Source organism: Streptomyces sp. NPDC033178 (assembly GCF_055577685.1).
In genome coordinates this window covers 148528-378561 of record NZ_JBVIPT010000009.1, presented here as the reverse complement: position 1 = coordinate 378561, position 230034 = coordinate 148528, and the positions used below count along the sequence as shown (strand labels likewise).

The 230034-nt window shown below is 70.8% G+C and carries 189 protein-coding genes, 1 tRNA gene and 4 pseudogenes (1 of these 194 only partly in view); 113 read left to right on the top strand and 81 right to left on the bottom strand.

The window, feature by feature from the left end; translation table 11 throughout:
* Positions 1 to 1352, bottom strand: partial view of an FAD-binding oxidoreductase gene (locus ACZ5VQ_RS24195; RefSeq protein ID WP_362080621.1) — the 5' portion only. The gene continues 31 nt to the left of window position 1, outside the view; only the first 1352 of its 1383 coding nucleotides appear in the window; its start codon is at positions 1350 to 1352; the stop codon falls past the left edge of the window.
* Positions 1353 to 1493: 141 nt separating this feature from the next.
* Positions 1494 to 3296, bottom strand: a complete 1803-nt coding sequence (locus tag ACZ5VQ_RS24190) for a glycoside hydrolase family 15 protein (RefSeq protein WP_362080663.1) — start codon at positions 3294 to 3296, stop codon at positions 1494 to 1496.
* Between the two features lie 475 nt (positions 3297 to 3771).
* Between ACZ5VQ_RS24190 and ACZ5VQ_RS24185 the strand changes: the two genes are divergently transcribed.
* The 11 genes from ACZ5VQ_RS24185 (at position 3772) to ACZ5VQ_RS24135 (ending at position 16950) form a co-directional block, all read left to right on the top strand.
* Positions 3772 to 5439 (top strand): CTP synthase, encoded by a 1668-nt coding sequence (locus ACZ5VQ_RS24185; protein WP_469106687.1) that lies wholly within the window; start codon positions 3772 to 3774, stop codon positions 5437 to 5439.
* A gap of 123 nt (positions 5440 to 5562) precedes the next feature.
* Positions 5563 to 6189 carry an NUDIX domain-containing protein gene (locus ACZ5VQ_RS24180; RefSeq protein WP_469106665.1) on the top strand — a complete coding sequence of 209 codons (627 nt, stop codon included), beginning with the start codon at positions 5563 to 5565 and terminating at the stop codon, positions 6187 to 6189.
* 231 nt (positions 6190 to 6420) lie between these two features.
* Positions 6421 to 8511 (top strand): tetratricopeptide repeat protein, encoded by a 2091-nt coding sequence (locus ACZ5VQ_RS24175; RefSeq protein ID WP_469106664.1) that lies wholly within the window; start codon positions 6421 to 6423, stop codon positions 8509 to 8511.
* Positions 8512 to 8675: 164 nt separating this feature from the next.
* A complete protein-coding gene (gene ald, locus ACZ5VQ_RS24170) occupies positions 8676 to 9791 on the top strand; it encodes an alanine dehydrogenase (protein WP_362080660.1) in 1116 nt (371 codons plus the stop codon).
* A 422-nt stretch (positions 9792 to 10213) separates the two neighbouring features.
* Positions 10214 to 11350, top strand: a complete 1137-nt coding sequence (locus tag ACZ5VQ_RS24165; RefSeq protein WP_143635976.1) for a ParA family protein — start codon at positions 10214 to 10216, stop codon at positions 11348 to 11350.
* On the top strand, positions 11335 to 11910 hold the full coding sequence (locus ACZ5VQ_RS24160) for a hypothetical protein (protein ID WP_362080612.1): 576 nt from the start codon (positions 11335 to 11337) through the stop codon (positions 11908 to 11910). Before ACZ5VQ_RS24165 ends, ACZ5VQ_RS24160 begins: the two co-directional genes overlap by 16 nt.
* Positions 11911 to 11928: 18 nt before the next feature.
* Entirely contained in the window at positions 11929 to 13005 is a 1077-nt protein-coding gene (locus ACZ5VQ_RS24155; protein WP_469106663.1) for a segregation and condensation protein A, read from the top strand.
* Entirely contained in the window at positions 13002 to 13658 is a 657-nt protein-coding gene (gene scpB / locus ACZ5VQ_RS24150) for an SMC-Scp complex subunit ScpB (protein ID WP_469106662.1), read from the top strand. The genes ACZ5VQ_RS24155 and scpB overlap by 4 nt, the downstream gene beginning before the upstream one ends.
* The gene (locus tag ACZ5VQ_RS24145) at positions 13658 to 14857 is read left to right on the top strand and encodes a pseudouridine synthase (RefSeq protein WP_362080605.1); all 1200 of its coding nucleotides are present in this window, start codon (positions 13658 to 13660) and stop codon (positions 14855 to 14857) included. The genes scpB and ACZ5VQ_RS24145 overlap by 1 nt, the downstream gene beginning before the upstream one ends.
* A gap of 273 nt (positions 14858 to 15130) precedes the next feature.
* The gene (locus ACZ5VQ_RS24140) at positions 15131 to 15934 is read left to right on the top strand and encodes an NUDIX hydrolase (RefSeq protein WP_469106661.1); all 804 of its coding nucleotides are present in this window, start codon (positions 15131 to 15133) and stop codon (positions 15932 to 15934) included.
* Positions 15931 to 16950: an ADP-ribosylglycohydrolase family protein gene (locus tag ACZ5VQ_RS24135; RefSeq protein ID WP_469106660.1), complete on the top strand. Its 1020-nt coding sequence runs from the start codon at positions 15931 to 15933 to the stop codon at positions 16948 to 16950. The genes ACZ5VQ_RS24140 and ACZ5VQ_RS24135 overlap by 4 nt, the downstream gene beginning before the upstream one ends.
* Positions 16951 to 17021: 71 nt before the next feature.
* Here ACZ5VQ_RS24135 and ACZ5VQ_RS24130 read toward each other — a convergent pair whose 3' ends face one another.
* The 3 genes from ACZ5VQ_RS24130 to ACZ5VQ_RS24120 form a co-directional block, all read right to left on the bottom strand.
* Entirely contained in the window at positions 17022 to 17468 is a 447-nt protein-coding gene (locus ACZ5VQ_RS24130; RefSeq protein WP_469106659.1) for a Rieske (2Fe-2S) protein, read from the bottom strand.
* Positions 17465 to 18049 (bottom strand): DUF6529 family protein, encoded by a 585-nt coding sequence (locus tag ACZ5VQ_RS24125; protein ID WP_469106658.1) that lies wholly within the window; start codon positions 18047 to 18049, stop codon positions 17465 to 17467. Before ACZ5VQ_RS24125 ends, ACZ5VQ_RS24130 begins: the two co-directional genes overlap by 4 nt.
* 88 nt (positions 18050 to 18137) lie before the next feature.
* Positions 18138 to 18806: a hypothetical protein gene (locus ACZ5VQ_RS24120; protein ID WP_469106657.1), complete on the bottom strand. Its 669-nt coding sequence runs from the start codon at positions 18804 to 18806 to the stop codon at positions 18138 to 18140.
* Between the two features lie 135 nt (positions 18807 to 18941).
* Here ACZ5VQ_RS24120 and ACZ5VQ_RS24115 point away from each other — a divergent pair, with 135 nt between their 5' ends.
* From ACZ5VQ_RS24115 to der, 6 genes are all read left to right on the top strand, one after another.
* On the top strand, positions 18942 to 19499 hold the full coding sequence (locus ACZ5VQ_RS24115; protein ID WP_469106656.1) for a YidB family protein: 558 nt from the start codon (positions 18942 to 18944) through the stop codon (positions 19497 to 19499).
* Positions 19500 to 19679: 180 nt separating this feature from the next.
* Positions 19680 to 20042 carry a chorismate mutase gene (gene aroH / locus ACZ5VQ_RS24110; protein ID WP_469106655.1) on the top strand — a complete coding sequence of 121 codons (363 nt, stop codon included), beginning with the start codon at positions 19680 to 19682 and terminating at the stop codon, positions 20040 to 20042.
* Complete coding sequence (locus ACZ5VQ_RS24105) at positions 20039 to 21124, top strand: prephenate dehydrogenase (protein ID WP_362080584.1); 1086 nt, start codon at positions 20039 to 20041, stop codon at positions 21122 to 21124. The genes aroH and ACZ5VQ_RS24105 overlap by 4 nt, the downstream gene beginning before the upstream one ends.
* A 210-nt stretch (positions 21125 to 21334) precedes the next feature.
* Positions 21335 to 22030, top strand: coding sequence for a (d)CMP kinase (gene cmk, locus ACZ5VQ_RS24100; protein WP_469106654.1), 696 nt, complete (start codon positions 21335 to 21337; stop codon positions 22028 to 22030).
* Positions 22031 to 22092: 62 nt separating this feature from the next.
* On the top strand, positions 22093 to 22680 hold the full coding sequence (locus ACZ5VQ_RS24095) for a lysophospholipid acyltransferase family protein (RefSeq protein ID WP_469106686.1): 588 nt from the start codon (positions 22093 to 22095) through the stop codon (positions 22678 to 22680).
* 75 nt (positions 22681 to 22755) lie between these two features.
* A complete protein-coding gene (der, locus tag ACZ5VQ_RS24090; RefSeq protein WP_469106653.1) occupies positions 22756 to 24228 on the top strand; it encodes a ribosome biogenesis GTPase Der in 1473 nt (490 codons plus the stop codon).
* An 83-nt stretch (positions 24229 to 24311) separates the two neighbouring features.
* Here der and ACZ5VQ_RS24085 read toward each other — a convergent pair whose 3' ends face one another.
* Positions 24312 to 24734 carry a hypothetical protein gene (locus ACZ5VQ_RS24085; RefSeq protein WP_469106652.1) on the bottom strand — a complete coding sequence of 141 codons (423 nt, stop codon included), beginning with the start codon at positions 24732 to 24734 and terminating at the stop codon, positions 24312 to 24314.
* Between the two features lie 155 nt (positions 24735 to 24889).
* Positions 24890 to 25681, bottom strand: a complete 792-nt coding sequence (locus tag ACZ5VQ_RS24080; protein ID WP_055613800.1) for a hypothetical protein — start codon at positions 25679 to 25681, stop codon at positions 24890 to 24892.
* 587 nt (positions 25682 to 26268) lie between these two features.
* Between ACZ5VQ_RS24080 and ACZ5VQ_RS24075 the strand changes: the two genes are divergently transcribed.
* Positions 26269 to 26889 (top strand): LysM peptidoglycan-binding domain-containing protein, encoded by a 621-nt coding sequence (locus ACZ5VQ_RS24075; RefSeq protein WP_362080569.1) that lies wholly within the window; start codon positions 26269 to 26271, stop codon positions 26887 to 26889.
* Positions 26890 to 27061: 172 nt separating this feature from the next.
* Here ACZ5VQ_RS24075 and ACZ5VQ_RS24070 read toward each other — a convergent pair whose 3' ends face one another.
* On the bottom strand, positions 27062 to 27292 hold the full coding sequence (locus tag ACZ5VQ_RS24070) for a hypothetical protein (RefSeq protein WP_469106691.1): 231 nt from the start codon (positions 27290 to 27292) through the stop codon (positions 27062 to 27064).
* Here ACZ5VQ_RS24070 and ACZ5VQ_RS24065 point away from each other — a divergent pair.
* Entirely contained in the window at positions 27198 to 27863 is a 666-nt protein-coding gene (locus ACZ5VQ_RS24065) for a transglycosylase family protein (protein WP_469106685.1), read from the top strand. The genes ACZ5VQ_RS24070 and ACZ5VQ_RS24065 overlap by 95 nt on opposite strands.
* On the opposite strand, the pseudogene ACZ5VQ_RS24060 reads toward ACZ5VQ_RS24065, so the two are convergent.
* From ACZ5VQ_RS24060 to ACZ5VQ_RS24050, 3 genes and pseudogenes are all read right to left on the bottom strand, one after another.
* Positions 27844 to 28485 (bottom strand): annotated as a pseudogene (locus ACZ5VQ_RS24060) (ATP-binding cassette domain-containing protein); the annotation flags it as partial. The gene ACZ5VQ_RS24065 and the pseudogene ACZ5VQ_RS24060 overlap by 20 nt on opposite strands.
* Positions 28482 to 31763 carry a branched-chain amino acid ABC transporter permease/ATP-binding protein gene (locus ACZ5VQ_RS24055; protein ID WP_469106651.1) on the bottom strand — a complete coding sequence of 1094 codons (3282 nt, stop codon included), beginning with the start codon at positions 31761 to 31763 and terminating at the stop codon, positions 28482 to 28484. The gene ACZ5VQ_RS24055 and the pseudogene ACZ5VQ_RS24060, both read right to left, overlap by 4 nt.
* Before the next feature lie 46 nt (positions 31764 to 31809).
* Entirely contained in the window at positions 31810 to 32307 is a 498-nt protein-coding gene (locus ACZ5VQ_RS24050; RefSeq protein WP_469106650.1) for a hypothetical protein, read from the bottom strand.
* Positions 32308 to 32427: 120 nt separating this feature from the next.
* Here ACZ5VQ_RS24050 and ACZ5VQ_RS24045 point away from each other — a divergent pair, with 120 nt between their 5' ends.
* From ACZ5VQ_RS24045 to ACZ5VQ_RS24030, 4 genes are all read left to right on the top strand, one after another.
* Positions 32428 to 32967, top strand: a complete 540-nt coding sequence (locus tag ACZ5VQ_RS24045) for an MTB12 C-terminal domain-containing protein (RefSeq protein ID WP_362080560.1) — start codon at positions 32428 to 32430, stop codon at positions 32965 to 32967.
* On the top strand, positions 32942 to 34246 hold the full coding sequence (locus ACZ5VQ_RS24040) for an ABC transporter substrate-binding protein (protein ID WP_469106649.1): 1305 nt from the start codon (positions 32942 to 32944) through the stop codon (positions 34244 to 34246). Before ACZ5VQ_RS24045 ends, ACZ5VQ_RS24040 begins: the two co-directional genes overlap by 26 nt.
* A gap of 143 nt (positions 34247 to 34389) precedes the next feature.
* On the top strand, positions 34390 to 35658 hold the full coding sequence (locus ACZ5VQ_RS24035; RefSeq protein WP_469106648.1) for a glycosyltransferase family 4 protein: 1269 nt from the start codon (positions 34390 to 34392) through the stop codon (positions 35656 to 35658).
* The gene (locus ACZ5VQ_RS24030; RefSeq protein WP_469106647.1) at positions 35655 to 36503 is read left to right on the top strand and encodes a hypothetical protein; all 849 of its coding nucleotides are present in this window, start codon (positions 35655 to 35657) and stop codon (positions 36501 to 36503) included. The genes ACZ5VQ_RS24035 and ACZ5VQ_RS24030 overlap by 4 nt, the downstream gene beginning before the upstream one ends.
* Here the strand turns inward: ACZ5VQ_RS24030 and ACZ5VQ_RS24025 are convergent.
* Positions 36492 to 37703 carry an epoxide hydrolase family protein gene (locus ACZ5VQ_RS24025; protein ID WP_469106646.1) on the bottom strand — a complete coding sequence of 404 codons (1212 nt, stop codon included), beginning with the start codon at positions 37701 to 37703 and terminating at the stop codon, positions 36492 to 36494. The genes ACZ5VQ_RS24030 and ACZ5VQ_RS24025 overlap by 12 nt on opposite strands.
* Positions 37704 to 37766: 63 nt before the next feature.
* Here ACZ5VQ_RS24025 and ACZ5VQ_RS24020 point away from each other — a divergent pair, with 63 nt between their 5' ends.
* Positions 37767 to 38759, top strand: coding sequence for a helix-turn-helix transcriptional regulator (locus ACZ5VQ_RS24020; protein WP_469106645.1), 993 nt, complete (start codon positions 37767 to 37769; stop codon positions 38757 to 38759).
* Between the two features lie 351 nt (positions 38760 to 39110).
* Positions 39111 to 39326, top strand: coding sequence for an I78 family peptidase inhibitor (locus ACZ5VQ_RS24015; protein ID WP_269652154.1), 216 nt, complete (start codon positions 39111 to 39113; stop codon positions 39324 to 39326).
* A gap of 152 nt (positions 39327 to 39478) precedes the next feature.
* Here the strand turns inward: ACZ5VQ_RS24015 and ACZ5VQ_RS24010 are convergent, their stop codons facing one another.
* Both ACZ5VQ_RS24010 and ACZ5VQ_RS24005 read right to left on the bottom strand, forming a co-directional pair.
* Positions 39479 to 40504, bottom strand: coding sequence for a phosphatase PAP2 family protein (locus ACZ5VQ_RS24010; protein WP_469106644.1), 1026 nt, complete (start codon positions 40502 to 40504; stop codon positions 39479 to 39481).
* 237 nt (positions 40505 to 40741) lie between these two features.
* Positions 40742 to 41911 carry a glycosyltransferase family 39 protein gene (locus ACZ5VQ_RS24005; protein ID WP_469106643.1) on the bottom strand — a complete coding sequence of 390 codons (1170 nt, stop codon included), beginning with the start codon at positions 41909 to 41911 and terminating at the stop codon, positions 40742 to 40744.
* Positions 41912 to 42171: 260 nt separating this feature from the next.
* Between ACZ5VQ_RS24005 and ACZ5VQ_RS24000 the strand changes: the two genes are divergently transcribed.
* Both ACZ5VQ_RS24000 and ACZ5VQ_RS23995 read left to right on the top strand, forming a co-directional pair.
* Positions 42172 to 43791 (top strand): MFS transporter, encoded by a 1620-nt coding sequence (locus ACZ5VQ_RS24000; RefSeq protein ID WP_469106642.1) that lies wholly within the window; start codon positions 42172 to 42174, stop codon positions 43789 to 43791.
* 293 nt (positions 43792 to 44084) lie between these two features.
* A complete protein-coding gene (locus tag ACZ5VQ_RS23995) occupies positions 44085 to 45257 on the top strand; it encodes an acyl-CoA dehydrogenase family protein (protein WP_469106684.1) in 1173 nt (390 codons plus the stop codon).
* 49 nt (positions 45258 to 45306) lie between these two features.
* Here the strand turns inward: ACZ5VQ_RS23995 and ACZ5VQ_RS23990 are convergent, their stop codons facing one another.
* Positions 45307 to 45750, bottom strand: coding sequence for a cell division protein SepF (locus tag ACZ5VQ_RS23990; RefSeq protein ID WP_143635919.1), 444 nt, complete (start codon positions 45748 to 45750; stop codon positions 45307 to 45309).
* Positions 45751 to 46038: 288 nt separating this feature from the next.
* Between ACZ5VQ_RS23990 and ACZ5VQ_RS23985 the strand changes: the two genes are divergently transcribed.
* Positions 46039 to 47211 (top strand): DUF5685 family protein, encoded by a 1173-nt coding sequence (locus ACZ5VQ_RS23985; RefSeq protein WP_469106641.1) that lies wholly within the window; start codon positions 46039 to 46041, stop codon positions 47209 to 47211.
* 93 nt (positions 47212 to 47304) lie between these two features.
* Here ACZ5VQ_RS23985 and ACZ5VQ_RS23980 read toward each other — a convergent pair.
* Positions 47305 to 47565, bottom strand: a pseudogene (locus ACZ5VQ_RS23980) (ABC transporter substrate-binding protein); the annotation flags it as partial.
* A 487-nt stretch (positions 47566 to 48052) separates the two neighbouring features.
* Between ACZ5VQ_RS23980 and ACZ5VQ_RS23975 the strand changes: the two are divergent.
* From ACZ5VQ_RS23975 to ACZ5VQ_RS23940, 8 genes and pseudogenes are all read left to right on the top strand, one after another.
* Positions 48053 to 48250 (top strand): annotated as a pseudogene (locus tag ACZ5VQ_RS23975) (amino acid ABC transporter permease); the annotation flags it as partial.
* A gap of 17 nt (positions 48251 to 48267) precedes the next feature.
* A complete protein-coding gene (locus ACZ5VQ_RS23970; RefSeq protein ID WP_469106640.1) occupies positions 48268 to 50094 on the top strand; it encodes an FAD/NAD(P)-binding protein in 1827 nt (608 codons plus the stop codon).
* Between the two features lie 55 nt (positions 50095 to 50149).
* Positions 50150 to 51031 carry an amino acid ABC transporter permease gene (locus tag ACZ5VQ_RS23965; RefSeq protein ID WP_469106639.1) on the top strand — a complete coding sequence of 294 codons (882 nt, stop codon included), beginning with the start codon at positions 50150 to 50152 and terminating at the stop codon, positions 51029 to 51031.
* Positions 51028 to 51822, top strand: coding sequence for an amino acid ABC transporter ATP-binding protein (locus ACZ5VQ_RS23960; RefSeq protein ID WP_325176303.1), 795 nt, complete (start codon positions 51028 to 51030; stop codon positions 51820 to 51822). The genes ACZ5VQ_RS23965 and ACZ5VQ_RS23960 overlap by 4 nt, the downstream gene beginning before the upstream one ends.
* Before the next feature lie 53 nt (positions 51823 to 51875).
* Complete coding sequence (locus tag ACZ5VQ_RS23955) at positions 51876 to 52847, top strand: ABC transporter substrate-binding protein (RefSeq protein WP_469106638.1); 972 nt, start codon at positions 51876 to 51878, stop codon at positions 52845 to 52847.
* A gap of 150 nt (positions 52848 to 52997) precedes the next feature.
* On the top strand, positions 52998 to 53798 hold the full coding sequence (locus tag ACZ5VQ_RS23950; RefSeq protein ID WP_469106637.1) for a DUF1684 domain-containing protein: 801 nt from the start codon (positions 52998 to 53000) through the stop codon (positions 53796 to 53798).
* A gap of 237 nt (positions 53799 to 54035) precedes the next feature.
* A complete protein-coding gene (locus tag ACZ5VQ_RS23945) occupies positions 54036 to 54941 on the top strand; it encodes a S1 family peptidase (RefSeq protein WP_469106636.1) in 906 nt (301 codons plus the stop codon).
* Between the two features lie 143 nt (positions 54942 to 55084).
* The gene (locus tag ACZ5VQ_RS23940) at positions 55085 to 55783 is read left to right on the top strand and encodes a hypothetical protein (RefSeq protein ID WP_469106635.1); all 699 of its coding nucleotides are present in this window, start codon (positions 55085 to 55087) and stop codon (positions 55781 to 55783) included.
* 81 nt (positions 55784 to 55864) lie between these two features.
* On the opposite strand, the gene ACZ5VQ_RS23935 is transcribed toward ACZ5VQ_RS23940, so the two are convergent.
* A complete protein-coding gene (locus tag ACZ5VQ_RS23935) occupies positions 55865 to 56746 on the bottom strand; it encodes an alpha/beta fold hydrolase (RefSeq protein WP_469106634.1) in 882 nt (293 codons plus the stop codon).
* An 89-nt stretch (positions 56747 to 56835) separates the two neighbouring features.
* Here ACZ5VQ_RS23935 and ACZ5VQ_RS23930 point away from each other — a divergent pair, with 89 nt between their 5' ends.
* A complete protein-coding gene (locus ACZ5VQ_RS23930) occupies positions 56836 to 57828 on the top strand; it encodes a slipin family protein (protein ID WP_469106633.1) in 993 nt (330 codons plus the stop codon).
* Positions 57829 to 58114: 286 nt separating this feature from the next.
* Positions 58115 to 59197: a S1 family peptidase gene (locus ACZ5VQ_RS23925; protein ID WP_469106632.1), complete on the top strand. Its 1083-nt coding sequence runs from the start codon at positions 58115 to 58117 to the stop codon at positions 59195 to 59197.
* A 114-nt stretch (positions 59198 to 59311) separates the two neighbouring features.
* Here the strand turns inward: ACZ5VQ_RS23925 and ACZ5VQ_RS23920 are convergent, their stop codons facing one another.
* A complete protein-coding gene (locus ACZ5VQ_RS23920) occupies positions 59312 to 60349 on the bottom strand; it encodes an ABC transporter permease (RefSeq protein WP_469106631.1) in 1038 nt (345 codons plus the stop codon).
* Between the two features lie 158 nt (positions 60350 to 60507).
* Between ACZ5VQ_RS23920 and ACZ5VQ_RS23915 the strand changes: the two genes are divergently transcribed.
* Positions 60508 to 64101 carry a DNA polymerase III subunit alpha gene (locus ACZ5VQ_RS23915; RefSeq protein WP_469106630.1) on the top strand — a complete coding sequence of 1198 codons (3594 nt, stop codon included), beginning with the start codon at positions 60508 to 60510 and terminating at the stop codon, positions 64099 to 64101.
* A complete protein-coding gene (locus tag ACZ5VQ_RS23910; RefSeq protein ID WP_469106629.1) occupies positions 64098 to 65144 on the top strand; it encodes a DNA polymerase Y family protein in 1047 nt (348 codons plus the stop codon). Before ACZ5VQ_RS23915 ends, ACZ5VQ_RS23910 begins: the two co-directional genes overlap by 4 nt.
* 116 nt (positions 65145 to 65260) lie before the next feature.
* Here the strand turns inward: ACZ5VQ_RS23910 and ACZ5VQ_RS23905 are convergent, their stop codons facing one another.
* A complete protein-coding gene (locus tag ACZ5VQ_RS23905) occupies positions 65261 to 65635 on the bottom strand; it encodes a cupin domain-containing protein (protein WP_362080493.1) in 375 nt (124 codons plus the stop codon).
* Between the two features lie 134 nt (positions 65636 to 65769).
* On the opposite strand from ACZ5VQ_RS23905, the gene ACZ5VQ_RS23900 reads away from it, so the two are divergent.
* Together ACZ5VQ_RS23900 and ACZ5VQ_RS23895 are read left to right on the top strand one after the other, a co-directional pair.
* Positions 65770 to 66216 carry a MarR family winged helix-turn-helix transcriptional regulator gene (locus ACZ5VQ_RS23900; RefSeq protein ID WP_469106628.1) on the top strand — a complete coding sequence of 149 codons (447 nt, stop codon included), beginning with the start codon at positions 65770 to 65772 and terminating at the stop codon, positions 66214 to 66216.
* 171 nt (positions 66217 to 66387) lie between these two features.
* Positions 66388 to 67266, top strand: coding sequence for an esterase/lipase family protein (locus tag ACZ5VQ_RS23895; protein WP_469106627.1), 879 nt, complete (start codon positions 66388 to 66390; stop codon positions 67264 to 67266).
* 126 nt (positions 67267 to 67392) lie between these two features.
* On the opposite strand, the gene ACZ5VQ_RS23890 is transcribed toward ACZ5VQ_RS23895, so the two are convergent.
* Positions 67393 to 68445, bottom strand: a complete 1053-nt coding sequence (locus ACZ5VQ_RS23890; RefSeq protein WP_469106626.1) for a lytic polysaccharide monooxygenase auxiliary activity family 9 protein — start codon at positions 68443 to 68445, stop codon at positions 67393 to 67395.
* 165 nt (positions 68446 to 68610) lie between these two features.
* On the opposite strand from ACZ5VQ_RS23890, the gene ACZ5VQ_RS23885 reads away from it, so the two are divergent.
* On the top strand, positions 68611 to 69099 hold the full coding sequence (locus ACZ5VQ_RS23885) for a GNAT family N-acetyltransferase (RefSeq protein ID WP_469106625.1): 489 nt from the start codon (positions 68611 to 68613) through the stop codon (positions 69097 to 69099).
* Positions 69100 to 69140: 41 nt separating this feature from the next.
* Here the strand turns inward: ACZ5VQ_RS23885 and ACZ5VQ_RS23880 are convergent, their stop codons facing one another.
* Positions 69141 to 69275 carry a hypothetical protein gene (locus ACZ5VQ_RS23880; RefSeq protein ID WP_469106624.1) on the bottom strand — a complete coding sequence of 45 codons (135 nt, stop codon included), beginning with the start codon at positions 69273 to 69275 and terminating at the stop codon, positions 69141 to 69143.
* Between the two features lie 214 nt (positions 69276 to 69489).
* On the opposite strand from ACZ5VQ_RS23880, the gene ACZ5VQ_RS23875 reads away from it, so the two are divergent.
* The gene (locus ACZ5VQ_RS23875; protein WP_469106623.1) at positions 69490 to 70152 is read left to right on the top strand and encodes a class I SAM-dependent methyltransferase; all 663 of its coding nucleotides are present in this window, start codon (positions 69490 to 69492) and stop codon (positions 70150 to 70152) included.
* Positions 70153 to 70261: 109 nt separating this feature from the next.
* On the opposite strand, the gene ACZ5VQ_RS23870 is transcribed toward ACZ5VQ_RS23875, so the two are convergent.
* The gene (locus ACZ5VQ_RS23870; RefSeq protein WP_469106622.1) at positions 70262 to 70762 is read right to left on the bottom strand and encodes a ribonuclease FAU-1 family protein; all 501 of its coding nucleotides are present in this window, start codon (positions 70760 to 70762) and stop codon (positions 70262 to 70264) included.
* On the bottom strand, positions 70743 to 71663 hold the full coding sequence (locus ACZ5VQ_RS23865) for a GNAT family N-acetyltransferase (protein ID WP_469106621.1): 921 nt from the start codon (positions 71661 to 71663) through the stop codon (positions 70743 to 70745). Before ACZ5VQ_RS23865 ends, ACZ5VQ_RS23870 begins: the two co-directional genes overlap by 20 nt.
* A 71-nt stretch (positions 71664 to 71734) precedes the next feature.
* On the opposite strand from ACZ5VQ_RS23865, the gene ACZ5VQ_RS23860 reads away from it, so the two are divergent.
* A complete protein-coding gene (locus ACZ5VQ_RS23860; RefSeq protein WP_469106620.1) occupies positions 71735 to 72115 on the top strand; it encodes a GntR family transcriptional regulator in 381 nt (126 codons plus the stop codon).
* 258 nt (positions 72116 to 72373) lie between these two features.
* Here ACZ5VQ_RS23860 and ACZ5VQ_RS23855 read toward each other — a convergent pair whose 3' ends face one another.
* Positions 72374 to 73468: a DUF5925 domain-containing protein gene (locus tag ACZ5VQ_RS23855; protein WP_469106619.1), complete on the bottom strand. Its 1095-nt coding sequence runs from the start codon at positions 73466 to 73468 to the stop codon at positions 72374 to 72376.
* Positions 73469 to 73679: 211 nt separating this feature from the next.
* Here ACZ5VQ_RS23855 and ACZ5VQ_RS23850 point away from each other — a divergent pair, with 211 nt between their 5' ends.
* Positions 73680 to 75101 (top strand): GH39 family glycosyl hydrolase, encoded by a 1422-nt coding sequence (locus tag ACZ5VQ_RS23850; RefSeq protein WP_469106618.1) that lies wholly within the window; start codon positions 73680 to 73682, stop codon positions 75099 to 75101.
* 164 nt (positions 75102 to 75265) lie between these two features.
* Here the strand turns inward: ACZ5VQ_RS23850 and ACZ5VQ_RS23845 are convergent, their stop codons facing one another.
* The 7 genes from ACZ5VQ_RS23845 to ACZ5VQ_RS23815 form a co-directional block, all read right to left on the bottom strand.
* The gene (locus tag ACZ5VQ_RS23845) at positions 75266 to 79210 is read right to left on the bottom strand and encodes a lipopolysaccharide biosynthesis protein (RefSeq protein WP_469106617.1); all 3945 of its coding nucleotides are present in this window, start codon (positions 79208 to 79210) and stop codon (positions 75266 to 75268) included.
* A complete protein-coding gene (locus tag ACZ5VQ_RS23840) occupies positions 79203 to 80021 on the bottom strand; it encodes a polysaccharide deacetylase family protein (RefSeq protein WP_469106616.1) in 819 nt (272 codons plus the stop codon). The genes ACZ5VQ_RS23845 and ACZ5VQ_RS23840 overlap by 8 nt, the downstream gene beginning before the upstream one ends.
* The gene (locus tag ACZ5VQ_RS23835) at positions 80018 to 81004 is read right to left on the bottom strand and encodes a glycosyltransferase family 2 protein (protein WP_469106615.1); all 987 of its coding nucleotides are present in this window, start codon (positions 81002 to 81004) and stop codon (positions 80018 to 80020) included. The genes ACZ5VQ_RS23840 and ACZ5VQ_RS23835 overlap by 4 nt, the downstream gene beginning before the upstream one ends.
* Positions 81001 to 81819 carry a glycosyltransferase family 2 protein gene (locus ACZ5VQ_RS23830; RefSeq protein WP_359726239.1) on the bottom strand — a complete coding sequence of 273 codons (819 nt, stop codon included), beginning with the start codon at positions 81817 to 81819 and terminating at the stop codon, positions 81001 to 81003. The genes ACZ5VQ_RS23835 and ACZ5VQ_RS23830 overlap by 4 nt, the downstream gene beginning before the upstream one ends.
* 365 nt (positions 81820 to 82184) lie before the next feature.
* Positions 82185 to 83279: a GNAT family N-acetyltransferase gene (locus ACZ5VQ_RS23825; RefSeq protein ID WP_469106614.1), complete on the bottom strand. Its 1095-nt coding sequence runs from the start codon at positions 83277 to 83279 to the stop codon at positions 82185 to 82187.
* A gap of 1 nt (position 83280) precedes the next feature.
* Positions 83281 to 83658 carry a hypothetical protein gene (locus ACZ5VQ_RS23820; protein ID WP_269653640.1) on the bottom strand — a complete coding sequence of 126 codons (378 nt, stop codon included), beginning with the start codon at positions 83656 to 83658 and terminating at the stop codon, positions 83281 to 83283.
* A 270-nt stretch (positions 83659 to 83928) separates the two neighbouring features.
* Positions 83929 to 85137: a S8 family peptidase gene (locus ACZ5VQ_RS23815; protein WP_362080447.1), complete on the bottom strand. Its 1209-nt coding sequence runs from the start codon at positions 85135 to 85137 to the stop codon at positions 83929 to 83931.
* Between the two features lie 315 nt (positions 85138 to 85452).
* On the opposite strand from ACZ5VQ_RS23815, the gene ACZ5VQ_RS23810 reads away from it, so the two are divergent.
* On the top strand, positions 85453 to 86262 hold the full coding sequence (locus ACZ5VQ_RS23810) for an SGNH/GDSL hydrolase family protein (RefSeq protein ID WP_200399242.1): 810 nt from the start codon (positions 85453 to 85455) through the stop codon (positions 86260 to 86262).
* Positions 86263 to 86293: 31 nt separating this feature from the next.
* On the opposite strand, the gene ACZ5VQ_RS23805 is transcribed toward ACZ5VQ_RS23810, so the two are convergent.
* The 4 genes from ACZ5VQ_RS23805 to ACZ5VQ_RS23790 all read right to left on the bottom strand — a co-directional run bounded on the left by ACZ5VQ_RS23805 (position 86294) and on the right by ACZ5VQ_RS23790 (position 92865).
* Complete coding sequence (locus ACZ5VQ_RS23805) at positions 86294 to 87979, bottom strand: serine/threonine-protein kinase (RefSeq protein WP_469106613.1); 1686 nt, start codon at positions 87977 to 87979, stop codon at positions 86294 to 86296.
* A gap of 44 nt (positions 87980 to 88023) precedes the next feature.
* Positions 88024 to 89757 carry a HoxN/HupN/NixA family nickel/cobalt transporter gene (locus tag ACZ5VQ_RS23800; protein ID WP_469106612.1) on the bottom strand — a complete coding sequence of 578 codons (1734 nt, stop codon included), beginning with the start codon at positions 89755 to 89757 and terminating at the stop codon, positions 88024 to 88026.
* On the bottom strand, positions 89754 to 91202 hold the full coding sequence (locus ACZ5VQ_RS23795; RefSeq protein WP_469106611.1) for a tetratricopeptide repeat protein: 1449 nt from the start codon (positions 91200 to 91202) through the stop codon (positions 89754 to 89756). The genes ACZ5VQ_RS23800 and ACZ5VQ_RS23795 overlap by 4 nt, the downstream gene beginning before the upstream one ends.
* A gap of 121 nt (positions 91203 to 91323) precedes the next feature.
* Entirely contained in the window at positions 91324 to 92865 is a 1542-nt protein-coding gene (locus ACZ5VQ_RS23790) for a DUF4331 domain-containing protein (protein ID WP_469106610.1), read from the bottom strand.
* Positions 92866 to 93125: 260 nt separating this feature from the next.
* Between ACZ5VQ_RS23790 and ACZ5VQ_RS23785 the strand changes: the two genes are divergently transcribed.
* From ACZ5VQ_RS23785 to ACZ5VQ_RS23775, 3 genes are all read left to right on the top strand, one after another.
* Entirely contained in the window at positions 93126 to 93668 is a 543-nt protein-coding gene (locus tag ACZ5VQ_RS23785; protein ID WP_055616860.1) for a sigma-70 family RNA polymerase sigma factor, read from the top strand.
* On the top strand, positions 93665 to 94465 hold the full coding sequence (locus ACZ5VQ_RS23780; protein WP_469106609.1) for an anti-sigma factor: 801 nt from the start codon (positions 93665 to 93667) through the stop codon (positions 94463 to 94465). Before ACZ5VQ_RS23785 ends, ACZ5VQ_RS23780 begins: the two co-directional genes overlap by 4 nt.
* A 115-nt stretch (positions 94466 to 94580) precedes the next feature.
* On the top strand, positions 94581 to 94850 hold the full coding sequence (locus ACZ5VQ_RS23775) for a hypothetical protein (RefSeq protein WP_200399247.1): 270 nt from the start codon (positions 94581 to 94583) through the stop codon (positions 94848 to 94850).
* A gap of 56 nt (positions 94851 to 94906) precedes the next feature.
* Here the strand turns inward: ACZ5VQ_RS23775 and ACZ5VQ_RS23770 are convergent, their stop codons facing one another.
* The 3 genes from ACZ5VQ_RS23770 to ACZ5VQ_RS23760 all read right to left on the bottom strand — a co-directional run bounded on the left by ACZ5VQ_RS23770 (position 94907) and on the right by ACZ5VQ_RS23760 (position 97984).
* Positions 94907 to 96115, bottom strand: a complete 1209-nt coding sequence (locus tag ACZ5VQ_RS23770; protein WP_469106608.1) for a CaiB/BaiF CoA transferase family protein — start codon at positions 96113 to 96115, stop codon at positions 94907 to 94909.
* Between the two features lie 85 nt (positions 96116 to 96200).
* Positions 96201 to 96983, bottom strand: coding sequence for an ABC transporter permease (locus ACZ5VQ_RS23765; protein ID WP_469106607.1), 783 nt, complete (start codon positions 96981 to 96983; stop codon positions 96201 to 96203).
* The gene (locus ACZ5VQ_RS23760; protein WP_469106606.1) at positions 96980 to 97984 is read right to left on the bottom strand and encodes an ATP-binding cassette domain-containing protein; all 1005 of its coding nucleotides are present in this window, start codon (positions 97982 to 97984) and stop codon (positions 96980 to 96982) included. Before ACZ5VQ_RS23760 ends, ACZ5VQ_RS23765 begins: the two co-directional genes overlap by 4 nt.
* A gap of 84 nt (positions 97985 to 98068) precedes the next feature.
* On the opposite strand from ACZ5VQ_RS23760, the gene ACZ5VQ_RS23755 reads away from it, so the two are divergent.
* Positions 98069 to 98782, top strand: a complete 714-nt coding sequence (locus ACZ5VQ_RS23755; RefSeq protein WP_469106683.1) for a TetR/AcrR family transcriptional regulator C-terminal domain-containing protein — start codon at positions 98069 to 98071, stop codon at positions 98780 to 98782.
* 11 nt (positions 98783 to 98793) lie between these two features.
* On the opposite strand, the gene ACZ5VQ_RS23750 is transcribed toward ACZ5VQ_RS23755, so the two are convergent.
* From ACZ5VQ_RS23750 to hmgA, 3 genes are all read right to left on the bottom strand, one after another.
* Entirely contained in the window at positions 98794 to 99993 is a 1200-nt protein-coding gene (locus tag ACZ5VQ_RS23750; RefSeq protein WP_469106682.1) for a type ISP restriction/modification enzyme, read from the bottom strand.
* Positions 99994 to 100034: 41 nt separating this feature from the next.
* Positions 100035 to 100784: a GntR family transcriptional regulator gene (locus ACZ5VQ_RS23745; protein ID WP_055615539.1), complete on the bottom strand. Its 750-nt coding sequence runs from the start codon at positions 100782 to 100784 to the stop codon at positions 100035 to 100037.
* Positions 100785 to 100847: 63 nt separating this feature from the next.
* A complete protein-coding gene (hmgA, locus tag ACZ5VQ_RS23740) occupies positions 100848 to 102218 on the bottom strand; it encodes a homogentisate 1,2-dioxygenase (protein ID WP_469106605.1) in 1371 nt (456 codons plus the stop codon).
* 179 nt (positions 102219 to 102397) lie between these two features.
* Between hmgA and ACZ5VQ_RS23735 the strand changes: the two genes are divergently transcribed.
* The 10 genes from ACZ5VQ_RS23735 to ACZ5VQ_RS23690 all read left to right on the top strand — a co-directional run bounded on the left by ACZ5VQ_RS23735 (position 102398) and on the right by ACZ5VQ_RS23690 (position 115495).
* The gene (locus tag ACZ5VQ_RS23735; protein ID WP_469106604.1) at positions 102398 to 102973 is read left to right on the top strand and encodes a hypothetical protein; all 576 of its coding nucleotides are present in this window, start codon (positions 102398 to 102400) and stop codon (positions 102971 to 102973) included.
* 64 nt (positions 102974 to 103037) lie between these two features.
* Positions 103038 to 103658: a TetR/AcrR family transcriptional regulator gene (locus ACZ5VQ_RS23730; protein WP_469106603.1), complete on the top strand. Its 621-nt coding sequence runs from the start codon at positions 103038 to 103040 to the stop codon at positions 103656 to 103658.
* Positions 103659 to 103877: 219 nt separating this feature from the next.
* Positions 103878 to 106133 carry a molybdopterin oxidoreductase family protein gene (locus ACZ5VQ_RS23725; protein WP_469106602.1) on the top strand — a complete coding sequence of 752 codons (2256 nt, stop codon included), beginning with the start codon at positions 103878 to 103880 and terminating at the stop codon, positions 106131 to 106133.
* Between the two features lie 122 nt (positions 106134 to 106255).
* Positions 106256 to 107713: a CitMHS family transporter gene (locus ACZ5VQ_RS23720; protein ID WP_469106601.1), complete on the top strand. Its 1458-nt coding sequence runs from the start codon at positions 106256 to 106258 to the stop codon at positions 107711 to 107713.
* A 99-nt stretch (positions 107714 to 107812) separates the two neighbouring features.
* Positions 107813 to 109048 (top strand): MFS transporter, encoded by a 1236-nt coding sequence (locus ACZ5VQ_RS23715; RefSeq protein ID WP_362080401.1) that lies wholly within the window; start codon positions 107813 to 107815, stop codon positions 109046 to 109048.
* A gap of 202 nt (positions 109049 to 109250) precedes the next feature.
* On the top strand, positions 109251 to 110588 hold the full coding sequence (locus ACZ5VQ_RS23710; RefSeq protein ID WP_469106600.1) for an ABC transporter ATP-binding protein: 1338 nt from the start codon (positions 109251 to 109253) through the stop codon (positions 110586 to 110588).
* Positions 110589 to 110608: 20 nt separating this feature from the next.
* Positions 110609 to 111088: a DUF3574 domain-containing protein gene (locus tag ACZ5VQ_RS23705; protein ID WP_469106599.1), complete on the top strand. Its 480-nt coding sequence runs from the start codon at positions 110609 to 110611 to the stop codon at positions 111086 to 111088.
* A 173-nt stretch (positions 111089 to 111261) separates the two neighbouring features.
* A complete protein-coding gene (locus tag ACZ5VQ_RS23700) occupies positions 111262 to 112650 on the top strand; it encodes an aldehyde dehydrogenase family protein (protein WP_469106598.1) in 1389 nt (462 codons plus the stop codon).
* Positions 112651 to 112670: 20 nt separating this feature from the next.
* On the top strand, positions 112671 to 113774 hold the full coding sequence (locus ACZ5VQ_RS23695) for a Zn-dependent alcohol dehydrogenase (protein ID WP_469106597.1): 1104 nt from the start codon (positions 112671 to 112673) through the stop codon (positions 113772 to 113774).
* Between the two features lie 317 nt (positions 113775 to 114091).
* Complete coding sequence (locus tag ACZ5VQ_RS23690) at positions 114092 to 115495, top strand: MFS transporter (RefSeq protein ID WP_469106596.1); 1404 nt, start codon at positions 114092 to 114094, stop codon at positions 115493 to 115495.
* A gap of 13 nt (positions 115496 to 115508) precedes the next feature.
* On the opposite strand, the gene ACZ5VQ_RS23685 is transcribed toward ACZ5VQ_RS23690, so the two are convergent.
* The 3 genes from ACZ5VQ_RS23685 to ACZ5VQ_RS23675 all read right to left on the bottom strand — a co-directional run bounded on the left by ACZ5VQ_RS23685 (position 115509) and on the right by ACZ5VQ_RS23675 (position 118197).
* Positions 115509 to 116495, bottom strand: a complete 987-nt coding sequence (locus tag ACZ5VQ_RS23685) for a DMT family transporter (protein WP_469106681.1) — start codon at positions 116493 to 116495, stop codon at positions 115509 to 115511.
* Positions 116496 to 116634: 139 nt separating this feature from the next.
* A complete protein-coding gene (locus ACZ5VQ_RS23680) occupies positions 116635 to 117369 on the bottom strand; it encodes an ArsR/SmtB family transcription factor (RefSeq protein WP_469106595.1) in 735 nt (244 codons plus the stop codon).
* Positions 117370 to 117558: 189 nt separating this feature from the next.
* A complete protein-coding gene (locus ACZ5VQ_RS23675) occupies positions 117559 to 118197 on the bottom strand; it encodes a TetR/AcrR family transcriptional regulator (RefSeq protein WP_469106594.1) in 639 nt (212 codons plus the stop codon).
* Positions 118198 to 118300: 103 nt separating this feature from the next.
* On the opposite strand from ACZ5VQ_RS23675, the gene ACZ5VQ_RS23670 reads away from it, so the two are divergent.
* The 3 genes from ACZ5VQ_RS23670 to ACZ5VQ_RS23660 all read left to right on the top strand — a co-directional run bounded on the left by ACZ5VQ_RS23670 (position 118301) and on the right by ACZ5VQ_RS23660 (position 120529).
* A complete protein-coding gene (locus tag ACZ5VQ_RS23670; RefSeq protein ID WP_469106593.1) occupies positions 118301 to 119452 on the top strand; it encodes an acyl-CoA dehydrogenase family protein in 1152 nt (383 codons plus the stop codon).
* Positions 119453 to 119512: 60 nt separating this feature from the next.
* Positions 119513 to 119800: a YiaA/YiaB family inner membrane protein gene (locus ACZ5VQ_RS23665; protein ID WP_055612233.1), complete on the top strand. Its 288-nt coding sequence runs from the start codon at positions 119513 to 119515 to the stop codon at positions 119798 to 119800.
* 102 nt (positions 119801 to 119902) lie between these two features.
* Positions 119903 to 120529: a TetR/AcrR family transcriptional regulator gene (locus ACZ5VQ_RS23660; protein WP_469106592.1), complete on the top strand. Its 627-nt coding sequence runs from the start codon at positions 119903 to 119905 to the stop codon at positions 120527 to 120529.
* Between the two features lie 119 nt (positions 120530 to 120648).
* Here ACZ5VQ_RS23660 and ACZ5VQ_RS23655 read toward each other — a convergent pair whose 3' ends face one another.
* Positions 120649 to 121110, bottom strand: a complete 462-nt coding sequence (locus tag ACZ5VQ_RS23655) for a MaoC family dehydratase (RefSeq protein ID WP_469106591.1) — start codon at positions 121108 to 121110, stop codon at positions 120649 to 120651.
* Positions 121111 to 121250: 140 nt separating this feature from the next.
* Between ACZ5VQ_RS23655 and soxR the strand changes: the two genes are divergently transcribed.
* Positions 121251 to 121760, top strand: a complete 510-nt coding sequence (soxR, locus tag ACZ5VQ_RS23650; protein ID WP_469106590.1) for a redox-sensitive transcriptional activator SoxR — start codon at positions 121251 to 121253, stop codon at positions 121758 to 121760.
* A 35-nt stretch (positions 121761 to 121795) separates the two neighbouring features.
* Here soxR and ACZ5VQ_RS23645 read toward each other — a convergent pair whose 3' ends face one another.
* Together ACZ5VQ_RS23645 and ACZ5VQ_RS23640 are read right to left on the bottom strand one after the other, a co-directional pair.
* Entirely contained in the window at positions 121796 to 122863 is a 1068-nt protein-coding gene (locus tag ACZ5VQ_RS23645) for an RNA ligase (ATP) (protein WP_469106589.1), read from the bottom strand.
* A 101-nt stretch (positions 122864 to 122964) separates the two neighbouring features.
* A complete protein-coding gene (locus ACZ5VQ_RS23640) occupies positions 122965 to 123879 on the bottom strand; it encodes a 3-keto-5-aminohexanoate cleavage protein (RefSeq protein WP_469106588.1) in 915 nt (304 codons plus the stop codon).
* A gap of 55 nt (positions 123880 to 123934) precedes the next feature.
* On the opposite strand from ACZ5VQ_RS23640, the gene ACZ5VQ_RS23635 reads away from it, so the two are divergent.
* Positions 123935 to 124453 carry a hypothetical protein gene (locus tag ACZ5VQ_RS23635; RefSeq protein WP_469106587.1) on the top strand — a complete coding sequence of 173 codons (519 nt, stop codon included), beginning with the start codon at positions 123935 to 123937 and terminating at the stop codon, positions 124451 to 124453.
* A 45-nt stretch (positions 124454 to 124498) separates the two neighbouring features.
* Here ACZ5VQ_RS23635 and ACZ5VQ_RS23630 read toward each other — a convergent pair whose 3' ends face one another.
* Positions 124499 to 125107: a hypothetical protein gene (locus ACZ5VQ_RS23630; RefSeq protein WP_189840104.1), complete on the bottom strand. Its 609-nt coding sequence runs from the start codon at positions 125105 to 125107 to the stop codon at positions 124499 to 124501.
* A 325-nt stretch (positions 125108 to 125432) separates the two neighbouring features.
* Between ACZ5VQ_RS23630 and ACZ5VQ_RS23625 the strand changes: the two genes are divergently transcribed.
* The gene (locus ACZ5VQ_RS23625) at positions 125433 to 128234 is read left to right on the top strand and encodes a penicillin acylase family protein (RefSeq protein WP_469106586.1); all 2802 of its coding nucleotides are present in this window, start codon (positions 125433 to 125435) and stop codon (positions 128232 to 128234) included.
* 24 nt (positions 128235 to 128258) lie between these two features.
* Here ACZ5VQ_RS23625 and ACZ5VQ_RS23620 read toward each other — a convergent pair whose 3' ends face one another.
* Both ACZ5VQ_RS23620 and ACZ5VQ_RS23615 read right to left on the bottom strand, forming a co-directional pair.
* Positions 128259 to 129626, bottom strand: coding sequence for a serine-threonine protein kinase (locus ACZ5VQ_RS23620; protein WP_469106585.1), 1368 nt, complete (start codon positions 129624 to 129626; stop codon positions 128259 to 128261).
* 107 nt (positions 129627 to 129733) lie between these two features.
* Positions 129734 to 130996 carry an exo-beta-N-acetylmuramidase NamZ family protein gene (locus ACZ5VQ_RS23615; protein WP_469106584.1) on the bottom strand — a complete coding sequence of 421 codons (1263 nt, stop codon included), beginning with the start codon at positions 130994 to 130996 and terminating at the stop codon, positions 129734 to 129736.
* A gap of 166 nt (positions 130997 to 131162) precedes the next feature.
* Here ACZ5VQ_RS23615 and ACZ5VQ_RS23610 point away from each other — a divergent pair, with 166 nt between their 5' ends.
* From ACZ5VQ_RS23610 to ACZ5VQ_RS23600, 3 genes are all read left to right on the top strand, one after another.
* Entirely contained in the window at positions 131163 to 131972 is an 810-nt protein-coding gene (locus tag ACZ5VQ_RS23610) for an SDR family oxidoreductase (protein WP_469106583.1), read from the top strand.
* Complete coding sequence (locus ACZ5VQ_RS23605) at positions 131969 to 133636, top strand: class I adenylate-forming enzyme family protein (protein ID WP_469106582.1); 1668 nt, start codon at positions 131969 to 131971, stop codon at positions 133634 to 133636. The genes ACZ5VQ_RS23610 and ACZ5VQ_RS23605 overlap by 4 nt, the downstream gene beginning before the upstream one ends.
* 82 nt (positions 133637 to 133718) lie before the next feature.
* Positions 133719 to 134312 carry a TetR/AcrR family transcriptional regulator gene (locus tag ACZ5VQ_RS23600; RefSeq protein WP_200399276.1) on the top strand — a complete coding sequence of 198 codons (594 nt, stop codon included), beginning with the start codon at positions 133719 to 133721 and terminating at the stop codon, positions 134310 to 134312.
* 243 nt (positions 134313 to 134555) lie between these two features.
* Here the strand turns inward: ACZ5VQ_RS23600 and ACZ5VQ_RS23595 are convergent, their stop codons facing one another.
* From ACZ5VQ_RS23595 to ACZ5VQ_RS23565, 7 genes are all read right to left on the bottom strand, one after another.
* Complete coding sequence (locus tag ACZ5VQ_RS23595; RefSeq protein ID WP_469106581.1) at positions 134556 to 135770, bottom strand: acyl-CoA dehydrogenase family protein; 1215 nt, start codon at positions 135768 to 135770, stop codon at positions 134556 to 134558.
* Positions 135771 to 135776: 6 nt separating this feature from the next.
* On the bottom strand, positions 135777 to 136799 hold the full coding sequence (locus tag ACZ5VQ_RS23590; RefSeq protein WP_469106580.1) for a phosphotransferase family protein: 1023 nt from the start codon (positions 136797 to 136799) through the stop codon (positions 135777 to 135779).
* 165 nt (positions 136800 to 136964) lie between these two features.
* Complete coding sequence (locus ACZ5VQ_RS23585; RefSeq protein ID WP_469106579.1) at positions 136965 to 137261, bottom strand: hypothetical protein; 297 nt, start codon at positions 137259 to 137261, stop codon at positions 136965 to 136967.
* 128 nt (positions 137262 to 137389) lie between these two features.
* Complete coding sequence (locus ACZ5VQ_RS23580; RefSeq protein ID WP_469106578.1) at positions 137390 to 137719, bottom strand: DUF202 domain-containing protein; 330 nt, start codon at positions 137717 to 137719, stop codon at positions 137390 to 137392.
* Entirely contained in the window at positions 137719 to 138111 is a 393-nt protein-coding gene (locus ACZ5VQ_RS23575; protein WP_362077570.1) for a YidH family protein, read from the bottom strand. The genes ACZ5VQ_RS23580 and ACZ5VQ_RS23575 overlap by 1 nt, the downstream gene beginning before the upstream one ends.
* 246 nt (positions 138112 to 138357) lie before the next feature.
* Positions 138358 to 138873: an NUDIX hydrolase gene (locus ACZ5VQ_RS23570; protein ID WP_469106577.1), complete on the bottom strand. Its 516-nt coding sequence runs from the start codon at positions 138871 to 138873 to the stop codon at positions 138358 to 138360.
* Positions 138870 to 139757: a DMT family transporter gene (locus ACZ5VQ_RS23565; protein ID WP_469106576.1), complete on the bottom strand. Its 888-nt coding sequence runs from the start codon at positions 139755 to 139757 to the stop codon at positions 138870 to 138872. The genes ACZ5VQ_RS23570 and ACZ5VQ_RS23565 overlap by 4 nt, the downstream gene beginning before the upstream one ends.
* Before the next feature lie 151 nt (positions 139758 to 139908).
* Between ACZ5VQ_RS23565 and ACZ5VQ_RS23560 the strand changes: the two genes are divergently transcribed.
* The 5 genes from ACZ5VQ_RS23560 to ACZ5VQ_RS23540 all read left to right on the top strand — a co-directional run bounded on the left by ACZ5VQ_RS23560 (position 139909) and on the right by ACZ5VQ_RS23540 (position 145868).
* Positions 139909 to 141564: an FAD-binding dehydrogenase gene (locus tag ACZ5VQ_RS23560; protein WP_469106575.1), complete on the top strand. Its 1656-nt coding sequence runs from the start codon at positions 139909 to 139911 to the stop codon at positions 141562 to 141564.
* Positions 141565 to 141764: 200 nt separating this feature from the next.
* A complete protein-coding gene (locus ACZ5VQ_RS23555) occupies positions 141765 to 142715 on the top strand; it encodes a tetratricopeptide repeat protein (protein ID WP_469106574.1) in 951 nt (316 codons plus the stop codon).
* Positions 142716 to 142765: 50 nt separating this feature from the next.
* Complete coding sequence (locus tag ACZ5VQ_RS23550; RefSeq protein ID WP_469106573.1) at positions 142766 to 144331, top strand: APC family permease; 1566 nt, start codon at positions 142766 to 142768, stop codon at positions 144329 to 144331.
* A 147-nt stretch (positions 144332 to 144478) separates the two neighbouring features.
* A complete protein-coding gene (locus ACZ5VQ_RS23545) occupies positions 144479 to 145216 on the top strand; it encodes a molybdopterin-dependent oxidoreductase (protein ID WP_469106572.1) in 738 nt (245 codons plus the stop codon).
* On the top strand, positions 145203 to 145868 hold the full coding sequence (locus ACZ5VQ_RS23540; protein WP_469106571.1) for a cytochrome b/b6 domain-containing protein: 666 nt from the start codon (positions 145203 to 145205) through the stop codon (positions 145866 to 145868). Before ACZ5VQ_RS23545 ends, ACZ5VQ_RS23540 begins: the two co-directional genes overlap by 14 nt.
* A 140-nt stretch (positions 145869 to 146008) precedes the next feature.
* Here ACZ5VQ_RS23540 and ACZ5VQ_RS23535 read toward each other — a convergent pair whose 3' ends face one another.
* The 4 genes from ACZ5VQ_RS23535 to ACZ5VQ_RS23520 form a co-directional block, all read right to left on the bottom strand.
* Positions 146009 to 147043 carry an L-idonate 5-dehydrogenase gene (locus tag ACZ5VQ_RS23535; protein ID WP_469106570.1) on the bottom strand — a complete coding sequence of 345 codons (1035 nt, stop codon included), beginning with the start codon at positions 147041 to 147043 and terminating at the stop codon, positions 146009 to 146011.
* Positions 147044 to 147075: 32 nt separating this feature from the next.
* Positions 147076 to 147834, bottom strand: coding sequence for an SDR family oxidoreductase (locus tag ACZ5VQ_RS23530; protein ID WP_469106569.1), 759 nt, complete (start codon positions 147832 to 147834; stop codon positions 147076 to 147078).
* Between the two features lie 25 nt (positions 147835 to 147859).
* On the bottom strand, positions 147860 to 149257 hold the full coding sequence (locus ACZ5VQ_RS23525; protein WP_362077596.1) for a GntT/GntP/DsdX family permease: 1398 nt from the start codon (positions 149255 to 149257) through the stop codon (positions 147860 to 147862).
* A 99-nt stretch (positions 149258 to 149356) separates the two neighbouring features.
* Positions 149357 to 149866 (bottom strand): gluconokinase, encoded by a 510-nt coding sequence (locus ACZ5VQ_RS23520; RefSeq protein ID WP_362077599.1) that lies wholly within the window; start codon positions 149864 to 149866, stop codon positions 149357 to 149359.
* Positions 149867 to 150050: 184 nt separating this feature from the next.
* On the opposite strand from ACZ5VQ_RS23520, the gene ACZ5VQ_RS23515 reads away from it, so the two are divergent.
* The gene (locus ACZ5VQ_RS23515; protein WP_307526257.1) at positions 150051 to 150758 is read left to right on the top strand and encodes a FadR/GntR family transcriptional regulator; all 708 of its coding nucleotides are present in this window, start codon (positions 150051 to 150053) and stop codon (positions 150756 to 150758) included.
* An 81-nt stretch (positions 150759 to 150839) separates the two neighbouring features.
* On the opposite strand, the gene ACZ5VQ_RS23510 is transcribed toward ACZ5VQ_RS23515, so the two are convergent.
* The gene (locus ACZ5VQ_RS23510) at positions 150840 to 151262 is read right to left on the bottom strand and encodes a YchJ family protein (protein ID WP_469106568.1); all 423 of its coding nucleotides are present in this window, start codon (positions 151260 to 151262) and stop codon (positions 150840 to 150842) included.
* A gap of 375 nt (positions 151263 to 151637) precedes the next feature.
* On the opposite strand from ACZ5VQ_RS23510, the gene ACZ5VQ_RS23505 reads away from it, so the two are divergent.
* The 20 genes from ACZ5VQ_RS23505 to ACZ5VQ_RS23410 all read left to right on the top strand — a co-directional run bounded on the left by ACZ5VQ_RS23505 (position 151638) and on the right by ACZ5VQ_RS23410 (position 182538).
* On the top strand, positions 151638 to 153503 hold the full coding sequence (locus ACZ5VQ_RS23505; protein ID WP_469106567.1) for a phage tail sheath family protein: 1866 nt from the start codon (positions 151638 to 151640) through the stop codon (positions 153501 to 153503).
* A gap of 56 nt (positions 153504 to 153559) precedes the next feature.
* Complete coding sequence (locus tag ACZ5VQ_RS23500) at positions 153560 to 154084, top strand: phage tail protein (protein ID WP_055614510.1); 525 nt, start codon at positions 153560 to 153562, stop codon at positions 154082 to 154084.
* A 66-nt stretch (positions 154085 to 154150) separates the two neighbouring features.
* On the top strand, positions 154151 to 154879 hold the full coding sequence (locus tag ACZ5VQ_RS23495; protein WP_469106566.1) for a T4 family baseplate hub assembly chaperone: 729 nt from the start codon (positions 154151 to 154153) through the stop codon (positions 154877 to 154879).
* The gene (locus ACZ5VQ_RS23490; RefSeq protein WP_469106565.1) at positions 154872 to 155648 is read left to right on the top strand and encodes a hypothetical protein; all 777 of its coding nucleotides are present in this window, start codon (positions 154872 to 154874) and stop codon (positions 155646 to 155648) included. The genes ACZ5VQ_RS23495 and ACZ5VQ_RS23490 overlap by 8 nt, the downstream gene beginning before the upstream one ends.
* A 76-nt stretch (positions 155649 to 155724) precedes the next feature.
* The gene (locus ACZ5VQ_RS23485) at positions 155725 to 156810 is read left to right on the top strand and encodes a Pvc16 family protein (protein WP_469106564.1); all 1086 of its coding nucleotides are present in this window, start codon (positions 155725 to 155727) and stop codon (positions 156808 to 156810) included.
* 33 nt (positions 156811 to 156843) lie between these two features.
* On the top strand, positions 156844 to 159063 hold the full coding sequence (locus ACZ5VQ_RS23480) for an ATP-binding protein (RefSeq protein WP_469106563.1): 2220 nt from the start codon (positions 156844 to 156846) through the stop codon (positions 159061 to 159063).
* Complete coding sequence (locus ACZ5VQ_RS23475) at positions 159054 to 159386, top strand: hypothetical protein (protein ID WP_469106562.1); 333 nt, start codon at positions 159054 to 159056, stop codon at positions 159384 to 159386. The genes ACZ5VQ_RS23480 and ACZ5VQ_RS23475 overlap by 10 nt, the downstream gene beginning before the upstream one ends.
* Positions 159383 to 166195: an eCIS core domain-containing protein gene (locus ACZ5VQ_RS23470; protein ID WP_469106561.1), complete on the top strand. Its 6813-nt coding sequence runs from the start codon at positions 159383 to 159385 to the stop codon at positions 166193 to 166195. The genes ACZ5VQ_RS23475 and ACZ5VQ_RS23470 overlap by 4 nt, the downstream gene beginning before the upstream one ends.
* Before the next feature lie 52 nt (positions 166196 to 166247).
* Positions 166248 to 166952 (top strand): hypothetical protein, encoded by a 705-nt coding sequence (locus tag ACZ5VQ_RS23465; RefSeq protein WP_469106560.1) that lies wholly within the window; start codon positions 166248 to 166250, stop codon positions 166950 to 166952.
* Positions 166949 to 167650, top strand: coding sequence for a hypothetical protein (locus ACZ5VQ_RS23460; RefSeq protein WP_469106559.1), 702 nt, complete (start codon positions 166949 to 166951; stop codon positions 167648 to 167650). Before ACZ5VQ_RS23465 ends, ACZ5VQ_RS23460 begins: the two co-directional genes overlap by 4 nt.
* A gap of 10 nt (positions 167651 to 167660) precedes the next feature.
* Positions 167661 to 168083 (top strand): LysM peptidoglycan-binding domain-containing protein, encoded by a 423-nt coding sequence (locus tag ACZ5VQ_RS23455; RefSeq protein WP_469106558.1) that lies wholly within the window; start codon positions 167661 to 167663, stop codon positions 168081 to 168083.
* Entirely contained in the window at positions 168076 to 169215 is a 1140-nt protein-coding gene (locus tag ACZ5VQ_RS23450; RefSeq protein WP_469106557.1) for a hypothetical protein, read from the top strand. The genes ACZ5VQ_RS23455 and ACZ5VQ_RS23450 overlap by 8 nt, the downstream gene beginning before the upstream one ends.
* A 54-nt stretch (positions 169216 to 169269) precedes the next feature.
* On the top strand, positions 169270 to 169806 hold the full coding sequence (locus ACZ5VQ_RS23445) for a phage baseplate assembly protein V (protein WP_469106556.1): 537 nt from the start codon (positions 169270 to 169272) through the stop codon (positions 169804 to 169806).
* A gap of 20 nt (positions 169807 to 169826) precedes the next feature.
* Entirely contained in the window at positions 169827 to 170180 is a 354-nt protein-coding gene (locus ACZ5VQ_RS23440) for a hypothetical protein (RefSeq protein ID WP_469106555.1), read from the top strand.
* Positions 170177 to 170563 (top strand): GPW/gp25 family protein, encoded by a 387-nt coding sequence (locus tag ACZ5VQ_RS23435; protein ID WP_469106554.1) that lies wholly within the window; start codon positions 170177 to 170179, stop codon positions 170561 to 170563. Before ACZ5VQ_RS23440 ends, ACZ5VQ_RS23435 begins: the two co-directional genes overlap by 4 nt.
* Positions 170560 to 173748 (top strand): putative baseplate assembly protein, encoded by a 3189-nt coding sequence (locus ACZ5VQ_RS23430; protein ID WP_469106553.1) that lies wholly within the window; start codon positions 170560 to 170562, stop codon positions 173746 to 173748. Before ACZ5VQ_RS23435 ends, ACZ5VQ_RS23430 begins: the two co-directional genes overlap by 4 nt.
* Positions 173745 to 177767 (top strand): putative baseplate assembly protein, encoded by a 4023-nt coding sequence (locus ACZ5VQ_RS23425; RefSeq protein WP_469106552.1) that lies wholly within the window; start codon positions 173745 to 173747, stop codon positions 177765 to 177767. The genes ACZ5VQ_RS23430 and ACZ5VQ_RS23425 overlap by 4 nt, the downstream gene beginning before the upstream one ends.
* Positions 177768 to 177831: 64 nt before the next feature.
* Positions 177832 to 179973, top strand: coding sequence for a hypothetical protein (locus ACZ5VQ_RS23420; protein ID WP_469106551.1), 2142 nt, complete (start codon positions 177832 to 177834; stop codon positions 179971 to 179973).
* Positions 179974 to 180061: 88 nt separating this feature from the next.
* Positions 180062 to 181645 carry a DUF6519 domain-containing protein gene (locus tag ACZ5VQ_RS23415; RefSeq protein ID WP_469106550.1) on the top strand — a complete coding sequence of 528 codons (1584 nt, stop codon included), beginning with the start codon at positions 180062 to 180064 and terminating at the stop codon, positions 181643 to 181645.
* Entirely contained in the window at positions 181645 to 182538 is an 894-nt protein-coding gene (locus ACZ5VQ_RS23410; RefSeq protein WP_469106549.1) for a peptidoglycan-binding protein, read from the top strand. Before ACZ5VQ_RS23415 ends, ACZ5VQ_RS23410 begins: the two co-directional genes overlap by 1 nt.
* Positions 182539 to 182629: 91 nt before the next feature.
* Here the strand turns inward: ACZ5VQ_RS23410 and ACZ5VQ_RS23405 are convergent, their stop codons facing one another.
* The 3 genes from ACZ5VQ_RS23405 to ACZ5VQ_RS23395 all read right to left on the bottom strand — a co-directional run bounded on the left by ACZ5VQ_RS23405 (position 182630) and on the right by ACZ5VQ_RS23395 (position 188339).
* On the bottom strand, positions 182630 to 184084 hold the full coding sequence (locus ACZ5VQ_RS23405; protein ID WP_469106548.1) for a M1 family metallopeptidase: 1455 nt from the start codon (positions 184082 to 184084) through the stop codon (positions 182630 to 182632).
* Positions 184072 to 187947, bottom strand: a complete 3876-nt coding sequence (locus ACZ5VQ_RS23400) for a Pls/PosA family non-ribosomal peptide synthetase (RefSeq protein WP_469106547.1) — start codon at positions 187945 to 187947, stop codon at positions 184072 to 184074. The genes ACZ5VQ_RS23405 and ACZ5VQ_RS23400 overlap by 13 nt, the downstream gene beginning before the upstream one ends.
* Before the next feature lie 307 nt (positions 187948 to 188254).
* Positions 188255 to 188339 (bottom strand) — tRNA-Leu (locus tag ACZ5VQ_RS23395).
* Between the two features lie 167 nt (positions 188340 to 188506).
* Between ACZ5VQ_RS23395 and ACZ5VQ_RS23390 the strand changes: the two genes are divergently transcribed.
* The 3 genes from ACZ5VQ_RS23390 (at position 188507) to ACZ5VQ_RS23380 (ending at position 191328) form a co-directional block, all read left to right on the top strand.
* Complete coding sequence (locus tag ACZ5VQ_RS23390) at positions 188507 to 189886, top strand: M20/M25/M40 family metallo-hydrolase (protein WP_469106546.1); 1380 nt, start codon at positions 188507 to 188509, stop codon at positions 189884 to 189886.
* A 181-nt stretch (positions 189887 to 190067) separates the two neighbouring features.
* Complete coding sequence (gene chpH / locus ACZ5VQ_RS23385) at positions 190068 to 190301, top strand: chaplin ChpH (protein ID WP_398895791.1); 234 nt, start codon at positions 190068 to 190070, stop codon at positions 190299 to 190301.
* 208 nt (positions 190302 to 190509) lie between these two features.
* Positions 190510 to 191328 (top strand): chaplin, encoded by an 819-nt coding sequence (locus ACZ5VQ_RS23380; RefSeq protein WP_469106545.1) that lies wholly within the window; start codon positions 190510 to 190512, stop codon positions 191326 to 191328.
* Positions 191329 to 191460: 132 nt separating this feature from the next.
* Here ACZ5VQ_RS23380 and ACZ5VQ_RS23375 read toward each other — a convergent pair whose 3' ends face one another.
* Complete coding sequence (locus ACZ5VQ_RS23375) at positions 191461 to 191649, bottom strand: DUF5703 family protein (protein ID WP_165340867.1); 189 nt, start codon at positions 191647 to 191649, stop codon at positions 191461 to 191463.
* A gap of 47 nt (positions 191650 to 191696) precedes the next feature.
* Between ACZ5VQ_RS23375 and ACZ5VQ_RS23370 the strand changes: the two genes are divergently transcribed.
* Entirely contained in the window at positions 191697 to 192407 is a 711-nt protein-coding gene (locus tag ACZ5VQ_RS23370) for a hypothetical protein (protein WP_469106544.1), read from the top strand.
* A 293-nt stretch (positions 192408 to 192700) separates the two neighbouring features.
* Here ACZ5VQ_RS23370 and ACZ5VQ_RS23365 read toward each other — a convergent pair whose 3' ends face one another.
* Complete coding sequence (locus tag ACZ5VQ_RS23365) at positions 192701 to 195067, bottom strand: helix-hairpin-helix domain-containing protein (protein ID WP_469106543.1); 2367 nt, start codon at positions 195065 to 195067, stop codon at positions 192701 to 192703.
* Positions 195064 to 196047: an aldo/keto reductase gene (locus tag ACZ5VQ_RS23360; RefSeq protein WP_362077680.1), complete on the bottom strand. Its 984-nt coding sequence runs from the start codon at positions 196045 to 196047 to the stop codon at positions 195064 to 195066. The genes ACZ5VQ_RS23365 and ACZ5VQ_RS23360 overlap by 4 nt, the downstream gene beginning before the upstream one ends.
* Before the next feature lie 150 nt (positions 196048 to 196197).
* On the opposite strand from ACZ5VQ_RS23360, the gene ACZ5VQ_RS23355 reads away from it, so the two are divergent.
* Positions 196198 to 197253 carry an LLM class F420-dependent oxidoreductase gene (locus ACZ5VQ_RS23355; protein ID WP_055613322.1) on the top strand — a complete coding sequence of 352 codons (1056 nt, stop codon included), beginning with the start codon at positions 196198 to 196200 and terminating at the stop codon, positions 197251 to 197253.
* Between the two features lie 245 nt (positions 197254 to 197498).
* The gene (locus ACZ5VQ_RS23350) at positions 197499 to 198287 is read left to right on the top strand and encodes a ferritin-like domain-containing protein (RefSeq protein ID WP_469106542.1); all 789 of its coding nucleotides are present in this window, start codon (positions 197499 to 197501) and stop codon (positions 198285 to 198287) included.
* Between the two features lie 63 nt (positions 198288 to 198350).
* On the opposite strand, the gene corA is transcribed toward ACZ5VQ_RS23350, so the two are convergent.
* Positions 198351 to 199349, bottom strand: coding sequence for a magnesium/cobalt transporter CorA (gene corA / locus ACZ5VQ_RS23345; protein ID WP_469106541.1), 999 nt, complete (start codon positions 199347 to 199349; stop codon positions 198351 to 198353).
* Between the two features lie 62 nt (positions 199350 to 199411).
* Here corA and ACZ5VQ_RS23340 point away from each other — a divergent pair, with 62 nt between their 5' ends.
* The 4 genes from ACZ5VQ_RS23340 (at position 199412) to mshC (ending at position 202901) form a co-directional block, all read left to right on the top strand.
* On the top strand, positions 199412 to 200098 hold the full coding sequence (locus ACZ5VQ_RS23340; protein WP_200399320.1) for a histidine phosphatase family protein: 687 nt from the start codon (positions 199412 to 199414) through the stop codon (positions 200096 to 200098).
* Positions 200099 to 200201: 103 nt separating this feature from the next.
* The gene (locus tag ACZ5VQ_RS23335) at positions 200202 to 200792 is read left to right on the top strand and encodes a DUF3090 domain-containing protein (protein ID WP_055613325.1); all 591 of its coding nucleotides are present in this window, start codon (positions 200202 to 200204) and stop codon (positions 200790 to 200792) included.
* Complete coding sequence (locus ACZ5VQ_RS23330) at positions 200756 to 201571, top strand: SCO1664 family protein (protein WP_469106540.1); 816 nt, start codon at positions 200756 to 200758, stop codon at positions 201569 to 201571. The genes ACZ5VQ_RS23335 and ACZ5VQ_RS23330 overlap by 37 nt, the downstream gene beginning before the upstream one ends.
* Before the next feature lie 100 nt (positions 201572 to 201671).
* The gene (gene mshC, locus ACZ5VQ_RS23325) at positions 201672 to 202901 is read left to right on the top strand and encodes a cysteine--1-D-myo-inosityl 2-amino-2-deoxy-alpha-D-glucopyranoside ligase (RefSeq protein ID WP_469106539.1); all 1230 of its coding nucleotides are present in this window, start codon (positions 201672 to 201674) and stop codon (positions 202899 to 202901) included.
* 97 nt (positions 202902 to 202998) lie between these two features.
* Here mshC and ACZ5VQ_RS23320 read toward each other — a convergent pair whose 3' ends face one another.
* Both ACZ5VQ_RS23320 and ACZ5VQ_RS23315 read right to left on the bottom strand, forming a co-directional pair.
* Positions 202999 to 203676: a hypothetical protein gene (locus ACZ5VQ_RS23320; protein ID WP_469106538.1), complete on the bottom strand. Its 678-nt coding sequence runs from the start codon at positions 203674 to 203676 to the stop codon at positions 202999 to 203001.
* A 100-nt stretch (positions 203677 to 203776) separates the two neighbouring features.
* Positions 203777 to 205525, bottom strand: a complete 1749-nt coding sequence (locus ACZ5VQ_RS23315; protein ID WP_469106537.1) for a S8 family peptidase — start codon at positions 205523 to 205525, stop codon at positions 203777 to 203779.
* A 316-nt stretch (positions 205526 to 205841) separates the two neighbouring features.
* Here ACZ5VQ_RS23315 and ACZ5VQ_RS23310 point away from each other — a divergent pair.
* A pseudogene (locus ACZ5VQ_RS23310) lies at positions 205842 to 206843 on the top strand (SMP-30/gluconolactonase/LRE family protein).
* A 45-nt stretch (positions 206844 to 206888) separates the two neighbouring features.
* Here the strand turns inward: ACZ5VQ_RS23310 and ACZ5VQ_RS23305 are convergent.
* From ACZ5VQ_RS23305 to ACZ5VQ_RS23270, 8 genes are all read right to left on the bottom strand, one after another.
* Positions 206889 to 208055 (bottom strand): PAC2 family protein, encoded by a 1167-nt coding sequence (locus tag ACZ5VQ_RS23305; protein WP_469106536.1) that lies wholly within the window; start codon positions 208053 to 208055, stop codon positions 206889 to 206891.
* 249 nt (positions 208056 to 208304) lie between these two features.
* A complete protein-coding gene (locus ACZ5VQ_RS23300) occupies positions 208305 to 208976 on the bottom strand; it encodes a FadR/GntR family transcriptional regulator (RefSeq protein WP_055613331.1) in 672 nt (223 codons plus the stop codon).
* Between the two features lie 97 nt (positions 208977 to 209073).
* A complete protein-coding gene (locus ACZ5VQ_RS23295; protein ID WP_469106535.1) occupies positions 209074 to 210408 on the bottom strand; it encodes an amidohydrolase in 1335 nt (444 codons plus the stop codon).
* Positions 210405 to 211157 (bottom strand): nucleoside phosphorylase, encoded by a 753-nt coding sequence (locus ACZ5VQ_RS23290; protein WP_469106534.1) that lies wholly within the window; start codon positions 211155 to 211157, stop codon positions 210405 to 210407. The genes ACZ5VQ_RS23295 and ACZ5VQ_RS23290 overlap by 4 nt, the downstream gene beginning before the upstream one ends.
* Before the next feature lie 217 nt (positions 211158 to 211374).
* Positions 211375 to 213000: a glycerol-3-phosphate dehydrogenase/oxidase gene (locus tag ACZ5VQ_RS23285; RefSeq protein ID WP_469106533.1), complete on the bottom strand. Its 1626-nt coding sequence runs from the start codon at positions 212998 to 213000 to the stop codon at positions 211375 to 211377.
* Positions 213001 to 213006: 6 nt separating this feature from the next.
* The gene (gene glpK, locus ACZ5VQ_RS23280; RefSeq protein ID WP_469106532.1) at positions 213007 to 214575 is read right to left on the bottom strand and encodes a glycerol kinase GlpK; all 1569 of its coding nucleotides are present in this window, start codon (positions 214573 to 214575) and stop codon (positions 213007 to 213009) included.
* 115 nt (positions 214576 to 214690) lie between these two features.
* Positions 214691 to 215497, bottom strand: a complete 807-nt coding sequence (locus ACZ5VQ_RS23275) for an MIP/aquaporin family protein (protein ID WP_469106531.1) — start codon at positions 215495 to 215497, stop codon at positions 214691 to 214693.
* A gap of 352 nt (positions 215498 to 215849) precedes the next feature.
* A complete protein-coding gene (locus ACZ5VQ_RS23270) occupies positions 215850 to 216614 on the bottom strand; it encodes an IclR family transcriptional regulator (protein WP_469106530.1) in 765 nt (254 codons plus the stop codon).
* Positions 216615 to 216943: 329 nt separating this feature from the next.
* On the opposite strand from ACZ5VQ_RS23270, the gene metH reads away from it, so the two are divergent.
* The 4 genes from metH to ACZ5VQ_RS23250 all read left to right on the top strand — a co-directional run bounded on the left by metH (position 216944) and on the right by ACZ5VQ_RS23250 (position 225057).
* Complete coding sequence (gene metH / locus ACZ5VQ_RS23265; RefSeq protein WP_469106529.1) at positions 216944 to 220471, top strand: methionine synthase; 3528 nt, start codon at positions 216944 to 216946, stop codon at positions 220469 to 220471.
* 168 nt (positions 220472 to 220639) lie between these two features.
* Positions 220640 to 221341, top strand: coding sequence for an HAD family hydrolase (locus tag ACZ5VQ_RS23260; RefSeq protein ID WP_362077726.1), 702 nt, complete (start codon positions 220640 to 220642; stop codon positions 221339 to 221341).
* 431 nt (positions 221342 to 221772) lie between these two features.
* Entirely contained in the window at positions 221773 to 223377 is a 1605-nt protein-coding gene (locus ACZ5VQ_RS23255) for an ABC transporter substrate-binding protein (RefSeq protein WP_469106528.1), read from the top strand.
* 96 nt (positions 223378 to 223473) lie between these two features.
* A complete protein-coding gene (locus ACZ5VQ_RS23250) occupies positions 223474 to 225057 on the top strand; it encodes an ABC transporter substrate-binding protein (protein WP_469106527.1) in 1584 nt (527 codons plus the stop codon).
* Between the two features lie 107 nt (positions 225058 to 225164).
* Here ACZ5VQ_RS23250 and ACZ5VQ_RS23245 read toward each other — a convergent pair whose 3' ends face one another.
* Entirely contained in the window at positions 225165 to 225836 is a 672-nt protein-coding gene (locus ACZ5VQ_RS23245; RefSeq protein WP_362077735.1) for a response regulator transcription factor, read from the bottom strand.
* 64 nt (positions 225837 to 225900) lie between these two features.
* Entirely contained in the window at positions 225901 to 226929 is a 1029-nt protein-coding gene (locus tag ACZ5VQ_RS23240) for a RecB family exonuclease (RefSeq protein WP_469106526.1), read from the bottom strand.
* A 145-nt stretch (positions 226930 to 227074) separates the two neighbouring features.
* Between ACZ5VQ_RS23240 and ACZ5VQ_RS23235 the strand changes: the two genes are divergently transcribed.
* Together ACZ5VQ_RS23235 and ACZ5VQ_RS23230 are read left to right on the top strand one after the other, a co-directional pair.
* On the top strand, positions 227075 to 228823 hold the full coding sequence (locus ACZ5VQ_RS23235) for a site-2 protease family protein (protein WP_469106525.1): 1749 nt from the start codon (positions 227075 to 227077) through the stop codon (positions 228821 to 228823).
* Between the two features lie 166 nt (positions 228824 to 228989).
* The gene (locus ACZ5VQ_RS23230) at positions 228990 to 229892 is read left to right on the top strand and encodes a tRNA (adenine-N1)-methyltransferase (protein ID WP_200399346.1); all 903 of its coding nucleotides are present in this window, start codon (positions 228990 to 228992) and stop codon (positions 229890 to 229892) included.
* The last annotated feature ends 142 nt before the right edge of the window (positions 229893 to 230034 follow it).

Below are 230034 nucleotides of genomic sequence, written 5' to 3'. Positions count from 1 at the left end.
AAGACGTTGTCGGGGTCGTAGCGCCGTTTCACGTCCGCGAGCCGCCCGGCGTTCTCGGTGCCGAGGCCTGCCACGATCCGATCGGTCCCCTCGTCGCCGATGAAGTTGAGATAGACGGCGCCCGTGCTCCAGGGCCGCGCGTCGGCGCGGACGTCCCGGACCCACCGAACGCACCGTTCGTCGTCCGCCGGGTCCTCCCACAGCCCGAAGGGGTGCACGCCCCACGGCGCGTCCCGGTACGGCACGGGGTACTCGTGCGGGCCGGTGCCGATCGCGCCGCCCTGCGGGAACAGCGCGTGCATGGTGCCCGTCGGAACGGGCAGGGCCTCCCCGCGGGCACAGAAGACGTCCACGAAGTCGTCGGGCGCGCCCGTCAGGTACTCCGCCGACCAGTAGTTCCGCATCCCTGGCGGATCGTCGATCATGCACTGCACGTCGGCGTACGGCATCGCCCCGACCACCTCCGCCTCGTGCGGCAGCGCCAGCAGGGGCTCGGCCAGCTTGCGCATGTCCGCCTCGGCACCGGCGTAGGTCAGCAACGCGCCGCACAGCAGGGTGCCGACCAGGTGCGGCGGGACGAACTCCTCGGGCGGGCCGGTGAGGTACAGGACGGCGCCACTCGCCTCGTTCGGGCCGGCCGTGATCAGGTCGCGGTAGGTACGCGTGACCTCGGGGCCGAACTCCGGGAGGTAGAACACCATCGCGATGGAGAACTCGGGGAGCTCGTGCAGCTTCAGCGTGATCGCGGTGGCGATGCCGAAGTTTCCGCCGCCCCCGTGCAGGGCCCAGAACAGGTCCTGGTTCTCGTCGGCGCTCGCGTGGAGCCGGGCGCCGTCGGCGGTGACCAGCTCGACGCCGAGCAGATTGTCGACGGCGAGACCGCAGCAGCGGTCCAGCCAGCCTGTGCCGCCGCCCAACACGAAGCCGCCGACCCCGGTGGTCGAGGCCCGGCCGCCGGTGGTGGCGAGGCCGTGCGGCTGGGTGGCGCGGTCCAGGTCGCTCATCGTGGCGCCGCCTGCGACCCGTACCGCCTCGGCGGCGGGATGGACGCTGACCGCGCGCATATGACGCAGGTCGACGACCAGCCCGCCGTCGTTCAGAGCCATGCCCGCCACGCTGTGTCCGCCGCCGCGTACCGCGATCGGCAGGTCCAGGTCCCGTGCGAAGCGCACGGCCCGCACGACGTCGTCCTCGTCCACGCACTGCGCGATCACGGCAGGCCGTCGGTCGATCATCGCGTTGAAGACCGTCCGGGCCTCGTCGTAGCCCGGATCGCCCGGGGCGAAGACGTCACCGACGAGATCCTCGCGCAGCGCGGCGAGTGCCGCGCCCGCCTTCGAGAGGGAAGCCATGGCCGCCCCCCTTCCAGAGGAGGGGCATACAGGTACCTCAAGCCTAGGCGGGCCGGGCCCATCAGTCGCGCCGAGCCCGCGGCGCCCCCCTGCGGCCGCCCGTGGGCAGCCGTACGGACCTCGTGACGGCCCGGCCCTCGGTCAGCCTCCGTACGCCCCGGAGGCCGTCAGCCGCAGTGCCGTGTCGATGAGCGGCACGTGGCTGAACGCCTGTGGGAAGTTGCCGACCTGGCGCTTCAGGACCGGGTCCCACTCCTCGGCGAGGAGACCGAGGTCGTTGCGCAGTGCCAGCAGCTTCTCGAAGAGCTTGCGGGCCTCGTCCACGCGGCCGATCATCGCGAGGTCGTCCGCCATCCAGAACGAGCAGGCCAGGAACGCGCCCTCGTCGCCCTCCAGGCCGTCCACGCCCGCGTCCTCACCGGAGGTCGGGTAGCGCAGGATGAAGCCGTCCGATGTGGACAGTTCGCGCTGGATGGCCTCGATCGTGCCGATCACGCGCTTGTCGTCCGGCGGCAGGAAGCCCATCTGCGGGATCAGCAGCAGCGAGGCGTCCAGCTCCTTCGAGCCGTACGACTGTGTGAAGGTGTTGCGCTCCTTGTCGTAACCCTTCTCACACACGTCCCGGTGGATGTCGTCGCGCAGTTCGCGCCACTTCTCCAGCGGGCCGTCCGCGTCGCCGGACTCGATGAGCTTGATCGTCCGGTCGACGGCGACCCAGGCCATCACCTTCGAGTGCACGAAGTGGCGGCGCGGGCCGCGCACCTCCCAGATGCCCTCGTCCGGCTCGTCCCAGTGGTCCTCCAGGTAGCGGATCAGCTTGAGCTGGAGGAGAGAGGCGTAGTCGTTGCGGGCCAGACCCGTCATGTGGGCCAGGTGCAGCGCCTCCGTCACCTCGCCGTACACATCCAGCTGGAGCTGGTGCGCGGCGCCGTTCCCGACGCGTACGGGACCGGAGTTCTCGTACCCGGGAAGCCAGTCGAGCTCCGCCTCGCCCAACTCCCGCTCGCCCGCGATGCCGTACATGATCTGCAGGTTCTCCGGGTCGCCGGCGACCGCGCGCAGCAGCCACTCGCGCCAGGCGCGAGCCTCCTCGCGGTAGCCCGTGCGCAGCAACGACGACAGGGTGATCGCCGCGTCACGTAGCCAGGTGTAGCGGTAGTCCCAGTTGCGGACACCGCCGATCTCCTCCGGCAGGGAGGTGGTCGGCGCGGCGACGATGCCGCCCGTCGGCCCGTACGTCAGTGCCTTGAGCGTGATCAGCGAGCGGACCACGGCCTCGCGGTAGGGCCCGTGGTACGTGCACTGGTCCACCCACTCGCGCCAGAACTCCTCGGTGGCCTCCAGGGAGGCCTCCGGCTCCGGCAGCGCGGGCGGCTGCTTGTGCGAGGGCTCCCAGGAGATCGTGAACGCGATCCGGTCACCCGGCGCGACCGTGAAGTCCGAGTACGTCGTCAATGCCTTGCCGTAGGTCTCGCACTCGGTGTCGAACCACACAGAGTCGGGCCCGGCGACGGCCACCGTCCGCCCCTCGTGCTTGTGCACCCAGGGCACCACACGCCCGTACGAGAAACGCATCCGCAGCGCCGAGCGCATCGGGACGCGTCCGGTGACGCCCTCGACGATCCGGATCAGCTGCGGCGCGCCGTCACGCGGAGGCATGAAATCGGTCACGCGGACCGTGCCGCGTGACGTGTCCCACTCGGATTCGAGGATCAGCGAGTCGCCGCGATAGCGACGGCGGACCGCGGTAGGCGGTTCGGCGTCGGCCGCGTGTGCCGGACCGAGCCGCCAGAATCCGTGTTCCTCCGTGCCGAGAAGTCCTGCGAAGACGGCGTGGGAGTCGAAGCGGGGGAGGCACAGCCAGTCCACCGTGCCGTCCCTGCAGACCAGCGCGGCTGTCTGCATGTCTCCGATTAGTGCGTAGTCTTCGATGCGCCCGGCCACGTGCAACTCCAGTCGAACGGCCACGTCGCCCCCCAGGGGGCGGTCGCTCTTTGCGGTCAAGGGAACGTATGTAAATCGTCGTCGCGCGACGTCAATTGTCGTGGTGATGTCGTAGCGAAACGAACTGACGAGCTCTCGAAGTTCCGGGCGACGGGCGTGGGTGGTGCCGTTTGCCGGCCTGACTCGGCAGCGATCGTCCGAGCAGGATACGACGCACGCTGATGATCCGCGCGCCGCTCCCGACAACCCGTCTGAGCCGAACGAGTGAGCACGAGTGTGGTCCGTGTCGACCCGTGTGCAGAGCGTGGCCGGAAGCAGCCTCGCCCCGTCGCTGATACCCTGGTAGCCCGTGGACCGGTGGGCGCCCCGGCAGGAAAAGGGACCCCCGAACCGCAGCGACGGCACCTCCGGAATCCTCCGGGTCGGGCAGCCGTACCGCACCAGACACCGCGACCACGGGAGCCCCCTCTTGGCCATGCCGCCCGCTGCTTTTCGAAACAGCACAGCCACGACGACCAAGCACATCTTCGTCACCGGGGGTGTCGCCTCCTCCCTCGGCAAGGGTCTGACCGCCTCCAGCCTGGGCGCGCTGCTCAAGGCGCGGGGTCTGCGGGTCACCATGCAGAAGCTCGACCCGTATCTGAACGTCGACCCGGGCACCATGAACCCGTTCCAGCACGGTGAGGTGTTCGTCACCAACGACGGCGCCGAGACCGACCTGGACATCGGCCACTACGAGCGCTTCCTCGACGTCGACCTGGACGGCTCCGCCAACGTCACCACCGGGCAGGTCTACTCGACGGTCATCGCCAAGGAGCGGCGCGGCGAGTACCTGGGCGACACCGTGCAGGTCATCCCGCACATCACCAACGAGATCAAGCACCGTATCCGGCGCATGGCCACCGACGACGTCGACGTCGTCATCACCGAGGTCGGCGGCACGGTCGGCGACATCGAGTCGCAGCCGTTCCTGGAGACCGTTCGTCAGGTCCGTCACGAGGTCGGTCGCGACAATGTGTTCGTCGTCCACATCTCGCTCCTTCCGTACATCGGCCCCTCCGGGGAGCTGAAGACGAAGCCGACCCAGCATTCGGTTGCGGCTCTGCGTAGCATCGGTATCCAGCCAGACGCGATCGTGCTGCGCGCCGACCGCGAGGTGCCCACCGCGATCAAGCGCAAGATCTCCCTGATGTGCGACGTCGACGAGGCGGCCGTGGTCGCGGCCATCGACGCCAAGTCCATCTACGACATCCCGAAGGTCCTGCACACCGAGGGCCTGGACGCCTACGTCGTGCGCAAGCTCGACCTCCCGTTCCGCGATGTGGACTGGACGACCTGGGACGACCTGCTGGACCGCGTCCACCGCCCGGTCCACGAGATCAACATGGCGCTCGTCGGCAAGTACATCGACCTGCCCGACGCCTACCTTTCGGTCACCGAGGCCCTGCGCGCGGGCGGTTTCGCCAACAAGGCCCGCGTGAAGATCAAGTGGGTCACCTCGGACGACTGCAAGACCCCGGCGGGTGCCGCGAAGCAGCTCGGTGACGTGGACGCGATCTGCATCCCCGGCGGCTTCGGCGACCGCGGTGTGTCCGGCAAGGTCGGCGCCATCCAGTACGCCCGCGAGAACAAGATCCCGCTGCTCGGTCTCTGCCTGGGCCTGCAGTGCATCGTGATCGAGGCCGCGCGCAACCTCGCCGACATCCCGGACGCCAACTCCACCGAGTTCGACTCCGCCACCGGCCACCCGGTCATCTCCACCATGGCCGAGCAGCTCGACATCGTCGCGGGCGACGGCGACATGGGCGGCACGATGCGCCTGGGCATGTACCCCGCCAAGCTCGCCGAGGGCTCGATCGTGCGCGAGGTGTACGACGGCAAGGAGTACGTCGAGGAGCGCCACCGCCACCGCTACGAGGTGAACAACTCCTACCGTGCCGAGCTGGAGAAGAAGGCCGGCCTGCAGTTCTCCGGGACGTCCCCGGACGGCAAGCTCGTGGAGTACGTGGAGTACCCGCGGGACGTCCACCCCTACCTGGTCGCGACGCAGGCGCACCCCGAGCTGCGCTCGCGTCCGACCCGGCCGCACCCGCTCTTCGCGGGCCTGGTCAAGGCCGCCGTGGAGCGCAAGACGGCCAAGTAGCACGCGGGTTGTACGGTTGCCGGGGTGCGTGTCTTTTGAGGCGCGTGCCCCGGTTTATTTATCGCTTCTGTCGGGCGTATTCACGTTGGGCGCAGATTCGTGCGTGTGGGAGGACAAGTCGACATGACCATCAAGGACACCGCCGAGGAGTGGGAGGTCAGGGCGACCGAGACCCCGTTCGTGGGCAACAAGACCTCCGCGCGCACCGACGACGTTGTCATGCCCGACGGATCGGTGGTCCGCCGCGACTATCAGGTCCACCCGGGTTCGGTGGCCGTCCTCGCCCTCGACGACCAGGGCCGCGTCCTGGTCATCCGCCAGTACCGGCACCCCGTACGCCACAAGCTCTGGGAGATCCCGGCCGGGCTGCTCGACATCCCCGGCGAGAACCCGCTGCACGCCGCCCAGCGCGAGCTCTACGAAGAGGCCCACGTCAAGGCCGAGGACTGGCGGGTGCTCACCGACGTGTTCACCACGCCCGGCGGCTGCGACGAGGCCGTGCGCATCTTCCTCGCCCGCGATCTCTCCGAGGCCGAGGGACAGCGCTTCGAGGTCGAGGACGAGGAGGCCGACATGGAGCTCTCCCGCGTCCCGGTCGACGAGCTCGTACGAGGCGTCCTCACCGGGGAGCTGCACAACAACTGCCTGGTCGTGGGCGTGCTTTCGCTGATCGCGGCGCAGCACGGCGACGGCCTGGACGCCCTGCGCCCGGCCGAGGCGCCGTGGCCCGCACGCCCCTTCGAGGCGTGATCCACTCCGGCACACGCTCCGGACGCCGCTCCTGAACCCACTGCTGGGCCCGACCCTGAATCCACTCGGGCCCACGCGTGCGACCTGCCGGTGTGACGATCGCCTGATCCGATCGGGGGACGTGCCCGCCGCGCTCCGCACAGATCGTCGCAGAGCGTGAACTAGGCTCTGGAAACGCCCCGGCCGGAGTCCCGGCGGGCTTGCGCGTGCAGTGGGACGGGAGTGTGGCCCGTGACGGATCAGGCGGTGGACGCCGGCGACACGGCGGTGTCGGAGGAAGAGCAGCGCCCGGCTGCCGAGCCTTCCCCCACGGAGAGTCAGTTCCTCGGCCGCACGCGAGAGTTGAAGGAACTGCGGGCCGACATCGAGCGGGCCGGTCTGGACACCCTCGCGGGCCGGAAGGCGCCACGCGCGCGCGTGCTGCTCATCGCGGGCAAGCCCGGATCGGGCAGGACCGCGCTCGCCGAGGAACTCGTACGGCAGGTCGCGGACAGTTATCCGGACGGCGTCCTGAGGGCCCGGCTCACCGAGCCCGACGGCACGCCCGTGGCGACCGAACGAACCGCCCGTGACCTGCTCACCGCCCTCGAACTGACCGCCCCCGCAGGGGCCGACGAGGACGAGCTCTCCGAGCGGTTGCGCGAGGGGCTCGCCACTCGCCGTGTACTGCTCCTGCTGGACGACGCGGCGGACGCCGAGCAGGTAGACGTGCTCCTCCCGGAGACTCCCGACTGTCTCGTCGTCGCCGTCTCGGGCGGACCCCTGACCGGGATCCCCGACGTCCGGCCCTGCACCCTCGGTGGCCTCGACACCAAGTCCGCCCTCGAACTTCTCGACCGGTACACCGGCTCGGTACGCATCACCGTCGACCCGTTGGCGGCCGAAGGACTCGTGCAGATCTGCGCGTCCCAGCCCGCCGCGCTCGTCCTCGCCGGCGCCTGGCTGGCCCACCGGCCCAAGGCGGCCGTGGCCGACCTGGCCAAGCAGCTGCGCACCGAGGGTGACGAAGGCCGTCTTCTCGACGTCCTCGAACGCGTCTTCCGCCTCTCGTACGCGGCCCTGCCCTCGGCCGCCGCGCGGATACTGCGACTGCTCTCGCTCGCCCCCGCGGGCCTCGTGGACCCGCACACCGCGTCCGCGCTGGCCGGCTGCTCGGTCGGCGCCGCCCGCACCACCCTGGACGACTTCACCAAACTCGGCCTCGTACGGTCCGTCGAGTCGCCCCTGCCGCAGTACGAGGTGCCCGGCTGTCTGCTGCCGCTGCTGCGCTCGCTCACCGAGACCCAGGACCGCCCGGCCGAACTCCAGCTGGCCCGCGCCCGGATGCTGGAGCGGACCGTACGGCTGCTGGTGTCCTGCCGTGCGATCACCGAGACCGACAGTTCCCCGGCCCGCGAGAAGCTCGCAGGGATGCCCCGCGCGCTGCGCTTCCCGAACCCCCGCGCGGCCGCCGACTGGCTGCGCATCCGGCAGCCCGCACTGCTCGCCGCGGCCCGGCTCGCGGTCGCCGACGGAGAGCTGGACACGCTGGCCCGCCGCCTCATGGCCGCCCTGGTCAGAGCGATGGTCGCGCACTTCGGTACGCAGGCGGCGGCGCCCGAGCTGTACGGCATCCACCGGCTCGTCCTGGACGTGGCCGAGCGCCGGGACCTGCCCCGCGAGAAGGCCGCCGCGCTGCTGAACCTCGCCGACCTGGACGCCCAGACCGGCCGTACGACCGATGCCCTGGCCCGCTACCGGGCCGCCCTGGACGCCGGACGTGAGGCGAACGACCCGTATGCGACCGGCCGCGCGATGGAATCCGTAGGCGGCGCGCACCAGGAGCTCGGGGACTACGACCGGGCCGCCGACTGGTACGGGCGCGCCCTCGCCCAGCGGCTCGCGCGCGACGAGCGCGAGGACGTGGCCCGGCTGCACGGACGCATCGCCACCGCGCACACCTACGCGGGCCGCTACGGCGAGGCGCTGCGCAACTGGCGCTCGGCGATCACCGGCTACCGCAGGAACGGCGATGTGGCCGGTCAGGCAAGGGCGTTGAGCGAGATGGGGCGGGTGCAGGAGTACGCGGGCCGGCCCGAGGAATCCCTCGCCACCTGCCTGGAGGCGGTCGAGTGGGCGCGCCGCGCCGAGGACCCCCGGCTGCAGGCCGCGCTGCACCTCCGGCTCGCCGACACGCTGGACCGGCTGGGGGACCCCGCGGCCGCCGGGCTGCACCGCGGAGCGGCCGAGCGCATGCTGGGTGACGAGCTCCCAGAGGACGCTTCAGCCAGGGAACACGACGCTAACGCCTGCGAAATCCGTAGTACATCCGAAGAAGATTGATGCATTGAAAGGCTAGACAGAGGGAATCCCTTCATTAGACTGGCTCCGCCGCGTCTTTTCGTGGTGTCTCCCGGTGTGCTCCCGTGCGTGCCGGTATGTCGGGCCATGTCCTGGCATGCGTTGCGTGACCCCAGACCCCTTCTGAGCCAAGGACCGTGATCGACGTGAAGGTCGGCATCCCCCGCGAGGTCAAGAACAACGAGTTCCGGGTGGCCATCACCCCCGCCGGCGTGCACGAGCTGGTGCGCCACGGCCACCAGGTCCTCATCGAGCAGAACGCCGGAGTCGGCTCGTCGATCCCGGACGAGGAGTACGTGGCCGCCGGTGCGCGGATCATCGCCACCGCCGACGAGGTCTGGGCCACCGCCGACCTGCTGCTCAAGGTCAAGGAGCCCATCGCCGAGGAGTACCACCGCCTCCGCAAGGACCAGACGCTCTTCACCTACCTGCACCTGGCCGCGTCCAAGGAGTGCACGGACGCGCTCGTCGAGTCCGGCACCACGGCGATCGCCTACGAGACGGTCGAGCTGCCCAGCCGCGCGCTCCCGCTCCTCGCCCCGATGTCCGAGGTCGCGGGCCGCCTCGCCCCGCAGGTCGGCGCGTACCACCTGATGCGCTCGGTCGGCGGCCGCGGCGTGCTCCCCGGTGGCGTGCCCGGCACGCAGCCCGCGCGGGCCGTCGTCATCGGCGGCGGTGTCTCCGGCTGGAACGCCACGCAGATCGCCGTCGGCATGGGATTCCACGTCACGCTGCTCGACCGCGACATCAACAAGCTCCGCGAGGCCGACAAGGTCTTCGGCACCAAGGTCCGGGCGATCATGTCCAACTCCTTCGAGCTGGAGAAGGCCGTTCTGGAGGCCGACCTCGTCATCGGCGCCGTGCTCATCCCGGGCGCCAAGGCGCCGAAACTGGTCACCAACGAGCTCGTGTCGCGAATGAAGCCCGGAAGTGTTCTTGTCGACATCGCCATCGACCAGGGCGGCTGCTTCGAGGACTCGCGTCCGACGACTCACGCGGAGCCGACCTTCCCGGTCCACGGCTCGGTCTTCTACTGCGTCGCCAACATGCCGGGCGCCGTGCCCAACACGTCGACTTATGCCCTGACGAACGCCACGCTGCCCTACATCGTGGAATTGGCGAACCGCGGCTGGGTCGAGTCGCTGCGCCGTGACCCGGCGCTCGCCAGGGGTCTCAACACGCATGACGGCAAGGTCGTTTACCGCGAGGTCGCGGAGGCGCACGGGCTGGAGCACGTCGAGCTGGAGACCCTGCTCGGCTGACGATACGACCGATCTGTCCCGACCCGACGGGCGATCTCTCCACCGATAAAAGGCGATACGTCAACACAGGTCGTCAACATGGCGCGTACGGCCGGACCTTGTCCCACAAGGTCCGGCCGGATGTGTGTCGAGTCACTTTGCGAGACTCGTTCAACTCGCCTCGAACGTAACCCTTGAACCGTTTCGCACACCCGTGAAACCTGCCGTGCGACGCCCTTACGCCCTTGACAGAGGGGTGTTCCGTTGCCGACACATCGGGCCGGGTCCGGCGGATTGTGTTGCTGCGGACCGGTGACACGCCATAGAGTCGCCAACCGTCGGCATGGTGCCACGCTGACCTATCTAGAAGTTTCCTGGTCACCAAGGAGGTAAGACGACTTGTGAATGAGTCGACATTTACTCCCGGGGGTGGTCAACCAGGAATGCCTGCGCAGGGCTCAAGGCCCACGGGGCTCGAGGCTGTCGGCTCCGTTGCTGTGCGCACCTTCGCAGCCCACCAGAGTCTCCACCCCTCGCGGACGACTCAGCCCGCACACCAGAGCATGGATGGCCATCACGTGAACGCCATGGCCGGCAACGGAAGTGGCGAGAACCGCACCCACTTCGCCGACTACGACGACCTGCCCGAGGGGCACTTCTACGACCCCGACGCCGAGTACGAGCCCGATCCGGAGTACGCGGCCACGCTCGCGCCCGACGCGGCGCGCCAGCGGCGTGAGCGCATCGGCCCGACCGGGCGCCCGCTGCCGTACTTCCCGATCCCGGGCCCGCTGACCGATCACGGCCCCGCGAAGATCATCGCGATGTGCAACCAGAAGGGCGGCGTGGGCAAGACGACGTCGACCATCAACCTGGGCGCGGCACTCGCGGAGTACGGACGCCGGGTCCTGCTCGTCGACTTCGACCCGCAGGGCGCACTGTCCGTGGGTCTCGGCGTCAACCCGATGGAGCTCGACCTCACGGTCTACAACCTGCTCATGGAGCGGGGCATGGCGGCCGACGAGGTGCTCCTGAAGACAGCGGTCCCGAACATGGACCTGCTGCCCAGCAACATCGACCTGTCGGCCGCCGAGGTCCAGTTGGTGTCCGAGGTCGCGCGCGAGTCCACACTGCAGCGGGCCCTGAAGCCGCTGATGGCCGACTACGACTACATCGTGATCGACTGTCAGCCCTCGCTCGGCCTGCTCACCGTCAACGCCCTGACGGCGGCGCACAAGGTGATCGTGCCGCTCGAGTGCGAGTTCTTCGCCCTCCGTGGTGTCGCGCTGCTCACCGAGACCATCGAGAAGGTCCAGGAGCGGCTCAACCCCGAGCTGGAGCTCGACGGCATCCTCGCCACGATGTACGACTCGCGGACCGTGCACAGCCGTGAGGTGCTCGCGCGCGTGGTCGAGGCGTTCGACGATCACGTCTACCACACGGTGATCGGCCGGACCGTCCGCTTCCCGGAGACCACGGTCGCCGGTGAGCCGATCACGACGTACGCCTCCAACTCCGTCGGTGCCGCCGCCTATCGCCAGCTCGCCAGGGAGGTGCTCGCCCGGTGTCACGCCGAGTGAGTCTGCCGGGGGCCGACGAACTGTTCCGTACGACCGGGGGAATGGCGCTGCAGGCGTCCAGCCCCAGGCGCCAGGCCAACGGCGAGGCCCGGGTTCCGGCTCCGGCGGGCGAGAGTGACGCCGCTGCCGCCGGGGAGGACGCCCCGCAGTCGGTACCCGTGCGGGGCGGCGACGGCGAGGGCGACGAACATGTCGCCGCCGACGCCGAGTCCTCCGACGGGGAGTCCCGGAGTCGGGGCGCCGCCGGGGACCGTTCCGGGCGGCGTCAGGGGGTGCAGGAAGGTTCTGCCGGGCCCTCCGCGGGCGCGCAGCCGCGCAAGCGCGGGCGGGGCTCCGGGCGGCGCCCCAGCGGGCGCGAGCGGCACGACGAGAAGATCACGGTGTACGTGTCCGCCGAGGAGCTCATGGATCTAGAGCACGCCCGGCTGGTGCTCCGTGGGGAGCACGGGCTGGCCGTCGACCGCGGGCGGATCGTGCGGGAGGCTGTCGCCGTGGTGCTCGCGGATCTCGAATCCCGTGGGGACGCGAGCATCCTCGTACGACGGTTGCGCGGGCGGTAGCGGTAGCCTGCGACGGCTATGACCTCGAACGACGTCCCTGCCACGGCCTCCGGCGGTTCCGGTGGTCGTCGGCGTGCGCTGGGTCGGGGGCCTGGGGGTGCCCCGCCTGAGCCCCCGGGCGAGGTCTTGCTGCCTGCGGCGGAGCCGGAGCCGCCTGCGGCGGAGAGCCCGTCTGGGGTTGAGGACGGTACTTCGGCTGCGGACCGTGGGGCGTTGTGCCCACCCGTTCCGCCCTGCGGAACGCCTGCCCACAACACCGACGGTGAGCCGGAACCCGTCGAACCCGACGACGGGGTCTTCAAAGTTCGGCTTGCCAACTTCGAAGGGCCGTTCGATCTGCTGCTTCAGTTGATTTCCAAGCACAAGATGGATGTCACCGAAGTGGCGCTCTCCAGGGTCACCGACGAGTTCATGGCGCACATCAGGGCGATGGGGCCGGACTGGGATCTCGACCAGACGACCGAGTTCCTGGTGGTCGCGGCGACGCTGCTCGATCTGAAGGCCGCCCGGCTGCTGCCGTCCGCCGAGGTCGAGGACGAGGCGGACCTGGCACTGCTGGAGGCCCGGGACCTGCTCTTCGCCCGGCTGCTGCAGTACCGGGCGTACAAGCAGATCGCCGAGATCTTCAACCGGCGCCTGGACGAGGAGGCGCGCCGCTACCCCCGTACCGTCGGGCTGGAGGCGCACCACGCCGAGCTGCTGCCCGAGGTCGTCATCAGCATCGGGGCGGAAGGATTCGCCAGGCTCGCCGTGAAGGCGATGCAGCCCAGGCCGAAGCCCCAGGTGTACGTCGACCACATCCACGCGCCGCTCGTGAGCGTGCAGGAGCAGGCCGCGATCGTGGTGGCCCGGCTGCGGGAGCTCGGAGAGGCCAGTTTCCGCTCGCTCGTCGAGGACACCGACGACACCCTCACCGTCGTGGCGCGTTTCCTGGCCCTTCTGGAGCTCTATCGGGAGAAGGCGGTCTCCCTGGACCAGGAGGAGGCTCTGGGGGACCTGATGGTGCGCTGGACGGGCGGGGACGGGGATGCGCAGCCGACGGTGACGGACGAGTTCGACAGGCCGCCGGAACCGGTCAAGGAGGAGAAGGCGTGAGCGAGGACACCACCGAGGCCCCGGCGGGTCCGCCCGGCGTCGCCGATCTCGACCTCAGGCCCGCCCTGGAGGCCGTTCTCATGGTCGTGGACGAGCCCGCGACCGTGGAGCACCTCTCGAAGATCCTGGAGCGGCCGAAGCGGAAGATCGCGGACGCGCTGCGGGCGCTGGCCGACGAGTACACCGTCCAGGGGCGCGGCTTCGAGCTGCGGCTCATCGCCGACGGCTGGCGTTTCTACAGCCGGCCCGAGTACGCGGCGGCCGTCGAGCGCTTCGTCCTCGACGGCCAGCAGGCCCGGCTCACCCAGGCCGCGCTGGAGACCCTCGCGGTCGTCGCGTACCGGCAGCCGGTCAGCCGCAGCAGGGTCTCGGCGGTCCGCGGAGTGAACTGCGACGGCGTGATGCGCACCCTCCTGCAGAGGGGTCTGGTCGAGGAGGCGGGCGCGGAACCCGAAACAGGTGCGATCCTGTACAGGACGACGAACTACTTCCTGGAGCGAATGGGCCTGCGCGGCCTGGACGAGCTCCCGGAGCTCGCGCCCTTCCTTCCGGAGGCGGACGCGATCGAAGCAGAGACGCTGGAAGGGGTCCCGTCGTTCGATCCGGACGCACCGGATGCAGATGCAGACGACACGACGACGACGGAACTTTGATGCGAAGCAGTGGCAGCGGCAGTGGCAGGAACAACGGGCGCGGTAACCCCCGCGGGACCGGCGGGGGCGGTAACCCTCGCGGCTCCGGTGGCGGCGGTGGCCCCCGCGGTTCCGGCGGAGGCGGCAACTCCCGGGGAACCGGCGGAGGCGGCAACTCCAGGGGAACCGGTGGGGGCGGCTCCCCGCAGAGGAGCGCGGGAGGGCGCGACGACAGGCCGAAGCGGGCAGGCAACCCCCGTCCGGAGGAGCGCCGCTACGACGTAGGCCCCGGCGCCACCCACGACGGTCCCAAGTCGGGGCGCGGCAGCTCGGCCCGCGGCGGTGCCAAGGGCGGTCCCAAGCAGGGCCAGCAGCGCGGCGGCCGTACGGAGAACGCGCGCTCCCGTGAGTACGAGACGCGTACCGAGGAGCGCAACCGCGACCGGTACGCGGGCAGGCCCGAGGTCAAGACGCCCAAGACCTTCCCGGGCGCCGAGCAGGAGGGCGAGCGCCTGCAGAAGGTGCTCGCGCGCGCGGGCTACGGTTCGCGGCGTGCCTGCGAGGAACTGGTCGAGCAGTCCCGGGTCGAGGTCAACGGCGAGATCGTCGTCGAGCAGGGCATGCGCGTCGACCCGGAGAACGACGAGATCAAGGTCGACGGGCTGACCGTCGCCACGCAGTCGTACCAGTTCTTCTCGCTGAACAAGCCCGCCGGCGTGGTGTCCACCATGGAGGACAACGAGGGCCGTCAGTGCCTCGGTGACTACGTGACGAACCGTGAGACGCGGCTCTTCCACGTCGGGCGGCTCGACACCGAGACCGAGGGCGTCATCCTGCTCACCAACCACGGCGAGCTGGCACACCGCCTCACGCACCCCAAGTACGGCGTGAAGAAGGTCTATCTCGCGCACATCGTGGGCCCCATCCCGCGCGACCTGGGCAAGCAGCTCAAGGACGGCATCCAGCTGGAGGACGGGTACGCGAAGGCGGACCACTTCAGGGTCGTCGAGCAGACCGGCAAGAACTACCTCGTAGAGGTGACCCTGCACGAGGGCCGCAAGCACATCGTGCGGCGCATGCTCGCCGAGGCCGGCTTCCCGGTCGACAAGCTCGTGCGCGTGTCCTTCGGACCGATCACCCTGGGCGACCAGAAGTCGGGCTGGCTGCGCCGGCTTTCGAACACCGAGGTCGGGATGCTGATGCAGGAGGTCGGCCTCTAGACCTCTGGACCTCTGGAGAACCTCCGGAGGAAAACGTCTCCTACGTAGAGACCTGTTTGGTACGGCATCGGCCGGTTCCGGGACTTCCCGGGGCCGGCCGATGTGCGTTCGGGGGTTGTGGCCGCCTGTCCCGCTATTTATAGTCGTACTGACCATTAAAGAACGCCCTCGCCGGGCGCGACCGATGGAGCAGGGCCCACGGGGGTGGTCCCGGTCCCCGGGGCGTCGCCCGGCGAGGAGCAGGACGGCCGCGAAGGCCACGAGGAGGGGGCAATGGAGGGCTACGACAAATACGCCTTCGAACCCTTCGCCGTCACCGTGGATCTCGCGGTGTTCACGGTCCGGGCGGGCGGGCTCCAGGTGCTGCTGATCGAGCGCGGACAGGAGCCGTACGCGGGCCGCTGGGCGCTGCCCGGAGGGTTCGTGCTGCCCGACGAGTCCGCGGGGACGGCCGCCCGGCGTGAACTCGCCGAGGAGACCGGCCTGTCGGACGTCTCGGGGCTGCATCTGGAGCAGCTGCGCACCTACAGCGAGCCGGACCGCGATCCGCGGATGCGGGTCGTCTCCGTGGCGTACACCGCGCTGCTGCCGGACCCGCCCGACCCACACGGCGGCGGGGACGCGGCCAGCGCGCGCTGGCTGGCGTACGACGGACTCGGACCGCTCGCCTTCGACCACGACCGGATCCTCGCCGACGCCCACGAGCGGATCGGCGCCAAGTTCGAATACACCTGCCTGGCCACGGCGTTCTGCCCGCCGGAGTTCACGCTCGGGGAACTCCAGCAGGTCTACGAGACCGTGTGGGGGACCGCGCTCGACCGGCCGAACTTCCGGCGCAAGGTTCTTGCCACGCCCGGGTTCGTCGAGCAGATCCCGGGGGCGGCCCGGCTGACCGGAGGCCGGGGGAAGCCGGCGGCGCTGTATCGCGCGGGCGATGCCACCGCACTGCACCCGCCATTGCTGCGACCGGCGTCGGCATCGGCACCGGCATCCGCGCGGCCCCCGGCCCCGTCCCCAACCCCGTCCCAATCTCCGTCCTCGTCTTCGAACCCGTCTCCGGAAGGACGATCCTCATGACCACGACCGTCAGGAAGCACGCCGCCACCGGGGCGTTGGTCGGGCTCGCCCTCGGGGACGCGCTCGGTTACCCGACCGAGTTCAAGGACGTGCCGTCGATTCTTGCCACGTTCGGCCCCTGGCGGGAGTTGGAACTGCCGGACCCGGCGCGCGTCACGGACGACACGCAGATGACGCTGGCGCTGGGGCGGGGGCTGCGCACGGCCATGGACCGGGGGCTGCTGGGCCCCAAGCGGCTGGAGCGGCCCGTACGTGAGGAGTTCGTGGACTGGTACCAGTCGCCGGAGAACAACCGCGCACCCGGACGTACATGCCTGGTCGCCTGCGAGAAGCTGAGGCGTGAAGGCCTGCCCTGGCAGGACGCCAGCCAGATCGACTCCAAGGGCTGCGGCGCCAACATGCGTGTCGCGCCCCTCGGTCTCATCTCAGGGCTCAGCGACGAACAGCGCGCGGGCGCCGCCCAGTTGCAGGCCGCGCTCACCCACGGGCACCCGACGGCGCTCGCCGCGTCCGACCTCACCGCGCACGCGGTGCGCCTGCTCGCGCAGGGTGCCGAGCCGACGGGGCTGGTCGGTCTGTTGCGCTCGTACGCGTACGAGAACCGCACGCGCTACAACGAGCGCTGGCTCGGCGACCTGTGGACGCGTTCCCAGGACCCGACGCCGACGCACTTCATCTCGCGCGGCTGGGACGAGTGCCTGGAGGTCCTGGAGCGGCTTCAGGGGGCCCTGCGGTCGCCGTCGCCCGAGACTGACCCCTGTCTGGCCATGGGGGCCGGGTGGATCGCGGAGGAGGCCCTCGCCACGGGCCTGCTGTGCTTCCTGCTCTTCGTGGACGAGCCGGTGACGGCCCTGCGCCGGGCCGCCTGCACCTCGGGGGACTCGGACTCGATCGCGTGCCTCGCCGGCGCCTTCGCGGGGGCGTACCTCGGTGCCGATGCATGGCCTACGGAGTGGGCCGACAGGATCGAGTACCAGGGGGACCTGATGGCGTTGGGAGCGCTCTGGGACGACTGACCGGCCCGCGGGACGACTGACCGGTTCACGGGTCCACCGGCCCACCGGTCCGGCGGGCCGCGCGTGGTGGGTCAGGTGACGCTGATCGAGTCGCCCGTGACCGTGATCTGCTTCGCGGGGAGCGGCTTCTGGGCCGGGCCCTTGGCCACCGCGCCGTCGGCGATGCGGAACTCGCTGCCGTGGCAGGCGCAGTTGATCGTGCCGTCCGAGACGGTAGCGACGATGCAGCCCTGGTGCGTGCAGACCGCCGAGAAGGCCTTGAAGCCGCCCTTCTCGGGCTGGGTGACGACGACCTTCTCGTCCTTGAAGATCTTGCCGCCGCCGACCGGGATGTCGGTGGTCTTGGTCAGTTCCTCACCGGCGGGCGCCTCGCCCCCGGTCCCGCTCTCCTCGGGGGCGACGGACGACGCCCCCTCCTCACTGCCCCCGCCGTTCTCGTCCCCGTAGTTGCTGCAGCCGGCGATCAGCGCGGCCGTGCCCGTCGCGAGAACCGCGCGCCGCGTGGAGGGGTGGGTCATGTCGTCACTCCGAACGTGCGGAAGAACCAGAGGGCGGAGGTCAGCCAGACCACCGTCAGGGCCGAGAAGACAAGTCCGCCGACGATGGGCAGTACCCAGCCGGGCAGACGCTCCGAGCGGAGCAGCAGCATCTTGGCACTGAATGCACCGAAGAAGAAGCAACCCAGGACCGAGTGCCACAAAACACGCGGTTCGTACGTCTGATAGCCCAAAGCGTACAGACAGTGCACAGCGACCGGGACGGCAACAAGGAACGCAATTCGACCCGACCAGCGGTGCAGCACACCGGACCAGCTCGGGCCCGGGATACGCCCGTACACCATGAGCGCCGACACGAGCTGCACGACCGCGAAGCCCATCGCGGCCGTGGCGAGCCACGACTTGACCGCGCTCGTGCTGCTGAAGCCCGCGAGGTTGAAGGCGGTGCCCTCCGGGTCGTGCACATTGCCGTAGACGCCGAGGCCGACCGCGACCGCGCCCGCGACCAGGGCCGGTACGAGATAGGCGGCGGCTCCCGGGCGGCGGGAGGCGGGGCCGGGCGACGGAAAGTTCTGGGTGGCGGCGTTCGGGTCCACGGTCATGGTCGGCTCCCTGCGGTCACGGGGTCATGGGGCAAGGGGCGGAGCGAAGAGCGCAGTGCGGGGTGGAGCGGAGGAACGGGCGAGGGGATCACGGGGTCACGGGCTTGGCAGTGAGCTGCTGCCCGTCGACCGTCACGATGCCGGTCTCGGGGTCGATACGTGGTGCGGGGCCCGGCTTGCCCGCGCGGTTGAGGATGCCGACCTGCCGGCCGCTCGGCAGAACGATCCAGCCGCCGTCGACCTCGGCGCCGCGCACGGTGGCGGTCGCGCGGTACAGCCCGGAGGGCTTGACGGCCTTGTCGGCCGTGAAGCCGTACTCCCGCTGCCCCATGTCGACCGTGCCGCGGATCCGCTTGCCTTTCAGCTCGCCGGTGAGGACGTTGCCGTTCCGGCCGGTGAGCCGCATGCTGCCGTCTGCCTCGACGTCGCCCTTCAGCCACGACTCCTGGTCCTTGCCGTCGCAGAAGTACGCGACCGCCTTGCCGTCGCGCAGGGTGACCGCGACCGCGGAGGAGTCGTCGTCCGTGCGGCCCGCGTAGTCGGCGTTGGGCACGGCGGTCTTCGACGGGCTGGGCGAGGGCGACGCCTTGCCCGACGGGGGTGAGGCCGTGGGTGTCGGGCTCGCCGACACGACGTCACCCGAGGACTCGCTCCCGGTCGACGTACTGCGCGTCCCCGATGTCACGTTGAGCGACAGCATGAACAGGGCGAGCAGCAGTCCCGCGAGGAGCGTGAAAAGTGGTCCGGAACGCTTCATCGAGCCTCCCCCGAGGCGTGGCGCGGACAGCCTCACCATGCAAGCGGACCCGCGGCACCTGCGTCCAGAGGCGCACAGGAGCGACTTCGCGGAAATTGAAGGACGATCACACCGTAGAGGGCGACTTCACTCCAAGTGGTGCGAAGGGGGGATTCGGGTGACATTTACACAATCCGGGTCGAGCGGTGTGCGGGACGAGCCGCACGGGACGGATCGGCCACCTCCACGAAAGGCACGACCATGGCGGGTAACGATCTGGGCAGTCTGCTCGGCAGTGTTCTCGGCGGAGGCACTCGCAGCGGCGCCACCGGAGGGACCGGTGGTGTCGGCGGGGCCGCCATTCTGGGCTCGCTGCTCCAGGCGCTCATGAACGGCCGGGGCGGGAGCGGCGGCACCGGGAGCGGTGGCAATCCGCTGGGCGGTCTGATGGACCTGCTCAACCGGTCCGGCCTCGCGGAGCAGAAGGACTCCTGGGTCGGCACCGGCCAGAACCAGTCCGTGACCGGCGCGCAGATCCAGCAGGCATTGCCCGACGAGACGCTCAAGCAGGTCGCCGACGAGGCGGGCGTCACCACGGACCAGGCAGCCACCGAGATCGCGCAGACCCTGCCGCAGGTCGTCGACAGGCTGAGCCCCGACGGACACCTGCCGGACGCCTCGCTCGAAGACCTCGTCAAACAGCAGAGGTTCTGAGTCTCACGCAGCAGCGGTACTGAGGCTCTCGACGTGCCCGCGCGCCCTTCCAGGCGTGCCCGTGCGCCCTTCCCGGGACAGCGTGCCGGGCGTCTCGGCAGGCGGGCGCCCGGTACCGGGCCACCGAGGGCTGACTAGGCTGGATGGACCAAGAGCCGTACATCAGCAAGGAGCATCACCGTGGCGGTACGAGCGGTCCGGGGCGCCGTCCAACTGGAGCGGGACGAGGCCGGCCACATGGACGAGCAGGTCAGCGAGCTGCTCACCGCCATCCTTGAGCGGAACGGGTTGACCACCGAGGACCTGATCAGCATCTGGTTCACGGCGACGCCCGACCTGCACAGTGACTTCCCGGCGGCCGCGGCACGCAAGCTCGGCATCGTCGACGTACCGCTGATCTGCGCGCAGGAGCTGGACATCGAGGGCGCGATGCCCCGGGTCGTGCGGGTTCTGGCGCACATCGAGTCCGATCTGCCGCGCTCCGGGATCGCGCACGTCTACCTGGGTGCCGCGGGCGCGCTCCGCAAGGACATCGCCCAGTGAGAACCGCACTTGTCATCGGTACCGGACTGATCGGTACGTCGGCCGCGCTGGCCCTGGCGGGTCGCGGCGTCGTCGTGCACCTCGCCGACCACGATCCGGAGCAGGCCCGTACGGCGGCCGCGCTCGGCGCCGGCACGGACGAGGAGCCCGCGGGGCCCGTCGACCTCGCGATCATCGCGGCGCCGCCCGCGCACGTGGCCGCGGCGCTTGCCGACGCGATGCGGCGCGGAGTGGCGCGCGGCTACCTCGACGTGGCCAGCGTCAAGGGCGGCCCGCGCCGCGAGCTGGAGTCGCTGGGCCTGGACCTGTCCGCGTACATCGGTACGCATCCCATGTCGGGCCGCGAGAAGTCGGGCCCGCTGGCCGCGACCGGGGACCTCTTCGAGGGGCGCCCCTGGGTGCTGACGCCGACCCGGGACACGGACACCGAGGTCCTCAACCTCGCCCTGGAGCTCGTCTCGCACTGCCGTGCCGTGCCGGTCGTCATGGACGCCGACGCCCACGACCGCGCGGTCGCCCTCGTCTCCCACATGCCCCACCTGGTGTCGAGCATGGTCGCCGCGCGGCTGGAGAACGCCGAGGAGGCGGCCGTACGCCTCTGCGGTCAGGGCATCCGTGACGTCACCCGGATCGCCGCCTCCGACCCGCGCATGTGGATCGACATCCTCTCCGCGAACCCGGGCCCGGTCGCCGACCTCCTCGCGGACGTCTCGGCGGACCTGGACGAGACCGTGCAGGCCCTGCGCGCCCTCCAGTCCTCCGACGAGGCCAAGCGCAGCGAGGGCTTCACCGGTATCGAGGACGTCCTGCGCCGGGGCAACGCCGGCCAGATCCGCGTCCCCGGCAAGCACGGCACGGCCCCGACCGTGTACGAGAGCGTCGTCGTCCTCATCGACGACCAGCCGGGCCAGCTGGCCCGTATCTTCGCCGACGCGGGCCGCGCGGGCGTCAACATCGAGGACGTCCGCATCGAGCACGCGACCGGGCAGCAGGCGGGTCTGGTCGAGCTGATGGTGAAGCCCTCGGCGGCGCCCGTGCTCACGGCGTCGCTGCGCGAGCGGGGCTGGTCGATCCGGCAGTAGGGCCGGGCGGTGTGCGACGTGACGCCGTGAACCCGGTTTCGGTGGACGTCCTCGTGATCGTCCTCGTGATCGTCGCGGCGGTGGCCCGGGGGCTGTGACAGGGGCACCGCGGGGTCCGTAAAACGGGGTCCGGGAAGCCAGTAACCTTGTTCGGGGCACGATCGCGCCCGAAACAGCCCACCACCCCGTACCAGGAAGGTGCCCGCACCCGTGGAAACCACCGCCGCCAGGACCGCTCCGGCCGTGATTGTCGCCATCGACGGTCCCTCCGGCACGGGCAAGTCGAGCACCTCCAAGGCCGTCGCCGCGAAGCTCGGCCTGAGCTACCTGGACACGGGCGCCCAGTACCGGGCGATCACCTGGTGGATGGTGACCAACGGCATCGACGTCACCGACCCCTCCTCGATCGCGGACGCGGCCGGGAAGCCAGAGATCGTGTCCGGTACGGACCCCTCGGCGCCGACGATCACGGTCGACGGCACGGATGTCGCGGGCCCGATCCGCACCCAGGAGGTCACCTCCAAGGTCAGCGCGGTCAGCGCCGTGCCCGAGGTGCGGGCCCGGATCACCGAGCTGCAGCGCTCGATCGCCTCGGCGGCCGAGAAGGGCATCGTCGTCGAGGGCCGGGACATCGGTACGACCGTGCTGCCCGACGCCGACCTGAAGATCTTCCTCACCGCTTCCCCGGAGGCCCGCGCGGCCCGCCGCAGCGGTGAGCTCAAGGGCGCCGACGTCAACGCCACCCGCGAGGCCCTGATCAAGCGGGACGCGGCCGACTCGAGCCGTAAGGCCTCGCCGCTCGCCAAGGCGGACGACGCGGTCGAGGTGGACACCTCCGACCTCACGCTCCAGCAGGTCATCGAGTGCGTCGTCACCCTCGTCGAGGAGAAGCGGGCCCCGAGGTGAGCGTCGCGTCCGTGCCCTCGGTCAAGGGCGCCGAGGTGGGGCGGCGCATCGGCGTCGGCCTGATGTACGGCCTGTGGAAGCCGCGGGTGCTGGGTGCCTGGAAGGTCCCCGCGACCGGCCCGGTCATCTTCGCGGTCAACCACTCCCACAACATCGACGGCCCGATGGTCATCGGCGTGGCGCCCCGGCCCTCGCACTTCCTGGTCAAGAAGGAAGCGTTCATCGGGCCGCTCGGCCCGTTCATGACCCGCGTCGGCCAGATCAAGGTCGACCGTGACACCACCGACCGGACGGCCATCACGCGCGCACTGGGCGTGCTGGCGAACGGCGGGGTCCTCGGGATCTTCCCGGAGGGCAGCCGCGGCGAGGGCGACTTCGCCGCACTGCGCGCCGGGCTCTCCTACTTCGCCGTCCGCAGCGGGGCCCCGATCGTCCCGGTCGCCGTGCTGGGAAGCAGGGAGAGGCGCGGACGGTTGATAAAGGCGCTGCCCCCGCTGCGCAGCCAGGTCGACGTCGTCTTCGGCGACCCCTTCGAGGCGGGCGACGGCAGCGGACTGCGTACGCGCAAGGCGCTCGACGAGGCGACCGTGCGGATCCAGAAGCAGCTCACCGCGCACCTGGAAAACGCCAGGCACCTTACGGGGCGTTAAGAGACACTCCAGTAGTGGATCGGCCGATACGGGCGGTCCACCGATCACCACGATGAACTACGAGGTACGGACTTCATGAACGACCACATCCAGCCCGACGGCTCGGCCGAGCACGAGCACGGGGCGCTTGGCGATGCCGAGTACGCGGAGTTCATGGAGCTCGCCGCGGAAGAGGGCTTCGACGTCGAGGACATCGAGGGCGCGATCGAGGCGGCCGGCCACGGCCCGCTCCCGGTCCTCGCCGTCGTCGGCCGTCCGAACGTCGGCAAGTCGACTCTGGTGAACCGGATCATCGGCCGCCGGGAGGCCGTCGTCGAGGACAAGCCGGGCGTCACCCGCGACCGCGTCACCTACGAGGCCGAGTGGGCGGGCCGCCGCTTCAAGCTCGTCGACACCGGCGGCTGGGAGCAGGACGTCCTCGGCATCGACGCGTCCGTGGCCGCGCAGGCCGAGTACGCGATCGACGCGGCCGACGCGGTCGTCTTCGTCGTCGACGCCAAGGTCGGCGCCACCGACACCGACGAGGCGGTCGTGCGCCTGCTGCGCAAGGCCGGCAAGCCCGTCGTCCTGTGCGCCAACAAGGTCGACGGCCTGAGCGGCGAGGCCGACGCCTCGTACCTGTGGGCTTTGGGTCTCGGCGAGCCGCACCCCGTCTCCGCGCTGCACGGCCGCGGCACCGGCGACATGCTGGACGCCGTCCTGGAGGCGCTGCCCGAGGCGCCGGCGCAGACCTTCGGCACTGCCGTCGGCGGCCCCCGCCGCATCGCGCTCATCGGCCGCCCGAACGTCGGCAAGTCCTCGCTGCTGAACAAGGTGGCGAACGAGGACCGCGTGGTCGTCAACGAGGTCGCGGGCACCACCCGTGACCCGGTCGACGAGCTCATCGAACTCGGCGGTGTCACCTGGAAGTTCGTCGACACGGCCGGTATCCGCAAGCGCGTCCACCTCCAGCAGGGCGCCGACTACTACGCCTCGCTGCGTACGGCCGCGGCGGTGGAGAAGGCTGAGGTCGCCGTCGTCCTGATCGACGCCTCCGAGACCATCTCTGTCCAGGACCAGCGCATCGTCACGATGGCCGTCGAGGCCGGGCGCGCGATCGTCCTCGCCTTCAACAAGTGGGACACCCTCGACGAGGAGCGTCGCTACTACCTGGAGCGCGAGATCGAGACCGAGCTCGCCCAGGTCTCCTGGGCGCCCCGGGTCAACGTCTCGGCGCGTACGGGCCGGCACATGGAGAAGCTGGTCCCGGCGATCGAGACCGCGATCGAGGGCTGGGAGTCGCGTGTTCCCACGGGCCGGCTGAACGCCTTCCTGGGTGAGCTGGTCGCCGCCCACCCGCACCCGGTCCGGGGCGGCAAGCAGCCCCGCATCCTCTTCGGCACCCAGGCGGGCACCAAGCCGCCGCGGTTCGTGCTGTTCTCCTCCGGCTTCATCGAGCACGGCTACCGCCGTTTCGTCGAGCGCCGGCTGCGCGAGGAGTTCGCCTTCGAGGGCACGCCGATCCACATCTCGGTGCGGGTGCGCGAGAAGCGCGGCAGGAAGAAGTAGCCGCACGGGACGTGTACGCACATGGGTGAGGGCCCCGCAGAACTGCGGGGCCCTCACCCATGTGCCTCAGTCTTCCCGGTGCCTCAGCGTTCCCGGCGTGGTCCGGGCGGGAGCGCCGCCGGGATCAGACCGGTGGCGTGCTGTCGCGCCACCGGCTGCCAGACGGACGTGACCGTCTGGCTCTGGTGCGTGGACACCTGCCCCGTCTGGTGCTGCCCGACGTGCCGCATGCCGTACGCGGTCGGCGTGTACGCACCCGAGTTGTACGAGCTCGTGCTGAGCTGTCCCGTCCCGTACAGGCCCGAACCCTGCGGGCCCGAGCCGTGCAGCCCCGAGCCGTAGAGGCCTCCGCCGTGCGGCCCGGTCCCGAAAGCCGTGAAGCCGAGCTCCTCCTCGCCACTGCGGTCGCCCGGCAGGGTCCGGAACGCCTTGCGGAACTCCGCGAAGAGCGCGTCGTAGATCGGCGTTGCCGAATGGATGCCCGCGGTGTCCTGTACCGGTCGCATGGCCGGGATCGGGGACGTGTACGGCAGGCGGCGGGGGGAGTCGTAGGTGTGCACGTCTGTGCCAACGACCCCGCCGCCCTTCGGATGCGGCCGACGGTCCGCATTGGCCGGTCACCGGGAGTGTTTCCGGCGCATTCGTGGACCGGGGCCCGCGCTCAGGTGCCGGCCAGCGGCATCGCGCTCGCCACCAGCTGGCCGCCCGCGGCGGCCTTGTCGAGGGCCTGGCGCAGCAGGTCCTCGCGGGGCTGGCGGCCGATCGAGCCGACCGGGGCCGCGAACAGCAGCACCTGCTGGTGCTTGTTGGCGGCCGCCCGCCAGCTGTCGGTGACCTGGAGCGGCTGGTGGGCCTGCCACCAGGCGACGGGCGAGCCGCCGCCGGTGCCGGGCTGCAGGACCGCGTGCAGCTGGCCCATGGCGAGCAGCACGGACCAACCGTGCAGTACGGGCGGCACCTCAGTGATCTGGCTCAGCGGCATGAAGCCCTGCTCGATGAGGAGCGGCAGGAAGTCGTCGCCCGCTCCTCCCGTCGTGCCCGGTCGGGCGATGCGTCCGGTCGGCTCGACGACGAGCGCGGGGTGCAGCTCGCCGCCAAGCAGGACGAGCCCGCTGGTGACTCCGAGGACGGCCTGCTCGGGCAGGGCCTCGGCGGGGCGCTCGTCCCCGGTGATGGAGTCGCCGGTGATGGAACGGACGGCGCCCTGCAGTTGCTCCTCGGTCACCTGGACGACCTGCGAGGGCAGGCAGGTGGCGTGGGCGAAGGCGAGTACGGCGGTCTCGTCGCCGATGAACAGGACGGTGCTGGTGCGCTCCTGTTCGGAGTCGCCCTGGGTGCGGCAGGACGTGCAGTCGTAACTGCCCGGGGCGTTCTCTCCGGCGAGCAGCCGGTCGGCTTCTTCGTCGCCGATCTCGGCGCGTACGTCGTCGCTGACGTCGAGCATGCGCGGCACGGGTGGCTCCTCGGGATGCGGTGCGTGGTGCGGCCGGGTGGCCCCCGGCCCATGAACCGGATGGGTTCCCGGCTCATGAAGAAGACAACGGGCGATCTGTGGCCGGAGTCACGCCCGGGAGCGAACGGAATCGAACCATCCTGCGCACAGGGTTAACCCGGCTGCGGAATCTGTTACTCCACGCCAACTTCTCGGGGTTCCAAGGAAGTTGATCCGGTGAGGTGAGTCACAGATCGTCAGGTCCGTTGGTCGACAAATCCGGAAATCAGCGAATGAAGCGGGTGTCTCAAATTCGACGATACTCCCGGTAACGGCGAACTGGCCTGGAATGACAAGGAGTTGGTTGTTACCGGGCCTCCTGGCTCTCTACATTGCTCCGCCGTGTGCAACGAGCACCGCTCGGGTACGTCCGCCGACCGCATCGCAAGCCAGTCAAATGCGCCACCAGCAACACCAGCGCCATCAGAAACACCAGCACCAGCACCAGCACCAACTCCGGCGGACGGGGTGAAACGGAAGGGCCGCGTCGACACGCGGGATCTTCCGTGCCGCCTTGGGGGAGCCCGGGTCCGTGGAGAGGGAACCACATGTCCGAATGTGCCGATACCACTCGTAAGACCCGTACCACGGCGGTCCTCGCCGGGGCGGCACTGCTCGCCCCGCTCGGACTGCTGGCCGCCACCGGCAACGCCGCGGCGGCGGACAGCGGAGTGTGGGACCGCATCGCCCAGTGCGAGAGCGGCGGCAACTGGCACATCAACACCGGGAACGGCTACTACGGAGGACTCCAGTTCTCCGCCGGCACCTGGCGCGCGTACGGCGGTTCGGCCTACGCGTCCACCGCCGACAAGGCCTCCAAGGCGCAGCAGATCGCTGTCGCCACCAAGGTGCAGCGCGGGCAGGGCTGGGGCGCCTGGCCCACCTGTTCGTCACGCGCGGGCGCGTCCGGCGGTGCGCCCGCGGCGTCCACGCCCGGCACCCCCACCACCAAGGCCGCTCCGTCGAAGCCGGCGAAGGCGCCGGACCGTTCGACGGGCCACACCGGCCGCGGCTCGTCCCGCGGCGACTACACCGTCCGCAGCGGCGACACGCTGAGCGCCATCGCGGCCCGGCACGGCACCACCTGGCAGCGGATCCACGCCGCCAACAAGGCCGCCATCGGCGGGGACCCCGACGTGATCGTCCCCGGCCAGCGTCTGGAGCTCTGAGCCCGAGGACCTGAGCCCGAGGACCTGAGTCCAAGGCCTTGAGCCCGAGGCTCTGAGCCCGGTGTTCCGATCCGGACTCTCGCCCTCGGGCCGGGGCCCCACCCGGTCCTCCGACCGGGTGGGGCCCAGTCGGACGCCTGCGCGGCTGGCCGAAGGGCCGTCACCGGCCTGCCTAGCGTGGCCCGATGTCGATCAAGCGCATGCGGTACGCGGCTGTCGTCGCCGTCGCCCTGGCCGTACTCGCCCCCGAGGTGGCGGTCGCGGCACCACCGCCCGCGGGACCACCGCCCACGGCACCCGGTCCGCCGGTGCCGGGCCGGGTGCCGTACGACTGCGCCAAGGACCAGTGGCCGTGGGGCTGTCTCGCCAAGTGCGAGAGCAGCGGCCGCTGGGACGCGAACACGGGGAACGGCTTCTACGGAGGACTGCAGTTCTGGCAGCCCACCTGGAAGGCGTTCGGCGGACTGGCCTACGCGCCGCGCGCGGATCTCGCCACGCGGGGCGAGCAGATCCGGGTCGCGGAGGAGGTGCTGCGCGTCCAGGGATGGGAGGCGTGGCCCGTCTGTGCCAAGAGGTACAAACTCAAGGGCCGGGCGCATGTGGTCAGGCCCGGCGAGTCACTCGCGTCGATCGCCCGCAGGTATCGCATCAAGGGCGGCTGGCAGGCGCTCTACAAGCTCAACCGGAAGATGGTCGGAGACCATCCGGAGCGGCTGAGTCCCGGCACCATGCTGAAGCTGCCGAAGGGGGCGGGACCGGGACGGCTGGTCACTCCGGCGCTTCCTCCGACGACTTCTCCGACGACTTCTTCAGTGGTCCCTCTGGTTCCTCCGGAGGACGCGGCCACCGGCTCCCCGAGTCTCCCGGGCGTGTCGGACCCGGAGGCTCCGCGGGGCCGCGCCGCCTCGACGCGTCCGCCGGTCCTGATGGGCCCGCCACTGCCGAGGCCGGAGCCTCCGTCGCCTCCCCGCTGAACACGACCGCACCGCGCCGGAGTTCGTACACGATCGCCGTCCTGCCGTGCAGGCCGGGCGGCAGGCGCTGTTCGGCCACGATCACGCACGCGTCGAGGCCGCTCAGCAGCTCGTAGGTGCGGGCGGCGACCGTCGGGGACATGCCCTGTGCGGGTTCGTCGACGAGAACCACGCGCGCGCGTGCCAGGAGGGCACGGGAGAGGGCGAGCATGCGCTGCTCTCCGCCGGAGAGGGTTCCCGCCTTTCTCGGGAGCAGGGAGCCCAGTTGGGGATACGCGTCCAGGGCGGGCGTGAAGTCATGGTCGGGGGCGGCGAGTCCGAGGTTCTCGCGGACGGTGAGCGAGCCGAAGACGGCCCGGCGGTCCGGGACGAGGCACAGACCGCGGCGGGCCCGTTCGTACGCGGGCATTCCCGTGACGTCGGTGCCGTCCCAGACCACGGCCCCGCGGGACAGGGGCACGGTTCCGGCGAGGGCGCGCAGCGCGGTCGTACGGCCCGAGCCGTTGCGGCCGAGCAGGACGGTGACGCCGTGGGCGGGCGCGTGGAGCGACACCCCGTGCAGCGCCTCCAGCGGGCCGTACCGCACGCGCGCGCGGCGCAGGGAGATCCCGGGCGCGCTCATCCGTCGACCGCCGTTCCGAGCCCCTGACTTCCTTGGCCCCCTTGGACTCCCTGGTGTGCTTCGAGCCGGTCGAGACCTTCGAGCACGTGGTCGGCGGGGCCGGAGGCGACGATGCGGCCCGCCGTCATGACGTGCACGGTGTCGGCCAGATCGGCCACGAGGTCCAGGTCGTGCTCGACGACGAGCAGGGCCGTACCGTCCGCGGCCAGCGCCCCCAGCACGCGGGCCAGCGCCGCCACCTCGCCCGTGTCCAGTCCCGCCGCGGGCTCGTCGAGGAGCAGGACACGAGGGCTGCCCGCCAGGGCCCGCGCGAGTTCGACACGCCGCAGGGTTCCGGTCGGCAGGCCCGCCGCCGGGAGCGCCCGTACGGCTCCGTCGAGCCCGAGCAGCCGCAGCATCCGTTCCACGGCGTCCGCGTCCACCACGTGCCCCTGCTCGGCACCCACGCGTACGTTCTCGGCCACCGTGAGGGTCGGGAAGACGGCGAGTTGCTGAAAGGTGCGGGCGATACCGAGCCGCGTCCGCGCGTGGGCGGGCAGCCGGGTGATGTCCCGCTCCCCGAGCCCGATCCGCCCGGCATCCGGCCGCACGGTCCCGGCGAGGCAGTGGAACAGGGTGCTTTTCCCCGCCCCGTTGGGCCCGACGACGGCGGTGATCCGGCCCGGGGCCAGATCGAGGTCCACACCGTCCAGAGCGGTGAACCCGTCGTAGGCGACGCGGAGGCCGCGTGCGCGGAGAAGGGGGAGGACGGGCAGGGCGGGGGAGAGCCGGGGCTGGGCCGGCCGGCGCGCCGTGGGGCCTGCGGCGCGGGGCACGGCTGTGGCGCGGGCGTCGGATTCGGGGGCACTCGAAGCGGCCGCCGTGCCCGGTTCACCGTCTTCGGAGGGCGGGACATGTGGCGAGCCGGGTGCGGGCGACGCGGGTCTGCCACCGCCTGCGGCCCGACCCGCGTCCGGGGTGGGAGTCGCGCCGAATCCCTCGGCGGGGCTCACGGCGGCCCGAGGCGTGCCAGGCGTGCTGCCACTGTCGGCAGCGCCGGGCTCCGGGGCGCCGGGCGGCGGGGCGGGACGCTCGTGGGGTTCGGCCGGTCGGATGCCCTCCGCCGGCCCGGCGCCCTCCGCATCGGGTGAGGCGGATGCTTGAACCGGGTCTTCGCCCCGGCTTTCGCCGGGCACCGGTGGCAGGTCGGAGTCCGTGGTCCCGGGCGCACTGGTACGCCCCGGTGCGTCGGACGTCGAAGGTGAGCCGGACGTCCAGGGCACCCCGGACCCACCTGCCGCGGGAGTGGACCGTCGTACCGGCCGCACCACCAGCGGGCGCCCACCGAGGACGGTCATTCCCGTGACCGTGGTGGCGGACGGTCCCGCCAGTGCCGTCGCCCCCGCCGCGGCTGCCGGCCGGGGGCGCGTGCCGGGGCCCGTGAGCGCCGCCCGGAGTCCGCGCCGCACGCTCGCGCCCAGGGGCGTGAGCGTCACCTCGCGGCGCAGCCGCAGGCGTTCGGCCGCCAGGCGCAGGGCCTCGTACGGGCCGCCGGGGAAGCGGCCCACGAGGACCGCCAGGAGGCCGATCAGGGCCGCCGCGACGCCGCCGCGCGTCCCCGCGTCCAAGCCGACCAGCAGGGCCGCCGCGAGCAGCGCGCCGAGGACGCTGTCGGCGCCGAGGACGACTACCGCGGCGAACCACAGCAGACCGCGGACCGGGTCGTACGCGGCGGGGTCGAAGGCGCGCAGGCCCATGCCGAGCATGCCGCCGCCGAGGGCCGCCAGCGCGGCGCCCGCCACGAAGGCCGTCAGTTTGAGCGTCGGCACGCGGACGCCCGCCGCCGACGCGCCCGACTCGTGGTCGCGCATCGCCGCCAGGGCCCGGCCCGTCCGGCCCCGGCGCAGTGCGTGGGCGGTCAGCAACGCGCCCGCGAGGAGGACGAGTTCGAGTACGTAGTAGGCGCGGTCCCCGTCGAAGCCCGCCGGGCGGCCCAGGGTCAGGCCCGAGGTCGCGTACGGCTGGGCGAAGACGAAGCGGCTGACGCCGACGCCCACCGCGAAGGTGGCGAGGGCGAGGGCGAGGCCGTGGCGGCCGATGGCGGGCCAGCCGGTCAGCAGGCCCAGGGGCGCCACCAAGAGGACGGCGACCGCGAGCGCGGCCAGTTCGGGGAGCTCAGGCAGGCCCGGGAAGCGGCCCGCCGCCAGCAGTGCGGTGAAGAGGGCGCCCAGACCCGCGTACGCCGCCTGGCCCAGTGAGATCTGGCCGCCGCGGCCCGTCACCACGACCAGGGACAGGAGGACGACTCCCAGGGCCGGTACCTGGACGGACGTGTGCAGGTCCGAGCCCGCGAAGCCCAGGGGGAGCAGGAACAGGACCACGGCCACGATCCAGGCGCCCGGCGGGGTCGCCACCCGGGCGCTCGCCGTGCGTGGAAGCGCGTCCCGGGTGCCGATGCCCGGCAGGACCAGCGCCGCGATCAGCAGTGCGACGACGAAGAGGTTCGCGCCCACCGCCTGGAGCAGCGGTTCCCGCCAGCCCGTCGGGTGCAGCTGGGTCAGCTGGCTCTGGGCGACCCCGATGCCGAGGGCCACGACCACGGCCACCGGCAGGCTCCGCATCCGGGCGGCCACCGCGACCGCCACCACCTCCATCACGAGCAGTGGCAAGCCGTACGGGTCCAGGCGTACGTACGGAGCCAGCAGTACGCCCGTCAGGCCCGCCGTGAACGAGCCGAAGGCCCAGCCGGCCGCGGCTACCCGGTCCGCGTCGATGCCGCCCAGGACGGCCAGCGAACGGTCGTCAACGACGGCCCGCAGCTCCCGGCCGAAGCGGGTCCAGCGGATCACCACGCCCACGCCCACGGCGAGGACCAGCGTCACCGCCAGCTGCCCCCAAGGGTCCGCCGAGACGAGCGTCGGCGCGTCGGAGCGTGCGCCGGGGCCCCAGATCAGCGCCGCGCCGCCGACGAGCAGCACGAACACGCCGATGGACGCGACGAGGGTCTGCGCCGGGTCGCTGCCGAGGACGGACAGCGGACGGAAGACGAACCGTTCCAGCGCCATGCCGATGCCCGGGGCCACCACGAGCAGCGTGAGCGCCGCGGCGAGCGGCAGCGGCCAGTTCCACTCGACCGTGAGCTGCCACAGCAGATAGGCGCACACCATGGCGATCGCGCCGTGCGCGAAGTTGAGGACGCCGGTCGCCCGGTGGGTGACGACCAGACCGATCCCGGTGAGCGCGGCCGCGCTGCCGACGGAGAGCCCGGCGAGCGTGAGGTCGTACGTCAGCGATGCCATCAGCCCTCGGTCCCCGGCCCACGGTCCTCAGCCATCAGCCCAGCCATCAGCCGTCCGCCCCGGACGACCGGGCGTCCGAGGCGGCGGGCTCGCAGATCGGGCAGGGGGCCAGTTCCCCGCGCGCCAGGACCCGCGAGTCGACCGGCAGGGCCTCAGCCTTCCCGGAGACCAGCGGGCAGTCCGCGCGGTGCCACAGCGTGCCGCCGGGCACCATCAGCAGGTCTCCGCTGACGGCCACGGGCGCGGAAGCCGCCTGGCCGGACTCGTCGGCGTCGGCGGGATCGGCGGCCACCAGGAGCCCGTACAGCTCCTCGACGCGGGCCGCCGCGAGGGCGTTCCTGCCGTGGGTGAGGAGCACCGCGCCCGCGATGATCAGCGCGGCTCCCGGCACCGTGCAGGACGCGAGGTAGGGCAGCTGGCGCTCGGCGAACCGCTCGCCGGAGATTCCGTACCAGCCGAGGACGCACAGCACCGCTCCCGCGGCGAGCGCGGCCCACCCGGTCCAGAGGACGGGGTGCACGGTCCGCAGTCGAGCTGTTCGCATGGGGGCTCCCATGTCATGTGTCTGTCCATGTCAGCCGATGGCTTGCACTATGCCCTGTGGAAGCTGACCCTGAAAGCACCGGGCGCCCATGGCCCGGACCGACACCCGGTGGTGAGCCAGATGGTTCTCGGGAGTGACCTCAGGCGGGGGACCGGCCGGGGGCTGGCGGTGGCGGTACTCGTCCTCGCCTCGGCTCTGACGGCCTGCGGCGACGACAGCGGCGGCGACGACACGACTCCGCCCTCGCCCTCCGTGAAGCTGCCCAGCGCGACCGAGCCGAGTCCGAGCGCGAGCGCTCCGGACGATCCGGCGGCGGCCGAGAAGGAGATCAAGGAGAACTGGAAGAAGTTCTTCGACCCCGACGTCCCCCTGAAGGACAAACAGGCCGTCCTGGAGAACGGCGACAACATGGCGCAGGTCCTGGAGAGCTTCAGCGGCGACGAGCGCGGCGGGCAGGTGGAGGCGACCGTCGACCGGGTCGAGTTCACCGCGCCGACCGCGGCGAACGTGACGTACACGCTCACCCTGAAGGGCGCCACGGTCATGCCGAACGCCGCGGGGACCGCCGTCGAGCAGGACGACACGTGGAAGGTGTCCGTCAAGACGCTGTGCGGTCTGGTCGGGCTGAGCGGCAATGCGTCGCCGGGTCCGGGTTGCTGAGTGCGCTGTCGCGGGTCTGCTGCTCCTGGTGGGCACGGCCTGCGGCAGCCGTCTTCCGGAGAGCGCCTTCGCCGGCCGGTCCGACCGGCCGGGCCGTACGCCCACGCAGGACACGGCGGAACCTCTGCGCGTAGGCATCATCACGAGCGCCACCAGCCCGGTCGGCGGCAACACCTTCACCGGGCCGCGCGACGGCGCGAAGGCCTACTTCGACCGGCTGAACGCGCGCGGCGGCATCGACGGCCGCCGGGTCGACGTCCGTATGTGCGACGACGGCGGCAGCGGTGTCGGCAACAACGAATGCGTGCACAGACTCGTCGACGAGGACAAGGTGGTGGCCCTCGTCGCCACCAGCGCGCTCGACTACGCGGGCGCCTCCCGGGTGTCACGCGCGCGCGTGCCCGACATCGGCGGGCAGCCCATCGGCGCGGCCTACGACACCTATCCGCATCTCTACGGGATCTACGGCAGCCTCGCCCCACGGAACGGAAGGCCCGGCTGGGACGGGAAGCTGTACGGCGGCACCGAGATCTACCGCTACTTCAAACGCGAGCAGGGCGCCCGGACGGCGGCCGTCGTCTCGTACAACCAGTCCGCGTCGGCCGCGTACGCCCGGCTCGTCACCCGGGGCCTGAAGGCCGAGGGCTACAAGGTGGTCACCGAACAGGTCGACTTCGCGCTGCCCAACTTCCGTGCCGCTGCCGCCGACCTCAAGGAACAGGGTGCCGACGTGGTCTTCGACGCCATCGACACCTACGGCAACGCGCAGCTGTGCAAGGCGATGGACGACGTCGGCGCCGACGTCCTCGCCAAGGTCACCAACGTGCAGAACTGGACGTCCGCCATCCGCGAGGACTACAAGGACGCGCCGCGCTGCCGCAACGCCCTGTGGGCGACGGGTTCGAGCCGCAACTACGACGACACGGCCACGGACCACGAGGCCGTACGGGAGTTCCGGGACGGCACGAAGAACCTGAAGAGCCACTCCCAGTGGCAGTTGGAGGGCTGGGCCGCCGCGATGTGGTTCACGGACGCGGCGCGGTCCTGCGCGCAAACGGGCGTCACGCGCGCGTGCGTCGACCGTTTCATGGACACGGGGAAGCCGTACACGGCCGACGGTCTGCTGCTGCCCGTCCGGTACGAGCGCCTGCCCGAACCCCCGGAGACCCGCAGGACCTGCCTCTCGGTGGCCCGCTGGGAGGACGCCGACGGATGGGTGAGTCAGGGCGACATGAACGACGAATGCTTCGACGTGCCGCAGCTGTCCTATGAGCCCTGATGCTTCCCGGCGCCAAAAGGTTCCTCCATCCGGTTACCGATGGCGCAACTGTTCGGGAACAGGATGGTAAGCAAGCCCAACCATCACCCCAACTCCCAGGTCTAACCCACAGGTAGCTGGATGAGCCGGAGATACGGGGACGCATGCAGATCTCTTTCCTGATACACAACGCCTACGGAATCGGTGGGACGATCCGGACGACGTACAACCTTGCGAACACCCTTGCCGAGCAGCACGACGTCGAGATCGTCTCCGTGCTGCGCCACCGCGACGAGCCGGTCTTCGCACTGGATCCACGGGTGCGCATGCGCCACCTCGTAGACATCCGCACGAACAGCCCAGGATACGAGGGCGACGACCCCGCCTACCGGACTCCGGCCCGCGTCTTCCCACGAGGGGAGGTCCGCTACGACCAGTACAGCGCTCTGACCGACCGCCGTATCGCGGACCACCTCTCGAAGGTCGACTCCGACGTGGTGATCGGCACCCGGCCGGGGCTCAACGTGCATCTGGCCCGCGAGACCAGACGCGGCCCGCTCCGTGTCGGCCAGGAACACCTCACGCTCGACACCCACTCGGAGTCCCTGCGCACGGAACTGCGCGGCGCCTACCCGCGGCTCGACGCGCTCACCACGACCACGGAGGCGGACGCGGGGGCGTACCGCAAGAAGATGCGGCTGCCCGGCGTACACATCGAGGCCGTGCCCAACCCGGTGCCCGCGCCCGGCATCGAGCCCGCGGACGGCTCCGGCAAGTGGGTCGTGGCGGCCGGCCGGCTCGCCCCGGTCAAGCGGTACGACCTGCTGATCAAGGCCTTCGACCGGGTGCGCGAGCAGCGGCCCGACTGGCGTCTGCGGATCTACGGCGGCGGCAAGCAGAAGGACAAGCTGCGCAGGCTCATCGACGAACTCGGCCTCTACAACCACGTGTTACTGATGGGCCCGGCGCATCCCATCGAGCCGGAGTGGGCCAAGGGATCCATCGCCGCCGTCACCTCCAGCCTGGAGTCCTTCGGCATGACGATCGTCGAGGCCATGCGCTGCGGCCTGCCCGTCGTCTCCACGGACTGTCCGCACGGCCCGGGGGAGATCATCGACAACGGCGTGGACGGACGCCTCGTTCCCGTCGGCAACGTCGGGGCCATCGCCGACGGACTGCTCGAACTGATCAACAACGACGAGCTGCGGCAGCAGATGGCGCACGCCGCGCTCAAGGACTCCGCGCGCTTCGACCCCGCCCGGATCGCCGAACGCTACGAGTCGATCTTCTCCGGTCTCGTCCCGCGGGGCGGCGACTCGAAGATCGGCCGGATGCGCGGCTCACTGCATCGCACTCGGGGCGCTCTTCTCGGCGGTGCGTATGCCGTTCGGGATGCCGGACGCACCGTACTCGGGAAGGACAGCTCCGCATGATGACGGTGGCTCCGCAGGCCTCGCACCGGCACTCCGACAAGGACGTGAGCATGCCTACGGGCGCCGACTGCATCGCCGACTCCGCGGGCGGGCTCACCTTCGACATCACCGACCCCGGTTCGGGCGCCGCGGCCGGCGACACGCATCTCGTGCTCCGGCACCGGGACGGCCTCCAGGAGGTCCGGCTGCCGCTCACCCCGGCCGCCGACGGCCGGCTGCGTGCCGCGCTGCCCAGCAGCGTCGAGCTGCCCGAGGGCCGCTGGGACGCCTACGCCCAGATCGCCGACGGCGAGCCGCAGCGTCTGGCGCCCGGCATCAACGACCTGCGTTCGCTCGTCGACCGGGTGCCGAGCGGCGCCCGCGGCCATGTCGCCGTCCGCATCCCGTACGGCACCAAGCACGGCAACCTCTCCATCCGCAGCTGGCTGCGCGCCCCGCACGCGGAGGCGGGCGAACTGCGCATCGGAAAGGGGGAGTTGGGTGTACGGGGTCAGGTGTACGGCGTCGAGCTGACCCCCGACGCCTACGCCGAACTGCGCGGCCGTGACGAGCCGGAGACCGTGGTGCGGGCCGAAGTCTCCCGGGACCAGGCCCGGTTCGGCCTCACAGTGGCCTACTCCGGGCTGACGGACGGCGTCTGGGATCTGTGGCTGCGACCGGCGGGGGAGACCGGGCCGAGGGTACGGATCGCCCGGCTGCTCGACGACATCGCCGACAAGAAGCCGATCTTCAGTTACCCGACGGTCACGGTGGAGACGGCATCCGGCCCGGTGGAGGCCGGGCCGTACTACACGAGCGACAACGATCTGTCGGTGACCGTCACTGCGGTGAGCTCATCGAAGTGAGCCGAAGAACTCCCTGATGTCGCCGGTCAGCAGCTCCGGTACCTCCAGGGCCGCGAAGTGCCCGCCGCGGTCGAACTCCGTCCAGCGGACAACGGTGTTGGTCTCCTCGGTCCAGCGCCGGATCGCCACGTCCTCGCCGAAGTTCGCGACGGCGGTGGGCACTTCGGAGCGCGTGACGGGGAACCAGTCACCGCTGTGGCCGTTCTCGTAGTACATCCGAGCCGCCGAACCGGCCGTCCCGGTCAGCCAGTACAGCATCACGTTGGTGAGCAGCGTGTCCCGGTCGACCGCGTCCTCCGGCAGCTCGGCCGAGGAGTGCGTCCACTCCTTGAACTTCTCCATGATCCAGGCGAGTTGGCCGACGGGGGAGTCGGTCAGGCCGTACGCGAGAGTCTGCGGGCGGGTCGACTGGAGGACGTTGTAGCCGAAGCCGTCGGTGGTGAACCGGCCGATGGCCGCGAGGCTCTGCCGCTCCCGGTCCGTCAGTTCGGCCTGGACGTCCTCGGCCACGGGACCGAGCGGGATGAAGCCGACGGACGCCGCGTTCACATGGACCCCGATCACCGACTCGGGCGCGACCCGGCCGAGCGCGGGCGAGATCAGCGCGCCCAGGTCGCCGCCCTGCGCGCCGTACCGCTCGTAGCCGAGCCGGCGCATCAGCTCGGCCCACGCCCGGGCCGTACGGCCGACGTTCCAGCCGCGGTCCTTCGTCGGCCCCGAGAAGCCGAAGCCGGGGATGGCCGGGATCACCAGGTGGAAGGCGTCGGCCGGGTCGCCGATGGGGGTCCCCCCGCTCGAGCCTGTTCGAGAGTGGGGGAGGGCGCGCGGGTCGCTCAGCGGGCCGATCAGGCCGAGGAACTCCACGATCGAGCCCGGCCAGCCGTGCGTGAGGATCAGCGGCACCGCGTCCGGCTCGGGCGAGCGGACGTGCAGGAAGTGCACCTTCGCGCCGTCGATCTCCGTCACGAACTGCGGGATCTCGTTCAGGGCCGCCTCGTGCTTGCGCCAGTCGTACGCGCCGCGCCAGTGGTCGGCCAGCTCACGGAGATACGGCAGCGAGGCTCCGTACTCCCAGCCCACGCCCGGGAGCTCGTCGGGCCAGCGGGTCAGGTCCAGGCGGGTGTGCAGGTCGTCGAGCTGCGCCTGAGGGATGTCGATCCGGAAGGGGCGGATCTCTTCGCTTGCGCTGTTGTCTGCCATGTCTCGAAAGGTACGCACCCTTGCGGACAGCTACTGTCCGCAATGCCTGGCAGACTCGGATTCATGTTGGAGACCTCGGCACGACTCCTGCGTCTGCTCTCGCTGCTGCAGGCGCACCGCGAATGGTCGGGCGCGGCCCTGGCCGACCGCCTCGGCGTCACCCCGCGCACGGTCCGCCGCGACGTGGACCGGCTGCGCGAACTCGGCTATCCGGTGAACGCCAGCCCCGGCACGGGCGGCGGCTACCAGCTCGGCGTGGGCGCCGAGCTGCCACCGCTGCTCCTCGACGACGACGAGGCGGTCGCCGTGGCCGTCGGCCTGCGCACCGCCGCCGGACAGGGCATCGAAGGCATCGGCGAGACCTCCGTGCGCGCCCTCACCAAGCTCGAACAGGTGCTGCCGCACCGGCTGCGCCGCCGGGTCGGCGCCCTCAACGCCTTCACCGTGCCGATGCTGCGCGGCCCCCAGCCCTCCGCCGTCGACCCGGCCGTCCTGACCGACCTGGCCGCCGCCTGCCGCGACTCGGAGCGGCTGCGCTTCGAGTACCGCGACCACGGCGGTTCCTCGACCCGCCGCACGGTCGAACCGCACCGACTGGTGTGCACCGAGCACCGCTGGTATCTGGTCGCCTGGGACGTCGACCGTGACGACTGGCGTACGTTCCGGGCCGACCGCGTCACGCCCAAACCGCCCCACGGACCGCGCTTCACGCCCCGGCAGCCGCCCGCCGACGACCTGGCCGCCTATGTGTCCAAGGGCGTGTCCGTCCGTGCGTACGCCACGCACGCCGTCGTCCGGCTGCTCGTGCCGAAGGAGGAGGCGGCTCAGCGGATCTCGCCCTCGGCCGGGACGCTGGAGGCGGAGAGCGACGGCAGCTGCATCCTGCGCACCGGGGCCGCGAGCCTCGACGTGATGGTGATCCACGTGATGCTGACGGGCCTCGACTTCGAGGTGCTGGAACCCGTCGAGCTCGTCGAGGCGATCAGGACGGCACGGGACCGGCTGACCCGGACGCTGGAGCGGGCTGCGTCTCAGGAGGCGCGTACGGCCTCCTGAAGCGTGGGTGCTGTGCTTGAGCCATGCATTTCCTATGGTGTGTCAGCTTCCGGAACACACCCCGGAATCGGAAAGGAAAGGCGCGGACGCGGGGTCGGCATCGCGTTTTCCGGCCGGATATTCGGGCCGCGGCCGCGGTAGTCCCGGGTACTCCCGAATTACGTTCGAAGGCGGGCGGAACATGTCCGGAACCGCTCGTAAGTGTGACGATCCGCTGCGCATCGGCTGATGTCCCCGAGGCCGAAACGGGTGTCGTTGTCCTGTGACAGAAGCGTGACCGGAGAGGGACCGGTGACTGATGGTGGCGGGTCCGGGCTTCCGCAGCCGCATTCCGCCGCCTAACGTGGCGGCATGGCACCGATTCCCACTCCTCCCGCAGAGCCCTCGGACACTCCGGACGCGTACGTCGGACTGGAGGCGAGCGGCGCAGAGCGGCTGGCCCGTGAACGTGGCTGGTCCACGGTGCGGTCGCTGCCACCGGGCGCGATCATCACGATGGAGTACCTCTCGGGGCGGCTGAACTTCGAGGTCGCCGACGGCCGGGTGACGCGCTGCTGGAAGGGCTGACCCGCCACTTGTCCGCACACCGTGAGACGTGCACGTCGTGAGAGCGCGCTTCGTGAAGCATGGCAAGTATGGCGAAGGCCCCGGCTCCTTGAGCCGGGGCCTTCGCCGTGCGCGGGGCGTGGTGTGTGCGTACCGGGCCCCGCAGTCCTTGCTCAGCCGCCTGTCAGGGGGCGGGCCGAGGTGGTGCCACGTGTCACTCGGTCCGACTGTGGAGGTCTGCGGCTTCCGATGGGCGTCACCGGGGTGCGCTCCGAGCGGGCCAGATGCGGGCCCGGCGCCAGGTAGCCCTGCGGCCGGGGCGGCCGGGAGGCGGCCACCGGCTCGCGCACCACGGGCTCCTCCTCGTCGGCCGGGCTGCCGAGCGGGGAGAGCGCCGCGGGCGCGCCCACCGGGGCGGCCGGAACCGGCGCGGTACCGCGCCGGCGGGCGCGCCAGGTGTCACGCAGGTCGAAGATGCCGGTCTCGGCGCGCGCGATCAGCGGCTCGCACCAGGGCAGCGCGAGCAGGATCAGCAGGCCCGCGGCCCAGCCGAGTACCACGTCACTCAACCAGTGCGTACCGAGGTAGACCGTGGTCAGGCCGACGCCGAGGGAGACCACGGCGGAGACGGCCGACAGCCAGCGGCGGGCCCATGGCGTCGAGGCCAGATAGGCGAGGATGCCCCAGGTCACGACGGCGTTGGCGGTGTGGCCCGAAGGAAATATGTCGCCGCCCAGCCACATCTCGTTCGAGCCGACGTTGGTCGCGTAGTGCGGACCGAGACGGCCCATGCTCAGCTTCGCGGCGCCCACCGTGATGTTCAGCAGCAGCAGCGAGGCGCCCAGGACGAGCAGCGGGCGCAGGGTGTGCTGCCGCCAGGAACGCCAGCCCAGCCAGGCCGCGATCATCACGGCGGTGGGGCCGCGCTGGCCCAGCACCACGTAGTAGTCGAGGAACGCGTGGATCTCCGGCCACTGCTGGTACGGCCGGAAGAACATGACCTGCCAGTCGAACCGGACCAGCCACGACGTGATCACGATGGCCCACACGATGGCGACGTAGAAGGCGAGCGTGGACGCGAAGAGGACCACTCGGTGCCGGCTCATCCTGGGCACGTCGATGTGGGCCGGTCGTTCCGGCTCACGGTCCAGCCGGGCGAAGACCCGGTCCAGACGAGTCAGCTTTCGTTCGGTACGCACTCAATCGACGTTACAGCGAGTGAGCTGTGTTCCAGGCCGAAGCACCCTCTTTGTGATGACGATGTGATGTGGGATTGCTCTCAGGAGGGCGTTTATTTCCTTGGATTATGGAATCCCTCGTGCGCTCTTCCTTCCATTCGATTGATCATTCCAATGTGAAGTTTTGGGACGCTTTTGAATTCGTTCACCGAATGCTCGCACGCACTTCTCCGGCTGCTCACCCGCAACCCTGGGTGATCATGGCGGGCCGGAGCCGTTCAGCCAGAAGGCGCCGTACACCGCCGAAGCCACCGCCACACCGCCCAGCACCCACGCCGACCTGGAGGTTCGCAGTCGGGCGAGGGCCAGGGCGGGAGGCAGCAGCAGGGGGAAGGCGGGCAGCAGAAGGCGTGGTTTCGAGCCGAAGTAGCTCGACGCGCACAGAGCGAGCACGGTGACGACCCCCGCGTACACCAGAAGCGGCAGCGGCTGCCGCTGCCGTACGCAGATCACGTACAGCCAGACCAGCAGGCCCACGCCGATGATCAGCGCGAGTCCGGCGAGGGCCGACGGGAACGACGTGAACTTGTCGGCGACGAAGCGGGCGAAGGCGTAGCCGCCGTCGAAGCCGTTGCGCCAGCCCGCCTGGACGTCGAGATAGCCCAGCGGACCCTTGCCCGTGTGACGGCCGACCCACAGGACGTAGCCGGCGGCACCGAGGGGCGCGAGGAGCATCGCCAGGGCGCGCTGCCATCTCCGTGCGCTGGTCGGTGCCGGAACGCTCCGCTCCCGTACGAACGAGGCAATGGCCGCCACCCAGACGGCCGCGACCACCGCCGCGCCCACCGGGCGGGTCAGGCCGGCCAGCGACGCGAGCAGGCCCGCGGTCAGCCAGCGGCCGGTCAGGACCGCGTACAGCGACCAGGCGGCGAGCGCCGTGAACAGCGACTCGCTGTACGCCATCGACTGCACGATGCCGACGGGCAGGACCGCCCACAGCAGCACCGCGCAGACCCCGGCCCGGCTCCCGTACACATGGTCCGCGACCGCGAAGATCCCCCAGGCCGCGGCGAGCGAGGCCAGCGCGCTGACCAGCAGACCCGCGTCCGCGTACGAGAGAGGAGTGACCGCCGCGAAGGCACGCTCCAGCCAGGGCAGCAGCGGGAAGAACGCCAGGTTCGAGTGCACGTCCCCGTTGGGCAGCCGCACCTCATAGCCGTAGCCGAGCTCGGCGACCCGCGTGTACCAGAGGGAGTCCCAGCGGGCGGAGAGCAGCTGGTGCGGGCTCTTGTCCCGGGCCGCGCTCCACACGGCCAGCGTCACCAGGCCCAGCGCACGCACCGCCGCGTATCCGAGGAGAGCGGGTGCGGCACGGCGCCAGGCGGGTCCCGCACGGGGCGGCGCGACGGGCGTCTCAAGATCGGTCACGGGCTCGATTATCGACGCCGCCCGGAACCGGGGACCCCGGCGGGGCGTGCTTGCCGACGGGGGAGCGTGGCGCATGCCACACGTGTCTGAAAGGAACGTGAGAGGTCCGCCACCTGTCCTCGACGGGAACTCGCGTACCCTGACCACTCACTCGCCTTTGTTGCGTGGGTCCGGGACACCGCTCCTCCTGGGCCGCAGCCGCAGGGAGTCCCCACCCAGCGGATCCGCCGAACGCGAGGGAACATCTGGGAGGTACGTACATGTCCGGGACGACCACGGCCGCTGCGCGTTGCCGTCGGGAGACCGGGGCCGGTGCAAACCGCTGGGTCGTCCTCATCGTCCTCTGCGTCAGCCTGCTGCTCGTCGCCGTCGACGCCACCGTGCTGCACGTAGCCGTGCCCGCCGTCACCGAGGACCTCACACCCGGCGCGATAGAGCTGCTCTGGATCGTCGACATCTACCCGCTCGTCTGCGCCTCGCTGCTGATTCTCTTCGGCACGCTGGGCGACCGCGTAGGCCGCAGACGCGTTCTTCTCCTCGGGTACGCGCTCTTCGGCGTCGCATCCGCCATAGCGGCCCTCGCCGACAGTGCGCAGGTGCTGATCGCGGCGCGCGCCCTGCTCGGCGTCGGCGGCGCGATGATCATGCCCGCGACGCTGTCGATTCTGCGGCAGGTCTTTCCCGACCGGCGCGAGCGGGCGCTCGCGATCGGCGTCTGGAGCGCCGTCGCCGCGGTCGGCGCGGCCGTCGGACCGCTGCTCGGCGGGTTCCTGCTCGAACACTTCTGGTGGGGCTCGGTCTTCCTCATCAACATCCCGCTGATGCTCGTCAGCCTGCCCGTCGGGCGGCTGCTGCTGCCCGAGTCGACCGGTGACGGCGACGGGCCGTGGGACGTCGTCGGCGCGCTGATGGCCGCGGCCGGGCTCTTCGGCGTCGTTCTCGGCGTGAAGCGGCTCGGCGGCGGAGAAGCCCCGCTGAGCGTCTTCACGGCGGTGCCGCTTCTCGTGGGCGCCGGTCTGCTCGTCGCCTTCGTACGGCGGCAGCGGCGACGCCGGCATCCGCTGGTCGACCTGAAGATGTTCGCCCGGCCGGCGTTCAGTACGTCCGTGGGGTGCATCGTGCTCGCGATGCTCGCGCTCGTCGGTCTTGAGCTGATCGCCGCGCAGTATCTCCAGCTCGTGCTGGAGCTCTCCCCGCTGGAGACCGGGCTGCGGCTGCTGCCGCTGACCATCGCCGCGATGGCCGCGGGGCTTGTCGGGGCGAAGCTGCTGCAGCGGTTCGGGCCGCGGACCATGGTCTGTTCCGGGTTCTGTCTCACCGCCGCGGCGGTGATCACGCTGACGGGGATGGGGAGCCACGACAACGCTCCGCTGTTGCTGACCGGGTTCGTGCTGCTCGGGTTCGGGCTTGAGGTGACACTCTTCGGGGCGTACGAGTCGATGCTGAGCGAGGCTCCGCAGGAGCAGGCCGGTGGGGCCGCGGCGATCGGGGAGACCTCGTATCAGCTCGGGGCCGGGATCGGGATCGCGCTTCTGGGGAGCGTGATGAATGCGGCGTACTCGCCCGGACTTGCGTCCGTTCCGGGGGTCTCTGCCGGGGAGTCGGCTGCGGCTCGGCATTCCCTGGGGGAGGCGTACGAGGTCGCGGGGCAGTTGGGCGGGGGGCCCGGGGAGGCGTTGCGGCATGCTGCGCGGCATGCGTTCGTGCATGGGCTGCATGTGACGTTGCTGGTGAGTGCGGGGTTGTTGTTGCTGGGGGCGGTGATGGCGCTGCGGTTGCCTCGGGGGATGGAGTGTGGGGCGGCCGGTGTGGAGGTGCCCGGTCCTCGGGAGGCGGAGGCCGGGGCGGGGGCTTCGTTGCGGGTGGAGTCTGTTGGCTGACTGTTTTTGGTGTGGTTGCGCTTTCATGCCTTTCCCGCCCGCACCGCCCGTTGAGGTCGCCAGTCCCGTGCGGGTTTTCCGCGGGACGTCTCGCCGTCGGCGGCCGCGGGTCCGTACGGGGTGAGGCCCTCCAGGCTTCCCCGCCCCGCGCCGCGTGAAGTTGCCCTGGACGTGCGCGACACTGCGTCGTAACGTCGGGCCTCGCCCGTGGTTAACAGTGCTAGTTTTTTGTGCCGGAGGCCTCTGTCGTGTCTGCTTCCTCTTCTTCTCTTTCGTCGAGCTCTTCATCGAAGCTGCCGCCGTTCGATCCCGCTGATCCGCTCGGTGTCGATGATCTGTTGAGTGCGGAGGATCTGGCGGTCCGGGGGACCGTGCGGGCCTGGGCGGCGGATCGGGTGCTGCCGTATGTGGCCGAGTGGTACGAGAAGGGTGAGTTGCCCGGGATCCGGGAGCTGGCGCGGGAGTTGGGGGAGATCGGCGCGCTGGGGATGTCGCTCGACGGGTACGGGTGTGCCGGGGCCTCCGCCGTGCAGTACGGGCTCGCCTGTCTGGAGCTGGAGGCCGCCGACTCGGGGATCCGCTCGCTCGTCTCCGTGCAGGGATCGCTCGCGATGTACGCCATCCACCGCTTCGGGAGCGAGGAGCAGAAGCAGACGTGGCTGCCGCGGATGGCCGCCGGCGAGGTCATCGGGTGCTTTGGGCTCACCGAGCCCGATCATGGATCCGATCCCGGGGGCATGCGTACCTACGCAAAGCGGGACGGCTCCGACTGGGTTCTCACCGGGCGGAAGATGTGGATCACCAACGGGTCCGTGGCGGGCGTGGCCGTGGTGTGGGCTCAGACCGATGACGGGATCCGTGGGTTCGTCGTGCCCACCGACCGTCCCGGGTTCTCCGCGCCCGAGATCAAGCACAAGTGGTCACTGCGTGCCTCGGTCACCAGCGAGTTGGTGCTCGACGAGGTGCGGCTGCCCGCAGACGCGGTTCTGCCGGAGGTCACCGGGCTCAAGGGGCCGCTCAGCTGTCTGTCGCACGCCCGGTACGGAATCGTGTGGGGCGCGATGGGCGCCGCGCGGTCCAGTTTCGAGGCGGCGGTCGAGTACGCCAAGACGCGCGAGCAGTTCGGGCGCCCCATCGGCGGATTCCAGCTCACCCAGGCCAAACTCGCCGACATGGCGGTCGAACTGCACAAGGGCATTCTGCTCGCCCACCATCTGGGGCGGCGCATGGACGCGGGACGACTGCGTCCCGAGCAGGTCAGCTTCGGCAAGCTCAACAACGTACGAGAAGCGATCGACATCTGCCGTACGGCACGGACGATTCTCGGCGCCAACGGAATCTCGCTCGAATACCCCGTGATGCGGCACGCCACGAATCTCGAGTCGGTGCTGACGTACGAAGGCACCGTCGAGATGCACCAGTTGGTACTGGGCAAGGCGCTCACCGGTCTCGACGCGTTCCGGTAGGCGAGTTCCTACCGCGGCGACGAGAGGCGGGCCCGGTGAGCGGCCCTGCTCAGCTCTGGTTGAAGAAGCCGTCCGCGCGGCGGCCGGCGGGCTCCCCGCTGACGATTTCGGTGTCGGCGGGGGTCAGCAGGAAAACCCGGTTCGACACACGCTCGATCGAGCCGCGCAGGCCGAAGATCAGGCCGGCCGCGAAGTCGACGACGCGCTTGGCGTCGGCCGCCTCCATGGCCGTGAGGTTCATGATGACGGGAACGCCGTCGCGGAAGAGCTCGCCGATGCCACGGGCGTCCCGGAAACTGTCCGGGGTGACCGTGCCGATCCGGCGGCCCTTCTCCTCGGCTGCTTCCGACGCCACCTTCACTCGCGGATCCGTGACCCAGGCATCCCTGGCTCCGGTCTCGGACCCTTCTGCGTAATCGTCGTCGTAGTAACGCTCGTCATCGTTGTCGTCGACGAGGCCAAGCCAGGCACTCGCCTTGCGCACCGATCCCATGGACGCCTCCTCTCACAGCGGTCTTTCTTTTCTCCGCATCCCCATGGTCGTGCATGATGCGGATGTCGCGCCAAGGGGATAGACGCCGCGCGGGGGTTTCGTGACGGTACTGGTGCACAGCGAATTCGTCGAGAGGCCGCGTACCCCAAGGGTCGTGCCGTACACCGCTGCTGACTGAGAGTGAAATATGATTCTTCACGGCGGACGGGTGACGGCTGGGGCGTACGGGTGAACGGGTGGTCGGTACGATGCCGCAGCTCAACGTCGTACACACCACGGGGGATCGTCGTGTTCGGAATCGTCAGGCCCTGCAGTCATCGGCTCGGGGAAAGCCTCAAAACCCAATGGATGGCGCATTTGTGCGGGCTGTGTCTCGCACTTCGCGGGGATCACGGACAGTTCGCACGGGTCGTCACGAACTACGACGGCTTGCTGATATCGGTTCTGACGGAGGCTCAGGCCGATCGCGCCACAGGATGGCGGCGCACCGCGGGGCCCTGTCCATTGCGCGGAATGCGGAGCGCTTCGGTCGCCCAGGGTGAGGGAGCCCGGCTCGCCGCCGCCGTCTCGCTGGTGCTCGCCTCCGCGAAGATGCGCGACCACATGGCCGACGGGGACGGGCTGTTGGCCCGTCGGCCCCTGGCACTCGCGGCCCGCAGGGTCGCCACGAACTGGGGGCGGGCGGGCGCTCGTACGGGTTCCGACGTCGGCTTCGACACCGCCGTGCTGGTCGACGCCGTGGACCGGCAGGTGGGTATCGAAGCGCTCGCCGGGCCCGGCACCCCGCTGCTGACCGTCACCGAGCCGACCGAGACCGCGACCGCCGCGGCCTTCGCGCACACCGCGATCCTGGCCGGACGGCCCGGCAACGCGGAGCCGCTCGCCGAGGCCGGCCGGCTCTTCGGACGGCTCGCGCACCTCCTGGACGCCGTGGAGGACAGGGAAACTGACGCCGCGTCGGGCGCCTGGAATCCGCTGACCGCCACCGGTACGCCCCTGCCGGAGGCCCGGCGGCTCGCCGACGACGCCCTGCACGGGATACGGCTCGCGCTGCGGGACGCGGAGTTCACGGACGCGAAGCTGGCGCACGTGCTGCTCGCCCACGAGCTGCGCAACTCGGTGGACCGTACCTTCGGAACCTCCTCCTGCTCGCACCGGGGGGCGGAGCTGTACGGGCCGCCGCCGGGCAATCCGTACGCCCCCTCCGGGCCCGGCGGTCCGCCGCCCCCTCCCGAGCCGCCACGCCGTGACCGGCGCGGACTCCTCGCGGGCTGCGCCGTGTGGATGGGGCTGGCCTGTACGTGCCAGATGTGCTGCTGCGAGTACGACGACCCGTGGAGCGGGGAGCGCAAGGAGGGCATCTGCCGGCGGTGCGACAACTGTGACGACTGCTGCGACGGCTGTGACTGCTGCGGGAACTGCTGTGACGGGTGCGGATGCGATTGCGGCTGCAATTGCTGACCCGCCTGTTCGTCACCGTCGGGCCCGATGGTCTCAGGCCCGACGGTCTCGCGCTGACGGTCTCGGCCTGACGGGTTCAGGTCCGACGGCCGGTCAGTCCTTGTGCTCCGGTGGTGAGATCTCCGTCTTCTCGATCGCCGAGCCGGTCGTGCCCCACTTCTTGAGGATCTGGTCGTACGTGCCGTCCGCGACGAGCCTGTTCACCGCGGCCTGGAACGCGGGGGCCAGTTTCGTGCCCTTCTTGAAAGCGAAGCCGACGTCGAGGCGGTGGAACTCGTTGAGGAACTTCAGCCCTTCCTGCTGGGCGACGGCATGGCGCAGCCCGTTGATGGTGCTCATCACGATGCCGCTGCGACAGAGGAGTGACTCTCCCGACGAGGACGGCGGACGGGAGAGGAAGCCAAAGAGGAAGAAGGCGGGAAGGGAACTGGGAAGCGCGAGGGGAGGGGTGCGCGTGTGAAGGCGTGGAGAGGGTGGAGAAAGGTGGGAAACGCAGAAGGCGCCCGCCCATGAAGGGCTCGGGCGCGCAGGGGGTCAGCTCAACAGGAAGAGGACCACACTCGACCGAAGTCGATGTGGGAGCGCTTGACCAGCCACTGCTGCGGATGCATGGGAGCAAGTGGAACAGGCATCCGGTTTGGCGTCAACTGGCGTGAGACGTACGGCTCACAGTGTGGACGGCCTTGACAGCGAGGGGAAACGCACCCGTAGTCTCGGTGGACGGCCCTGCTGAGGGGCTCGGCCGTACACGCCGTACGACGCCCTCGTGGCGTCGTGTGTTCCGCGTGACCCGTGTGAAGGCACCACCCGTGTTCGACTCGACGTTTCACGGAGCCTTCGCATGTCCTCGCACACCCTTACCAAGGTGGCCGCGCCGCAGGACGCGGTGCCCCTGCGCATCGTCCCCCGCCGCCGCCTCGGCCAGTGGACCGCCGCCGGCGTCGTCCTGATCCTGTTCGGGCTCGCCGTCAACTCCGTCGTCCGCAACGAGGCTTTCCAGTGGGACGTCGTCGGTGACCACTTCACGTCCGCCTCGGTACGTTCGGAGCGCAAGCGATGAGTCAGGTCGCTGTACGCCCCTCGCTGGTGATCGTGGGAGCCGGGCCGCGGGGGACCGGCCTCCTGGAGCGGATCGCCGCCAACGCGCCCGAGTTGTACGGGAGTTCGGGTGGTTCCGGTGATTCGGGCGGCAGCTGGGACGGTTCGGAGGGGCTCGACATCCATCTCGTCGACCCCTACCCGCCGGGCGGCGGCCGTATCTGGCGCGAGGCTCAGTCACCGCTGCTGTGGATGAACTCCGAGGCGCAGGACGTCACGATGTTCACCGACGAGACGGTCGACATGGCCGGACCGGTGCGCGAGGGCCCCACGCTGCACGAGTGGGCCGCACTCGACGGACGCGTCTTCGCGGACCGGCAACGGCAGGGCACGTACATGCGCTGGGTCTACGAGCAGACCGTCGCCGCCCTCCCGCCGGGCATCCGCGTCCACCATCACGCCCGCCGTGCCCTGCGGGTCGTCGGTCCGCGCGAGGGGCGCCAGCAGGTGTGGCTGGAGGGCCGCCCGCGCCCGCTCCTCGCCGACCTGGTCGTCCTCACGCTCGGCCACCTCGATGCGGAACTTGACGATGAACAGCGCGAGTTGGCCGCGTATGCCCGCGCCCACGATCTCGTCCACCTGCCGCCGGACTTCACCGCCGACAGCGACCTGTCCGCGCTGGCGCCGGGCGAACCGGTGCTCGTACGCGGCTTCGGGCTCGCCTTCGTCGACCTGATGGTGCTGCTCACCGAAGGGCGTGGCGGACGCTACGAGACGGGCGCGGACGGGGAGTTGACGTACCGGCCGTCCGGGCGCGAGCCCGTGCTGCACGTCGGTTCGCGGCGCGGAGTTCCGTACCACTCGAAGATCGGCTACGACTGGACCGGCGAACGGCCGCCGCTGCCCCGGTTCTTCGGGCCGGGCGAGGTGGACGCCTTGCTCGCGCGCCCCGGCGGGTTCGACTTCCGGCGGGACGTGTGGCCGCTCGTCGAGAAGGAACTGGGTTTCGCGCACTACCACCGGCTGTTCACGGCACACCCCGGGCGCACGGACATGGCCTGGACGGACTTCGAGGAGAAGTACGCGGCCGGTGACAGCGCCGAGATCCAGGCGCTGGTCGCCTCGGCCGTGCCCGACACCGCCGACCGGTTCGACCCGGCCGCGCTCGACCATCCGCTGGACGGGGTGCGCCATGCCTCGTACGACGAACTCCAGGACGGTCTGCGGGCCTACATCGAAGGGGACCTGACCCGGCGTCACGATTCCTCGCACAGCCCGGACATGGCGGTCTTCCTCGGACTCCTGTCCGTCTACGGGCAGTTGGTGCGGCTCGGTGACATCGGGTCCTGGTGGCACGGCTTCTTCAGCTATCTGGCGTCGGGGCCGCCCGGACCGCGGCTGCGGCAGATGCTCGCCCTGTCCCGGTCGGGGGTGCTCAGGTTCCTGGGTGCCGGCATGACCGTGTCGGCCGCGGACGGTGTCTTCCGGGCCGGGAGCGCCGGTGTGCCGGGGGAGTACGTCGAGGCACGGGCGCTCGTCGAGGCGCGGCTGCCGCATCCCACGGTCGAGCGCACGCGCGACTCGCTGCTGCGCGAGCTGTACGCCGAAGGGGCCGCGGGGACCCCCGAGGGGCTGCTCGCCGTGGACCCCGTCGACGGGCGCGTCCTCGACCGCTCCGGCACCCCGCATCCACGGCGATTCGCGCTCGGACCGCACACCGACGCCCGGGGCTCCGGTGCGTTCACCCGGCCGCGCACGGGAGGGCCCGCCTTCCGGCAGAACGACGCAACGGCGCGCGCCGCACTGGCATTTCTGCGCGCGCTGTCCTGTAGCGCCGCCGCGTAACCACACCCTCCGCCGCCCGGCACCCCCGCTTGTTTCCTTCGCCCAGAGGACTCCCATGTCGCTGACCAGTGATCCACCCCTTGCCAGAACATCCGCCGAGCCCGAGGACTACGGCGCGCTCAAGGTCGTGCCCGTACGCCATCCCTGGCGCTGGGTCGCGGTGATCGTGACCGCCGTGCTGCTCGCCCAGTTCGTCCACGGGCTCGCCACCAACTCCGGCTGGGAGTGGGAGGTGTTCGCCGAGTTCTTCACCGCGGAGGTGATCCTCAAGGCGGTCTGGGTGACGCTACAACTCACCTTCTACGGGACGGCGTTGGGCTTCGCGCTCGGCATCGTCCTCGCGTTCATGCGGCTGTCGGCCAGCCCGTTCCTGAAGGCCGTCTCCTTCGCGTACATCTGGGCGTTCCGGTCGATCCCGCTGATCGTGCAGCTGCTGTTCTGGTTCAACCTCGCCTACCTCTACAAGGAGTTGGAGTTCGGCATCCCCTTCGGGCCCGGCTTCTTCTCCTTCGACACGATGGGCCTGGTCGGCGCGATGAGCGCGGCCGTGCTGGGGCTGGCCCTGCACCAGGCCGCGTACGCCGCGGAGATCGTGCGCGGCGGCGTACTGTCCGTCGACAGCGGGCAGTTGGAGGCGGCCGCCGCGCTCGGCATCCCCAGGCTGCGGCAGATCCGGCGGATCGTGCTGCCGCAGGCGATGCGCTCCATCCTGCCGAACGCCGCCAACGAGGTGATCTCCCTCTTCAAGGGCACCTCGATCGTCTCCGTCATGGCGATCGGCGAGCTCTTCTACCAGGTCCAGGTCATCTACGGACGCAACGGCCGGGTCGTACCGCTGCTCATGGTCGCGACGGCCTGGTACATCCTCCTGACCACCGCGCTCTCGGTCCTCCAGCACTACGTCGAACGGCACTTCGCGAAGGGAAGCACCCGATGAGCGCGCCGCTGACCAAGGACGGGGCGGCCGCCGCCCCCATGGTCGACATCAAGTCCGTGCACAAGAGCTTCGGTTCGCTGGAAGTCCTCAAGGGCGTCGACCTGGAGGTGCGGACCGGTGAGGTCACCGTCATCCTCGGCCCGTCCGGCTCCGGCAAGTCCACGCTGCTGCGGACCATCAACCACCTGGAGAAGGTCGACCAGGGGTGGATCAGCGTGGACGGCTCGCTGGTCGGCTACCGGCGCTCCGGCGACAAGCTGTACGAACTGCGCGAGCGGGAAATCCTCAGGCAGCGCACCCGGATCGGGTTCGTCTTCCAGAACTTCAACCTCTTCCCGCATCTCACGGTGCTGGAGAACATCGTCGAGGCCCCGGTCTCCGCGCTGAAGCGGTCCCGCAAGGACGTCACCGGGACCGCGCGCGGGCTGCTCGACCGGGTCGGACTCGCCGACAAGGCCGACGCCTACCCGAAGCAGCTCTCCGGCGGACAGCAGCAGCGCGTGGCCATCGCCCGCGCGCTCGCCCTGGAGCCGAAACTGCTGCTCTTCGACGAGCCGACGTCCGCGCTCGACCCCGAGCTGGTCGGCGAAGTCCTCGACGTCATCAAGGACCTGGCCCATCAGGGCACCACGATGATCGTCGTCACGCACGAGATCGGTTTCGCCCGCGAGGTCGCCGACACCGTCGTCTTCATGGACGACGGCCGCATCGTCGAACAGGGCACCCCCGGCGACGTACTCGACCGGCCGCGGCACGAACGCACCCGTGCCTTCCTCTCCAAGGTTCTCTGAACCGGCAGCTGTCCGATCGTTCCAACCTCTCTTCCCACACCAGGAGTTCACCCGTGATATCCCGACGTACCCTCGCCGCCTCCGTCGCCGCCCTCGTCGTCGCCCCCCTGCTCAGCGCCTGCGGCGGTGACAGCGACGCGGCGACCGGGACGGGCGGCTCCGGCACCAAGAAGGTCGGCGACGTCAACATCGGCCCGGACCAGAACCGGATCCGCGGCAAGAAGGTCGACGACATCGCCGCGCTCGTCCCGGCTGCGATCCGGGGGCGCGGCACGCTGAAGCTCGGCCAGAGCGCCGACGCCTCGCCGCCACTCGGCTTCTACGCGACCGACGACAAGACCAGAATCGGTTCCGAGATCGACCTCGCGACCCTCGTCGCCGACACCCTCGGACTGAAGCTCGACAACGACGAGGTCTCCTGGGAGAACCTCTTCGTCGGTCTCGACAGCGGCAAGTTCGACGCCGTCTTCTCGAACGTCACGGTCACCGAGGAGCGCAAGGAGAAGTACGACTTCGCGACCTACCGCCTCGACAACATCTCGTTCGAGGCCAAGAAGGGCACCGACTGGAAGATCGAGGGTCCCAAGGATGTGGCGGGCAAGACCATCGCCGTCTCGTCCGGCACCAACCAGGAGAAGATCCTCGTCGACTGGAGCAAGCAGAACGAGAAGGCGGGCCGCAAGCCGGTGTCCATCAAGTACTTCCAGAAGGACACGGACTACTACCTGGCCCTCCAGTCGGGTCGTATCGACGCCTACCTGGGCCCCAGCCCGTCCGCCGCGTACCACGTGGCCTCGGCAGGGCAGTCGCAGATCATCGGCACGCTCTCCGGTGCCGGCGACGACCTCCAGGGCAAGATCGCCGCCACCACGAAGAAGGGGAGCGGGCTCGTCGACGCGTACGCGGCCGCCGTCAACCACGTGATCGAGGACGGCAGTTACGGGCGGGTGCTCAAGCGCTGGGGCCTGTCGAGCGAGGCCGTGCCGAAGTCGGAGATCAACCCGCCCGGCCTGCCGAAGATCTAGGAGATCCCGGGATCCCGGAGCCCCGACGGTCGCGACCGCCGGGGCTCCGGGGAGGTCGCGACCGCCGGCGCCGCGCCGGACGGAATACACCGGCGCGACGCCGCGCTCACACCTCGGGCCGGGCGGAGCCCGTGTGGAAGGGTTGATCACATGACGACGGAACACGGGGCGGCGGACGCGTCCGAGGACTGGAAGCACTGGCACGAGCACCGCACCGGGACGGTGTCCGCGCCCTACGGCCCGCTCGCGCTCAGCGGCACCCACTGGATCGAGGACTATCCGGAGGGGCTACTTCCGGACATGCCCGGCCGGTGGTCCGCGGACGGTGACGCGGTAGTGCTGACGGCCGACGCGGCCGACGGACTCCTCGTGGACGGGGAGCCCTTCGCCGGTGAGGTCAGGCTCGGGGCCGACCCCGGTCCGGCCGTCACGGCCCGGGTCGCGCACGGCGAGCGCCGGTTCGTCGTCCTCGTACGCGAAGGGGTGCTGGGCGTGCGCGACTTCGACCCCGCCTCCCCGGCCCGGCGGGCGTTCCGGGGCATCGAGGCCACGCCGTACGATCCACGCTGGTCGGTGCCGGGCCGTTTCACGCCGTACGGGGAGGACCGGACCGTACGTGTGGCGAACGCCGACGGACGGGAGCGCGGGCTCGGGCTCGGCGGTGAACTCGCCTTCCGGCTGGACGGGCAGGACCTGACCCTTCAGGTGACGGTTCAGGGGGACGGATCGCTGTGGGCTGTTTTCGGCGATGTGACGAGTGGGAACGGCAGTTATCGCTTCCGGTTCCTGCGCCCGGCCGCTCCTGACACCGAGGGGCGCACGACGGTGGACTTCAACCGGGCCCTGCTCCCGCCCTGCGCATTCGCAGGCCACTTCATCTGCCCATTCCCGCCGCCGGGCAATACCCTGAGCGCGGCGATTGCCGCCGGGGAACGCAATCTGCTCCGATAATCCGCACGTAATCCACACACTGCCGTCGTTGAGATCAACTCCCGTGGGACATACGTAAGTTGAACGCCGCACGGCCGAAAGGCGCCCTTGCGCCCGTCGGGTGTGCGGCCAAATACTCCCCCCAGCGCCTTGTCAGGGGCACGGCTTGTCCGGAATCCGGGCATTCTGCCTCTGGCGTGCGCCTCACGGGCCCCGACCCCACGCGGGCCCCCGACTTCCCTTTGGAGGGAACGAACAGTGAGGACCAAGCGCACCACCCCCCGCAGCGGGATAGCGAGACGGACCCGGCTGATCGCCGTCACCTCCGGACTCGTGGCCGCGGCCGCATTCACCATCCCTTCCGCGAACGCGAGCGACGCACAGACGTTCAGCGCCTCCCAGCTGAAGAGCGCCAACTCCTCGGTGCTCAAGGCCGATGTGCCGGGCACCGCCTGGGTGACCGACGCCAAGACCGGCAAGGTCGTCGTCACGGTCGACAGCACCGTCTCCAAGGCCGAGATCGCGAAGATCAAGCGGGCCGCGGGCACCAACGCCGGCGCTCTGCAGATCAAGTACACCCCGGGCAAGTTCAACAAGCTGATCAAGGGTGGCGACGCCATCTATGCGAGTAGCTGGCGCTGCTCCCTCGGCTTCAACGTCAAGAACAGCGCGGGCGCCGACTACTTCGTGACCGCCGGTCACTGCACCGACGGCGCGGGCACCTGGTACTCCAACTCCGGCCGCACCACGGTCCTCGGGCCGACCGCGGGATCCAGCTTCCCGACGAACGACTACGGTCTCGTCCGGTACAGCAACACGAGCATCGCCAAGGAAGGCACCGCGGGCAGCGTGAACATCACCAGCGCCGCCACCCCGGCCGTGGGCACGAACGTCATCCGCACCGGTTCCACCACCGGCACCCGCACCGGACGCGTCACCGCGCTGAACGCGACCGTCAACTACGGCGGCGGCGACATCGTCTACGGCATGATCCAGACCACGGTCTGCGCCGAGCCCGGCGACTCCGGCGGTCCGCTCTACGGCAGCAACGGTGTCGCCTACGGTCTGACCTCCGGCGGCAGCGGCAACTGCACCTCCGGTGGCACCACGTTCTTCCAGCCGGTCACCGAGGCACTGGGCGCCTACGGAGTCAACGTATTCTGACCGGTACGCGACACATCGACACCCGCGTGACCTGACTGCAGCCAGCAGCAGACGAGCCCCCGCCCGCCGTTCGCGGTGCGGGGGCTCGTCCTTGGCCGCGGGGGCCCGCCCGGGTGCAGTGGAAAGACCGGGGGAACAAGGAAGTGGCTTCAGACCGGCAGCGCCACGTACGCCGCAGTCCGCTGCTGTTCACGACACCGCTGGCGCTGCTCGTGGTGCTGGCGCTGGTGCTCCTGTGGGAGATCACGCGCGGCAACGTGACGGGGGAGCTGAGCCGCCAGTGGCCCTGGCGGCTGCGGCTGATGGACACGGACGCGCTGGGCAGCCTGCTGGCGGTCGCCCTCGCCGCGGTGCTCGGCCGGGCGCAGTACGCGCGTACGGTACGGCCCGCGCTGGGCTGGCGTGCGTCCTGGGTGCCCGGCACCTTCGCCCCGGACGAGCCCGCCTGGGAGGTGGGCATCCTGAACGGCGGTCCGCAGCACGCCGTGGTGGAGCGGGTGGAGTACCGACTCGTACCGCACGACGGGTCTCCCGGGGACTGGACCGACCACACGGGGCTGCTGCGGGAACTCGCCGCCATGGGGCTCGTGCACGGCAAGCACTACCGGCAGATGCTCGTCGGCGCGGGCTTCCCCCTGCCGGGCGCCACCGGGTACGAGACCGCGCCCCACGGCGCGTACACCCAGCGGTTCGTCGACGAGATCGACGAGTTGCGGCTTCGGCTGCGGGTGACGGACGCCGTGGGCGACAGCCATGAGCGGGTGATGGACCTGATGCGCGGGGCGCGGCTGGAGCGGCCGGGGGCCGCGGGGAGCGGGCTCATAGTGGGGCCCGGGGTGTGAGGCGGCCCCGGGTGTGAGGCGGCCCCGGGCGTGAGGCGGCCTCGGGTGCGAGGGGCCCCGGGCGTGAGGTGGTGGCCCGGGTCAGGCGTCGGTCCGTGGTGTCGCGCACAGCCAGTCCAGTACGTCCGGGAGGGCCTCCAGGGCTGAGAAGTGGCTGCCCTTCGGGTCCAGGACCGGGCGGGCGCGGGGGATGCGCTCGGCCAGCCACTCGAAGTGGCCCACCGGCGAGAAGGTGTCCTCGGCGCCGTGCCACAGCAGCACGGGGCGGGTGATCTGCGCAGGGTCGAAGCCCCAGTGGCTCAGCAGCGCCAGGGTGTCGTCGAGCCAGCCGTAGGCCGACTCGCGCAGCGCCTCACGGTAGTTGCGCAGCAGCATGTCGCTCACGGCCGGGGTGGCGACGATCCGGCGGTCGGCGTCGGTGAGGCCGTCCTTGACCGACGCGAGGAGCTGTGCCGGGTCCGCGCGGATCGCGGCGGCCCGGGCGGCGAGCCGGTCCGCGAACTCCAGGGGGTCGGTGAGCGCCTGCGTGAACTCCTCGACGTTGGACCTCGCCATCCCGTCGAACCAGTTCAGCCCCTCGGCGACGGGCGGCGCGAGGCTCGCCATCGCCGCCGCCCGTCGCACCCGTGAGGGCAGCAGCGCCGCGCAGGCCAGCGCGTGCGGGGCACCGCCCGAGCGGCCGAGCACCGCGAACCTCCCGAGCCCGAGCCCGTCGGCCAGCGCCGCCACGTCCCGCGCGGCCTGCGCCACCCGGCGTCCGGGACCGCGGTCCGAATCCCCGTACCCCGGCCGGTCGTACGCGATGAACCGCACCCCGGGACGCTCGGCCATCAGCTCCGCAGGCACCGCCCCGTGCCGGCAGCCCGGTGTGCCGTGCAGCAGGATCACCGGGCTGCCGTCCGGGTCCCCCCACTCCTCGAACGCCAGCAGTCGTCCGTCCCGCATCCGTATCCCGTTCGGCACCTCGGTCCTCCATCTCCCCTTCGCGTCCGCGCCGGAGTTACCGTCGAAGTACACACCTGTTGCGCCCGGTACGGACCCTGGGGGTCGTAATGATCGAGGAGCTGGTGACGGCGGGAGTGGCTCTCGCGTCCGTCGGAACGGTGTACGCGATGGCGGCGGCCCGCGTCGTCAAACAGTACGAACGGGGCGTGGTGCTCCGCCTCGGCAAACTGCGATCCGGGGTGCGTGGTCCGGGATTCACCATGATCGTGCCCTTCGTGGACCGGCTCCAGAAGGTCAACATGCAGATCGTGACGATGCCGGTACCCGCGCAGGAGGGCATCACCCGGGACAACGTCACGGTGCGGGTAGACGCCGTCGTCTACTTCAAGGTGGTGTCCGCCGCGGACGCGGTCATCCGGGTCGAGGACTACCGCTTCGCGGTCTCGCAGATGGCGCAGACGTCGCTGCGCTCGATCATCGGCAAGAGCGAGCTGGACGATCTGCTCGCCGACCGCGAGAAGCTCAACCAGGGCCTGGAGCTGATGATCGACAGCCCTGCCGTGGAGTGGGGCGTCTCGATCGACCGCGTCGAGATCAAGGACGTGTCGCTGCCGGAGACGATGAAGCGGTCGATGGCCCGGCAGGCGGAGGCCGACCGTGAGCGACGGGCCCGGGTCATCAACGCCGACGCCGAGCTCCAGGCCTCCAAGAAACTGGCGGAAGCCGCCGGAGTGATGTCCGAGCAGCCCGCCGCGCTCCAACTCCGGCTGCTGCAGACCGTGGTGGCGGTCGCGGCCGAGAAGAACTCCACGCTCGTCCTGCCCTTCCCCGTCGAGTTGCTGCGGTTCCTGGAGCGGGCGCAGCAGCCGGCGCAACAGGCGGCGCCTCCCGCGCCCCAGGTGCAGCAGCCTTCGGACCAAACGGCTCAGACACAGCCGTCGTTGCCCGAGGCGCAGCAGCGTCCGATCCAGCCGCAGGAGCTCTCGACGCAGGCGCAACAGCTGTTGGCGCAGTGGCAGCAATCGATGCAGGAGCAACTCCCGCCCGTCGAGACACCGTTGGATCCGGGCTTCGGAGGGTCGAAATCCGGACAGGACTAGACCTCACAGGCTGCCGTTAGTTACTCGCTCGTAGTGTTTGCTATGGGAATCGACGTGGTGAGACGGCTACTTGTCAACGCGCGTCAACCATGCGGGGGCGCGCGTCCGTTGTGGCACGCGCGTCCTGAAGTCGACCTTGTGTGCTCCCGTACGGCCTCGGAATAGTGGGCGGCGTCCGTTGGCATGGACGCGGCTTTTATTGTGAGTCGGGCCCATGTCCGTACACCTTTCGGTCCCGGTGGCCCCCCACGGCCGCCGTTTCCGACCCCCCACAGGAGGACACAAGTTGAAGCACCGACGCATACCCAAGCGGCGGGCGGCCGTGGCAGGTGCGGGCATCGCCGCACTGGTCGCCGCGGGAGTCACCTTGCAGAGTGCGAACGCGAGTGAGACCGCACCCGCTCCCGAGCTCAAGACCCTCTCGGTTACGGCGGCCGGAAAGCTCGCCTCGACGCTCGGCAAGGACCTCGGCACGGACGCGGCGGGAACGTATTACGACGCGAAGGCGAAGAGCCTCGTCGTCAACGTGCTCGACGAGGCCGCGGCCGAGACCGTCGAGTCGGCCGGCGCCAAGGCCAGAATCGTCGAGAACTCCCTCGCCGAACTGAAGGGCGCCCGTACGACGCTGAAGCAGGACGCGACCATCCCCGGCACCTCGTGGGCGGTCGACCCGGCGACGAACAAGGTCGTCGTCACCGCGGACCGTACGGTCAAGGGCGCGAAGCTGGCGCAGCTGACCAAGGTCGTCGACGGGCTCGGCGCCAAGGCCGAACTCAAGACCACGAAGGGGGAGTTCAAGCCCTTCATCGCCGGCGGTGACGCCATCACCGGCGGCAGCGGCCGCTGCTCGCTCGGCTTCAACGTGGTCAAGGGCGGCGAGCCGTTCTTCCTCACCGCCGGGCACTGCACCGAGGGCATCACCAACTGGTCCGACTCGTCCGGCACCGAGATCGGTGAGAACGCGGACTCCAGCTTCCCCGACAACGACTACGGCCTGGTGAAGTACACCGCGGACGTGGACCACCCGAGCGAGGTGAACCTCTACAACGGTTCCGCTCAGGAGATCACGGGTGCGGCGGAGGCGACCGTCGGGATGGAGGTCACCCGCAGCGGGTCCACCACCCAGGTGCACGACGGGTCGGTGACCGGTCTTGACGCCACCGTGAACTACGGCAACGGCGACATCGTGAACGGGCTCATCCAGACCGACGTGTGCGCGGAGCCGGGTGACAGCGGCGGGTCGCTGTTCTCGGGCAGCAGCGCGATCGGACTCACGTCTGGTGGCAGCGGGGACTGCACCTCCGGTGGGGAGACGTTCTTCCAGCCGGTCACCGAGGCGCTGTCCGCCACGGGTACCGAGATCGGCTGACGGTTCCGTCGCGGGTCTCCGAAAGCCCCGCTCCCGCTCGCGCGGGGGCGGGGCTTTTCGGGTCGGGTGCTTCGTGCGGGCCGGCCGAGGCGGGGTGCGCAGTTCCCCGCGCCCCTAAGAGCTACGGGGCTGAGCCTTGCTCCGTAGCGAGCCCGCGATGAGTGTGACCGCGCTGCCGACTGCCGCCCAGGCCGAGAGGACCAGGAGCGAGGCTGTCGTGTCGTTGCCCTTGAAGTAGGCGATCGAGCGGGCCGTCCAGGTGCCGGCGCCCGGGGGGAGGGCGGGGCCGATCGCCCTCCAGAAGGGCGGGAGCATCGGGGGCGGAAGGGCGCCGCCCGCGCTCGGGTTGCCCAGGATCACGATCAGCAGGACGGCCACTCCGATGCCGACGATCCCGAAGAGGCACTGGAACGCGAGCGTGGCCGCTCCCACCGCGAAGGTGATCAGCGCGCCGAGACCCCAGAGGGCCCAGACGCTGCCCAGCAGGGCTCCCAGGACCGGTCCGACGATGAGCGCGCCGCCGAGTCCGCCGACGATCGCGAACAGAGCCATGGCGGCGAGCCGGATCGTCGCGCGCCGGGGGTTGGCCGGCCGTGCGCCCGCGCTGATCGCCAACGCCGACGCGCACAGATAGCCGCCCACGCACCAGCCGACGACCAGGTAGAAGGTGGTGAGCCCGTTGGCGTCCTGCGTGTCGGCCGGGACCACGTCGACGGTTCTCACCGCGCGCCCCTGGTCCTTCTCCAGCCCGGTGACGAGCGCGATCAGTGCGCTGGTCAGGACCTTGCCGCCGCCGGACGCGACCAGCAGGGTGTCGGTGGTGCCCGCCGGGTCGATCACAAGGGCGCCGTCGATGTCGCGGTTCACGATCTGATCGCGTGCCGTCTCCCGGTCAGGGAGCGCGCGAGGGTCCAGGGGCTTGCCGGGGAGCTGCTTCAGACGGGTCACCGCCTGGTCCGCGGCGGCTCCCGGGGCGACCACCCCGAACGCCACGTCCTTCGGTTTCGGGTTGTGCAGCGCCCCCACATAGGAGGCGATGAAGAGCAGTTGCAGGGCGACCACACCGATGACGAGCAGCGTGGCCCGCGGAGTGACTCCGTCCTTCACCTCTTCGAGGAAGGTTCGGCGTGGGGCCCCGGCTGTCTGTGTCATGCCCCCACGGTCCGAGCCGCCCGGCGTTTGCGCAGGTGGGACGGGGCCGAACGGATGTCGCACACATGTTCGGGAATTGGTCTATGGTGGGGGTGAGGGAGTAGGGAACAAACGTTCGAGGGCTGGCGTGGGAGCCCCTGGGAGTGGTGGAGGTGCGCGTGCCGGGTTTCACGCATCTGCACACCGTTTCCGGGTTCTCCCTGCGGCACGGGGCCTCGCACCCGGAGCGCCTCGCCGAGCGCGCCTCCGAGCGGGGCATGGACGCACTCGCCCTCACCGACCGGGACACCCTCGCGGGCACGGTCCGCTTCGCCAAGGCCTGTGCCGCCCAGGGCGTGCGTCCACTGTTCGGGGTCGACCTCGCGGTCGAGGAGCCCGTGCGGGTCCGGACTCCCGTACGAGTCCGGGAGTCCGCGCGGGCCCAGGAGCCCGCGCGAGCCCGGGGGCCCGTACGGGATGGGGAGTCCGTACGGGCCGGTGGGTCCGTAAGAGGGGAGCGGCGGCGGGCTCCCGTGCGGGGTGGTGCCTTCATCGATGAGTCGGCGCCTCGGGTGACCTTCCTCGCCCGGGACGGCGCGAAGGGCTGGGCCGAGCTCTGCAGAATCGTTACTGCATCGCATGCGGGCGACACGGACGGGCCGCTGCTGCCCTGGGCGGACAACCACGCCGACGGCCTGACCGTCCTGCTCGGGCCCGCCTCCGACGTCGGCCGGGCGCTCGTCGCCGGGCGCCCCGACCGGGCCGCGAAACTGCTCGTGCCCTGGCGGGAGGTCTACGGCGACGCCCTGCGTCTCGAAGCGATCTGGCACGGGCGCGAGGGAACCGGCCCCGGCTCACTGCGGCTGGCCGCCCGTACCGTCGGCTTCGCCGCCGAGCAGCAGGTGCGGCCGGTGCTCAGCAACGCCGTCCGGTACGCCGACCCGGGCATGGGCCCGGTCGCCGACGTCCTGGACGCCGCCCGCCGGCTCGTGCCGGTCGACCCCCGCAAGGAGCTGGACAGCGGAGAGGCCTGGCTCAAGGACGCGGGCGCCATGCTCGGCGCCGCCGAACGGATCGTCGAGGCCGCGGGCTATCGCCGCGACACCGCGTACCGGCTGCTCGAACAGACGCGGGCCACCGCCGCCGAGTGCCTCGTCGACCCGGAGGACGACCTCGGCCTCGGTGCCGTGCACTTCCCCGAGCCGCATCTCGTCGGCGCCGGACGCCGTACCGCGCAGCGTGTGCTGGCCTCGCGGGCGGCGGCGGGGATGGTGCGGCGCGGCTACGATCGTTCTTCCGAAGCACGTGGTTACTGGGAGCGGATGCACCGAGAGCTGGACATCATCGCCCACCACAACTTCGCCTCCTACTTCCTGACGGTCGCTCAGGTCGTGGACGACGTGCGGGAGATGGGCATCCGGGTCGCCGCGCGCGGCTCCGGGGCGGGCTCGCTCGTCAACCACCTCCTCGGCATCGCGCACGCCGACCCCGTGGCGCACGGACTGCTGATGGAACGCTTCCTGTCCAAGCGCCGCCCGGTCCTGCCCGACATCGACATCGACGTGGAGTCCGCGCGCCGGCTTGAGGTCTACCGTGCGATCATCGGCCGGTTCGGCACCGAGCGGGTCGCGACCGTGGCGATGCCGGAGACGTACCGGGTGCGCCATGCGGTACGGGACGTCGGCGCGGCCCTCTCCATGGACCCGGCCGACATCGACCGCATCGCCAAGTCCTTCCCGCACATCCGCGCCCGCGACGCCCGCGCCGCACTGGAGGAACTGCCCGAACTGCGGTCTCTGGCAGGGGAGATGGAGAAGTACGGGCGGCTGTGGGAACTCGTGGAGGCGCTGGACGCCCTGCCGCGCGGAGTCGCCATGCACCCGTGCGGAGTGCTCCTCTCCGACGCCTCGCTCCTCGCCCGTACACCCGTCATGCCGACCAGCGGCGAGGGGTTCCCCATGTCGCAGTTCGACAAAGAGGACGTCGAGGACCTCGGGTTGCTCAAACTGGATGTGCTGGGTGTGCGCATGCAGTCCGCGATGGCGCACGCGGTGGCCGAGGTGGAGCGGGCCACGGGGGACCGGGTCGACCTGGACGCCGTCGAGGAGGGCGACCCCGCCACGTATCAACTCATCCGGTCCGCCGAGACGTTGGGCTGCTTCCAGATCGAGTCGCCGGGCCAGCGGGACCTGGTGGGCAGGCTGCAGCCCGCGACCTTCCACGATCTCGTCGTCGACATCTCCCTCTTCCGGCCGGGGCCGGTCGCGGCCGACATGGTGCGGCCGTTCATCGAGGCGCGGCACGGCCGGGCGCCGGTCCGCTTCCCGCACCCGGATCTGGCGGAGCCGCTGAGGAGCACGTACGGGGTCGTGGTCTTCCACGAGCAGATCATCGACATCGTCGACATCATGACCGGCTGCGGGCGCGACGAGGCGGACCGGGTGCGACGAGGGCTGTCCGACCCCGAGTCGCAGGGACGGATCCGCTTCTGGTTCGCGCAGCACGCGGCCGCCCGGGGGTACGACGCGGAGACGATCGCCCGTACGTGGGAGATCGTCGAGGCCTTCGGGTCGTACGGCTTCTGCAAGGCGCACGCGGTCGCCTTCGCCGTGCCGACGTACCAGTCGGCCTGGCTGAAGGCGCATCACCCGGCCGCCTTCTACGCCGGGCTGCTGACGCACGATCCCGGAATGTATCCGAAGCGGCTGCTGCTCGCGGACGCGCGGCGGCGGGGGGTGCCGATCCTGCCGTTGGACGTGAACCGGTCGGCGGTCGCACACCGTATCGAACTGGTGTCTGAATCTGAGAGGTTCGAAGGAGCGGCCGGGAAGATCTCCGGAGGGTCCGGGAAGGCCTGGGGTGTGCGGCTCGCGCTCTCCGACGTGCACGGCATCAGCGAGGCCGAGGCGGTGCGGATCGCGGACGGGCAGCCGTACGCCTCGCTGCTCGACTTCTGGGAACGGGCCCGGCCGAGCCGTCCGCTGGCCCAACGGCTCGCGCAGGTCGGGGCGTTGGACGCCTTCGGTGCCAACCGCCGTGACCTGCAACTGCACTTGACCGAGCTGCACCGGGGGGCGCGTGCTGGTCGCGCAAACCAACTTCCCCTGGCCGGTGGCCAGAAGACCGCACCGGCCGGGCTGCCCGACCTCTCCCCGTCGGAGCGGCTCAGTGCCGAACTGGGTGTGCTCTCCATGGATGCCTCACGCAATCTGATGGACGATCACCGGGCGTTCCTGGAGGAACTGGGCGTGGTCACCGCGCGCCGGCTGCGGGCGGCACGGCACGGTGAGACGGTCCTGGTCGCGGGCGCCAAGGCGGCCACCCAGACCCCGCCGATCCGCTCCGGCAAGCGGGTCATCTTCACCACCCTGGACGACGGCACGGGCCTGGTCGACCTCGCCTTCTTCGACGACTCCCACGACGCGTGCGCGCACACCGTCTTCCACTCCTGGCTCCTGCTCGTACGCGGAGTGGTGCAGCGGCGCGGCCCGCGCAGCCTCAGCGTGGTCGGGGCGGCCGCCTGGAACCTCGCCGACCTGGTGGAACTGCGGCGCGAGGAAGGCCTGGACGGAGTGGCCCTGCGGCTGGCCGAGCCGCAAGGGGAGGACGGGACCGAGGGCGGCTCGCGGGACACGGGAGATCCGACGGGCGGACGTCGAATCCAGATGCCCACGGGATACGAAATGCATCCGTGGGCCGATCTGCGCCCGGCGGGCGAAGGGCCCGCCGGTGGAAAGAAGTTGTGGCACCAGAGCCCGGGGAGTGCGGGATGACCATCCTCTGCGTACGTTTCCAGCTGCCCCCGGCGTCCGAGGCCGCCCTGCCCGGGCTCCTCGGCACGCTGGAGGAATTCACCCCCGTCGTCGAGGCGCTGCCGCCCGACGGAGCGCTGGCCGATCTGCGGGGCGCCGAGCGGTACTTCAAGCGGGACGTCGAGGAACTGGCCTCGCTGATCCGGGTACGGGCGCTCGCCTGGCACGGCGTCGACTGTGTGATCGGGGCCGGACCCGGGCCGATGTTCGCACGGATGGCCATGCGGGAAGCCGCCCCCGGAACGACCCGTGTGGTGCCCGAAGACCCCTGCGCCCTCGCGGAGTTCCTGTCGGAACAGCCCGTGCGGGCGCTGCCCGGAGTTGGCACCGCCACCGCCCGCACCCTGTGCGAGTACGGCCTGGACAGTGTCGGCAAGGTCGCCGCCGCGCCCCTGTCCACACTGCAACGGCTCACCAGCGCCCGCACGGGCCGCGAACTGCACGAGATGGCGCAGGGCATCGACCGCGGCCGGGTCGTACCGAACGCCGTCTCCCTCCCCCACTCTCGGCTTCGCTCGAGCGGGGGGACCCCCATGCTCGCCGCTGAACGGCCCTTCCCGCGCGACGAGTTGGACCCGGACCAGCACCGGCGCGCCCTGCTCTCCGCCGCCGAGGAACTGGGCGCCCGGCTGCGCGCCCTGGAGAAGGTGTGCCGCACGCTCACCCTCACCGTCCGCTACGCCGACCTCCCCCATTCCCGAACAGGATCGAGCGGGAGGACCCCCGTTACGACGACCCGCAGCCGCACGCTCCCCGAGCCGACCGCCCACTCCTCGGCGCTCACCGACGCCGCGTACCGCATGTACGAGGCGCTCGGGCTGCAGCGAGCCCGGGTCCGCGGCATCGTCCTGCGTGCCGAGGGGCTTGACCCTGCCGAACAGGCCTCCTATCAGCTCACCTTCGACCCGGTGGACGAGAAGGTCCGGCGGGTGGAGGAAGTGGCGGACCGGGTCCGGGCGAAGTTCGGACCGCGGGCGATCACGCCGGGGGCGTTGGTGGCGTGACGCTCCGCGGGGAAGCGAGTGGGGGCTGCGGGTCGGTTGGGAGCTGCGGGCCGGATGCGGCTGGTCGCGCAGTTCCCGCGCCCCTTACGGGGCGCGCCCCCGGCGCACCCATTCGGTCAGTTGGCCCACGGCGGAGTGATGACCGTGCCGTCCGCCAGCTTCGCCTGGAGGCCGATCGATGTGGTGACCCAGGAGATCGCGGTCTCCTCGGTCGGGTTCTCCACGGCGAGTGTCGCGCCGGGATTGATGATCACCGTGTCGCCCGCGGCGATCCGTTCGGTGCTGCCGTCGAGGGTCATCAGCAGTTCGCCGGACAGGAGATGGAAGATCTCCTCGCGGTTGACCGTGTGCGCGGGCGCCTTCGTGCCTGCGGGGATCTCGCCCCGCCAGGCGCACAGTTCTCTGCTCCCGCTGAGGGGAGTGGCGTACGAGACGAAGCGTGCGCCGTGGATCTCGTGGACGACGGCTTCTGACGAGCGGACTACGGGCACGGCTGCCTCCAGCGGTGAATGGTGGTGGTGAACAGTGGCGCTGAAACAGTGATGGTGAATGGTCAAGCTGCTTGACTATATGGCTCCATGGTCAAGCTGCTTGACCAATTCGTCAAGGGTGTTTCAATGCGTGCGTGCAGAACTCCGAGGCCATGGCCCTGTCCGCCGCGCTGCTCGCCGTCGCCGGCGAGCTCACCCAGCGCATCCATGAGGGTGTCGTCGCCCGTGGCTTCGAGGGGGTTCGGCCCGCGCACGGGTTCGCGTTCGCGCGGCTCGCGCCCGGCGGGGCGACGGTCACGGAACTGGCCGCCCATCTGGGCGTGACCAAGCAGGCCGCGAGTCAACTTGTCGACGAGATCGTCCGCAGGGGGTACGCCGAGCGGCGCCCGCACCCCGATGACGCGCGCGCCCGGCTGGTCGTGCTGACCGAGCAGGGCTGGGCCTGTACGCGGGCGGCCGAGGAAGCGGCCGCGGAAGCCGTCGGCCCCTGGGTCGAACTGCTTGGCGAGGGTGAAGTCCGGGCGTTGCGTGACCGTTTGCTGCGCATTGCGCCCTACGGTCCCATCAGGCCCGCCTGGTGACGGTTCCACGGCACGTGTCAGTGCTCCCGGCCAGCACCGGAAGTTTTTACTGACGCGTAACTTCACACTTCTACTACTCACTCGTAACTTGGCAAAAGAACAGCATCCTCGTGATCCGGATCACAGGGCGTACGCCATCGCAACTCCCTTGAGCCGCAAGGAGATCACTCGATGCTGCCCTGGAAACGCCTGCTCAGACCCCTGGCCGTGCTGCTGCTGACCGCCGCGGTCACCGTCGTCCCCACCACCACCGTCGCCACCGCCGCCACCGATCAGGCCGAGGCCGCGCCGAGCCGTGGCTGGAACGACTACTCCTGCAAGCCGTCCGCCGCCCACCCGCGCCCCGTCGTCCTCGTCCACGGCACCTTCGCCAACTCCGTCGACAACTGGCTGGGCCTCGCGCCCTACCTCGTGAACCGCGACTACTGCGTCTTCGCCCTCGACTACGGGCAACTGCCCGGCGTGCCGTTCTTCAACGGCCTCGGTCCCATCGACAAGTCGGCGGAGCAGCTCAAGGCCTTCGTCGACAAAGTGCTCACCGCGACCGGAGCGGTAAAGGCCGATCTCGTCGGCCACTCGCAGGGCGGCATGATGCCCCGCCACTATCTGAAGTTCCTCGGCGGAGCGGCCAAGGTGAACGCCCTCGTCGGGATCGCCCCCGACAACCACGGCACCACCCTGAACGGACTCGCCCAACTGCTCGACCACTTCCCCGGCGCGGCCGACCTGCTCTCCACCGCGACCCCCGCCCTCGCCGACCAGGTGGCCGGATCCGCCTTCCTGGCCAAGCTCAACGCGGGCGGCGACACCGTCCCCGGTGTCCGCTACACGGTCATCGCCACCAAGTACGACGAGGTCGTCACGCCGTACCGCTCGCAGTACCTCGACGGTCCGAACGTACGCAACGTCCTGATCCAGGACCTGTGTGCGGTCGACCTCTCCGAACACGCCGCGATCGGGCTCATCGACCGGATCGCCTTCCATGAGGTGGCGAACGCATTGGACCCGGCACGCGCCACCCCGACGACCTGCCTGTCGGCAATCGGCTAGGGCTACGTGAATACTGCGGGCCGACCGTGGCTGGTCGCGCCCACGCGGCGGAGCCGCACATTGATACGGCCCCGCGCCCCTGAAGGGGCGGCCCGTAGCTTCCGTACCGTCCGCAGGCCGCAGGCCCTATCGGCTGTGGCGGCCGCCACTCACCGCACGGCGGCGGACCGACGCGAACAGCGCCGCCGCGCCGATGGCCAGCGCGGCCGCCCCACCGATCGCGTACGGAGTGGTGTTCGAACCGCCGGTCTCGGCGAGGTTCTCCGAACCGCCGGCGGGCTCGGCGTCGCTCGCGGAGTCGTCCGCTGCCTCGGAGAGTGTCGCCGAGGCGGCGGAACCGGCGTCGGAGGCGGAGCCCGAGGCGGTGTCCGCGGCCGCCGTGACCGTGGCCTGGGTCTTCGGGTCGTCGTCGCCGTGACCGCCGTGCTCCACCGACGACTCGTCGGTGCCGTCCGCGATCTCCTGGTCGGACGGTGCCGACGCGGTCGGGGCCGTGGAGGCCTCGGTGCCGCCCCCGTTTCCACTCCCGCCCTCCCCGAACACGACGTCCGAGCAGGTGTAGAAGGCCTCGGGGGAGTCCGAGCGCTGCCAGATCGAATAGACGAGGTGGCGGCCCGACTTGACCGGGACGACGCCGTCGAAGACGTAGTCGCCGCTCTCCATCCGCGGGTCGGTGACCTTGAGGAAGGGCTTCGACTCCAGGTCCGACCACTTCAGGGGCTTCGTCGGGTCGTAGCCGTCCTTGGTGACGTACAGCTCGAACGAGCCCTTGTGCGGGGCGGTTCCCTTGTAGCGGAAGGTGCGGTTGCCCGAGGTCAGCCGGGTGGCCGGCCAGTCGGCGCGGGCCAGGTCGAGGCCCTTGAACTTGTCGTTGCCCGCGCTGCACAGCTTTCCGTCGGGGATGATCTCCTTCGACTTCCCGGCCGCGTTCGCGATGTTGACCCCGTTCCAGTCGTAGAGGGCCTGCGTGCCGCCGGCCGCGACCGCCGCCTTGCAGGCGGCGGACCTCGGGTTCTCCGGACCCTCCGCGAAGCAGCCCGCGACCCTGCTCACCGGGTCGGTCATCGAGCCGTGCGCGACCGCCGGGGCGGCGGCAAGCCCGGTCAGGGCGAGCGGGGCGACACCGACGGCGGCGACCGTGGCGAGGCGGGTGCGGGTGGCCTTGCGGCGAGCGGACATGGGGAACTCCTCGAAGCGGGTCCGGGGTGCTTGTGATGCCTGGGGGCGATCAGCAAGCTAGCCCCTCGAAACCGCGAAATCGCCTGCTGGGAGGGGGTGAAGGCGATCCTTATGGTCCGCTTAAGGGGGTGCTGAGACTGCGATCAGGTAGGTATCGTTCCAGCCATGACGAAGACTCCGGAAGGAGCCCCGGCGGACACTCCGTACGAGGCTCGGATCCGCCCCGCCGTCGCCTCCGACACGGCTGCCGTGAAGGCCGTGACCGACGCGGCCTACCGCCCCTATATAGAGCGGATCGGAGTGGTTCCGCAGCCCATGGAGGCGGACCACGCGGCCGACGTCGCCGCGGGGCGGGTGTTCGTCACGGGGGAGCCCGTGACCGGACTCGTGGTGGTCGAGGCGCACGAGGACCATCTGTTCCTCGACAGCATCGCCGTCCACCCGGACGCCCATGGGCAGGGCGTGGGGCGCCGCCTCCTGGACTTCGTGGACGCACACGCGCGTGCGCTCGGACTGCCCGAGGTCAGGCTCTACACGAACGCGCTGATGTGGGAGAACCAGAAGATCTACCCGAAGTACGGGTACGAACTCGTGGAGCGCCGCGTGGACGGGCCGTACGACCGCCTCCACTACCGCAAGCGGCTGGCGCCCTGACGGGCTCCCGGCGTCGCGACGGCACCTGGCGCCGTGACGGCTCAGCCGTCCGGCCACCACGTGCGTGCGATGTCCTTTCGGACCTCCGGGCGCTCGGCGGGGCGCTCGTCGGTGTCATCCCGCACGCGACGGGAGTCCGACTTCCTCAGGGGCTTCTGCACGGTTACACGGCGCATGGCTGCCTCCTTGCATCTACCGGGTTCCGCGTTTGTACGGAGGTAGACCGTTCCGGGGAGAGTGACTCATCGGTGCCCGCTTGTCAGTGGCGGTAGTCACGTTTCACCTGTGAGTCCACATGCCGGACAACTGGGGGTTCCGCGCAGTTCTGACGCAGGTCCGGCGCAGTTCTGTCGTGGGCCCGTTGTCAGTGGCGGGTGTCACTCTGGGCACATGACGAGTAACAGCGCAGGCGAAGAAGTGAAGACCGAAGAAGTGAAGACCGAACAAGTGAATATCGGTGAAGAGCGGCCTGGAGTCGACTGGGACGCCGAGTCCGCGACGTTCGACGACGAGCCCGACCACGGACTGCGGGATCCCGCCGTGCGCGAGGCCTGGGCGGCCAGGCTGCGCGGCTGGCTGCCCCGCGGCCCGGCCGACGTGCTCGATCTGGGCTGTGGCACCGGCAGCCTGTCGCTCCTCGCGTCCGAACAGCGGCACCGGGTCACGGGTGTCGACTCCTCGCCGCGCATGGTCGACCTCGCCCGCGCCAAGCTGGCCGGGCGTGACGCGGCGTTCCTGGTCGGGGACGCGGCCGCCCCGCCGGTCGGGGAGCAGCGCTTCGACGTCGTCCTCGTCCGCCATGTGCTGTGGACGCTGCCCGATCCCGGCCGCGTCCTGCGGCGCTGGCGCGGGCTGCTCCGCCCCGGCGGACGGCTCGTGCTCATAGAGGGTGTCTGGGGGACGGTGAGCCCGGTCGGCATATCCGCCGACCGGCTGACCGGACTGCTCGCACCCCTTGCGGAGGACGTCCGCGTGGAGCCGCTGTCGGACGACCCGCTGCTGTGGGGACGAGAGGTGGAGGACGAGCGGTACGCGGTGGTGGCCGTGCCCTGAGTGCTGCCGGGCGAGGCTGCCGGGGTGGCTCCCCGGGCTGCCGGGGGTGCGCTGCCGGGGGTGCGCTGCCGGGGTGAGAGCGGTGCTGCCTGGGCGCCTCGGACCGGCCCTAGGTCAGGAGCGCCTCGAAGCCGCCCTCGCGGGCGCGGAGTTCGAGCTCGTCCAGGGCGGACCGGGCGGCGGCCGCGGCCTGCGGATCGGTGGTCTCCAGACCGCTCTCCGTGAACTCGTCCTCGTCCAGACGCAGTACGGCCCTGCCGTCGGCGGAGCGCCACAGGTCGAGGTCGAGGTCCTCGACGACCAGTTCGCCCTCGGAGACGGAGGCAGGGCGGGTGATGTCGCAGTACCAGCCCTTCAGTACGCCCTCGGGACCACGGACCTCCTTCACCGCGTACCAGCGGTCGCGCCAGTAGTGCTCGGTGAAGACGTCGCCCGGTTCGAAGCGTACGAATCCGAAGTCGCGGACACCGGCACCGGCCCAGGCCGCTCGGACGATGACGTGGGTGCCGTCGTCGTGCAGCAGCTCGGCCGGGTAACGGATCTTCGTACGGCCCGCTTTGACCAGGACGATGTCCAACTGGAGGGGGGAATCAGACGAGTTCACGGACATGTTGCACCTCCGTGGCGCAGATCTCGTAGCCGAACCACTTGTTGACCGCGAGCATCGGTTCGTTGCCCGCGTCGTTGGCCGTGAACGCCTCCGTGAAGCCGGCCGCGCGGGCGCGGTGCAGGGAGTCGTTCTTGGCGAGCTTGGCGAGGCCGCGGCCGCGGTGGGCCCGGGCCGTGCCGGTCATCACGGTGCCGTAGCGGGTGCCGCCGTCGGTACGGGCGGCGCTGAACGCCGCGGGGCGGCCGTCGACGACCGCGACCGAGGTCAGCTCATGGCTGAGGAGGGGATGGTGCCAGGTCTCCTTCAGCCAGGCCTCGTAGTCCGTGAACTCGTGGGAGATGTCGCTCGGTTCGTCCAGCAGGGTCTCCGCGTCCAGGTCGAACAGCGGGCGGGGATCGTCCGCGAAGTCCGCTGCCGTGCGCAGCTCGACGTCCGCGGGCGGCTCCCGGCGCGGCGGCAGTGTGCAGGTCGCCAGGTCCAGGCGGAGGAAGTGCGCGGAGCGACGGGGGAGGTAGCCGCGCTTCTCCGCGAAGGCGCGGTTCGCCGGCTCGTCCACGACCCGGACGAAGAGCTTGGTCGCGTCCAGCGCGGCGAGCCGCTCCTCGGCGGTCCTCACGAGGAGCGAGCCCGCGCCCCGGCCCTGGCGGTCCGGGTGCACGTACACGTTCAGATAGCCCTGGCCGGGCTGCGGGCTGTCGTACACGAGGCCGACCTGGGCCGTGCCGACGAGTTCGCCGTCCTCCTCCGCGACCAGCGGCTGGAAGTGGGCGTCGGGGTGGACGTTCGCGGCGTCGTACGTGATGGCTTCGGGGGTGGAGAGCATGAAGGGGAGTGCCAGGTGCCGTATACGGGCGAAGCCCTCGGCGTCTCCCTTGCGGAAGTCGCGGACGATCACAGTCATGACGTCGCACGCTACGTGAGCGGTGAGGCCGGGTGCCTCTCATTTTCCCGCGGGTGCGGGACAATCACTGCGTGACGCTGAAGATCGACATCAAGGACGACGCGGGGATCGCGCCCTACGAGCAGGTGCGCGCCCAGATTTCAGAACAGGCGCGGGCCGGGGCGCTGCCGGTGGGGTACCGGCTGCCGACCGTGCGAGGGCTGGCCGAGGAACTCGGCCTCGCCGCCAACACGGTTGCCAAGGCCTACCGGGCTCTTGAGTCGGACGGGGTCATCGAGACACGGGGGCGCAACGGAACGTTCGTCGCTGCCGCGGGCTCGGCGGCGGAGCGGGAAGCGGCGTCCGCCGCGCAGGCCTACGCCGATCGCGTGCGGCGGCTCGGGCTGTCCGAGCCCGCCGCCCTCGCCGCGGCCCGGGATGCGCTGCGCGCGGCGTACGGGGCGTCCGGCTGACAGTTGGCGGTTTGCGGCTGCGGCTCGCCGGTCGCCGGTCTGCGGGCTAGCGGGTCCGCGGGTCCGCGGGGCGGCGGGTCCGCGGGGCGGCGGGCCAGGGGACCAGCGGGTCTGCGGGTCAGCCGGGCGGCCGCCCAGCCGACCGGCCAAGCGGCCCGGGCAATGGGCCAGGAGGCCCCGTCGTGTGCCGAGTTCGGCAACGTCCGGATTCGTCGCGCCGGTTGTTCGCCGGCCCGGCGGAAAGGCGGGCCCTGTTCTCTACAGGTACAAACCCGCGTCCGCGCCCTCTCGTTGGTCCGGGACCGAGGTCGGGGTGGTGCCCCGGCGCAGCGCGTAGAGCTCGGCGAGGGTGGCGCCCTCGCGGCTCAGGCCCTCCTCCGTGCCCAGCCAGGCGGCGGACTCGCGGCGGGTGAGCGGGCCGACCTCGATACGGGCGAGGCAGCGGCCGGGGCGCACGACGGCGGGGTGCAGACGCTCCAGGTCCTCGTTGGTGGTGACGCCCACCAGGACGTTGCGGCCCTGGCCCAGCAGACCGTCCGTGAGGTTGAGCAGGCGGGAGAGCGCCTGGCCCGCCGTGTGCTTGGCCTCACCGCGGATCAGCTCGTCGCAGTCCTCCAGCAACAGCAGCCGCCAGCGGCCCTTGCCCGTGCCGTCCTCCTCGCCGATCGCGATGTCCATCAAATAGCCGACGTCGGAGAAGAGCCGCTCCGGGTCCAGCACACAGTCCACCTGGCACCAGTCCCGCCACGAGCGCGCCAGCGTCCGCAGCGCCGACGTCTTGCCCGTACCCGGCGGACCGTGCAGCAACAGCAGACGGCCCGCGATGTCCTCGGGCGTCGTCTTCATCAGGCCGTCCATCGCGTCCGCCACGGGCGCGGTGTAGTTGGCGCGCACCTCTTCCCACGTACCCGCCGAGATCTGGCGGGTCGTGCGGTGCGGCCCGCGCCGGGGAGACACGTACCAGAACCCCATCGTCACGTTCTCCGGCTGGGGTTCGGGCTCGTCGGCCGCGCCGTCCGTGGCCTGGCCGAGCACCTTCTCGGCGAGCTCGGCGCTGGTCGCGGTGACGGTGATGTCGGCGCCCCTGTTCCAGCGCGACACCAGCACCGTCCAGCCCTCTCCCTCGGCGAGGGTCGCGCTGCGGTCGTCGTCGCGCGCGGACCGCAGCACCTGCGCCTCAGGGGGGAGCAGCGTGGCTCCGGAGCGTACGCGGTCGATGTTCGCCGAGTGCGAGTGCGGCTGCTCGCCCGTCGCGAAGCGGCCGAGGAACAGCGCGTCGACGACGTCCGACGGTGAGTCGCTGTCGTCGACGTTGAGCCGGATCGGCAGAGCGTCGTGTGGGTTCGCAGACATGCCGCCATGATCCGTCACGTGGGCGACCCGTGCATCCGGTTTCCGCGTTGCGCACCGAAGGGGGCATACCGGAGGGCGCGCGCCGGAGGGAAACGTGTCACTGAGTGTCGGCCGGGCCCCGAGGACACTGTGTATCCCCTCCGTCCTGTTACAGGGCTGTGGTCGACGGAACCTGTTCCCCCGCTGACCCCCGCCGTTACTGTTGCCCTTGATGGGACGTCATGGGTGGAATTCGGGGGCTCGGCGGTGGCGCTTCACCGCTCTGCTCGGTGTGGGCGTGGCCGCTCTGGCCCTGGTGCTGACCCTGATCAACACACTTCCCGGGGACGCGGGAAGCGAGGCGGGCACGACCCGCGACGGTGACAAGGTGCACGGCACGCCGGCCGTTCCCCCGTCCGAGCCGAAGCCCGAGGTGGGCTGGGGCTTCACCCATACCCAGTTCAGCGCGGACGAGGGAAGCGGCGCCGCCACGAAGCGGGTGGAGAAGCGTCTGGGCGAGCAGCCCCTGCCGCAGATCCAGCACATCATGGGCTGGGGCGCGGACAACCCCGAGCCGGTCAAGGGGCGGTACGACTTCGAGGACATGGACCGCCGCATCGACTTCGTCCGGGAGACGGGCGGCACGCCGGTCGTCACGCTGTGCTGCGCCCCGGACTGGATGAAGGGCGGCAAACCCGGCTCCGACAAGACCGACTGGAGCCAGGCGGCACTGGAGACGGCGCCGGACCGCGCCCACTACAAGGACTACGCCGCCCTCGCCGCGACCGTCGCCAAGCGCTACCCGGACGTACGCCACTTCATCGTCTGGAACGAGTTCAAGGGTTTCTGGAACGACGCCGAGGCCCGCTGGGACTACGAGGGCTACACCGAGCTCTACAACCTCGTGTACAAGGCGCTCAAGAAGGTCGACAAGGACATCGAGGTCGGCGGGCCCTATCTGGTGATGGACAGCCTCGACCCGCGCCAGAAGGAGAACGCGTCGACGACGCTGAAGGGCAGCTGGGGCACCATGGACCAGCGGATCCTCGACGCCTTCGAATACTGGAACAAGCACAAGGCCGGCGCGGACTTCGTCGTCGTCGACGGGTCCAGTTACACCAAGGACGACGACCTGCTGCCGGACGAGTTCGGGGCCACCGACAAGTTCACGGCCGTCAGCCGGTGGGTCCGGGAGCAGACCGGTGATCTGCCGCTGTGGTGGGCCGAGTACTACGTGGAGCCCGCCGACGGCGACGACATCCGCGACGGCTGGTCCGAGCCGCACCGCGTCGCCGTGCAGGCCTCCGGCCTGATCGCGATGGCCCGCGGCGGCACGACCTCCGCCTTCTACTGGAACCCGGAGACCGAGAAGGGCGCCACCTGCCCCGGCTGCCTGTGGACCCCGACCGACCGCGCCGACGGCGGCAAGGCGTTGCCGATGCTCGACCTCATCTCCCGCTTCGCCAAGGAGTTCCCGCCGGGCACCGAGTACGAGCAGGTCTCCGTCGCCGCGGACGACAAGCCCAACGTACGGGTCCTCGCCGACGACAAGGCCCTCCTCGTCGTGAACACCCTCGACCGCGAGATCAGCGCGAAGGTCGACGGGAAGCAGTTCAACATGGGGGCGTACGAGGTGAAGTGGCTTCGCCGGTAGCGCTCTGCCGGTAGTGCTCCGCGGGGAGGGGAGAGCGAGGAGGGGCCGGTGTCGTTTTGAAGCTGAGGGTTCGTTGTGGCTGGTCGCGCAGTTCCCCGCGCCCCTGAAGGGCGCGCCCCGTGCCAGGGCGCGCCCCCTTTGAAGCGGCCCTTTCCCCGTCCCCCTCACGCCATCGTCAGGAATCTCTGGACCAGTGACGCCAGCAGCACCGCAAGCAACGGCAGCGAGAACCAGAAGCTGCCCTGGAGCCACTGGAGTTGCCGCACGCTCGGCCGGACGGCCACCCGTACCATCTCGCGGGTCGTCAGCAGGAGGATCAGGGCGATCGCGGCGAGGCCTCCGACGACCGACCAGGGGGTCCAGGTGACCTGGGGGCCGATCGGACCGGGGTCGGGCTCGGCGACCTTGCCGCCCGGCTGTTTGCGCAGGGCGTAGATGGTCACGTCGTCGTTGGCGAACGTCTTGCGGAGCTCCGGCCGGGCGTCGAGGTTGTGGACGAGCCTGGCATCCCAGGTCTTGGAGTAGCCCACGTCCAGCTGGAGATAGGTCACCTGGCTGCGGTTGACCATGAGGAACGAGTTCGGACCCGCGTCCTTGAGGGACTTGACCAGGCCTGACACCAGGACCGGGTCGGGCGGCGCCAGCGTCGGCAGGTACTCCACCTTCTCCATGTCCCGCGCGCCCCAGGGCATCGCGGGCGTCACGTTGTTCACCGTGTCGTCGCTGAGCCACAGCAGCCGTACGGTCGGCTTGTCGTGCGCGTACACGTACTCCATGCCGGCGACCTCGCCCGGCCGGATCCGCTCGAACGGCTCGTTGCCCCAGCGGGCCACGAGGAAGCCGCCCATCAGGACGAGGCCCGCCATCAGCGCGGCGAGCGGGGCGAGGCTCACCCGGTCCTTGTCCCGTTCCTTCGCGGTGACGCCGGTGCGCGGGAAGAGGGCCAGTGCGGCGAGCAGGGCCGCCCCCGGAAGGGCGAACATGAAGACGCGCAGGGCCATTTCGCCGCCGTACGACTGCATGCCGAAGCCCAGGAACGGGACGAAGGTGAGGACCAGCAGCGACCGCTCGCGGTACTTGTGGTCGCGCCGCCGCCACCAGCCCCAGCAGGCCAGCGCCATCACACCGCCAGCCAGCACCACACGCGCGTACAGCACGAGCTTGTGGTTCGAACTGCCTTCCCCGATACGGCCGGAGACCGACGACGACACATTGCTGCCCACCCCGCCGACGCCGCCGAACAGCTCGTCGAAGTGCCCCGACCAGTACGGCTCGGCGAGGAAGCCGATCCACACGGAGACCACGACGGCGAACAGGATGGGCAGGCCGCGCAGTTCGGAGCGGCCGATCAGGACCAGGACCGCGAGGACGCCCAGCATCACGAACGGCGTGAGCTGGTGCGCCGGGACGGTCGCCATGAACAGCCCGATCAACACCATGAGCAGTACGGCCCGTTGGCGCCGGTCGGTCGGCTCGACCTCCAGCTCGCCGGGCCGCGCCTTCGTCCACAGCACCCGTGGCGCCCGGAACCACACGAGCAGGATCGCCACGAAGACGAGGTAGAGGAGGTACGTGAAGCCCTGCGGCGAGAAGTAGTCCTGGCCCACCCAGCCGCTGAGCACGAAGATCCAGATGCCGGTCCACTTGGCCCGCCAGCTCGCGCGCATATGGCGTACGAGCAGGAACAGCGGTGCCAGATAGAGGAGTTGCATGGTCATCGGCCACCAGCGGATGACCTCGGTGAGGTCGGTGACCCCGCAGGCCTTCGCGACGAACGCGGCCCCCGCGAAGAAGCCGGGCCAGCTCCAGCGCGCGTCCAGGTCGGGCACGGCCGACCCGGTCCGGTCGATGTAGTCGATGAACCCGAGGTGCTGCCAGGCCGTCGCGAACCGCGGCTCGGTCTCGATGACCGCGGGCAGCGCGTGCAGCGACACCACGGTGGCCAGCAGCGTGACCAGCAGCAGGACCCGGTGCTCGCGGCCCAGCCAGAGCAGCGAGGCGAACACCGTGACCAGCAGACCGGCCCCGACCAGCGTCGGCGTCGGCAGCACGGAGACCAGGCCGAGCCCGCCCATCCGGTCGAGATCGCGCTCCCCGAGTCCGGCCGCGGGCACCCAGTACAGGACCAGCGCGGCCGTCAGCAGACAGCCGAGCACCACCCCGAGCCGGGTCGGCCGCAGCCGCTCCCACCAGGACACCGGCGGCGCGGACGGACTGGACGGACCGGACGGACTGGAGGATCCACCCGCCTCAAGCGCGAGCGGCGAAGACCCCTTCCTGCGTACGGCCCCCGACGTGCCGGACGCACTCCGTTCGCGTACGCCCTCCGACTCCTCGCCGGACCTGCCCTCCGACGGCTCGAAGGGGGCGTCCACCTCGACCTCGGACGGGCCGAGGGAGGTCTCGGAGCCGGGTTCCCGTTCCTCGACGGGCAGGCCCACCTCCACACGAGGTGCGGGCAGTTGGAGAGGCGCCTTGAGCGCCCAGGTCGGCCGGTGGTCAGGACGCGGCTCGCCGCGGTGCTCCGGCCGTTCGACCTTCGGCGTCCCGACGGGCGGTGTCCCCGGACCGGGCCGTACGTCCGGCCGCCGCTCCAGGTGGTCGAAGTCCAGCTGCACACCGAGCGCCAGCGTGTCCGTGTCGAGCCGCTGCGCCCAGGCCGGGCCGCGCCCCTTCTTCGGCTTGTCCTGCTGAGACGCGGGCACCTCGCGGGCGCCCAGGTCCGCCAGGTCGCCGTCGGGCGCCGCGCCCTCGGGCACGGCGTCGGCCGGCGCGGTCCTGACGATCCGGTAAAGCCTCGGCGCGGCGAGCGCCACGATGACGGCGAGGCTGGAGATCTCCGCCACCCCCGCCCCGGTCAGGCCCATCCGGGGCAGCAGGATCACCGTCAGCCCGAGCACCAGCAGACACAACAGGCCCTGCAGCCAGGCGAGTCCGGAGGTGCGGCTCTGCGCGCGCAGCACCGCGAAGTACGTCTCCATGACGACCCGCAGCACCGCGCCGACCGCGAACCAGCGCAGCAGCGGCGTCGCCGCGTCCGCGTACCCCTGGCCGAACACGCCCAGGATCCACGGCGCCCCGAAGAACAGCACAGCGGCCACCGGCAGCATGATCCGCGCCATCCGGCGCAGCGCGGCCCTGGTGTTCGCGGCCAGCCGCGCCGGGTCGTGCGAGCCCTCGACGGTCAGCGAGGCGCCCATGTTGATGGCGAGCAGGTTGACCGTGCCGCCGATGGTCGTGGTGATGTAGAAGTACGCGTTGTCGGTGGAACTGACCTGCGCGGCGACGATCACCGGGACGAGGTACACCACCGCGAGCGAGAACAGCGAGCCGGTGTAGTCGCCCGCGAGGAACCGCCCGATCTCCCTCGTGGTGGGCGGCTCGGCGTGCTCCGCGGTCGCCTTCACATGCCGCGGCACCAGGCGGCGGAACACCAGCCAGCCCAGCGGCAGCACGGACACCGCGATGGCCGCGACCCACGACACGAAGACACCCATGGTCGGGATCGCCGCGGCGAACGCCACCAGCAGCACCAGCTTCACCGCCGAGAACACGGTGTTGCCGACCGGCACCCACAGCGCGCTGCGCAGCCCGGTCAGCACCCCGTCCTGGAGCGTCAGCACCGACCAGGCGACGACGGCCCCCACGAAACCGACGGCGATCAGCGGGCTGTGCAGGAAGCGGTACGAGGAACCCCAGAGGTTCAGCGTGAGCAGGAAGAGGCCCGCGGCCAGCGCCACGACCACCGAACTGCCCGCGTACGTACGGAAGATCAGACGTCCGGTGCCCCGCCCCGCGACCGGGATGAAGCGGGCGAGGGCGCCCGTCAGCGTCACCGCGGTGAGCCCCGCGAGGAGCTTCATCGCGGCGATCGCGGCTGAGCCCTGGCCGACCGCGGACTCGGAGTAGTACCGGGCTGCGGCCAGCCAGAAGCCCAGCCCCAGCACGGCGGAGATCCCGGTGTTCAGCATCAGGGCATAGGCGTTCCGGAACAGCGGGCTGCCTCCGGACGAGGACCGGCCGAGGCCGGGCAGGCGAAGGCGGCGCCCGGGCCGCTCGGGTGCCTCGGGCGTGGGAGTGTCGGCCTGGGCCGTGGTCGTGTCAGACACGGGAACGGATGGCCTTCCGGCGAACCTGTCGTGCTCTGCGGACCATGGCGTATCCCTTGGTGAGGGCGCGGTCCCTGGCGAAGGTACGGGCGATCGCGCGGCCCTCCACGAGCCGCTCGAACTCCTCGATACCGGTGCTGCGGCGCACGGTGACCCGCCGCAGCGCGTACGGCCCCTGACGACGCCGCGCGAGGCTGTTGCCGACGGCGAGCGCCTGGGCGAACCCGGCCTCGCGCACGATTCGGCGCACCCGGCTGCTGGAGTAGCCGTACGGATACGCGAACGACGCCGGGCGCACGCCCAGTTCGTCGGCGACGATCTCCCGGCAGCGCAGCAGCTCGAACCAGAGCGCCTCGTCGGACAGCTGGTCCAGCTGCGGATGCGTGTGGCTGTGGCCGCCGATCTCGACGTCCGCGCCCGCGAGTGCGCGCACCTGGTCCCAGTCGAGCATCTCGTCGAGGGCGCCCCCGGTGTCGTACGGGCCGCGCAGCCAGCCGGTCGACACGAAGAGCGTGGACGCGAAGCCGTGCTCGGCGAGCACGGGCAGCGCGTGCCGGTGCACGCCCTCGTAGCCGTCGTCGAACGTGATCAGCACCGGCCGCCTCGGCAGCGGCTTCGAGGCACGCCAGCACTCCGCGAGCGCGGCGGTGTTGACCGGCGTGATCCCCAGGTCGCCGAGGAGCGCCATCTGTTCGGTGAACGCCTCGGGCGCCACGGACAGCTCCCGCGTCGCGTCATTCGGCGCGGTCGCGACGGAGTGGTACATGAGAATCGGCACGCGCGCATCACGCGCATCACGCGGGTCTTTCATCGTTCCGCCCCCTCGATCTGCACGACCGAGAACGTGGCCCCACCCCTGCGTGCCCGGACGCTGCCGAGAACGTACCCGCCCGCCGCCGTCACCACTCCGGTGATGATGGCGGCCGCCCGGCCCGCGCCGCCGGGGCGGGCGAGCAGCGCGTCGCGCAGCCCGCGCGCGACTCCGGCGGGCAGCACGCGCGTGGTGTAGCGGCGCTCGGACTCAAGGCCCTTGTCGGCGCCCACACTCCGTGCGACCAGCGCCTTCGACAGACCTTCGGCGTACGTCCGCGTACGGAAGTACGCGAAGTGCTCGCGCGCCTCGGGCACCCGGTGGTGGATCACCGCACGGTCGTCGATCAGCAGGATCGCGTCCGGCCGGGCGTGGGTGAGGCGGATGCACAGCTCCGTCTCCTCACAGCCCAGCGGACGCTTGTCGCCGTCGCGCCCGATGCCGGTCGCGAAGCCGCCCGCCGCGTCGAAGGCGCTGCGCCGGAACGAGGCGTTGCCGCCGAGCACGTTGCGCACCTGGACCCGGCCGGGCGGCAGGCCCTTGTACGTGCAGCCCACGACCCAGTCGAACTCCTCGGGGAACCAGGCAGGCCGGCGGCCCGACGCCCAGATCGGCATCGTACGGCCGCCGACGGCCATGACCTGCGGATCCTCGTACCCCTCGGCGAAGTGGAGCAGCCAGTCGCGCTCGGCCACCGCGTCGTCGTCGAGGAAGGCGATGACGTCGCCGTACGAGGCGGCGATACCGGTGTTGCGGCCCGCGGAGAGGCCCCGGGGGCCCGCGTTGGCGAGCACCCGAACACCTTCGGTCTCCTTGTACTCCTTCGACAGCCGGTCCAGGAGCGCCTGGTTGTGGTCCACCACCAGGAGCGTCTCCAGGGCCGGCCTGGACTGCGCCCGCACCGAGTCGACCGCCGCGAGGATGTCCTCCCAGCGGTCCTCGGTGTAGACGCAGACCACCACGGAGATGTCCAGGGTTCTCAAGACACCTCTCCCGGCCCGGAGTTGAGCGCCACGGCGTGCGGACGACGACGCAGCGAGCGCCGGTTGGAGCGCTCCTTGAGGATCACCTTGAGCACCCGCAGCCCGTCCCGCACGGCCCGCAGATTGCTGGAGCCGTGGATCCGGAGGTACTCGTGGCTCGGTATCTCCTGGACCTTGAGCCCCGCCTTGACCACCCGGATGTTCATCAGGGTCTCCACCTCGAAACCGGTGCAGTCGAGGTCGATCTTGTCCAGGCAGTGCCGCCAAAAAGCGTTGTAGCCGTAGCAGAGGTCGGTGTAGCGGGCGCCGAACTTGCGGTTGACGGCCGTGCACAGCGCCCAGTTGCCGAGCTTGCGGATCGGCGTCATGTCGTCCGTGCCGCCGCCGTTGGCGAACCGCGACCCCTTCGCGAAGTCCGCCCCGGAGACCAGCGCGGAGACATAGCTGACGATCTCGTGGCCGTCGGCCGAGCCGTCCGCGTCGACCATGACGATGATGTCGCCGGTGGAGGCCGCGAACCCGGTGATCAGGGCATCTCCCTTGCCCTTTCCCACCTGCTTGACGACCTTGACATCGGGCCACAGTTCGCGGGCGACCTCGACGGTGTTGTCGGTGGAATTGCCGTCGACGAGAACCACTTCGTGGATCCATCCCGGCAGTGTCTTGAAGACGTACGGGAGATTCTCCGCCTCGTTCATGGCGGGAATCACGACGCTCACCGGAGGCGCTATGGCCAGGTGAGTCGATATGGGCCGGTACTTACTGGCTGTGAGCGGATCCTGGCCCGAAACCGCCGGGCGCACAACAGAACTCATGAGTCTGATCCCTCTCGTCCGGTGGACCGCCCGCCCCTGGGCGGTCCGGCATTTTGTCCGGTTCGAAAGGGGGGTTTTGTCACTTACGGCATGCCGAAATCGATCTCCGTGCAAGCCGGGTGAGCTGGCAAAGCTGGCCGACTGGCTGGGTCGGTCGCGCGGCGGCACTCGGCACAAAAGCGGTCACCGAGCACGGCACCCCCCTACCGCGCCCCGCGCCGGGCCCTCGTCGCGATCCTGAGCCCTCCCCTGAATCGCATGTGCATGATGGTCCGATGCGGGTGGATGTACGACGGTATTGATGATTGAGACGATATGGCAAGACCTGGAACGTGGCCTCACGTTTTTGTTGGTTTGGACGTTACCTAACGGCCCGAGCGGATTTTTCCCATCCGCTTGAGCGCTTTGTCGGCCGGCTCGAACAGCTCCGGCCGCGACAGCACCGCGTTCCGCAGCGCCCGGACCGGGGCGCGCCGCGCCCGGTGCCCGAGCGCCACGGGATGGCGGCGCGTGACCAACCCCTCGGACACGACGAGTTCGCGTGTCTTCAGGGAATCCTTGTATTCCTTCTGCCCCCGGCCGAGATCCAGATAGGCGATGCCGTCGGCGGCAGCCGCCTCGGCCATGCGCAAATGCAGGACAAGGCCCGGGGAGTATTTGGAGAACGCCGGGTCGTACGCGGGGAACCAGCACGCCAGGACGCGCTCGGAGCGCAGCCCGAAGTGCGCGGCGATCGGCTTGCCGCCCGCGTAGAGCACCGACAGGATTCCGGCGAACGGCTCGGAACGGGTGTGGAAGAGCTGGTGCGTCAGCCGGGTGATCCACGGCTGCGCGAAGCGGTCGCTGCGACCGGTCCTGCGGTACTGCGCCGACTTCCAGCCCATCAGGGTGAGCAGCGCCTCGGGATCGCGCTCGTCGTGCACATAGCGCACCTCGCCGTGATCGCGGCCGAGTTTGCGGTCCTTGGCCAGCGTGGTCCGGGTGAACTTCGGTGAGCGGTCCCGCAGTTGGGCCAGATACGTCTCGTACCCCCGGTCGACGTCCATGACCGGGGAGGGGAAGGTGCCGGAGGCCTCGGCCTCGAACGGCTCCTGGCCTTCCACCAGGTGGTCGAACTCCCACACCGCGAGCCCGCAGGCCCGCAGCAGTTCCCTTGCGTCCCAGGTGAAGCCGGGCCCGTGGACGAGGCCCTGACAGTCGGAGACACCGAGGCCGACGGCCCGGCCGACGCCGGTGGTGGTTCTCTGGAACGGGAAGAAGGCCACGGGTTCGCCGCCTTCCCGGACTACGGCGATCCGTACGCCGCGTCGGCAGCGTCCGACGGCGAGGGTGAACTCCGGTGACAGGAACGGGTTGGCGAGTTCCGGTGCGCCGTGCAGATGGGCCTTCGACTGAAGGGCCGACCACGCCGCCCGGTCGGCGGCGGTCAGTTCGCCGGGGCGGTACACGCTGATGTTCACGTCAGGATGCCCGTCTTCTCACCGTACGGCCACGGAACCGCCGTACCAGGACCAGCAGGAGAATGAGGGAGCTGAGCGCGGCCACGGCCGCGATTCCGCCACGGACCGACCACCGGTGCACCGCGAGCATGCCTTGGGCGACCAGAAGGTTGAGAGCTACTGCTGCTGACAGGGACGCCACGGTGCGGCCGAACGGTTCCATGCCGCGCAGTGCGATTCCGACCGCGGTTCCCGGAGCGGCCAGCAGGAAGAAGAGCGCGAACGGGGCGCGCAGCGGCGAGTCCACGTCGGTCAGGGCCAGCACGGCTCCGACGCCGGCGATGGCCGCGGCGGCGCCCGCGAGCAGGGGGAGCAGGTCCCTCCCCGGATCCTGGTCCAACCGCTCGTCACCACCCGATGGGGATGGGTCCGATGGAGATGGCTTGATACGTATGCGTAAGGTCTGCATTGGCGACTTTGCCCCCCGACGCGCCGGATGCCGGGCTTCAATGTGGCCCAGTGGTGTGGGGGGCGTCAAGATGAGGGCGCCGTTGATGTTTGGCCGCGGGTTCGTTGTGGCTGGTCGCGCAGTTCCCCGCGCCCCTAAAAACCAAAAGACTGCGCAGTTCCCCGCGCCCCTTAACAGGGGCGCGGGGAACTGCGCACGGCATTACGGGACGATCTTCAGGAGGCGGTTCGGGGAACCCGTGCCGGGGCTGGTCACCACGCCGGTGGTGGCGCCGTTCACGAGGGCCGTGGCTACCTGGGCCGGGGTGGCCGAGGTGTGGCCGGCCAGGTAGACGGCGGCCGCGCCCGCGACGTGCGGGGTGGCCATCGACGTACCGGAGATGGTGTTCGTCGCGGTGTCGCTGGTGTACCAGCCCGCCGTGATCGACGAACCGGGGGCGAAGATGTCCAGGACCGAGCCGAAGTTGGAGTAGCTGGCCTTGGCGTCCGTGCTGGTGGTGGCGCCGACCGTGATCGCGGACGCGACGCGGGCCGGGGAGTACGAGGAGGCGTTGGCGCTGCTGTTGCCCGCCGCGACCGCGTAGGTCACGCCGCTCGCGATGGAGTTGGCCACCGCGGTGTCCAGCGTGGTGGACGCGCCGCCGCCGAGCGACATGTTGGCGACCGAGGGACCGCTGTGGTTCTGGGTCACCCAGTTGATGCCCGCGATGACGCCCGCGGTGGTGCCGGAGCCCGCGTTGTCGAGCACGCGGACCGCCACGATGTTCGCCTTCTTGGCGATGCCGTAGGTCGAGCCCGCGATGGTCGTGGCGACATGCGTGCCGTGACCGTTGCCGTCCGAGGCGACGGTGTCGCCGTCCACGGCGTCGTAGCCGTAGGTGGCCCGGCCGCTGATCTGCGAGTGCGTGATGCGCACGCCGGTGTCGATGACGTACGCCGTCACCCCGCTGCCCGCCGTGTCCGGGTAGGTGTACGTGCCGGAGAGCGGCAGCGACGTCTGGTCCGAGCGGTCCAGGCCCCAGGGGGCGTTGGACTGGGTGGTGTCGGTGACGTGCACCGTCTGGTTCTGCTCGACCACGGCCACCGACGGGTCGGCGGCCAGTCTCTTGGCCTCGGCCGCGGACAGGGTCGCCGTGTAGCCGTTCAGAGCGGCGCCGAACGTCTTCTTGACCGTGCCGCCGTACTCCTTGATCAGACCCTTGCCCTCGGCCGACGAGGCCTTGAAGTCCACGCCCTTCTTCAGCGTGACGATGTAGCTGTCCTTGACGGCGGTGGGGGAGTCCGCCGCGAGGATCCGGCCCTCGGCCGGTGCGGCCTGGGCGGGAAGCGCGGTGACGGCGCCGAGTAGAGCGGCGGTCGCCACGGAGGTTATCGCGGCGATCCGGATCTTCTTGCTACGCAGCTGTGCCATGCGAGGGAGTCCTCCTCATAGGCGGCGTGCGCCTGGGTGGGGCGCACGTCTGTGGGGGGTGCGCGCGTGATCGCACGCACAACCAGGAGCGTTGCGTTCCGCTACCGGTCGAGACATCAGCGTGATCGATCTACGGGTGTAGCTCAAGGGAGTTGACGCTTTGTCACGTGGCTGTCATGAACACGCAATCGAACGCACAGTGAACGCAAAGCGCAGAACCCGGTAGGTCCGGAAAAGTCTTGGCATGGACACTTCCTGTCAACACGCGTAGCTGCTACGAAAGTTACGGCAGAGATCCTGCTAAAGGGAGGTTCCATGAGACGTTCCCGACTTACGGCATACGTGACCTCGCTCCTCCTCGCCACCGCCTTCGCCCTCACCGGGGCAACGACGGCCCAGGCGTCCCAGCAAGCAGCAGCCACGGGCTATGTGGCCCTCGGCGACTCCTACTCGTCCGGTGTCGGCGCGGGCAGCTACATCGGCTCCAGCGGCGACTGCAAGCGCAGCACGAAGGCCTACCCCTACCTCTGGGCGGCCGCCCATTCACCCTCGTCGTTCAGTTTCACGGCCTGCTCGGGCGCTCGTACGGGTGATGTTCTGGCGAACCAGCTGGGCCCGCTCGGCTCCGGCACCGGCCTCGTCTCCATCAGCGTCGGCGGCAACGACGCGGGCTTCTCCGACGTCATGACGACCTGCGTCCTGCAGTCCGAGAGCGCCTGCGTCGCCCGCATCAACACGGCGAAGGCGTACGTCGACTCGACACTGCCCGGCAAGCTCGACTCGGTCTACTCGGCGATCAGCGCGAAGGCCCCGGCCGCCCATGTGGTCGTCCTGGGCTACCCCCGGTTCTACAAGCTGGGCGGCAGCTGCCTGGCCGGCCTGTCCGAGACGGAACGGGCCGCCATCAACAACGCCGCCGACTACCTGGACAGCGCCATCGCCAAACGGGCCGCCGACCACGGCTTCACCTTCGGCGACGTACGCCCCACGTTCACCGGTCACGAGATCTGCTCCGGCAGCGCCTGGCTGCACAGCGTCAACTGGCTGAACATCGGCGAGTCGTACCACCCGACGGCCTCGGGCCAGTCGGGTGGCTATCTGCCCGTCCTCAACGCCTCGGACTGATCACCGTCGAGGCCTGATCGCCTCGGACCGGCTACTGCCGAGGCCTGATCGCTCCGTTCGGCGCGAGCGCCTGCGGATTCTCGGAGGAGGAGGCCCCGCCCGTCGGGGCCTCCGTCTCGCACGTCACCGAGAAGGGCACCTGTTCCGACTTCGCCTCCTCGGGACTGCGCACCTCCACACCGATCTTGTTCTCGTAGGTCCCCGACGCGTCGTACGTCGTCACGATGACCGTGTTCTGCTTGGTCTTTCCGCCGTTCGCGGGGAACGACAGGGTCTTCCAGCCCGGGTCGGACACCTCGCCCGTCTCCGTCACCCAGCGGTACTCCACGTCCGCCGGCACGACCGTCACCGTGAACGTCGCCGTGAAGGTCGGAGCCTCCGCGTCGGGCGGCGGGCAGGCGCCGGTGTAGTCGGTGTGCGAACCCGAGACCGTGACCTTCACGGACTGGGTGGGCGGCTTGGTGGTCTGGCCACCTCCGGTGGTCGAACCGCCGTCGCTTCCGTTCGAGCCGGAGCTCTCCGTGGTCGAGCCGCCGTCCGTGCCGCCCCCACTGCTCCCGTTGCTCCCGCCGTTGTCACCGCCGCCCGTCGAGCCGCCGGTGCTCGACCCGCTGTTGGTGGTGTCGTCCCCGCCGCCTCCGTCGTCCTGGTTGACCAGGGCGTACGTCAGTCCCCCGAGCGCGATCGCGAGCGCGGCCAGACCCGCGATCACCACGACCGTCGCGCGCCGTGGATGGGCGGGTCCCGTGGTGGTGGTCGTCGCGGACGACACCTGCTGGGGCGTATACGCGGGCGGTGTGTACGCGGGTGTGGGGGTCGGCGGGGTCGGGGCGGGCTGCGGCAGTGCCGCGATCGTCGGCGCGTAGGCGGCGCTGCCCGTATGGGGTGTGCCGCCCGCCGCGACGAGCCGGAGATCCCGTTCGGCGTCCTCGGCCGACATGCGGTCCGCCGGGTCCTTGCGCAGCAGGCCCTCGATCACCGGGGTCAGCGGGCCCGCGCGCAGCGGCGCCGGCAACTCCTCGTCGACGACGGCCCGCAGGGTGCTCAGCGGGGTGTTCTGGCGAAACGGGGAGTTGCCCTCGACCGCCGCGTAGAGGAGCACCCCGAGCGACCACAGGTCGGACTCGGGTCCCGGCGTACGCCCCAACGCCCGCTCCGGGGCGAGGAATTCGGGCGAACCGATGACCTCACCGGTCATGGTGAGCGCCGAACTGCCCTCGACCGTCGCGATCCCGAAGTCCGTGAGGACCACGCGGTCGTCGTTCGACAGCAGTACGTTGCCGGGCTTCACATCCCGGTGCAGGACGCCCGCCTCGTGCGCGGCCCGCAGCGCGGCGAGCACCTCCGCTCCGATGTGCGCGGCGCGCTGCGGCGACAACGGGCCCTCGGCGTCCAGCAGATCGGAGAGCGCGATCCCGCGGATCAGCTCCATCACGATCCACGGGCGCCCGTCCTCCGTCGCCACGTCGTAGACCGTCACCACATTGCGGTTCGCGACCCGGGCGGCCGCCCACGCCTCGCGTTCCAGCCTGGCGTACATCCGCTCGGCGTCGGGGCCCGGCAGTCCGCCCGGGGCCCGTACCTCCTTGACGGCGACCTCTCGGTGCAGCACCTCGTCACGGGCGCGCCACACCGTCCCCATCCCGCCCTCGCCCAGCGGAGAGAGCAGACGGTAGCGCCCCGCGATCACTCGTTCACTGCCAGGTTCCTCAGACACGGGCGCCCCCCATTAGCATCCGCACGATTCTGAACAAAAGTAGCTCAACCGAGTACGGTTGCCGCCCCCCTGAACACCAATCCAGCCCCAAGGGCCACCACGACGAACGCGGATCCGATCGGCACGGTCCGCCGGAGGAGAGCCGCGGTCCGGCCGCCCGACCACCGGGCGCCGTTCTCGATGGCCTTCGCGACCCGGCTGCCGATCTTGACCACGGCGAACCCGGCCGCCGTGAGCGTGAGCGCGAGCCCCGCCCCGAAGGCGAGCACGAGCAGCAGCCCGAACCAGGCCTTCCCGAGTGCTGCGGCACCGACGAGCACGACGACCGCGGACGGACTCGGTACGAGCCCGCCGGCGAAGCCGAGAAGAAGGGTGTCCTTGAGCTTGAGAGAGGGGGAGTGGTTGTGCGAATGCGGGTGGGGGTGGGAGTGGTGGCCGTGACCGTGGTCGTGGGGGGCGTCGTGGCCGTGGGCGTGGGAACCGTCGTGGTCGTGGGTGTGGGACGGGCCGTGGTCGTGCGTCTGCTTCTCACCGTGTGTGTGGTCGTCCCCGTGTGTGTGGACGCCCTTGGGGCCGTCCTCGTGGCCTTGCGCATGGGCAAGAACAAGCTCGCGATCATGACTGTGGGCGTGAACGTGCCCATGAGTGTGGCTGTGGCTGTGGCTGTGCCCGTGGGAGTGGCTGTGCCCGTGTCCGCGCTGCCGCCAGGCCCGGCGTGCGAGGGTCGCGCCGGCCAGCATGACGATGACGCCGCTCGTCACGCCCAGCCAGGCGATCACCGAGGGCGCGGCGGCCGAGCCCGCGGCCACCAGGATGCCGAGGGCGACCACGCCCAGCGTGTGGGTGACGGTCACGGAGATGGCGAGCGGCATCACGTCGCGCATCGTGGCGTTGCCGCGGGCCGCGGCCGTGGCGGCCATGATCGTCTTGCCGTGGCCGGGGGCCAGGGCGTGCATCGCGCCGAGCAGCACGGCGATGCCCAGGGCGAGCGCGGCGAAGCCGAGGGTCAGGTCCTGGCGGGACACCAGGTCGTCCAGCGCGCGGGTGAACCGGTCGGCGCCGCGCGGCAGGATGGAGGACCCGGGCGCGTCGGAGTTCTCCTCGACGAGCGCGGGACCGCCGGGCCGGACGCGCAGCGAGGCCGTCGCCGTGTCCGCGGGGGACGACAGCAACTCCGCCGGGTACTTGGTCAGTTCACGCGATACGGACTTCGTGGGTACGTCCGAGGCGGTGAGGGTCATCCGGTCGCCGCGTGCCGTGACCTCGCGCCAGCCGGGGCCGTCGTCCACGGAGGCGTGGAAGCGCACGGACACGTTCTTCTCGGCCTTCTCCGGCAGCGGAGCCGTCCAACGGCACTCCACCCGAAGGGTGTTGAGCCCAGCCTGTCCGGGCCGCACCCGGGCGAGGCTCTCGCCGACGGTCAGCGCGACCGCCTCCCCGTCGACGGTCACCCGGCTCCTGCCGGCCGCCGTCTCGCACCGCTCCCGGGCCCAACTCGCCATGCCCGCCTTGTCGATGGCGGGCTTGGCCTGGGTCGCCGGGATCTCCGCGAGGTCCTCGACGTGGTCGACCCGCAGTTTCCCGGGACCGATGACGAGTCCGTCGTACCGGTTGACGGTGAAGTTGCCGAGCGGATGCGCGGACGCGGTGCCCGAGGGGACAAGGACGAGTGCGCAGGCCGCCACGAGGACGGCCGCTCCGGACGCGAACGCCCGTCGGCGCGCGGCCACTTGCCGGGCGAGCCGGACCCGGAGGCCGCGCGCGGGGACGGTGCTCATTCGGCACCGCCCAGTGCCTTGAGCGTCTTCTCGGCCAGCTTCGCGCCCACCGGCGAGAAGCCCGGGTTGAGCTTCAGTGCCGCCGACAGGCTGCTGTGGGCCGCCTTCTTGTCGCCGGTGGCCTGTTCGATCATGCCGCGGTGGTAGAGGAACGTCGCGTCGCGGTAGCCGGTGGCCGTGGCGCGCCGGGCGTACGGGAGGGCCTCCTCGTCGCGGCCGTTGACGTGCAGGGCCCAGGCGAGCGCGTCCGCGGTGTGGACGGTCTCCCGGCGCTCCCACTCGGCGCGGGCGGCGCGCAGGGCGGCCTTGCGGTCTCCGTGGTCCGCCGCCGCGAGGGCCGTGTCGAGGTCGGCGTTGACGCCGTTCGCCCGGGCCAGCGCGGTCCAGGCGTTCACCAGGGCGTACTGGTCACGGGCCTTCGCCTTGTCCTCCTCGCCCCCGCGGGCCTCGTACAGCTCGCCGAGCACGACCAGCGGGCCGGGCAGCGGGAAGCGGGCCACGACGTCCTCCATGCCGGCGATCGCCGACTTGCTGTCGCCGTTCGCGGCCTGCACCCTGGCACGGCCCTCCAGCGCCGGGAGGTACACCTTGTCGGCCCGCAGAGCCTGCTCGTAGTAGGTCAGCGCCGTCTTGTACTCGCCCTCGCGCCAGGAGAGCTGGCCTAGCGCCGTCGCCACGTACGCGGTGTCGCCCGGGGTGGAGGCGCTGGACAGCGCCTGCTTCAGGACGCGCCGCGTCGTGGTGACGTCGCCGCGCAGCTCCCGTACGTACGCGTAGCGGGTGAAGACCGGGATGCCGGGGCGGCGTTCGTCGGCCTGGTCGGCGGCCTTGGAGGCCTCCTTGTAGCGGCCGAGTTCGACCAGGGCGTCGATGCGGGTCGACAGCGCCCGCTCGTTGTACGCGTTCTCGTCCAGCGCCTTGTCCGCGTACCGCAGCGCGGCGGGGAAGTCGTGCCGGGCCGCGGCCAGCGCCGAACGGCCCGCGAGCGCCGGGTCGTTGTCCGGCTTCAGCTTCAGCGACCGCTCCAGTGCGCGCTCCGCCTGCGGATAGCGGGACGGGTCGCCGTTCGTGCGCGCCTGCTCGATGTAGGCGACGCCCAGTGTCGACCAGCCGCCGTAGTCCTTGGGCTGTGCCTTGAGGTGGGTCTGCAGTGCGGAGATGCTGGAGGCGAGGCTGCCGGTGGCCAGCAGTTCGGGAGCGACACCGGGCGCGGGCGCCACCGTACGCACGCCGTCGTCGTCCTTGTTGCCCAGAACCACGGCTCCCGCGGTCATGGCGATGGCGATGGCGACGGCGCACGCGCCGAGCCGCAGCATCCGCGCCCGCGGGGACTCCGGGCTCTCCTTCGGCCGGTCGGTCCGGTCGGGCCTGTCCTCGCCCTCGGGCGGCGGGGTCACGTCCGCGCGATCCTTCTCCTGCGCGTCCTCGTTCGTACCCGGGGCCATGCCCTCTCCTCAATCTCCTTGATGGAAGCGGTGGTTCAGAAGCGGTGGTTCGGGGGTGAGCGGCGCGGCCCGCGCGCCGTGGGGGACGGATACGCACGGGCCGCGCCAGTCGGAGTGCGGGTCAGTAGGCCCGGCGGCGGCCACGCCACCACAGGAGACCCGTGCCGATGAGCAGGAACCCGGCCGCGCCCGACGCCGCCGAGACGGCGATCAGCGTGGTGTCGTCCATACCGGCCACACCGCCCGTGGTGCCCGCGGGCTGCAGGGCGTCACCGAGCTGGTTGCGGACGTCGTTCGTGCCCGTCGTGCCCTTGGCGAGCGGACCGCGCGAACCGGAGGTCGGCAGCGCGACGTACGGGAACGCCTTCTCGAACTTCTGGTCGTTCTTGTCGACCGCGTCACCCAGGTCGTTCTTGGCACCCACGAGTTCGCCCTCGACGACCTGCAGCGCGATGTCCAGCACGTCGTCGCCGAGCCGGCGTCCGTTCGGGAAGCCCGCGTTGTCGCCGTCCAGCACGCCGAGCCGCTTCTCCTTGGCCGCCGGCTTGATCGAGGTGTTCAGGCGCAGCATCTCCGAAGCACGCACGTGCGGGGGCTGGTTGAGGCCCTCGACACCCTTCAGGAAGACGTCGACCAGGTCGTTCCTGGGCTCCTTCGGCGCCGGGATCTTGTAGATCGCCTCGATGAGCTTGGGCAGTTCGGGGTTGGTGACGTTCTCCAGGAAGTCGCCGTCGTTCCAGGGCGAGGACGCGTTGAACTTGTCCTTGTCCTTGATCGGGTTGACGACCTCGTTCACCAGCGGCATACCGAGGCGCGAGACCTGCCGGTACTCGCCGCTCGCGCTCCTGCGCTGCGTCGTCGACCAGATGCCCACGATCGGCTGGTCGGCCGACTCCGCGATCATGTCGGTCGGCACCTGCAGGGCAACGGAGTTGACGTTGTATTCCTTCAGCGTGTCATTGCCGACCTCGGACAGGTTCCCGCCGTACAGCAGGTCGAAGACGCGCAGGTCCAGGAAGAACGGGTCGTCCGCCTGACCGGCGAACGTCTTCGCCCCGCCCGGGAGTTCGTGCACGGCCTGCTCGCGGAGCTTGGCGTAGTCCGGCATGGACGCCTGGCCGACGTTCGACGGGGCGACGGGTACGTCGTCCGCGTACTTCGTCTTCTTGACCAGGTGCTGGTCCTTGAGCTGCAGCAGGTCGATGTCGTAGGTCTGCGTGATGTTGAGGTCCGGGTCGTCGAGGCTCTCGACCGGGCCCGTGTTGTACAGGAAGGTCTTGTCGTTCTTCACGTGCGTCTTGAACGTGTAGCGGAAGACCAGCTCGCCCTGCGCGTCACCGTTGTTGTCGATGTGCAGGTCGTACTGGGCGTCCTCGGCGAACGTGAAGAAGTTCGGCCCGCCCGCGGGTTCCTCGAACGGGATCCAGTTCGCGACGAGCGTCGTGGTGTCCGGATGGTCGGGGCTGACGAACGCGTACACGTCCGTGTTGTCGAACTGCGGCTGCCCCGAGATGAGCGGAGCCTCCCGGTGGCTGGACGCGCTTGCCGTCCCCGGTCCGAGCGCGGTCACGCCGACGGCCGCGAGCCCGCCGGTGGCCAACGCACCGCAGACAAGGGCCGCAAGGCTCCTTCGTCCCACGAACCCGCTGGTGAAAGGTGTCATGCCGTCCGTCCTCTGTCCCAAAGCTGTGTCCCGGCGGTGATGTCCGCGAGAAGCGACCCGTCGACTGATCTGCTCCTGCTCTCGTTCCGCGTCGGTTGGTGTTGCCTGATGCACGCCATTCGGAGCGGGTGCTCGGAAGGATTGGTTCGGGATTCACCCGCGTTTTCAAGCAGTTGATCCGTAACCCCATCCGAAGGCGTTCCGGCGCCGAATACGTGAGGATGAGACGGGCCGTTCAATGGCCGGAGAGGGGGAAACGAGTGGAGGCGGACGAACTTCTGGTGCTCGTGGCCGGAGGAGACCAGAAGGCCTTCGAGGATTTGTACGGTCTGGTGTCCGGGCCGGTGTTCGGGCTGGTGCGCCGCGTGGTGCGGGATCCGGCCCAGTCCGAGGAGGTGGCCCAGGAGGTGCTCCTCGAACTCTGGAGGTCCGCCGGACGCTACGACCCCGGCCGCGGCAGCGCGCTGTCGTGGGTCCTCACCCTCGCCCACCGCCGGGCGGTCGACCGGGTCCGCAGTGCCCGCGCCGCAGGGGAGCGCGAACTGCGCATGGCCCGGCGCTCGAACGGCCCCGCCTTCGACCAGGTCGCCGAGGAGGTCGAGGCCGGCCTCGAACGAGAATGGGTGCGCCGCTGCCTGGACCGGCTCACCGCACTGCAACGACAGTCCGTCACCCTCGCCTACTACGACGGCTACACGTACCGTGAAGTGGCCGAACGGCTCTCCCTGCCGCTCGGCACGGTCAAGACGCGCATGCGCGACGGACTCACGCGGTTGCGCGACTGCCTGGGAGGTGTCGCATGACCAGCCTCTTCCGGCGGAGTGATCTGCACTCCCTGGCCGCCCCCTACGCCCTGGACGCCCTGGAACCCCATGAGCACATGCGTTTCGAGAAACACCTGAGGCGCTGTGACAGCTGCGCCGCCGAGGTGCGCGCGCTGCGCGAGGACGCGGTCCGCCTCGCCTGGTCCACGGCCGCCCCGGCGCCGGCCGCGATGCGCGACCGGGTCCTCATGGCCGTACGGACGACCCCTCAGGAGCCGGCGCCCTTCGCCCAACCACCGGCCCGGGCGATCACGGACCGGTACGAGGAGCGGGCGCCGTCGCGTGCCCGTCGCTCGGGCTTCTCGCCGTTCCTCATCCCGCTCGCGTCCACCACGGCCGCGGCCGCCCTCGTCGTCGCCGCGCTGTTCGGCATGCAGGCGGCCCGCACCCAGGACCAGCTCGCCCAGGAGCGGGCCCAGGCGCGTGAGATCGCACACGTTCTCGCCGCGCCGGACGCCCGCGCGAGCGCCGGACGCGACGCGAACGGACAGGGCATGAGCGTCGTCGCGTCCGCCTCGCAGCGCACCGCGGTAGTGACCGCGGCCGGTCTGGGTACACCTTCCAACGGAAGGGTTCACCAACTGTGGCTCATGCGACCGGAGGAGAAACCGCGATCCCTGGGGCTCCTGGACGGCGACACGCCCTTGATTGCCACCGGGCTGAACACGAACGCGACATCACTCGCTGTCACCGTCGAGCCGTCGGGCGGTTCCGCACAGCCAACAACCGCACCGGTTGTCCAACTCGCCCTGGAATCAGTTGGATTCGGAGAGTGACCGTCAACACCCTTACCGGAAAGGTGAATCCCGCGCCCGGGATACACGGGTGTGGAGAGGGAGCGATAGGGTTAACCTGCCCGGGCCGGGTGCCCTCGTATGGGTGGGGAGTGACATGGAACAGATAACAGTGCGTGGCAGGGCGCGAGTCCCTGCGATCACGTGTGGCAGCAGCGCGACCAGCTCGCGTCTCGACCGTCATCTCTCGGTGATGGGTGGCCCCGCCATCCCTCAACGTGAGGCGGCCGAGGCGACGGACCTGATGCGCGAGCTCACCGCACGTGACACCGCGCACGACCGCACCGGCAGGGGCGCGCGAGTGAGGCGGGTCTCGCTCTTCGCACCGCTGCGCCGGCTGCGCCGTTCCCTGTTCGGCGGCCGCTGAACAGCGGCCCCGGTCGCTGACAGGCGGCCGAATCCGAGCAGGACCCCGACCCGCGCTCAGGCGGCCACACCGTCCCGGCGCAGTGCTGCGATCTCATCGTCCGTCATCCCCACGGCACGCAGCAGCGCCCCGGTGTGTTCCCCGAGCGCGGGTACGGGCCCCATCCGCGCCGAGTCCCCGCCCGGCAGCGTGATCGGCGGCAACAACGCCCTCAGCGGCCCGACCGGCGAATCCACTTCCCGCCACCGGTCCCGCGCCGCCAGCTGAGGATGCTCCGCCACCTCCCGTACGTCCCGCAGTCGCGCACACGCGATCCCGGCCACCTCAAGCTGTGCGACCGCCTCGTCCGTGACCAGCGCCGCCAGGGCTTTGCCGACCAACTCGTCGGTGTGCTCCCGGTGTTCGACCCGCGCCGCGTTCGTCGCGTACGCTGGGTCGTGCGCCAACTCCGGCCGCCGAAGCACCTGTTCGGCCAGCCTCCGCCACTCCCGGTCGTTCTGCACCGACAGCAGCACCCGCCCGCCGTCCGCCGTCGGATAGGCGTCGTACGGGGCGATGACGGCGTGCGCGAGACCGGTGCGCGCCGGGGGAGTTCCACCGTGCATCGCATGGTGCAGCGGATGTCCCATCCACTCCGCCAGTGCCTCCAGCATCGACACCTCCACCGGCCCGCCGCGCCCCGTCGTGCCACGCCGCACCAGCGCCGCCAGCACCCCCGAGAACGCGTACATCGCCGCCGCGATGTCGGCCGCCGGGATCCCCGCCTTCACCGGCTGCTCGGCCGTTCCCGTCACGGACACCAGCCCCGCCTCGCACTGCACGAGCATGTCGTACGCGCGCTTGCCGGCGTACGGGCCGGTGGCCCCGTAGCCCGAGATGTCCACGGCGATCAGCCGCGGGTCGGCCGCGCACAGCGTCGCCGCGTCCAGGCCGAGCCGCGCGGCCGCGCCCTGTGCGAGGTTCTGCACGAAGACGTCGGCGTCCGCGACGAGACGGCGTACGACGTCCAGGCCGCGCGGGTCCTTCAGATCGAGGGCGATGGACTCCTTGCCGCGGTTGCACCACACGAAGTGCGAGGCGAGACCGGCGGCCGCGGTGTCGTAGCCGCGCGCGAAGTCACCGCCGTCGATCCGCTCGACCTTGACGACCCGGGCCCCGAGATCGGCGAGCTGCCGGGTGGCGAAGGGCGCCGCGACGGCCTGTTCGACGGCGACGACGGTGATGCCCTCCAGGGGCAGGGGAAGCGGCTCCATGCGAGGGATCATGTCCCGCGCGCGAGGGCTTTGTCATGCGGCGGCGGGGAGGCCGGTCGGCAGGTCGGACGGTCGGTCGCGGCCTCGGGTCGAGCGGTCAGCGGCCGCCGTTCGCGTACCGGCGGACGGCGAGCGGCATGAACACCGCGATGAGGACCGCGCACCAGGCCAGCGACCCCGCGACGGGGTGTGTCACCGGCCAGGCGCCGTCCGTCGGAACCGGCGCGTTCCCGAACAGGTCGCGCAGGGCCGTGGTCACCGCGCTGATCGGGTTCCACTCGGCGATCGTGCGCAGCCAGGTGGGCAGATTGTCCGTCGGGATGTACGCGTTCGACAGCAGCGGCAGGATGAACGTCGCGCCGCCCAGCTGCCCAGCCGCCTCCTCGCTCTGCGAAGCCAGGCCCAGCAGGATCCCGATCCACGTGGTCGCGAACCGGAAGAGCAGCAGCAGGCCCACCGCACCGGCCGCATCCAGCGCGGAGCCCTCCATCCGCCAGCCCACCGCGAGCCCCACCAGCAGCACCGGCACCGTGCCCACGGCCGTGACGACCAGGTCCCCGGCCGCCTGCCCGAGCGGTACGGCGGCCCGGCTGATCGGCAGCGTGCGGAAGCGGTCCATCACGCCCCGGTGCGAGTCCTGGGCGGCCTGGAACATCCCGGTCATGATCCCGTTGGCCGCCGTCGCGACCAGCAGCCCCGGCACCAGGAAGGCCCGGTACTCCTCGCCGGGCATCGCGAGCGCGCTGCCGAAGACATAGCCGAAGAACAGCAGCATCGTGATCGGCATGGTCTGGGTGAGGATCAGCAGCCCCATGTTGTGCCGGATCCGCCGCAGCTGACGGCCCAGCATCGCGGTGCTGTCGTACGCCAACGCACTCATGTCACAAGCTCCTTGCTGTCGGTCCGGCCACCGGACCGGTTGTCGGCCGCCTCGTCGGTCCGGTCCTTGGCCCGTCCGTCGGTCAGGCGGAGGAAGACGTCGTCGAGCGTCGGCGGGCGCAGGTTCACGTCGAGCAACGGCACACCCGCGGCGTCGAGTTCGCGTACCAGGCGGGGGAGGGTGAGCGTCGGGTCGGTGGTGACCGCGCCGACGGCACGCCGCTCCTCGTCGAAGTCGGGCCGGGAGCCCGTCAGTTGGTCAAGGACGGCCGCCGCTCCGGCCATGGCGTCCGCGTGGGCGACCACCGCTTCCGCGTACGAGCCGATGAGCGCCTTCAGTTGGGCGGGAGTGCCCGAGTGCGCGACCCTGCCGCGGTCCATGAGGGCGATGTCGTCGGCGAGTTGGTCGGCCTCCTCCAGATACTGCGTGGTGAGCAGGACCGTCGTGCCCTCCGCCTTCAGCGCGCGCACGGTCTCCCAGATCTGGTTGCGGCTGTGCGGGTCGAGGCCCGTCGTCGGCTCGTCCAGGAACAGCACCGCGGGCCGGGTGATCAGGCTCGCGGCCAGGTCGAGGCGGCGCCGCATGCCGCCGGAGTAGGTGGACGCGGCGCGGTCCGCCGCGTCGGTGAGTTCGAAGCGGTCGAGGAGTTCGTCGGCGCGGGCCGCCGCCTTCGGGAGGCGGCGCAGCTTCGCGAACAGCCGCAGGTTCTCCCGCCCCGTCAGGTCGCCGTCGACCGACGCGTACTGCCCGGTGACACCGATCGCGCGGCGCACGGCGTCCGGCTCCCGGACGAGGTCGTGCCCCGCGACACGCGCGGACCCCGCGTCGGGCCGCAGCAGCGTCGTGAGCAGCCGCACCGCCGTTGTCTTGCCCGCGCCGTTCGGCCCGAGCAGACCGCAGACCGTGCCCTCCGCCACGGCCAGGTCCAGCCCGCGCAGCGCCCGGACTTCCTTGAAACTCTTCTCCAGACCCTCACTAAGTACAGCGTACGTAGTAGTCATGGTGCGACCATACCTCACTACGTACGCTGTACGTAACTAGGATGGGGACGACAGGATCCACCGATGGCAGGACTGACGACACCGATGGCAGGACGTGCCGACGTACCCGAAGTGATCTGGGCCCGACCCGAGCGCACGGGCCGCGGGCCGCGGCCCGCGTTCACCCGGACCGACATCGCGGCCGCCGCGGTGCGGATCGCGGACGCGCAGGGGCTGGACGCCGTCTCGATGCGGCATGTCGCGGCCGAGCTGGGCTGCGGCACGATGTCGCTCTACAACTACGTGCCGCGCAAGGAGGACCTGTACGAGCTGATGGTCGACGCCGTCAGCGGAGAGCACGAGTTGTGGGAGCCGGCGGGGGACTGGCGCGGTGACATGCTCCGGGTCGCCCACGAGACCCGGGCGCTCATGCTCCGGCATCCGTGGCTGCCGGCCCTGATGTCACCGGTGTACGGGTTCAGCCCGAACGCCCTGCGCTATCTGGAGCACTGTCTGACGTGCCTGGACTCCTTCGAGGGCACGTACGGCACGAAGTTCGAGCTGATCGCGATGCTCAACGGAGTGGTGACCACGTACGTGGGCAACGAGCTGGCCACGGTCGAGAGGGTGCGGGCGTTGCCGTGGTCGGAGGAGCGGGAGAACGCGGTGCGCGGGGCGTACCTGGGTGCGCAGGTTGCCGGCGGGGCGTACCCGCGGATGGCTGCGGCGTTCATGGAGGATGCGGGGCCGATCGATCTGGGGGCCGTGTTCCAGCGGGCGCTGGAGCGGGTGCTCGACGGGTTTGACCCCTCTCGCTGAGTGAGCCCGCCTCAGATCAGCGCGACCTGGCCCTCCGGGCCCTCCTCGTGGTGGTCCAGGACCGATGCCGGTTTGCGGGACGTGTCCGGGGGCGGCAGTACGCCCGCCCGGTGCAGCTCGCTCGCGGTGATCGGGGATTTCAGGGTCAACTCGGCCTGCTGCGGGCGTAGTTCCGCGAGCAGGGACAGGACCGTGATGACTTCCAGGAGGTCGGAGGTCCAGGGCTGGGGCCAGGTGGTGGGGCGGATGGACTCCAGGGTGCCGGGGTCCGGCTGGGTGGTTCGGGTGGTGAACCACTGGTCCAGGACGCGGACGCCGCCGACCTCGAAGTCCCAGGCGGTGGGCGGGACGGGGGAGATGCGGCCCTCGTCGAGGTGGAGGGTCTCCTCGTCGCGGTCGTAGCGGAGTTCGAGCGGGCGGGACGGGAGCGGAGCCCGTACGTACGGGCGGCGGCCGCCAGGGAGTTTGGGGCGTTCGCCGTCACGGCGCATCAACCACAGGATGCGGTGGCCCAACTCGGTGCCGTGTGCCCAGAGTTCGGGGTCCGACGTGAGTGGAACCGTGCATCCGCGCGGCCCCGGGCGGGCGACCGCGATCGTCCAGGCGAGGACGTCCAGGGGGGTGGGGGAGTGGCCCAGACGTTTGGCCAGGAGGTCCAACAGGCCCGGCGCCAGGTTGGGTTCGCGGCCTTCGGGGCGCCGGTACAAGGGGCGGATCCGGCCCGGCCGGGCGGTGGGCACGGTCTTCGACTGCGGGAGGACCACCGGGAGCGTCGACGTGACCAGGAGTGGCGGCCCGTCGGGAGCGGGGGTCTGCTCGACCGCGAACACCTGCCGCTCGTCGGTCACGCGCCACAACTCCGGCCGCGCCGCGTCGATCAGCCGGTGGTCGGGGATCAGCCACTGTTCGTCGAACGGCCCGTGCATGACCCGCACCGGCTCCGCGCAGGGGCCCGACGCGCGGGCCAGCCGGACCGTTCCGGAGGACTGGCCCGGCAGTTGACCCACCGCCGAGTGCAGCGTCCGCGCGCGTGTGACGCCGAACAACGCCTCGCGGTCGGGCCCTTCGGCCTTCACGAAGGCGTCCCACCGTGCTTTCAGGGACGCCGCGTCGGGCGCCGTCGGCCACCCGCGGCCCAGCCGGGGCGGTGCGACGGCCCACGGCATGAGGTCCGCGAGCAGCGGAGCGTCGTCGTGCGTCACGCTCGGCATCGTACGACGTGGGCCGTCGAAGGCGACTTGGTCCCGCATGCTCAGTGGGCGTCGAGGGTGACGGTGAAGGAGAAGCGGTCGCCGCGGTACTGGATGCGGGCCACGTCGAGCGCCCGGCCGTCCTCGCCGTGCACGACGCCCGTGTAGTGCAGGATCGGGCTCAGCAGCGGGACCTGGAGCAGCCGCGCGGTCTCCGGGTCCGCGAGCCGCGCCTCCACGGTGTCGGTGATCTGGCTGATCCTCGCCCCCGCGACATCCCGCAGCACCTTGGTCATGGGCCAGCGGACCAGGTCCTCGGGGTCGATCAGGGCCGCCAGTTCGGGCCGTACGTAGTTGCGGGCGTGGTTGGTCGGCTCCCCGGTCTTCTCGTCACTGCGCAGCCGGTGGTAGGTGGCGACCTCCGTCAGGTCCGGGAAGTGCTCGGAGAGTTCCGCCGACACGGGCTCGGTGCCGTGGTCAAGCAGCCGGGTCGTCATGCCCGACTGCTGGGCCACGATCGCGTCCACCGAGCCGAGCAGCCGGACCGGGGCGCCCCGCGCGGCGCTCGGCTCGATGAACGTGCCGCGCCTGCGGTGGCGGGTGATCAGCCCCTCGTCCTCCAGCTCCTTGAGCGCCTGCCGCATGGTCAGCACGCTCACCCCGTAGTGCTCCGCCAGCTGTTCCTCGGTGGGCAGCCGCAGCGGATCCTGCGCGGACCGCCCGAGTATCGAGGCGCGCAGGGACTGCGACACCTGATACCAGAGCGGCAGCTTGCGGTTCAGGACGATCGAGTCCGGGGCGAAGGAGGTCACGAGGGTATCCGTACCGTTCGCGGGCGCTGGGTGCAACGGGCGGTCACGATCGGTCCCGGCCGGTCATGGGCGCCGCTCCGGCCGGAAGTGCCGCTGGAGGCCCTGCCACACGTCGTCGTATGCGCGCTGCAGATGCTCCGCACCGGCGGCCTGCGTGGTGGCGGTGACCGGCCAGCGCGTCTCGAACATGAAGGCCAGGCCGTCGTCGATCTTCTGCGGCCGCAGCTCGGCGGCGCTCGCCCGGTCGAACGTCTCCCGGTCGGGACCGTGCGCCGACATCATGTTGTGCAGCGAGCCGCCCCCCGGCACGAAACCCTCCGCCTTGGCGTCGTACGCGCCCTCGATGAGCCCCATGTACTCGCTCATCACGTTCCGGTGGAAGTACGGCGGCCGGAACGTGTCCTCGCCCACCAGCCAGCGCGGCGCGAAGACGACGAAGTCGACGCCGGCAAGGCCCGGGGTGTCGCTCGGCGAGGTCAGCACCGTGAAGATCGACGGGTCCGGGTGGTCGTAGCTGATGGTGCCGATCACATTGAACGCGCGCAGATCATAGGCGTACGGCACATGGTTGCCGTGCCAGGCGACGACATCCAGCGGGGAGTGGTCGTAGACGGCCGTCCAGAGGTTGCCGCAGAACTTGTTCACCACCTCCACCGGGCCCTCGACGTCCTCGTACGCGGCCACGGGCGCCCGGAAGTCGCGGGCGTTCGCCAGACCGTTGGCGCCGATCGGGCCGAGGTCGGGGAGCTGGAAGGGCGCCCCGTAGTTCTCGCACACATAGCCCCGGGCGGTTGGGCCCGTGCCGTCGTCGTCGGACGCGGTGTCCAGCAGCTCCACACGGAAGCGCACCCCACGAGGGATGAGCGCCACATGTCCCGGCTCCACATGCAGCAGCCCGAACTCGGTGCGCAGCAGCAGCCCGCCGCGCTCCGGCACGATCAGCAGCTCGCCGTCGGCGTCGCTGAACACCCGCTCCATCGAGGTGTTGGCGTGATAGAGGTGCACGGCCATGCCGGTGCGCTGTGTCGCGTCGCCGTTGCCGCCGAGCGTCCACAGGCCCGCCAGGAAGTCGGTGCCCGGTGCGGGCTCGGGCAGAGGGTTCCAGCGCAGCCGGTTCGGGTCGGGCACCGTCTCCGTGAAGGGCGCCGTGCGGATGGCGCCGTTTCCGGTGCGGGTGAAGGCCGGGTGCGCGGCCGACGGGTGGATCCGGTACAGCCACGACCGGCGGTTCTGCGCCCTCGGCTCGGTGAACGCCGTACCGCTCAGCTGCTCCGCGTAGAGCCCGAGCGGGGCCCGCTGCGGAGAGTTGCGGCCGTGCGGCAGGGCGCCCGGCACCGCCTCCGAACTGTGCTCGTTGCCGAACCCGGTGAGATACGTCAACGCCTCGACGGTCTTCCGCAGTGTCTCGGCGGTGATCCGCCCGTCCCCGCTCATGATCGCTCCCTCGTTCCTGATTCCTATGCATCACCGTAGGATTCGCGAAATCCGTGCGCAAGAGGGAGATGCCCGTGCCTGCGGGGGCGACCGCGCGATCGCGCCAAGACCGCTGGAGCAGCCGAGAACCAGACTTCAGAGGGATCCGCTTGTCAGAGCGGTGCTCTAATCTCCCCGGCATGTCGTGGACGCGCGTATTCCTCACCGCGCTCGCGGCCTGTGCCCTGTTCGGCGCTCTGCTCGTCGGAGCGACGGGCTGCGGGTCCGACGAGGCGCGCGATGGCGAGGGCAATGGCGTGAAGCCGTCGCCGGTGGGCAAAGTGCTGGAGGACACGGACGAGGAAGGGCGGCACTACCGTGAGATCGACAAGAAGGACGCACCGAAGGTCGCGATCGAGATACAGCCCGACGCCGACAGCGACGGCTGGGACGTCCGCCTGACCGTCCACGACTTCCGCTTCTCGCCGGCCGGTACGAGGAAGACGGCCGAACCCGGCCGCGGGCACGCCCTCCTCCGCCTCGACGGCCGCCCCCTGTCCTTCCTGCGCGGCCCCACCCACCACATCGCCGGTGGTCTCGTTCCCCGCGGCACCCACCAGGTCTCCGTGCGCCTGCACGCCGACGACGACACGGTGTGGGCCGTGGACGGCGAGCCCGTCGGCAGCACGGCGGACATCACCGTGTCCGATCCCGGGCCGACGGACACGGAGTCCGCGCCGACGCCGGCGACGAGTGGCCGGGGCACGGACAAATGAGTGGCATGAGCACCGACATTCGTACCGAAGGGCAAGGTTCACCGGACCCCGGCGGAAAGGCATCATGAAGCCCGTGCCCCCTGCGACCTCGCTGCGCCGCGCGCCCGTTCAACGCCGGAGCGCCGAAAGACTCACCCGAATCCTCGACGCCTGCGCCGATCTCCTCGACGAGGTCGGCTACGACGCCCTCAGCACCCGCGCGGTCGCCCTGCGCGCCGGCGTGCCCATAGGGTCCGTCTACCGCTTCTTCGGCAACAAGCGCGCCATGGCCGACGCGCTCGCCCAGCGCAACCTCGACGTCTTCACCGAGCGCGTCACCCTCCGCCTCCGGGAGACCGCAGGCGCGGACGGCTGGCGCGCGGCCATGGACGCGGTCCTCGACGAGTACCTCGCGATGAAACGCACCGCGCCCGGCTTCTCCCTCGTGGACTTCGGCAACCAGATACCCGTCGGCACCCGCGACGCCGGACCCAACACCCGCGTCGCCGACCGCCTCACCGACATGCTCTCCTCCGTCCTGGACCGCGAACCCGACGAGGACCTGCGCCGCACCTTCCTCATCGCCGTCGAGGCCGCCGACACCCTCGTTCAGCTCGCCTTCCGCCTCGACCCGTCCGGCGACGAACGGGTCATAGAGGAGACCCGGGAACTGCTCCGGGCGTATCTGGCACGGTCGCTCGACTGACGGAGAGGCCGGGCGACGGCGTTGCCCGGCCCCACCCGGCCCCCGGCCCTTCCCTGCCCGGCCCGTCCCCGCCAGGCCCGTCCCCGCCCGGCGCGGACACCCGAACGGCGCGCGAATTTCCGACGTGACCCCCGCGACCCCTCCCCACCGTCCATACCGGTCGGTATGCTCGGCCGGGTAAGCGCGTCACCGTTGCCGCCACCCCCTCCGGGAGGACCCGTGTCCACCACCGCCGACTCCCGAACAGCTCTGCGCATCTGCCCCCTCTGCGAGGCGACGTGCGGGCTCACACTCACCATCGAGGGGACCAGGGTGACGAGTGCGCGCGGGGACCGCGACGACGTGTTCAGTCAGGGGTTCATCTGCCCGAAGGGCGCCTCCTTCGGGGCGGCCGACGGCGACCCCGACCGGCTGCGGACCCCGCTGGTGCGCAAGGACGGCGAACTGCGCGAAGCCACCTGGGAAGAGGCCTTCGACGCCGTCGCGGCCGGACTGCGCCCGGTCGTCGAGCGGTACGGACCGCACGCCGTCGGAGCCGTCCTCGGCAATCCGAACGTGCACACCATGGCCGGCGCCCTCTACCCGACCGTGCTGCTCGCGGGCCTCGGCACCCGCAGCCTCTTCACCGCGTCCACGCTCGACCAGATGCCCAAGCACGTCTCCAGCGGACTGCTCTACGGCGACGCCAACGCGATCCCCGTGCCCGACCTCGACCGCACCGACCACCTGCTGCTGATCGGCGCCAACCCCCTCGAATCCAACGGCAGCCTGTGCACCGCCCCCGACTTCCCCGGGAAGCTCAAGGCCCTCAAGGCGCGGGGCGGCACCCTGACCGTCATCGACCCGCGCCGCACCCGCACCGCCAAGCTCGCCGACCGGCACGTGGCCATCCGCCCCGGCACCGACGCGCTGCTGCTCGCGGCCATGGCGTACGTCCTCTTCGAGGAGGAGCTCACCGACCTCGGGGAGCTCACCGAGCTGGTGCAGGGGACCGACGAACTCCGTGAGGCGGTAAGGGACTTCACCCCGGAGGCCGCCGCCGAGGCCTGTGACGTCGACGCCGAGACGATCCGCGCGCTCGCCCGGGAACTGGCTGCCGCGCCCACCGCCGCCGTATACGGCCGCATCGGCAGCTGCACCGTCCCGCACGGCACCCTGGCCAGCTGGCTCGTCGACATCCTGAACATCCTCACCGGCAACCTCGACCGGCCAGGCGGCGCCCTCTTCCCGCAGGCCGCCACCGACCGGACACCCCGCCCCGCCGGACCCGGCCACGGCTTCGCGCTCGGCCGCTGGCACAGCCGTGTGAGCCGCCACCCGGAGGCCAAGGGCGAACTGCCGATGGCCGCGCTCGCCGAGGAGATCGACACCGCGACCGCCGAGGGCGAGCCGATCCGTGCCCTCGTCGTCATCGCCGCCAACCCCGTCCTGTCGGCGCCCGACGGCGACCGCCTCGACAAGGCCCTGGGCTCGCTCGACTTCATGGTCAGCGTCGACCCCTACCTCAACGAGACCTCCCGGCACGCCCACGTCGTGCTGCCGCCGCCCCCGCCCTCGCAGAGCCCGCACCACGACTTCGCCTTCAACACCCTCGCCGTACGCAACCAGGTCCGCTACACCCGCGCCGCCGTCCCCCTGGAGCCCGGCCGCATGGCCGAGACGGAGATCCTCGCCCGGCTCGTCCTCGCCGCCACCGGCATGCACGGCGCCGACCCCTCCGCCGTCGACGACCTGGTCATCGGCCAGACCCTCGGCAAGGCCGTCAAGGAGGCCCACTCCCCGGCGCACGGCCGCGACCCGCGCGAGCTCGCCGCACAGCTCACCGGCGAGAGTGGCCCCGAGCGACGCCTCGACATGATGCTGCGCCTGGGCCCGTACGGCGACGGATTCGGCGTACGCCCCGAAGGGCTGACCCTGGAGAAGCTGCTCGACCAGCCCCACGGCATCGACCTCGGACCGCTCCAGCCGCGCCTCCCGCAGCCCCTCAAGACCCGTAGCGGACTCGTGGAGCTGCTCCCGGGGCCCCTCGCCGACGACCTCCCGCGGCTCAGGGACGCACTGCGCCGGCGCCCCGAAGGGCTTGTCCTCGTCGGCCGCCGGCACCTCCGCTCCAACAACAGCTGGATGCACAACATCCCCGCCCTCACCGGCGGCACCAACCGCTGCACCCTGCACATCCACCCCGACGACGCCGAACGCCTCGGCGTCACCGACGGGGCGCCGGTACGGGTGAAGGGCGCCGGGGGAGAGGTCGTCGCCCCCGCCGAGATCACCGACGCCGTACGACGCGGGGTCGTGAGCCTGCCGCACGGCTGGGGACACGACCGCCCCGGCACCCGGACGACCCACGCCGCAGAGGACCCCGGCGTCAACGTCAACCAGCTCCTCGACGGCAGCCTGCTCGACCCGCTGTCCGGCACAGCGGTACTCAATGGCGTACCCATCGATATCGCGCCAACAGGCACAACGCCCTGACCTGGAGTTTTGCGCTTATTGCTCGCGTGTCAACATCTTGTTAAGCCTTGTGTGGCCGCCCTAACGTCACTCGAACCGCTGTCCCCGGTGGAAGTTCAAGGGCGAACGTTAGGTATCCACTCATGCTGACCATCCTCGGCTTCACCATGATCGCGACCTTCCTGGTCCTGATCATGATGAAGAAGATGTCGCCGATCGCGGCGCTCGTACTGATCCCGGCACTCTTCTGCGTGTTCGTCGGAAAGGGCGCGCATCTCGGCGACTACGTCATCGAAGGGGTGGGCACCCTCGCGCCCACTGCCGCGATGCTGATGTTCGCCATCGTGTACTTCGGCGTCATGATCGACGTCGGCCTCTTCGACCCGATCGTCCGAGGCATCCTCAAGTTCTGCAAGGCCGACCCGCTGCGCATCGTCGTCGGCACGGCCCTGCTCGCCGCGATCGTCTCCCTCGACGGCGACGGCTCGACGACCTTCATGATCACGGTCTCGGCGATGTACCCGCTGTACAAGCGCCTCAAGATGAGCCTCGTCGTGATGACCGGCGTCGCCGCCACCGCCAACGGCGTCATGAACACGCTGCCCTGGGGCGGCCCGACCGCCCGCGCCGCCACCGCGCTCAAGCTCGACGCCGGCGACATCTTCGTCCCGATGATCCCGGCGCTCGCCGTCGGCCTGGTCGCCGTGATCGCCCTCTCGTACGTCCTCGGCCTCCGCGAGCGCAAGCGCCTCGGTGTGCTGAGCCTCAACGAGGTGCTGGTCGAGGAGAAGCAGCTGGTCGAGGAGCCCGAGACCGAGACCGTGCTGGTCGGCGCCGGTGCCACCGCCTCCGGTGGCCCAGGTGACGGCAAGGTGCACATGACCAAGACCACCGGTGGCGCGGGCTCCGGCACCGACGCCTCCGACGACGACGGCGACGACGAGGAGGACGACATCCGCCTCCAGGGCCTCGACCCGAACCGTCCGACGCTGCGCCCCAAGCTGTACTGGTTCAACGCACTGCTCACGGCGACGCTCCTGACCGCCATGATCATGGAACTGCTGCCGATCCCGGTCCTGTTCGTGCTCGCAGCCGCGCTCGCCCTCACGGTCAACTTCCCGCACATCCCCGACCAGAAGGCCCGCCTCGCCGCCCACGCCGACAACGTCCTCAACGTCTCCGGCATGGTCTTCGCCGCCGCCGTCTTCACCGGCGTCCTCCAGGGCACCGGCATGGTCGACTCCATGGCGAAATGGCTCGTCGACGGCATCCCCGACGGCATGGGCCCGCACATGGCCCTCGTCACCGGCGTCCTCAGCCTCCCGCTCACCTACTTCATGTCGAACGACGGCTTCTACTTCGGTGTCCTGCCGGTCCTCGCCGAGGCGGGCGTGGCCCACGGGGTCTCCCCGCTGGAGATCGCCCGCGCCTCGCTCGTCGGCCAGCCGCTGCACATGTCGAGCCCGCTCGTCCCGGCCGTCTACGTCCTGGTCGGCATGGCCAAGGTCGAGTTCGGCGACCACACCAAGTTCGTGGTCAAGTGGGCCGCCCTCACTTCCCTCGTGGTGCTCGGCGCCGGGATCCTGTTCGGCATCATCTGAGCCTCGGCTCCCAGGAGTCCGGCCCCGGCCGGGCTCACCCCGTTCGTCCGATCCGTCCATCCGTCCGATCCGTCCATCCGTCCAACGGAGGGTGTCACTGTGAGGCCCGGTGGGAACCGCGGCTGGCTGCTCCGCCTCGTCATCGCCTTCAGCTTCGCGCAGGGGGCGGTGTCGATGGCACGGCCCGCCGTCTCCTACCGGGCCCTCGCACTGGGCGCCGACGAGCGCGCGATCGGCGTCATCGCGGGCGTCTACGCACTGCTGCCCCTGTTCGCCGCCGTACCGCTCGGCCGGAGGACCGACCACGGCCGGTGCGCCCCGCTGCTCCCGGTCGGCGTCGTCCTCATAGCCGGGGGCTGCGCCCTCAGCGGTACGGCGAACTCCCTTGCCGCGATGGCGGCCTGGAGCGGGGTGATGGGCCTCGGCCACCTCTCCTTCGTGATCGGCGCCCAGTCGATCGTGGCCCGCCAGTCCGCACCGCAGGACCAGGACCGCAACTTCGGCCACTTCACCATCGGCGCCTCGCTCGGCCAACTGGTCGGACCGATCGCCGCGGGCGCCCTGATCGGCGGCCCGGACATGGCGGGCACCAGCGCCCTCGCCCTGCTGGTCGCGGGCGCCGTCGCCGCGGTCTCGTTCGTCTCGCTGTGGCGGATAGAGCACCGGGACCGGCCCAAGTCCCGTACCGGACGCGGCGACCGGGTCCCCGTCCACCGGATACTGCGCACCCGGGGCGTACCCGCGGGCATCTTCATCAGCCTCGCCGTACTGTCCGCGACGGACATCCTCACCGCGTATCTGCCGGTGGTCGGCGAACACCGGGGCATCGCGCCCTCCGTGATCGGCCTGCTGCTCAGCCTGCGCGCGGCGGCGACCATAGCCTGCCGCCTGGTCATGACGCCCATGCTGCGGCTCCTCGGCAGGGCCGCGCTGCTCAGCACGACCTGTCTGCTGGGGGCCCTCCTGTGCGCCGGGATCGCGCTGCCCGTGCCGGTCTGGGGCCTCGCCGTGATCCTCGCCCTGCTCGGCTTCTGTCTGGGCGTCGGCCAGCCCCTGTCCATGACCACGGTCGTCCAGGCCGCCCCCGACGACGCCCGCTCCACCGCCCTCGCCCTGCGCCTGACCGGCAACCGGCTCGGCCAGGTCGCCGCGCCCGCCGCCGCGGGCCTGGTCGCCGGAGTCGCCGGCGTGGCCGCGCCGTTCGTGATGCTCGGGGCGCTGCTGCTGATCGCCTCGGGGCTCGGACTGCGACAGGGACGTACGGGCGCCGCCGGTCCTGAGCCGGCCGAACGTAGGGGACGTACGCCATCCGCACCGGAGCCCGAGAGACACTGAACAGACCTCTTTCGCACCGGAGTTGGCCCCGACGCCCCTGTTTCACGAGGGGCCCCTCCACAAGGCCCGTCCGATTCCGCCGCAAGTCTTCCCCGGGATGTGTGCGGTCCGTTAGCTTCCGTGACTCATAGGTCTCGTACGACCCGCGAGACCTCCGATCGCGGAGCAACAGCGCCCTGTGAGCCCCCGGGGGTCACGTCCCATGTCACGCGCCATCTCCCTTCGACAGGTCAGCAAGTCCTACACCCGCGGTGTCTCTGTGGTGGAGAGGTTGTCGCTCGACGTCGCACCCGGCGAGTTCCTGGTGCTGCTCGGGCCGTCCGGCTGCGGCAAGTCGACCGTGCTGAGGATGATCGCCGGCCTCACGGACCCCACCGAGGGACAGGTGCGGCTCGACGGCGCGTACGCCAACCATCTGGAGCCCGCCGACCGGGACATGGCGATGATCTTCCAGAACTTCGCGCTCTACCCGACCATGAACGGCCGCGAGAACATCGGCTTCCCGCTGCGCATCGAGACCCCCGGCCAGGACCCGCGCTCGCGCGTCGACGCCACGGCCAAGATGCTCGGCATCGAGGATCTCCTCGACCGCTTCCCCCACGAGCTCTCCGGCGGCGAACGCCAGCGCGTCGCGATGGGCCGGGCGATCGCACGGCACCCCTCCGCGTTCCTGATGGACGAGCCGCTGGCCAACCTGGACGCCAAGCTCCGCAACCGTCTGCGTGCCGAAATCGCCCGTCTCACCAGGGGTTTGGGCGTCACCACGGTGTACGTCACCCACGACCAGGCGGAGGCGATGTCCCTCGGCGACCGGGTCGCCGTCCTGCGCGGCGGTGTCCTCCAGCAGGTCGGCACGCCGCGCACGGTCTACGCGCTGCCCGAGAACGTCTTCGTCGCCGCCTTCATCGGCACCCCGCGCATCAGCCTCCTGCGAGGCGTCGTCCTCGCCCCCCTCGACGGCGCCATGTCGATCGGCCTCGGCCGCCAGGCCCTCGTCCTGCCCGAACCCCTGTGTCTGGACCACCGGTTGCTCCGGGTGCACCAGGGCCACGAGGTCATCGTGGGCCTGCGCTCCGAGGCCGTACGCATCGCCAAGCCGGCGGAGGCCAGGCCCGGTGAGGTGGCGATCAGCGGGCTCGTCGAGCACGTGGAGTTCCAGGGACACGAGGTCCTCGTCCACTTCAACACCGGCTCCCAGCCCGCCGTCGTACCCGACCTGGAGGCACCGCGCCCCGTGGCCCGGCCGCCGCGGCGCCGCCGTCCCGTGGGCGGTGTCCTCGGCCGCCTGAGGGACCGGGCGGGCGGGCTGCGGGCCGGACCCGTCGTGGTCCTGGAGGACCCAGCGCAGGACCAGAGTGAACTGCCGCCTCCCGAGGGCCGGTTGCCCGGAGACCTCATCGTCCGTACGACACCCGACCACGAACTCCGCCACGGCATGCAGGTCCCTCTCCTTGTGGACCTCGGCCATCTGTTCGTCTTCGACCACGAAGGCGTACGGATCTCCCCGGCCCCGGCGCGCCTGCCCGACCTGGAGGACTGAGGCCCGCTAGGTATGCGTTCATGATCATGAACACCATGCGTACCCGCCTCGCCGTCGCGACGGCCTCCGCCCTCCTCTTCGCCGGCGCCCCGGCCGCGTACGCCACACTCACCGACGCCGAGCCCCGCCCGACGGCTCCGACGGCTCCGACGGCTCCGACGGCCAGGGGCGCCGCGTACGTCGAGACCCGCCTCTTCTTCGGCACCGAGCGCCCCGACGGAGGCCCGGCCGTCACCGACGGGCAGTTCATGGACTTCGTCGACCGGCAGGTCACCCCCGCCTTCCCGGACGGACTCACCGTGCAGGACGGCCGCGGTCAGTGGCGCGACAGGAACGGTGTCATCGAGCGTGAGCGGTCCTACGAGCTGATCCTGCTGTATCCCGTGGGGCGGGCGAAGGCCGCCGACCCCGGGATCGAGCGGATCCGGGACGCGTACGAGAAGGAGTTCGGCCAGGAGTCCGTGGCCCGGCTGGACGAACCGACGCGCGCGGACTTCTGAGGTCCGACGGCCCCGTGCTCCCGTGGGGCCCTCGGAGTGCTCCGCCGTGAGCCCTGCGATCGTCCTGGGACCTCCTGGGACCCCTGGTGCCCAAAAACTAACACCGCTAGTTTGGGGTCTCGGACGACGGCTAGGTTGGGCGGCGCAGACGACGCCCCTCCCGGGAGGAACGCATGAAGGCACACGACGGCATGTACATCGACGGCGAGTGGCGCCCGGCCGCCGGGACGGACACGATCGCCGTCGTGAACCCGGCCGACGAGCAGGTCATCGCCCACGTCCCGGCGGGCACCGCCGACGACGTGGACGCCGCCGTACGAGCCGCGCGCGGAGCCCTGCCGGCCTGGGCCGCCACGCCACCCGCCGAGCGAGCCGCGCGGATCGGCGCCCTCCGGGACGTCCTCGTCGCCCGCAAGGAAGAGATCGCCGAGACGGTGACCGCCGAACTCGGCTCCCCGCTGAAGCTCTCGCAGGCCGTGCACGTCGGAGCACCCGTCGCGGTCGCCGGTTCGTACGCCGAGCTGGCCGCCTCGTACGCCTTCGAGGAGAAGGTCGGCAACTCGACCGTCCACCTGGAACCGGTCGGCGTGGTCGGCGCGATCACCCCCTGGAACTACCCGCTGCACCAGATCGTCGCCAAGGTCGCCCCGGCCCTCGCGGCCGGCTGCACGGTCGTGCTGAAGCCCGCCGAGGACACCCCGCTGACCGCGCAGCTCTTCGCGGAGGCGGTCCACGAAGCGGGCCTTCCGGCCGGCGTCTTCAACCTCGTCACCGGCCTCGGCCCGGTCGCGGGCCAGGCACTCGCCGGGCACGAGGGCGTGGACCTGGTCTCCTTCACCGGCTCGACGGCCGTCGGCAGGCAGATCGGCGCGACCGCGGGCGCGGCCGTCAAGCGGGTCGCCCTCGAACTCGGCGGCAAGTCCGCCAACGTCATCCTGCCGAGCGCCGACCTCGCCAAGGCGGTCAACGTCGGCGTGGCCAACGTGATGTCCAACTCCGGCCAGACATGCAGCGCCTGGACCCGCATGCTGGTCCACGACTCGCAGTACGACGAGGCGGTCGCGCTGGCGGTGGAGGCGGCCGCGAAGTACGGAGAGCGCATAGGCCCCGTGGTCAACGCCAAGCAGCAGCAGCGCGTGCGGGGTTACATCGAGAAGGGCGTCGCGGAAGGTGCGCGACTGGTGGCCGGCGGACCCGAAGCCCCGCGTGATCAGGGCTACTTCGTCAGCCCGACCGTCTTCGCGGACGTGACCCCCGAGATGACGATCGCCCAGGAGGAGATCTTCGGCCCGGTCCTCTCGATCCTCCGGTACGAGGACGAGGCCGACGCGCTGCGGATCGCCAACGGCACGGTGTACGGGCTGGCGGGGGCCGTGTGGGCCGGTGAGGCGACGGAGGCCGTGGCCTTCGCGCGACAACTCGACACCGGACAGGTGGACATCAACGGCGGACGCTTCAACCCCCTTGCCCCCTTCGGCGGTTACAAGCAGTCGGGGGTCGGCCGGGAGCTTGGCTCGCACGGCCTGTCCGAGTACCTCCAGACCAAGTCCCTGCAGTTCTAGCTCCAGGAGGGGTGTACGACATGGCCAGTGCGACGCACACGGTTCGCGCCGCGGTCCTGCCCGCCATCGGCTCTCCCTTGGAGATCACCGAGATCGAGTTGCCGGAACCGCCAGGGCCCGGGCAGGTCAGGGTCCGGCTGGCGGCGGCAGGGGTCTGCCACTCCGACCTCTCCCTCTCCGACGGCACCATGCGGGTGCCGGTACCCGCCGTGCTCGGCCACGAGGGTGCGGGGACCGTCGTCTCCGTCGGACCCGGGGTCACGCATGTCGCGCCCGGAGACGGAGTGGTCCTCAACTGGGCTCCCTCCTGCGGCAGTTGCCACGCCTGCTCGCTGGGCGAGGTGTGGCTGTGCGCCAACGCTCTGGCGGGGGCGGGGGAGGTGTACGCGCGGCGATCCTCCGACGGGGCCGCGCTGTATCCCGGGCTGAACGTCGCCGCGTTCGCCGAGGAGACGGTGGTGGCGGGCGCCTGCGTACTCCCGGCACCGGCCGGGATTCCGCTGACGGACGCGGCGCTGCTCGGCTGCGCCGTGCTCACCGGGTACGGGGCCGTCCACTACTCGGCGCGGGTCCGGTCCGGGGAGACCGTCGCGGTGTTCGGGGTCGGCGGGGTCGGTCTCGCGGCCATCCAGGCCGCGCGGATCGCGGGCGCCTCGACGATCGTGGCGGTGGATGTGTCGCCGGAGAAGGAGTCCATGGCGCGGGCGGCCGGGGCGACGGAGTATGTCGTCGCGTCCGACACCACCGCCCGGGAGATCCGTGGGCTCACGGGCAAGCAGGGGGTCGATGTGGCGGTGGAGTGCGTTGGGCGTGCCGTCACGATCCGGGCGGCCTGGGAGTCCACCCGCCGGGGCGGCCGTACGACGGTCGTCGGCATCGGCGGCAAGGACCAGCAGGTCACCTTCAACGCCCTCGAACTCTTCCACTGGGGCCGCACGCTCTCCGGCTGCGTCTACGGCAACTCGGATCCGGCCCGAGACCTGCCGCTTCTCGCCGACCATGTCCGTGCGGGGCGCCTGGACCTGAGCTCCCTGGTGACCGAACGGATCGCCCTGGAGGGCATCCCGTCGGCCTTCGAGAACATGCTGGCGGGGAAGGGTGGCCGGGCGTTGGTGGTGTTCTAGGGGCCGCAACTTTTCCTCGCCCCCGCCGCCCCTACCCATTCCCGTCCCCTGGGGCTCCGCCCCAGACCCCGTGGGGTGCGATTTCGGGTGCGCGCCCGCTGTGGCTGATCGCGCAGTTCCCCGCGCCCCTTTTTGGGGGCGCGGGGAACTGCGCAGTCTTTTGCGGGGGTTCGGGGGCGGAGCCCCCGAGTAAGTGACGGGAATGGGTAGGGGCGGCGGGGGCGAGAAAAACCGATCCCGGCACACCCGTTGACCAACATACCGTCCGGTCAGTACGTTGCCGCGAACGTCCCCGCACCCACCGGAGTGTGCACCGCATGGACACCGCTCCTCCCACCCTCCCCACCACATCCACCCCCGCACAAGACACCAGAAACCGCCGCAAGGTGGCAACGGCCGCCGCTCTTGCCTCAGCCGTCGAGTGGTACGACTACTTCGTCTTCGGCATAGCAGCGGCCCTCGTCCTCGGAGACCTGTACTTCCCCGCAGGCAGCTCCTCCGCAGGAGTCCTCGCCTCGTTCGCGACGTTCGCAGTCGGCTTCCTCGCCCGGCCCTTCGGCGGAGTGATCGCGGGCCAGCTCGGCGACAAGCGGGGCCGCAAACCCATGCTGGTCCTGGCCCTGACCCTGATGGGCGTGGCCACGACGGGCATCGGCCTCCTCCCCACGTACGAGACGATCGGCATAGCCGCCCCGGTCCTCCTCGTCACGCTCCGCGTCATGCAGGGCATCGCGGTCGGCGCGCAGTGGGGCGGCGCGATGCTCCTCGCCACCGAGTACGCCCCGGAGGGCAAGCGGGGCATCTACGGCAGCTTCGTCCAACTCGGCGTCCCCATCGGCGTGGTGAGCGCCAACTCGGTTTTCCTTCTCGCCGGTGCGTTCACCAGCGATTCGGCGTTCGCCGCGTGGGGATGGCGGCTCCCGTTCCTGGTCGGCCTGCTGGTCCTCGTACTCGCCTGGTACATCCACAAGCACGTCGAGGAGACCCCGGAGTTCCGGGCGGCCGAACGGGCCCTGGCCGAGAAGGAGAAGGAGGAGAAGGGACAGCCGGCAGGCAAGGAACCGGGAACAGGCAAGGAACCGGGAACAGGCAGCGGAAAGCGAGGCGACTGCGCGCGGAACTCCCCACTGCGCACCATCCTCCGCGGCCACCTCGGCACGGTCTTCCTCGCGGGCGGCTCGTTCGCCGTGAACACCGCGACCTTCTACATCCTGATCACCGGAGTCCTCGACTACACGACCCGCGAACTCGACATGAACCGCGGCGCCGTCCTCACGGTCTCTCTCTGCGTGAGCCTCACCCAGCTCGTCCTGATCCCCGCGTCCGCCGCGCTCTCCGACCGCATCGGCCGCATCCGGATCTACGGTCTCGGCGCGGCCGGCATCGCCCTGTGGGCCGTACCGATGTTCCTGCTGATCGACACGGGCTCGCTGCTGTGGCTGGCGGTCGGTACGTTCGTCGGCAGCTGTTTCCTCAGCATCATGTACGGGCCCCAGGCCGCCCTGTTCGCCGAGCTGTTCACCCCCGAGATGCGGTACACGGGCGCCTCGCTCGGCTACCAGATCGCGGCAGTTCTCGGCGGCGGACTCGCACCCTTCGTGATGGTGCTCCTGCTGGAGACGACGGGCACGTCGATGTCGGTGGCCGCGTACATCATCGGGCTCGCCGTGATCGCGCTCGGATCGATCAAGGTCCTTGCGGACAGGGCCGGTTCACGCTGAGAAGCAGGGCCGTCTAGGCCTGCTCGCGCTGCGGCTCCGGACTCGTCTCCGGGGCCGCGGCGACCGGCCCGCCGACAGCGGCGGTATCCGCAACTTCCGCTGCAGCGACAGCCGTTCGCGGGCGCGACCGCGACACCGCCACCCCCGCCAGACACACCAGTCCGCCCACGAGCGTGATCCAGCCCGGCACCTCGTCGAGCGCCACCCAGGACATCAGTACCACCAGCGCGGGCGCCGCGTAGGTCGTGGCACCCATCTTCCCGGCCGTCGTACGGGCCAGGGCGAACGCCCAGGTGGTGAACGCGATGGCGGTCGGAAAGACGCCCAGATACAGCATGTTGAGAGTCGCGGACAGCGGGGCGTCGGCGGCATCGGACACCAGCTGCCCCGCGAACGGCAGACAGGCAACCGCCCCGATCGCACAGCCGAACGTCGTCACCTGGAGCGCGGATCCGTGCCGCAGGGCCGGCTTCTGGGCGACCACACCGCCCGCGTACGCCACCGCGGCGAGCAGACAGAGCAGTACGCCGAGCACGGAGGCGCTGCCCTCGCCCGACATCGACAGGCCGACGACCGCCGCTCCCGCGAACGACACGGCCATCCCGGCGAGCAGTCGCGGCGGCAGCCCCTCCTTGAGCAGCCACCCCGCGAGCAGGGCCATGACCAGCGGGCCGATGTTCACCACGAGGGCGGCGGTGCCCGCGTCGACCTTCTGCTCACCCCAGTTGAGCACCACCATGTAGAGACCGAACCAGAGCAGCCCGGACACCACGATCCCCGGCCACGCGGCGCGCGGCGGCAGCCCCTCCCGGCGTATCAGACAGATCACGCCGAGGACCAGCACCCCGGCGAGCAGCCGGCCGAGCGCCAGCGCACCGGGCGCGTACGCCTCGCCGGCACTCCGGATGGACACGAACGCGGAGGCCCACAACAGCACGGTGATCGTCGCGGCCGCGGCCGCGAGCAGTTCCGTACGGCGGGCGGACAGGAGAGACTTCATCACGTTCCAGAGGCTAGGTGGGGTTGCGGGAAAGGGCTCGCGGTTTTTGGCCGGGGCGTTGTGCTCCGCTGAGTACCGTTGTCCGTCTGCGGGCCGGTGGGGGCTGGTCGCGCAGTTCCCCGCGCCCCTGAAGGGGCGGTCAGCGGAGCGTCTCCGACTGGATTCCCAGTAGGTCCGCCAGCGCCCGTTCGCCCTTGGCGGTGACCTTGACGGCTCGCTCCGAGCCGATGCGTACGCACCAGCCCGTGTCCAGGGCGTGCCGGCACAGGGCGGCTCCCGCGACGCCGGCGAGATGGGGACGACGTTCCGTCCAGTCCAGGCAGGCCCGGGCGAGCGGCCGCCGTCCGGAGCGTACGAGGGAGACGCCGAGGCCGTCGAACCAGCGCACCCCCTCGTCGGTGAGCGCGAACCCCGTGTCCTGCCGGAGCAGCCCGAGCCCTGTCAGCGCATCGGTGACGGCGATGCCGAGGCGGCCTGCCAGGTGGTCGTAGCAGGTGCGCCCCCGGGCCATCGCACTGCCCGCGCCGGCTTCACGCAGGGTGCGCGGTCGTACGGCGGTCGTCGGCGCGACCTGGGCGGCGAGGTCCTCGACGAGCTGGGCGACCCGGGCGTCGGCCAGCCGTACGTACCGGTGCCGCCCCTGCCGTTCCTCGGCGAGCAGCCCGCCCGCGACGAGCTTGCCCAGGTGCTCGCTGGCCGTCGACGCGGCGACCCCCGCATGCCGGGCCAGCTCCCCGGCGGTCCACGCCCGCCCGTCGAGCAGCGCCAGCAGAAATCCGGCCCGCGTCTCGTCGGCGACCAGCGAGGCGAGGGCGGCGAGCCCGGCGGCTTCGGCGCGCGCACTGCTCGTCCGGCCGGTACGTGAGGAGGTCATGCACCCAGCATGCGCGACGCATGGTTCGGCGATCGCCGAATGATGAGCGCCCCTCAAGGGGCGCGGGGCCGCATTCGATGTGCGGCTCCTCCCCCACTCTCGGCTTCGCTCGAGCGGGGGGACCCCCACCGTGGGCGCGGCCAGCCACATGCGGCCCGCAGACGGGAAACGGCATCCGGCGCGGAGTGCTTACGTCCCGCGCAGCCCCTCATACTGCAGCGCCAAACCGTCCAGCAGCGCCCTGAGCCCCGTCTCGAAGGCCCGTTCGTCGATCTTCTCCTGCTGTTCGGCGAGGAGATGGGCCTGCCCGAGATGCGGATAGTCGGCGGGATCGTACGCGGTCTCGTCGTCCACGAAGCCCCCGGCGAACGATCCCAGCGCGGAGCCCATCACGAAGTACCGCATCAGCGCGCCGATGGACGTGGCCTGCGCCGGAGGCCACCCCGCCTCGACCATCGCACCGAAGACGGCGTCGGCGAGCCGCAGTCCGGCCGGGCGGCGGCCGGGGCCGCGGGCCAGGACGGGGACGATGTTCGGATGGTCGCGCAGGGCGGCCCGGTAGGAGACGGCCCAGTCGTGCAGCGCGGTGCGCCAGTCGCGCCCGTCCTCGAACATCGACAGGTCGACCTGCGCGCTCACGGAGTCCGCGACCGCCTCCAGGATCTGGTCCTTCGTGCGGAAGTGGTTGTAGAGGGACGGACCGCTGACACCCAGTTCGGCGGCGAGCCGGCGCGTCGAGACGGCGGCCAGGCCCTCGGCGTCCACCAGCGTCCGGGCAGCCCCGACGATCCTGTCGGTGCTGAGGAGGGGCTTGCGCGGTCTGGCCATGGCGCACATAGTAGGGCTGCGAACCGGAAACTAGCAGTGCTAATTTAATGCTGTAGAAGTCATATCGCGGCCGTCACGTGGCCTTCGACCGGGAGGACCCGTCATGAACCTGGGGCTCAGCGAGGAGCAGACCGCCGTCCGGCAGCTCGCCAGGGACTTCGTCGACCGGGAGATCGCGCCGCACGTCGTCGCCTGGGACCGGGCGGAGGAGGTCGACCGCTCGATCGTGAGGAAGCTCGGCGACGTCGGGTTCCTGGGCCTCACCGTCGACGAGGAGTACGGCGGATCCGGCGGCGACCACCTCGCGTACTGCCTGGTGACCGAGGAGCTCGGCCGGGGCGACTCCTCGGTCCGCGGCATCGTCTCGGTCTCCCTCGGCCTCGTCGCCAAGACCATCGCGTCCTGGGGGAGCGAGGAGCAGAAGCGGCAGTGGCTGCCGGGGCTCACCTCGGGCGCGTACGTCGGCTGCTTCGGCCTCACCGAACCGGGCACCGGCTCCGACGCGGGCAACCTCTCGACCAGGGCGGTGCGCGACGGCGACGATTACGTGATCAGCGGCAGCAAGATGTTCATCACCAACGGCACCTGGGCGGACGTCGTGCTGCTCTTCGCCCGCTCGACCGACGCCCCCGGCCACAAGGGCGTCTCCGCCTTCCTCGTGCCCGCCGACACCCCGGGCCTGACCCGCCGCACCGTCCACGGAAAGCTCGGACTGCGCGGCCAGGCCACCGCCGAGCTGGCGCTGGAGGACGTCCGCGTGCCCGCCTCGACGATGCTCGGACCCGAGGGCAAGGGCTTCTCCATCGCCATGTCCGCGCTGGCCAAGGGCCGGATGTCCGTCGCGGCCGGCTGTGTCGGCATCGCCCAGGCCGCCCTGGACGCCGCCGTGACGTACGCGACCGAGCGCGAGCAGTTCGGGAAGACCATCGCCCACCATCAGCTCGTCCAGGAGCTGCTCAGCGACATCGCCGTGGACGTCGACGCGGCCCGGCTGCTCACCTGGCGGGTCGCCGATCTCGTCGACCGGGGCGAGCCGTTCGCCACCGAGTCCTCCAAGGCCAAGCTCTTCGCCTCGGAGGCCGCCGTGCGCGCCGCGAACAACGCCCTCCAGGTCTTCGGCGGCTACGGCTACATCGACGAGTACCCGGTCGGCAAACTGCTGCGCGACGCCCGCGTGATGACTCTCTACGAGGGCACCAGCCAGATCCAGAAACTGGTCATCGGGCGTGCGCTGACGGGGATTTCGGCCTTCTGAGTACGCGTCTGAGTACGCGAGCGGATGTGGTTCGGGCCACGTGGGCCGACTCTGGTGCGCATGAGTGAGACACCGGTCAAGCAGCAGAACACCGCCGCCTTCTACGGCCAGGCGGTCCTATCGTTCGGCGTCGCCGTCGTCGCCACCACGATCGGCATCTTCAAGCTGGAGGCCGACACCTGGGTGCGCGCCTTCCTGGGGATCGCCGTCCTCTACCTCGTCACCTCCGCCTTCACCCTCGCCAAGGTGATCCGCGACCGTCAGGAGGCCGGGCAGATCGTCAGCCGGGTCGACCAGGCCCGGCTGGAGAAGCTCCTCGCCGCACACGACCCCTTCGAGAAGCTCTGAAGCGCCGGGCGGGTTTCCCACGCCTCTGATCGGGCACTCTAAGCGCCCGCTCAGTATCGGAGGTATGGTGTTCGTTCTGCCAGTGGAAGGGGCGAACCAGCGATGAGTACGGCGGAGGAGACGGCCGGTGCGGAGATGCCGCCGTGGGCCGAGGTCACCCCGGACGCGGCCCGGCGGCTGCTCGTCGCCGCCGTGGAGGCCTTCGCCGAGCGCGGGTACCACGCGACGACGACCCGTGACATCGCGGGCCGGGCGGGGATGAGCCCGGCCGCGCTCTACATCCACTACAAGACCAAGGAAGAACTGCTCCACCGGATCAGCAGGATCGGCCACGAGAAGGCCCTGGAGATCCTGCGGACGGCGGCCCAGGGCGAGGGCGGTGCCGCCGAGCGGCTGGCGGACGCCGTGAGCTCCTTCGTCCGCTGGCACGCCGGGGGGCGTACCACCGCCCGGGTCGTGCAGTACGAACTGGACTCCCTCGGCCCGGGCGCCCGGGCCGAGATCATCGCCCTGCGCCGTCAGGTCGACGCCGAGGTCCGCGGCATCATCCAGGACGGCGTCACGGCCGGCGACTTCGACGTCCCGGACATCCCGGGCACCACCCTCGCGGTCCTCTCCCTGTGCATCGACGTGGCCCGCTGGTTCAACGTCAACGGCACGAGGACGCCGGAAGAGGTGGGCTCCCTTTACGCGGACCTGGTCCTGAGGATGGTCGGGGCCAGGAAATAGCCCGCTGGGTCACTCGCGCCGCGCAGAGCGCCCCTTTGGGGGGTGCGGGGCTGTGACATCCGCGGCTCCGCCGCGGGGCGCGACCGGCCCCAGCGCACCCGCAGCCGACGCGCGACCGGTCAGAAGTAGTACCGAGACACCGACTCGGCCACACAAACCGGCTTGTCGCCCCCCTCGCGCTCCACGGTGAAGCCCACGGACACCTGCACCCCGCCCGGCACCTCATCGACACCGGTGATCTTCGCCGTCGCGCGCAGCCGCGACCCCACCGGCACCGGAGCGGGAAAACGAACCTTGTTCGTCCCGTAGTTGACGCCCATCTTGACGCCTTCGACGCTGATCAGCTGAGGCCCGAACAGCGGCAGCAGCGACAACGTCAGATACCCGTGGGCAATGGTCGTCCCGAAGGGACCCGCCGCGGCCTTCTCGGGGTCCACGTGAATCCACTGGTGATCCCCTGTCGCGTCGGCGAACAGGTCAACCCGCTTCTGGTCGACCTCCAGCCAGTCGCTGTACCCCAACTGCTCATCCACCGCCGCCTTGAGCTCGTCGGCGGACTTGAAGATCCTCGGCTCTGCCATGTCCCTGGCCTCCCGCGTAGCAATATCTAAGCAACTGCTTAGCATGGTAGGGCGAGGATCGTCTGTCAACGGACCGGAAGCGTGACGCGTGACGGGGAAGGCGGGCGAGCGCGCTCGACGGGATGGGTAGGCTTCGAGGGGTGCCCCAGATTCCCGAGAAGATCCACGAACTCACGGTCGGCCAGCTGTCGGCCCGTAGTGGCGCCGCCGTCTCGGCCCTGCACTTCTACGAGTCCAAGGGCCTGATCAGCAGCCGCCGCACCACAGGCAATCAGCGCCGCTACCACCGCGACGCACTGCGCCGGGTCGCCTTCGTACGGGCCGCGCAGCGTGTCGGGATCCCGCTGGCCACGATCCGTGACGCGCTCGCCGAGCTGCCCGAGGAGCGCACGCCGACGCGTGAGGACTGGGCCCGCCTCTCGGAGGCCTGGCGGTCCGAACTCGACGAGCGCATCAAGCAGTTGGGTCGCCTGCGTGACCACCTCACGGACTGCATCGGCTGCGGCTGTCTCTCGCTGGAGACCTGCGTCCTGTCCAACCCCGACGACGTCTTCGGTGAACGGCAGAGCGGCTCCCGCCTGATGGTGGAACGCCCGGGCGCCAGGAAGCAGCGCGAGCAGCCGGAGAGGGAGCCCGGGGACTGCGGCTAGGGACTGCGGCTGAAGCAGCCCCCGGGTTCCTCTCCTCACTCGTACTCCGTGCCGCCCTTGCGCGTCAGGTACGCCGGGCTGACCGCCTTCGCGACGGCCCGGCCGCCCGTCACCGGGCTGTACCGCTCGGTGGCGGGCCTGATCACGACACCCTCACGCAGATGCAGCCCCCGCCCGGACACCGTCTCGCGCCCGGAGGCGAACTCCAGGACGCGGCCGATGTCGTACGGACCCTCGTAGAGCCGTGGCACGAGCGGCAGCTCACCCGTGAGCAGCTCCGTCGCGTCCAGCCAGCGGACCTCGCCGTCGATCTCCGCGGACACGTCGAACACGGCGTACCCGAGCGTCTCGCGGCGGCCGTCGGCGCCGTAGGTGAGGTCCTGTACGCCCGCTCCGTACACCTCGCCGAAGACACCGACCCGGCGCGCCCCGAGCCGTTCGGCGAGCCGGGCCGCGGCCGCCGCGACGCCGTGGCCGTGGACCGCGCGCCAGTACAGGTTGCGCGGGTCCTCCGTCAGGGCCAGGTACTTGGCGCCGAAGCCCTTCGAGGAGACCTGGGCGTGGCCGTCCTCGGCGAAGTACGTGAGCAGGCAGGCGGAGCCGTGCAGCTTCTCGGTCAGGACCACGTCCTCGCCCGGGGCGAAGATGTCCGGGTAGCGCTGGATGTTCTCGATGTCGACCCAGGGCAGCAGATCGGGAGCCGGCTCGACCTCGCCGTCCATCGTGGGCGGTATCGGCGGCACCCACTTGGTGATGCCGAGCCGCTCCGCGAAGTCCGTGCCGTCCGCCGCGGCCCGCGCGAGGTCGACGCCCGCCAGCGCGTTCGGCCGACAGACGATCCCCTGCGACAGCTCGCCGCGCAGCCGCACCGCCTTCACCCGGTCCGACCTGCTCCCCGCGAGGCGTCCGGTCAGCCCCAGCTCCTCGATCAGCTCCTCGGGCAGCACGGACTGCTCGGGGATGTAGACGGCGGTCTCACCGGTGCGGTACACGCCCTTGGCGACGACTGCCCGGTACAGGCCCACCTGGGCCAGTTCGAGCGCGTCGGCGTTCGGATGCTCGTGGACGGTCAGCACTTCGGCGGTGACGCGCAGCGTCGACATGGCGGGACTCCTCGGGTTCCTCAGACCGGCTTCATCGCCTCCAACTGTCCGTACGGGAAAGGGGTGGAGCGAGGGGTTTTGGGGCTGGTATGCGCTCCGCCTCAAGCGTGGTGATGAGCCTGCGGGCCCGGTGGGTGGTTGCGCAGTTCCCCGCGCCCCTTAGGGGCGTGGCGCCGCGCCCCCTCGTACTGGGCCAGCCCCTCCATCACCAACTCCGCGTTGGACAGCGCCCGTTGCCCGTCCGGCAGGAACAGCGTGTCCTCCAGGCCGATCCGCGTCGCGAGCCCGAGGCGTCCGGCGAGCCGGAGGACCGGCCAGGCGCCGCCCTCCTCGCCGTGCAGCAGGACGGGACGGCCGTGAGTGGTGGCCACGCGCTCCGCCGGAAGCCGGGTGGTGACCTGCGGGCCCGGTGGGGGCTGGTCGCGCCCACGCGGCGGAGCCGCATATGTCACGGCCCCGCGCCCCTTGCGGGGCGGGGTGACGGGCCCCATTCCCAGTGCGGCCAGTAGCTCCCGGGCCGAGTGCTCCGCCGTGTCGGGGTCCGGGTCCGTGACCTCCGCGAGGACGCGCAGGACCCGTGGGCCGAGTGGTGACGCCGCGAACCGTGCGGCTCCGTCCGTGCCCGACCAGATGCCTGCCTCCACGTCCACGCCCCGCTCCAGGAGTGCGGCGGCGACCTGCTCGGCACCCGGTTCGTGCCAGTTGACCGAGGCGTGGTCGGGCAGGACGATCCACTCGCGGACCCGGGCGACCCGGGCCGCGGGGTCGGGCTCGGCCCAGGCGCCGGTGGTCACGCCGACGGGGACGGCGACCCGGGAACGTATTTCCTCCAGCGTCGCTGCAACCGCTTTCGGCGACAGCGTGTCCTCCCCACAGGGGGACTTGGGATGTACATGCACGTCCGACGCCCCGGCCGCGACGGCCTCCGCCGCGGAGTCGGCCATCGCCCCCGGCGACAACGGCACGAGAGCGCCGTCACCGGACCCGCGTCCCCCGTTCACACACACCTGCACCATGTCCCCGATGGTGCCAGGCGCCACTGACAACCGGAGACCGAAGGAGGAACAGGCGATGAGCCTGGCCATCTGCTCGCTCAAGTGGGAAGCCGCGCACACGGGGGCGCAGAAGATCACGTACGACAGCGACGGGTACCACCTCGTGCGCTTCCCGTACGTCACGGGGGAGGAGCAGTACGACCCCTGGAACATGCACGACCCGGCGAAGGGCGGCGACAGCGCGTCGAAGTTCCCCGACGCCCGCTCGGGCCTGATCTGGCCCAGTCACGACGGCTGGGGCGTACTGTCCGCGATGGTCTTCTGGGAGGCGGACTCCCGCGGACTCGAATACCGGGCGCGCTACGTCCGGGACCCGCTGAACCTCTCGACGGGCTACAACTCGACGGCCACGACCGACATCGCACCCACCCGCGGCGGCCAGTACCGCACCTACATGTGGCAGATGTTCGTCCACCCTCAGACGCCGCTCGGCCTGAAGATCTCCGTGCGCGGTGCGGGAGACGTGAAGGTCTCCACACCGCTGATGCTCGCCGAGTTCAAGCTCGCCATCCACACCGACGTCAAGACGCCGTAGCCGATCGCCCGGGGGTGCGGTTCCGCCGACGCACCCCCGGTACGCCTAGCTCGCCACCGACACCAACAGACGCCCTCTTCTGGCTTCTGCCAGGGCCTCGGGCGTGAGAACCGGCCGCGGGACCACGATCCCGCAGGCCGTGCAGACCGGGCCCGTGGACGGTTCGTGGGCCAGGTCGTACTTCCAGGTGAGGCGCTCGCCCGAGCAGACCGGGCAGACGGTGCCCGGCTCGCGCTCCAGGGCGGCGATCAGCCGGCGCAGCACCTCGGCCATCGGCTCATGGGGGTGGACCCGCGGGTCGTCGCACCAGGCGACCCCGAAGCCGCCCCAGGTGAGCCGGTGCCAGTCGTCCACGCTGCCGGGGCTGCGCAGACCGTCGTGCTTCTCCTTCTTGCGGCGCTGTGCGAACTCGACCTCGTAGGCGAGCCATACGGAGCGCGCCTCCTCCAGTTCGTCCAGTGCGGCCACGAGCCGCGCTGGATCGGGGGACCGGTCCTCGGGGCCGAACCCGGCCCGGGAGCACAGATGGTCCCAGGTCGCCCGGTGACCGTAAGGAGCGAACCTCTCAAGGCACTTGCGCAGTGAATAGCGCCGCAGTGCCAGATCGCTCCTCGGGTCGCGCACCTGTCTCGCCAGACTCCGAAAGCCGGCCATCGCCCTGCACCTCCGTCACACCTGCACCTGTACTTCGGTCACTTCGGCGTCGTCGAAAGGACGTCGCCGAATAGACGTATCGACACGCGATTCGGCTCCATCTGTTTTTCGGCGACCGATAAAAAGCCGCCAATCGGACGATTTCGGACCGTCCATCAGACGGTTCTCGGCCGTCCACCGTCTGCTTCTCGCCGTCGGCCGGTACGGCCGGCGGTGCGTCGGGGATCCTCCGGCCCCGCCGACGCCAAAAGTGACGCATGTTCATCTTCAAACGCGGGGATACCGGCGGTAACGTCCGGCACACCCCCGTCGCGAGGAGCCAGCCATGCCCCGGCGTACCCCACGCACCATCCTCGACAGACAGAGAACTCCCCGCAGATTCACCAAGTTCCTCAAGGGCGCATCCATATGCGCACTCGTTGCCGGTCTTTTGTCACCGCTTTCCCAGACGGCCGCCGCGCAGTCCGCCCCGGCGGCGGCCGCCGCGGCCGCGAACGACTACTGCGGCGGCCGGTGTTCGGACATCCTCCCGGCGGGCCAGAACGGCAACGCGACCCTCGCCGAGATCCTCCTGAACCAGGCCTTCGACACCCAGCCCGCACACGCGGACGACCAGCTCGCGCCCTACGGCAACCTCGCGTCGGGCTACTCCGGGCTCACCGACGCCAAGATCAACGACTTCTTCAGGGACGCCTCGTTCGGGGTCCCCGCCGACCAGGTCGAGTCGACCCTGAAGCCCGCCGGACGCACCGACGTCACGATCGTCCGCGACAAGAAGACCGGTGTGCCGCACATCACAGGCACCACGCGTTACGGCACGGAGTTCGGCGCCGGATACGCGGCCGCCCAGGACCGGCTCTGGCTGATGGACGTCTTCCGGCACGTCGGACGCGGCAAGCTGACCCCCTTCGCCGGCGGCGCGCCCTCCAACCAGGGCCTTGAGCAGGAGTTCTGGCGCCACGCCCCCTACACCGAGGCCGATCTCCAGGCCCAGATCGACAACGCCGTCGCCACGAACGGCGCCCGCGGCCAGCAGGCCCTCGCCGACGTCAAGGCCTACATCGCAGGCATCAACGCCTACATCGACGCCTCCGACAGCGGCCGCTACTTCCCCGGCGAGTACGTCCTGACCGGCCACAAGGACTCGATCACCAACGCCGGAACCATCGAGCACTTCAAGGAGACCGACCTGGTCGCCCTCGCCTCCGTCATCGGTGCGCTCTTCGGCTCCGGAGGCGGCGGCGAGGTCAACAACGCCATCTCGCTCCTCGCCGCCCAGTCCAAGTACGGCGTGGAGGAGGGCACCAAGGTCTGGGAGTCCTTCCGCGAGCGCAACGACCCCGAGGCCGTCCTCACCGTCCACAACGGCGAGAGTTTCCCGTACGCGACCAAGCCGGCCGACCCCCAGGGCGAGGCCCTGCCCGCCGCGGGCTCGGTGGCCCAGGAGCCCCTGGTCTACGACCGCACCGGCAGCGCGGCCACCGCCACGGCCACCGGGACCTCCGCCTCGGCGACGGCGAGCGCCCTCAGCTCGGCGAAGCGCGGCATGTCCAACGCCCTCGTGGTGAGCGGCAAGAGCACGGCGAGCGGCAACCCGATCGCCGTCTTCGGACCGCAGACCGGCTATTTCGCGCCACAGCTGCTGATGCTGCAGGAGATCCAGGGCCCCGGCCTCAGCGCCCGCGGCGCCTCCTTCGCGGGCCTGAGCATGTACGTCGAACTCGGCCGCGGCCAGGACTACGCGTGGAGCGCCACGACCTCAGGCCAGGACATCATCGACACCTACGCGGTCGAGCTGTGCCAGGACGACACCCACTACCTCTACCGCGGCACCTGCACCGCCATGGACAAGGTCGAGCAGACCAACGCCTGGAAGCCCACCACCGCCGACGGCACCGCGGCCGGCTCGTACCGCATGCAGGTCTGGCGCACCAAGTACGGCCCGGTGACGCACCGCGCCACGGTCGACGGCAAACGGGTCGCGTACACCACCCTGCGCTCCTCCTACATGCACGAGGCCGACTCGATCATCGGCTTCCAGATGCTCAACGACCCGGACTACGTGAAGAGCCCGCAGACCTTCCAGTCGGCGGTGCAGCACATCAACTACACGTTCAACTGGTTCTACGCCGACTCGCAGCACACCGCGTACTACAACAGCGGTGACAACCCGGTCCGCGCCAACGGTGTCGACGCCGAGTTCCCGGTCTGGGCGCAGCCCGCGTACGAGTGGAAGAACTGGACGCCGACGACGAACACCGCCGACTACACACCGGCGTCCGCCCACCCCAACTCCATCGACCAGGACTACTACATCTCCTGGAACAACAAACAGGCCAAGGACTACACGACGGCTCCCTGGGGCAACGGCTCCGTCCACCGCGGCAACCTCCTGGAGGACCGGGTGAAGAAACTGGTCACCGCGGGCGGAGTCACCAGGGCCTCGCTCACCAAGGCGATGGCCGACGCGGCGCTGGCCGACCTGCGCGCCGAGGACGTACTGCCCAAGTTGCTGAAGGTGGTGAACAGTCAGCCGGTCACCGACACTGCGGCAGCGGCGGCCGTGACGAAGCTGTCCGACTGGGTGACGGCCGGCGCCAAGCGCAAGGAGACCTCGGCCGGTTCGAAGGCGTACGCCAACGCCGAGGCGATCCGCATCCTGGACGCCTGGTGGCCGCTGCTGGTGAAGGCCGAGTTCGAACCCGGCCTCGGCAGTGAGCTCTACACCGCCATGACCAACAACCTCCCCGTGGACGAGCCCCCGTCGGCCGGACACGGGCCCACCGGCTCGCACGCCGGAAGCTCCTTCCAGTACGGCTGGTGGAGCTACGTCCACAAGGACATCCGGGCGGTGCTCGGCGAGACCGTGGAGGGCGGACTCGCCAAGCCGTACTGCGGCGGCGGCAGCCTCGGCGCCTGCCGGACCATCCTGATCAACACCCTCAAGGAGGCCGCGGCGAAGACCGCCGCCCAGGTCTACCCGGGCGACGACCTCTGCTCGGCCGGCGACCAGTGGTGCGCCGACTCGGTCAACCACCGCACGCTGGGCGGCATCAAGCACAACAAGATCAGCTGGCAGAACCGGCCGACCTACCAGCAGGTCGTGGAGTTCGCCTCACACCGGTGACGACAGGCACCAGCAGGCGGCGGGTCACCGGATACGGCCCGCCGCCAGCACCACCTGGGCCAGCTCCCGGTGACAGATGTCGCTGTGGGCCCCCGACGGGGCCCCGCCGCGCTTCACCACCGCGGACGCGTCGATGTTCACGCACCCCGACACGGGCAACTTCGCCCGCAGCGCGTCCGCGAGCTTGAACGCCTTGGTGCCCGTCACCGCCTGCACCCCGTCGAACCCCAACGCCCCCCACTTGCTGCCCAGAAGACGCGGAAGCCGGAGGTCGGCGGCGGAATTGCTGTCGCCCGCCATCCGGGAGGCCATCGGGTAGATCGTCCCGAGCGCCGAGTCGAAGCGCGAGAAGCAGCAGACCAACGGGCCGTCGACACGGTCCTGTTGACCCTGCAGAACGCCCTTGCCCCGCGCGTCGTGCGGCAGCCGCGCCGCGAACGCGTAGTGGGAGAAGGCCGCTTGGAGCAGGGTCACCGACTTCACGTTCCGCACACCCTTGGGCAGCCCGCGCAGCGCGAACGACACCAGGCGCCCGCCGAAGCTGTGCCCCACGAGATGCACCCGCAGCCCGGGAGCCACCTGCGCGAGCCGCCCGACCAACGGACCAAGACCGCGCTCACCGACCGTGCCCGCGCGCCGCTTCATGGCGAAGTACGTTGCCTGCCGCAGCAGTTCATGCGCACCGTCCCAGACCCGGGGGAGCCCGAACGAGGCCTGGACCCCCTCGGCCCCGGCCCCGGTCCCGGTCCCGACTCCGACCGCGAGCTCGCCGTCGGCGCCGGCCCGTTCCTCCGCCAGCGCCCGCGCGAACTCCCGGCACATCTCCGCCGTGTCCCCGAGGAACATCTCCGGGTCGCACTGCGGCCCGGCCTCCGCCAGGGTGTCCGCGGCGAACGCCGTCCCCGGTGCCTCGGGGTGCAGCTCGACGAGGAGCCGTACGAGCCGCCCGTACTCCTCCAACGCGGCTTCCTCGTCCGGCTGTTGGTCGAGCATGCGGGCGATCTGGTCGACCAGGGTGGCCCGGCCGGGGAAGACCTCCAGCAGACCGCCGCGGGTGCCCTTGTCCAGAGCCGGTCCCACGGTCGCCGCCGTCACCGTCCGCTCGAAGTCGGGGATCGGCTCGTCCGAGAACCGCATCGACGGCCACACCACGCCCACGAACCCGAGCCGGGCGCTCGGCGCGAGCCCGGGGAACGGTTCGAAGAACCGGCTGTAGAGCCGTGTCGCCCCCGACCGGTCGCTGTTCCAGCCGTGCGCGAACACGATCAGATCCTTGACGCCCCGCTCCGGCGCCTCCTTCAGCAGCCGGTCGCGCTGCCCCGCGTTCACATCCCCGTCCGCGTCGAACGTCAGCTCCCAGTAGGGAGTCACACCCACTTCCGGCTCCGCCATGACGAGCCCCCTTCGGCCCCCGTACCCGCTCATTCGGGGGCATCGTCCCGCCGGGGAAGGGAGTTGGCCATACGCCACGTGCGGTTCGACCGGCCCGAACTCATTTCTCAGCGATAGAGGAGGTACTTCCCGCGCATCCGGCGGAAGGCCGCCAGCTCGCCCTGCCAGGCCGCCACGACCTCGTCGGCACCCGCGCCCGCGTCGATCATCGTGCGGACCTGCGTGGAGCCCGTCAGCTTGTCGATCCAGTTGTCGGGGCGCCAGGCGAAGCCGCTCCACACCTTCTTGGCGGTCACCAGCAGCGCGATCCCGGTGCGTACGGGGTCGTACGCGGCCCGGTCGTGGACATGGATCTGTACGCCCCCGACGGTCTTCCCCTGGAACTTCGAGAAGGTCGGTGCGAAGTACGCCTCCCTGAAGTGCACACCGGGCAGCCCGAGTTGCCCCGCCTCGGCGGCCCACCGCCGGTCGATGCCCTCGGCGCCCAGCAGCTCGAACGGGCGGGTCGTGCCGCGCCCCTCCGACAGGTTCGTCCCCTCGAAGAGACACGTCCCCGAGTACACGAGCGCGGTGTCCGGCGTCGGCATGTTGGGGCTCGGCGGCACCCAGGGGAGACCCGAGGCGTCGTAGAAGTCCGACCGCTTCCAGCCCGACATCAGCACGGTGTCCAGCGGAACCGGCGCCGCGAGGAACTCCTTGTTGAACAGCCGCGCCAGCTCCGCCACCGTCATCCCGTGCGCCTGCGCGATCGGCTCCCGGCCCACGAAGGTCGCGAACTCCTTGTGCAGCACGGGCCCCTGTGCGCTCCGGCCGGTCACCGGGTTCGGCCGGTCGAGCACCACGAAACGCTTCCCGGCGAGCCGGGCCGCCTCCATGCAGTCGTACAGCGTCCAGATGTACGTGTAGAAGCGGGCGCCCGCGTCCTGGATGTCGAAGACGACGGTGTCCACACCGGAGGCCGTGAAGATGTCGGCCAGCGGCTGCCCGCTCTTCAGATACGTGTCGTAGACGGGGAGGCCGGTCGCCGGGTCGTCGTAGCGGCCCTCGGAGCCGCCGGCCTGGGCGGTGCCCCGGAAGCCGTGCTCGGGGCCGAAGACGGCCACCAGGTTCACCCGGTCGTCCGCGTGCATGACGTCGACGATGTGGCGGACGTCCCTGGTGATGCCGGTCGGGTTGGTGACGATCCCTGCACGTTCGCCTTCGAGGAGGGTGTAGCCGTCCGCGGCCAGACGTTCGAAGCCGGTCCGCAGGCGGCGGGCGCCCTTCGGTTCCCGGGCGGCCGAGGCCGCGGCGGTGGCGGGCGGGTTCGCCGAGAACGCCGCCGCGGCGGTCGTGGCGGCGAGGAGACTCCGTCTGGACAGGCGGCGCATGTGTGACCTCCGTTGCTGACGCGGAAGGCTGGCAGAAGCACGCTAAGGGCTCCGCCGGTGGTTCGTAAGCTGCGGGTGTGTTGTGGCTCGTCGCGCCCACACGGCGGAGCCGCAGATCGACACAGCCCCGCACCCCTTACGGGGCGCATACCGACCGGTTAGTCTGATGGTCGAGCAGAGCCGAATCTCGTCGCGTCGAAGGAGACCGAAGGTGGAAGCCGTGCAGGGTGCCGGAGTGGTCGTGACGGGGGCCGGAGGGGGCATCGGGGCCGCGCTGGCGCGGCGGTTCGCTGCCGAAGGGGCCCGGGTCGTCGTCAATGACCTGGACGCCGGGAAGGCGAAGGCCGTTGCCGAGGAGATCGGGGCGGTCGCCGTTCCGGGGGACGCCTCCGCGATCGTGGCCGAGGCGCGGGACGCCCTCGGGGGCACGGTCGACGTCTACTGCGCCAACGCCGGGCTCGGCTCCGGAGGGTCGGAGGCGGCTCCGGAACAGGTGTGGGAGCTCGCCTGGGACGTGAACGTGATGGCCCACGTCCGTGCGGCCAACGAACTGCTCCCCGCCTGGCTGGAGCGCGGCAGCGGCCGTTTCGTCTCCACGATCTCGGCGGCCGGACTGCTCACCATGGTCGGCGCGGCCCCGTACAGCGTCACCAAGCACGGCGCGTACGCCTTCGCCGAGTGGCTCTCCCTCACGTACCGCCACCGCGGTCTGAAGGTCCACGCGATCTGTCCGCAGGGCGTCCGCACCGACATGCTCGCGAGCACCGGCAGCGCGGGCGACCTCGTGCTCAAGCCCACCGCCATCGAGCCCGAGGACGTCGCGGACGCCCTCTTCGCCGGGATCGAGGAGGACCGCTTCCTGATCCTGCCGCACCCCGAGGTCGCCGACTACTACCGGGCGCGGGCCGGTGACCCCGACCGCTGGCTGACGAGCATGAACCACATCCAGCAGAAGTGGGAGGCGGACGGCCGGTGACCACCTCCCTGTACGCGGCGCAGCCGTGGCTCGCGCTCCTGAACGACGCCCAGCGCGGGCCCATAAGCCCCGTCGACTCGCCCGTGCACGCCCTGCGACGGGCCGTCGCCGAGGCCCCCGACACCACCTTCCTCGCCTACTTCGACGGACGGCTCACCTACCGCGAGGTCGACGAGCTGAGCGACTCCGTCGCCGGACACCTCGCCGCCCGCGGCCTGGAGCGCGGCGACCGGGTCGCCGTCCTGCTGCAGAACTCCCCGCTCTTCGTCCTCGCCGTCCTCGGCGCCTGGAAGGCCGGCGCGACCGTCCTGCCCGTCAACCCCATGTACAAGTCGGGGGAGGTCACCCACGTCCTGCGGGACGGCGAGGTCGCCGCGCTGATCTGCTCCGACCGCGCCTGGGAGTCGTACCTGCGCGAGACGGCCGCCGACTCGCCCGTACGCATCGTGCTGACCGGCTGCGAACTGGATCTGCAGACGCGGGGCGACGCACGCGTGCTGAACTTCGAGCGGCTGCCCCAGGCGCCGGACGCCGACGATCTGGTGACTGTCGCGAAGGCCGGTCACCGGGCCCCCGAGGGCCGCGACCCCCGCCCCTCGGACGTGGCGCTGATCAGCTACACCTCGGGCACCAGCGGCGCCCCCAAGGGAGCCACCAACACGCACGCCAACATCATGTACAACGCCGAGCGGCAGCGGACCGGCCTCGCGCTGCCCGAGACGCCCGTGTACTTCGCGATGGCGCCGCTGTTCCACATCACCGGGATGGTCTGCCAGTTCGCCGCGTGCCTCAACAGCGCGGGCACGCTCGTCCTCGCGTACCGCTTCGAGGCGGGTGTCGTCCTCGACGCGTTCGCCGAGCACCGGCCCCACTACACGGTGGGCCCCTCGACCGCCTTCATGGCACTGGCCGCCCATCCGTCCGTCACACCGGACCACTTCTCCTCCTTCGTGAACATCTCCTCCGGCGGCGCGCCCGTGCCGCCCGCGCTCGTCGAGAAGTTCCGGGCGGGCTTCGGGCCGTACATCCGCAACGGCTACGGACTCACCGAGTGCACCGCGCCCTGCGCCTCCGTGCCTCCCGGTCGCGAGGCCCCCGTCGACCCGGTCTCCGGGACGCTGGCCGTCGGTCTGCCGGGGCCCGACACGGTCGTCCGGATCGTCGACGACCAGGGCGCGGAGGTGCCCTTCGGAGAGCAGGGCGAGATCCTCGTACGCGGTCCGCAGGTCGTGCCCGGCTACTGGCGCCGGCCCGAGGCCACCGCGGAGACCTTCCCGGACGGCGAGCTGCGCACCGGCGACATCGGCTTCATGGACGTGGACGGCTGGCTCTACGTGGTCGACCGCAAGAAGGACATGATCAACGCGTCCGGCTTCAAGGTGTGGCCGCGCGAGGTCGAGGACGTCCTCTACACCCACCCCGCGGTCCGTGAGGCGGCTGTCGTCGGGGTGCCCGACGGATACCGCGGCGAGACCGTCAAGGCCTACATCAGCCTCCGGCCGGGCGCCGAAGAGGACCCCGCCGCACTCGCCGCATACTGCAAGGAGAGACTGGCCGCCTACAAATACCCGCGTCAGGTCGAGATCCTGCCCGACTTGCCGAAGACGGCAAGTGGGAAGATCCTCCGTCGGGAGCTGCGTTCCCGGTCGCAGGACGGTCATTAGACGGCCGTCGGGTGGCCGGTGGACGACCGGCGGACCACGCATACAGAACTGCACATAGAACACTGGAAGGCAGGTGGCGGCAGTGCCCAGGACGACGGACGGGGACGGCACGCCCGTCCCGCGGCGGCTCTTGGCGGCCGCCACCCGGCTCTTCGCCGAGCGCGGCTACGACCGCACCTCGGTCCAGGAGATCGTCGAGGCGGCCGGTGTCACCAAGGGGGCGCTGTACCACTACTTCGGCTCCAAGGACGACCTGCTCCACGAGGTGTACGCGCGTGTGCTGCGGGTTCAGCAGGAGCGGCTGGACGCCTTCGCCGACGCGGACGCACCGGTGGAGGAGCGGTTGCGGGGGGCCGCCGCCGATGTCGTCGTCACGACGATCGACAACCTCGATGACGCGGCGATCTTCTTTCGCTCCATGCACCACCTGAGTCCCGAGAAGAACAAGCAGGTGCGGGCCGAGCGGCGGCGGTACCACGAGCGGTTTCGTGCGCTGATCGAGGAGGGGCAGGAGGCGGGGGTCTTCTCGAAGGCGACCCCGGCGGATCTTGTTGTTGACTACCACTTCGGGTCCGTGCACCACTTGTCCACGTGGTACCGCCCCGACGGCCCGCTCCCTCCGCAGGAGGTCGCCGACCATTTGGCGGACCTGCTGCTGCGGGCGCTCAGACCATAGCCAGGGGGGCTCCGAGCCTTTTTTCGCCCCCGCCGCCCCTTTTCGGGGGCCAGCCCCCGAACCCCCGCTCCTCAAACGCCGGAGGGGCTAAATACTTCGCAGCCCGGGCCGACACATCCAGCCCGTCCGGCGTTTGAGGACGAGGCCGTTCAGGCCGATCAGCGGGGGTCTGGGGGCGGCAGCCCCCAGGGGACGGGACGGGTAGGGGCGGCGGGGGCGAGGAAAACCCCCGCACCCGGCGGGTCAGACGTACCGCTTCAGTTCCCGGCGTGCCAGTGACCGCTGGTGGACCTCGTCCGGCCCGTCGGCCAGCTTCAGGGTGCGGGCGCCGGCCCAGAGTTCGGCGAGGGGGAAGTCCTGGCTGACCCCGCCCGCGCCGTGCAACTGGACCGCCTTGTCGATGATGTCGACGACCGTACGAGGCGTGGCGATCTTGATGGCCTGGATCTCGGTGTGGGCACCCTTGTTGCCGACTGTGTCCATCATCCAGGCCGTCTTGAGGACGAGCAGACGCAACTGCTCAACCGCCACCCGCGCGTCCGCGATCCAGTTGTGGACGACCCCCTGCTGGGCCAGCGACTTGCCGAACGCCGTACGCGACACCGCCCGCCGGCACATCAGCTCGATCGCCCGCTCGGCCATGCCGATCAGCCGCATGCAGTGGTGGATCCGGCCGGGGCCGAGCCGCGCCTGCGCGATGGCGAAGCCGCCGCCCTCCTCGCCGATGAGGTTCGAGGCCGGAACCCGCGCCCCGTGGAAGACCACCTCGGCGTGACCGCCGTGGGAGTGGTCCTCGTAGCCGTAGACCTGCATCGCGCGCTTCACCTCGACACCGGGAGTGTCACGCGGCACCAGCACCATCGACTGCTGGCGGCGGATGTCCGACCCGTCAGGATCCGTCTTGCCCATCACGATGAAGATCTTGCAGTCCGGGTTCATCGCCCCGGAGATGTACCACTTGCGGCCCGTGACGACGTACTCGTCGCCTTCCCGCTCGATCAGCGTCGTGATGTTCGTGGCGTCGGACGAGGCCACCTCGGGCTCGGTCATCGTGAACGCCGAACGGATCTCACCGGCGAGCAGCGGCTCCAGCCACTGCTTCTTCTGCTGGTCGTCGCCGAACTGGGCGAGCACCTCCATGTTGCCGGTGTCCGGCGCCGCGCAGTTCAGCGCGGTCGGCGCCAACTGCGGGGAACGGCCGGTGATTTCGGCGAGCGGCGCGTACTGGAGGTTCGTCAGCCCGGCCCCGTGCTCGGAGTCGGGGAGGAAGAGGTTCCACAGGCCCTGGCGGCGGGCCTCGGCCTTCAACTCCTCGACCACGACCGGAGTGTCCCACGGCGAGGCGAGCTGCTCGCGCTGCTCGTGAGCGACGGCCTCCGCCGGATAGACGTACTCGTCCATGAAGGCGAGAAGCTTGGTGCGCAGTTCCTCGGTGCGTGCGTCGAATGCGAAGTCCATGGCCGGTCAGCCTTCCTGAAGAGTGGTCAGGCCGTGCTCGATGAAGACGGGGACCAGGTCGCCGATGCGGTCGAAGCCCGCGCCGACGGTCTGGCCGAGTGTGTAGCGGTAGTGGATGCCCTCCAGGATCACGGCGAGCTTGAACCACGCGAACGCCGTGTACCAGGCGACGGCGGACACGTCGCGCCCCGAGCGCGCGGCGTACCGCTCGATCAGCTCGGCCGGCTCCGGATGCCCGGCGGCCGTGGCCGTCGTGGAGACCGGTGAGTCGGGCATCCCGAGCGGGATGCTGTACATCACCAGCAGCCCCAGGTCGGTGAGCGGATCGCCCAGCGTGGACATCTCCCAGTCGAGGATCGCCTTGATCTCGTCGTCCTCGCCGATCAGCACGTTGTCGAGGCGGTAGTCGCCGTGCACGACCGTGGGCGTGGGGGAGTTGGGCAGCTCGCGGCCAAGGGCGGCGTGCAGCTCGTCGATCCCGGCCAGGTCACGGTTGCGGGAGGCGTCCAACTGCTTGCCCCAGCGGCGCAGTTGCCTGTCGAGGAAGCCCTCGGGGCGGCCGAAGTCGGCCAGGCCCACCTCGGCCGGGTCCACCGCGTGCAGCTCGACCAGCGTGTCCACCAGGCCGAGTACCGCGCCGCGTGTGCGCTCCGGGCCGAGCGGGGCCAGTTGTTCGGCGGTCCGGTAGGGCGTGCCCTCCACGAAGTCCATGACGTAGAACGGCGCGCCCAGCACCTCCACGTCCTCGCACAGCAGGCGCGTGCGCGGCACGGGGACCGCCGTCGGGTGCAGTGCGCTGATCACCCGGTGCTCGCGCTTCATGTCGTGCGCAGTCGCCAGGACGTGGCCCAGCGGGGGCCGGCGTACGACCCACTTCGAGGTGCCGTCCGTCACCGCGTACGTGAGGTTCGACCGTCCGCCCTCGATCAGCCGGCCGGTCAACGGGCCGTCGACCAGTCCGGACCGCTCGCTGTCGAGCAGGCCGCGCAGCCGGTCGAGATCGAGACCTGGCGGGTGGTCTGAACTCATCGTGTTTCCTCCGTACGCCGGAAATCTGGGCTCCCCCACATGATGCCGACCGGTCGGTATGCAGTCCAGTGCGGGGGCGAAACGTGATGGGCGTCTCGGTCGCGAAGAACCCCCCGAGTCGTCGTCGGCGACTCGGGGGGTTCTTTTTCCGTGCCCGGCGGTCGCCTAGTGGTCGTCCCAGTGCCCGTCGTGGCGGGCGTGGCGATGACCGTCATGAACGTAGTCCACGTGGTCGCCGTGCGTCACGGCCGGGTGTCCGCAGTCCTTGCCGTGCTCGTGGCTGTGCGCCTCGTGGGCGACGTGCCCGCCCGGCTCGCACTCGTCCCAGTGTCCCGAGTGCTGCCGATGCAGATGCCCGTCGTGCGCGTAGTCGACGTGGTCGCCGTGCGGCACCTCGGCGTGCCCGCAGTCCGGGCCGTGGGCGTGCTCGTGGGCGGTGTGTTCCTGGTGGAGGGTGGTCATGGTGCTCACCTTCGGAGGAGGTGCGGAGTGTGACGCCGGTCAGGCTAGCCACATGAAAGCCAACATATCCGCCCAAAGTAGTGCGTGTGTTGTCCGGATACCTCGGAGGGGCGAGCGGGTGGGGCGCCTCAGAGGACCAGGGCCACCGCGCACGCCGCCAGCGCGACCGTGCAGAGCGTGGCGGCGCCGGCGTGCCTCGGTGTGAGCGTTGTGGGTTCCCCGCCCTCGGCCAGTACGCGGATCCTCCTGTGTGCCACGGTAAGGAATCCCAGCCACAGCACGCAGGAGAGTGCGGCTACCGCGATGGCCGCCGCGTCCGTCCCGTCGTTCAGTGCCGCCTTCGCTGCCAGCACCGTCGCGACGGTCCCCGCCAGGGTCGTACGCCGCCATGCCAACCGCGTACGTTCCGGCTGCAGGCCGGGGTCCCGGTCGTCCCCCGTGCTCCGGTGGGGCTGCATCACCCCTCCCACCCGAACAGCACGACCACGATCATGGCGATGGCGACGATGGCCACGCCGATGCTCAGCAGTGCCGGAAACCGCGACACCGGCAGGTCCTCGCCCCGTCGCATCGCCTGCTCGCACCGCACCCAGTGGTTCACGGCCCGCAGCGCGCACAGCACCCCGGCGGCGAGCAGCCCGAGCGCCAGCCCGGCCCGCCAGGCCCAGCGCAGGTCCGGCAGGAACTGGTCCACGGCGAAGCCGCCGCCGATCAGTGCGAGAGAGGTTCGCAGCCAGGCCAGGAACGTCCGCTCGTTGGCCAGCGAGAAGCGGTAGTCCGGTGTGCGGCCGTCTTCCTTGATCCGCTCAGGTGCGAACCACAACTGGATGTTCCGCCTGAATTCGATCACCTGTAGGACCTTACCCATGGCCGGGGTGTCGCCTGTTGTCGGTGGGTGGTGGGGCGGGGCCGTGCCGGTATGTCACGTTCGCGACTGCGGGGCATACTGCCCTGAGTGTTGTCGGTGGGCGTTTCCAGCGGGAGCCGTATGTCGCGAACGTTGACATACCGGCACGGCCCCGCCCCGCTTGCGTCGGCGGCTTGCGGTCCGGTGGCGGGGGGATGGACACCCCGGCCGGCCCTCGCTCAGTGAAATTCAGTCCTGCTCCCGCAAAGTCTGCAGTCGCGAATATGCGGTCAGGCCGTCCGGTACCCATTCCCATTCGGTCAGGCGTCGGCGTACCTCCGGTTCCGGCAGGAAGTCGTGCCAGGCGACCTCCTCCGGTTGAGGTTCCACCGGCAGTTCGCAGAGCACCTCGTACACCGCCGACCACCAGGACTTTCCGGCTCCGTCCTCGTACAGGAACTTGAAGAGGAAGGTCGGGTGGGGGAGGCCGGAGACGCCGAGTTCCTCTTCGGCCTCCCGGAGCGCCGCTTCGTCGTACGTTTCGCCCGCGCCGACCACTCCGCCCACGAACATGTCGTACAGGGAGGGGAAAACCAGCTTGGTCGGTGTGCGGCGGTGGACGAACAGGCGACCTTGCGTATCTCTGACCTGGATGAAGGCGCAGCGGTGTCGCATGCCGTGTGCGTATACGTCCCCGCGTCTGGCCTGCCCCACGACCTCGTCGTGTTCGTCGACGACGTCGAGGATCTCGTCGGCGGAACTCATACCTGGACCCGGACTCGTTCCTTGGGTGTCGCGCCGCTCGGCATCGCGGGATGCATGCCCAGCAGCACCACTCCGACCACGATGCCGGCGAGGCCCAGGACCTCCCAGGTCAGAGCACCCACGTCGGTGCGCAGGCGGTCCCCCAGGAAGCCCACCCCGCATGCGATACCGGCGAGCGGCTGCGCGGCGGTGAGTGCGGGCAGCGACATGCGGAGGGGTGCCGTCTCGAACGCGCTCTGGACCAGTACGAGTCCTGTGATGCCGAGTGCCACGACCCCGTAGACCTGCCATCCCGTGGCGAGCGCGATCCATCCGCCGTCGGAGAAACGCTGGCCGCTCACCCGGGTGAGGGCGTCCTGGACGCCGTAGAGAAGTCCGGCCGCCGCTCCGAGCAGTACGGGTCCTGCGCTCAGGAGGGAGCGTTTTGCGTATGTGGTGAGCAGGAGGGCCAGGCCGAGCACTGTGCCGATGATCAGCCACTGGCGGAACGGGTCCGTGCGGGCGTCGCCGCCCTGTGGCTGGCCGGCCACGATGAACGCCGTTACGCCGCCTGCGAGCAGGAGGAGTCCGGCCCAGCCCTGTCGTCCGAGCGGCTGCCGGGTCTGGCGGCGGGAGAGTACGAGTGCAAATACCAGGTTCGTCGCGAGCAGCGGCTCGACGAGGGAGATCTCGCCGTTCGAGAGGGCGATCGCGCCGAGCACCATGCCGACGACCATCAGCCCGATGCCGCCCAGCCAGCGAGGCACCCGCACCAGGTCGAGGAGCAGGCGGGGGGAGAGGAAGTCGCCCAGCGGCGCGTGCGAGGCGGCGTTCTGCTGGAGGACGAAGCCGAAGCCGAGACAGCAGGCCGCGCCGATGGAGAGGAGGAGAACCAGGACCGACACGCTGCGTACCTCGGGGATTTCGGACGGTGGCGGGGCGGGGTGCGGGTATCGACCGACTGTAGCCCGAGTCCGTGAAACCCGGCAGTTGACTGGGTCACTCCGTTGCCCAAGGATCTGACCGACCAGTAACAAGGCCGAGGAGGACCTGCTCATGGCGTACGACGCAGATGTGATCGTGATCGGGGCGGGCCTCGCCGGGCTCGCGGCGACCGCGGAGCTCGTCGACGCGGGGCGCAAGGTGATCCTTCTCGACCAGGAGCCGGAGCAGTCGATCGGCGGCCAGGCGCACTGGTCGTTCGGCGGGCTCTTCTTCGTGGACTCTCCCGAGCAGCGCCGGATGCGTATCAAGGACAGTCACGCGCTGGCCCTCCAGGACTGGATGGGCACCGCGGGCTTCGACCGTCCGGAGGACCACTGGCCGCGGAAGTGGGCCGAGGCGTACGTCGACTTCGCGGCCGGTGAGAAGCGGTCCTGGCTGCACAAGCAGGGCGTTCGATGGTTTCCCGTGGTGGGGTGGGCCGAGCGGGGCGGATACGACGCCAATGGGCATGGCAATTCCGTGCCTCGGTTCCACATCACGTGGGGAACGGGGCCGGGGCTTGTCGCTCCTTTCGAGCGGCGGGTGCGGGCCGGGGTTGCCCGTGGGCTCGTACAGCTCAAGTTCCGGCACCGGGTCACCGGGCTGTCGCGGAGCGCGGGTGACATCGACACCGTGAGCGGTGAGGTGTTGGAGCCGTCGGACATCCTGCGGGGCCAGGCCAGTGGGCGCGCTGTTGCCGGCGCCTTTGAGTTCAGGGCTCAGGCCGTGATCGTCACGTCCGGAGGCATCGGCGGGAACCATGATCTTGTACGTGCCAACTGGCCCGAGCGGCTCGGTACTCCGCCCGAGCGGATGATCTCGGGTGTGCCCGCTCATGTGGATGGCGAGATGCTCGGCATCGCGGAGGGCACGGGTGCGCACCTCATCAACCGTGACCGTATGTGGCACTACACCGAGGGCATCCAGAACTGGAACCCCATCTGGGAGAAGCACGGCATCCGCATCCTGCCCGGGCCCTCGTCGTTGTGGCTGGACGCGCGGGGCAAGCGGCTGCCGGTCCCGCTCTTCCCCGGCTTCGACACCCTCGGCACGCTCGAACACATCATGAAGACCGGGTACGACTACACGTGGTTCGTGCTCGACCAGAAGATCATCGGCAAGGAGTTCGCGCTCTCGGGCTCCGAGCAGAACCCCGATCTGACGGGCAAATCCGTCAAGGGTGTCTTCCAGCGGGCGCGGGCCGATGTGCCGGGGCCGGTGCAGGCGTTCATGGACAAGGGCGTCGATTTCGTGGTGGAGAAGGATCTTGGTGCGCTGGTGCGGGGTATGAACGCGCTCACCAAGGAGTCGCTCATCGACGAGGCGGCGCTGCGGCAGGAGATCACCGCGCGGGACCGGGAGATCGCCAACCCGTTCACCAAGGACCTCCAGGTCACGGCCATCCGTGGAGCCCGCGCCTATCTCGGCGACAAGCTGATCCGGACGGCCACTCCGCACCGCATTCTCGACCCCAAGGCCGGGCCGCTCATCGCCGTACGGCTCAACATTCTGACCCGCAAGACGCTCGGCGGTCTGGAGACCGACCTCTCGTCCCAGGTGCTCACCGAGGGCGGTGACCCGCTGTCCGGGGTGTACGCGGCCGGGGAGGCGGCCGGGTTCGGCGGCGGCGGAGTGCACGGATACCGGTCCCTGGAAGGGACGTTCCTCGGTGGATGCCTGTTCTCGGGGCGTGCGGCGGGGCGTGCGGCGGCGAAGGCCGTCGGCTGACGGTGGGGTGACGGCGGCCTCAACTCGGGGCCGCCGACAGGTCGTTGACGCGTGTAAAGCACTGTCCGGGCTTGACGCGAACCATTGGCTGGGGGTTGGCTGTCCGTAATTGGCCCCTGACAGAATCCAACCTCCGGTAAATGTCAACCGGTTGCACAAAACGCCCACTGAATTACCGCGTCGTGTGAGGAAGTTCCGCGGTGTCTCCACCCCCACCACCCCTGGGACGCGGTCGCAAGCGCGCGGCCCAGGCCTTCGACGCCGCGCTCGACGACGCCGAACTCCTCGCCGCCCGCGCCGCGTTGGCCCAGGGCCGGTGGACAGCCGTACGCGGCCTGCTCGTCGAGACCGGCGACGACTGGGACCGCCGCGGGCATCGCGTCACCACCCTCGCGCAGGAGTCCAGCACCCAGGCCTGGGCCCGCGACTGGCTGGTCGCCGAACCCGAGTCGGGCGACGCCTCCGTGCTGCTCGCCCTCGCCACCGTGCAGCGCGCCCTGAACGGCAAGGACAAGCCCGCCCGGGCGCGCGAGGCCTGTCGCGTCGCGGCCGAACTGCTGCCCGCCGACCCCACGCCCTGGCTCGGGCTGCTGATGCTGGAGCGCGTGCTCGGCGGTGAGCAGGAGGTGGTCCAGCTCTTCGACGAGGTGCGGCACCGGTACGCCGACCACCACCACGCCCACCATCTGATGGTGGCCCGGCTCGCCGAGCGAAGACCGGACGTCGGGCAGGACCCGCTGCACGAGGTCTACGACTTCGCCACCTGGTCGGCCGAACAGGCGCCCGCCGACTCGCCGTTGGCCATCCTGCCGGTCGTCGCGCACGCCGAGCGCTATCGCGTCCTGGCCGCCGCCGGAATCGAGCCCGCCGATCCCGTGGCCTCCGGGCACTGGGTCGGGCGCCGGGCCCGCCAGGTGATGAAGGCGGCCTTCGACTGGTGGCTGGAGTGGGAGCGCGACGACCACCCGCGCAGCCAGATCGACCTCAACTTCCTTGCCCACGCCAAGTTCTGCGAGAGCCGGGGGGCTGAAGCGGCCGCCCTCTTCCATCGCATCGGACCGTACGCGACCCCGGTGCCGTGGTCGTATCCCGAACGCGACCCGCACAAAGCCTTCCGTGCCGCACGCGACAGCGTGCTCGGCACGGTCTGAACAAACGCCCACCCCACAGCCACCGGAACATCCGAAAGGACAACCCCGCCATGACGACGGGCAGTTCAAAAACCTCAAGTGCGTCGAGCACGAGCAGACAGGCCGCCGCCGACAGCGGCATCAGCACCTTCAAGGGGCAGGACCGCGCCCTGCGTTCCGACCGGCTCGGCACGGGGGGACTGCTGCTCTCCGTTCTCGCGGCGACCGCCCCCCTCATGGTGGTCGCAGGTGTCATGCCCACCACATTCGCGGTGATGGGCATCGTCGGCCAGCCGCTGCTCTTCGTCCTTCTCGGCATCGTGCTCGTCCTCTTCAGCGTCGGGTACGCCGAGATGAGCCGCCACGTCCACAACGCGGGCGCCTTCTACGCGTACATCTCCCGAGGGCTCGGCGGCACGGCCGGCTCGGGTGCCGCCGCGGTCGCGCTCGTCGCGTACAACGCGCTGCAGATCGGCATCTACGGCATCTTCGGCTTCGAGGTGTCCGGCCTCTTCGCCACCTACCTCGAAGTCGAAGTCGCCTGGTGGATACCGGCGTTGGTGGCCGCCCTCGTCGTCGGCGCGCTCGGCTGGCTGAAGATCGACGTGAACGCGCGAGTGCTCGGCGTACTGCTGGTCATCGAGGTCGCCCTTGTTGTTATTTTTGACATCGCGGCCGTCGCCGACCCCGCCAAGGAGGGCCTGTCGCTGCACGCCTTCAACCCCGACACCCTCTCCGGGGCCGGGCTCGGCACCGCCCTGTGCTTCTGCATCGCCGCGTTCCTCGGCTTCGAGCAGGCCCCCGTGTACGCGGAGGAGACCAGCCGCCCGCACATCCTGGTCCCGCGCGTGATGTTCCTCGCCATCGGCTTCGTCGCCGTCTTCTTCGCCATCAGCTCCTGGGCGCTGACCGTCGCCGCGGGGCCCTCCGCGATCGTGGGCACCTCCCAGAAGCAGAGCGCCGGACTGCTGTTCTTCCTCACCGACGAACGGCTCGGCGGGACGTTCACCGATGTGCTCCATGTGCTGTTCGTGACCGGCATGTTCGCGGCGATGCTCAGCTTCCACAACGTCGTCGCGCGGTACGCCTTCGCCATGGGCCGCGAGGGCCTGCTGCCCTCCGTCTTCGGCCGGACCACGGGAGCGAGCGGCGCGCCCGGCACCGGATCGCTGCTGCAGACCGTCATCGCCGTGGTGGTCGTCGGGGCGTTCGCCGTCGCCGACGACAAGCCGACCGGTGACCCGACCGCGCCCGTGCTGCAGCTCTTCACCTGGATGGGCAACGTCGGCGCACTCGGCGTGATCGTGCTGATGGCCGCGGCCTCGCTCTCCGTCGTCGTGTTCTTCGCCCGCCGGGGCGCCGCGGGAGCCCAGGCCTGGCGCCTCGCGGCCTCCGTGATCGCCGGTGTCTCGCTGCTCGTCATCGCCGTCTACACCGTCAAGGACTTCGACGTCCTCGTGGGCGCGGGCCCCGACTCCTCGCTGAGCTGGGTACTGCCCGGCATCATCGTGCTGGCCGCCGCGGCGGGCATCCTCCAGGGCCTCTTCCTGCGGGCCCGCAAGCCCGAGGCGCACGCCAGGATCGGGCTCGGCAACGAGGCGTTCCAACTGGAGAAGGCGGCCGAGGAGGACGTGTGAGCGGCTCCCGTCGCCCGGGCGTCCCACTGACGCCTCCCGCAGGCGGGTGTGCCGCGCTCCTGAGAAAGCCGTGAGAAGTGATTACGGAACTCTGACGGGCACCCTTGGCCCCTGGCATCCGGGGGCCGGGGGTGTTCGAATCAACAGGTGAACACGGAACAACCGACCGCGTCGGATCCGGAGGGGAGCGGCACCCCTGTGGGGCGGCGGCTCATGCTCGGGATGCTCGGACTGGGCGCACTGGGCGTGGCCGCCGCGCCCACGCTCCAGCGGGGCCTGGAGTCCTTCCTCGGCGGCGCCGCGGACAAGGACCCGACCGGACTGACCGGCCTGCTCCCCAACGGCGGCGGCTTCCGCTACTACTCGGTCGCCTCGTCCGTCCCGCACAAGAACGAGGACAACTACCGCCTCAGGATCGACGGCCTTGTCGACCACCCGGCCACGTACACACTGGCCGATCTGCGTGCCCTGCCGCAGACCCGGATGGTGCGTGACGTCCAGTGCGTCACGGGGTGGAGAGTGCCCGACACGCCCTTCGAAGGCGTACGGCTGTCCCAGCTGCTGGATGCCGCGGGGGTGCGGTCCTCGGCCGGGGCCGTGCGGTTCACGTGCTTCGACGGTGCGTACTCGGAGAGCCTGACCCTGGCCCAGGCCCGCCGCGCCGATGTCCTCGTGGCTCTGCGTATGCAGGACAAGGATCTGAACCATTCGCATGGTGGTCCTGTCCGTCTCTATGTCGCCCCTATGTACTTCTACAAGTCCGCGAAGTGGCTCTCCGGCATCACCCTCACCTCGGACGTCCGTCCCGGCTACTGGGAGGACCGGGGGTACGACGTGGACGCGTGGGTCGGCCGATCGAACGGGCGGGACGATGACGCGACCTGAGACCGAGGCCCCGGGGGCGCCCGACCGGGTGCCGGACACCGGGGAGCGCTTTGCGGGTTCGGTGCGGGTGCCGCGGTTCTCGCCCGCCGAGCGGTGGGTGCACCGGGTGACGGCGGTGTTGATGGGCGTGTGCGTGGCGACCGCGGCCTGTCTCTACCTGCCGCAGCTCGCCGAACTCGTCGGGCGGCGCGAGCTGGTTGTGCGGGTGCACGAGTGGTCGGGGCTGTTGCTGCCGGTGCCTGTCCTGGCCGGGCTCGTCTCACGGGCCTTCCGGAGGGACCTGCGGCTGCTCAATCGGTTCGGTGCGCACGATCGGGTCTGGCTGCGGTCGGCGCTTCGGCGTGATGCCCGGCCTCAGTCGCGGCCGGCCGGGAAGTTCAACGCCGGGCAGAAGGTGTACGCGGCGTGGATCGCCGGGGCCGTTCTCGTCATGCTCGGGACCGGGTTGTTGATGTGGTTCACGCATCTTGCGCCGCTCGTGTGGCGCACGAGTGCGACGTTCGTGCATGACTGGCTGGCCCTGGCCATCGGCATCGTTCTTGCGGGGCACATCGGGATGGCCATGGCCCGTCCGGAGGCCCGGCGGGGGCTCCGGACAGGGTCGGTCAGCAAGGAATGGGCGGAGGAGGAGCATCCGCTCTGGCGTCCCTAGCGGGGGCCTCCGGCGGTTGGGCGGCTTGGTGACGGTCGTTTGGCGGGTGCGGGTGAGTTGGGGCTTGTCGCGCCCCGCGGCGGAGCCGCATGTCGACACAGCCCCGTGCCCCTGAAGGGGCGCTGTTGCCCGACGAGTTGTCAGCCTTCAGGTGTGCCGAAGTCCAGGAGTACCTTGCAGGACTCCGCTCGGTTTGCCGCCAGGGTGAAGGCCGATTCCGCCTCGCCGAGCGGGACCACCGCGCTGACCAGGTGGTCGAAGCGGGGCTCTCGGGCGAGGAGGGTGAGTGCGTCGTCGAACTCCGTGTCGAAGCGGAAGGCTCCTCGGAGTTCGATCTCGCGGCTGACGACGAGGTTGCCCGCGAAGGGGGACTGACCCGGAGGCAGCATGCCGAGTTGGACCACGACCCCGCCACGGCGTACGAGGCGGAGGCAGGTGTCGAGGCCGGCGGCGACCCCCGAGGCCTCGATGGCCGTGTCCACCTCGGAGGGCCAGGTGGGAGCGGACGGGTCGTCCGCGCGCAGGGCATCGTCCGCCCCTGCCGCCACCGCGTACTCCAGGGCGCGCGGGAGCAGGTCCGTGACCGTGACCCGTGCGGCACCCGCCGCCTTCGCCGCCGCGACGACCAGGCAGCCGATGGGTCCTGCGCCGGTGACGAGTACGTGCTTGCCGCTCACGTCGCCGGCCCGTCGTACCGCGTGGAGAGCGACGGAGAGCGGCTCTGCCAACGCTGCCCGGAGCAGGGGGAGTCCGGCGGGAATCGGGCGCAACTGCTTGGCGGGTACGACGACTTGGGCCGCGAAACCGCCCTGGACGTGGGGCGTGCGGGCGGCGCTGCCGAGGTAGCGGGTGTCGCGGCACACGTTCCGGCGGCCGTCGGAACACTCCGGGCACACCCCGCAGGGCGTCGCGGGGTGCACGGCAACAGGCGTACCGGGGACAGGGCCTGACGTGCTGTCACCGTAGAGGAGTACCGTCCCGACGACCTCGTGGCCGAGGACCATCGGCTCGCGGAGGCGGAAGTCGCCCACGCCGCCGTGCCGCCAGTAGTGGAGGTCGGATCCGCACACCCCGCCGTACCGCACGGCCACGAGGGCCTCGCCGGGGCCGGGGGAGGGGACCGGGAGTTCGTCCACGCGCAGGTCGTTCTGGCCGTGGATCACGCAACCGAGCATCAGCACACACCCTTTCGGAGAACGCAGAGCACTTAGAGAACGCTGGTCATGCCGCCGTCGACGTACAGCACCTGTCCGCTGACGAAGTCCGCCGCGGGGGAGGAGAGGAACAGGACTCCGCCGACCAGGTCCTCCGTGCGGCCCCAGCGGCCGGCCGGGGTCCTTCGGCGGACCCAGGCGCTGAACTCCGGGTCGTCGACGAGGGGTTGGGTCAGTTCGGTCTCGATGTAGCCGGGGCCCAGGCCGTTCACCTGCACGCCGTGCGGCCCCCAGTCGGCGCACATGCCCTTCGTGAGCATCTTCAGCGCGCCCTTGGTGGCGGCGTACGGCGCGATCCCGGGCCGTACCACCTCGCTCTGCAGGGAGCAGATGTTGACGATCTTGCCGTGTCCGCGAGCGGTCATGCCGCGGGCGGCCTCGCGGCCCACGAGGAAGGCGCTGGTGAGGTTGGTGTTGAGGATGCGGTGCCAGTCGGCGTCGGCGAACTCCAGGAGCGGGGCCCGCAGTTGCATCCCGGCGTTGTTGACGAGGATGTCCAGCGGGCCCACCCGCTCCTCGACGTCCGCTATCCCGGCGGCCACCGACGGGCCGTCGGTCACGTCGAAGGCGGCGGTGTGGATCTCGCTGGGCAGTTCCGCGGCGGCCTTGGTGAGGCGTTCGGTGTCGCGGCCGTTGAGGACCACCGTGCAGCCGGCCTCGGCGAGTCCCCGGGCCAGCGCGAGGCCGATGCCCCGGCTGGACCCGGTGACCAGTGCCGTACGGCCGCTGATGTCGAAGAGAGGGTGAGTCATCGCCGTACTACTCCCGGGTTGCGAGCTAGATCACTAGGGACAGCAGGAGGACCAGGCCGCCGGCGACCACCGAGATGATGGTCTCCATGACCGACCAGGTCTTGATGGTCTGGCCGACGCTGAGGCCGAAGTACTCCTTGACCAGCCAGAACCCGGCGTCGTTCACGTGGGAGAAGAACAGTGAACCGGCGCCGATGGCCAGTACGAGCAGCGAGGCGTGCGTGGTCGACATGTCGGCCGCGAGCGGGGCCACGAGACCGGCCGCCGAGATGGTGGCGACGGTCGCGGAACCGGTCGCGAGCCGGATCGCCACCGCGATCAGCCAGGCGAGCAGCAGCGCGGGTATCGACCAGTCCTTGGAGATGTCCAGGATCATCTGGCCCACGCCGGAGTCGATCAGCGTCTGCTTGAAGCCGCCGCCCGCGCCGACGATCAGCAGGATGCCCGCGATCGGGCCGAGGGACTTCTCGACGGTCGAGGAGATCCGGTCCTTGGTGAACCCGGCCGCCCTGCCGAGGGTGAAGATGGCGACGAGCACGGCCGCGAGCAGGGCGATCAGCGGTGAGCCGATCACGTCGAAGACGCGCTGCACCATGTTCTCGGGGTCGTCGACGACGATGTCCACCAGCGCCTTGGCCAGCATCAGGACGACCGGCAGCAGCACGGTGGCGATGGTGACGCCGAAGCCGGGGCGCTTCTCCAGGTCCTCGGAGGCGCGCTGGGGAATCATCTTCTCCGGCGCCGGGACGTCCACCCAGCGGGCCGCGTACTTGGAGAAGACCGGGCCCGCGATGATCACGGTCGGGATGGCGACCAGGATGCCGAGGGCGAGGGTGACGCCGAGGTTCGCCTTGACCGCGTCGATCGCGACCAGCGGGCCGGGGTGCGGCGGGATCAGCCCGTGCATCACGGACAGGCCCGCGAGCGCCGGGATGCCGATGCGCATCAGCGAGTAGTTGCCGCGCTTGGCGACCATCAGGACGACCGGGATGAGCAGCACGATGCCGACCTCGAAGAACAGCGGCAGTCCGATCACCGAGGCGATCAGCACCATCGCCCACGGCATCGAACGTCCGCCCGCCTTGGCGAGGATCGTGTCGACGATCTGGTCGGCGCCGCCGGAGTCCGCGAGCAGCTTGCCGAGTATCGCGCCGAGCGCGATCAGGACGCCCACGCCGGCGACGGTCGAACCGAGACCGGCGGAGAAGCTGGTGATCGCCTTGTCGAGGGGCGCTCCGGCGAAGGCGCCGAGCGCCAGCGACCCGATGGTCAGCGCGAGGAAGGCGTGGAGCTTGAACTTGGTGATGAGCAGGACGATGACGGCGATGCCCGCCAGTACGGCGATGCCCAGCTGAGCGTGGCCCGCCGAGGTGATCGGCTCGACGGGGTCCGCTGCCAGCATCTCGACGCTGAGTCTGGTCACGGTGGTTTTCCTTGGGGGAGGGGAGGTCAGTGTGGGTCGAGAGGGAGACTGCGGGGGTTGGGGCGGGGTCTGTGGGTGTTGCTCGCCGGGCCGCGGGAGCTACCGGTCGAGGCCGCGCAGCGCGGTCACGGCCCGGTCGGTGATCTCCTCGGGGGTGCCGGAGACGTCCACGGCGACACCCGTCTCGTCCGCCTGGAGCGGCTGGAGGGTGGCGAACTGGGAGTCGAGGAGCGCCGTCGGCATGAAGTGGCCCTGGCGGTGCGCCATCCGGTCCTCGATGAGCTTCCGGTCGCCCGTGAGGTGGACGAAGACGACCCCGGGAGCGGCCGACCCGATCCGGTCCCGGTAGCTGCGCTTCAGTGCGGAACTGCTGACCACCCCGCCGAGGCCGGCCCGTCCGTGCGCCCAGGCGCCGATGGCGTCGAGCCAGGGCCGGCGGTCCTCGTCGGTCAGCGGTGTCCCGGCCGTCATCTTGGCGATGTTGGCCTCGGGGTGGAAGTCGTCGCCCTCGGCGTAGGGAACGCCGAGCCGCTGGGCGAGCAGGGGACCGATGGTGGTCTTGCCCGTGCCCGCCACTCCCATGACCACGACGACGTGGGGGGTGTTCATCACTGCCTCGCTGTCTTCTTCGACACGCGGATTCGGCTTCCCGGTGTCGACATCTCGATGCCGGATGTACGTCAGGCGCCGCATCCGTCACGACACTGAAACCTATAGGTCAGATGAATTCAAGAGTCTGTGACGTATAAGTCTGACTTTTTGTTCCCGCCGTCCGGCTCGTAGGCTGAACCTCATGAGCACACCGGGCCGGGGGCTGCACGGCCATGTACTGGAGAGCCTCGGTCCCGCCATCACCGCGGGTGAGTATCCGCCGGGCAGCGTGCTGCGCACCGACGAGCTGGCGCAGCGTTTCGAGGTGTCACGCTCCGTGATGCGCGAGGCGGTCCGGGTCCTGGAGTCGATGCACCTGGTCGAGTCCCGCCGCCGGGTCGGCGTCACCGTACGTCCCGCGAACGAGTGGAATGTCTACGATCCCCAGGTCATCCGGTGGCGGCTGGCGGGCGCCGACCGGCCGCGGCAGCTGCGCTCGCTGACCGTGCTGCGCTGTGCCGTCGAGCCGGTCGCCGCGGGGCTCGCCGCCAAGCACGCCACGGCCGAGCAGTGCGCCGAGCTGACCGAGTGCGCACTCGGCATGGTGGCCAACTCGCGCGGCCACCGGCTGGAGGGATATCTCGTCCATGACGTGGCCTTCCACCGGATCGTGCTGAACGCGTCCGGCAACGAGATGTTCGCGCGGCTCGGTGACGTGGTCGCCGAGGTTCTCGCCGGCCGTACCCATCACCAGGTCATGTTCGAGGACCCCGACCCGGCGGCCGTCACGCTTCATGTGCAGGTCGCGGAGGCGATCCGTGGGGGTGACGCGGTCCGTGCGGAGGAACTGACGCGGGAGATCGTTGTGGGTGCGCTTCAGGAACTGGATGTTCTTAGTCCGGAGGCCTGAACTTCTGGGGTTCGGTGGGTAGTTGTTCGGCTGCGGGCGCGTTGGGGCTGGTCGCGCAGTTCCCCGCGCCCCTTTGGGGCGCTACTCGTTGATGTCCCCGTCCACGTACACCCACGCCCCGTCCGCCCGCTCGAAGCGGCTGCGCTCGTGGAGTGAGCCGCCGGTGTACGACGCCCGGAAGGTCACAGTTCCGGTGGTGTGGAAGGCCGTGCCCTCGCTCGTGGCGAGGATCTCCAGGCCGGTCCAGCGCATGCCCGGATCGAACTCGACGCGGGTCGGACGGGTGCGGGGATGCCAGGTCCGCAGCAGGTACGCCTCGTCGCGCTTCACGAATGCGCAGTAGCGCGAGCGCATCAGTGCCTCGGCGGTGGGGGCCGTGCCCTGACCCCGATGAAATCGGCCACAGCACTTCTCGTACGTCTCCGCAAGACCGCAAGGGCAGGAGGGGTTGTGTGCGGGGGCGGAACGGCGCTGGTTGCGGGATTGCGGGGTGCGTCGGGACATGCGCTCCATTCTGCTGCACCACGGGCTGTGGGGAATCCGTGAATCAGCTGCCGCGACACGAGTACATCGTGTGCGAGCTGTGCGCAGTGCCCTTCATCGAACCTCCCCCCGGCGTGGCGTGAACCTGCCTTGCATACGCAACTGCCGACACAGCACGGTGGATTGAGCACTTGAGCATCAGGAGTCACAAGCGCGCTGCTTGACCCCGGACGGCCGTCCGACCGGGGCACTGACGGGGGAAAGCTGATGCGGTGCCGCGGTCCGGTGCGCTCACGCGTGTCCGGAGGCCTCCGCGTGCGCCGTGAAACAAGACGTCTCCCTCTGCCGCCTCTTGGTGCCTTTCACCCGGTGCCCGAGAACGGATTAGGAGGGGGAATGCCGATGAGCGCGGTGAACACTGCCAGGCCGACGTATCCCGGCGTCTACGTCGAAGAGCTTCCCAGCAGCGCCCGGACCATCTCGACCGTCACCACCTCGGTGACCGCCTTCGTGGGGCACACCCGGCGCGGCCCGCTGAACGAGCCGGTGCGCGTCACGAGCTTCACCGAGTTCGAGCGCCGCTTCGGCGGCCTGAGCTCGCAGAGCGCCGTCGGCTACGCCGTGCACCAGTTCTTCGGCAACGGCGGCACGGTCGCCGTGATCGTCCGCGTCGCCAAAGCGGGCAGCGGCAAGGCCGCCTGCGTCACCCTGGAGTCCACCGAGGGCCACAGCGAGTCCGCGGTCCTCGAAGTGCACGCCAAGGAGCCGGGCGTGTGGGGCAACGGCCTCCGCGTCGCCGTCGACTACGACACGCCCTGCCCGGACGAGACGTTCAACCTGCGGGTGTACGACGCCAAGGGCGAGGCCCGCGAGAGCTTCACCGGTCTGTCCATGGACGCCTCGCACGGCCGGCACGCGCCGACCGTGATCAACGCGGGGTCGCGGCTCATCCGCGTCGAGGCCGTGGGCGAGGGCCGCCCCGACCCGTCCGGCACCGTCTCCAAGCCGTTCGGGCACGAACTGCCCGACCTCGCCGTCGACTTGACCGTCAAGATCGGTGAGGTCGAGCGCGAGTTCACGCTGTACGACCCCGACTGCGACGGCGAAGTCCCGTCAAGTGTCGCCGAGTTGGCGCTGCTGCTCGAACGCAAGCTGCGGGCGCTGCCCGACGCGCCGGGCAAGCACGCCTTCGCCGGCGCCGAGGTCACCGCCTTCGGCAAGCGCCTCCAGGTCGTCGCGGGCTCCACCGACCCCGAGGACGTCGTCCGCTTCGTCGGCGAGTGCGCCAACGACCTGGGCCTTGAGGCCTCCGTCAACCCGCCCGTCTTCCCGCTGGAGGGCGGCGAGGACGGCGAGGCGCCCGGACCGCGCGACCTCATCGGCAGCGAGGCCGACAAGACCGGCATCCAGGCGCTGCGCGGCGTCGCGGACGTCAACCTGCTCGTCCTGCCCGAGCTCGCGGCGTACGAGTCCACCGAGGACGCCATCACGGTCGTCTCGGCGGCCCAGCGGCTCTGCCAGGAGCGGCGGATCTTCCTCCTCGTCGACGCGCCCGGCACCTGGGTCAGCGTGGACACCGCCCGCGCCGGACTCGCGGCCTTCGACGCCGTACGCGGCAACCACGCGGGCCTGTACTTCCCGCACCTCCAGCTCACCGACCCGCTCACCGGCCGGCTGCGCTCCTTCCCGCCGTCCGGCGCCGTCGCCGGGGTCTACGCGCGCACGGACTCCGAGCGCGGTGTGTGGAAGGCGCCGGCCGGCACCGAGGCGCGGCTCGCGGGCGTGCACTCGCTCACGGTCAACCTCACCGACCGCGAGACCGGGCTGCTCAACCCGCTCGGCGTCAACTGCCTGCGCACCATGCCGATGGTGGGCCCGCTCGTGTGGGGCGCGCGCACGCTTGAGGGCTCCGACGCGCTCGACAGCGAGTGGAAGTACGTGCCCGTGCGGCGGCTCGCGCTGCACGTGGAGGAGAGCCTCCAACGCGGCCTGCAGTGGGTCGTGTTCGAGCCCAACGACGAGAACCTGTGGCAGCAGATCCGCCTCGGCGCCTCCTCGTACCTGCACACGCTGTTCCGTCAGGGCGCCTTCAAGGGCGGCACGCCGCGCGAGGCGTACTTCGTCAAGTGCGACCACGACACCACGACGGACGAGGACATCGCGAACGGCGTCGTGAACGTCCTGGTCGGCATCGCGCCGGTCAGGCCCGCCGAGTTCGTGATCGTCAGGATCCAGCAGACGTCCGGGCAGTTCGAGCTCTGAGTTCGAACTCCGAGTTCGAGTTCTGAGATCGACGACGGAGAACGTGAAGGAAACCGATGGCTGAGTTCACTGTCAACGCCCAGCGCTTCGACCCGTACAAGAACTTCAAGTTCCTCGTGCTGTGGGACGGTCGTACGGTCGCGGGCATCAGCAAGATCAGTCCGCTGAAGCGGACCACCGAGGTCGTCAAGCACCGGCACGGCGGCGACCCCAGCTCCCCGCGCAAGTCGCCGGGGCGCTCGGAGTTCGAGGGCATCACCCTGGAGCGCGGGGTCACGCACGACCCCGAGTTCGACCGCTGGGCCAACAAGGTCTGGCAGGTCGGGGCCGGTCTCGGCTCCGAGGTGTCCCTCGCAGACTTCCGCAAGGACATCGTGATCCAGGTCCTCAACGAGGCCGGTCAGGTCGCCGTCTCGCACAAGCTCTACCGGACCTGGCCGAGCGAGTACCAGGTCCTCGGCGAGCTGGACGCCAACGCCAACGCGGTGGCCATCCAGTCGCTGAAGCTCGAGTGCGAGGGCTGGGAGCGGGACTACGAGGTGCCCGAGCCGGAGGAGCCCTCCTTCCTCAACCCCGCCTGAACGGCGGCGAGTTGAACGACAGATGGGCCGCGGGGGCAGCGGGGCGGGTACGGAACGGGGGCGGGCATGACGAACACTCGGGCGGCTGAACTACTCACCACCTGGGAGACCGGGCTTTCCCAGGCCCCGTCCGGACGCGCCCTGCTGCTGCACCGCGCCGCCCGCCCCGACACCGGCGGCGAGACGCTGTCCGCGCTGCCGGTCGGCGAGCGGGAGGCGGATCTCTTCGCGCTGCGCCGGGCCCTGTTCGGCGAGCGGATGCAGGTGCGGCTCGTCTGCTCCGCCTGCGGCGAGGACATGGAATTCGACCTGGACGCCGGGGAGTTGGCCCGATCGACAGGCGCTCCCGCCGAGCCCTCGGTACGGGTTGCCGAGGACGGCTGGGAGATCGAGTTCCGGGTGCCGGGCGTCGCCGACCTGACGGCGGCCGCCCGGCACCCGGATCCACGGCGGGCGCTGCTCGCCCGCTGCGTCGTCTCGGCGGTGCGCGACGGGGTGGACGTCCCCGCCGACGCGCTGCCCGAGACGGTGCAGCGGCGGCTCGCCGAGGCGGCCCAGGAGGCCGACCCGGGCGCCGACGTCACGCTCAACGTCAACTGTCCCGAGTGCGGAGCGGCCACCCGGGCCGAGCTCGACATCGCCTCCTATCTGTGGACCGAACTGGACGCCTGGGCACGGGACGTGCTCCTCGACGTCCATCTGCTCGCCACCGCGTACGGCTGGAGCGAGCCGGAGATCCTGGCGCTCAGCCCGCTGCGGCGCCGCTACTACCTGGAGCTGTGTGCGGATGTCTGACTCCGTGGGAAAGCGCCCCGCGAAAGAGGGGGACGTGGGGGAGTCCCGGGCGCCCGACTTCTTCGACCGGCTCCTCGCCCGGCACACCCCGGCCGCCGAGCCTCGCCCCGGCGTGGCGCGCGTACGCCCGCGACTCGCCGGACCCTTCGAGCGGGTCGAGGCGGTACGGGCCGGCGCACAGGAGCCGGAGGCGGCAGAGTCGCTGTGGCCGACCTCCGCCCAACCACTCACGCCCGACGGCGACTTGGCGCGCCCGGCGGTCCGCGAGGTCCAGTTCCGTACGGAGCGCGAACGGACCGTCGTACGGCCCGAGCGTGCGCCGTCGGACGAACCCGTGTCCCGGCCAGTGGCGCGGGACCTGCCCGAGGCGCCGCTGGTCAGGCCCGCCATGCCGGTGGCGCCGGGACCACGGCCCGTTCCCGGCACCGCGCGGCGCGCCGCCGGGCGGGGCGAGCCGGAGCGGTCCTCCTCCCCGAGCGCGGTGTCCGTGCCCCTCCCCTCGGGTGCGGCCACCGCTTCCCCTGCCGCCGTGTCCGCCGCGCTGCGACCCGGCTCGGCGGACACGGCGGCGGCCCGGGACGCCGTACGGCAGGCCGTGGGCCGACGGTCGGGCCGCGGGGGCGAGCAGGTGGTGCAGGTGCAGATCGGACGGCTCGAAGTGACGGCTGGTCCCGCGGGCGCGGGTGGCGGGAGCCGGGGCCCCGCTTCCCCGGCGCGGCAGGGGGCGACGGTGAGCCTGGCGGAGTACCTGGCGAGGGGGCGCGAGTGAGGAACGTACGACGCACCCGGAGTAACGCGGGTGGACCTGGTGGGACTGAGGAACTTGGGACTGGGGAACTGACGTCATGAGCAACGCACTTGCCATCGCCCACGTCACCCAGGCCCTCGCCTTGCTGATCGAGGCAAATCTCCAGCCCGAGATCGACATGGCCGTCAAGGTCGAGCCGCGCAAGCCGTCGGCGGATCCGCCGGCCGAGCCCACGATCACCGTGTTCCTGTACCAGGTCACGCCCAACACCTCGCAGCGGAACAACGACCTGCCGACCCGCGCGTCCGACGGCACGCTCCTCAAGCGGGCCGCCGCGGCACTGGACCTGCACTTCCTGATCAGCGCGTACGGCGAGGAGTCGGAGCTGGTCGGGCAGCGGCTGATCGGTTCCGTGGTGCGCACGCTGCACGAGATACCCGTCCTGCCGAGGGACATCATCGAACTGGCCGGGGAGAAGCCCTACTTGGCGAGCAGCGACCTGGCCGAGGCGGCGCAGCGGGTGCGGTTCTCACCGACGGTGATGGACATCGACGAGACCTCGAAACTGTGGGGGATGCTCCACCAGACCCCGTACACGCTGTCCGTGGTGTACCAGGCAGCCCTCGTCTTCATCGAGGGGCGCGAGGCGCCTGTGCCGGCGAAGCCGGTGGAGCGGGCTGGGGTGCGGGTGTTGCCGTTCGGGGCGCCGGGTGCGCCAGGTGCGCCGGTTCCGCCCGGCGCGTCCGCGGATGGGTCCGTGAATGGGTCCGCGTCCCGGGAAGGCGGGGCTTCCGAAGAGGCGTCCGGTGAGGCGGGGGCGAAGGCTGCCTCCCAAACGCCCGCCAAGTCTGCGGCCGAGTCCGAGTCCGAGCCTGCCGCGAAGGCCGCGGCCAAGGCGCCGGCGAAGGCTCCCGCGAAGACACCGGTGAAGACACCGGTGAAGACACCGGTGAAGGCACCGGTGAAGGCCGCCGCCAAGGCGCCGGCTCGCGCCCGCAAGGAGGCGCAGCCCAACAAGCAGGCGCAGCCCAACAAGGCTGCCCAGACGGGCAGGTCGGCCCAGTCCGGCAGGTCGGCGCGCGGCGCGGCCAAGAGCACGGGAGCCGGGCCCTCCGCATCCTCCGCGGACGCCTCAACGGCGGGCTCGACGGCCGGCGACGGCCCCGAGGGCACGGAGGACTGAGGCGGCGTGGGAACGACGGGGGCAGGTGAGGGCATGGGGACGAGCGGGACGAGCACACCCGGCACGGCGGGCGGCAGCACGACGCTGACCGCTGAGATCCGGCGCGTCCTGGCCCGTGTCGACGCCCACGCGGCTCGTGCGGCTGATGCAGCTCATGCAGGTCATGCAGGTCATGCAGGTCATGCGGGTCATGCGGCCCGTGCCGCCGAGTCGGGCCCAGGAACGGGCAGCGGGCCGGAGCCGGGCTCCGGCTCCGGAGCGGGCTCCGGCCTGGGAGCGGGCGCGGCACCCGAGTCCGACGATGGCACCGGGACCGGCACCGGCACCGGCATCGGGACCGGGACCCGCACCGGGACCGGGAGGACCGGCACCCGCAGCGGTCCCGGCCGCAGCCCCCGTCCCGGTGGGCCGGAGGACGCCGGTCACCCAGTGCAGCACCCGGCGGGCCCCGCCACCGCGCCCCTCGACGCCCTCGTCGCCTGCTTCGGGCTCAGCGTCTTCGAGCGGGACCTCGTACTCCTCACCGCCGCCTACGAGTTGGACGCCACGACCGCCGCCCGGTGTGTCGCGGCGAGCGGTGACCCGGAGCGCGCGTACCCCACCTTCTCGCTCGCGCTGGCCGCTCTCGCCGAACCGCACTGGAGTGCGTTGACCCCGGTCGCGCCCCTGCGGCGCTGGCGGATCGTGGAGTTGGACGACGACTCGCGGCTGACGCTGTCCCGGCTGCGGCTCGACGAGCGCATCCTGCACTTCCTGCTCGGCTCGCCCTACCTGGACGCCCGCCTGCACGGCCAGTTGCGCCGTACGCCGGTGCCGGACGAGCTGCCGCCGTCGTACGACCTGGCCGCGAGCCGGGTCGCCACGGGCTGGACGACCGGCGCACGGCCGGACGCGCCGCTGCTCGTCGAGGTGGTCGGCGGCGATCTGCGCAGCCGCGCCGACATCGCCGCCGCGGCGGCCGCCCGCTCCGGGCTCGGGCTGTACGCGATGAGCGCCGAGGACATCCCCACGGACCCCGCGGAGCGCGACCGGCTGGCCCGGTTGTGGCAGCGCGAGGCGATCCTGCTGCCCGCCGCCCTGCTCGTGGAGGCCGGTGAACTCGACCGCGACCAGCACGCGGCCACCGACGCGTTCCTCGCGGGAGCGGCCGTCCCCGTCGTCGTGTCCAGCGCCGACCCGCGCCAGACGGACCGCCCGCACGGCGAACGGGTACCCGTGCCGCGGCTGGACGACGAGGAACAACTCGGCCTGTGGACAGGCGCGTTCGAAGGCGTCGCAGAGATTCCTGAGGGCGAACTGCGGTCGCTGGTCGCGCAGTTCCAGCTGCCGCCCCATGTCGTACGTGCCGCTGCCGCCGCCGTACGTCGTGATCTGCCCGGCGAGGACGAGCTGGACGCCGGTCGACTCGCCTGGCGTGCCGGAATGAACGAGGCCCGTGTCGGCATGGACGACCAGGGCCGCCGTATCGAGCCCGAGGCGGGCTGGGACGACCTCGTGCTGCACGAGAGGCAGACGAGTGTCCTGCGCGAGATCGTCGCGCATGTGCGTCAGCGGGCAACTGTGCACCAGGAGTGGGGATTTGCGGCCACCCTGCGCCGAGGGCTGGGTGTCACCGCCCTGTTCGCGGGCGGTTCGGGAACGGGCAAGACGCTCGCCGCCGAGGTCATGGCCAAGGAGCTCGGCCTCGACCTGTTCATCGTCGACCTGTCCCAGGTGGTCAGCAAGTACATCGGCGAGACCGAGAAGAACCTGCGGAAGGTGTTCGACGCCGCCGAGGCCGGTGGCGCGCTTCTCCTCTTCGACGAGGCCGACGCCCTCTTCGGCAAGCGCAGCGAGGTCAAGGACAGCCACGACCGGTACGCCAACCTCGAAGTCAGCTATCTGCTGATGCGGATGGAGGCCTACCGGGGGCTCGCGATTCTCACCACCAACATGAAGAAGGCCCTGGACACGGCGTTCATGCGGCGGATCCGCTTCGTCGTCGACTTCCCGTTCCCGGCCGAGCACGAGCGCGCCGAGATCTGGCGCCGGGTCCTGCCGTCGCGGACCCCGACGAAGGGCATCGAGCCGGAACTGCTTGCCCAACTGACCGTCGCGGGCGGCTCGATCCGCAACATCGCCCTGTCCGGCGCGTTCCTCGCCGCCGAGGAGGGCGACCGGCTGCAGATGCGGCACATGCTCGCCGCGGCCCGCACCGAGTACCTCAAGCTGGAGCGCTCCCTGACCCCGGGGGAGGTCCGCGGATGGGTGTGAGCAGGGACGCGGGCAGGGGTGTGAGCCGGGACGCGGGCAGGGGCGTCGGCAGGGAACCGAGCGCGATCCGCGTGAACGTCGGCGAGCTCGTCCTGGACGGCTTCCGCGTGGACCCCGACCGGGTGTCGGCCGCGTTCGAGCACGAACTCGCCCGGCTGGTACGCGAGCGTGGCGTACCCCTGGCGGCGGACGGCGCGGTGAGCGTGGACGCGCTGTCCGGGCTGCCGCCGCTGCCCGCCGGGCTGTCCGCGCGACGGCTCGGCCAGGAACTGGCGCGCGCGGTGCACGCGGGGCTCTCCGGGCGTGGGGAGGTGACGCCGTGAGCAGCAACTCCCGGACCCAGGACGGCCGTTCGGAGCAGACCGCCGAAGAGCGCCGCCGCAAGCGCAAGGAGCGTGCGGCCAAGGCCCGTACGCCCGAGCCAAAGGACATCGTCAGCGGCGCCGGACAGCCTCTCGACGTCGGCGTACGAAGGGAGTTGGAGGAGCAGCTCGGCCACGACCTCAGCCGCGTACGGCTGCACACCGGGCGGGACGCCGGACAGCTGACCGAGTTGCTGGGCGCTGACGCCGTCGCCGTCGGCCAGGACATCTTCTTCCGCGAGGGCGCCTACCGCCCCGGCACCGCGGACGGCCAACGCCTGCTTGCCCACGAGCTGTTGCACACCGTGCAGAACCCGGACGGCCTCGGCGCGCTGCGCGCCGGCCGTGACCCGGGCGCGGTGAGCCTGCCCCAGCAGGCCATCGAACGCGAGGCGGAGTCCGCCGCCCAGGACCTCGTACGCCCGGCGGCAGCTCAGGAGTCCGCGCCGGAGGTGGAGGAGGGGCAGGCCACGCCCGGCTGGCTGCGGTACGCCACCGTCGACGCCGACCGGAACCGGCTGGAGCAGATCGACCCCGCCACCCTGGTCGACCGGCTGACGAACTCGGTCGTACGCTCGCTGCGCGGCGACCCGGAGGACCGCTCGAAGCGCACGCGTCGGCAACTCGCCCGGCTGCCCGAGGAGTTGCTGGACGGCGTCCTCGACCGTCTGGAGGACCGGCTGCTCGGCTCCGAGCACGACCGGGTGCTCGACCTGGTCGAGGAGATCGAGGCCGACGGGGATCTTCCGGAGGAGACGGACTCGTACGACGCTCCGGCCGTCGAGCCGGACGCGGCCGAGGAACTGCGGGTCGAGCGGGAGAGCGAGCAGCGGTCGGTCGCGGAGGACCGGGAGGAGGAGCAGAGGCCCGGGGCGGCTCCGGGGCCGGAGAAGGAACCGGCCGGTGGGGGAGGGGCCGCAGGGTCGACGCCGGAGAACGGGAGTACCGCCCCGGGCGGCGATCGGGAGCCGAGCCCGGGGGCCGGTACCGGCACCGGGACTGGGGCTGAGGCTGGGGCTGAGGTAGACAAGGAGAGCGAGGGCGCGGCGCGGCCCTCGGGTGGCGGCACGGCCGAGGGTGCGCAGCAGACCGGCGGGAAGACGACCGCGGGCTCCGCGCAGGGCGAGGCGGCGAAGTCCGAGCAGGGCAAGGGCGAGAAGAAGGAAGCCGGAGAAGGCAAGGCTGCCAAGGAGGACAAGGGAGCCAAGGGGGAGAAGGAGGCCTCGGAGCGGCAGGAGGCTCCCGCGGCAGGCAAGGAGGAGTCCGCGGCCAGGAACCGGCCGGGCGCGGTCGACGCGCTCGTGGCGGGTCAGAAGGTGAAGCCGCAGGACAAGGCAGGGCAGCCGAAGCCGACGGGTTCTCCCACGGCGGTGGGCAGGGGCGGCCAGCAGTCCGGCCCTCTCAGCAGGCTCGACGGTGTACGCAACCAGGATCTCGAAGGCCCCGAAGAGACGGCCGACGAGGACCCGTTCGGCTCCGGCAGTGAGTCCGAGGTCGAGGTCGGCGGCGGGGAGAAGAGCGCCTGGGACATCAAGCTCCAGCCCGAGGATTTCATCCCGGAGCAGGATCCCGACGTCTCCGGCGTACCGACCGCGGACGAGGCGGATCCGGCCTCCGCCGCCGGGGCGGCCGTGCCGTCGTCCGCCGCGCCTCCGGTCACGAAGGCCGACAAGGTGCAGGCGGAGCGGGATGCCGAGGACGCGGAGGATGCGGCTGCGGAAGCCGAGTCCGAGTCCGAGGAGGACGATGCCTCCGGGGCCGCCGGCTCGGAGGCCGGCCCCGAAACGTCGGAAGCCACGGTCGGAGACGGGCAACTCGGCGGCCTCGCGCTGGAACAGGCCGCCGCCCCGCCTCCCGTACCGGGCTCGGTGTCGAAGGACCCGAAGAACGGCGCCGACCCCAAGGCCGGACCCGTGGCCGCGCAGACGGCGGTGCAGGAGGCGCCAGGCAGGTCCGAGGACGGCGGTGAGGCGCAGGAGACGGCCGCCAAGGAGGAGAAGGGCACTCCGGCCGCGGGCGACAAGTCGGCCGGCGCGCAGGAGAAGGCATCCCCGCAGGCAGGCGGTGCCCAGTCGGGCGGGTCCGAGGCCTCGGGCCGACAGGAGCAGAGGAAGCCGGACTCGGCTCAGGCGACTACGACCGCTGCTGCGGGCGGGCAGGCTCAGGGGGCCTCGTCGGCTTCGTCCTCGGCTTCCTCGACCTCGGCGGCTTCCGGTGGCGCGGCGGGCAGGAGTGAACCGGCGTCGGACACTTCGAGTGCCTCGTCCGCGCGGGACAGCCATGTCTCCGGCGGCTCGTCCGGAGCCAGCGCCCAGAGCCAGTCGTCGGACGGGGCGAGTGCGGGTGGTACAGGGAGTGGTGCGCAGGCCCCGGCGGTGCAGGAGCCCGCGCCCGCCGCTCCGGAACCGGTACAGGCCCCCGAGCCGTCGGCGCAGGACGAGCCCGCCACGGTCGCCGCGCCCTCTCCCAAGTCGGCTGCGGCGCCGAGGGCGACCAAGTCGGCTCCCGCCGCCAAGGGTTCGCGCGGTGGTGGCGGAGGCGGAGGCGGCGGTCGTGGTGGCGGCAGCGCGGCCGTGCCCGCCGGCAAGGGCAGGGGAAAGAAGGACTCGGGCCCGGCGCCCAACCTCTCCCAGGTGTCCCCGGAGGCGGGTCTGTCCACCGCCTCGAATCTCAAGCCCCACAAGGCACTTGAGGCCATGGGCGGCGTGGGCGGCTCGGTGGACCGTACCGTCGGCGACGAGCACAAGGCACTTGCCGCCGCGCCGCCGTCGATGCAGCGCCCGGCCGGTGCGCCCCAGACGCTCCAGGGCAAGCCGAAGGCCGACGCGCCCGCCCAGTACTCCCAGGACCCGGCGCGGAAGTCCGAGGCGCCCGAGGAGGAGAAGGCCGAGGTCAAGGGCGCCAAGGAGCCCGAGGGTCAGATCGAGGCCGAGAAGGCGGAGGAGCCGGGCGGCTGGGACACCTTCAAGATGGCCCTGGGCTTCGGTATCGGCTGGATCGCGGACAAGCTCGGCTTCGAGGTGGACGCGCAGGAGCTGGCGGCCAAGTTCGCCGGGCTGCCGACGAAGGACGAGGCGCTCAAGCAGGCCCAGGCGGGCAACGCGCCGGGTGTCGAGTTGCAGGGCGAGGCCGATCAGACGGCGGGTGAACAGGGTGCCGCGGTCGACACCAAGGGCCAGGAGACCGTCACGACGGGCCGTGACGACGCGGCCCGCCCGATGGGGGAGAACCAGGTCTACCCCGACGTACCCAAGGAGCAGCTGAAGGCGAAGGTGCCCGGCCCCGAGGGCGGCAGGGGCGGTGTGCCGGAGGGCGGTGCGTCGACGGGGGCCGTACCCGCGGAGGCCGCGTCCGAGGTGGCGGAGCACGACCGGGGGCCGCAGTTCAAGGCCGCGTTCAGCGACGGCCAGAAGGGCATGTCCGAGGGGCGGCAGACCAAGGACCGGGACTTCCGCGACTCGCAGGCGAAGCACAAGCAGAAGGTCGACGCCGAGGTCACGGCGAACACCGAGAGCCAGGCGGGCGAGCGTGACAAGGCCCTCGGCGATGTCACCGCGCAGCGTGCCGACTGGCGCAAGGAGCAGGACGAGGAGCTCAAGAAGCTCGGTACGAAGAAGAGCGAGCGGCACGACAAGGTCCGTAAGGACGTCCAGGACAAGGAGAAGAAGACCGACGACGACGTCGACAAGGAGAAGAAGGACGGCGACAAGAAGATCCAGGACGAGAACACCAAGGCCGAGCAGGACGCGGAGAAGAAGCGCGACGACAGCGTCAATGATTCGGGAAACTGGATCAGCAAGGCCTTCGACTGGATCAAAGAGAAGGTCATCGAGATCAAGAACGCGATCGTCCGCGTCATCAAGGCGGCGCGTGACGCGGTCGTCGGTTTCATCAAGAACTTCAAGGAGACGGTCGAGCGCTGGATCAACGAGGCGCGCAAGTTCATCGTCGACGCGATCAAGAACCTCATCAACGACCTGATCGAATTCGCGAAGGCGCTGGTCCGGGGAATCATCGAACTGGCCAACCGTATACGGAAGTTCATCAGCGGGCTGATCTCGGCAGCGATCGCCTTGGTGAACCGGCTGGCGAAAATGCTGAAGCAGATCATCACGGATCTGCTTCACGCCATCGGTAAACTGCTGGGCAGCATTCTGAGCATCCTGAAGAAGATGCTGCTGGACGTGATCAAGGCCGTGATTGCCGCGGTCAAGACGGTCCTTGAGTACGCCTCCAAAATCCTGGGCGCGCTCGGCGAGTTCATGATGATCGCCGTCGATTTCCTCTCCGACCCGGGCGGTTGGCTGAGCGGCGCCAAGAACTCCGCCGTGGACGGGGCGAAGAACCACCTCTTCCGTGAGGTCCAGGCCGCCGTCAAGCAGTGGTTCCAGTCGAAGATCGAGGAGATCCTCGGCATCCCGAAGGCGATGATCGACAAGCTCATCAAGGGCGGCTTCACCCTGGAGCGGATCGTCAAGGAGACGTGGGACGCGATCGTCCCCCAACTCCCTTTCATCATCGGCGAGATCGTCATCACGAAGGTCATCGCGAAGCTGATCCCGGGTGCGGGCTGGGTGATGGCGGTCATCGACGCCGTCCGCACGGCCATCGGCGCCCTCAGCGAGATCCTCCGCGCGATCGGCGCGGTCATCACCTGGCTGAAGGCGGTCCGCCAGGGCGGCGCGGGCATCCTCTTCGCGAAGGCGGTCGCGGCCGGCATCGTCGCCCTGCTCGAACTCGCCTACGAGTTCCTGCTGAACGGCATCGGCAAGTACGTCGCCAAGGTGGGTCGCCGCCTCAAGGGCGTGGCCATGAACCTGGGCAAGGAGAAGCCGGGCGGGGGCCGGGGCCCGGCGGGCCAGGGTTCGGACGACCGGGGCGGCGACAAGAAGACCCGGCCACAGCCTGCCCCCGCGACCGCCCCCACGTCCGGCATCCCGACCACGCGCCCGGCAACGAGCCGCCCGACGACGAGTCCGACAACCGGCCGCCCGACAACCGGCCGCCCGACGACGGGTCGCCCGACGACCGCCGGGCCGCGCCTCGGCGGGACGCCCGCCCCGAGGAAGCCGGGGGCCACCACCCCGGCGAAGCCCACGTCACCCGGCGCCCCTGCGAAGGACGGCACCAAGCCCGGCGGCCCCGCCACTCCCAAGGCCCCGGCCGACACCAAGAGGCCCACGGGCAACGACAAGAACGGCCGCCCGAAGGACAAGGAGGACGACAGGCCGGACACCCGCCCGACCCCGTCCCCGAAGCCGCAACCGACCCCTCGACCGAAGCCGAAGGCCGAACCGGACAGGAGCCCTCGCCCGAAGGACGACACCCCGGGCAAGCCCAAGGAGGACCAGGGCTCCACACGGCCCAAGACGGACGACAAGACCCCAGCCAAGGACCAGGACCAGAACAGGCCCACGGGCAAGAACGGCGACGGCGACAAGGACGGCACCGGGAAACCCAGGGCGGACAAGGACGCACCCGGAAAGCCGCGGACAGACAAGGACGCCCCAGGCAAGCCCCGGACGGACAAGGACGGCAACAAGCCCGGCAAGTCCAAGGACGGCGACGGCAAGAAGTCCGACAAGGACGGCCCGGACAGGCCGACACGCAAGAAGCCGGACAGGGACGGCGACAAGCCCGGCAGGCCGAAGAGCACGCAGAGCAAGGACGACCGGAAGAAGGACGAGAACTCCCAGGACTCGAAGGATGAACGCCTGCGGAGGATCGTGGCCCGCATTCGCCCCATCGAGGAGAGCAGGCTGCGCAAGGGAGTCACCCGGGAAGACCACGTCGCGGCGCTGGAATCCATGCGGCGGTGGTACGGCCTCACCGAGCTCAGCCGACAGCACCCTCCCGGATTCACGGTCGTGGCCAGACTCAACCCCGCGCGCAGTGTCATCAGCGGCAGGGAAGTCCCGGAGGAGGGATTCGACAACGCCGGCTTCGACAAGGGCGACAAGACCGTCCCGGTCGACTGGCTCGACGGCACACATCGCGATCCGAAGCTGCCCCCGGTGAATTCGCCGAAGTTCGAGGACAACAAGCTGGCTTCCGGCTTCACCTCCGAGTACCTGAACCAGAAGTTCGCCACGGCCGAAGGGGACCGAAACACGAAGCGCTCACCTGAGCCGTTCGGTTTCCGGTATCTCAACACGATGACGAATCTCAAGGACAGCGAACGCTGGGACAGGACGCACCTCCTGCCCTACGAGCTGGGTGGCAACGTCAAGAACCAGAACCTCGTACCGGCGAGGCACTATCAGAACATGAAGCTCAGGGTGACCGAAGGCCCGGCCGGAAAGTGGATAGCCAACGGGACCAGGATCGCCTGGTATCAGGTGGACATCACCTACCACCCGAAGAAGGACCACCCTGCTGGCGGTGACCCCATTCAGGGGTTCCCGAACAAGATGAACACGGCCTGGGGAAAATACACACGTAAGCCGGGAAAGACCGGCGAGAGCCAGTCCCACTGGGACCGGGGATACTCCAAGAGTCAGGTTTCGATTCCGAACATGGAGGAGCCTCCGGCGAGCGGGGCGGCGCCTGAGGTCGCGGTGAACGACGAAAAGGACACGTACCGCCTCAAGCTCGCTCTCGAAGCCAGGGATTCACATTTGAAGGCCATCCTGAAACTCCGTGACGAGCAGCGGTTCACGAACGAGACCGAGATGATCCGTCGCTTGCAGGAATACCGGCCGCGATTCAATCTGATAAAGATACAGCGCCGTCTCATCAGGCTGCGAGGAGAAGGCCGTCTACGGTTCTAGAGTCCCCCTGATCCTCCCTGTCCTCGACCCTGCTCTGCCCCGAAGGTGAACCATGACGGATCCTCTGACGCAAAACGAGACCTTGCAGACCGAATCAATCAGGGAGATTGTCCAAAGTCCCCTGTTCGAAGCGGCGTACGAGCAGGAAGACATCACGTTCCCGCTGGCGACCTTCGACCCCCTGTCGGACGAGAACCCGGAGTGGGCGGGCGTGAGGCTCAGCGATGAGCTCAAGGAGTGCGCGCTGCGGTTCGTCTCCCTGTCGTGCGAATGGTCTCTCGTGTCCCAGGACCGGAACCTCAACGGCGAGTTCAGCCTTCCCCACCTCTACCTGGCCATCACCAGGGACCCGCCACGGCACAACGACCTGGCCACGGAGAGCGAGCGTGCGTTGCTCGCCGACCTCCGGATGATCGACTCGGCTCCTCGACGAGCCACGGGGGAAGCCGCGTTCATCCGGCTCGAACCGCACAAGGAAACTTTGGAGATCTGGTACCAGGACCGCTATCTGTTCGACGAGCAGAACAACACGCAGGGTTTCCTCAGGATGGAACTCAGCTATTGCGAGTACCTGGAGACTCTGCGCCTCACCAAAGGCGCGTTCGGCTGGCAGATGTTGTTCGTCGACGCCTCCCTGCGTGACAGCGGGTTCCGTGCGCACGTGGAAAACCTCACGAACATGCTCGAGACATTCCCCGCCGCGTTCCCGCAGTACGACTACACCGCCCTGGTAGACCGCCTGGAGGCCCGCCGATGACCCGCTACGCCGACATCCCCAAGCCCATCCGCTCCGGAATGGTCGTCGTCGACCCCGACCGAGGCACGCCCCAGCGGATCATCGTGCTGCAGTTCAACCCGGACACCCTCGAACGCAGCCTCAGTCCCCAGTCGGCAGGAGGCAGTGGCGACTCCGGTGGAGGAGGCAGCGGGACCGGGGATCGTAACGAAGCACTCCGGCTCAAGGGCCCCGCCCAGGAGACCTGGAAGTTCACCGCGGAGATCGATGCCACCGATCAATTCGAGGTCGCCGCGCCCGACGGCATTCACCCCCAACTCGCCACCCTCGAAATGCTGGTGCAGCCCACGACCCGGCAGATACGGGACGCCTCGCGGCTCGCGCAGAAGGGGACCATCGAGATCAGCCCGATCGAGATGCCGTTGACGCTGTTCACGTGGGGGAGCAAGCGGGTGATGCCCGTGCGGCTGACCGAGTTGTCCATCAACGAGTCCGCCTTCGACGTCAATCTCAACCCGATCCGGGCCTCGCTCGGCATCGGACTGAAGGTGCTCACCGTGAGCGACCTCCCCGCCGGACACCGGGGCGCCGACCTCTACATGGCCCACCTCGCCCAGAAGGAACGCCTCGCGGCGGCCGCCCGCCGAGGCAGCCTCGGCGGACTCGGCCTCACCGGCGGGGACATCGGCGGTACGGCAACACTGAGCGGAAGGGGCTGAGGCAGCAGCCATGGCCGACATCGAGCCCTACGAGAACGCCCTGGACGCGATCCCGGGCGCCCACCCCTACCCCCGCACCAGCCGCTACCACGACGCCGAGATCGGCATCCACCGACAGCCCGACGGCACCGAAGTCCGGTACACCAAGCGCCGGTTGCTCCCACCCCTCCCTGAGAGCGGGAGCGGAAGTGGGAGCGGAAACGGGAGCGGGATCGGGATCGGGGACGAAACCCAGAGCCACACCGTCAGCAGCGGCGAACGCCCCGACCTCCTCGGGCAGCGCTACTTCGGCGACCCCGCCCAGTGGTGGCAGATCGCCGACGCCAACCCCGTACTCGATCCACGGGAGTTGACCGACGAGGCGGGCAACGTCATCGAGATCCCCGTCGCCGGCGGCTTCCCGCGCACGGCCCTGGGAGACCGGCGTGTCTGAACTCCCCGTGGGCCGGGGCCCCGTACACATCACCCTCCAGATGGGACCGAAGCTCACCCGCCCCGTCCCGGCGGGGGTCACGGAAGCCCTGCTCTCCGCCCAGATCACCGCCACCGCGGGCGAACGCAGCGGCTTCCAGCTCGCCTTCGACCTCACCAAGAACGGGCTGATCAACCGCACCCTGCTCCCGGAGGGGTTCTTCGACCCGAAGACCCGCGTCATCGTCTCCGTGAGCGTGAAGGGCACGCCCGAGGTGCTCCTCGACGGCCTGATCGTGCGACAGGAGGTCGGCGCCAGCAACCAGCCGGGCCACTCCACACTCACTGTCACCGGCGAGGACCTCTCCCTGCTCATGGACCTGGAGGAGCGGACCGACCGCTACCCCAACCTGCCGCCGTCCGAGCGGGTCCTGGCGATCCTGCGCCGCTACTCCGACTACGGCATCCGGCCGGACGTGTACACGGAGAAGGTGTCCCAGCCCCCGCACCAGGACCTCCGTGTCCACTATCAGACGGGCACCGACCTCCAGTACGTCAACGAGCTGGCCCGCGCCAACGGCTACACCTTCTATCTGGAGCCCGGCCCCAACCCGGGCCAGTCGTCGGCCCGTTGGGGCCCCGAGGTCAGGCTCGGCATCCGTCAGCACGCCCTCAACGTCAACATGGACAACAACTCCACCGTCGACCAGCTGACGTTCGCGTACGACGGTACGGCGAGGGAGGAACCGCAGGCCCGCTGGCAGGACCCGGGCACCCGGCAGTCCACGCTTCTCCCGCAGCCGCCGATCAGCCCGCTGCGTCCGCCCCTCGGCAAGCGGCCCACCCCGGCGCTCAAGCGCAGGACGCTGGCCGGTACCGCCAAGCAGCAGCGCGAGCAGGCCGAGGCCGAACTCCTCGCCAGGGCCGCCGTGTCCGCCGACGTCATCTCGGGCTCCGGCTCGCTCGACGTCAACCGGCACGGCTACCTCCTCGCGCCCCGCCAGCTGGTCGGCGTGCGCGGCTCCGGACGGGCGTACGACGGCGACTACTACGTCAAGTCCGTCACGCACACCCTGCGCCCGGGCTCGTACCAGCAGAACTTCACCCTCTCCCGGGAGGGCCTCGAAGCCCGCAGCGCCTACGTCAGGCCCTGACCCACCACCTCACGCACGGCCCCGCAACACCCCACAGAGCAGGAGCAGTTCAGCATGGCGGCAACCGGCAATCGCTACCTCGGCAAGTTCCGCGGCCGGGTGATCGACAACAACGACCCGCTGCACATCGGGCGGATCACCGTCGAGGTCCCGGACGTCCTCGGCGACGAGCCGTCGACGTGGGCGCTGCCCTGTCTGCCGTTCACCGGTCCGGAGGCGGGGCAGTTCGTGGTGCCGCCACCGGGAGCGGGCGTGTGGGTCGAGTTCGAGCAGGGCGATCCCAGCTTCCCCGTGTGGACGGGGTGCTGGTACGGCGACCAGCGCGAGCTGCCGCCGGACGCGCGCCGCCTGGTCCAGCCGGCCTCGCAGGCCAAGCCGGTCGTGGTGCAGACACCCGGGGCGCACAAGATCGTGATGAGCGATCCGCCGGGCGCCGACCAGGGAATCCTGCTCCAGGCCCAGGGCGGCGCCTACATCCGCATCACCAAGGAAGCCGTGGTCATCGCGACCGGCGCGGGCGCCGAGGTCCTGCTGCGCGGCAACCAAGTGACGATCAACGAGGGCCAGTTGACCGTGCTCTCCAAGCGATAGGAAGACGGGGGACGAATCACGTGTCCAGCGCAACAGGGGCATCCGGCGGTCTGCTCGGCACCGGTGCCGTGATCAGCTGCCCGCACGGCGGCCGCGCAACCACCGCCACCACATCCGGCTCCGCCGTGCTCATGGACGGCATGCCCGTCGCCACGGCCGAGCACGGGTACGTCGTCACCGGCTGCCCGCACACCGTCGACGGAGTACCCGTGCCGTGCGTCTCCGTCCGCTGGACGGTCGACGGCTCCGGCGTCACGGTCGACGGCGCGTCCGTGCTGCTCGACACCTCCGCGGCCGAGTGCTTCACGGCGGCCTTCGTGCCGCAGGGCCCGCCGGTCCTCGGGGCCGAGCGCCGAAGGGTGGCCGTCCGATGAGCCCACGCACCCGCCCCCGCAGCGACATCGCGTTCCCCTTCCGGGCCGACCGCCGTGGCCGTACCGCGCACGCCCGCCACGACGAGCACGTCCGTGACCTGATCGAGCAGGTGCTGTTCACCAGCCCCGGCGAGCGCGTGATGCGCCCCGACTTCGGCTGCGGGCTGCTCGACCTGGTGTTCGCGCCGAACAGCCCCGAACTCACCAGCACCCTCGAACTCTCCGTGCAGGCCTCCCTGCAGCGCTGGCTCGGCGACCTCATCGACGTGGAGGACCTCGACGTGATCAGCGAGGACAACGCCGTCCGCGTGCATCTCTCGTACGCCGTGCGCTCCACCGGAACGCGCCGCGACGACGTCTTCGAAGGGAGGGCCGCGGCATGACGGGCACGAACACCACCTCCCGGCGGACGAAGGTAAGGGCCGCCCAGCTCAACGGAGTTGACGCGGTCGAGGTCGGCGACGACGGCCTCGTGCTCACCGTCACCTTCCTCGGCAAGGCCCCGCACGGCCTGTGCGCCGAGAACGTACGCATCGACGGCGGCCGACACATCACCGGCATCCGGGCCGTCGACGTGAGCGTCGAGCGCGAGGAGGACCCCGAGCTCGACGACCGGCTGTACGTCACCCTCGACAAGGCGGGCGATACCTCCGGCTACCGGCTCTCCCTGGTGGAGACCGACCCGTACGGACGTCCCGGGACCGAGCCGTACCGGGGCTTCGACCAGCGGTACCACAGCACGGCCTTCGCCTTCCGGCCCGACTGCCCGACGCCCTTCGACTGCGAGGACGGGCACGAACGGGAACGGGCCGCCTTCCCGGAGGCGCCCGTCGTCGACTACACCGCGCGCGACTACGAGACCATCCGCAAGCTGCTCCTCGACCGGCTCGCGCTCACCACCCCCGACTGGATCGAGCGCAACCCGGCCGACATGGGCACGACGCTCGTCGAACTGCTCGCGTACACCGGCGACCAGATCAGCTACCAGCAGGACGCGGTCGCCACGGAGGCGTACCTCGACACCGCGCGCCGCCGCGTCTCCGTACGCCGCCATGTCCGGCTCATCGACTACGCGATGCACGACGGCTCCAACTCCCGTGCGTACGTGACCGTGGAGACCGCCGGCCGGCACACGCTGCTGCCGGGCACCTACCGCTTCGCCTCCGTCGACGTACGCACCCTCGATCCGCACGACCGCCCGGAGCCCGGCACGGTCATCGACGACGGGGACCTGGCCGAACTCGACGAGCGCGGCTCGGTGGAGGTCTTCGAACCGGTCGCGTCCGCCGACCCGTTGGAGCTGCGGGCCGCCCACAACGCGATCCGGCTGTGGACCTGGGGCGGCGAGACGTCCTCCCTTCCGAAGGGCGCGACCGCCGCGACCCTGCGCGACGAATGGCGTGACGCGGAGACGTGTGAGGAGCGCCAACTCGATCTGAAGCCGGGCGACTTGCTCGTACTGGAGGAGGTGAAGGGGCCGCGCACCGGCACTCCCGGCGACGCCGACCCCGCCCACCGGCAGGCCGTCCGCCTGACCTCCGTCACCCCGGGCGTCGACCGGATCGAGGACCAGCCGGTCCTGGAGGTCACCTGGGCCGCGGGGGACGCGTTGCGCTTCCCGTTCTGCCTGGCCACCCACGGCGGACGCGACTGCGAACCCGTCGAGGACGTGACGCTCGCCCGCGGCAACGTCGTCCTCGTCGACCACGGCCGCTCCCTGAACTGGTGCGGCGACGGCCTGCCGGAGACGGTGACCGTGCCGCCCGTACCCGCCGTCGTCGGCTCCTGCGATCCCCCGGCCTTCGGCTGCCGGGACCGCGACGAGGGCAACGCGCCCGCCCGGCTCATCAACTCCCTTACGTACAAGGCCGAATGCGGCGACCCGCTCTCCCCCGACGGCGTCCGCGAGCTGTTCGACGTCGTCGGCGAGAACGCGACCGTACGCGCCGGCCTGGGCCTGGAACTCGCCGGGCAGCACCAGGAACGTGTGGTGCCCGGCACGGCGTACGCGCAGGTCGCGGCCCTCAGAGCCCTGCTCGCCCAGTCGGTGTACCCCGGCATCGCCGCCCGCTTCCGACCGGTCCTCGGCCGCTCGCCCGTGACGCAGGCCGTGCCGTTCCCGGACCCGCGGACCGTCGCCGTCGGCCAGGCCGAGCGGATCGCCGCCATCCCCGGACGGGTCAGGCAGCGCCTCGTCGAGCTGTGGCGCAGCGCCCGCGACCGCGACGGGCTCGGCGAGCAGGAGATCGCCGAACTCACCGTGATCTACGGCCTGAAGACCCTGGAGCACCTCGAACTCCACCTCCACCCGGTCCGCGCCCTGCGCGAACTCCTCTTCCGCAGCGACCAGTTGCTCGACGCGAAGGTGCGCCGCGTCGAGGTGCTCACGGCACGGGCCCGCGCGGGCGCGGTTCTCGACGGCCACATCGCCTGGGAGATCGCGCACAGTTGGGGACCGGTGTACGCGTCCGGACTGCACCCGGACGAGCTGGTTCTGCGGGGCCCCGCCTCGGCGGCGCTCCGCCACGACCCGCGCCAGGCGCTGCCCGCCGTACGGCTCCACGACGGCGACGGCGACGGCGACGGTGACGTGGCCTGGGAGCCGCGCCGCGACCTGCTCGACAGCACGCCCCGCGACCGGCACTTCGTCGGCGAACTACAGGACGACGGACGCCTCGCCCTGCGCTTCGGCGACGGCCGGCACGGAGCGCGTCCCACCCCCGGAGCCCGCCTCGAACTCCGCTACCGGCTCGGCGGCGGCACCGCCGGAAACGTCGGCGCGGAGGCCATCAACCACCTGGTCCTCCGCAGAGACGACAACGGTGACGGTGACAGGGGCGGTGACGAGGGCGGCGGTCGCGAGGAACCGCCGGTGGCCGGCGTACGCAACCCGCTGCCCGCCGTGGGCGGCACGGAGCCCGAACCGGTCGAGCAGGTCCGCCAGTTGGCGCCACTCGACCTGCGCCGCACCCGGCTGCGCGCGGTCACCGCCGAGGACTACGCGGCCCTCGCCTCCGCCCTGCCCGGGGTGCAGCGCGCCGCCGCCGCGATCCGCTGGACCGGCAGCGTCCAGGAAGCCCACATCGCGATCGACCCGTACGGCACCGGCGCCCCGTCGGAGGGGCTGCTCGCCGAGGTGGCCCAGGCCCTGGAGGCGTACCGGCGCATCGGCCACGACCTCGTGGTCGCGCCCGCCCGGCTCGTGCCGCTCGACATCGAGCTGAAGGTGTGCGCCAAGCCCGGCCACCAGCACGGGCAGATCCTGGCCGAGCTGTACCGCGTACTCGGCAGCGGCCGCCTCCCGGGCGGGCGGCTCGGCTTCTTCCACCGGGACGCGCTGACCTTCGGCGAACCGGTCCGGCTCAGCCGTCTGGTCGCCGTCGCGGCCGCGGTGCCGGGAGTCGAGAGCGTCCAGGTCACACGGCTGCGACGGCTGTTCCACGAGGACCGAGGAGAGAGGGAGGACGGCGTGCTGCGGCTCGGCCCGCTGGAGATCGCCACCTGCGACAACGACCCCGACCGGCCGGAGAACGGCCGCCTGGCGATATCCCTCGGAGGTGCCCGATGAACGACGACTGCACCTGCGGCGGCGCGTGCGGCCACGGCGTGTCCGGTGGCGGCACGTGCGGCGACAGCCTGTCCGGCGGTGGCGGCACGTGCGATTGCGGCGGCGCCTGCGGAGGCCACGACGAGCGCCTCGCCCCCGCCCCGCTCCACAACCCTCCCGGTCGCACGGCCCTCGACTACCGCGTCGGCGAGTACGGCTCCTTCCTGGCCGCCCAGCTGGACCGGCTGGCCTCGCCCGCGTACCCGGCCCTGAAGGGGCTCACGGTCCGCACCCCCGACGACCCGGCGATCGGCCTGCTCGACGCCACCGCCGTCCTCGGCGACCTGCTCACCTTCCACTCCGAGCGGATCGCCGACGAGGCCTATCTGCGGACGGCCAACGAGCACCGCTCGCTCGCGCTGCTCGGCCGACTGGTCGGGCACCGGCCGCGGCCCGGCGTCGCCGCCTCCACCCATCTCGCGTACAGCCTCGAACGCGATCCGCGCGCCGAGAACCTGCCCGTGGTGATCCCGCGCGGGGCACAGAGCCACAGCGTGCCCGCGTCGGCCGACGAGGAGTCGCAGACCTTCGAGACGAGCCGCGACCTGACGGCCCGCTGGGACTGGAACGAGCTGAAGGTCCGGCGCCGCCGCCCCTCCCTCGTCACCCCGGCGGACCTGGAGCGCCGCTCGGAGCTCTTCGTCGAAGGCACGGCCAACTCCCTGCAGACCGGCGACCAGTTGCTCTTCGTGTTCGGCGAACAGGCGGCATCCGAGCCGAAGTTGCTGCCCGTCGCGAGGGTGCGGATCGACCGGGACGACGAGATCACCGCGATCGGCCTGGCCCGGTCGGCTCCGCCCACGCTCAGGGAACTCGTCGACGAGGTACGGCGCTGGACCTCCGAGCCCGAGGCGCCGGGCGACCCCGGCGACGAACCGCCCACTCCGGAGGTCCCCAACCCACGCCCGGTCAGCCGCCTCGTCGAGGACTTCGACGACCAGGTCCTCGCCCCACTGCGCGACGACCTGGACGGGATCAAGACCCCGGAGACCCTCGCGGCCCGTCTCGCCGAGCCCGTGGCACGCCTCGGGGAGGCCCAGGTCCTCGCGACGCCGTACGAGGACGTCGCGGCGTGGTTCGAGCAGCTGGCGGCGGTACTCGCCGAACTGGCCGAGCGCGCACTGGAGTTGGCGCCCTCCCAGCCGGTCCCGCCGACGGACGGCCAGGCCTCGACGGCGGCCTCGGGCGGCCAGAGCCAGGCGGGAGCCATCGGCCAGGGTCCGGCGGGAGCCGTCGGCCAGGTCCCGGCATCGGCCGCCACGCCCAGCCCTTCGGCTCTCGCCGCCACGAGCCCGACAGCCGTCGCTACCCCGAGCCCGGCAGCCCTGGCCGCTCCGAGCCCCACGGCCTCCGCCACCTCAGCCCCCCTAAGCCACCACGAAGCCGCCCTCCAAGCCCTCGGCTCCGTCCTCCCCGCCCTCCGCGGCAAGGCCCCCGCCCCGACCACCGGCGCCGAACAGCCCCACCGACCGGGCGCGGACACAGCCCGGCTGCTCTCGGCCCTGAACCCCGGCCTGACCGGCCTCTACCCGGCCTGGCGGACGGCCGCCGCCCCCGGCACCCCGGGGCTCCTGCGGGAACTCCTCGCGATGCGCGTGACCACGGCCCCCTTCGGAGCCATGGCCCCGCTCAAGCCGGTCCAGGACGACCGGGGCCGGGTCATCCGCACCGCGGACTGGCCCCTTACCGGTGCCGCCCTGGTCAGCATGCGCGTCGTGTTCGACACGGCGGGCAAGGTCCCGGTGCGCGCGGAGTTCCAGTACGTCGAGGGCAGCAGCTCCGACCAGCGCGCGGAGAACCTGCCGGTCGCGGTGCCGGTCACCTTCCGGCTCGGCGCGGGCGAGGTGGACCTGTCCACCCACGCCGGCCAGGACCGCGAGCTCAGCTGGCTCAACCGACGCCCCACCGACTCCCAGGAACCCGGTGTCACCGCGGTCCTCCGCGAGGGGCTGCCCAACCGCACCCTCTTCGTGTCCCGCCCGGACGACGACGGCCTGGTCCACGTGGGCGTGCACAACGGCACGTCCGAGCAGGTCGCCCTCCGGCCGGGCGTCCCGGAGCGGTTCACGCACGGCGAGTACGAGGTGAGCCTCTCGTACACCGTGGGCAGTGCCGCGCCGAACGTGGAGGTGGTCATCGCATCGAAGCCGGAGCCCACCAACCGCCGTGTCCTGCAGCTGGACCGGGTGCACGACGGCATCACGGTCGGCAGCTGGGTCGCGATCCAGCGGCCCGGCAAGGGAGTCGAGGGTGGTATCCCGGGTGACAAGAAGCTCGCGTTCGTCACCACGAAGGTCGTGGCCGCACGGACGGCCGCGTACACCAACTACGGAATCACCGGACGTGGCACCGAACTCGTGCTGGCAGACCCATGGTTGGACGAGTTCGACGTCCTGCTCTCGCACATCCGCGACACCACCGTCCACGCGGACGGTGAGCCGTTGCGCCCGGCCGACGAGCCGCTGGGCGAGGACGTGCACGGCAACGAGATCGAACTCGCCGAGCTGTACGACGGGTTGAGGCCGGGCCGCACGCTGATCGTCGCGGGCGAGCGCAGCGACATCCCCGGCACGGCAGCCGTCCAGGCCACGGAGGTCGTCACCATCGCGGCCGCCGACCCCGCGGTCGATCCCCAACTCCCGGGCGACCACGTCCACACGAGGCTGACGCTCACCGCGGACCTCGCGTACCGCTACCGCCGAGAGACCGTGCGGATCCTCGGCAACGTGGTCGAGGCGACCCACGGCGAGGGCCGGGACGAGCCGATCGGCAGCGGCGACTCGGACCGTACGAACCAGACGTTCGCGCTCTGGCAGTCCCCGCTGACCTGGCTCGCCGACGACAACCCCCTCGGCGCCACCCCCGTCCTGGAGGTGCGGGTCGACGGAGTGCGCTGGCACGAGGTCGACAGCCTCGCCGGGCGCGGCCCGCGCGAGCGCGTTTTCATCACCGGGACCACCGCCGACGGCCGCACCACCGTGACCTTCGGCGACGGCATCCACGGCGCCCGACTGCCCAGCGGCCACGAGAACATCCGTGCCCGCTACCGCTTCGGCACGGGCAGGGCCGCCAACGTGGCGGCCGGCCGCATCACTCAGGCACTCACCCGCCCCCTCGGCGTCACCGCGGTCACCAACCCGCGCCCCGCCACGGGCGGCGCCGACGCCGACGGCCCCGGACTGACCCGGCGCACGGTCCCGCTGGCCGTCTCGGCCCTCGACCGTCTGGTCTCGGAGACCGACTACGAGGACTTCGCCCGCTCCCGGGCCGGCATCGGCCGGGCCGCCGCACGCGAACTCTTCGACGGACGGCGGCGCGTGCTGCACGTGACGGTCGCGGGCACGGACGACGTGCCGATCGCCGACGACTCGGACCTCCTCCGCGCCCTGCGCGGCGCGCTCACCGAGTACGGTGACCCGAACCTCCCGGTCCGCGTGGACGTCCGCGAACTCGTCGCGCTTCTCGTCGCCGCGAAGGTGAAGGTGGCGCCCGACCACACCTGGCAGGTCGTCGAACCCCGCCTGCGCCAAGCCCTGTTGCGCCGACTCGGCTACGAGGGACGGGAGTTGGGGCAGCCCGCCCGCCTCTCCGACATCCTGGCCACGGCCCATCAGGTGCCCGGCGTCGACTACATGGACGTCGACATCTTCACCGGCGTCCCCGCCTCCGCGACCGCCGAGGAACTCACGAAGCTCCTCGCGAACCCGGGCCTGCCGAAGGCGTCGGTCCCGGCGCGCGGAGCCACGTACGACGAGAAGACGTACACCGTCCGCGCGAAGGACGGCGAGACGCTGTCGGCGATCTGTGCCCGGCACGGCGTTCCGCTCGCCCAACTCCTGCGCCTGAACCCCGACATCACCGACACCCGCCGCCTGGCGAAGGGCCGTTCGGTGTACGTCTTCCGCGGCATCCGCCCGGCTCAGCTCGCACTGCTGTCGCCGAAGGCCGCGGACACCCTGATTCTGACGGAGGTCAAGTGATGGCCGCGATGGCCACGACGTCCCTGCTGTTCACGGACGTCCGGTGCGAGAGGGAGGCCGTGTGATGGCCAGGGAACCGGACGGACTCGCCGAGCTGCTGCCGCAGTGGCACCGGCTGCGCGACGCCCAGGAGGGTGAACCGCTGCGCGCGCTGCTCGCCGTCATGGCCGAGCAACTCGACCTCGTACGCGACGGAGTCGAGCAGGGCTACGAGGACCTGTTCGTCGAGACGGCGGCCCCCTGGGTGCTGCCGTACCTCGGCGACCTCGTCGGCTACCGGACGCTGCCCGGCTACGAGCGCGTCCTCACCACCGGTCTGCGGGGCGGCAGTTCGGCCGCGCTCACCGAGGCCGTCGCACCGCGCCGCGATGTCGCCGCGACCGTCGCCAACCGCCGCCGCAAGGGCACCCTCCACCTCCTCGAAGAACTCTCCGAGCGGGTGGCGGACTGGCCCGCCCGCGCCGTCGAACTCTCCCGCCACGTCTCCCACCAGCAGCCCGTGAAGCTGTACGGGACCGGCGGCGCCGAGCGCGGGACCCGCGGCCGTACGGTCGACCTCAGGGACAGCTCGGCGCTCGACCTGGCGGGCGGCCCCTTCGGATCGGTGGCCCGCTCGGTCGACGTTCGCAGGGCCGACTCCCGTCACCGGCAAGGGGGTTGGAGCCCGGCCGGTGTCGGACTCTTCGTATGGCGGCTGAAGGCGTACTCGCTGACGTCCTCACCGGCGTACTGCATCGACCGGGCCCGCAACCTCTACACCTTCTCGATCCTCGGCAACGACACCCCACTGGTAACCAAGCCGGTCCCGGAGCCGTCGCCCACGCACATCGCGACCATCGACAACGTGCCGGCCTTCATCCGCCGCCGTCAGCTCCACGACCGCCTCGCCGACTACTACGGCCCCGGCAAGAGCTTCGTGATCCGGCGCGACGGCGAGGACCGGCCCGTACCGCCCTCCGACATCGTGGTCGCCGATCTGTCGGACTGGCGCTACCGCCCCAAGTGCGGTCAGGTCGCCGTCGACCCGGAGCTCGGCCGGATCGCCTTCGGCGCCCGCACCGCGCCCCGCAAGGGCGTCTGGGTCGACTACCACTACGCGTTCGGCGCCGACACGGGCGGCGGCGAGTACGTACGGGACCGCGAACCGCGTCCGGACGCCACCGTGTTCCGGGTCGGCCCCGGCGAGACGTACCGGCAGATCATGGACGCCTACCGGGCCTGGCAGAACGACCGCCGAGCCGGCCGCTGCGGTCCCGAGGGCATCATCGAGATCACCCACAGCGGCGCCTACCAGGAGCAGCTGGACTTCGACCTCGACCCGGGCGACCGCCTCGAACTGCGCGCGGCCGAGGGCGCCCGGCCGGTGATCCGCCTCCTCGACTGGTACAGCAACCGCCCCGACGCCCTCAACATCCGTGCGGTGTCGGAGGACTGCGCCCCCGGCGAGCGGCCGCGGATCGTCCTCGACGGGCTGCTCGTCGCGGGCCGCGGCATCAATGTCACGGGCCCGATGGGCGCGGTCGTCGTACGCCACTCGACGCTCGTCCCCGGCTGGTCCCTGGAACCCGAGTGCGACCCGCACTCGCCCGAGGAGCCGAGCATCGTCCTGGAACGCACCACCGCGTGCCTCCAGGTCGAGCACAGCATCCTCGGCACGATCGAGGTCATCGGCGACGAGGTCTCCGAGGAACCCCTCGACATCCACCTCCGCGACAGCGTCCTCGACGCCACCGCCGACGACCGCGAGGCCCTCTCCGCCCCCGACTGCCGGCACGCGCACGCCGTCCTGCACCTGCACCGCACGACCGTCATCGGCGAGATCCACACGCACGCGGTCCGGATCGCCGAGAACTCCATCTTCACCGGACGGCTCCACGTGGCTCGCCGAGGCATCGGCTGCGTCCGCTTCTCGTACATGCCCACCGGGTCCCGTACGCCACGCCGCCACCGCTGCCAGCCGGACCTGGCGGGCCCCGAACAGGCCGCTCGCGTAAGGCCGTTGTTCACCTCGCAGCGCTACGGGACGCCCTGGTACGGGCTGTTGGCGGACCGCTGTGCCGAGGAGATCCGCCGCGGGGCGGAGGACGGGGCCGAACCGGGCGCCTTCCACGACCTGTACCGGCCGCAGCGCGAGGACAGCCTGCGGGCACGACTCGCGGAGTACACGCCCGCGGGGACGGACGCGGGGATCTTCTTCGTGACCTGACAGCCCACCCGACCCCCGTCCGAGCCCCGCGCGCACCCGACGCGCCCCAGAACCCGCACGCAATTCCTGAACCAGGGGGATCCCCTTCATGCACGCAGACCTCTCCCGCTCCACGTTCCGCCCGGAGCGGCACTACTCCGCGGTCATCGCCCAGCAGGGCCGCGTCCAGCTCGATGCCGACGCCAACGAGCAGACCGCGATCCAGCTGTACCAGGCCCGCGCGCTCACAGCCGACCTGATCGGCCCGCACGGCGGCCCGCGCGACGCCGCCGGCTTCCGCATCGAGTACGTGGGCGGCAGGCACGACATCGACACCCTGCACATCCACGGCGGCCGCTACTACGTCGACGGCATCCTGTGCGACGCGGACCGCCCGGCTCCCGGCGTCCCCGTACCGGCGGAGGACGAGGAGGACAAGGAGCAGGAGGCCGCGCAGCCGCCCGCGTACTGGACCTACTGGGACCAGCCCGACGGTCACCGGGACCCGGAGAAGCCCGGCGACCGGCTGCCCTCGCCCGCCCAGGCCCCGTTCGTCGTCTACCTCCAGGTGTGGGAGCGGTCGGTCACCGCGGCCGAGGACCCGGCGCTGCGCGAAGTCGCGCTCGGCGCGGCGATGCCGGACACCGCGGCCCGCGCCAAGATCGTCTGGCAGGTCCTGCCGCTGGCCCTCGACGAGCTGGAGACCGAGGAGAGCGAGCCGTCCAGGGAGGTCGTCCGCGCGGCCTTCGCGCGCTGGGCGCAGAAGCAGGCCGCGCCCTCGGCCCGCCTCGCCGCCCGCGCCGAACGGCCCGACCACGCCGACGAGGACCCCTGCCTGGTCAGGCCGGACTCCCGCTACCGCGGCCCCGAGAACCAGCTGTACCGCGTGGAGGTCCACGAGGGCGGCACGGCGGGCGAGGGGACCAAGGGCAGTGAGCCGAAGGGCGCCACCTTCAAGTGGTCCCGCGAGAACGGCTCCGTGGTCTTCCCGGTCGACGAACTCGACGGCACCTGGATCCAGTTGGCGTCCCTCGGCCACGACGACAAGCTCGACCTGGATGTCGGCGACCGGGTGGAGTTCACCGACACCGCGTACGCCTCCCGCCTCGAACCCCTCCCGCTGCTGCGTGTCGAGGAACTGGACCTGCCCGGCCGCCGCGTACGTCTGTCCGCCGAGCCGGAGCCGGGCGTCGGACACCTGCCGCACCTGCACCCGTTCCTGCGCCGCTGGGACCACCACGAGGGCCCGAGGCGCAAGGGCCGGTCAACCACCTTGCGGGGAGGGGCGGTTCCCGTCACCGAGGGGGAGTGGCTGCCCCTGGAGGACGGTGTCGAGGTCTACTTCGCCAAGGGCGGCACGTACCGCACCGGCGACCACTGGATCGTCCCCGCCCGTACGGCCACCGGCAGCGTCGAGTGGCCGGTCGACCCGGCCCGCCGCCCGCTGCTCCAGGGCCCGGCAGGCATCGCCCGCCACTTCGCGCCCCTCGCCCTGGTGAAGGGCGAGGGGGAAGCCCTGGACCTGCGGCTCGCCTTCGGCCCGCTCGCCAGCAGCATCCCGGCGGCGGACGAGGCGACGCTCGCGGCGGAGACCCGGGCGCGACAGGCGGAACAGGCGGCCGAGGCCGACCCCTCCGGCGGGAGGTCGCAGACCACCGCCGAGGCGGAGGCAGCCGTGGAAGGAGACAAGTAATGGCGAAGCCCCTGACCGCGTCCAAGCTGGTGGAGATCCTGCGCGCCGAGGGCCTGACGGTCCACGAGGTGCGCAACTGGCGCCGCCACAACCGCAATTCGAAGGGCCCCTGGGGTCCGATGAACGGCGTGATGATCCACCACACCGTCACGTCCGGCACCGACGCCTCCGTCGACATCTGCTACGACGGATACTCGGGCCTGCCCGGACCCCTGTGCCACGGAGTCATCGACAAGAAGGGCCAGGTCCACCTGGTCGGCAACGGCCGCGCCAACCACGCCGGCCTCGGCGACGGCGACGTCCTGCGCGCGGTGATCAACGAGACGAAACTGCCGTCCGACAACGAGGCCGACACCGACGGCAACCGCCACTTCTACGGCTTCGAGTGCATCAACCTCGGCAACGGCAAGGACCCCTGGCCCGAGGCACAGAAGGAGGCCATCGAGAAGGTCTCCGCCGCGATCTGCCGCGCCCACGGCTGGACCGAGCGCTCCGTCATCGGCCACAAGGAATGGCAGCCCGGCAAGCAGGACCCGCGCGGCTTCACGATGGACGGCATGCGCAAACGCATAGCCGAGCGGCTGCGCGGCAAGGGCGACAGCGGCAGGCCCGCCACCGACCCGAAGCCCGCACCCAAACCGTCGTACGAGCCCTTCCCGGGCGGCGGCTTCTTCCACATCGGCCAGAAGTCCCCCGTCATCACGGCCATGGGCCGCCGCCTCGTCGCCGAGGGCTGCGGCCGCTACGAGAGCGGCCCCAGCCCCGACTGGACCGAGGCCGACCGCAAGTCCTACGCCGCCTGGCAACAGAAGCGAGGCTTCAAGGGCAAGGACGCGGACGGCATCCCGGGCAAGGTCACTTGGGACGCGCTGAAGGTACCGGCGTCCCGTTAGGGGCGCGGGGCTGTGACATTGTGCGGCTCCGCCGCGCGGGCGCGACCAGCCACATCCGACCTGCGGCCGTCGTACGACCCCGGCGAAGTGCTCACGCTCCGCTGGGCGGATACGGCGGCCGAGCCGGAATCGCCGCAGACCGGGACGGCAACGGCGGCAGCGCCGTCTCATGCAGCCAGGACCGGAACAGGTCGTCCAACGGCTCGGTCGCAAACCGAGCCACATGCGTCGTGAACGCCGCCGTGGTGACCGTGCCACCCCGGTGCACCGACACCCACCCCCGCAGCATCCGGAAGAACGCGTCGTCCCCCAGCGCGCACCGCACCGCGTGCAGCAGCAGCCCGCCGCGCTCGTAGAGCCGGTCGTCGAACATCAGCTTGCGGCCCGGGTCGGACAGCCTCAGGTCCTGCGGCAGCGCGGACAGCTTGCGGTGCGCGAGGCGCGCGAGTGCCTGGGCGTCGCGCCCGCCGGACCGCTCCGACCACAGCCACTCCGCGTACTTCGCGAACCCCTCGTTCAGCCAGATGTGCCGCCAGTCGGCGATGCTCACACTGTTGCCGAACCACTGGTGGGCCAGCTCGTGCGCCACCAGCCGCTCCGAACTGCGCGCCCCGTCCACGTGGTTGGCACCGAACAGGGAGAGCCCCTGCGCCTCCACCGGGACGTCCAGCTCCTCCTCGGTGACGACCACCGCGTACTCGCCGAACGGGTACGGGCCGAAGAGCTCCTCGAACAGCTGCATCATCGAGGGCTGCCGCGCGAAGTCCCGGGAGAACTCCGTCAGCAGGTGCGCCGGGATGTGCCCGGCCTGCGGGACACCGCCGAGACCCGGATCGCCGAGCAGCACGGTCTGGTACTTCCCGACGGACAGCCCGACCAGATAGCTGGACGTGGGCGCCGACTGCTCGTACACCCACGTCGTCGTGGACGCCTTGGTCGTACGGGTCAGCAGCCGGCCGCCCGCCACCACCGAGTACGCCGAGGGCGTGGTGATCGAGATCTGGTACGAGGCCTTGTCGGCCGGGCGGTCGTTGCAGGGGTACCAGGACGGCGCCCCGACCGGCTGGCTGGCCACCAGAGCCCCGTCCTCCAGCTCCTCCCAGCCGAGCCCGCCCCAGGGGCTGCGCACCGGCTTGGGGTTGCCCGACCAGTGCACCTCCACGGTGAACGCGGCGCCGGCCCGGATCGGCTTCGGCGGGCGGATCCGCAGCCTGCCGCCGCGGTGCGTGTAGTGCGTCGCCCGCCCGTCGACCCTGACCCGGCCGATCCTGAAGTCGGCCAGGTTCAGCTGGAATTCGGCGACCGGTGACCGCCCCGCTATGGCGTTCAGGCGCGCGGTGCCGGACAGCCGGTTGGGTCCCGGACGGTAGTCCAGGGCGAGTTCGTACCGATGCACCCGGTAACGGGGATCACCGTTCGCCGGGAAGTACGGATCCGCTCCCACTGTCTGCTGAACCACTGAAGTGTCCGCTCCCTGCGCTGTGCTCGTACGGCGTGCCGGTGTTCCCTCCCCGGGCGCCGTACGGGCCGCGCCTAGGGACGCCATGCCTCGATCGGGTTGCCCAGCCAACGGGTGTCGTCGGGAACGGATTCCGCCGCCATGACGAGGGACGCGGGTCCCAGTGTGCTGCGCGCCCCGACGGTGCTGCCGGGCAGAATGATTCCGCCCGGGCCCAGGGTGGCGCCCTCACGGAGGACCACAGTATCCGTCCGCAAGATCCGGTCGTGGAAGAGGTGGGTCTGCAGCACACAGCCGCGGTTCACGGTCGCCGCGTCCTGAAGCGTCACCAGGTCCGTCTCGGGCAGCCAGTAGCTCTCCACCCAGACGCCCTTGCCGATATGGGCGCCGAGGCCGCGGAGCCACAGGTTCATGACGGGAGTACCCGGCACGGACCCGGCCAACCACGGCACGGCGACGACCTCGACGAAGGTGTCGGCCAGCTCGTTGCGCCACACGAAACCGCTCCACAGCGGGTGCTCACCGGTGCGGTGCCGCCCCACGAGCACCCACTTGGCGACCACGGACAGCAGCCCGGCGGCGGCCCCGGCGCCCAGCAGCACGATCCCGGCGAGCGCCCAGGCCCAGGCCCCGAGCGCGCTCAGCGCCGCCACCGTCAGCACGGCCAGCGCGGCCGAGCAGAAGACGGGCACGATCCGGCACAGCTCGACCAGACCGCGCGCCCACAGCAGCCGCGCCGGAGGATCGTACGTACGGCTCTGGTCGCCGCCCTGCGTCGAGCGGGGCAGCTTGACCGGCGGCAGCCCCAGGTAGGAGCTGCCCTTCTTGGCCTTCTTCGGCGTCGCGGACAGCACCCCGACCAGACCGCCGTCCGGCACGGAACGGCCCGGCGCGGTCATCCCGGAGTTCCCGAGGAAGGCGCGGCGCCCGATCTCCGCCCGCCCGATCCGCATCCAGCCGCCGCCGAGCTCGTACGGCGCGGTCAGTGTGTCGTCGGCCAGGAACGCGCCCTCGCCGACCGTCGTCAGGCTCGGCAGCGCGAGCACCGTCGACACCTCGGCACCCCGGCCGATCCGCATGCCAAGCAGCCGCAGCCACACCGGCGTGGCCAGCCCGGCGTACAGCGGGAACAGCGTCTCGCGGGAGCGGTCCATCAGCTGCGTGACCGTCCAGGCCTGCCAGCCGATCCTGCTGTGCGTCGGATGCGTACCGGGCCGCAGCCCGAGACTGAGCAGCCGCACGTTGACCAGCAGAATCAGCGCGTACGTGAGACCGAAGGCCAGCGTCGCCGGCACCAGTGCGACCGCGGCACCCCGCAGCGCCTCGCCGAGCCCGGCCTGGGGCGAGACGAAGACGCTCGCCACGAGCAGCGCGGCCAGACCCGCGACCAGCGGCAACGCGGAGAGCGCGAAGCCGGTCGCGCCGTACATCACGCGCCAGTACGTGCCCTTCTGCGGGCGCTCCTTGGGCCAGTCCCGCTTGGCCTTGCCGAGCTTGGCCGCGGGAGCTCCCGCCCACCGCTGACTCGTGGGGATGTGTCCGGCCACGGCCGAACCGGGGGCCACCTCGGACCGCTTGCCCACCCGGGCGCCCGGGAAGAGGATGCTGCGGGTGCCGACCACGGCGTGCGCGCCGACCTTGACCGGGCCGATCTCCAGCCGGTCGCCGTCCAGCCAGTGCCCCGACAGGTCCACCTCGGACTCCACGGCGGCACCCCGGCCGAGCTTGAGCATGCCGGTCACCGGCGGCAGCGAGTGCAGATCCACGTCGGGCCCGATCTTGGCGCCGAGCGCACGTGCGTACCGCTCCAGCCACGACCCCGTCAGCGAGGTCGCCCCGCTGAACTCGGCCAGCCGCTCGGCCGTCCACAGCCGCAGATGCACGCTCCCGCCCCGCGGATACCGCCCGGGCTTCAGACCCCGCAGCAGCAGCCGCGCACCGCCGGCCGCGATCGCCAGCCGCCCCGGCGGACTGAAGAGCAGCCCGGCCCCCGCCGCGACGACCCACCACGAGGCGGTCGGCACCCACGGATACGGACCGAACCAGTGCAGTACGTTGCCCAGCGCGGCCAGCGCCACGGTCCAGCGCAGCCCGAGCAGCGTGAACAGCGGGACGAGCACCAGCAGTTGAACGACCTTGGCGCGCAGGGGCACCGGCGCGATCTCGCGGGTGGCCCCGTCACTTTGAGCGGACTTCTCCAGATGCCGGGCCAGCTTGCGCAGCACGGGCTGCTGGTAGATGTCGACGACGGCGGCGCTGGGGTAGCGGGTGCGCAGCCGGGTGGTGAGCTGGGCGGCGGCGAGACTGCTGCCGCCGATCGCGAAGAAGTCGTCCCGCGCCGAACCGACCGGGATGCCGAGCACCTCGCTCCACTGCTCGGCGAGCCATGCCTCGGTGCCGTACAGCTGCTCGGTGGGTCCGCCGGTCTCCAGGCCCTCCAGGGGCCACGGGAGGGCGTTCCGGTCGACCTTGCCCGAGGTGCGGGTCGGCAGGTCGGCGACCGGCGCGAGCAGCGGGACCAGGGCGGCGGGCAGCCCGGCGCGCAGCTTCTCGACGGCCGTCGCGTGGTCCCAGCCGTCCTGGGTGACCACATAGCCGACGAGCAGCTGGTTGCCGCTGCGGGCGGTCCGGACCGCGGCCGCGGCACCCGCGACACCGGGCAGCGCCTGGAGTGCGGCGTCCACCTCGCCGAGTTCGATGCGGCGCCCGCCGAGCTTGATCTGCTCGTCGGCCCGCCCGAGGAAGACCAGCCCCTCCGGCTCGGCCCTGACGAGGTCACCGCTGCGGTAGGCGCGCTCCCAGCCGAGCGACTCCAGCGGGGCGTACTTCTCGGCGTCCTTCTCGGGGTCGAGATAGCGGGCCAGGCCCACTCCGCCGATCACGAGCTGACCGCTGCCGCCCATGGGCACCGGCTCGCCGGACTCGTCGACGACGGCCAGCTCCCAGCCGTTGAGCGGCAGCCCGATACGGATCGGCTCCTCGCCGGTCATCAGGGAGGCGCAGGCGACGACGGTTGCCTCGGTCGGCCCGTACGTGTTCCAGACCTCGCGGCCCTCGGTGACCAGCCGCTGCACCAGCTCGGGCGGGCAGGCCTCACCGCCGAAGATCAGCAGCCGGACCTCGTTGAGCGCCTCCGGCTCCCACAGAGAGGCCAGCGTCGGCACGGTGGAGACGACGGTGATCTCCTGCTCGACCAGCCAGGACCCCAGGTCGGCGCCACTGCGCACCTGGGAGCGCGGCACGGGCACCAGACAGGCGCCGTAGCGCCAGGCCAGCCACATCTCCTCGCAGGACGCGTCGAAGGCGACGGACAGGCCCGCCATGACCCTGTCACCCGGGCCGATCGGGTCGTCGGTCAGGAACAGCTCGGCCTCGGCGTCCACGAAGGCGGCGGCGCTGCGGTGACTGACGGCCACGCCCTTGGGCTTCCCGGTCGAACCGGAGGTGAAGATGATCCAGGCGTCGTGCTCGACACCGGGCCGCGCGGCAGGCGTCTCGCTGCGCCCGTCGACGGTCAGCTCGTGCCCGGCGCCGACGACGGCCCGCACCCCGGCCTCGCCGAAGACCAGCTCGGCCCGCTCGTCCGGGTCCTCGGCGTCCACCGGCACGTAGGCGGCGCCCGCCGCGAGGACGGCCAGGATCGCCACGTACAGCTCGTTGGTCCCCGACGGGACCCGGACGCCCACGCGGTCCCCGAGGCCCACCCCGGCGGCGCTCAGCCGCCGCCTCAGGGCCTCGACCTCGACGGCCAGGGCGCGGTAGCTGAGGCAGCGGTGACCGTCGTCCAGCGCGGGCTCGTCGGGGTAGGCCCGTACGGACGCGTCGAGGATGTCGACGAGGGTGCGGGGTGAGGCGGCGGAAGCGGCGGTGAAGCGGGCCGGGTCGCCGAACTCCGCGCGCACCTCTTCGTCGAACAGCGCGAGTGCGGGTCCTTGTTCGAGGGCTGCCATCGGGTCCTCACGTGTGGTTCCCGGAACGTCCGGGGGAGCCGGCGGGCCCGCAGGTATGCCTGGGGATATTCCGGTCAGCTCCAAACAAGCGTGTAATTTTAGTACGACGCTAGCCCCCGACCTGCGGCTCAGCCACGTGAGGAGGCCCCTGGAGGGGCTGGAGGGCGCCTGCTCCACCGCTCTGACGTGGGGGTCTGTCATCCTGACGAGATCTGCCCCACACATGGCCGTAACACCGTTGAGCCAGGGGGCGTAGACAATGAGTGAGGGCCGCGACCAGTTGGTCGCGGCCCTCACTCATCTGATGTGTCCGAGGGGGGACTTGAACCCCCACGCCCGATAAAGGGCACTAGCACCTCAAGCTAGCGCGTCTGCCATTCCGCCACCCGGACAAGGTGCCTGTCGCGCGGGTTTCCCTCGCGGCGACGGAGGAAACATTACCAGGCTTTCGAGGGCCCCCGATCACGGGGCGACGGCCCTCCGGTGACCGGTCGGCGGGCGTGAACGACGTGTGACGGGCCTGGTCCGCCCTTGGGGTGGGCAGGGTCGGAGAGGGAGGATGGAGACACCGCCGACGGGAACACCGCCGGCAGGCAGCGTGGGAGGAAGCAGCGTGAGTGAGCCGGACACGAGCAGGAGCGTCACGGGTGAGGACGAGGTCGTCGACCTCTGCCGCGAGCTGATCCAGATCGACACCAGCAACTACGGCGACCACTCGGGCCCGGGTGAGCGCAAGGCCGCCGAGTACGTCGCGGAGAAGCTCGCCGAGGTGGGACTCGAACCGCAGATCTTCGAGTCGCACCAGGGCCGCGCCTCCACGGTGGTCAGGATCGAGGGGGAGGACCGCTCGCGGCCCGGGCTGCTCATTCACGGCCACACCGACGTCGTACCGGCCAATGCGGCGGACTGGACGCACCACCCGTTCTCCGGCGAGATCGCCGACGGCTGTGTGTGGGGCCGCGGGGCGGTCGACATGAAGGACATGGACGCGATGACCCTCGCGGTCGTCCGCGACCGGGTGCGCAGCGGCCGCAAACCGCCCCGGGACCTCGTGCTGGCCTTCCTGGCGGACGAGGAGGCGGGCGGCAAGTTCGGCGCCAAGCACCTCGTCACCAAGCACCCGGACCTCTTCGAGGGCGTGACCGAGGCGATCGGCGAGGTCGGCGGGTTCTCCTTCACGGTCAACGAGAAGCTGCGGCTGTATCTCGTCGAGACCGCCCAGAAGGGCATGCACTGGATGAAGCTGACCGTGGACGGCACCGCCGGACACGGTTCGATGATCCACCGGGACAACGCGATCACCGAACTGTCCGAGGCCGTCGGACGGCTCGGCCGGCACAGGTTCCCGGTGCGCGTGACGAAGACGCTGCGGCACTTCCTCGACGAACTCGGCGACGCGCTGGGCACCGAGCTCGACCCGGAGAACATGGACGCGACGCTCGCCAAGCTCGGCGGTATCGCCAAGCTCATCGGCGCCTCGCTCCAGAACACCGCCAACCCGACCCAGCTGGGCGCCGGTTACAAGGTGAACGTGATCCCGGGCCAGGCGACCGCGCACGTCGACGCCCGCTATCTGCCGGGCTACGAGGAGGAGTTCCTCGCCGACCTGGACCGGATCCTCGGCCCGAACGTGAAGCGCGAGGACGTGCACGCCGACAAGGCGCTGGAGACCACCTTCGACGGGGCTCTCGTGGACGCCATGCAGACCGCGCTGTCCGCCGAGGACCCGATCGCCCGGGCCGTCCCGTACATGCTCTCCGCCGGCACCGACGCCAAGTCCTTCGACGATCTCGGCATCCGCTGCTTCGGCTTCGCCCCGCTGAAGCTGCCGCCGGAGCTGGACTTCGCCGGCATGTTCCACGGTGTCGACGAGCGGGTCCCGGTCGACGCCCTCAAGTTCGGAGTGCGGGTCCTGGACCGCTTCATCGAGGCGTCCTGAACCCCCGCTTCTTCGAAGCGTCCTGAATTAACCCGCTGAAACGACACTCCAATAATCGCCAGCGCGTACGGAGTCGACTGAGAAGAGTGAATGGGCTCATAAGCTCGTAGCCCTATTACTCCCTCCTCGTTACAGGTGATGCGATCCGCGGCTGGGATCGCATTGCCAACAAGGAGGAATAATGATCAAGAAGATCGTCGCCGCTGCTGCTGCCACTGGTGGCATCGTTCTCGCCGGTGCGGGTATCGCGGCTGCCGACGCCGGTGCTCAGGGTGCTGCCGTGCACTCTCCCGGTGTGCTCTCGGGCAACGTCGTCCAGGCGCCCATCCACGTGCCGGTGAACGTCTGCGGCAACACGGTCTCCGTGATCGGGCTGCTGAACCCTGCCTTCGGCAACACCTGCACCAACGTCTGACGTTGTGCTCACCTCATGAGGGCCTGCACCCCATGAAGGCCTGAAAACCCATGAGGGTCTGAGTCCGCGGCCCCGGAGCGCACGCCATGCGCTCCGGGGCCGCCGACATTCCGTGTTCAGCATTCCGCAATTCCGCGCCCGCGCATCCCGGCGCGTGCGCGTTCCTGAAGCCCCACGGCTTACAAGGATCACAAGGCAGGGAAAAGCTATGCGACAGGTCACCCGCAACGGCCTGATGACGGTGGCGGCCGCGACCGGCGTCCTCGCCGCCACCGGCGGTTACGCGCAGGCCGACTCGGGGGCGCACGGCAGCGCCTCGGACTCCCCGGGCGTGCTCTCGGGCAACTCGGTGCAGGCGCCGGTGCACGCGCCGGTCAACGTCTGCGGCAACACCGTGAACGTGGTCGGGGTGCTCAACCCGGCGGTGGGCAACAAGTGCGCCAACAAGGGCGGCGGCTCCGGCCACCACCACTCCGGCGGCGGATCGCACGCCGGGGGGCACATGAGTAACTCACCCGGCGTGGGCTCGGGCAATCACGTCCAGGTTCCGGTCGACGTGCCGGTCAACGTCTGCGGCAACAGCGTCTCCGTCGGTGGTGTCGGCAACGCGGCCACGGGCAACGACTGCGCGAACACCGGCGGCGGGCACGGGTCGACGCCGCCCGGTTACGGAGAGCCCAACCCTCCGGGCAAGCCCGGTCAGCCGGGGGATCCCGGGGACCCGGGGCAGCCGGGCAAGCCGGGGGAGCCCGGTAAGCCGGGACAGCCCGGGGACCCGGGCAACCCTGGTGACCCGGGTCAGCCCGGTGGACCTGGTGGCCACGACGGACCGGGTCGGCCCGGTGGCGTGGACCTGGGCTCCTCGAACCCGAACGACCCGGGCGCCCAGGCCGTCTCGCAGCCCAAGGGCTCCGAGCAGCTGGCGCAGACTGGCAGCGAGCTGCCGCTCGGCCTCGCGCTGCCGGTGGGTGCGGGCGCGCTGCTGATGGGCGCCGTGCTCTACCGCAAGGCACGCGCCTCCGCGTGAAACGACGCCATGACACGGCAAACGGTGTCATGGCAGCACAAAAGCCCCCAGGGGTAGATGAACACGCCCCCGCTGGGGTCGACGGAGCGGGCCCCGCACGCGCGGGGCCCGCTCCGTTTCAGCCGTCCCTCGTCACCACGTGGCACGCACCTGGCGGATGATCCGCCGGCGCAACCGCACCCTGCGGCTGCCGTCCGGGTGGAGGCTGAGGCGGTCCAACTCCCAGTGTCCGTACTCGGCATGGTCCGTCAGCAGTCGTGTCGCTTCCTTGCGGGAGACCCCGCGCGGCACGTACACGTCGACAAATTCGTATTCCGGCATCGCATCTATTGTGCGTGTGGAGGCCGTGTACGGATAGCGTCTGCACTATGTCTGATGCTGCGCAGCCCACCGCTGCCGAGGTACGCGCCGCCGCCGAGGCGGTCAAGGCCGCGCTCGACCGTCACCTGGCGGCGGTCGAGCGCAGGACGGGTGAGGACGACCCGGCCGTCTACGAGGCGTTCAACGAGCTGGCCGCGGCCGCCGAGGAGTACGACGAGCTCCTCTACGACCGCTATGACGAGGTCACTCCCTTCGAGATCCCCGGCACCGAGGACGCGCTGCCGTACACCGGGCCGGAGGAGCCCAACGCGCTGAGCGTGCTGATCCGCCGGGACTACACGGTGGTCGAGCCGCAGCGGCTGCTGGCGCAGGCGCAGCGGGTGGAGGCCGTGGAGGAGTCCGGGGCCGCGGCCGCGGGCTTCGACGCCGCTTCGGGGACCGTGCACGGGGCCCTGGGCGTCCTCTTCGGCGAGTTCGAGCCCGACGAGATCGCCTCCCGGCACAAGGAGTTCGGTCTGGAGGAGGCCGACTCCACGCTGTGGGTCACCGCCGCGGACGAACCCGCCGAGCCGGGCGAGTGGCTGGAGGCGCCGTTCGACCACGCCGATCCGCATCAGGTGGTGTGCCGCTTCGACGTCAGCGCGGTCTTCGACGAGGAGACCGGGGCCGACCTCGACGACGACATCGAGGACGCCGTCGAGCCGGAGCTCGACGAGGACGAGGACGAGGACCTGGAGCCGCTCGACGCGGACCGCTGAGGCTCACGTCGGTCAATACCGGTTCACGCCAGTCCTTACGGTGGCGGTCGCCGGGCGGGGAGCCCGGTGACCGCCACCGGCGTGTCCGGGACTCGGAGGTCGGGTTCGAGGCTGGTGCCCCGGACCTGTGGGCCCGGGGCGTGCGTCAGCCGGCGGCTGGGATCTGGGCGTTGAGTAGGGCCGGCAGCTGGGTCGTAGGTGGCTTGGCGGTGACCTCGGCTACCGCGCGGTGGCCGGGGCGCGGAGGTCGGGTTCGAGGCTGGGGCCCCGGACCTGTGGGCCCGGGGCGGGAGTCAGCCGGCGGCCGGGACCTGGGTCCTGAGCAGGGCCGGCAGTCGGGTGGTACGCGGCTTCGCGGCGGCCTCGGCCACCGCGCGCGGCAGTGCCTGATCCACGCCGTGGACCACGGAGAGGTGCTGCTCGGCGCGGCCGAAGGCGGTGTAGATCCAGGGCCGGGTGAGCGCCTGGGCGGCGTCCCCGGGCAGGACCACGACCGCGGCGGGCCATCGGGCGCCGACCGCCTGGTGCGCGGTGAGCGCCCAGCCGTGCCGCACGGCCTGCTCCACCCGCTCCTTCGGTATGACGACGGGGGCGCCCGCGCACTCCAGGTGCAGCCCGTCGGCGTCGGCCTTCACCACATGGCCCGGGACCGTGCGCCCCGGCGCGGGGGAGTACGCGATCCGGTCACCCGGGTCGAAGCCGCCGAAGCGGCCGGGGCCGGGGTTGAGCCGCTCCTTCAGCGCGGTGTTGAGCGCGCGGGTGCCCGCCGCGCCGCCGTGGCCCGGGGTGATCACCTGGGTCTGCTCGGTTGGGATCCCGATGGCCCGCGGCACCGAGTCCGCGATCAGCTGCACGGTCCGGTGGACCGCCTCTCCGGCGTCGCGCACCGGGACGATCACGACTTCCTTGCCGGGGGCCGCCACCTGGTTGAGCTCGCCGATGCCGATGCCCGAGACGAGCTCGCCGACGGGGCCGGGGTCGGGGGTCCGCGAGGCGACCTGCGGGCACGCGCGCGCGGCGAGCAGATCCGCGAAGACCCGGCCGGGGCCCGCCGACCACAGCACCCCGGGATCCCCGCTCAGCACGAGCCGGGCCCCGTCGGGCAGCGACTCCGCGAGCATCGCCGCGCTCTCCACGTCGAGCTGTGGCGCGTCGAGCACGATCAGGAGGTCGGTCCGCAGCATGCCGTCCGTGTCCCGTCCCGGGCCCTCGGCCCCGGAGAGCAGTCCGGCGACGGTGGTCACGGCCTCGGTGGTCGCGGCCTCGTGCGGTCCGGCACCGCCGGGTGACCCGGCCGTGCTGTCCTGTCGCCCGTCCGGTGCGGTCGCGCCTCGCGCTCCCTCCGCGGTGGCGAGCAGCGCGGCGAAGCGGTGGCGGCCGTCCGGGGTGTGGGCGGCGGTGCACACCCGCAGGCCGAGGGACCGGGCGACGGCGGCCAGGGCCGCCGGTTCCGCGCGGGACGCCTCGCCGCCGGTGTGCAGGACGAGGCCGTGGCCCGCGACCGCGCGGATCAGCTCGGCGGCGGAGCCGGTCGCTGCCGACTCCCAGTCCGCGGCCGAACCGTCCCCCTTGGGCAGTGAGTTGACCACCCGGGCGAGACCGTCGGCGAGGCTCTCCTCGGCGAGCGCGTACCGCTCAAGACCGATGAGGACGCGGACCGGACGCTCCGCCTCGCCCTCTTCGCCCTCGTCCGCGGAGGGCACGGGAGCCGGCGGCGCGCCGGGCTCGTCCAGCGCGTCCTGGAAGATCAGGGCGTCGCCCTCGGCGAGGGTGCTCTGCACGGCGGCATCGGGATCCGGCACCGAGCGCTGGGCGAGCGCCGCGTGGAGCGCCTGCGCCTCCAGGGCCGTGTGCCCGGCGAGGGCCGCCTGCTCCAGGAGCCATACCGTGACCGCCCGGCCCCGCCGCTCGTCGTCGGGACCGCACTCCGCGCCGAGCAGTGCCCGGGCGAACCCGTCGGCCTGCTCGGGCCTGACCCCGGTCACGCGCAGCAACTGCCAGGGGTCCTCGCGAAGTTGCGTGTCGGCCTCCTCGCCGAGGACCGCGGCGACCTGTGCGGCCAACGCTTCCGGGGCGCCGCCCTCGACGAGCACGGCCCGAACGGTGTCGACGGCCTCGGAGGCCACCGGCGCGGGTGCGGCGGAGGGCATGGCCTGCGGCTGCCGCACCGGCTCCGGCGCGGACCTGCGCGGCGCGGGCTCCGGCTCGGTGAAGACGCTCGCCGGGGGCTTCTCCCCGCTCTCCACCGCCCGTACGGCGGCGAGCAGATCGGCGGCCTTGCCGCTCAGGCGCGCCCCGGCCTGGACCGGCCCCTCCTTCTCCGCCTTCCGCCGCTCGATCCGCTCCCGCAACTCCCGCTGCGCGGCCAACTCGGCCTCGGCCTCGGACAACTGGGCCGCGGTGTCGGCGGCGGTGCCGTCGCCGGAACCGCCGTCCGCGGCGGGACCTCCCGACTCCGGCGGCCCGCCGTCACCGCTGTCTGCGTCCGTTGCGTCCGTTGCGTCCGCCGCGTCTGCGGCGGCTTCGTCGCCGGGGCCGGCAGGCACGTGGCTTACCTCCGCGGAACCCCCGTCGTCGGCCCCCGGCCCGGCCCCGGGCCCCCCGGGCTCCGGGCCGGTCACCGGCTCGGTTTCCTCCGCGGCAGCGGGATCCGTGGTCACAGCGTGCTCCAGTCGTGATCGGGATAGTGGTGCACGGGCGCTGACACATCGTCGAGCGCTCGGCAGATCTCGTCAGGAAGACTAAGGGTCTCCACTGACAACGCGGCCGTGAGCTGCAGCGCGTTGCGCGCGCCTATGATCGGGGCGGCCACGCCGGGCCGGTCGCGGACCCAGGCGAGGGCCACCTGGAGCGGGGTCACCGCGAGGCCGTCCGCGGCCGTCGCCACCGCGTCCACGATGCGGCTCGCCGCGTCGTCCAGGTACGGCGCGACGAACGGCGCCAGCTGGTCCGACGCACCCCGCGAGTCCGCCGGCGTCGAGTGCCGGTACTTGCCCGTCAGCACACCCCGGCCCAGGGGAGAGGACGGCAGCAGACCGATGCCCAGGTCCAGCGCCGCGGGCAGCACCTCGCGCTCGACACCGCGCTGCAGCAGCGAGTACTCCATCTGCGTGCTGGCCAGCCGCGTGCGTGTCCCGGGCGCCGCGAGCTGCCAGGTGGCCGCCTTGGCGAGCTGCCAGCCGCAGAAGTTGGAGACCCCGGCATAGCGCGCGCGGCCGCTGCTGACAGCGATGTCGAGAGCCTGCAGGGTCTCCTCCAGCGGCGCCTCGGGGTCGAAGGCGTGGATCTGCCACAGGTCCACGTAGTCCGTGCCGAGCCGGGCCAGTGAGGCGTCGAGCGCGGACAGCAGGTGCCCCCGCGAACCGTCGAAGCGCCGGTCCGGATCCGGCACGCTCCCCGCCTTCGTCGAGATCACCAGATCCCGGCGCGGCACCAGACCCTCCATGAGCTGCCCGAGGAGGTACTCGGCCTCCCCGTCCCCGTACACGTCGGCCGTGTCGACGAGGGTCCCGCCCGCTTCCCAGAACCCCTTCAACAGGTCCGCGGCGTCGTGCTCGTCGGTGTCCCTGCCCCAGGTGAGGGTGCCGAGTCCGATGCGGGACACGCGAAGGCCGGTACGGCCGAGATGCCTCTGCTCCATGTGGGCTGAGATTACTGGCCAGAAGTCGGTGTGTGGGGCCCTGTGGACAACCGGGATCACATGATCCCCAACCCGTTCCCTGCCACTGGGCCCAGCGGCGCGCTAGGGTGCCGCACAAGGGACGTTACTGATCAGTAAGGGGAATCGGCCATGCAGCTCGGGATCAACCTCGGCTACTGGGGTGCCGGAATGGACGCGGACAACCTCGCCGTGGCCAAGGAGGCCGACCGGCTGGGCTACGCGGTCTGCTGGGCCGCCGAGGCGTACGGATCGGACGCGGCCACCGTGCTCACCTGGGTCGCCGCCCAGACCGAGCGCATCGACGTCGGCTCGGCCATCTTCCAGATCCCGGCCCGCCAGCCCGCGATGACGGCGATGACGGCCGCCACCCTCGACTCGCTCTCCGGCGGCCGCTTCCGCCTGGGCCTCGGCGTCTCCGGACCGCAGGTCTCCGAGGGCTGGTACGGCGTCAAGTTCGACAAGCCGCTGGCCCGCACCCGCGAGTACGTCGAGATCATCCGCAAGGCCATGACCCGCGAGCGCCTGTCGTACGAGGGCACGCACTGGACCCTCCCGCTGCCGGGCGGCCCGGGCAAGCCGCTGAAGCTGACCGTGCACCCGGAGCGCGAGCACATCCCGCTCTACATCGCCGCGATCGGCCCGAAGAACCTGGAGCAGACCGGCGAGATCGCCGACGGCGCCCTGCTGATCTTCCCGTCCGCCGACCACCTGGAGGACACCGCGATCAAGCACCTGCGCGCGGGCCGCGAGAAGGCCGGGCTGACCATGGACGGCTTCGACGTCTGCCCGACGCTGCCGCTGGCACTGGGCGAGGACAAGGACGTACCGGCCCTGGCCGACATGTTCCGCCCGTACACCGCGCTCTACGTGGGCGGCATGGGCAGCCGCAAGCAGAACTTCTACAACCAACTCGCCCAGCGCATGGGCTACGAGAAGGAAGCGGCCGAGATCCAGGACAAGTACCTGGCCGGCGACAAGGAGGGCGCGGCCGCCGCCATTCCGCAGCAGCTCATCGACCAGACCACGCTGCTCGGCTCCGTGGACCGCATCGCGGACCGCATGAAGGCCTACGCGGCCGCCGGGGTCACCACGCTGACGCTGGCCCCCGCGGGCTTCACGCTGGACGACCGGATCGCCTCGCTCCGGGCCGGGACCGACGCCCTGGAGCGGGCCGGACTCGCATAACACCGCCCGCGGCGGGACGGGAGAGGTTCAGCGGCCGTGGTGGGGGCTCGGGGGGTCTTCCCCGCCACGGCCGTCACGGAGAACAACGCGCCACGGCCCGCTCGGTTACGCGCCTCTCATACCCCTCGCGTCCACCGTTCGGCGGAATTGTCCGACACAGGTGTTGCCGCACCCCTGGCTGCCCATTTGACTCGTTCTTTGCGGAGTCCCGCACAGAGGCGGGAGCTCGCATGGAGGTGGCACACATGCTTTCGGCCAAGAGTCTTTTCCAGGAGATCGTCGACAACGACGAGTCGTTCCGGCTCTTCTGTTCCATCGCCGCCAGCGGGGAGACCCAGGGAGGCTGGGAGAACGCGCGGATCGCGGCCCTCGTCCCGGAGAGCGAACGCGCCCTTGCACCCAAGATCACCCGGCACGGCGCCGACGAGGACAAGCACGGGCGGATCTTCAACGCGCTGATGAAGAAGCGGGGCGTCACACCCGTGGAGGTCCCGCCCGAGACCGACTACACGATGCTCCTGGAGAAGCACGGCATCGGCCTCGCCCACGACAAGCTCAAGCGCGACGAGCCGCTCACCGTGCAGGACATCGTCACCTACCTCTCCCACAGCAGGGTCACCGAGCAGCGCGCCGCGGACCAGATGGTCATGCTGCGCAAGGACTTCGGGGACCATCCGGAGATCGGCAAGGCCGTGCGCCTGATCTCCAACGACGAGGACAACCACCTCGCGTACTGCCACGAGGAACTGCTGCGCTTCGCGGCCGCGGGCCACGGCCGGACCATCCAGCGGACCCTGCGCGAGTGCGCGCTCGCCGAGATCGGCATCTACCGGGACGTCAGCCTCGCCGTGATGGCCCACATGGGGCGCATTCTCGGCTGGTCGAAGCCCAAGGCGGCGGTGCTGGCCGCAGGCATCCACGCCATGTACCTGTACGAGCGGTTCTTCGGCTGGCGGCGCATGGTCTCGTTGACCATGCCCGAGCGCCGCGACGCCCTGGGAGGCCCGGCCTCGACGGCTCCCGAGTTCGCGTGAGCGTGGCCCACGCGCGCGTGCTGCCTCGTACGCGGCACGCGCGCGTGGAGCCCGACAGCGCGACTACAGCCAGCCGCGCCGCTTGAAGAGCCGGAACAGGAGCACTTCGAGCACGGCCATCAGCAGGATGACCGCCGGATAGGCCCACACCCAGTGCAGCTCCGGCATGTGGTCGAAGTTCATGCCGTAGATCCCCGCGATCATCGTGGGGACCGCGGCCATGGCCGCCCACGCGGAGATCTTCCGCATGTCGTCGTTCTGCCGCACGCTCATCTGCGCCAGATGCGCCGACAGGACGTCCGAGACCAGCCGGTCCAGGCCCTCCACGGACTCGTTCACCCGGGTCAGATGGTCGCTGACGTCACGGAAGAAGGGCTGCGCCTTGGTGTGGACGAACGGCACCCCCGGGCCGGAGACACCCGATCCCGCGAGGCGGCTCAGCGGCACGGCCAGCGGCCCGGTGGCCCTGCGGAACTCCAGGATCTGCCGCTTGAAGGTGTAGATCCGCGACGCGGTGTACCGGGAGCCGCCGTCGTTCGGCGAGAACACCTCCGCCTCGACCTCCTCCAGGTCGGTCTGCAGCTCGGTCGCCACCTCCAGATAGTGGTCGACGGTGTCGTCGGCGATCGAGTAGAGCACCGCCGTCGGGCCGAGACGCATCATGTCCGGGTCCTGCTCCAGACGGCGTCGTACGGCCTTGAGCGGCGAGCCCTCGCCGTGCCGCACGGTCACCACGAAGGAGTCGCCCAGGAAGATCATGAGCTCCCCGGAGGAGACGGCGTCGCTGTCCGGCTCGTACGTGACCGGCTTCAGTACCACGAACAGGGAGTCGTCGTACACCTCCAGCTTGGGCCGCTGGTGCGCTTTCAGGGCGTCCTCGACCGCCAGCGGATGCAGCCCGAACTCCTCGGTGACGAGATCGAACTCCCGCTCGGTCGGCTCGTACAGCCCGATCCACACGAACGCGTTTCCCGAGGCACGAGCGGCGTCCAGGGCGTCCGAGAGGTCTTCGGGGCCCTCCGTCCGGTGCCCGTCGCGATAGATGGCGCAGTCGACGATCACGGAGCGTATTCTCCCGTCGCCTGGGACCCGGCGCACTCGGGCCGCGGCCTAGGCTGGGCCGCATGCCCACCTTGATCCTCGTCCGGCACGGACGTTCCACCGCCAACACCGCGGGACTGCTCGCCGGGTGGACGCCCGGCGTGGCCCTCGACGAGCGAGGGGCCGCGCAGGCCGCCGCGCTGCCCGGGCGCCTCGCCGAACTGCCGATCGCCGAGGTCGTCAGCAGCCCCCTGCAACGCTGCCAGGAAACGATTCGGCCGCTCCTCGACGCCCGGCCCGAACTGCGGGTCCACTCCGACGACCGGATCGGGGAGGCCCACTACGGCGACTGGTCCGGGCGCAAGCTCGCCGAACTGTCCGGCGAGCCGCTGATGGAGGTCGTGCAGTCGCACCCCTCCGCCGCCGCCTTCCCGGGCGGCGAGTCGATGCGCGCCATGCAGACGCGGGCCGCCGAGGCGGTACGGGAATGGAACGCGCGCGTGGAGCGCGATCACGGCGGTGACGCGGTATACCTCATGTGCTCGCACGGCGACATCATCAAGTCTCTTGTCGCGGACGCCCTCGGTCTTCATCTGGACCTCTTCCAACGGATCTCCGTAGAACCGTGTTCCATCACCGCGATCCGTTACACACGACTGCGGCCGTTTCTCGTTCGCCTCGGCGACACCGGCGATTTCACGTCGCTCGCGCCGCGCGAGGAACCCCCGGCCGGTGACGCCACGGTCGGGGGCGGTGCGGGCGCACCGTGATCGTCGGCCGCAGTAGGGTGAAGCGGTCGAAGAAGCGCAGCAGTTGTCAGCAGCAGACGCAGTCGACGGCAGAAGCAGTCGATCGATCCAATGGAGACAGGACGTGTCCCGTCAGGTGTTCCTCTACGACCCGCCGGACCGTTTCGTGGCCGGCACGGTCGGGCTGCCAGGGCGCCGTACCTTCTTCCTGCAGGCCTCCTCAGGACCCAGGGTGACCAGTGTGGCCCTGGAGAAGACGCAGGTCGCGGCGCTCGCCGAACGGATGGACGAGCTTCTCGACGAGGTCGTACGCCGTACCGGGGGCAGCGCTCCCGTCCCGGCGATGGCCCCGACGGAGGTCTCCGACACCGCCCCGCTCGAAGCCCCCGTCGAGGAGGAGTTCCGGGTCGGCACCATGGCGCTGGCCTGGGACGGTGACGAGCAGCGCATGATCGTCGAGGCCCAGGCGCTCGTCGAGCTGGACGCCGATTCGGAGGAGGACCTCGCCGAGGCCGAGGAAAGGCTCCTGCAGGACGAGGAGAACGGTCCGCCGATGCTGCGGGTCCGCCTCACCGGCGCCCAGGCCCGTGCCTTCGCCAAGCGCGCCCTCGACGTCGTGAACGCAGGCCGGCCGCCCTGTCCGCTGTGCAGTCTCCCGCTAGACCCGGAAGGACACGTATGTCCGCGCCAGAACGGATACCGCCGCGAAGCGTGACCACGGCCGAGCTGCTCGCCGAGGGTGAGCTTTCCGTGCGCGGACGCATCCGTGAGGCCTCCAACGCGGTGCTGCTGTGCGACGTGACGTACGAGGGACGGAAAGCTTCCTGCGTCTACAAGCCGGTCGCCGGCGAGCGCCCGCTGTGGGACTTCCCCGACGGGAACCTCGCCCAACGGGAGGTCGCCGCCTACGAGGTGTCCGAGGTGACCGGCTGGGGGCTCGTCCCGACCACGATCCTGCGCGACGGGCCGTACGGCGAGGGCATGTGCCAGCTGTGGATCGACCCGGTGTCCGAGGGCGCGGAGCTGCTCGCGCTGGTCGACGGCGAGGAGCCCGGTGAAGGCTGGAAGGCCGTCGGATTCGCCGAGGTCGGCGAGGGGCGCACCGCGCTGCTCGTGCACGCCGACGACGAGCGGCTGCGCAGGCTTGCCGTGCTCGACGTGGTGATCAACAACGGTGACCGCAAGGGCGGGCATCTGCTGCCCGCGCCCGAGGGCCGGCTGTTCGGGATCGACCACGGGGTCACCTTCAACGCCGAGAACAAGCTGCGGACGCTGCTGTGGGGCTGGGCGGGGGAGAAGCTCACCCCCGAGGCCGTAGAGGTCCTGGAGCGGCTCAGGGGTGCCCTGGACGGGACGCTGGGCGTGCGTCTGGGGGAACTGATCACCGCGGCCGAACTGGACGCCACGCGCGCGCGTGTGGCCGGCCTGCTCACCTCCGGGCGGCATCCGGAGCCCTCGGGGGAGTGGCCCGCGATCCCGTGGCCGCCCGTCTAGCCGAGGGCGCACACCGCGGTTCCGTACGCAAGAAGGCCTTCCCGGCCATCTGGCCTGGTCCGGTTCGTATACGGAACATCCGTCCGGTTAGGCTCAAGACATGCATGCCTGGCCCGCTTCCGACGTCCCTGCCCTGCCCGGCAAGGGCCGCGACCTCCGGATCCACGACACCGCGACCGGTGGTCCTGTGACCCTCGACCCCGGTCCCGTCGCCCGTATCTACGTCTGCGGCATCACTCCGTACGACGCGACCCATCTGGGTCACGCGGCGACCTACAACGCGTTCGACCTCGTTCAGCGCGTGTGGCTCGACACCAAGCGGCAGGTTCACTACGTCCAGAACGTGACGGACGTCGACGATCCGCTGCTGGAGCGCGCCGCACGGGACAACGTCGACTGGGTCTCCCTCGCCGAGAAGGAGACGACCCTCTTCCGCGAGGACATGACCGCCCTGCGGATGCTGCCCCCGAAGCACTACATCGGCGCCGTCGAGGCCATACCCGGCATCGTCCCGCTGGTCGAGCGGCTGCGGGACGCGGGTGCGGCGTACGAGCTCGAAGGGGACGTCTACTTCTCCGTCGAGTCCGACCCGCACTTCGGCCGGGTGTCGAACCTGGACGCGGCGGCGATGCGGCTGCTGTCCGCCGAGCGCGGCGGCGACCCGGACCGTCCGGGCAAGAAGAACCCCCTCGACCCGATGCTGTGGATGGCCGCCCGCGAGGGCGAGCCCAGCTGGGACGGCGCCTCGCTCGGGCAGGGCCGGCCCGGCTGGCACATCGAGTGCGTCGCGATCGCCCTCGACCACCTGGGTATGGGCTTCGACGTGCAGGGCGGCGGCTCCGACCTCGCCTTCCCGCACCACGAGATGGGCGCCTCCCACGCGCAGGCGCTGACCGGCGAGTTCCCGATGGCCAAGGCGTACGTGCACGCCGGCATGGTCGCGCTCGACGGCGAGAAGATGTCCAAGTCCAAGGGCAATCTCGTCTTCGTGTCGACGCTCCGCCGGGACGGGGTCGACCCGGCGGCCATCCGGCTCGCCCTGCTCTCGCACCACTACCGGGCCGACTGGGAGTGGACCGACCAGGTGCTCCAGGACGCCCTCGCGCGCCTCGACCGCTGGCGGGCCGCCGTTTCGCGGCCCGACGGCCCGTCCGCCGAGGCAGTCGTCGAGGAGATCCGCGAGGCCCTCGCGAACGACCTGGACGCGCCGGCCGCACTCGCGGCCGTCGACCGCTGGGCCGTGCTCCAGGCCGAGAAGGGCGGTACGGACGAGGGCGCCCCCGGCGTCGTCTCCCGTGCCGTGGACGCCCTGTTGGGCGTGGCCCTCTAGCAACGCCGGGCGCCGGACGGGTCGTTGCCCGTCCGGCGCCCTCTGTGCGGTGGGTCGTCCGTCTTGCTGCTGGGTGCTTCTTGTTCGCGATGACGGCCTACTTGTTCACGATGACTGCCTGGAGCGTGTTGCTCGTGGAGTCGTAGATCCCGATGACCTGTTGGCCGAAGGCGAAGGCCTCCTGGACCTCGTCGTGCGTCACCTGGTTCGGGTTGACCAGCGGACGCCAGTCCTGGTTGATGTACAGGTAGAGGATCGACGGCTGGCCCGGCAGCGGTGTGACGACGTCCCAGAAGTGCTCGGCCACACCGCTCGTCAGCGCCGCGGCCTCGACCGCGCTGCGCACGATCAACGGCTGGCCCTGCTCCTGCCCCTGCTGTTGCTGCTGCCCGCCGAGCTGGTGAAGCAGCTGCTGGAACGGCTGCTGCTGGCCGAGCTGCTGGAGCTGCTGCTGCAGGTGCTGCGGAATCTGGTACTGCGGGTGCTGGGGAATCTGCTGCTGGCCCATGCCCTGCTGACCGATCCCCTGCTGTCCGATCCCCTGTTGTCCGAAGGGCTGCTGCTGGCCCATGCCCTGCGGGCCGAACGGCTGCTGCATCTGCTGTCCGAAGGGCTGCTGTTGCTGCTGCCCGAACGGCATCTGCTGGCCGTAGCCCTGCTGCTGGCCCTGCCCCTGCTGCGGGGGAGCCGTGCTCGGGCCCTGCTGCTGACCTTGCCGGCCCTGGTGTTGGCCCTGCTGCTGGCCCTGTTGGCTCATCTGCGGGGTGGTGCTCATGCGGGTGCCACCTTCCCTCAATTGTCGAGCGATGGTTGGTCGTTGAGCAATGGTTGGTGTTGTGCGGGACGGCCGGTCCGAGGAAGAACGGTCGGTCGCGTCAGCCCGTGACGACCAGGCCGACGATCTCGTCGTCCGAGAACCAGACACGTACGTCGGGCCGTCCGCCCGCGAAGGCGGAGTGCACCGCCTGGCGGATCTCGGCGGACGGGTTGTTCAGGCTCCGCCAGCCGCCGGCCACGAACAGCCGGAGCCTGGGCGGGAGTTCACGGGGATACGGCAGCAGCTCGTCCCAGTACCGCTCGGCCTGGCCCGAACCGACCGCCTCCGGCAGCAGATGGGCGACCGCCGCCTTGATGTCGGGCCGGTTGCCGATCCGCTGCGACGCGGGCCGGCCCGGCGCGTCCTGCTGCGGGGAGCCCGTGGCCCGCAGCAGCCGGCGCGCCCGCTCCGGGGCCATCGGTTCCTGGTCGACCGCCCTGAGCATGCCCTGCAGCGCGGCAAGGGCGCCCACCACCACCGGGGAGGCGGACGAGGTCCCGGAGAACGTGTCGGTGAACCAGGCCATCTCCTCGGCGCCGCCCTGCAGATCACCGGGCTTGTCCCAGAAGCCGCCGGTCGTGGTGACCTCGCGGCCCCAGCCCTGCGCGTCCACCCGCGCCCCGTAGTTGGAGAACGCCAGGCGCGAGCGGTCCGGGCCGTGGTCGCGGCCGTGGGTCCCGGGCGGCGGCGCGCCCGCGCCGACCACGATCGCGCCGGAGGACTGGTTGGACGGGTTGAACGGATTGCGCCACCACTCAGGGAACTCGTCGGGCCGGCGCTCGTACACCGCGTCGTCCAGGGACTCCCCGCCGTTGCCCGCGGCCTCCACCACCAGGACGCCCTTGGCGGTCGCGTACCGGATGGCCGCGAAGTCGTCCGGCCACCATTCCAGGGCGATGTAGCCGCGCTGGTCGTCGCGCACCGCGAAGTCGAACCGCGGCCCCGGGCTGTGCAGTTCGACCAGGATGATGTCCCCGGCGCCCAGCCGGTCGGCCGCCGCGTGGATCGCGGCCGCGGAGCCGATGCCGTGGAACGACGCGGCGGCGGTCACCGTGTCCGGCACGATGCCGGTGATGCCGTACTCGTTGCGGTCGCCGCCGATCACACCGATGACGGCGGTGCCGTGGTTGCGCCAGGCCAGGTCCTGGATCGGGGTACCGACCACGACACCCGCGAGTTTCGCGGCCAGGTCCTCGTGGCCTAGCTGCCAGGCGCCCTCCACGTCGATCACGGTGACGCCCTGGCCGGAACCGCCGGGGCGCTGCCAGGCCCAGTGCGCGTCCACGCCCTCGGGCGCGGGGCGCAGATAGCCCTGGCGGCTGGTGAAGTCGGGTGTGACGGGGGCGCCTTCCTTGCGCCGCCGGCTCTCGTCGGTGCTGTGTCCCACGGACCCCACCGAGGCCGGTACGGCACCCGGTTTCACGTACGCGGTGGCGATCTCCGGCAGTGCCGCGATCCGCGAACGCAGCTCCTGGGCCCGGCTCTCGACGCCGCGTACCCGGTAGAAGAGCCCGAGGTCGGGCAGCGTCTCGGCGCCCGGGGCCGAGGGCTGGGCCGCCGACTGCAGGCGCTCCTCGCTGCCGAACAGCGGTTGGAGGGCGAGCTGTTCGTCGCTGAGGAACATGTTCAGTGCCGACACGTCGGCGCCGGCCGCCGAACGGACCCCTTCGGCCTCGGCGCGCAGCCGGGCCTCGGGCCGTGCGACGACGATCAGTTCCTGCTCGGCTCCTCGGTAGGTGAATCCCGCTCCGTCGGGCCCTGGCCCGGACGCTCCCGGGCCCTGCGCGGGCTGTGCCTGGTCGGTCATCGCGTGCCGCTCCCTTCGGTCCGTGCAAGTGCAAGTGCAAGGGCTTGTGCGGGTGCTGGAGTTGTCGAGAGTCGTGCCTCCGGTCGGTGTCCTCCGGGGCACACCTTGCTCCTCCCGGACCGACTAGTCCACCCCCGAGTTCGCCAACTGCGTTTGAGAACAAGTTGAATTGGGTACCGTGCGCAATCCGTCCTGAAACAGATGTCACGCCACAATCCGGCCAAAGACAGCGGAGACGGTTGTCATGTGATGGGGTGACAGCGTCTGTTGACCGTCGGGCCGGCCCCGCGTCGGCCCTCTCGTGGAAGGACGCACAGTGGCACTCGCAGACCGTTCCTTCGCACGTCGAAGACTCCTCACCACGGCCGCAGCCCTGGGAGGAGCGGCACTCCTGGGCGGCACGGCGCACGCGGCCGAGACACCGGAGCAGGGACCTCACAAGGAATCACAGAAGGGATCGCAGAAGAGGCCGCAGAAGAACTGGCCGGACAGGTTCCCCCTGCCCAACGGCTTCCAGCCGGAGGGCATAGCCATCGGCTCCGCCCCGTTCGCGTACTTCGGGTCGCTGGCCAACGGCGACATCTACCGCGCGAGCCTCGCCACCGGGCGCGGCTCCGTCATCAGCAAGGGCCCCGGCGCCGGACACCCCAGCGTGGGACTGAAGATCGACCGGCACGGCCGCCTGTTCGTCAGCGGCGGGGCCGGTGGCGATCTGCGTACCGTCGACGTCCGTACGGGAGAGATCGAGAAGTCGTACGCCGTCGGCGGCACGTTCGTGAACGACGTGATCCTCGCGCCGGGCGCCGCCTAGTTCACCGACTCCTTCGCGCCCCGGCTCTACCGGCTCGCGCTCGACCGGCATGGCAGGCCCGGGGCTGTCAGGACCGTACCGCTAGGTGGTGACTGGCAGCAGGGCGCGGACTTCACCGCCAACGGGATCGAGCGCACACCGGACGGCAGCGCGCTCCTGGTGGTGAACGCCTTCGCCGACGGCGGCACGCTGATGCGTGTCGACCCGCGCACCGGAGCCGCCACCGCGGTCGACCTCGGGGCAGCCAAGATCCCCAACGGCGACGGGCTGTTGCTCCTCGGCCGCACTCTCTACGTCGTTCAGCAGCAGCAGAACGCGATCGACGTGTTCCGGCTGAACTCCGCCGGCACCAAGGGCACGGTGATCACCCGGATCACCGACCCGCGCTTCCGGATCCCGACGACGGCCGCGGCGTGGGGCGACCGTCTCTACCTGCCGAACGCGCGCTTCGACGTCGAGCCGACGCCCGACACGGAGTACGACGCGGTGGCCGTGCGTCAGGTCTGACGCGCGAGGGGCGGCGCGCCCGACGCGCGCCGCCCCTTCGCCCGGTCAGTCCTCCGAGGAATCCGACGAACCGGAGTCCGAGGAGCCGGAGCCTGAGCCGGAACCCGAGGATCCGGTGGATTCGGCGTCCGAGGATTCGGCGTCCGAAGCCTCCGACGGGCCGGATGTCCCCGTCGTGCCGGACGCCTCCGACGCGTCGCCGTCCGAAGAGTCGGAGATGTCGGAGGTGTCGTCGTCGACGGCCCCGTCCGTGGCCTCCGGCCGCTGCGGCGGCCTCGGCGGCCGGGCGCGCCCGCTCGGGCCGTCCCTGAGGTACGTGGCGGGATCGCCGCTCTCCGTGGCATGGCCGCCGGGCGGCGAACCCGGACCGCCCCCGTCCCGTCTGCGCAGATATCGCTCGAACTCGCGGGCGATCGCCTCGCCCGACGCCTCCGGAAGCTCGGCGGTGTCCCGGGCCTCCTCCAGCGTCTGTACGTACTCCGCGACCTCGCTGTCCTCGGCGGCCAGCTGGTCCACGCCCAGCTGCCAGGCCCGCGCGTCCTCGGGCAGTTCGCCCAGCGGGATCCGCATGTCGATGAGGTCCTCAAGGCGGTTGAGGAGGGCCAGCGTCGCCTTCGGGTTCGGCGGCTGCGATACGTAGTGCGGCACGGCCGCCCACAGCGAGACCGCCGGTACGCCCGCGTGCGTGCATGCCTCCTGGAGGATGCCGACAATGCCTGTGGGGCCCTCGTACTTGGTCTCCTCCAGGTCCATCGTGCGGGCCAGGTCCGCGTCCGACGTGACGCCGCTGACCGGGACCGGACGGGTGTGCGGGGTGTCGCCCAGCAGGGCGCCCAGGATGACGACCAGCTCGACGCCCAGCTCATGGGCGAAGCCGAGCAGTTCGTTGCAGAACGAGCGCCAGCGCATCGACGGCTCGATGCCCCTCACCAGCACCAGGTCCCGCGGCTTGTCACCGCCGACCCGGACCACCGACAACCTTGTCGTCGGCCAGGTGATCTTGCGGACTCCGCCGTCCAGCCACACGGTCGGGCGGTTCACCTGGAAGTCGTAGTAGTCCTCGGCGTCGAGCGCCGCGAACACCTCGCCCTTCCACTCCCTGTCCAGATGCGCGACCGCGGTGGAGGCAGCGTCGCCGGCGTCGTTCCAGCCCTCGAACGCGGCCACCATGACCGGGTCGACCAGCTCGGGAACCCCCTCGAGCTCGATCACCCAGCGCCTCCTTCCGACGTGCCCTCGCGTACGCCCCAACCTTACGGCTTGCGTGGGGAGCGCCCGCAGCCCCCTTGCATGGGGGAGTGACCGCATCACTGCCCCGTTCGTCACTTCCGAACACCCCGCAGTCGTCCGAGCTGTCCCCGGCCAACTTCCACCGCGGGCCCGGACATTGTTTCGAGGTGGCGCCATACGTCGGACGACCGCCAGAGGTCGGATGTCCGAACCGTTCCCCAGGCAGGGTGATCACAACGTCGAGCGCAGCCACTGTTCCACGCTCGCGATGTGCACGGTCGCCCAGGAGCGGGCCGCCTCCGCGTCGCGGTCGCGGAGCGCGCTGAGGATCGCGCGGTGCTCGTGGAGGGTGCGGCTGACCGCGTCCTCCTGGGTCAGGCCGCGCCAGATACGGGCGCGGGTCGTGGGACCGGACAGGCCGTCGAGGAGGGAGCAGAGCACCGAGTTGCCGGACGACTGGACGATGCCCCGGTGGAACTCCAGGTCGCAGGCGACGAGCTCCTCCACCGAGGGCGCTGCGCCGAGCGCGTTCAACTGGGCGCCGAGCGCGTCCAGTTGCTGCTCGCTGATCCGCAGCGCCGCCATCGCCGTCGCGGCCGGCTCCAGGATGCGGCGTACCGCGAGGAACTCCAGGACAGTGTCGTCGCGGTGGAAGTCCACGACGAAACTCAGCGCCTCCAGAAGGAGCTGCGGGTCCAGGCTCGTGACGTACGTGCCGTCGCCCTGCCGCACGTCCAGGATGCGGATCAGGGAGAGCGCCCGCACCGCCTCCCGCAGGGAGTTGCGGGACAGGCCGAGATCGGCGGCGAGCTCGCTCTCCTTGGGGAGCCGGTCGCCGGGGCGCAGTGCGCCGGAGACGATCATTCCCTTGATCTTCTCGATCGCCTCATCGGTGACTGCCATGGCGGGCCTCCCTGTCGATCAGATATGTCGCTCAGACATCCGATGTCTCATTATGCGGCTTCCGTCGCCCCCGAGAGCCCGGCAGTGACGATCACGATCACACAAGGTCGGACGGTGACACGAGGGCCGCCAGGTCCGCAAGCGCGGCGGCCTCGTCGAGCGTCGTGAGCCTACGGCCACGCATCAGGATCCGTCCGTCGACGACCGTGTCCCGTACGTCCGAGGCACGCGCCGAGTACGCGAGGGTCGACCACGGATCGTGGCGGGGCGCCAGATGCGGACCGCCCAGGTCCAGGACGATCAGGTCGGCCCGCTTGCCCGCCTCCAGCGAACCCAGGTGGGCGTCGAGGCCCAGCGCGCGGGCGCCCTCGATGGTGGCCATGCGCACGGCCTGCTCGGCGCCGACCGCGGTCGGGTCGCCGGCCGCCTTGTGCACCAGGGCGGCCGTGCCCATTGCCCGCAGGACGTCCAGCGTGTTGGAGCTGACCGCGCCGTCCGTGCCGAGACCGACGGTCACCCCCGCGTCCAGCAGCCGGGGCACCGGGGCGATACCGCAGCCCAGCTTGAGGTTGGACACCGGGCAGTGGGCGACCGAGGTGCCGGTCCGGGCGAGCGCCGCGATCTCGGGGCCGGTCAGGTCCACGGCGTGGGCCAGCAGCAGATCGGGGCCGAGCAGCCCGAGCGAGTCGAGCAGCTCCACCGGGCGTTTGCCGTGGCGCTCCTCGACGGTCGCGACCTCGGCGGCGTTCTCCGCGGCGTGAATGTGCAGCAGCGCGCCGAACTCCCTTGCCAGCGCGGCGATTTCGGTCAGCTGGGCGGGGGAGAGCGTGTAGGCGGAGTGCGCGAAGAGCACGGGACGCGTGCCGGGCCGCCGGTCCCTGTCGGCCAGGTCCCGGCGTGCCCACTCCAGCCGGTCCCCGTACGCCATGCCGTCGGGCGGGGTCGGTACGTCCATGAACGTCGGCCCCGTGTGCAGCCGCCAGCCCGCCTCGTGCGCGACCCGCTCGGCCGCCTCGTGGAACCAGTACATGTCGAGCGCCGAGGTCACCCCGGCCCGTACGCTCTCTGCGATCGCGACCCGGATCGCCGCCGCGACGTTCTCCGCCGACAGCAGTTCGCTCTCCCAGCGGATCACCCGCTCCAGGAAGCCCTGCAGCGTCACGTCGTCGGCACGGCCGCGCAGTAGCGTCATCGCCAGGTGGGTGTGCGCGTTGACCAGGCCGGGGAGCACCAGACAGCCGGTCGCGTCGAGGTCGTGGGCGGCCGTGTAGCGCGCCCGCAGGTCCGCGGCCGGTCCGACCGCGAGGATCTCGCCGTCGCGGACGGCCACGGCTCCGGCGGGTACGACCGTGCCGGCCGCGTCGACGGTGAGGATGTCGCCGCCGTGCACCAACAGGTCGGCTGGAGCGGTCCGTTGGGCGGGAATGCTCACAGCGCTTCCCCTTCCGCGAGCAGGCGCAGGGCTTCGAGGGAGACCACACTGCCGCGCTCCACGCCCGCGGCGACGACCTCGCGGTGCGGGTTGTAGCCACCCGTGACCTTCTCGTCGACGAGTTCGTCCGCGTTCGCGCCGTCGATCACGAGGACACCGCCCGCGGTCAGGCCCCGCAGCGAGGCCGTGATGAGCAGCGCCGACAGCTCCATCTCGATGGCGGCGAGTCCCGCCCCGTCGTACGAGGGCAGGGGTATCAGCCCCGGCTGGAAGGCGGCCCGCGTCCACACGAAGCCCCGGTGGTGCGGGGCGCCCTGCTCGCGTGCCGCCCGCTGGAGCGCGAGCACCGCCTCGGGCGCGGACACCGCCGGATACTCGGGCGGCAGCAGCTGCTGGGTCACCCCGTCGTCGCGTACGGCCGCCTCCGCTATCACCAGATCGCCGTCCCGGATCCCGGGCCGCATCGCACCCGCCGTGCCGAACCGCAGGATCGTGCGCACCCCCGCGTCGGCCAGCTCCTGGAAGAGCAGGATCGCCCCGGGCCCGCCGACGCCGTGCGAGGCGACGACGACCGGCAGCCCCTTCCAACTCCCGCTGAACACACGGTATTCACGGTGGTACGACACCTCCTCCGCGCCGTCGAGCAGCGCGGCGACGGCCGCGGCACGTGCCGGGTCACCGACCACGACGGCGTGCGGGGGCAGCCCGGTGCGGGGTATCCGGGTGATGGGCAGCAGGTCCTGCGTCATGAAGCGACTCCAGTCGTACGGCCGGTGCGGCGGCGGCGCTGCGCCGTGCTCAGTGACGCATCGTCAAAAGTGCCCTGCACACCGAAGATCGTACGCAGCAGGAAGCGGAGGACATCGAAGCACTGGGCCGCTGCCCGGCCGGCCGGGCAGCGGTGGACATGCCGAAGGGCGGCTCCCCCCGTGGGAGCCGCCCTTCGGACGTGGTGTGGCCGTTCGGCTACTTCTCGTCGAGCAGGCCCTGCACCTTGCCCCGTACCTCGTCCGTCGCGAGGCCGCGGATCGTCAGCGTCGTACGGCGGCGCAGTACGTCGTCCGCAGTCTCGGCCCACTCGTTGTCGCGCGCGTACACGACCTGCGCCCAGATCTCGGGAGCGTCCGGGTGGACGCGTTCGGCCAGCTCCGGGTTGTCGTTGGCCAGCCGCGCGATGTCGAAGGCCAGCGAACCGTAGTGCGTGGAGAGATGCCTGGCGGTGTCGGCGGCCATGCGCGGGCCGGGTGCCGGACCGTCGACCAGGAGCCGGTGCGCGACCGCGCGCGGGTTGGCGACACCCGGCAGCGGCAGCTTCTTCGGCAGCTCGGAGATCGGCTCGAAGTCCTCGCCGAGCGGACGGCCCGGCAGCGACTCCAGCTTCTTCATCACCGTACGGCCGATGTGCCGGAAGGTCGTCCACTTGCCGCCCGCGACGGACAGCATGCCGCCCCGGCCCTCGGTGACGACCGTCTCCCGCTTGGCCTTCGACGTGTCGCCGGGACCGCCGGGCAGCACGCGCAGACCCGCGAAGGAGTACGTGATCAGGTCACGGGACAACTGCTGGTCGCGGATGGAGAACGCGGCCTCGTCGAGGATCTGGGATATGTCCTTCTCGTTGACCGCCACGTCCGCCGGGTCGCCCTCGTACGCCTCGTCGGTCGTGCCGAGCAGCAGCATGTCCTCCCAGGGGAGGGCGAAGGTGATGCGGTACTTGTCGATCGGGGTGGCCAGCGCGGCCTTCCAGGGGGAGGTGCGCTTGAGGACCAGGTGCGCGCCCTTCGACAGGCGGATGGACGGCGCCGCGTTCTCGTCCTCCATCTTCCGCAGGTGGTCGACCCACGGCCCGGTCGCGTTGAGCACGAGGCGGGCCGACACGCCGAACTCCTCGCCGGAGAGCGTGTCCTTCAGCTCCGCGCCGGTCACCCGGCCCCGGGTGAAGCGCAGGCCGGTGACCGCGGCGTGGTTGAGCACGGTGGCACCGGACTCGACGGCCCCGCGGACCGTCATCAGCGCCATCCGGGAGTCGTTCATCTGGTCGTCGCCGTACACGGCCACGGCCTTGAGGTTGTCCGTGCGCAGCTCGGGCACGTCCTGCGCGGCCTTCGACGGCGAGAGCAGATGCCCCACGCCGTCACCGAAGGCCGACAGGGCCGAGTACGCGAAGACACCCGCGCCCAGCTTCGCCGCGCCGTGCGGCCCGCCCTTGTACACGGGGAGGTAGAACGTGAGCGGATTCGCCAGGTGGGGGGCCACCTGACGGGAGACCGCACGGCGCTCGAAGTGGTTCTCCGCCACCAGCTTCACCGCGCCGGTCTGCAGATAGCGCAGACCGCCGTGGAGAAGCTTGGAGGAGGCGGAGGAGGTCGCGCCGGCGAAGTCGCCGGCGTCGACCAGGGCCACCCGCAGGCCCGACTGTGCGGCATGCCAGGCGGTGGAGATGCCCAGGATCCCGCCACCGATCACCAGGAGGTCGTATGTCGCCTTGGACAGCTGCTCCCGGGTCTCGGCACGGCTCACTGCCTTGAAACCGTAGGCGGCGGAGCCGTTGGCCGGGTGCGTCCCAAGAGCCGGGACACTCTGCAGGGTGGTCATTGCGAATTACTCCTCGTCAGCGTCGTCTTCGAGCCAGCCCATGGTCCGCTCGACGGCCTTGAGCCAGCTCTTGTACTCACGGTCGCGGGTCTCCGCGGCCATGTTCGGGGTCCACTCGGCGGCCCTGCGCCAGTTGGCGCGCAGGTCCTCGGTGTTGGTCCAGAAGCCGACGGCGAGACCGGCGGCGTAGGCGGCGCCGAGGCAGGTGGTCTCGGCGACCATCGGGCGCACCACGGGGGCGTCCAGGACGTCGGCCAGGGTCTGCATCAGCAGGTTGTTGGAGGTCATGCCGCCGTCGACCTTGAGGGCCGTGAGTTCGACGCCGGAGTCCTTCGTCATGGCGTCGCTGATCTCACGGGTCTGCCAGGCCGTGGCCTCCAGGACGGCGCGCGCGATGTGCGCCTTGGTGACGTACCGGGTCAGACCGGCGATCACACCGCGGGCGTCGGGACGCCAGTACGGGGCGAACAGGCCGGAGAAGGCCGGCACGAAGTACGCGCCGCCGTTGTCCTCGACCGACAGCGCGAGCGTCTCGATCTCGGCGGCGGACTTGATCAGGCCCATCTGGTCGCGCATCCACTGGACGAGCGAGCCGGTGACGGCGATGGATCCCTCAAGGGCGTAGACCGGCTTCTGGTCGCCGATCTGGTACCCGACGGTGGTCAGCAGCCCGCTGTAGGAGTTGATGAGCTTGTCACCGGTGTTCATCAGCATGAACGTTCCGGTGCCGTACGTGGACTTGGCCTCGCCCTCGGCGAAACAGGTCTGGCCGAAGAGGGCCGCCTGCTGGTCGCCGAGCGCGGAGGCGACCGGGATGCCGCCGAGCAGGTCGCCCAGCTTGCCGCCGGTGATCTCGCCGTAGACCTCGGCGGAGGAGCGGATCTCGGGCAGCATCGCCAGCGGGACGCCGATCGACTCGGCGATCTTCGGGTCCCACTGCATGGTGTGCAGGTTCATCAGCATGGTGCGGGAGGCGTTGGTGACGTCGGTGACGTGCCGGCCGCCGTTCACACCGCCCGTCAGGTTCCAGATGACCCAGCTGTCCATGGTGCCGAAGAGGATGTCGCCGGCCTCGGCACGCTCGCGCAGGCCCTCGACGTTGTCGAGCAGCCAGCGGGCCTTCGGACCGGCGAAGTACGAGGCCAGCGGCAGGCCGGTCTCGCGGCGGAAGCGGTCCTGGCCGACGTTGCGGCCGAGCTCCTTGCAGAGCGCGTCGGTGCGGGTGTCCTGCCAGACGAGCGCGTTGTGGACGGGCTCACCGGTGTTCTTGTCCCACAGCAGCGTCGTCTCGCGCTGGTTGGTGATGCCGATGGCCTTGATGTCGTCGCGGGTGATGCCGGCCTTCGCGATGGCCGAGGCGACGACCTCCTCGACGTTCGTCCAGATCTCGGTGGCGTTGTGCTCGACCCAGCCCGGCTTCGGGAAGATCTGCTCGTGCTCCTTCTGGTCGACGGAGACGATGCGCCCGTCGCGGTCGAAGACGATGCAGCGGCTGGAGGTGGTGCCCTGGTCGATGGCGGCGATGAACGGGCCGGTGCCGTGGGAATGCGTGGCGGCGGTGTGCGCGTCGGTCACGGTGTGCTCCTGAAAGTCCGTGGATAAGGGGCTGGCTTACGGCGTATTGCTCTCGGCTCCGAGCCGACGTCCGTCCCGTACCGGACGGACGTCGACACCGAGCGGACGTACGGCTCTAAGCAAAAGCGACGTTGTAGAGGCCTGCGGCGATCGCTCCGCCGATCAGCGGACCGGCGACCGGGACCCAGGCATAGCTCCAGTCGGACCCGCCCTTGTTGGGCAGGGGAAGCAGGGCGTGCACGATACGCGGACCGAGGTCACGGGCCGGGTTGATGGCGTACCCCGTCGGACCACCGAGGGAGAGGCCGATGCTGACGACCACGAGGGCGGTGATCAGCGCGCCCAGGGTGCCGAGACCCTTGCCGCTGTCGTTGAGTCCCTGCGTGAGCACCGCGAGCACCAGCACGACCGTGCCGATGATCTCCGTGGCGAGGTTCTGCCACGCGACCCGGACCTCCGGGCCGGTGGAGAAGATGCCGAGCACCGGGCCGGCCTTGGCCTCCCGCGCCTCCACGGACTTGGTGTCCTGCGCACCGGGACCGCCCACGCTGTGCTGGTCTGGAAAGAGGGCGCGGTCGGTGAGGTGCGCGTGGAACTGCCCGTAGTAGGCGACCCACACCAGCGCCGCGCCGATCATGGCCCCGAGGAGCTGGCCCGACCAGTAGGTCAGGACGTTGCTCCAGGCGTCGTCCTTGATGGCGATCGCGAGGGTCACGGCCGGGTTCAGATGGGCACCGGAGAGAGGCGCCGAGGTGTACACGGCGGTCAGTACCGCGAAGCCCCACCCGAAGGTGATGGCGAGCCACCCGGCGTTGCGTGCCTTGGAGGCCTTCAGCGTGACGGCGGCACAGACACCGCCGCCGAGCAGGATGAGTATGGCGGTACCGATGGTCTCGCCGATGAAGATGTCGGAGCTGGACACCCGCGACTCCTTTGTCCTTCGTCCAGGGGAAGCCGAACCCCGGGTCCCTCCGGTGGTTCGCGACCTCAGGTGAGGTCGTTGCGGCCCTTGGCGTTGTCACACTCTAACGCGTATTGCCGGTAGGTGTTCGACAATGCCGACCGATGGACGCGAGTCTCGCTCTCCCGTTACCAGCTCGTCAAGGCTTCCGTTGTCGAAAACGCGATCGTTATTCATTGCTGTGAAACATCGATCTTGGGAAGGCCGCGTACCGCGTGCGAGCTGGCACGTTCCGTGGTCGCGAGGGCATGACAAAGGGCCGGTACGTCGTCGATGTACCGGCCTTGTTTCCGTTCGAAGTGCCCCGTGAACCTCAGAACCGCCCGGCGCCCAGATCACGGGACACCGCGCGGGCGCAGTCGCGGACCGCCGCGATCAGCTCGGGGCGCAGCTCGCCGTCCTTGCAGACGCGCTCCACCGCCCCCGTGACGCCCACCGCGCCGACCGGCATCCGCCGCTGGTTGTGAATGGGCGCGGCCACCGAGGCCACGCCCGTCCAGGTCTCCTCCACATCGGCCGCGTACCCGCGCGCGCGTGTGAGGTCGAGGACGGTCTCGAAGGCGTCCGCCTCGCTTATCGTGCGGACCGTGAACTCCTTGCGCTCGGCCTCCAGGACCTCGCTGTGCGCCACCGGGTCGTAGGCCGACAGGACCTTGCCCAGCGCCGTGGAGTGCAGTGGCTGCATGGCCCCGACCTCCAGCACCTGCCGGCTGTCGTCGGGCCGGAACACGTGGTGCACGATCAGGACGCCCTGCTGGTGCAGGACCCCCAGATAGACGCTCTCGCCGCTCGACCGGGCCAGGTCGTCGGTCCACACCAGGGCGCGCGCCCGCAGCTCGTGCACGTCGAGATACGTGGTGCCCAGGCGCAGCAGTTCCGCGCCCAGCTGGTAGCGCCCGGACGCCGCGTCCTGCTCGACGAAGCCCTCCTGCTGCAGCGTGCGCAGAATGCCGTGGGCCGTACCCTTGGCCAGGCCGAGCGACGAGGCGATGTCCGACAGGCCGAGCCGTCGCTCGCCGCCCGCGAGCAGCCGCAGCATCGCGGCCGCCCGTTCGAGCGACTGGATGTTCCGTGCCATCGCCGTCCTGCCCTCCGTCCCCTTGGACCGTCGGTCGGCGCTTCGCTGCCACCGTTCGGCAATGTCGAACACTACCGCTCGTCGTCGATGTCCCGCCAATGGGTGGCAGTGATGTGTTGCAGCGAAGTGTTGCGGCCGCAACACCGCCGGTGCCGTCGGCCGCATCCCCGCCACGGATCACGCGATCCCCACCGCAGGTCGCGCACGTGTCGCCCGTCCGCCCCGTGGACTCCACTGACCCGGCGCGCCGTCGCGGGCTACCCTTGCGGCGTGCGCCTTCCATGAGAAGCGCAAAGCCGACAGCCGTCGCACTTCAGGGAGCATCTTCCATGGCCTCGTCGCCTAACCCGTCCCTCTCGTCCTCCTCCGCCTACAGCAGGACCCGAACCGATGCCCTCCGTGAGGCGCTCGCCACCCGCGTGGTGGTGGCCGACGGTGCGATGGGCACGATGCTGCAGGCACAGGATCCGACGATGGAGGACTTCGAGAATCTCGAAGGCTGCAACGAGATCCTGAACCTCACGCGTCCGGACATCGTCCGTTCCGTCCACGAGGCGTACTTCGCCGTGGGCGTCGACTGCGTCGAGACCAACACCTTCGGCGCCAACCACGCGGCCCTCGCCGAGTACGACATCGCCGAGCGCGTCTTCGAGCTCTCCGAGTCGGGTGCCCGCATCGCCCGCGAGGTCGCCGACGAGTTCACCGCCTCGACCGGGCAGCAGCGCTGGGTGCTCGGCTCCATGGGCCCCGGCACCAAGCTGCCGACCCTCGGCCACGCCCCGTACACCCTGCTGCGCGACGCCTACCAGCGGAACGCCGAGGGCATGATCGCCGGCGGCGCCGACGCGCTGCTCGTGGAGACCACCCAGGACCTGCTGCAGACCAAGGCGTCGGTCATCGGCGCCCGCAAGGCCCTGGACACCCTCGGCGTCGACCTGCCGCTGATCGTCTCGGTGACCGTCGAGACCACCGGCACCATGCTGCTCGGCTCGGAGATCGGCGCCGCGCTCACCGCGCTGGAGCCGCTCGGCATCGACATGATCGGCCTGAACTGCGCCACGGGCCCCGCCGAGATGAGCGAGCACCTGCGCTATCTGGCCCGCCACTCCCGCATCCCGCTGTCCTGCATGCCGAACGCGGGCCTCCCGGTCCTCGGCAAGAACGGCGCCCACTACCCGCTGACGGCACCCGAGCTGGCCGACGCCCAGGAGACCTTCGTACGCGAGTACGGCCTCTCCCTGATCGGCGGCTGCTGCGGCACGACCCCGGAGCACCTGCGCCAGGTCGTCGAGCGTGTACGGGACCTGACCCCGGCCGCGCGCGACCCGCGCCCCGAGCCCGGCGCCGCCTCGCTCTACCAGACCGTGCCGTTCCGCCAGGACACCGCGTACATGGCGATCGGCGAGCGGACGAACGCCAACGGCTCGAAGAAGTTCCGCGAGGCCATGCTGGACGGCCGCTGGGACGACTGTGTGGAGATGGCCCGCGACCAGATCCGCGAGGGCGCGCACATGCTCGACCTGTGCGTCGACTACGTGGGCCGCGACGGTGTGGCCGACATGGAGGAGCTGGCCGGCCGCTTCGCCACCGCCTCCACGCTGCCGATCGTGCTGGACTCCACCGAGGTCCCCGTGATCCGGGCCGGTCTGGAGAAGCTCGGCGGCCGTGCGGTCATCAACTCCGTCAACTACGAGGACGGCGACGGCCCCGAGTCGCGGTTCGCGAAGGTCACCAGGCTGGCGCAGGAGCACGGCGCCGCGCTGATCGCGCTGACCATCGACGAGGAGGGCCAGGCCCGCACCGTCGAGCACAAGGTCGCCATCGCCGAGCGGCTGATCGAGGACCTGACGGAGAACTGGGGCATCCACGAGTCGGACATCCTCATCGACACCCTGACCTTCACGATCTGCACGGGCCAGGAGGAGTCACGGGGGGACGGCATCGCCACGATCGGGGCGATCCGCGAACTGAAGCGGCGTCACCCCGACGTACAGACCACCCTTGGTCTGTCCAACATCTCCTTCGGCCTCAACCCGGCCGCCCGTGTCCTGCTCAACTCGGTCTTCCTCGACGAGTGCGTCAAGGCGGGCCTCGACTCGGCGATCGTCCACGCGTCGAAGATCCTGCCGATCGCCCGCTTCGACGACGAGCAGGTCAACACGGCCCTCGACCTGATCTACGACCGGCGCGCGGAGGGCTACGACCCGCTGCAGAAGCTGATGGCGCTGTTCGAGGGCGCCACCACCAAGTCCCTGAAGGCCGGCCGGGCCGAGGAACTGGCCGCGCTGCCCCTGGACGAGCGGCTCAAGCGACGCATCATCGACGGCGAGAAGAACGGTCTTGAGGCCGACCTCGACGAGGCACTCCAGACCCGACCGGCCCTCGACATCGTCAACGAGACGCTCCTCGACGGCATGAAGGTCGTCGGTGAGCTGTTCGGTTCCGGCCAGATGCAGCTGCCGTTCGTTCTCCAGTCGGCCGAGGTCATGAAGACCGCCGTGGCCCATCTCGAACCGCACATGGAGAAGACCGACGACGAGGGCAAGGGCACCATCGTGCTGGCCACCGTGCGCGGCGACGTCCACGACATCGGCAAGAACCTCGTCGACATCATCCTGTCCAACAACGGCTACACCGTCGTCAACCTCGGCATCAAGCAGCCTGTCTCCGCGATCCTGGAGGCCGCCGAGGAGCACCGCGCCGACGTCATCGGCATGTCGGGACTGCTGGTCAAGTCCACGGTGATCATGAAGGAGAACCTGGAGGAGCTCAACCAGCGCAAGCTGGCCGCCGACTACCCCGTGATCCTCGGCGGCGCGGCCCTCACCAGGGCGTACGTCGAGCAGGACCTGCACGAGATCTACGAGGGCGAAGTCCGCTACGCCCGCGACGCGTTCGAGGGCCTGCGCCTGATGGACGCGCTGATCGCGGTCAAGCGCGGCGTGCCCGGCGCGAGCCTGCCCGAGCTGAAGCAGCGCCGGGTCAGGGCCACCGTCCAGACGGTCGTCGAGGAGCGCCCCGAGGAGGGCTCGGTCCGCTCCGACGTCTCCATCGACAACCCGGTCCCCGAGCCGCCCTTCTGGGGCACCCGCGTCATCAAGGGCATCCAGCTCAAGGAGTACGCCTCCTGGCTCGACGAAGGCGCGCTGTTCAAGGGCCAGTGGGGCCTCAAGCAGGCGCGTACGGGCGACGGGCCGACGTACGAGGAGCTGGTGGAGACCGAGGGCCGGCCGCGGCTGCGCGGCCTCCTGGACCAGCTGCAGACCGGGAACCTGCTGGAGGCGGCCGTCGTCTACGGCTACTTCCCGTGCGTGTCCAAGGACGACGACCTGATCCTCCTCGACGAGCAGGGCAACGAGCGCACCCGCTTCACCTTCCCGCGCCAGCGCCGCGGCCGTCGGCTGTGTCTCGCCGACTTCTTCCGGCCGGAGGAGTCCGGCGAGACGGACGTCGTCGGGCTCCAGGTCGTCACCGTCGGCTCCCGGATCGGCGAGGAGACGGCCAAGCTCTTCGAGGCGAACGCCTACCGCGACTACCTCGAACTGCACGGCCTGTCCGTGCAGTTGGCCGAGGCCCTCGCCGAGTACTGGCACGCGCGCGTGCGTTCCGAACTCGGCTTCGCCGGGGAGGACCCGTCCGACGTCGAGGACATGTTCGCCCTGAAGTACCGCGGCGCCCGCTTCTCCCTCGGCTACGGCGCCTGCCCGGACCTGGAGGACCGCGCCAAGATCGCCGAGCTCCTGCAGCCCGAGCGGATCGGCGTCCACCTCTCCGAGGAGTTCCAGCTCCACCCGGAACAGTCCACGGACGCGATCGTGATCCACCACCCGGAGGCGAAGTACTTCAACGCCAGGTAAGCGCCCTTCAGGGGCGCGAGCAGCCGTAACGGGCCCGCGGCCGCCAACGTGCCGCGGCCCCCGTTACAGGAGGCACTTCTCTCGACGGCGACGTACACTGGTCGGTCCAGTGCAGGCCGGTTCCCCGGGAGGGAACCGGCCTTCTCGTCCCTACACGGAGGTGCGCCTATGACCAGTACGGTCCCCGCACTAGGTACCCAAACGGCCGAGGGCTCCGCCCTCCAGGCCGTACTCCTGGACATGGACGGCACCCTGGTGGACACCGAGGGCTTCTGGTGGGACGCCGAGGTGGAGGTGTTCGCCCGCCTCGGCCACACCCTCGACGACTCCTGGCGCCACGTGGTCGTCGGCGGCCCCATGACCCGCAGCGCGGGCTTCCTCATCGAGGCCACCGGCGCGGACGTCACCCTCGCCGAGCTCACGGTCCTGCTGAACGACGGGTTCGAGGACCGGATCGGCCGCGTCCTGCCGCTGATGCCGGGCGCCGCGCGGCTCCTCGCCGAGCTGGCCGCGCACAGGATCCCCACGGCCCTGGTCTCCGCCTCGCACCGGCGCATCATCGACCGCGTCGTGACCTCGCTGGGCCCCCAGAACTTCGCTCTGACGATCGCGGGCGACGAGGTCGAGCGCACCAAGCCGTTCCCCGATCCGTATCTGCTGGCGGCCGCCGGCCTGGGCGCGGATCCGGCCAGATGTGCGGTCATCGAGGACACGGCGACGGGCGTCGCCGCGGCCGAGGCGGCGGGCTGCCACGTGGTCGCCGTACCGTCCGTCGCACCCATTGCTCCGGCGGTCCGGCGCACCGTTGTTCCGTCCCTCGAACAGGTTGACCTGTCTTTTCTACGGGGTCTGATGACGGAAAAGCGCTAATCCTTCACCCAGGGTGAATGATTGAATGCCGGAAAAACTACGTGGTCACGGCACCGGAGTAATTCGATCCCCTTCCGTGTGTCGCGGGTGGCCGAATTCGAGCGCTTCCTCACATGGTTGACGATGTGACGTTCGACACGCTGCAGGCCGTCGACAAGCTGCCCCGGCTGTGTCTTGGAAGCCCTTTCGGTGCGGTTCGACGCGTCCTTGTGTCCCGATTCATGGAACGCTGCACCAATCCTTCCGCTGTCGGGTTTTCGGTGCGTCCACACCCGGTTTCGCAGCGTGATGGGAGCTCAACTCCGGTACCTGCGAACGGTCCTGCTGGTGCGGACTAATCTCATCGAGACATCGCCGTAACCCCCGTGACCCCACCGCCGCAACCCGGCCTGCAGGGTTAGCGGGATCGACAGCTCTGGAGAACTTCGAGCATGAACCGTAAGACTTTGGTGCTGCCGGCCGTGATCGGTCTGCTCGCCCCGGTCCTCGCCGCGTGCGGCGGTTCCGACAGCGGGGACAACGGCGGCGACGCCATCGTCGTCGGCACTACCGACCGGTTCACCGCCTCGAAGGAGGACCCGGCGCCGCTCGACCCGGCCTCCGCGTACGACGTGGGCACCTGGAACATCCTCCGCCAGACCGTCCAGACGCTGATGGTCATGCCCAACGGCGGCGGCGACCCGGCTCCGGAGGCGGCCGAGGAGTGCGGCTTCACCGACTCGGGCAACGAGCGGTACGCCTGCACCCTGCGCAAGGACCTCAAGTTCTCCAACGGTGACCCGATCACCGCCGAGGACGTGAAGTTCTCCATCGACCGCGCCATGCAGATCAAGGCGGACAGCGGTGTCTTCGCCCTGCTGTCCACCGTCGACACCGTCGAGACCAAGGGCGACCGAGAGGTGATCTTCCACCTCAACAGCGCGGACGCCACCTTCCCGTTCAAGCTGTCCACGCCCGTCGCGGGCATCGTCAACCCCGACGACTACGACAAGAACAAGCTGCGGGACGGCTTCGAGGTGAACGGCTCCGGGGCGTACACCCTCAAGGCCGAGGTCAAGGACGACGTGATCGTCAAGGCCGTCTTCACCAAGAACCCCAACTACCAGGGGACTTCGGAGCTGAAGAACGACAAGGTCGAGCTGCGCTCCTTCGAGAGCGCCGACGCCATGGGCACCGCGCTCGACAAGGGCGACATCGACATGATGACCCGCACCATGTCGCCCGCGCAGATCAAGAAGCTCCAGAACGACAAGGGCACCGACGTCGACCTGATCGAGCAGCCCGGTCTGGAGATCCGCTACCTCGGCTTCAACACCAACGACCCTTCGGTGAAGACGAAGGCGGTCCGTCAGGCGATGGCCCAGGTCATCAACCGCGGCGAGCTCACCTCGCAGGTGTACGGCTCCGGCGCCGACCCGCTGTACTCCATGGTCCCGGCCACCGTCACCGGTCACGCCAACTCGTTCTTCAACAAGTACGGCGACCCGAGCGTCCCCAAGGCCAAGGACATGCTGGCCGCGGCGAACATCACCACGCCGGTGAAGCTGACGCTGCAGTACACGGACGACCACTACGGACCGGCCACCAAGGAGGAGTTCGAGCTGCTGCAGAAGCAGCTGAACGACAGCGGCCTGTTCAAGGTGAGCATCAAGGGCGAGAACTGGTCGACGTTCCGCCCGAACGAGCAGAAGGGCGAATACGAGGTCTACGGCATGGGCTGGTTCCCGGACTTCCCCGACGCCGACAACTACCTCGCGCCGTTCCTCGACAAGGACAACACCATCGGCTCGCCGTACGCGAACCCGGAGATCCGCTCCAAGCTGATCCCCGAGTCCCGCCGCGAGGCCGACCGCCTCACCGCCTCTAAGAGCATCGAGGAGATCCAGAGCATCGTCGCCGACGACGTCCCGGTTCTGCCGCTGTGGCAGGGCAAGCAGTACATCGCCACCCGGGACGACATCACCGGCGCCGAGTACGCGCTCAACTCCTCGGCGACGCTTCAGCTCTGGGAGCTCGGCCGCGGAGTCGGCGGCTGAGCCCGAGGCGACGACGCCCGACCGGACCGGGCGGCTGAGCCGGAAGCGACGGCTACCGACCGGACCAGAGACAGACCAACGACAAGGCACACGCTCGTGAACATGCGCACCAAGTGGCCGGTCCTGCCCGTCGTGGCGGGCCTGTCCGCCGGCCTGCTGACGGGATGCGGCTCGGAGTCGGGGGGTTCCGGGGGCAGTGGCTCCGACGTCGTCATGGGAATGACGGACGACGTCCTGGCCACGGATCCCGCCTCCGGCTACGACCCCGGCTCCTGGCTCCTCTTCAACAACGTCTTCCAGTCCCTGCTCAGCTTCCCCAAGGGCGGCACCGAGCCGGAGCCGGAGGCCGCCAGAGAGTGCGGGTTCACGGACACGGAGGCCAAGGTCTACCGGTGCACCCTGCGCGACGGGCTGAAGTTCAGCAACGGTGACGATCTCACCTCGCAGGACGTCAAGTTCTCCTTCGACCGCATGACGAAGATCGACGACGACGCCGGGCCCGCGATCATGTTCCCCATGCTGGACAAGGTGGAGGCGCCCAACGACAAGACGGTCGTCTTCAGGCTCAAGGTCTCCGACGCCACCTTCCCGAGCAAGATCGCCTCCGGTGCCGGTTCGATCGTCAACCGCCGGGAGTACTCGGCGGACGGGCTGCGCGAGGACGGCAGGGCCGTCGGCTCGGGCCCGTACAAACTGGAGTCGTTCAGCAAGGACGAGGCCGTCTTCACGGTCAACGAGAACTACGAGGGCAACGCCGAGACGCAGAACGACGGCGTGACCCTCAAGCTGTTCCACGGCGACCAGGCCGGCCTGAAGAAGGCCGTCCTCGACGGCCGGGTCGACGTCGCCTACCGAGGCCTCGCAGCCAAGGACATCGCCGAGATCGAGGCGGACACCACCGGCAGCCAGGAGATCGACGTCGTCGAGGGCTCCAGCGCCGAGGTGCAGCACCTGGTCTTCAACATGAAGGACCCGGTGGCGGGCAAGCAGGGCGTCCGCAAGGCCATCGCCCATCTGCTCGACCGCGACGCCCTCATCAAAGAGGTCTACGAGAACACGGCGGCCCCGCTGTACTCGATCATCCCGGCCGGTATCACGGGCCACAACACGGCCTTCTTCGACACCTACGGCGCCCGCCCCTCGCGCGCCAAGGCCGAGGCCACGCTGCTGGAGGACGGCATCACCGACAAGGTGAAGCTGACCCTCTGGTCGACGCCGACCCGCTACGGCCCCTCCACCGACCAGGAGTTCAGGGCGATCGCGGGGCAGCTCAACGCGAGCGGCCTGTTCGACGCGACCGTGAAGTCCGTCGCGTACGACAAGTACGAGAAGGACATCGAGGCGGGCAAGTACGGCGTGTACGTGAAGGGCTGGGTGCCGGACTACCCGGACCCGGACAACTTCACGGCCCCGTTCTTCGGCGAGGGCAACGTGCTGGGCAACAACTACACGAACAGCACGGTCACCGGGCGGCTCATCCCCGAGACCGCCGCCCAGAGCGACCGCGCCTCGACCGAGCCGGAGTACGGCGAGCTCCAGGACATCGTCGCCGACCAGGTCCCGATCATCCCGGTCTGGCAGGCCAAGCAGTACGCGGTCGTCCGCGACAGCGTGTACGGCCTGGAGAACTGCCTCGACGCGTCGACGGTGTTCCGCTTCTGGGAGATCAGCAAGGACTGAGCCCGTCCGCGCACAGCCGCCGCGCACGCGCAGAACGGCCGCCCCCCTCATTCGAGTTGTTCGAGGGGGCCGGCCGTTCTCCTGTCAGAGGTCCGTGGCGGGGGCGCTCACTGCGCGCCGGGGCGCACCAGACCGCTCTCGTACGCGTACACCGCGGCCTGCACGCGGTCGCGCAGCCCCAGCTTGGTGAGGACGTGGCCCACGTGCGTCTTGACCGTCGTCTCGCTGACGAACAGATCGGCTGCGATCTCCGCGTTCGACAGACCGCGGGCCACCAGCTTCAGCACCTCGACCTCGCGCTCGGTGAGCGTGTGCAGGGTGTCCGGCACCGGCTCGTCGCCCGAGGGCAGATGGCTCGCGTACTTGTCGAGGAGCCGACGGGTGATGCTGGGTGCGAGCATGGCCTCACCCGAGGCCACCACCCGGATCGCCTGCACCAGTTCGTTGGCGGGTGCGTCCTTCAGGAGGAAGCCGCTGGCGCCGGCGCGCAGTGCCTCCACCACATACTCGTCGAGGTCGAAGGTCGTCAGGACCAGCACCTTCGCCGGACCGTCCCGACCGGGGCCGGTGATCTGACGGGTCGCCTCGACCCCGTCCATCCGCGGCATGCGGATGTCCATCAGAACCACATCGGGCTGCAGGGCCCGTACCTGATCCAGTGCCTGGAGACCGTCACCGGCCTCGCCGACGACCGCGAGGTCCTGCTCGGCCTCCAGGATCATCCGGAAGCCGGTACGCAGCAGCGGCTGGTCGTCGACCAATAGGACGCGGATGGCCACGTAAGTCTCCTTCGTTAGTCCGGCCCCATTCTGCCCTGCTCGGCACCGCCGGACTCGGGCGCCCTCACGGGGAGCGGGGTGCCGGCTCGGGGGCGGCTCCCCGGCCTTCGTCCGGGGCCGGCTCCGCCCGGCGCACCGGCAGCGGATAGGGCGGGGGAGTGCCGCCGAATTCCGGACACACGGACCGGTGGTCGCACCAGCCGCAGAGCTTGGTGGGGCGCGGCCGCCAGTCACCGGTCTCCGTGGCCAGCCGGATCGCCTCCCACAGCGAGTGCAGCTTCCGCTCGACGCGCTCCAGGTCGGCGGGGACCGGGTCGTACGTCAGGACGTCGCCGCTGCCCAGATAGACGAGCTGGAGGCGGCGCGGGACCACCTGCTTCAGCCGCCAGACCACGAGGGCGTAGAACTTCATCTGGAACAGGGCGCCCTCCGCGTACTCCGGGCGCGGGGCCTTGCCCGTCTTGTAGTCGACGATCCGCACATCGCCCGACGGGGTCACGTCGACGCGGTCGATGATGCCGCGCAGCTTCAGGCCCGAGTCCAGCTGGGCCTCCACGAACAGCTCGCGCTCGGCCGGTTCGAGACGCGTCGGGTCCTCCAGGGTGAACCAGCGCTCCACCAGCTGCTCCGCCTCGGTCAGCCAGCGGGCCAGCCGCTCGCCCGCCGCGTTCTCGTCGGCGTCCGCGAACAGCTCGGCGAGCTCCGGCTTCGCCTCGCGCAGCCGGTCCCACTGACCGGGGATCAGCGACTTCGCACGCGGCGCGGTCCGCTCGGTGGCCGGCGCGTCGAAGAGCCGCTCCAGCACCGCGTGCACCAGTGTGCCCCGCGTGGCCGCCTCGCTCGGCTTCTCGGGCAGCTTGTCGATCACCCGGAAGCGGTACAGCAACGGGCACTGCATGAAGTCCCCGGCCCGCGAGGGCGACAACGAGGCCGGCGGCACGGCGACGGTGACGCGAGCGGGCTCGGCGACCACGACAGGGTCGGCCGCGGGGGCGGACGGGGCTTGGACCGGCACGTCCGCGGGCTCGGCCGAGGTTCCCGTCGGTTCGGGTTGCGGGCCCGCCTGAGCCACGCCGTCGGTGCTGGTTTCCATGACGACAGACCTTACGGCCCGCCACTGACAGTGCGACACACGGTGACCTGCGCGCGCCCGCCACGGAGTGGGAAACAGAGGGGGTGCCGGGGCCGAACGCGACACGACGGCCGCATACCATCGACCACAGGACCTCTCGCCGTGCATGATCGCGAGCGGGAGACGCGTCGAACGAGGGGACATCGTGGACGAGAGCGGCGGGAGCGGGCAGCCGCGATCCGGCACGGACGAGGCGGACGAGCGCCGCACGGGTCGGCCGCGCCCCGGCGATCCGGCCACCTCGACGGCCCGGCCGCACTCCGGCGAGGAGCCGCACGACACCGACGCCCATGCGAAACCCCAGCCGGAGGCAGACACGGCAGCGGCAGCGGAGGCAGGACAGCCGGACCAGAACGAGGGAACCCCGGACGACCCGGCGGACGACCAGGCTGCTGGTGCTGCTGGTGCTGCTGGTGCTGCTGGTGCTGCTGGTGCTGCTGGTGCTGCTGGTGCTGCTGGTGCTGCTGGTGCCGCTGGAGACGGCGAAGATGGCGAAGCGCGGGCGGATGCGCCGCCGGCCGACCTGCGGAAGGCACCCACCTTGCCGCCCACCTCGCCACCCGCCTCACCGCCTGCCCCGGACCCCCGCTCCGATGACCCCGCGCCCGGGCAGCCCCACGACGCCCACCGCTCCGAGGCACACACCCCGCCCGCCAAATCCAAGTCCGGGCGGAAGAGGGGCTCGTCCTCCCGGCGCGGCAAGGAACCGGGTGGCGGCCTGCTCATGGGACGCCCTTTCGGCGTCCCCGTGTACGTGGCGCCCAGCTGGTTCCTCGTCGCCGCGCTCATCACCTGGGTCTTCGGCGGCCAGCTCGACCGCGTCCTGCCCGAACTCGGCATGGCCCGCTACCTCGTCTCTCTCTTCTTCGCGGTCGCCTTCTACGCCTCCGTACTCGTCCACGAACTGGCCCACACGGTCGCCGCCCTGCGCTTCGGACTGCCGGTGCGCCGTATCCAGCTCCAGTTCTTCGGCGGTGTCTCGGAGATCGAGAAGGAGTCCGAGACCCCGGGCCGCGAGTTCGTCCTCGCCTTCGTCGGCCCCCTGCTCTCGCTGATCCTCGGCGGCCTCTTCTACCTCGCCCTGCAGGCCGTCGAGCCGGGCACCGTCCCGGGCGTCCTGCTGGCCGGCCTGATGATCTCGAACCTGATCGTCGCCGCGTTCAACCTGCTCCCCGGTCTGCCCCTCGACGGCGGCCGGATGCTCAGGGCCGTCGTCTGGAAGATCACCGGCAAGCCGATGAGCGGCACGATCGCCGCCGCCTGGGTCGGCCGCGCCCTGGCGATCTCCGTACTCATCGGACTGCCCCTGCTCACCCAGTCCGGGGCACTCGGCGCCGACGCCGAGGACATCGGCGGCATGGACACCGTCATGGACGCCCTGCTCGCCGCGATCCTGGCCGCGATCATCTGGACCGGTGCCGGGAACAGCCTGCGGATGGCCCGCCTGCGCGAACACCTGCCCGAGCTCAGGGCCCGGGCCCTGACCCGCCGCGCGGTGCCGGTGGAGACCAACACCCCGCTCTCGGAGGCGCTGCGCCGGGCCAACGACGCGGGCGCCCGCGCCCTGGTCGTGGTCGACCCCGACGGCGAACCCCTCTCCCTGGTCCGCGAGGCCGCCATCGTCGGCGTACCGGAACACCGCCGCCCCTGGGTCGCCGTCAGCGGCCTCGCCCAGGACCTGACGGACGGCATGCGCGTCTCCGCCGAACTGGCCGGCGAGGACCTCCTGGAGGCCCTGCGCGCTGCGCCTGCGACCGAGTACCTGGTGGTGGAGGACTCCGGTGAGATCTACGGAGTCCTCTCGGCAGCAGACGTGGAACGGGCCTTCGTGAAGGCAATGGCCCGCCCCAACTGAGAGCTGAGCTCGTGCACGGCGCGCCGCAAGGGGCGCGGGGCTGTTGCAGCATGCGGCTCCGCCGCGTGGGCGCGCCGAGTCACGACGGACCCCGCGGTGTTCCACAGCCCTCCAGTGGAGCCCCACTGCGGTCGGAGCGCCCCGCAGGGACCGGTAGGCTGTTCACATGTCCGAACCGACCGGTGCCGCCCGCCGACGTGGGCCCTTCAAGGTCGGGGACCAGGTACAGCTGACCGACCCCAAGGGCCGCCACTACACGTTCACGCTCGAAGCGGGGAAGAACTTCCACACCCACAAGGGTTCCTTCCCGCACGACGAGCTGATCGGCGCTCCCGAGGGCAGCGTTGTCCGCACCACGGGGAACGTCGCCTATCTGGCGCTGCGCCCCCTGCTCCCCGACTACGTCCTGTCCATGCCCCGCGGCGCCGCCGTGGTCTACCCCAAGGACGCGGGGCAGATCCTGGCCTTCGCAGACATCTTCCCCGGCGCACGCGTCGTGGAAGCGGGCGTGGGCTCCGGCTCGCTCAGCAGTTTTCTGCTGCGCGCCATCGGCGACCAGGGCATGCTGCACTCCTACGAGCGCCGCGAGGACTTCGCCGAGATCGCCCAGCAGAACGTGGAGCGCTACTTCGGCGGCCCGCACCCCGCCTGGCAGCTCACCGTCGGCGACCTCCAGGACAACCTCAGCGACACCGAGGTCGACCGGGTCATCCTCGACATGCTGGCCCCGTGGGAGTGTCTGGAGGCCGTCTCCAAGGCACTCGTCCCCGGCGGCATCGTCTGCTGCTACGTGGCGACCACCACCCAGCTCGCCCGGACCGTCGAGTCCATCCGCGAGATCGGCTGCTTCAACGAGCCGAGTGCCTGGGAGTCGATGATCCGCAACTGGCACATCGAGGGCCTGGCTGTCCGCCCGGACCACCGGATGATCGGGCACACCGGCTTCCTGCTCACCGCCCGCCGCCTCGCGGACGGCGTCGAGCCGCCCATGCGCCGCCGCCGTCCCGCCAAGGGCGCGTACGGCGAGGACTACTCCGGTCCGAACGCCGACGGAGGCACCGGCCGCTGACTGACGGAGGCGCCGGCCGTCGAGGCGGCCCTGTGCCGCGTACAACGCTCAAGCGTCGTGGGGGGGGGGGGGGGGGGGGGGGGGGGGGGGAGGAGGAGGGGGGGTTTCTTTTTTCACCACACAGAAGAGCAAAGAGGGGGAG

Bases quoted from the DNA above. Each gene is read 5' to 3' on its own strand.
- ACZ5VQ_RS23635 (WP_469106587.1), top strand. From the start codon at position 123,935: ATGAGCCTGGCCATCTGCTCGCTCAAGTGGGAAGCCGCGCACACGGGG.
- chpH (WP_398895791.1), top strand. From the start codon at position 190,068: ATGATCAAGAAGATCGTCGCCGCTGCTGCTGCCACTGGTGGCATCGTT.
- ACZ5VQ_RS24045 (WP_362080560.1), top strand. From the start codon at position 32,428: ATGGTTCTCGGGAGTGACCTCAGGCGGGGGACCGGCCGGGGGCTGGCG.
- ACZ5VQ_RS23890 (WP_469106626.1), bottom strand. From the start codon at position 68,445: ATGTCCGCTCGCCGCAAGGCCACCCGCACCCGCCTCGCCACGGTCGCC.
- ACZ5VQ_RS23510 (WP_469106568.1), bottom strand. From the start codon at position 151,262: ATGTCCCGACGCACCCCGCAATCCCGCAACCAGCGCCGTTCCGCCCCC.
- ACZ5VQ_RS24075 (WP_362080569.1), top strand. From the start codon at position 26,269: ATGTCCGAATGTGCCGATACCACTCGTAAGACCCGTACCACGGCGGTC.
- ACZ5VQ_RS24025 (WP_469106646.1), bottom strand. From the start codon at position 37,703: ATGGCAGACAACAGCGCAAGCGAAGAGATCCGCCCCTTCCGGATCGAC.
- ACZ5VQ_RS23735 (WP_469106604.1), top strand. From the start codon at position 102,398: ATGTCGTGGACGCGCGTATTCCTCACCGCGCTCGCGGCCTGTGCCCTG.
- ACZ5VQ_RS23475 (WP_469106562.1), top strand. From the start codon at position 159,054: ATGGGTGTGAGCAGGGACGCGGGCAGGGGTGTGAGCCGGGACGCGGGC.
- ACZ5VQ_RS23430 (WP_469106553.1), top strand. From the start codon at position 170,560: ATGACGGGCACGAACACCACCTCCCGGCGGACGAAGGTAAGGGCCGCC.
- ACZ5VQ_RS23625 (WP_469106586.1), top strand. From the start codon at position 125,433: ATGCCCCGGCGTACCCCACGCACCATCCTCGACAGACAGAGAACTCCC.
- ACZ5VQ_RS23780 (WP_469106609.1), top strand. From the start codon at position 93,665: ATGACCAGCCTCTTCCGGCGGAGTGATCTGCACTCCCTGGCCGCCCCC.
- ACZ5VQ_RS23340 (WP_200399320.1), top strand. From the start codon at position 199,412: ATGCCCACCTTGATCCTCGTCCGGCACGGACGTTCCACCGCCAACACC.
- ACZ5VQ_RS23405 (WP_469106548.1), bottom strand. From the start codon at position 184,084: ATGGCGTCCCTAGGCGCGGCCCGTACGGCGCCCGGGGAGGGAACACCG.
- ACZ5VQ_RS23885 (WP_469106625.1), top strand. From the start codon at position 68,611: ATGACGAAGACTCCGGAAGGAGCCCCGGCGGACACTCCGTACGAGGCT.
- ACZ5VQ_RS23380 (WP_469106545.1), top strand. From the start codon at position 190,510: ATGCGACAGGTCACCCGCAACGGCCTGATGACGGTGGCGGCCGCGACC.
- ACZ5VQ_RS23285 (WP_469106533.1), bottom strand. From the start codon at position 213,000: ATGACCACCCTGCAGAGTGTCCCGGCTCTTGGGACGCACCCGGCCAAC.
- ACZ5VQ_RS23840 (WP_469106616.1), bottom strand. From the start codon at position 80,021: ATGAAAGACCCGCGTGATGCGCGTGATGCGCGCGTGCCGATTCTCATG.
- ACZ5VQ_RS23965 (WP_469106639.1), top strand. From the start codon at position 50,150: ATGTCGCTGACCAGTGATCCACCCCTTGCCAGAACATCCGCCGAGCCC.
- ACZ5VQ_RS23775 (WP_200399247.1), top strand. From the start codon at position 94,581: ATGGAACAGATAACAGTGCGTGGCAGGGCGCGAGTCCCTGCGATCACG.
- ACZ5VQ_RS23535 (WP_469106570.1), bottom strand. From the start codon at position 147,043: ATGCTCGGTTGCGTGATCCACGGCCAGAACGACCTGCGCGTGGACGAA.
- ACZ5VQ_RS23445 (WP_469106556.1), top strand. From the start codon at position 169,270: ATGGCGGCAACCGGCAATCGCTACCTCGGCAAGTTCCGCGGCCGGGTG.
- ACZ5VQ_RS23560 (WP_469106575.1), top strand. From the start codon at position 139,909: ATGGCGTACGACGCAGATGTGATCGTGATCGGGGCGGGCCTCGCCGGG.
- ACZ5VQ_RS23540 (WP_469106571.1), top strand. From the start codon at position 145,203: ATGACGCGACCTGAGACCGAGGCCCCGGGGGCGCCCGACCGGGTGCCG.
- ACZ5VQ_RS23595 (WP_469106581.1), bottom strand. From the start codon at position 135,770: ATGGACTTCGCATTCGACGCACGCACCGAGGAACTGCGCACCAAGCTT.
- ACZ5VQ_RS24155 (WP_469106663.1), top strand. From the start codon at position 11,929: ATGACCTCGAACGACGTCCCTGCCACGGCCTCCGGCGGTTCCGGTGGT.
- ACZ5VQ_RS23815 (WP_362080447.1), bottom strand. From the start codon at position 85,137: ATGGCACAGCTGCGTAGCAAGAAGATCCGGATCGCCGCGATAACCTCC.
- ACZ5VQ_RS23685 (WP_469106681.1), bottom strand. From the start codon at position 116,495: ATGAAGTCTCTCCTGTCCGCCCGCCGTACGGAACTGCTCGCGGCCGCG.
- ACZ5VQ_RS23640 (WP_469106588.1), bottom strand. From the start codon at position 123,879: ATGGTGCAGGTGTGTGTGAACGGGGGACGCGGGTCCGGTGACGGCGCT.
- metH (WP_469106529.1), top strand. From the start codon at position 216,944: ATGGCCTCGTCGCCTAACCCGTCCCTCTCGTCCTCCTCCGCCTACAGC.
- ACZ5VQ_RS23695 (WP_469106597.1), top strand. From the start codon at position 112,671: ATGGCCAGTGCGACGCACACGGTTCGCGCCGCGGTCCTGCCCGCCATC.
- ACZ5VQ_RS23800 (WP_469106612.1), bottom strand. From the start codon at position 89,757: ATGAGCACCGTCCCCGCGCGCGGCCTCCGGGTCCGGCTCGCCCGGCAA.
- ACZ5VQ_RS23260 (WP_362077726.1), top strand. From the start codon at position 220,640: ATGACCAGTACGGTCCCCGCACTAGGTACCCAAACGGCCGAGGGCTCC.
- ACZ5VQ_RS23755 (WP_469106683.1), top strand. From the start codon at position 98,069: ATGGCAGGACGTGCCGACGTACCCGAAGTGATCTGGGCCCGACCCGAG.
- ACZ5VQ_RS23455 (WP_469106558.1), top strand. From the start codon at position 167,661: ATGGCCGACATCGAGCCCTACGAGAACGCCCTGGACGCGATCCCGGGC.
- ACZ5VQ_RS23270 (WP_469106530.1), bottom strand. From the start codon at position 216,614: ATGGCACGGAACATCCAGTCGCTCGAACGGGCGGCCGCGATGCTGCGG.
- ACZ5VQ_RS23705 (WP_469106599.1), top strand. From the start codon at position 110,609: ATGATCATGAACACCATGCGTACCCGCCTCGCCGTCGCGACGGCCTCC.
- ACZ5VQ_RS24085 (WP_469106652.1), bottom strand. From the start codon at position 24,734: ATGCGACCGGTACAGGACACCGCGGGCATCCATTCGGCAACGCCGATC.
- ACZ5VQ_RS23670 (WP_469106593.1), top strand. From the start codon at position 118,301: ATGAACCTGGGGCTCAGCGAGGAGCAGACCGCCGTCCGGCAGCTCGCC.
- ACZ5VQ_RS23425 (WP_469106552.1), top strand. From the start codon at position 173,745: ATGAACGACGACTGCACCTGCGGCGGCGCGTGCGGCCACGGCGTGTCC.
- ACZ5VQ_RS23375 (WP_165340867.1), bottom strand. From the start codon at position 191,649: ATGCCGGAATACGAATTTGTCGACGTGTACGTGCCGCGCGGGGTCTCC.
- ACZ5VQ_RS23315 (WP_469106537.1), bottom strand. From the start codon at position 205,525: ATGACCGACCAGGCACAGCCCGCGCAGGGCCCGGGAGCGTCCGGGCCA.
- ACZ5VQ_RS24095 (WP_469106686.1), top strand. From the start codon at position 22,093: ATGTACGGCCTGTGGAAGCCGCGGGTGCTGGGTGCCTGGAAGGTCCCC.
- ACZ5VQ_RS24055 (WP_469106651.1), bottom strand. From the start codon at position 31,763: ATGGCATCGCTGACGTACGACCTCACGCTCGCCGGGCTCTCCGTCGGC.
- ACZ5VQ_RS24030 (WP_469106647.1), top strand. From the start codon at position 35,655: ATGATGACGGTGGCTCCGCAGGCCTCGCACCGGCACTCCGACAAGGAC.
- ACZ5VQ_RS23855 (WP_469106619.1), bottom strand. From the start codon at position 73,468: ATGTCTGCGAACCCACACGACGCTCTGCCGATCCGGCTCAACGTCGAC.
- ACZ5VQ_RS23880 (WP_469106624.1), bottom strand. From the start codon at position 69,275: ATGCGCCGTGTAACCGTGCAGAAGCCCCTGAGGAAGTCGGACTCCCGT.
- ACZ5VQ_RS23530 (WP_469106569.1), bottom strand. From the start codon at position 147,834: ATGACTCACCCTCTCTTCGACATCAGCGGCCGTACGGCACTGGTCACC.
- ACZ5VQ_RS23750 (WP_469106682.1), bottom strand. From the start codon at position 99,993: ATGCCGAGCGTGACGCACGACGACGCTCCGCTGCTCGCGGACCTCATG.
- ACZ5VQ_RS23765 (WP_469106607.1), bottom strand. From the start codon at position 96,983: ATGAGTGCGTTGGCGTACGACAGCACCGCGATGCTGGGCCGTCAGCTG.
- ACZ5VQ_RS23910 (WP_469106629.1), top strand. From the start codon at position 64,098: ATGACCATCCTCTGCGTACGTTTCCAGCTGCCCCCGGCGTCCGAGGCC.
- ACZ5VQ_RS23990 (WP_143635919.1), bottom strand. From the start codon at position 45,750: ATGGGATCGGTGCGCAAGGCGAGTGCCTGGCTTGGCCTCGTCGACGAC.
- ACZ5VQ_RS23520 (WP_362077599.1), bottom strand. From the start codon at position 149,866: ATGAACACCCCCCACGTCGTCGTGGTCATGGGAGTGGCGGGCACGGGC.
- ACZ5VQ_RS23390 (WP_469106546.1), top strand. From the start codon at position 188,507: ATGGAGACACCGCCGACGGGAACACCGCCGGCAGGCAGCGTGGGAGGA.
- ACZ5VQ_RS23585 (WP_469106579.1), bottom strand. From the start codon at position 137,261: ATGACCACCCTCCACCAGGAACACACCGCCCACGAGCACGCCCACGGC.
- ACZ5VQ_RS23500 (WP_055614510.1), top strand. From the start codon at position 153,560: ATGGCTGAGTTCACTGTCAACGCCCAGCGCTTCGACCCGTACAAGAAC.
- ACZ5VQ_RS24135 (WP_469106660.1), top strand. From the start codon at position 15,931: ATGACCACGACCGTCAGGAAGCACGCCGCCACCGGGGCGTTGGTCGGG.
- ACZ5VQ_RS23850 (WP_469106618.1), top strand. From the start codon at position 73,680: ATGGGACGTCATGGGTGGAATTCGGGGGCTCGGCGGTGGCGCTTCACC.
- ACZ5VQ_RS24185 (WP_469106687.1), top strand. From the start codon at position 3,772: ATGCCGCCCGCTGCTTTTCGAAACAGCACAGCCACGACGACCAAGCAC.
- mshC (WP_469106539.1), top strand. From the start codon at position 201,672: ATGCATGCCTGGCCCGCTTCCGACGTCCCTGCCCTGCCCGGCAAGGGC.
- ACZ5VQ_RS23870 (WP_469106622.1), bottom strand. From the start codon at position 70,762: ATGTCCGTGAACTCGTCTGATTCCCCCCTCCAGTTGGACATCGTCCTG.
- ACZ5VQ_RS23490 (WP_469106565.1), top strand. From the start codon at position 154,872: ATGTCTGACTCCGTGGGAAAGCGCCCCGCGAAAGAGGGGGACGTGGGG.
- ACZ5VQ_RS24035 (WP_469106648.1), top strand. From the start codon at position 34,390: ATGCAGATCTCTTTCCTGATACACAACGCCTACGGAATCGGTGGGACG.
- ACZ5VQ_RS23760 (WP_469106606.1), bottom strand. From the start codon at position 97,984: ATGACTACTACGTACGCTGTACTTAGTGAGGGTCTGGAGAAGAGTTTC.
- ACZ5VQ_RS23290 (WP_469106534.1), bottom strand. From the start codon at position 211,157: ATGACGCAGGACCTGCTGCCCATCACCCGGATACCCCGCACCGGGCTG.
- ACZ5VQ_RS24050 (WP_469106650.1), bottom strand. From the start codon at position 32,307: ATGCGAACAGCTCGACTGCGGACCGTGCACCCCGTCCTCTGGACCGGG.
- ACZ5VQ_RS23970 (WP_469106640.1), top strand. From the start codon at position 48,268: ATGAGTCAGGTCGCTGTACGCCCCTCGCTGGTGATCGTGGGAGCCGGG.
- ACZ5VQ_RS23420 (WP_469106551.1), top strand. From the start codon at position 177,832: ATGGCCAGGGAACCGGACGGACTCGCCGAGCTGCTGCCGCAGTGGCAC.
- ACZ5VQ_RS23730 (WP_469106603.1), top strand. From the start codon at position 103,038: ATGAAGCCCGTGCCCCCTGCGACCTCGCTGCGCCGCGCGCCCGTTCAA.
- ACZ5VQ_RS24180 (WP_469106665.1), top strand. From the start codon at position 5,563: ATGACCATCAAGGACACCGCCGAGGAGTGGGAGGTCAGGGCGACCGAG.
- ACZ5VQ_RS23810 (WP_200399242.1), top strand. From the start codon at position 85,453: ATGAGACGTTCCCGACTTACGGCATACGTGACCTCGCTCCTCCTCGCC.
- ACZ5VQ_RS23485 (WP_469106564.1), top strand. From the start codon at position 155,725: ATGAGCAACGCACTTGCCATCGCCCACGTCACCCAGGCCCTCGCCTTG.
- ACZ5VQ_RS24120 (WP_469106657.1), bottom strand. From the start codon at position 18,806: ATGAAGCGTTCCGGACCACTTTTCACGCTCCTCGCGGGACTGCTGCTC.
- ACZ5VQ_RS23435 (WP_469106554.1), top strand. From the start codon at position 170,177: ATGAGCCCACGCACCCGCCCCCGCAGCGACATCGCGTTCCCCTTCCGG.
- ACZ5VQ_RS23240 (WP_469106526.1), bottom strand. From the start codon at position 226,929: ATGGAAACCAGCACCGACGGCGTGGCTCAGGCGGGCCCGCAACCCGAA.
- ACZ5VQ_RS23610 (WP_469106583.1), top strand. From the start codon at position 131,163: ATGGTCGAGCAGAGCCGAATCTCGTCGCGTCGAAGGAGACCGAAGGTG.
- ACZ5VQ_RS23960 (WP_325176303.1), top strand. From the start codon at position 51,028: ATGAGCGCGCCGCTGACCAAGGACGGGGCGGCCGCCGCCCCCATGGTC.
- ACZ5VQ_RS23230 (WP_200399346.1), top strand. From the start codon at position 228,990: ATGTCCGAACCGACCGGTGCCGCCCGCCGACGTGGGCCCTTCAAGGTC.
- ACZ5VQ_RS23360 (WP_362077680.1), bottom strand. From the start codon at position 196,047: ATGGAGCAGAGGCATCTCGGCCGTACCGGCCTTCGCGTGTCCCGCATC.
- ACZ5VQ_RS23655 (WP_469106591.1), bottom strand. From the start codon at position 121,110: ATGGCAGAGCCGAGGATCTTCAAGTCCGCCGACGAGCTCAAGGCGGCG.
- ACZ5VQ_RS23620 (WP_469106585.1), bottom strand. From the start codon at position 129,626: ATGGCGGAGCCGGAAGTGGGTGTGACTCCCTACTGGGAGCTGACGTTC.
- ACZ5VQ_RS23480 (WP_469106563.1), top strand. From the start codon at position 156,844: ATGGGGACGAGCGGGACGAGCACACCCGGCACGGCGGGCGGCAGCACG.
- ACZ5VQ_RS23920 (WP_469106631.1), bottom strand. From the start codon at position 60,349: ATGACACAGACAGCCGGGGCCCCACGCCGAACCTTCCTCGAAGAGGTG.
- ACZ5VQ_RS24020 (WP_469106645.1), top strand. From the start codon at position 37,767: ATGTTGGAGACCTCGGCACGACTCCTGCGTCTGCTCTCGCTGCTGCAG.
- ACZ5VQ_RS23895 (WP_469106627.1), top strand. From the start codon at position 66,388: ATGCTGCCCTGGAAACGCCTGCTCAGACCCCTGGCCGTGCTGCTGCTG.
- ACZ5VQ_RS23350 (WP_469106542.1), top strand. From the start codon at position 197,499: ATGCTTTCGGCCAAGAGTCTTTTCCAGGAGATCGTCGACAACGACGAG.
- ACZ5VQ_RS24165 (WP_143635976.1), top strand. From the start codon at position 10,214: ATGCCTGCGCAGGGCTCAAGGCCCACGGGGCTCGAGGCTGTCGGCTCC.
- ACZ5VQ_RS23460 (WP_469106559.1), top strand. From the start codon at position 166,949: ATGACCCGCTACGCCGACATCCCCAAGCCCATCCGCTCCGGAATGGTC.
- ACZ5VQ_RS23675 (WP_469106594.1), bottom strand. From the start codon at position 118,197: ATGGCCAGACCGCGCAAGCCCCTCCTCAGCACCGACAGGATCGTCGGG.
- ACZ5VQ_RS23410 (WP_469106549.1), top strand. From the start codon at position 181,645: ATGGCGAAGCCCCTGACCGCGTCCAAGCTGGTGGAGATCCTGCGCGCC.
- ACZ5VQ_RS23465 (WP_469106560.1), top strand. From the start codon at position 166,248: ATGACGGATCCTCTGACGCAAAACGAGACCTTGCAGACCGAATCAATC.
- ACZ5VQ_RS23710 (WP_469106600.1), top strand. From the start codon at position 109,251: ATGTCACGCGCCATCTCCCTTCGACAGGTCAGCAAGTCCTACACCCGC.
- ACZ5VQ_RS23415 (WP_469106550.1), top strand. From the start codon at position 180,062: ATGCACGCAGACCTCTCCCGCTCCACGTTCCGCCCGGAGCGGCACTAC.
- ACZ5VQ_RS24040 (WP_469106649.1), top strand. From the start codon at position 32,942: ATGCGTCGCCGGGTCCGGGTTGCTGAGTGCGCTGTCGCGGGTCTGCTG.
- ACZ5VQ_RS24130 (WP_469106659.1), bottom strand. From the start codon at position 17,468: ATGACCCACCCCTCCACGCGGCGCGCGGTTCTCGCGACGGGCACGGCC.
- ACZ5VQ_RS23950 (WP_469106637.1), top strand. From the start codon at position 52,998: ATGACGACGGAACACGGGGCGGCGGACGCGTCCGAGGACTGGAAGCAC.
- ACZ5VQ_RS23660 (WP_469106592.1), top strand. From the start codon at position 119,903: ATGAGTACGGCGGAGGAGACGGCCGGTGCGGAGATGCCGCCGTGGGCC.
- ACZ5VQ_RS23645 (WP_469106589.1), bottom strand. From the start codon at position 122,863: ATGTCGACGCTGCGCGTCACCGCCGAAGTGCTGACCGTCCACGAGCAT.
- ACZ5VQ_RS23300 (WP_055613331.1), bottom strand. From the start codon at position 208,976: ATGGCAGTCACCGATGAGGCGATCGAGAAGATCAAGGGAATGATCGTC.
- ACZ5VQ_RS23495 (WP_469106566.1), top strand. From the start codon at position 154,151: ATGACGAACACTCGGGCGGCTGAACTACTCACCACCTGGGAGACCGGG.
- ACZ5VQ_RS23235 (WP_469106525.1), top strand. From the start codon at position 227,075: ATGATCGCGAGCGGGAGACGCGTCGAACGAGGGGACATCGTGGACGAG.
- ACZ5VQ_RS23875 (WP_469106623.1), top strand. From the start codon at position 69,490: ATGACGAGTAACAGCGCAGGCGAAGAAGTGAAGACCGAAGAAGTGAAG.
- ACZ5VQ_RS23615 (WP_469106584.1), bottom strand. From the start codon at position 130,996: ATGCGCCGCCTGTCCAGACGGAGTCTCCTCGCCGCCACGACCGCCGCG.
- ACZ5VQ_RS23580 (WP_469106578.1), bottom strand. From the start codon at position 137,719: ATGCAGCCCCACCGGAGCACGGGGGACGACCGGGACCCCGGCCTGCAG.
- ACZ5VQ_RS23795 (WP_469106611.1), bottom strand. From the start codon at position 91,202: ATGGCCCCGGGTACGAACGAGGACGCGCAGGAGAAGGATCGCGCGGAC.
- ACZ5VQ_RS24140 (WP_469106661.1), top strand. From the start codon at position 15,131: ATGGAGGGCTACGACAAATACGCCTTCGAACCCTTCGCCGTCACCGTG.
- ACZ5VQ_RS23630 (WP_189840104.1), bottom strand. From the start codon at position 125,107: ATGGCCGGCTTTCGGAGTCTGGCGAGACAGGTGCGCGACCCGAGGAGC.
- ACZ5VQ_RS24000 (WP_469106642.1), top strand. From the start codon at position 42,172: ATGTCCGGGACGACCACGGCCGCTGCGCGTTGCCGTCGGGAGACCGGG.
- ACZ5VQ_RS23865 (WP_469106621.1), bottom strand. From the start codon at position 71,663: ATGACTGTGATCGTCCGCGACTTCCGCAAGGGAGACGCCGAGGGCTTC.
- ACZ5VQ_RS23370 (WP_469106544.1), top strand. From the start codon at position 191,697: ATGTCTGATGCTGCGCAGCCCACCGCTGCCGAGGTACGCGCCGCCGCC.
- hmgA (WP_469106605.1), bottom strand. From the start codon at position 102,218: ATGAGCGGGGACGGGCGGATCACCGCCGAGACACTGCGGAAGACCGTC.
- ACZ5VQ_RS23355 (WP_055613322.1), top strand. From the start codon at position 196,198: ATGCAGCTCGGGATCAACCTCGGCTACTGGGGTGCCGGAATGGACGCG.
- ACZ5VQ_RS23550 (WP_469106573.1), top strand. From the start codon at position 142,766: ATGACGACGGGCAGTTCAAAAACCTCAAGTGCGTCGAGCACGAGCAGA.
- ACZ5VQ_RS23590 (WP_469106580.1), bottom strand. From the start codon at position 136,799: ATGAGTTCAGACCACCCGCCAGGTCTCGATCTCGACCGGCTGCGCGGC.
- ACZ5VQ_RS23790 (WP_469106610.1), bottom strand. From the start codon at position 92,865: ATGACACCTTTCACCAGCGGGTTCGTGGGACGAAGGAGCCTTGCGGCC.
- ACZ5VQ_RS23320 (WP_469106538.1), bottom strand. From the start codon at position 203,676: ATGAGCACCACCCCGCAGATGAGCCAACAGGGCCAGCAGCAGGGCCAA.
- ACZ5VQ_RS24145 (WP_362080605.1), top strand. From the start codon at position 13,658: ATGCGAAGCAGTGGCAGCGGCAGTGGCAGGAACAACGGGCGCGGTAAC.
- ACZ5VQ_RS23720 (WP_469106601.1), top strand. From the start codon at position 106,256: ATGCTGACCATCCTCGGCTTCACCATGATCGCGACCTTCCTGGTCCTG.
- ACZ5VQ_RS23665 (WP_055612233.1), top strand. From the start codon at position 119,513: ATGAGTGAGACACCGGTCAAGCAGCAGAACACCGCCGCCTTCTACGGC.
- ACZ5VQ_RS23700 (WP_469106598.1), top strand. From the start codon at position 111,262: ATGAAGGCACACGACGGCATGTACATCGACGGCGAGTGGCGCCCGGCC.
- ACZ5VQ_RS23515 (WP_307526257.1), top strand. From the start codon at position 150,051: ATGAGCACACCGGGCCGGGGGCTGCACGGCCATGTACTGGAGAGCCTC.
- ACZ5VQ_RS23570 (WP_469106577.1), bottom strand. From the start codon at position 138,873: ATGAGTTCCGCCGACGAGATCCTCGACGTCGTCGACGAACACGACGAG.
- ACZ5VQ_RS23930 (WP_469106633.1), top strand. From the start codon at position 56,836: ATGATCGAGGAGCTGGTGACGGCGGGAGTGGCTCTCGCGTCCGTCGGA.
- ACZ5VQ_RS23400 (WP_469106547.1), bottom strand. From the start codon at position 187,947: ATGGCAGCCCTCGAACAAGGACCCGCACTCGCGCTGTTCGACGAAGAG.
- ACZ5VQ_RS24125 (WP_469106658.1), bottom strand. From the start codon at position 18,049: ATGACCGTGGACCCGAACGCCGCCACCCAGAACTTTCCGTCGCCCGGC.
- ACZ5VQ_RS23255 (WP_469106528.1), top strand. From the start codon at position 221,773: ATGAACCGTAAGACTTTGGTGCTGCCGGCCGTGATCGGTCTGCTCGCC.
- ACZ5VQ_RS24015 (WP_269652154.1), top strand. From the start codon at position 39,111: ATGGCACCGATTCCCACTCCTCCCGCAGAGCCCTCGGACACTCCGGAC.
- ACZ5VQ_RS23330 (WP_469106540.1), top strand. From the start codon at position 200,756: ATGTCCGCGCCAGAACGGATACCGCCGCGAAGCGTGACCACGGCCGAG.
- ACZ5VQ_RS23680 (WP_469106595.1), bottom strand. From the start codon at position 117,369: ATGACCTCCTCACGTACCGGCCGGACGAGCAGTGCGCGCGCCGAAGCC.
- der (WP_469106653.1), top strand. From the start codon at position 22,756: ATGAACGACCACATCCAGCCCGACGGCTCGGCCGAGCACGAGCACGGG.
- ACZ5VQ_RS23690 (WP_469106596.1), top strand. From the start codon at position 114,092: ATGGACACCGCTCCTCCCACCCTCCCCACCACATCCACCCCCGCACAA.
- ACZ5VQ_RS23505 (WP_469106567.1), top strand. From the start codon at position 151,638: ATGCCGATGAGCGCGGTGAACACTGCCAGGCCGACGTATCCCGGCGTC.
- ACZ5VQ_RS23830 (WP_359726239.1), bottom strand. From the start codon at position 81,819: ATGAGTTCTGTTGTGCGCCCGGCGGTTTCGGGCCAGGATCCGCTCACA.
- ACZ5VQ_RS23770 (WP_469106608.1), bottom strand. From the start codon at position 96,115: ATGATCCCTCGCATGGAGCCGCTTCCCCTGCCCCTGGAGGGCATCACC.